The organism is Pseudomonas sp. GL93, assembly GCF_003408955.1.
In the GTDB taxonomy this organism is placed as follows: Bacteria; Pseudomonadota; Gammaproteobacteria; order Pseudomonadales; family Pseudomonadaceae; genus Aquipseudomonas; species Aquipseudomonas paracarnis.
The window spans coordinates 57,153-283,487 of the sequence record NZ_NKRF01000002.1 but is presented as its reverse complement, the minus strand read 5'-3'; the positions used below and the strand labels follow the sequence as shown (position 1 = coordinate 283,487).

215 protein-coding genes and 1 pseudogene (2 of these 216 running past the window's edge) are annotated in these 226,335 nt (G+C 59.0%); 130 read left to right on the top strand and 86 right to left on the bottom strand.

Annotation, left to right across the window (positions count from 1 at the left end; translation table 11 throughout):
* A protein-coding gene (locus CER19_RS01390; protein WP_116665115.1) for a transglycosylase SLT domain-containing protein crosses the window boundary here: on the bottom strand, positions 1-1,741 show its 5' portion. Its footprint begins 188 nt before the window's first position; the window shows 1,741 of its 1,929 coding nt (coding positions 1-1,741); the start codon lies at positions 1,739-1,741; its stop codon lies off the left edge, out of view.
* A gap of 213 nt (positions 1,742-1,954) precedes the next feature.
* On the opposite strand from CER19_RS01390, the gene CER19_RS01385 reads away from it, so the two are divergent.
* Positions 1,955-3,877 (top strand): ATP-binding cassette domain-containing protein, encoded by a 1,923-nt coding sequence (locus CER19_RS01385; RefSeq protein WP_116665114.1) that lies wholly within the window; start codon positions 1,955-1,957, stop codon positions 3,875-3,877.
* A 183-nt stretch (positions 3,878-4,060) separates the two neighbouring features.
* Here the strand turns inward: CER19_RS01385 and CER19_RS01380 are convergent, their stop codons facing one another.
* The gene (locus CER19_RS01380) at positions 4,061-4,501 is read right to left on the bottom strand and encodes a universal stress protein (RefSeq protein WP_069558103.1); all 441 of its coding nucleotides are present in this window, start codon (positions 4,499-4,501) and stop codon (positions 4,061-4,063) included.
* Between the two features lie 106 nt (positions 4,502-4,607).
* Here CER19_RS01380 and CER19_RS01375 point away from each other — a divergent pair, with 106 nt between their 5' ends.
* The 8 genes from CER19_RS01375 to CER19_RS01345 all read left to right on the top strand — a co-directional run bounded on the left by CER19_RS01375 (position 4,608) and on the right by CER19_RS01345 (position 13,482).
* Positions 4,608-5,045 carry a hypothetical protein gene (locus tag CER19_RS01375; RefSeq protein ID WP_116665113.1) on the top strand — a complete coding sequence of 146 codons (438 nt, stop codon included), beginning with the start codon at positions 4,608-4,610 and terminating at the stop codon, positions 5,043-5,045.
* 22 nt (positions 5,046-5,067) lie between these two features.
* Positions 5,068-5,238 (top strand): hypothetical protein, encoded by a 171-nt coding sequence (locus CER19_RS28690; RefSeq protein ID WP_165861583.1) that lies wholly within the window; start codon positions 5,068-5,070, stop codon positions 5,236-5,238.
* 365 nt (positions 5,239-5,603) lie between these two features.
* Positions 5,604-7,751 (top strand): fatty acid oxidation complex subunit alpha FadB, encoded by a 2,148-nt coding sequence (gene fadB, locus CER19_RS01370; RefSeq protein ID WP_005786151.1) that lies wholly within the window; start codon positions 5,604-5,606, stop codon positions 7,749-7,751.
* Between the two features lie 29 nt (positions 7,752-7,780).
* A complete protein-coding gene (gene fadA / locus CER19_RS01365) occupies positions 7,781-8,956 on the top strand; it encodes an acetyl-CoA C-acyltransferase FadA (RefSeq protein ID WP_005786153.1) in 1,176 nt (391 codons plus the stop codon).
* A 98-nt stretch (positions 8,957-9,054) separates the two neighbouring features.
* Positions 9,055-9,291 carry a DUF1653 domain-containing protein gene (locus CER19_RS01360; protein ID WP_032803813.1) on the top strand — a complete coding sequence of 79 codons (237 nt, stop codon included), beginning with the start codon at positions 9,055-9,057 and terminating at the stop codon, positions 9,289-9,291.
* Between the two features lie 114 nt (positions 9,292-9,405).
* On the top strand, positions 9,406-12,027 hold the full coding sequence (gene topA / locus CER19_RS01355; RefSeq protein ID WP_116665112.1) for a type I DNA topoisomerase: 2,622 nt from the start codon (positions 9,406-9,408) through the stop codon (positions 12,025-12,027).
* Positions 12,028-12,246: 219 nt separating this feature from the next.
* On the top strand, positions 12,247-12,768 hold the full coding sequence (locus tag CER19_RS01350) for a DUF6586 family protein (protein WP_116665111.1): 522 nt from the start codon (positions 12,247-12,249) through the stop codon (positions 12,766-12,768).
* Positions 12,769-13,248: 480 nt separating this feature from the next.
* Positions 13,249-13,482, top strand: a complete 234-nt coding sequence (locus tag CER19_RS01345) for a hypothetical protein (RefSeq protein ID WP_010212068.1) — start codon at positions 13,249-13,251, stop codon at positions 13,480-13,482.
* 47 nt (positions 13,483-13,529) lie between these two features.
* Here CER19_RS01345 and sulA read toward each other — a convergent pair whose 3' ends face one another.
* Positions 13,530-14,003 carry an SOS-induced cell division inhibitor SulA gene (sulA, locus tag CER19_RS01340; protein WP_005786162.1) on the bottom strand — a complete coding sequence of 158 codons (474 nt, stop codon included), beginning with the start codon at positions 14,001-14,003 and terminating at the stop codon, positions 13,530-13,532.
* Between the two features lie 10 nt (positions 14,004-14,013).
* Complete coding sequence (gene lexA, locus CER19_RS01335) at positions 14,014-14,622, bottom strand: transcriptional repressor LexA (RefSeq protein ID WP_003172575.1); 609 nt, start codon at positions 14,620-14,622, stop codon at positions 14,014-14,016.
* Positions 14,623-14,885: 263 nt separating this feature from the next.
* Between lexA and CER19_RS01330 the strand changes: the two genes are divergently transcribed.
* Together CER19_RS01330 and nagZ are read left to right on the top strand one after the other, a co-directional pair.
* Positions 14,886-15,593, top strand: coding sequence for a TetR/AcrR family transcriptional regulator (locus CER19_RS01330; RefSeq protein WP_116665110.1), 708 nt, complete (start codon positions 14,886-14,888; stop codon positions 15,591-15,593).
* Between the two features lie 135 nt (positions 15,594-15,728).
* The gene (nagZ, locus tag CER19_RS01325; protein WP_003189663.1) at positions 15,729-16,739 is read left to right on the top strand and encodes a beta-N-acetylhexosaminidase; all 1,011 of its coding nucleotides are present in this window, start codon (positions 15,729-15,731) and stop codon (positions 16,737-16,739) included.
* Between the two features lie 101 nt (positions 16,740-16,840).
* On the opposite strand, the gene CER19_RS01320 is transcribed toward nagZ, so the two are convergent.
* The 3 genes from CER19_RS01320 to mfd are packed head-to-tail and all read right to left on the bottom strand — an operon-like array spanning position 16,841 to position 23,567.
* Positions 16,841-19,531 carry a DEAD/DEAH box helicase gene (locus CER19_RS01320; RefSeq protein WP_116665109.1) on the bottom strand — a complete coding sequence of 897 codons (2,691 nt, stop codon included), beginning with the start codon at positions 19,529-19,531 and terminating at the stop codon, positions 16,841-16,843.
* A gap of 9 nt (positions 19,532-19,540) precedes the next feature.
* Positions 19,541-20,107, bottom strand: coding sequence for a CsiV family protein (locus tag CER19_RS01315; RefSeq protein WP_072446777.1), 567 nt, complete (start codon positions 20,105-20,107; stop codon positions 19,541-19,543).
* 10 nt (positions 20,108-20,117) lie between these two features.
* Complete coding sequence (mfd, locus tag CER19_RS01310; RefSeq protein WP_116665108.1) at positions 20,118-23,567, bottom strand: transcription-repair coupling factor; 3,450 nt, start codon at positions 23,565-23,567, stop codon at positions 20,118-20,120.
* Positions 23,568-23,907: 340 nt separating this feature from the next.
* Here mfd and CER19_RS01305 point away from each other — a divergent pair, with 340 nt between their 5' ends.
* Positions 23,908-25,371 carry a glyceraldehyde-3-phosphate dehydrogenase gene (locus tag CER19_RS01305; protein ID WP_057710853.1) on the top strand — a complete coding sequence of 488 codons (1,464 nt, stop codon included), beginning with the start codon at positions 23,908-23,910 and terminating at the stop codon, positions 25,369-25,371.
* 446 nt (positions 25,372-25,817) lie between these two features.
* On the top strand, positions 25,818-27,212 hold the full coding sequence (gene sthA, locus CER19_RS01300) for a Si-specific NAD(P)(+) transhydrogenase (RefSeq protein ID WP_005786183.1): 1,395 nt from the start codon (positions 25,818-25,820) through the stop codon (positions 27,210-27,212).
* Positions 27,213-27,254: 42 nt separating this feature from the next.
* Here sthA and CER19_RS01295 read toward each other — a convergent pair whose 3' ends face one another.
* Positions 27,255-27,977, bottom strand: coding sequence for a glycerophosphodiester phosphodiesterase family protein (locus CER19_RS01295; RefSeq protein WP_116665107.1), 723 nt, complete (start codon positions 27,975-27,977; stop codon positions 27,255-27,257).
* 44 nt (positions 27,978-28,021) lie between these two features.
* The gene (locus tag CER19_RS01290; protein ID WP_116665106.1) at positions 28,022-28,600 is read right to left on the bottom strand and encodes a PilZ domain-containing protein; all 579 of its coding nucleotides are present in this window, start codon (positions 28,598-28,600) and stop codon (positions 28,022-28,024) included.
* 94 nt (positions 28,601-28,694) lie between these two features.
* On the opposite strand from CER19_RS01290, the gene CER19_RS01285 reads away from it, so the two are divergent.
* The 3 genes from CER19_RS01285 to CER19_RS01275 are packed head-to-tail and all read left to right on the top strand — an operon-like array spanning position 28,695 to position 31,941.
* A complete protein-coding gene (locus CER19_RS01285) occupies positions 28,695-29,945 on the top strand; it encodes a lipoprotein-releasing ABC transporter permease subunit (protein WP_116665105.1) in 1,251 nt (416 codons plus the stop codon).
* Positions 29,946-29,952: 7 nt separating this feature from the next.
* The gene (lolD, locus tag CER19_RS01280) at positions 29,953-30,636 is read left to right on the top strand and encodes a lipoprotein-releasing ABC transporter ATP-binding protein LolD (protein ID WP_019818240.1); all 684 of its coding nucleotides are present in this window, start codon (positions 29,953-29,955) and stop codon (positions 30,634-30,636) included.
* A gap of 60 nt (positions 30,637-30,696) precedes the next feature.
* Complete coding sequence (locus CER19_RS01275; protein WP_014717521.1) at positions 30,697-31,941, top strand: lipoprotein-releasing ABC transporter permease subunit; 1,245 nt, start codon at positions 30,697-30,699, stop codon at positions 31,939-31,941.
* A 115-nt stretch (positions 31,942-32,056) separates the two neighbouring features.
* Here CER19_RS01275 and CER19_RS01270 read toward each other — a convergent pair whose 3' ends face one another.
* Complete coding sequence (locus CER19_RS01270; RefSeq protein ID WP_116665104.1) at positions 32,057-33,403, bottom strand: heavy metal sensor histidine kinase; 1,347 nt, start codon at positions 33,401-33,403, stop codon at positions 32,057-32,059.
* On the bottom strand, positions 33,400-34,080 hold the full coding sequence (locus tag CER19_RS01265; protein WP_116665103.1) for a heavy metal response regulator transcription factor: 681 nt from the start codon (positions 34,078-34,080) through the stop codon (positions 33,400-33,402). Before CER19_RS01265 ends, CER19_RS01270 begins: the two co-directional genes overlap by 4 nt.
* A gap of 261 nt (positions 34,081-34,341) precedes the next feature.
* Between CER19_RS01265 and CER19_RS01260 the strand changes: the two genes are divergently transcribed.
* Together CER19_RS01260 and queF are read left to right on the top strand one after the other, a co-directional pair.
* Positions 34,342-34,863 carry a plastocyanin/azurin family copper-binding protein gene (locus tag CER19_RS01260; RefSeq protein WP_116665102.1) on the top strand — a complete coding sequence of 174 codons (522 nt, stop codon included), beginning with the start codon at positions 34,342-34,344 and terminating at the stop codon, positions 34,861-34,863.
* Positions 34,864-34,929: 66 nt separating this feature from the next.
* A complete protein-coding gene (queF, locus tag CER19_RS01255; protein WP_116665101.1) occupies positions 34,930-35,760 on the top strand; it encodes an NADPH-dependent 7-cyano-7-deazaguanine reductase QueF in 831 nt (276 codons plus the stop codon).
* Between the two features lie 135 nt (positions 35,761-35,895).
* On the opposite strand, the gene CER19_RS01250 is transcribed toward queF, so the two are convergent.
* Together CER19_RS01250 and CER19_RS01245 are read right to left on the bottom strand one after the other, a co-directional pair.
* Positions 35,896-36,162, bottom strand: a complete 267-nt coding sequence (locus CER19_RS01250) for a DUF4404 family protein (protein WP_116665100.1) — start codon at positions 36,160-36,162, stop codon at positions 35,896-35,898.
* Positions 36,163-36,273: 111 nt separating this feature from the next.
* Complete coding sequence (locus tag CER19_RS01245; protein WP_116665099.1) at positions 36,274-36,882, bottom strand: HAD family phosphatase; 609 nt, start codon at positions 36,880-36,882, stop codon at positions 36,274-36,276.
* A 195-nt stretch (positions 36,883-37,077) separates the two neighbouring features.
* Here CER19_RS01245 and CER19_RS01240 point away from each other — a divergent pair.
* A pseudogene (locus tag CER19_RS01240) lies at positions 37,078-37,766 on the top strand (VacJ family lipoprotein).
* A 62-nt stretch (positions 37,767-37,828) separates the two neighbouring features.
* Here CER19_RS01240 and CER19_RS01235 read toward each other — a convergent pair.
* Positions 37,829-38,125 (bottom strand): PilZ domain-containing protein, encoded by a 297-nt coding sequence (locus CER19_RS01235; protein ID WP_116665098.1) that lies wholly within the window; start codon positions 38,123-38,125, stop codon positions 37,829-37,831.
* Positions 38,126-38,401: 276 nt separating this feature from the next.
* Between CER19_RS01235 and rssB the strand changes: the two genes are divergently transcribed.
* Together rssB and rssC are read left to right on the top strand one after the other, a co-directional pair.
* On the top strand, positions 38,402-39,583 hold the full coding sequence (rssB, locus tag CER19_RS01225) for a two-component system response regulator RssB (RefSeq protein WP_116665097.1): 1,182 nt from the start codon (positions 38,402-38,404) through the stop codon (positions 39,581-39,583).
* Positions 39,583-40,065, top strand: coding sequence for an anti-sigma factor antagonist RssC (gene rssC / locus CER19_RS01220; protein WP_010566476.1), 483 nt, complete (start codon positions 39,583-39,585; stop codon positions 40,063-40,065). The genes rssB and rssC overlap by 1 nt, the downstream gene beginning before the upstream one ends.
* 202 nt (positions 40,066-40,267) lie before the next feature.
* On the opposite strand, the gene tal is transcribed toward rssC, so the two are convergent.
* On the bottom strand, positions 40,268-41,194 hold the full coding sequence (tal, locus tag CER19_RS01215) for a transaldolase (protein WP_019818234.1): 927 nt from the start codon (positions 41,192-41,194) through the stop codon (positions 40,268-40,270).
* Between the two features lie 410 nt (positions 41,195-41,604).
* Between tal and CER19_RS01210 the strand changes: the two genes are divergently transcribed.
* Positions 41,605-42,351 carry a hypothetical protein gene (locus CER19_RS01210; RefSeq protein ID WP_116665096.1) on the top strand — a complete coding sequence of 249 codons (747 nt, stop codon included), beginning with the start codon at positions 41,605-41,607 and terminating at the stop codon, positions 42,349-42,351.
* A gap of 195 nt (positions 42,352-42,546) precedes the next feature.
* On the opposite strand, the gene dusA is transcribed toward CER19_RS01210, so the two are convergent.
* On the bottom strand, positions 42,547-43,542 hold the full coding sequence (gene dusA / locus CER19_RS01205) for a tRNA dihydrouridine(20/20a) synthase DusA (protein WP_116665095.1): 996 nt from the start codon (positions 43,540-43,542) through the stop codon (positions 42,547-42,549).
* A 346-nt stretch (positions 43,543-43,888) separates the two neighbouring features.
* On the opposite strand from dusA, the gene CER19_RS01200 reads away from it, so the two are divergent.
* The 3 genes from CER19_RS01200 to CER19_RS01190 all read left to right on the top strand — a co-directional run bounded on the left by CER19_RS01200 (position 43,889) and on the right by CER19_RS01190 (position 45,823).
* Entirely contained in the window at positions 43,889-44,668 is a 780-nt protein-coding gene (locus CER19_RS01200; protein ID WP_116665094.1) for a hypothetical protein, read from the top strand.
* A 424-nt stretch (positions 44,669-45,092) separates the two neighbouring features.
* Entirely contained in the window at positions 45,093-45,458 is a 366-nt protein-coding gene (locus CER19_RS01195) for a DUF6124 family protein (RefSeq protein WP_116665093.1), read from the top strand.
* Positions 45,459-45,604: 146 nt separating this feature from the next.
* Positions 45,605-45,823 (top strand): hypothetical protein, encoded by a 219-nt coding sequence (locus CER19_RS01190; RefSeq protein WP_116665092.1) that lies wholly within the window; start codon positions 45,605-45,607, stop codon positions 45,821-45,823.
* A gap of 186 nt (positions 45,824-46,009) precedes the next feature.
* Here CER19_RS01190 and CER19_RS01185 read toward each other — a convergent pair whose 3' ends face one another.
* On the bottom strand, positions 46,010-47,197 hold the full coding sequence (locus tag CER19_RS01185; RefSeq protein WP_116665091.1) for an MFS transporter: 1,188 nt from the start codon (positions 47,195-47,197) through the stop codon (positions 46,010-46,012).
* 482 nt (positions 47,198-47,679) lie between these two features.
* Here CER19_RS01185 and mqo point away from each other — a divergent pair, with 482 nt between their 5' ends.
* Entirely contained in the window at positions 47,680-49,326 is a 1,647-nt protein-coding gene (gene mqo, locus CER19_RS01180) for a malate dehydrogenase (quinone) (RefSeq protein WP_116665090.1), read from the top strand.
* A gap of 64 nt (positions 49,327-49,390) precedes the next feature.
* Here the strand turns inward: mqo and CER19_RS01175 are convergent, their stop codons facing one another.
* A complete protein-coding gene (locus CER19_RS01175; RefSeq protein ID WP_116665089.1) occupies positions 49,391-50,062 on the bottom strand; it encodes an NADPH-dependent F420 reductase in 672 nt (223 codons plus the stop codon).
* A gap of 99 nt (positions 50,063-50,161) precedes the next feature.
* Here CER19_RS01175 and CER19_RS01170 point away from each other — a divergent pair, with 99 nt between their 5' ends.
* On the top strand, positions 50,162-51,058 hold the full coding sequence (locus CER19_RS01170; protein WP_116665088.1) for a LysR family transcriptional regulator: 897 nt from the start codon (positions 50,162-50,164) through the stop codon (positions 51,056-51,058).
* A 170-nt stretch (positions 51,059-51,228) separates the two neighbouring features.
* A complete protein-coding gene (locus CER19_RS01165; RefSeq protein ID WP_034135113.1) occupies positions 51,229-51,558 on the top strand; it encodes a YXWGXW repeat-containing protein in 330 nt (109 codons plus the stop codon).
* Positions 51,559-51,695: 137 nt separating this feature from the next.
* Here CER19_RS01165 and CER19_RS01160 read toward each other — a convergent pair whose 3' ends face one another.
* From CER19_RS01160 to CER19_RS01145, 4 genes are all read right to left on the bottom strand, one after another.
* On the bottom strand, positions 51,696-52,091 hold the full coding sequence (locus tag CER19_RS01160; RefSeq protein ID WP_116665087.1) for a PIN domain-containing protein: 396 nt from the start codon (positions 52,089-52,091) through the stop codon (positions 51,696-51,698).
* Positions 52,088-52,345, bottom strand: a complete 258-nt coding sequence (locus tag CER19_RS01155; RefSeq protein WP_003189727.1) for an AbrB/MazE/SpoVT family DNA-binding domain-containing protein — start codon at positions 52,343-52,345, stop codon at positions 52,088-52,090. The genes CER19_RS01160 and CER19_RS01155 overlap by 4 nt, the downstream gene beginning before the upstream one ends.
* Before the next feature lie 172 nt (positions 52,346-52,517).
* On the bottom strand, positions 52,518-53,891 hold the full coding sequence (ppnN, locus tag CER19_RS01150) for a nucleotide 5'-monophosphate nucleosidase PpnN (RefSeq protein WP_094774420.1): 1,374 nt from the start codon (positions 53,889-53,891) through the stop codon (positions 52,518-52,520).
* Between the two features lie 148 nt (positions 53,892-54,039).
* Positions 54,040-54,864, bottom strand: coding sequence for an aspartyl/asparaginyl beta-hydroxylase domain-containing protein (locus CER19_RS01145; RefSeq protein ID WP_116665086.1), 825 nt, complete (start codon positions 54,862-54,864; stop codon positions 54,040-54,042).
* Between the two features lie 276 nt (positions 54,865-55,140).
* Between CER19_RS01145 and fabV the strand changes: the two genes are divergently transcribed.
* Together fabV and CER19_RS01135 are read left to right on the top strand one after the other, a co-directional pair.
* Positions 55,141-56,334: an enoyl-ACP reductase FabV gene (fabV, locus tag CER19_RS01140; protein ID WP_116665163.1), complete on the top strand. Its 1,194-nt coding sequence runs from the start codon at positions 55,141-55,143 to the stop codon at positions 56,332-56,334.
* A gap of 305 nt (positions 56,335-56,639) precedes the next feature.
* Complete coding sequence (locus tag CER19_RS01135; protein WP_116665085.1) at positions 56,640-57,263, top strand: HAD family phosphatase; 624 nt, start codon at positions 56,640-56,642, stop codon at positions 57,261-57,263.
* Here CER19_RS01135 and CER19_RS01130 read toward each other — a convergent pair.
* Positions 57,260-58,165 carry a LysR family transcriptional regulator gene (locus CER19_RS01130; protein WP_116665084.1) on the bottom strand — a complete coding sequence of 302 codons (906 nt, stop codon included), beginning with the start codon at positions 58,163-58,165 and terminating at the stop codon, positions 57,260-57,262. The two genes, CER19_RS01135 and CER19_RS01130, sit on opposite strands and share 4 nt — an antisense overlap.
* 102 nt (positions 58,166-58,267) lie before the next feature.
* On the opposite strand from CER19_RS01130, the gene CER19_RS01125 reads away from it, so the two are divergent.
* Entirely contained in the window at positions 58,268-59,437 is a 1,170-nt protein-coding gene (locus CER19_RS01125; protein WP_116665083.1) for an acetylornithine transaminase, read from the top strand.
* Positions 59,438-59,568: 131 nt separating this feature from the next.
* Here the strand turns inward: CER19_RS01125 and punR are convergent, their stop codons facing one another.
* Positions 59,569-60,483, bottom strand: a complete 915-nt coding sequence (gene punR, locus CER19_RS01120) for a DNA-binding transcriptional activator PunR (protein WP_116665082.1) — start codon at positions 60,481-60,483, stop codon at positions 59,569-59,571.
* Positions 60,484-60,605: 122 nt separating this feature from the next.
* On the opposite strand from punR, the gene punC reads away from it, so the two are divergent.
* On the top strand, positions 60,606-61,790 hold the full coding sequence (gene punC / locus CER19_RS01115) for a purine nucleoside transporter PunC (RefSeq protein WP_116665081.1): 1,185 nt from the start codon (positions 60,606-60,608) through the stop codon (positions 61,788-61,790).
* Between the two features lie 127 nt (positions 61,791-61,917).
* On the opposite strand, the gene CER19_RS01110 is transcribed toward punC, so the two are convergent.
* The gene (locus CER19_RS01110) at positions 61,918-62,751 is read right to left on the bottom strand and encodes a nucleoside-binding protein (protein ID WP_116665080.1); all 834 of its coding nucleotides are present in this window, start codon (positions 62,749-62,751) and stop codon (positions 61,918-61,920) included.
* Positions 62,752-62,909: 158 nt separating this feature from the next.
* On the opposite strand from CER19_RS01110, the gene CER19_RS01105 reads away from it, so the two are divergent.
* Positions 62,910-64,412 (top strand): nucleobase:cation symporter-2 family protein, encoded by a 1,503-nt coding sequence (locus CER19_RS01105; protein ID WP_105226197.1) that lies wholly within the window; start codon positions 62,910-62,912, stop codon positions 64,410-64,412.
* Between the two features lie 96 nt (positions 64,413-64,508).
* Here CER19_RS01105 and CER19_RS01100 read toward each other — a convergent pair whose 3' ends face one another.
* Complete coding sequence (locus CER19_RS01100) at positions 64,509-65,441, bottom strand: proline iminopeptidase-family hydrolase (RefSeq protein WP_116665079.1); 933 nt, start codon at positions 65,439-65,441, stop codon at positions 64,509-64,511.
* 93 nt (positions 65,442-65,534) lie between these two features.
* Entirely contained in the window at positions 65,535-66,299 is a 765-nt protein-coding gene (locus CER19_RS01095) for a LuxR family transcriptional regulator (protein WP_116665078.1), read from the bottom strand.
* 183 nt (positions 66,300-66,482) lie between these two features.
* Here CER19_RS01095 and CER19_RS01090 point away from each other — a divergent pair, with 183 nt between their 5' ends.
* Genes CER19_RS01090 through CER19_RS01065 form a run of 6 tightly spaced genes read left to right on the top strand, consistent with a single transcriptional unit; the run spans position 66,483 to position 72,643 of the window.
* Positions 66,483-67,370, top strand: a complete 888-nt coding sequence (locus CER19_RS01090; protein WP_116665077.1) for a proline iminopeptidase-family hydrolase — start codon at positions 66,483-66,485, stop codon at positions 67,368-67,370.
* 3 nt (positions 67,371-67,373) lie between these two features.
* Positions 67,374-68,321, top strand: a complete 948-nt coding sequence (locus CER19_RS01085; protein WP_116665076.1) for an ABC transporter permease — start codon at positions 67,374-67,376, stop codon at positions 68,319-68,321.
* A complete protein-coding gene (locus tag CER19_RS01080; protein ID WP_116665075.1) occupies positions 68,318-69,175 on the top strand; it encodes an ABC transporter permease in 858 nt (285 codons plus the stop codon). The genes CER19_RS01085 and CER19_RS01080 overlap by 4 nt, the downstream gene beginning before the upstream one ends.
* A complete protein-coding gene (locus tag CER19_RS01075; protein WP_116665074.1) occupies positions 69,172-70,128 on the top strand; it encodes an ABC transporter ATP-binding protein in 957 nt (318 codons plus the stop codon). Before CER19_RS01080 ends, CER19_RS01075 begins: the two co-directional genes overlap by 4 nt.
* A complete protein-coding gene (locus CER19_RS01070) occupies positions 70,125-71,096 on the top strand; it encodes an ABC transporter ATP-binding protein (protein WP_116665073.1) in 972 nt (323 codons plus the stop codon). The genes CER19_RS01075 and CER19_RS01070 overlap by 4 nt, the downstream gene beginning before the upstream one ends.
* A 32-nt stretch (positions 71,097-71,128) precedes the next feature.
* On the top strand, positions 71,129-72,643 hold the full coding sequence (locus CER19_RS01065) for an ABC transporter substrate-binding protein (protein WP_116665072.1): 1,515 nt from the start codon (positions 71,129-71,131) through the stop codon (positions 72,641-72,643).
* Between the two features lie 119 nt (positions 72,644-72,762).
* On the opposite strand, the gene CER19_RS01060 is transcribed toward CER19_RS01065, so the two are convergent.
* From CER19_RS01060 to CER19_RS01045, 4 genes are all read right to left on the bottom strand, one after another.
* Entirely contained in the window at positions 72,763-73,503 is a 741-nt protein-coding gene (locus CER19_RS01060; protein ID WP_014717613.1) for a YciK family oxidoreductase, read from the bottom strand.
* A 177-nt stretch (positions 73,504-73,680) separates the two neighbouring features.
* Positions 73,681-74,352, bottom strand: a complete 672-nt coding sequence (gene mupP / locus CER19_RS01055) for an N-acetylmuramic acid 6-phosphate phosphatase MupP (protein WP_116665071.1) — start codon at positions 74,350-74,352, stop codon at positions 73,681-73,683.
* Between the two features lie 4 nt (positions 74,353-74,356).
* Positions 74,357-75,055, bottom strand: coding sequence for a bifunctional 2-polyprenyl-6-hydroxyphenol methylase/3-demethylubiquinol 3-O-methyltransferase UbiG (gene ubiG / locus CER19_RS01050; protein WP_003189760.1), 699 nt, complete (start codon positions 75,053-75,055; stop codon positions 74,357-74,359).
* Between the two features lie 64 nt (positions 75,056-75,119).
* Positions 75,120-76,451 (bottom strand): TRZ/ATZ family hydrolase, encoded by a 1,332-nt coding sequence (locus CER19_RS01045; RefSeq protein WP_032892794.1) that lies wholly within the window; start codon positions 76,449-76,451, stop codon positions 75,120-75,122.
* Positions 76,452-76,560: 109 nt separating this feature from the next.
* Between CER19_RS01045 and mtnA the strand changes: the two genes are divergently transcribed.
* From mtnA to CER19_RS00910, 27 genes are all read left to right on the top strand, one after another.
* Positions 76,561-77,631, top strand: coding sequence for an S-methyl-5-thioribose-1-phosphate isomerase (gene mtnA, locus CER19_RS01040; protein ID WP_116665070.1), 1,071 nt, complete (start codon positions 76,561-76,563; stop codon positions 77,629-77,631).
* A 424-nt stretch (positions 77,632-78,055) separates the two neighbouring features.
* Positions 78,056-80,710 carry a DNA gyrase subunit A gene (gene gyrA, locus CER19_RS01035; protein ID WP_003189765.1) on the top strand — a complete coding sequence of 885 codons (2,655 nt, stop codon included), beginning with the start codon at positions 78,056-78,058 and terminating at the stop codon, positions 80,708-80,710.
* 242 nt (positions 80,711-80,952) lie between these two features.
* Positions 80,953-82,038 carry a 3-phosphoserine/phosphohydroxythreonine transaminase gene (serC, locus tag CER19_RS01030; RefSeq protein ID WP_116665069.1) on the top strand — a complete coding sequence of 362 codons (1,086 nt, stop codon included), beginning with the start codon at positions 80,953-80,955 and terminating at the stop codon, positions 82,036-82,038.
* A complete protein-coding gene (pheA, locus tag CER19_RS01025; protein ID WP_032902668.1) occupies positions 82,038-83,132 on the top strand; it encodes a prephenate dehydratase in 1,095 nt (364 codons plus the stop codon). The genes serC and pheA overlap by 1 nt, the downstream gene beginning before the upstream one ends.
* Before the next feature lie 9 nt (positions 83,133-83,141).
* On the top strand, positions 83,142-84,254 hold the full coding sequence (hisC, locus tag CER19_RS01020) for a histidinol-phosphate transaminase (protein ID WP_116665068.1): 1,113 nt from the start codon (positions 83,142-83,144) through the stop codon (positions 84,252-84,254).
* Between the two features lie 28 nt (positions 84,255-84,282).
* Entirely contained in the window at positions 84,283-86,493 is a 2,211-nt protein-coding gene (locus CER19_RS01015; protein WP_256660355.1) for a bifunctional prephenate dehydrogenase/3-phosphoshikimate 1-carboxyvinyltransferase, read from the top strand.
* Positions 86,490-87,179, top strand: a complete 690-nt coding sequence (gene cmk / locus CER19_RS01010; RefSeq protein WP_003189772.1) for a (d)CMP kinase — start codon at positions 86,490-86,492, stop codon at positions 87,177-87,179. The genes CER19_RS01015 and cmk overlap by 4 nt, the downstream gene beginning before the upstream one ends.
* 120 nt (positions 87,180-87,299) lie before the next feature.
* Positions 87,300-88,985: a 30S ribosomal protein S1 gene (gene rpsA, locus CER19_RS01005; RefSeq protein ID WP_003189774.1), complete on the top strand. Its 1,686-nt coding sequence runs from the start codon at positions 87,300-87,302 to the stop codon at positions 88,983-88,985.
* 160 nt (positions 88,986-89,145) lie between these two features.
* Entirely contained in the window at positions 89,146-89,430 is a 285-nt protein-coding gene (locus CER19_RS01000) for a hypothetical protein (RefSeq protein WP_116665066.1), read from the top strand.
* 130 nt (positions 89,431-89,560) lie between these two features.
* The gene (gene ihfB / locus CER19_RS00995) at positions 89,561-89,857 is read left to right on the top strand and encodes an integration host factor subunit beta (RefSeq protein ID WP_003189779.1); all 297 of its coding nucleotides are present in this window, start codon (positions 89,561-89,563) and stop codon (positions 89,855-89,857) included.
* 24 nt (positions 89,858-89,881) lie between these two features.
* Positions 89,882-90,112: a lipopolysaccharide assembly protein LapA domain-containing protein gene (locus CER19_RS00990; RefSeq protein WP_116665065.1), complete on the top strand. Its 231-nt coding sequence runs from the start codon at positions 89,882-89,884 to the stop codon at positions 90,110-90,112.
* 336 nt (positions 90,113-90,448) lie between these two features.
* The gene (locus tag CER19_RS00985; RefSeq protein ID WP_116665064.1) at positions 90,449-91,756 is read left to right on the top strand and encodes a Wzz/FepE/Etk N-terminal domain-containing protein; all 1,308 of its coding nucleotides are present in this window, start codon (positions 90,449-90,451) and stop codon (positions 91,754-91,756) included.
* A gap of 442 nt (positions 91,757-92,198) precedes the next feature.
* A complete protein-coding gene (gene rfbB, locus CER19_RS00980) occupies positions 92,199-93,263 on the top strand; it encodes a dTDP-glucose 4,6-dehydratase (protein WP_116665063.1) in 1,065 nt (354 codons plus the stop codon).
* A 7-nt stretch (positions 93,264-93,270) separates the two neighbouring features.
* The gene (gene rfbD, locus CER19_RS00975; RefSeq protein WP_116665062.1) at positions 93,271-94,164 is read left to right on the top strand and encodes a dTDP-4-dehydrorhamnose reductase; all 894 of its coding nucleotides are present in this window, start codon (positions 93,271-93,273) and stop codon (positions 94,162-94,164) included.
* Positions 94,161-95,051, top strand: a complete 891-nt coding sequence (rfbA, locus tag CER19_RS00970) for a glucose-1-phosphate thymidylyltransferase RfbA (RefSeq protein WP_116665061.1) — start codon at positions 94,161-94,163, stop codon at positions 95,049-95,051. The genes rfbD and rfbA overlap by 4 nt, the downstream gene beginning before the upstream one ends.
* On the top strand, positions 95,051-95,614 hold the full coding sequence (rfbC, locus tag CER19_RS00965; RefSeq protein WP_116665060.1) for a dTDP-4-dehydrorhamnose 3,5-epimerase: 564 nt from the start codon (positions 95,051-95,053) through the stop codon (positions 95,612-95,614). Before rfbA ends, rfbC begins: the two co-directional genes overlap by 1 nt.
* On the top strand, positions 95,614-96,015 hold the full coding sequence (locus CER19_RS00960) for an FdtA/QdtA family cupin domain-containing protein (RefSeq protein WP_116665059.1): 402 nt from the start codon (positions 95,614-95,616) through the stop codon (positions 96,013-96,015). The genes rfbC and CER19_RS00960 overlap by 1 nt, the downstream gene beginning before the upstream one ends.
* Before the next feature lie 255 nt (positions 96,016-96,270).
* Positions 96,271-97,395 (top strand): DegT/DnrJ/EryC1/StrS aminotransferase family protein, encoded by a 1,125-nt coding sequence (locus tag CER19_RS00955; RefSeq protein WP_116665058.1) that lies wholly within the window; start codon positions 96,271-96,273, stop codon positions 97,393-97,395.
* A gap of 6 nt (positions 97,396-97,401) precedes the next feature.
* Positions 97,402-98,667 carry an O-antigen translocase gene (locus tag CER19_RS00950; RefSeq protein WP_116665057.1) on the top strand — a complete coding sequence of 422 codons (1,266 nt, stop codon included), beginning with the start codon at positions 97,402-97,404 and terminating at the stop codon, positions 98,665-98,667.
* 3 nt (positions 98,668-98,670) lie between these two features.
* On the top strand, positions 98,671-99,636 hold the full coding sequence (locus CER19_RS00945) for a glycosyltransferase (protein WP_133298293.1): 966 nt from the start codon (positions 98,671-98,673) through the stop codon (positions 99,634-99,636).
* 2 nt (positions 99,637-99,638) lie between these two features.
* Positions 99,639-100,811, top strand: a complete 1,173-nt coding sequence (locus CER19_RS00940) for an O-antigen polymerase (RefSeq protein WP_116665055.1) — start codon at positions 99,639-99,641, stop codon at positions 100,809-100,811.
* 72 nt (positions 100,812-100,883) lie between these two features.
* A complete protein-coding gene (locus CER19_RS00935; protein ID WP_116665162.1) occupies positions 100,884-102,026 on the top strand; it encodes an NAD-dependent epimerase/dehydratase family protein in 1,143 nt (380 codons plus the stop codon).
* A gap of 3 nt (positions 102,027-102,029) precedes the next feature.
* Positions 102,030-102,599: a serine O-acetyltransferase gene (locus CER19_RS00930; protein ID WP_116665054.1), complete on the top strand. Its 570-nt coding sequence runs from the start codon at positions 102,030-102,032 to the stop codon at positions 102,597-102,599.
* A 1-nt stretch (position 102,600) separates the two neighbouring features.
* On the top strand, positions 102,601-103,599 hold the full coding sequence (locus tag CER19_RS00925) for a hypothetical protein (RefSeq protein WP_116665053.1): 999 nt from the start codon (positions 102,601-102,603) through the stop codon (positions 103,597-103,599).
* Entirely contained in the window at positions 103,596-104,549 is a 954-nt protein-coding gene (locus tag CER19_RS00920; RefSeq protein WP_116665052.1) for an NAD-dependent epimerase/dehydratase family protein, read from the top strand. Before CER19_RS00925 ends, CER19_RS00920 begins: the two co-directional genes overlap by 4 nt.
* A gap of 36 nt (positions 104,550-104,585) precedes the next feature.
* Positions 104,586-105,599: a glycosyltransferase family 4 protein gene (locus CER19_RS00915; protein ID WP_116665051.1), complete on the top strand. Its 1,014-nt coding sequence runs from the start codon at positions 104,586-104,588 to the stop codon at positions 105,597-105,599.
* A gap of 84 nt (positions 105,600-105,683) precedes the next feature.
* Complete coding sequence (locus CER19_RS00910; RefSeq protein WP_116665050.1) at positions 105,684-107,678, top strand: nucleoside-diphosphate sugar epimerase/dehydratase; 1,995 nt, start codon at positions 105,684-105,686, stop codon at positions 107,676-107,678.
* 116 nt (positions 107,679-107,794) lie between these two features.
* Here CER19_RS00910 and CER19_RS00905 read toward each other — a convergent pair whose 3' ends face one another.
* The 4 genes from CER19_RS00905 to CER19_RS00890 all read right to left on the bottom strand — a co-directional run bounded on the left by CER19_RS00905 (position 107,795) and on the right by CER19_RS00890 (position 112,449).
* Positions 107,795-108,535, bottom strand: a complete 741-nt coding sequence (locus CER19_RS00905; protein ID WP_116665049.1) for an N-acetyltransferase — start codon at positions 108,533-108,535, stop codon at positions 107,795-107,797.
* A gap of 52 nt (positions 108,536-108,587) precedes the next feature.
* On the bottom strand, positions 108,588-109,520 hold the full coding sequence (locus CER19_RS00900) for a 3-hydroxyacyl-CoA dehydrogenase family protein (RefSeq protein WP_256660351.1): 933 nt from the start codon (positions 109,518-109,520) through the stop codon (positions 108,588-108,590).
* 725 nt (positions 109,521-110,245) lie between these two features.
* Positions 110,246-111,376, bottom strand: a complete 1,131-nt coding sequence (locus CER19_RS00895; RefSeq protein ID WP_116665048.1) for an SGNH/GDSL hydrolase family protein — start codon at positions 111,374-111,376, stop codon at positions 110,246-110,248.
* Positions 111,355-112,449 carry an acyltransferase gene (locus tag CER19_RS00890; protein ID WP_116665047.1) on the bottom strand — a complete coding sequence of 365 codons (1,095 nt, stop codon included), beginning with the start codon at positions 112,447-112,449 and terminating at the stop codon, positions 111,355-111,357. The genes CER19_RS00895 and CER19_RS00890 overlap by 22 nt, the downstream gene beginning before the upstream one ends.
* 711 nt (positions 112,450-113,160) lie before the next feature.
* Between CER19_RS00890 and CER19_RS00885 the strand changes: the two genes are divergently transcribed.
* The 3 genes from CER19_RS00885 to CER19_RS00875 all read left to right on the top strand — a co-directional run bounded on the left by CER19_RS00885 (position 113,161) and on the right by CER19_RS00875 (position 115,140).
* Complete coding sequence (locus CER19_RS00885; protein ID WP_116665046.1) at positions 113,161-113,493, top strand: ComEA family DNA-binding protein; 333 nt, start codon at positions 113,161-113,163, stop codon at positions 113,491-113,493.
* A gap of 139 nt (positions 113,494-113,632) precedes the next feature.
* A complete protein-coding gene (locus CER19_RS00880; protein WP_116665045.1) occupies positions 113,633-114,277 on the top strand; it encodes a GntR family transcriptional regulator in 645 nt (214 codons plus the stop codon).
* Positions 114,278-114,291: 14 nt separating this feature from the next.
* Positions 114,292-115,140 (top strand): DUF1989 domain-containing protein, encoded by an 849-nt coding sequence (locus CER19_RS00875; RefSeq protein WP_116665044.1) that lies wholly within the window; start codon positions 114,292-114,294, stop codon positions 115,138-115,140.
* 57 nt (positions 115,141-115,197) lie between these two features.
* On the opposite strand, the gene CER19_RS00870 is transcribed toward CER19_RS00875, so the two are convergent.
* Together CER19_RS00870 and eat (CER19_RS00865) are read right to left on the bottom strand one after the other, a co-directional pair.
* A complete protein-coding gene (locus CER19_RS00870) occupies positions 115,198-115,365 on the bottom strand; it encodes a DUF2897 family protein (RefSeq protein ID WP_003172675.1) in 168 nt (55 codons plus the stop codon).
* A gap of 110 nt (positions 115,366-115,475) precedes the next feature.
* Positions 115,476-116,840 carry an ethanolamine permease gene (gene eat / locus CER19_RS00865; protein WP_116665043.1) on the bottom strand — a complete coding sequence of 455 codons (1,365 nt, stop codon included), beginning with the start codon at positions 116,838-116,840 and terminating at the stop codon, positions 115,476-115,478.
* 396 nt (positions 116,841-117,236) lie between these two features.
* On the opposite strand from eat (CER19_RS00865), the gene kdpF reads away from it, so the two are divergent.
* The 6 genes from kdpF (at position 117,237) to CER19_RS00835 (ending at position 125,340) form a co-directional block, all read left to right on the top strand.
* Complete coding sequence (kdpF, locus tag CER19_RS00860; RefSeq protein WP_003218754.1) at positions 117,237-117,326, top strand: K(+)-transporting ATPase subunit F; 90 nt, start codon at positions 117,237-117,239, stop codon at positions 117,324-117,326.
* 9 nt (positions 117,327-117,335) lie between these two features.
* Positions 117,336-119,030, top strand: coding sequence for a potassium-transporting ATPase subunit KdpA (kdpA, locus tag CER19_RS00855; RefSeq protein WP_116665042.1), 1,695 nt, complete (start codon positions 117,336-117,338; stop codon positions 119,028-119,030).
* A 12-nt stretch (positions 119,031-119,042) separates the two neighbouring features.
* Entirely contained in the window at positions 119,043-121,100 is a 2,058-nt protein-coding gene (gene kdpB / locus CER19_RS00850; RefSeq protein ID WP_175556200.1) for a potassium-transporting ATPase subunit KdpB, read from the top strand.
* An 89-nt stretch (positions 121,101-121,189) separates the two neighbouring features.
* Positions 121,190-121,735 carry a potassium-transporting ATPase subunit KdpC gene (gene kdpC, locus CER19_RS00845; protein WP_116665041.1) on the top strand — a complete coding sequence of 182 codons (546 nt, stop codon included), beginning with the start codon at positions 121,190-121,192 and terminating at the stop codon, positions 121,733-121,735.
* Positions 121,736-121,866: 131 nt separating this feature from the next.
* Positions 121,867-124,509 carry a sensor histidine kinase KdpD gene (locus tag CER19_RS00840; RefSeq protein ID WP_116665040.1) on the top strand — a complete coding sequence of 881 codons (2,643 nt, stop codon included), beginning with the start codon at positions 121,867-121,869 and terminating at the stop codon, positions 124,507-124,509.
* 141 nt (positions 124,510-124,650) lie between these two features.
* A complete protein-coding gene (locus tag CER19_RS00835; protein WP_116665039.1) occupies positions 124,651-125,340 on the top strand; it encodes a response regulator in 690 nt (229 codons plus the stop codon).
* A gap of 114 nt (positions 125,341-125,454) precedes the next feature.
* Here the strand turns inward: CER19_RS00835 and CER19_RS00830 are convergent, their stop codons facing one another.
* Positions 125,455-126,492 (bottom strand): patatin-like phospholipase family protein, encoded by a 1,038-nt coding sequence (locus CER19_RS00830; protein WP_003189836.1) that lies wholly within the window; start codon positions 126,490-126,492, stop codon positions 125,455-125,457.
* A gap of 216 nt (positions 126,493-126,708) precedes the next feature.
* Here CER19_RS00830 and CER19_RS00825 point away from each other — a divergent pair, with 216 nt between their 5' ends.
* The 3 genes from CER19_RS00825 to CER19_RS00815 all read left to right on the top strand — a co-directional run bounded on the left by CER19_RS00825 (position 126,709) and on the right by CER19_RS00815 (position 128,678).
* On the top strand, positions 126,709-126,987 hold the full coding sequence (locus CER19_RS00825; protein ID WP_003189839.1) for a hypothetical protein: 279 nt from the start codon (positions 126,709-126,711) through the stop codon (positions 126,985-126,987).
* 42 nt (positions 126,988-127,029) lie between these two features.
* The gene (locus CER19_RS00820; protein WP_116665038.1) at positions 127,030-127,791 is read left to right on the top strand and encodes a CHAD domain-containing protein; all 762 of its coding nucleotides are present in this window, start codon (positions 127,030-127,032) and stop codon (positions 127,789-127,791) included.
* An 89-nt stretch (positions 127,792-127,880) separates the two neighbouring features.
* Entirely contained in the window at positions 127,881-128,678 is a 798-nt protein-coding gene (locus CER19_RS00815; RefSeq protein ID WP_116665037.1) for an acyl-CoA thioesterase II, read from the top strand.
* Positions 128,679-128,687: 9 nt separating this feature from the next.
* Here the strand turns inward: CER19_RS00815 and CER19_RS00810 are convergent, their stop codons facing one another.
* The 7 genes from CER19_RS00810 to CER19_RS00780 form a co-directional block, all read right to left on the bottom strand.
* On the bottom strand, positions 128,688-129,050 hold the full coding sequence (locus tag CER19_RS00810; protein ID WP_003189844.1) for an Mpo1-like protein: 363 nt from the start codon (positions 129,048-129,050) through the stop codon (positions 128,688-128,690).
* Positions 129,051-129,167: 117 nt separating this feature from the next.
* Complete coding sequence (locus tag CER19_RS00805) at positions 129,168-129,557, bottom strand: hypothetical protein (RefSeq protein WP_116665036.1); 390 nt, start codon at positions 129,555-129,557, stop codon at positions 129,168-129,170.
* Positions 129,557-129,841, bottom strand: coding sequence for a polymorphic toxin type 47 domain-containing protein (locus CER19_RS29325; RefSeq protein WP_116665035.1), 285 nt, complete (start codon positions 129,839-129,841; stop codon positions 129,557-129,559). The genes CER19_RS00805 and CER19_RS29325 overlap by 1 nt, the downstream gene beginning before the upstream one ends.
* A 227-nt stretch (positions 129,842-130,068) precedes the next feature.
* The gene (locus CER19_RS00795; RefSeq protein ID WP_096144406.1) at positions 130,069-130,479 is read right to left on the bottom strand and encodes a hypothetical protein; all 411 of its coding nucleotides are present in this window, start codon (positions 130,477-130,479) and stop codon (positions 130,069-130,071) included.
* A complete protein-coding gene (locus tag CER19_RS00790; RefSeq protein WP_116665034.1) occupies positions 130,476-135,095 on the bottom strand; it encodes an RHS repeat-associated core domain-containing protein in 4,620 nt (1,539 codons plus the stop codon). Before CER19_RS00790 ends, CER19_RS00795 begins: the two co-directional genes overlap by 4 nt.
* A 135-nt stretch (positions 135,096-135,230) precedes the next feature.
* A complete protein-coding gene (locus CER19_RS00785; RefSeq protein WP_116665033.1) occupies positions 135,231-135,611 on the bottom strand; it encodes a MerR family transcriptional regulator in 381 nt (126 codons plus the stop codon).
* The gene (locus CER19_RS00780) at positions 135,550-136,194 is read right to left on the bottom strand and encodes an NAD(P)H-dependent oxidoreductase (protein WP_116665032.1); all 645 of its coding nucleotides are present in this window, start codon (positions 136,192-136,194) and stop codon (positions 135,550-135,552) included. The genes CER19_RS00785 and CER19_RS00780 overlap by 62 nt, the downstream gene beginning before the upstream one ends.
* A 173-nt stretch (positions 136,195-136,367) precedes the next feature.
* On the opposite strand from CER19_RS00780, the gene CER19_RS00775 reads away from it, so the two are divergent.
* The 9 genes from CER19_RS00775 to CER19_RS00735 all read left to right on the top strand — a co-directional run bounded on the left by CER19_RS00775 (position 136,368) and on the right by CER19_RS00735 (position 143,752).
* Positions 136,368-137,399, top strand: a complete 1,032-nt coding sequence (locus CER19_RS00775) for a YhcG family protein (RefSeq protein WP_116665031.1) — start codon at positions 136,368-136,370, stop codon at positions 137,397-137,399.
* Positions 137,400-137,627: 228 nt separating this feature from the next.
* Entirely contained in the window at positions 137,628-138,209 is a 582-nt protein-coding gene (locus tag CER19_RS00770; protein ID WP_116665030.1) for a YjfI family protein, read from the top strand.
* A 17-nt stretch (positions 138,210-138,226) separates the two neighbouring features.
* A complete protein-coding gene (locus tag CER19_RS00765) occupies positions 138,227-138,925 on the top strand; it encodes a PspA/IM30 family protein (protein ID WP_014720114.1) in 699 nt (232 codons plus the stop codon).
* 156 nt (positions 138,926-139,081) lie between these two features.
* Entirely contained in the window at positions 139,082-139,642 is a 561-nt protein-coding gene (locus CER19_RS00760) for a rhomboid family intramembrane serine protease (protein WP_116665029.1), read from the top strand.
* 72 nt (positions 139,643-139,714) lie between these two features.
* Positions 139,715-140,749 (top strand): ion channel, encoded by a 1,035-nt coding sequence (locus CER19_RS00755; protein WP_116665028.1) that lies wholly within the window; start codon positions 139,715-139,717, stop codon positions 140,747-140,749.
* Positions 140,736-141,410, top strand: a complete 675-nt coding sequence (locus CER19_RS00750; RefSeq protein WP_116665027.1) for a DUF2491 family protein — start codon at positions 140,736-140,738, stop codon at positions 141,408-141,410. The genes CER19_RS00755 and CER19_RS00750 overlap by 14 nt, the downstream gene beginning before the upstream one ends.
* A gap of 15 nt (positions 141,411-141,425) precedes the next feature.
* Positions 141,426-141,854 (top strand): DUF350 domain-containing protein, encoded by a 429-nt coding sequence (locus CER19_RS00745; RefSeq protein ID WP_116665026.1) that lies wholly within the window; start codon positions 141,426-141,428, stop codon positions 141,852-141,854.
* An 18-nt stretch (positions 141,855-141,872) separates the two neighbouring features.
* Positions 141,873-142,583: a DUF1190 domain-containing protein gene (locus CER19_RS00740; protein WP_034126869.1), complete on the top strand. Its 711-nt coding sequence runs from the start codon at positions 141,873-141,875 to the stop codon at positions 142,581-142,583.
* Positions 142,584-142,594: 11 nt separating this feature from the next.
* Positions 142,595-143,752: a glutathionylspermidine synthase family protein gene (locus CER19_RS00735; RefSeq protein ID WP_116665025.1), complete on the top strand. Its 1,158-nt coding sequence runs from the start codon at positions 142,595-142,597 to the stop codon at positions 143,750-143,752.
* A 97-nt stretch (positions 143,753-143,849) separates the two neighbouring features.
* Here CER19_RS00735 and ycaC read toward each other — a convergent pair whose 3' ends face one another.
* Positions 143,850-144,482, bottom strand: coding sequence for an isochorismate family cysteine hydrolase YcaC (ycaC, locus tag CER19_RS00730; RefSeq protein WP_034100941.1), 633 nt, complete (start codon positions 144,480-144,482; stop codon positions 143,850-143,852).
* Positions 144,483-144,987: 505 nt separating this feature from the next.
* Here ycaC and CER19_RS00725 point away from each other — a divergent pair.
* The gene (locus tag CER19_RS00725; RefSeq protein WP_116665024.1) at positions 144,988-145,224 is read left to right on the top strand and encodes a hypothetical protein; all 237 of its coding nucleotides are present in this window, start codon (positions 144,988-144,990) and stop codon (positions 145,222-145,224) included.
* A gap of 297 nt (positions 145,225-145,521) precedes the next feature.
* Here the strand turns inward: CER19_RS00725 and CER19_RS00715 are convergent, their stop codons facing one another.
* The 9 genes from CER19_RS00715 to CER19_RS00675 form a co-directional block, all read right to left on the bottom strand.
* Entirely contained in the window at positions 145,522-146,292 is a 771-nt protein-coding gene (locus CER19_RS00715) for a S24 family peptidase (protein ID WP_116665023.1), read from the bottom strand.
* A 211-nt stretch (positions 146,293-146,503) separates the two neighbouring features.
* A complete protein-coding gene (gene ppa, locus CER19_RS00710; protein WP_003176323.1) occupies positions 146,504-147,031 on the bottom strand; it encodes an inorganic diphosphatase in 528 nt (175 codons plus the stop codon).
* Between the two features lie 109 nt (positions 147,032-147,140).
* On the bottom strand, positions 147,141-147,956 hold the full coding sequence (locus CER19_RS00705; protein ID WP_116665022.1) for a zinc-dependent peptidase: 816 nt from the start codon (positions 147,954-147,956) through the stop codon (positions 147,141-147,143).
* 6 nt (positions 147,957-147,962) lie between these two features.
* Positions 147,963-148,619: a DedA family protein gene (locus tag CER19_RS00700; RefSeq protein WP_116665021.1), complete on the bottom strand. Its 657-nt coding sequence runs from the start codon at positions 148,617-148,619 to the stop codon at positions 147,963-147,965.
* 227 nt (positions 148,620-148,846) lie between these two features.
* Complete coding sequence (locus CER19_RS00695; protein WP_014720105.1) at positions 148,847-149,305, bottom strand: N-acetyltransferase; 459 nt, start codon at positions 149,303-149,305, stop codon at positions 148,847-148,849.
* An 89-nt stretch (positions 149,306-149,394) separates the two neighbouring features.
* The gene (eutC, locus tag CER19_RS00690; protein ID WP_034126894.1) at positions 149,395-150,231 is read right to left on the bottom strand and encodes an ethanolamine ammonia-lyase subunit EutC; all 837 of its coding nucleotides are present in this window, start codon (positions 150,229-150,231) and stop codon (positions 149,395-149,397) included.
* Positions 150,228-151,622, bottom strand: coding sequence for an ethanolamine ammonia-lyase subunit EutB (locus CER19_RS00685; protein ID WP_116665020.1), 1,395 nt, complete (start codon positions 151,620-151,622; stop codon positions 150,228-150,230). Before CER19_RS00685 ends, eutC begins: the two co-directional genes overlap by 4 nt.
* A 63-nt stretch (positions 151,623-151,685) precedes the next feature.
* Positions 151,686-153,119, bottom strand: coding sequence for an ethanolamine permease (eat, locus tag CER19_RS00680; RefSeq protein ID WP_054896913.1), 1,434 nt, complete (start codon positions 153,117-153,119; stop codon positions 151,686-151,688).
* A gap of 216 nt (positions 153,120-153,335) precedes the next feature.
* Positions 153,336-154,856 carry an aldehyde dehydrogenase family protein gene (locus CER19_RS00675; protein WP_116665019.1) on the bottom strand — a complete coding sequence of 507 codons (1,521 nt, stop codon included), beginning with the start codon at positions 154,854-154,856 and terminating at the stop codon, positions 153,336-153,338.
* A gap of 272 nt (positions 154,857-155,128) precedes the next feature.
* Between CER19_RS00675 and CER19_RS00670 the strand changes: the two genes are divergently transcribed.
* Positions 155,129-157,039 carry a sigma-54-dependent Fis family transcriptional regulator gene (locus tag CER19_RS00670; protein WP_116665018.1) on the top strand — a complete coding sequence of 637 codons (1,911 nt, stop codon included), beginning with the start codon at positions 155,129-155,131 and terminating at the stop codon, positions 157,037-157,039.
* A gap of 357 nt (positions 157,040-157,396) precedes the next feature.
* Here the strand turns inward: CER19_RS00670 and CER19_RS28960 are convergent, their stop codons facing one another.
* Positions 157,397-157,636: a hypothetical protein gene (locus CER19_RS28960; RefSeq protein ID WP_133298292.1), complete on the bottom strand. Its 240-nt coding sequence runs from the start codon at positions 157,634-157,636 to the stop codon at positions 157,397-157,399.
* A gap of 52 nt (positions 157,637-157,688) precedes the next feature.
* On the opposite strand from CER19_RS28960, the gene CER19_RS28955 reads away from it, so the two are divergent.
* From CER19_RS28955 to CER19_RS00645, 4 genes are all read left to right on the top strand, one after another.
* Positions 157,689-158,384: a hypothetical protein gene (locus tag CER19_RS28955; RefSeq protein WP_116665016.1), complete on the top strand. Its 696-nt coding sequence runs from the start codon at positions 157,689-157,691 to the stop codon at positions 158,382-158,384.
* A 109-nt stretch (positions 158,385-158,493) separates the two neighbouring features.
* On the top strand, positions 158,494-159,843 hold the full coding sequence (gene mpl / locus CER19_RS00655) for a UDP-N-acetylmuramate:L-alanyl-gamma-D-glutamyl-meso-diaminopimelate ligase (RefSeq protein WP_116665015.1): 1,350 nt from the start codon (positions 158,494-158,496) through the stop codon (positions 159,841-159,843).
* Entirely contained in the window at positions 159,840-160,469 is a 630-nt protein-coding gene (gene ubiX / locus CER19_RS00650; protein ID WP_003194503.1) for a flavin prenyltransferase UbiX, read from the top strand. The genes mpl and ubiX overlap by 4 nt, the downstream gene beginning before the upstream one ends.
* Positions 160,462-160,746: a YceK/YidQ family lipoprotein gene (locus CER19_RS00645; RefSeq protein ID WP_116665160.1), complete on the top strand. Its 285-nt coding sequence runs from the start codon at positions 160,462-160,464 to the stop codon at positions 160,744-160,746. Before ubiX ends, CER19_RS00645 begins: the two co-directional genes overlap by 8 nt.
* Positions 160,747-160,949: 203 nt before the next feature.
* Here the strand turns inward: CER19_RS00645 and CER19_RS00640 are convergent, their stop codons facing one another.
* The 3 genes from CER19_RS00640 to CER19_RS00630 form a co-directional block, all read right to left on the bottom strand.
* Positions 160,950-161,591 (bottom strand): oxidoreductase, encoded by a 642-nt coding sequence (locus tag CER19_RS00640; protein WP_116665014.1) that lies wholly within the window; start codon positions 161,589-161,591, stop codon positions 160,950-160,952.
* Positions 161,592-161,620: 29 nt separating this feature from the next.
* Complete coding sequence (locus tag CER19_RS00635) at positions 161,621-163,339, bottom strand: C13 family peptidase (RefSeq protein WP_116665013.1); 1,719 nt, start codon at positions 163,337-163,339, stop codon at positions 161,621-161,623.
* A 196-nt stretch (positions 163,340-163,535) separates the two neighbouring features.
* Positions 163,536-163,991 carry a MaoC family dehydratase gene (locus CER19_RS00630; protein WP_003194496.1) on the bottom strand — a complete coding sequence of 152 codons (456 nt, stop codon included), beginning with the start codon at positions 163,989-163,991 and terminating at the stop codon, positions 163,536-163,538.
* A 183-nt stretch (positions 163,992-164,174) separates the two neighbouring features.
* Between CER19_RS00630 and CER19_RS00625 the strand changes: the two genes are divergently transcribed.
* The 4 genes from CER19_RS00625 (at position 164,175) to CER19_RS00610 (ending at position 166,169) form a co-directional block, all read left to right on the top strand.
* Positions 164,175-164,528: a CidA/LrgA family protein gene (locus CER19_RS00625; RefSeq protein ID WP_003194494.1), complete on the top strand. Its 354-nt coding sequence runs from the start codon at positions 164,175-164,177 to the stop codon at positions 164,526-164,528.
* On the top strand, positions 164,525-165,241 hold the full coding sequence (locus tag CER19_RS00620; RefSeq protein WP_116665012.1) for an LrgB family protein: 717 nt from the start codon (positions 164,525-164,527) through the stop codon (positions 165,239-165,241). The genes CER19_RS00625 and CER19_RS00620 overlap by 4 nt, the downstream gene beginning before the upstream one ends.
* 21 nt (positions 165,242-165,262) lie before the next feature.
* Complete coding sequence (locus tag CER19_RS00615) at positions 165,263-165,853, top strand: LON peptidase substrate-binding domain-containing protein (RefSeq protein WP_116665011.1); 591 nt, start codon at positions 165,263-165,265, stop codon at positions 165,851-165,853.
* A gap of 100 nt (positions 165,854-165,953) precedes the next feature.
* Positions 165,954-166,169, top strand: a complete 216-nt coding sequence (locus CER19_RS00610; RefSeq protein WP_019818751.1) for a hypothetical protein — start codon at positions 165,954-165,956, stop codon at positions 166,167-166,169.
* On the opposite strand, the gene CER19_RS00605 is transcribed toward CER19_RS00610, so the two are convergent.
* On the bottom strand, positions 166,163-167,479 hold the full coding sequence (locus CER19_RS00605; protein ID WP_116665010.1) for a bifunctional DedA family/phosphatase PAP2 family protein: 1,317 nt from the start codon (positions 167,477-167,479) through the stop codon (positions 166,163-166,165). The two genes, CER19_RS00610 and CER19_RS00605, sit on opposite strands and share 7 nt — an antisense overlap.
* A 75-nt stretch (positions 167,480-167,554) precedes the next feature.
* On the bottom strand, positions 167,555-168,238 hold the full coding sequence (locus CER19_RS00600) for a DNA-3-methyladenine glycosylase (protein WP_116665009.1): 684 nt from the start codon (positions 168,236-168,238) through the stop codon (positions 167,555-167,557).
* 175 nt (positions 168,239-168,413) lie between these two features.
* On the opposite strand from CER19_RS00600, the gene CER19_RS00595 reads away from it, so the two are divergent.
* From CER19_RS00595 to CER19_RS00535, 13 genes are all read left to right on the top strand, one after another.
* Positions 168,414-169,679 carry a glutamate-5-semialdehyde dehydrogenase gene (locus CER19_RS00595; protein WP_116665008.1) on the top strand — a complete coding sequence of 422 codons (1,266 nt, stop codon included), beginning with the start codon at positions 168,414-168,416 and terminating at the stop codon, positions 169,677-169,679.
* Complete coding sequence (gene nadD / locus CER19_RS00590) at positions 169,679-170,323, top strand: nicotinate-nucleotide adenylyltransferase (protein ID WP_116665007.1); 645 nt, start codon at positions 169,679-169,681, stop codon at positions 170,321-170,323. The genes CER19_RS00595 and nadD overlap by 1 nt, the downstream gene beginning before the upstream one ends.
* A gap of 66 nt (positions 170,324-170,389) precedes the next feature.
* Positions 170,390-170,884 carry a ribosome silencing factor gene (gene rsfS / locus CER19_RS00585; RefSeq protein ID WP_003176298.1) on the top strand — a complete coding sequence of 165 codons (495 nt, stop codon included), beginning with the start codon at positions 170,390-170,392 and terminating at the stop codon, positions 170,882-170,884.
* A gap of 9 nt (positions 170,885-170,893) precedes the next feature.
* A complete protein-coding gene (gene rlmH / locus CER19_RS00580; protein WP_003176297.1) occupies positions 170,894-171,361 on the top strand; it encodes a 23S rRNA (pseudouridine(1915)-N(3))-methyltransferase RlmH in 468 nt (155 codons plus the stop codon).
* Positions 171,362-171,376: 15 nt separating this feature from the next.
* The gene (gene mrdA, locus CER19_RS00575; RefSeq protein WP_116665006.1) at positions 171,377-173,275 is read left to right on the top strand and encodes a penicillin-binding protein 2; all 1,899 of its coding nucleotides are present in this window, start codon (positions 171,377-171,379) and stop codon (positions 173,273-173,275) included.
* A gap of 31 nt (positions 173,276-173,306) precedes the next feature.
* Positions 173,307-174,410 (top strand): rod shape-determining protein RodA, encoded by a 1,104-nt coding sequence (rodA, locus tag CER19_RS00570; protein WP_044268991.1) that lies wholly within the window; start codon positions 173,307-173,309, stop codon positions 174,408-174,410.
* A gap of 17 nt (positions 174,411-174,427) precedes the next feature.
* Positions 174,428-175,438 (top strand): lytic murein transglycosylase B, encoded by a 1,011-nt coding sequence (gene mltB, locus CER19_RS00565; protein WP_047711860.1) that lies wholly within the window; start codon positions 174,428-174,430, stop codon positions 175,436-175,438.
* Positions 175,438-176,442: a septal ring lytic transglycosylase RlpA family protein gene (locus CER19_RS00560; protein WP_032895156.1), complete on the top strand. Its 1,005-nt coding sequence runs from the start codon at positions 175,438-175,440 to the stop codon at positions 176,440-176,442. The genes mltB and CER19_RS00560 overlap by 1 nt, the downstream gene beginning before the upstream one ends.
* A gap of 182 nt (positions 176,443-176,624) precedes the next feature.
* Positions 176,625-177,782: a D-alanyl-D-alanine carboxypeptidase family protein gene (locus tag CER19_RS00555; RefSeq protein WP_116665005.1), complete on the top strand. Its 1,158-nt coding sequence runs from the start codon at positions 176,625-176,627 to the stop codon at positions 177,780-177,782.
* An 84-nt stretch (positions 177,783-177,866) separates the two neighbouring features.
* A complete protein-coding gene (locus tag CER19_RS00550; protein WP_015886061.1) occupies positions 177,867-178,142 on the top strand; it encodes a DUF493 domain-containing protein in 276 nt (91 codons plus the stop codon).
* Positions 178,142-178,789, top strand: a complete 648-nt coding sequence (gene lipB / locus CER19_RS00545) for a lipoyl(octanoyl) transferase LipB (RefSeq protein WP_116665004.1) — start codon at positions 178,142-178,144, stop codon at positions 178,787-178,789. Before CER19_RS00550 ends, lipB begins: the two co-directional genes overlap by 1 nt.
* Positions 178,790-178,814: 25 nt before the next feature.
* Positions 178,815-179,816 carry a lipoyl synthase gene (gene lipA, locus CER19_RS00540; RefSeq protein WP_161794304.1) on the top strand — a complete coding sequence of 334 codons (1,002 nt, stop codon included), beginning with the start codon at positions 178,815-178,817 and terminating at the stop codon, positions 179,814-179,816.
* A 153-nt stretch (positions 179,817-179,969) separates the two neighbouring features.
* On the top strand, positions 179,970-180,887 hold the full coding sequence (locus CER19_RS00535) for an LD-carboxypeptidase (RefSeq protein WP_116665003.1): 918 nt from the start codon (positions 179,970-179,972) through the stop codon (positions 180,885-180,887).
* A 110-nt stretch (positions 180,888-180,997) separates the two neighbouring features.
* On the opposite strand, the gene CER19_RS00530 is transcribed toward CER19_RS00535, so the two are convergent.
* From CER19_RS00530 to leuS, 5 genes are all read right to left on the bottom strand, one after another.
* Positions 180,998-182,323 carry a lytic murein transglycosylase gene (locus tag CER19_RS00530; RefSeq protein WP_116665002.1) on the bottom strand — a complete coding sequence of 442 codons (1,326 nt, stop codon included), beginning with the start codon at positions 182,321-182,323 and terminating at the stop codon, positions 180,998-181,000.
* A gap of 61 nt (positions 182,324-182,384) precedes the next feature.
* Positions 182,385-182,549, bottom strand: a complete 165-nt coding sequence (gene arfA / locus CER19_RS00525; protein ID WP_102369962.1) for an alternative ribosome rescue factor ArfA — start codon at positions 182,547-182,549, stop codon at positions 182,385-182,387.
* A gap of 201 nt (positions 182,550-182,750) precedes the next feature.
* Complete coding sequence (holA, locus tag CER19_RS00520; RefSeq protein WP_003194456.1) at positions 182,751-183,788, bottom strand: DNA polymerase III subunit delta; 1,038 nt, start codon at positions 183,786-183,788, stop codon at positions 182,751-182,753.
* Between the two features lie 39 nt (positions 183,789-183,827).
* The gene (lptE, locus tag CER19_RS00515; protein WP_116665001.1) at positions 183,828-184,433 is read right to left on the bottom strand and encodes an LPS assembly lipoprotein LptE; all 606 of its coding nucleotides are present in this window, start codon (positions 184,431-184,433) and stop codon (positions 183,828-183,830) included.
* 88 nt (positions 184,434-184,521) lie between these two features.
* A complete protein-coding gene (leuS, locus tag CER19_RS00510; protein WP_116665000.1) occupies positions 184,522-187,128 on the bottom strand; it encodes a leucine--tRNA ligase in 2,607 nt (868 codons plus the stop codon).
* 261 nt (positions 187,129-187,389) lie between these two features.
* Here leuS and CER19_RS00505 point away from each other — a divergent pair, with 261 nt between their 5' ends.
* The gene (locus CER19_RS00505; RefSeq protein ID WP_020301951.1) at positions 187,390-187,695 is read left to right on the top strand and encodes a hypothetical protein; all 306 of its coding nucleotides are present in this window, start codon (positions 187,390-187,392) and stop codon (positions 187,693-187,695) included.
* A gap of 97 nt (positions 187,696-187,792) precedes the next feature.
* Positions 187,793-188,554: a YdcF family protein gene (locus CER19_RS00500; protein WP_034126912.1), complete on the top strand. Its 762-nt coding sequence runs from the start codon at positions 187,793-187,795 to the stop codon at positions 188,552-188,554.
* Between the two features lie 111 nt (positions 188,555-188,665).
* Here CER19_RS00500 and lnt read toward each other — a convergent pair whose 3' ends face one another.
* The 5 genes from lnt to miaB all read right to left on the bottom strand — a co-directional run bounded on the left by lnt (position 188,666) and on the right by miaB (position 194,192).
* Positions 188,666-190,189, bottom strand: coding sequence for an apolipoprotein N-acyltransferase (lnt, locus tag CER19_RS00490; protein WP_116664998.1), 1,524 nt, complete (start codon positions 190,187-190,189; stop codon positions 188,666-188,668).
* 8 nt (positions 190,190-190,197) lie between these two features.
* Entirely contained in the window at positions 190,198-191,037 is an 840-nt protein-coding gene (locus CER19_RS00485) for an HlyC/CorC family transporter (RefSeq protein ID WP_003194444.1), read from the bottom strand.
* 42 nt (positions 191,038-191,079) lie between these two features.
* Positions 191,080-191,538, bottom strand: a complete 459-nt coding sequence (gene ybeY / locus CER19_RS00480; protein ID WP_116664997.1) for an rRNA maturation RNase YbeY — start codon at positions 191,536-191,538, stop codon at positions 191,080-191,082.
* Positions 191,531-192,535, bottom strand: coding sequence for a PhoH family protein (locus tag CER19_RS00475; protein ID WP_019818064.1), 1,005 nt, complete (start codon positions 192,533-192,535; stop codon positions 191,531-191,533). Before CER19_RS00475 ends, ybeY begins: the two co-directional genes overlap by 8 nt.
* Before the next feature lie 328 nt (positions 192,536-192,863).
* Positions 192,864-194,192: a tRNA (N6-isopentenyl adenosine(37)-C2)-methylthiotransferase MiaB gene (miaB, locus tag CER19_RS00470; RefSeq protein WP_014720071.1), complete on the bottom strand. Its 1,329-nt coding sequence runs from the start codon at positions 194,190-194,192 to the stop codon at positions 192,864-192,866.
* A gap of 130 nt (positions 194,193-194,322) precedes the next feature.
* Here miaB and CER19_RS00465 point away from each other — a divergent pair, with 130 nt between their 5' ends.
* The gene (locus tag CER19_RS00465; RefSeq protein ID WP_003194436.1) at positions 194,323-194,649 is read left to right on the top strand and encodes a DUF1820 family protein; all 327 of its coding nucleotides are present in this window, start codon (positions 194,323-194,325) and stop codon (positions 194,647-194,649) included.
* 128 nt (positions 194,650-194,777) lie between these two features.
* On the opposite strand, the gene CER19_RS00460 is transcribed toward CER19_RS00465, so the two are convergent.
* The 4 genes from CER19_RS00460 to CER19_RS00445 form a co-directional block, all read right to left on the bottom strand.
* Positions 194,778-195,332 carry a tetratricopeptide repeat protein gene (locus tag CER19_RS00460; protein ID WP_116664996.1) on the bottom strand — a complete coding sequence of 185 codons (555 nt, stop codon included), beginning with the start codon at positions 195,330-195,332 and terminating at the stop codon, positions 194,778-194,780.
* 226 nt (positions 195,333-195,558) lie between these two features.
* The gene (gene hemL, locus CER19_RS00455; RefSeq protein WP_032895176.1) at positions 195,559-196,842 is read right to left on the bottom strand and encodes a glutamate-1-semialdehyde 2,1-aminomutase; all 1,284 of its coding nucleotides are present in this window, start codon (positions 196,840-196,842) and stop codon (positions 195,559-195,561) included.
* Between the two features lie 11 nt (positions 196,843-196,853).
* Positions 196,854-197,483: a thiamine phosphate synthase gene (gene thiE, locus CER19_RS00450; RefSeq protein ID WP_116664995.1), complete on the bottom strand. Its 630-nt coding sequence runs from the start codon at positions 197,481-197,483 to the stop codon at positions 196,854-196,856.
* 30 nt (positions 197,484-197,513) lie between these two features.
* Entirely contained in the window at positions 197,514-198,311 is a 798-nt protein-coding gene (locus CER19_RS00445) for a hydroxymethylpyrimidine/phosphomethylpyrimidine kinase (RefSeq protein ID WP_044268934.1), read from the bottom strand.
* Positions 198,312-198,586: 275 nt separating this feature from the next.
* Between CER19_RS00445 and CER19_RS00440 the strand changes: the two genes are divergently transcribed.
* The 4 genes from CER19_RS00440 to CER19_RS00425 all read left to right on the top strand — a co-directional run bounded on the left by CER19_RS00440 (position 198,587) and on the right by CER19_RS00425 (position 205,237).
* Entirely contained in the window at positions 198,587-200,986 is a 2,400-nt protein-coding gene (locus CER19_RS00440) for a hybrid sensor histidine kinase/response regulator (RefSeq protein ID WP_116664994.1), read from the top strand.
* A gap of 197 nt (positions 200,987-201,183) precedes the next feature.
* Positions 201,184-202,836, top strand: a complete 1,653-nt coding sequence (locus CER19_RS00435) for an acyl-CoA dehydrogenase family protein (RefSeq protein ID WP_116664993.1) — start codon at positions 201,184-201,186, stop codon at positions 202,834-202,836.
* A 221-nt stretch (positions 202,837-203,057) separates the two neighbouring features.
* Positions 203,058-204,530: an AMP nucleosidase gene (amn, locus tag CER19_RS00430; RefSeq protein WP_165861586.1), complete on the top strand. Its 1,473-nt coding sequence runs from the start codon at positions 203,058-203,060 to the stop codon at positions 204,528-204,530.
* A 71-nt stretch (positions 204,531-204,601) separates the two neighbouring features.
* Positions 204,602-205,237: a pseudouridine synthase gene (locus CER19_RS00425; protein WP_105228631.1), complete on the top strand. Its 636-nt coding sequence runs from the start codon at positions 204,602-204,604 to the stop codon at positions 205,235-205,237.
* Here CER19_RS00425 and CER19_RS00420 read toward each other — a convergent pair.
* Both CER19_RS00420 and CER19_RS00410 read right to left on the bottom strand, forming a co-directional pair.
* Positions 205,232-205,441 (bottom strand): DUF2788 domain-containing protein, encoded by a 210-nt coding sequence (locus CER19_RS00420; protein ID WP_025999909.1) that lies wholly within the window; start codon positions 205,439-205,441, stop codon positions 205,232-205,234. The genes CER19_RS00425 and CER19_RS00420 overlap by 6 nt on opposite strands.
* A gap of 235 nt (positions 205,442-205,676) precedes the next feature.
* The gene (locus CER19_RS00410) at positions 205,677-206,156 is read right to left on the bottom strand and encodes an Lrp/AsnC family transcriptional regulator (RefSeq protein ID WP_003194418.1); all 480 of its coding nucleotides are present in this window, start codon (positions 206,154-206,156) and stop codon (positions 205,677-205,679) included.
* A 427-nt stretch (positions 206,157-206,583) separates the two neighbouring features.
* Between CER19_RS00410 and CER19_RS00405 the strand changes: the two genes are divergently transcribed.
* Positions 206,584-207,546 carry a DUF6515 family protein gene (locus CER19_RS00405; RefSeq protein ID WP_116664990.1) on the top strand — a complete coding sequence of 321 codons (963 nt, stop codon included), beginning with the start codon at positions 206,584-206,586 and terminating at the stop codon, positions 207,544-207,546.
* On the opposite strand, the gene CER19_RS00400 is transcribed toward CER19_RS00405, so the two are convergent.
* Together CER19_RS00400 and CER19_RS00395 are read right to left on the bottom strand one after the other, a co-directional pair.
* Entirely contained in the window at positions 207,543-208,436 is an 894-nt protein-coding gene (locus tag CER19_RS00400; RefSeq protein WP_034133765.1) for a cation diffusion facilitator family transporter, read from the bottom strand. The two genes, CER19_RS00405 and CER19_RS00400, sit on opposite strands and share 4 nt — an antisense overlap.
* 9 nt (positions 208,437-208,445) lie before the next feature.
* On the bottom strand, positions 208,446-208,865 hold the full coding sequence (locus tag CER19_RS00395; RefSeq protein WP_003194410.1) for a hypothetical protein: 420 nt from the start codon (positions 208,863-208,865) through the stop codon (positions 208,446-208,448).
* A 253-nt stretch (positions 208,866-209,118) separates the two neighbouring features.
* On the opposite strand from CER19_RS00395, the gene hrpB reads away from it, so the two are divergent.
* Together hrpB and CER19_RS00385 are read left to right on the top strand one after the other, a co-directional pair.
* Positions 209,119-211,629: an ATP-dependent helicase HrpB gene (gene hrpB, locus CER19_RS00390; protein WP_116664989.1), complete on the top strand. Its 2,511-nt coding sequence runs from the start codon at positions 209,119-209,121 to the stop codon at positions 211,627-211,629.
* 128 nt (positions 211,630-211,757) lie between these two features.
* The gene (locus tag CER19_RS00385) at positions 211,758-212,525 is read left to right on the top strand and encodes a hydroxypyruvate isomerase family protein (protein WP_116664988.1); all 768 of its coding nucleotides are present in this window, start codon (positions 211,758-211,760) and stop codon (positions 212,523-212,525) included.
* 3 nt (positions 212,526-212,528) lie between these two features.
* Here CER19_RS00385 and CER19_RS00380 read toward each other — a convergent pair whose 3' ends face one another.
* Positions 212,529-213,617 carry an endonuclease/exonuclease/phosphatase family protein gene (locus CER19_RS00380; protein ID WP_116664987.1) on the bottom strand — a complete coding sequence of 363 codons (1,089 nt, stop codon included), beginning with the start codon at positions 213,615-213,617 and terminating at the stop codon, positions 212,529-212,531.
* Positions 213,618-213,658: 41 nt separating this feature from the next.
* On the bottom strand, positions 213,659-214,318 hold the full coding sequence (locus CER19_RS00375) for a YciC family protein (RefSeq protein WP_116665159.1): 660 nt from the start codon (positions 214,316-214,318) through the stop codon (positions 213,659-213,661).
* 183 nt (positions 214,319-214,501) lie between these two features.
* On the opposite strand from CER19_RS00375, the gene CER19_RS00370 reads away from it, so the two are divergent.
* The 3 genes from CER19_RS00370 (at position 214,502) to CER19_RS00360 (ending at position 216,448) form a co-directional block, all read left to right on the top strand.
* Positions 214,502-215,215: a DUF2076 domain-containing protein gene (locus tag CER19_RS00370; protein ID WP_116664986.1), complete on the top strand. Its 714-nt coding sequence runs from the start codon at positions 214,502-214,504 to the stop codon at positions 215,213-215,215.
* A gap of 119 nt (positions 215,216-215,334) precedes the next feature.
* A complete protein-coding gene (locus CER19_RS00365) occupies positions 215,335-215,811 on the top strand; it encodes an NYN domain-containing protein (RefSeq protein WP_003194396.1) in 477 nt (158 codons plus the stop codon).
* A gap of 25 nt (positions 215,812-215,836) precedes the next feature.
* Positions 215,837-216,448 carry a PolC-type DNA polymerase III gene (locus tag CER19_RS00360; RefSeq protein ID WP_116664985.1) on the top strand — a complete coding sequence of 204 codons (612 nt, stop codon included), beginning with the start codon at positions 215,837-215,839 and terminating at the stop codon, positions 216,446-216,448.
* A gap of 284 nt (positions 216,449-216,732) precedes the next feature.
* Here the strand turns inward: CER19_RS00360 and CER19_RS00355 are convergent, their stop codons facing one another.
* Positions 216,733-217,041: a DUF6124 family protein gene (locus CER19_RS00355; RefSeq protein ID WP_116664984.1), complete on the bottom strand. Its 309-nt coding sequence runs from the start codon at positions 217,039-217,041 to the stop codon at positions 216,733-216,735.
* Positions 217,042-217,398: 357 nt separating this feature from the next.
* On the opposite strand from CER19_RS00355, the gene CER19_RS00350 reads away from it, so the two are divergent.
* Positions 217,399-217,965 carry a hypothetical protein gene (locus CER19_RS00350; RefSeq protein WP_116664983.1) on the top strand — a complete coding sequence of 189 codons (567 nt, stop codon included), beginning with the start codon at positions 217,399-217,401 and terminating at the stop codon, positions 217,963-217,965.
* Positions 217,955-218,218 carry an acyl carrier protein gene (locus tag CER19_RS00345; RefSeq protein WP_116664982.1) on the top strand — a complete coding sequence of 88 codons (264 nt, stop codon included), beginning with the start codon at positions 217,955-217,957 and terminating at the stop codon, positions 218,216-218,218. Before CER19_RS00350 ends, CER19_RS00345 begins: the two co-directional genes overlap by 11 nt.
* 85 nt (positions 218,219-218,303) lie before the next feature.
* Here the strand turns inward: CER19_RS00345 and CER19_RS00340 are convergent, their stop codons facing one another.
* Positions 218,304-218,765 carry an Lrp/AsnC family transcriptional regulator gene (locus tag CER19_RS00340; RefSeq protein ID WP_116664981.1) on the bottom strand — a complete coding sequence of 154 codons (462 nt, stop codon included), beginning with the start codon at positions 218,763-218,765 and terminating at the stop codon, positions 218,304-218,306.
* A 160-nt stretch (positions 218,766-218,925) separates the two neighbouring features.
* Between CER19_RS00340 and yedA the strand changes: the two genes are divergently transcribed.
* Complete coding sequence (gene yedA / locus CER19_RS00335) at positions 218,926-219,822, top strand: drug/metabolite exporter YedA (RefSeq protein WP_116664980.1); 897 nt, start codon at positions 218,926-218,928, stop codon at positions 219,820-219,822.
* A gap of 48 nt (positions 219,823-219,870) precedes the next feature.
* Positions 219,871-221,205: a DEAD/DEAH box helicase gene (locus CER19_RS00330; protein ID WP_116664979.1), complete on the top strand. Its 1,335-nt coding sequence runs from the start codon at positions 219,871-219,873 to the stop codon at positions 221,203-221,205.
* Positions 221,206-221,325: 120 nt separating this feature from the next.
* On the opposite strand, the gene CER19_RS00325 is transcribed toward CER19_RS00330, so the two are convergent.
* Positions 221,326-222,552, bottom strand: coding sequence for a TIGR03862 family flavoprotein (locus CER19_RS00325; protein ID WP_116664978.1), 1,227 nt, complete (start codon positions 222,550-222,552; stop codon positions 221,326-221,328).
* Positions 222,553-222,723: 171 nt separating this feature from the next.
* Positions 222,724-223,644, bottom strand: coding sequence for a histone deacetylase (locus tag CER19_RS00320; RefSeq protein WP_116664977.1), 921 nt, complete (start codon positions 223,642-223,644; stop codon positions 222,724-222,726).
* A 77-nt stretch (positions 223,645-223,721) separates the two neighbouring features.
* Between CER19_RS00320 and CER19_RS00315 the strand changes: the two genes are divergently transcribed.
* The 3 genes from CER19_RS00315 to CER19_RS00305 all read left to right on the top strand — a co-directional run bounded on the left by CER19_RS00315 (position 223,722) and on the right by CER19_RS00305 (position 225,904).
* Entirely contained in the window at positions 223,722-224,291 is a 570-nt protein-coding gene (locus CER19_RS00315; protein ID WP_014720044.1) for a GNAT family N-acetyltransferase, read from the top strand.
* Positions 224,292-224,450: 159 nt separating this feature from the next.
* On the top strand, positions 224,451-225,320 hold the full coding sequence (gene tesB / locus CER19_RS00310; protein ID WP_003194379.1) for an acyl-CoA thioesterase II: 870 nt from the start codon (positions 224,451-224,453) through the stop codon (positions 225,318-225,320).
* Positions 225,317-225,904 carry an HAD family hydrolase gene (locus CER19_RS00305; protein ID WP_116664976.1) on the top strand — a complete coding sequence of 196 codons (588 nt, stop codon included), beginning with the start codon at positions 225,317-225,319 and terminating at the stop codon, positions 225,902-225,904. The genes tesB and CER19_RS00305 overlap by 4 nt, the downstream gene beginning before the upstream one ends.
* A 132-nt stretch (positions 225,905-226,036) precedes the next feature.
* On the opposite strand, the gene CER19_RS00300 is transcribed toward CER19_RS00305, so the two are convergent.
* Positions 226,037-226,335 carry the 3' end of an alpha/beta hydrolase gene (locus tag CER19_RS00300; protein WP_116664975.1) on the bottom strand. It continues 676 nt past the right edge of the window, so only the last 299 of its 975 coding nucleotides appear in the window; its start codon lies beyond the right edge, outside the window — the gene reads right to left on this strand; it ends in the stop codon at positions 226,037-226,039.

The following is a 226,335-nucleotide window of genomic DNA, read 5'->3' as shown; positions in this document are numbered from 1 at the left end:
CGGGGCCGGCGTTGTAGGCAGCGGAGGCGAGCACGCGGTTGCCGTTGAACTGGCTGTGCACCTGGCTCAGGTACGCAGCACCAAGCTGGATGTTTTTATCCGGGTCCAGCACCTGGGCCGGGGAGGCCAGGGGGATACTGAACTTGCGCGCGGTTTCCTTGGCGGTGCCGGGCATCAGTTGCATCAGCCCGCTGGCGCCGACGCCGGAGCGAGCATCGTCCATGAACGCGCTTTCCTGGCGGGTGATGGCAAAGATCCAGCTGGAGTGCAGGCCGCGTACCTTGGCTTCGCGCACCAGGGTGTCGCGGTGGGCCATCGGGAAGCGGATGTCCAGGTCGTCCCAGTACTGCGCCTGGCTGATGGTGCGGATGGCCGGGAAGTACCACTTCATGTCGTAGGCCAATTTGGCCTGGGCGACCATCTCGTCACGGTTGAAATGACGGCTGACGTGGTACCACTCACGGCGACCGTCCACGATCTGGCCACGGGCGTAGAACTCCAGGGCACGCCGCACCCCAGGGGTATTGCGCACCTTGTTGACCAGCGCCTGGCTCATCACCAGCGGCTTGTTGTTCAACTGATAAGGGGATTTGGAGCGGTCAGCAGCGAGGAAACCGTAGAAATCCCGTTCCTTGGCCACATTTTTGTACAGCACCAAAGCCTGCGGGTTCTTCGGCTCGGCCAGCTCCAGGCTGCGCGCCTGCCAGTAGCGCCAGCGGTTGGTGGTAGCCAGGTCTTGTGGGAGTTTGCGGGTCAACTGGTAGGCGTCTTCCCAGCGCGCCAGGCGCAACAGCAGGCGCAGGCGCCACTCGGAAACCGTATTGTCGCGCAGCTCGGGGTCGTACTTGGTCATGACCTCCAGCGCGCGCGGGTCGAAGCGCTTGGCCAGGGTCAAGCCGATCTCGCGGGCAATCGACACTTTTTCGTCACGGGAGAAGTGCATGCTGCTGGCGTAACCGTCGAGCAGCGACATGGCTTTGTCCGGATCCTGGCGCGCCAGGCGACGCAGGCCCAGGCCGACGGCGTCAGACATGGCCTCGGTGGCCGGCTGGAAGCGTGACGGGTCGCTGAGCATGTCTGGCTTTTGCGCTACGTCCACCATCAAGCGGCCTTGGGCGCCGAGGGTAGGCAGGGTTTTCACCAGGCTGTTGGCCAGCGCGTAGTTACGCGCTTCGGCGGCGAGCTTGGCGCGGTCCCAGATCTTCTGCTCGGTGAGTTGGCCGGCAGCGGCCCATTGGCCAAACGTGGCGTCACAGGCGGCTGGCTGGGATTTGCCGGTCATCCACAGCTTTTCGGCAGTCTTGTAGCCTTCGGCTTTCAGGTTGTGGCTGAGCTGGTACTGGCCATGCAGGCAGTCCAGCTCGACGAAATTGAGCTTGGTGTCGTAGTACTTTTCAAAGGTCTGCCAATCGCCGCGTTCGGCCAGCCAGCGCAGCCAACGCAGTTTCATCCAGTTGGCCTGGGGAAGGTCGCCGTGTTTGGCGAGGAATTGTTCGATTTCCTCGTTGCTCGCGGTTTTCAGGCGCGCGGTCAGCTCGTCATAGGCCAGGTAGGGCGTGAGCGGGTAATCGGCCAGGGCCTGGCTGTATTGCATGTAGGGGCCGCTGTCGCCCTTGGCCAGGGCACGTTTGGCTTGATCGTAATACTGGCGTTGAGTGGTGAGGTCCACCGCCTGGGCGGATTGAACGGCAGTGGCGGAAAGAAGCAGACAAGATAAAAAGTTGAAAAGGCGACTGCGCATGAGACGTCCGTGCAGAGAAATCACGACTAGCACCGGCACTGCCGACACTGATTGCCCCTAGCTTAGCCTTTTGCCAGCGGCCCGCGAAAGCTTTGCCGGCTGGTTCGTTCAAGTTCGCCGGAAATGTCCTACAGAACGTGTCAATAGAGAAAATGCCGACCGCATCCCACCCTCACATCAGGTAGAATGCGCGCCCAGTTTTTGGAGAAGCGTATGACCCTGCTCAAATTCAGCGATGTGTCCCTTGCTTTCGGCGCCATGCCGTTGTTGGACAAGGTGTCCTGGCAGATCGCCCGTGGTGAGCGGGTGTGCATCATCGGCCGCAACGGCACCGGCAAGTCCAGCATGATGAAGCTGGTAAAAGGCGACCAGAAGCCCGATGACGGCTCTGTCTGGCGTGCCCCGGGCCTCAAGATCGGCGAATTGCCGCAAGAATTGCCGGTGGCCGACGGACGGACAGTGTTCGACGTGGTAGCCGAAGGCCTGGACGGCGTTGGCGAGTTGCTCGCGCAATACCATCACCTGGCACAGAACTGCGTCACCGAAGAAGACCTGGACAAACTGATGCACGTCCAGCAAGACCTCGAAGCCCGTGACGGCTGGCGCTTGCAGCAACTGGTGGACAGCACCCTGAGCCGCCTGCAACTGCCGGCCGACAAGACCCTTGCCGAACTGTCCGGCGGCTGGCGTCGCCGTGTGCTGCTGGCCCAGGCGTTGGTGTCCGAGCCGGACCTGCTGCTGCTCGACGAACCGACCAACCACCTGGACATCGGCGCCATCGCCTGGCTTGAAGAAGCCATCAAGGACTTTCAGGGCGCTGTGCTGTTTATCACGCACGACCGTGCATTCCTGCAGAGCCTGGCCACGCGCATCCTCGAGCTGGACCGTGGCGGCCTGATCGACTGGAACGGCGACTACGCCAGCTTCCTGGTGCACAAGGAAGCCGCCCTGGCGGCCGAAGAAACCGCCAACGCGCTGTTCGACAAGAAGCTGGCCCAGGAAGAAGTCTGGATCCGCCAGGGCATCAAGGCTCGTCGCACCCGTAACGAAGGCCGCGTGCGTGCCTTGAAAGCCTTGCGCGTCGAGCGCAGTGAGCGCCGCGAGCGCACCGGCAAGGCCAATATCCAGCTGGACACCGCCGACAAGTCGGGCAAGCAGGTAATGGTGCTGGAGAATGTCAGCTTCCATCACCCGGACGGCCCGTTCCTGATCAAGGACTTCTCCATGGTCCTGCAGCGGGGCGACCGTATCGGCCTGCTGGGCGCCAACGGCACCGGCAAGACCACCTTGCTCAAGCTGATGCTCAGCGGCCTGCAACCGACCAGCGGCAAGGTGGAAGAGGGCACTCGCATCGACGTGGCCTACTTTGACCAGCTGCGTCACCAGTTGGACCTGGAAAAGACCGTGATCGACAACGTCGCCGAAGGTCGCGACTTTATCGACATCGACGGCCAGAGCCGCCACGTACTCAGCTACCTGGGCGACTTCCTGTTCAGCCCGCAACGTGCGCGCACGCCGGTCAAGGCCCTGTCTGGTGGTGAGCGCGCGCGCCTGCTGCTGGCCAAGCTGTTCAGCAAGCCGGCCAACCTGCTGGTGCTCGACGAACCGACCAACGACCTCGACGTGGAAACCCTGGAACTGCTGGAAGAGGTCTTGCTGACCTTCAACGGCACCGTGCTGATGGTCAGCCACGACCGGGAATTTCTCGACAACGTGGTCACCAGCACCCTGGTTTTCGAAGGCGAAGGCAAGGTGCGCGAATACGTGGGCGGTTATCAGGACTGGCTGCGTCAGGGCGGTTCGCCGCGCTTGCTGGGCGTGACCGAGAGCAAGTCGGGCAAGGCCGACCTGAACACGGCGGGGGTGGCTCCGGTCGCTGCCGAGGCGCCTGCAGCGGCTGCTGACGCTGCGCCTGCCAAGAAGAAGCTCAGCTACAAGTTGCAGCGCGAGCTGGAAGCGTTGCCAGGTGATATCGACGCCAAGGAACAGCAGATTGCTGCGGTGGAAGCGGAAATGGCTGACGCCGGCTTCTACCTGCGCCCTGCGGCAGAAACCGCCAAGGTCATCGCCTCTCTGGAGACGCTGAACCAGGAGCTGGAAGCGTTGGTTGAGCGTTGGGCCGAGTTGGATGCCTGAGTAATCGCACCGCAATAAAAAAGCCCGGCACTCTTCTATGAGCGCCGGGCTTTTTCATATGAAATACAGTTAAAAATGTGGGAGCTGGCTTGCCTGCGATAGCAGTCTGTCAGTTGATACACCTGGCGACTGACACACAGCTATCGCAGGCAAGCCAACTCCCACATTAGACCTTCATCGGTCTTACGAACTCTTTACCAGTTTGACGGCCAGTACATCGCACGGCGCGCCGTGCAGTACATCATTGGCAGTAGAACCCAGCAACAACGCCAAACCGTGACGCCCATGGCTACCCACTACGATCAGGTCACAACCCTGTTCCTTGGCCAAGTGGTGGATTTCCTGGCGCGGTTGGCCGTATGTCAGGTGACAGTCTTCCTTTTTCAGGTGCGGGTATTTGAGAATCAGACGGTCAAGGCGCTCCTTGGCCTGGTCAAATTGTTGTTGCTGCAACTGGGAAAGGTCCATCGGCACGTCACCACCAAAGGCCATCGCCATGGGCTCGACGATGTGCACCAGCGACAGTTTGGCGCCATTGGCAATCGCGGATTCCTGTGCGCGCTTGATCACTGGATCGCACTCTTCAGTCAGGTCGACAGCGACCAGAATATGTTCGTAGGGCATGAGGCGTTCCTCCAGGGGGGCTGCAATAAGTTCAGTATGGCTGCTTTCAAGCGGATGGGGTTGCCGCAGATCAAATCCGCTCATCTAGAAATTCGGGAGTACACATATGACGGTCTGGATAGTGGTGTCAATCCTTGCGGTGGTTTTAAGCCCCCTGGTATGGCTGCGCCCTTCGCGCCAGCAGAGTGGGCGCATGGCCCTGCGCATGGAGGCACGCCGCATCGGGTTGGCCATGCAGTTGGCGCCCCAGCAGTGGCCGCACTGGCTCAAGCAGGAGCCGCCGAGCCCGTGCGCGCAATATTGCCGGCCACGACGCGGCAGCGCGCCCGCAACCTGGAGCTACTGGCAGCTGGAGCCGGGGCTATGGGTCAATCAGTGGCGTGAACCCTGTGTGGATGAGAAGTTGTTGCCGCATTTTGCAACGCTGCCGGCGAACGTCTACAAGGTCGAGGCCGACAAGCAGATGATCGCCCTTTATTGGGGCGAGAAGGGCGACGCAAGCGTACTCAAAGACATCGATACGCTGCTCAAGGCCCTGGCCTGACCCAAACCCTGTAGGAGCGAGCTTGCTCGCGAAAATCGCCAACGATAACGCGGATAATCAGGCTATACGCGGCGCTCTCCAGGTTTTCGCGAGCAAGCTCGCTCCTACACAAAAGCCGAGCAATAAAAAGCCCGACATCATCATCGGGCTGGAGGTGGCCAGGCAGGCCGGTAAATCTGTAGGTTGCCGCTAGCCTAGCCGTGTATTGCTTTCTGTACAGCCTTTTCCCACATCTTTTCTATTATTGATCCTGTGAATATTTGAATATTGACGGGTGGCCAGCCTATGGGCCGGGTTCTGAAATGACTGGAAAGTCGCGTTTTTCCTAGCCTTTGGAGCGATTGACAATTGCTCGGAATTGGATGAAGGTGGCGTACCCAAATCAAACGGGCGTATGAATTGAGCGTTTGCCTGTCAGACGACTCATACAAAACCCGACTATCGCACTGGCGGGTGTGCCTGGCGGATTGGCGTGAGCATTGATTCAACTGTCAATGTCAAACCAGAGACCAGCGTCCAGTGTGTACTGTTCAGCTTCCATATCGTGGAGATCAGTTGATGATTTACGAAGGTAAAGCCATCACGGTTAAGGCTCTTGAAAGTGGCATCGTCGAACTCAAATTCGACCTCAAGGGTGAGTCCGTCAACAAGTTCAACCGTCTAACCCTGAACGAACTGCGTCAGGCCGTAGACACCATCAAAGCAGATGCTTCGGTCAAGGGCGTGATCGTCTCCAGCGGCAAGGACGTGTTTATCGTCGGCGCTGACATCACCGAATTCGTCGACAACTTCAAGCTGCCCGATGCCGAGCTGGTGGCTGGCAACCTCGAAGCCAACAAGATCTTCAGCGATTTCGAAGACCTCAACGTGCCGACCGTTGCTGCCATCAATGGCATCGCGTTGGGTGGCGGCCTGGAAATGTGCCTGGCGGCAGACTTCCGCGTCATGTCCGCGACGGCCAAGATCGGCCTGCCGGAAGTCAAGCTGGGCATCTACCCAGGCTTTGGCGGTACCGTGCGCCTGCCGCGCCTGATCGGTGCCGACAACGCGATCGAATGGATCGCAGCCGGTAAGGAAAACAAGGCTGAAGACGCGCTGAAAGTCGGTGCCGTCGACGCTGTGGTGGCCCCGGACAAACTGGCCGAAGCCGCGCTGAACCTGATCAAGGGCGCCATCAGCGGCGAATTTGACTACAAGGCCAAGCGTCAGCCAAAGCTGGAAAAGCTCAAGCTCAACGCCATCGAACAGATGATGTCTTTCGAAACCGCCAAAGGTTTCGTGGCAGGCCAGGCCGGCCCGAACTACCCGGCGCCGGTTGAAGCGATCAAGACCATCCAGAAGGCCGCGAACTTCGGTCGCGACAAAGCCCTGGAAGTGGAAGCGGCAGGCTTCGTCAAACTGGCGAAAACCTCCGCGGCCCAGAGCCTGATCGGCCTGTTCCTGAACGATCAGGAACTGAAGAAAAAGGCCAAGGCCTACGACGAAATTGCCAAGGACGTGAAACAGGCTGCCGTACTCGGCGCCGGTATCATGGGTGGCGGTATCGCCTATCAGTCGGCGTCCAAAGGCACGCCGATCCTGATGAAAGACATCAACGAACACGGTATCGAGCAGGGTCTGGCCGAAGCCGCCAAGCTGCTGGTGGGCCGCGTTGATAAAGGTCGCATGACCGCTGCAAAAATGGCTGAAGTGCTTAACGGCATTCGTCCTACGCTGTCCTACGGTGATTTCGGCCATGTCGACCTGGTGGTCGAAGCGGTTGTCGAGAACCCGAAGGTCAAGCAAGCCGTACTGGCTGAAGTGGAAGCCCAGGTCAAAGATGACACCATCCTGGCCTCCAACACCTCGACCATTTCCATCTCGCTGCTGGCCAAGGCCCTCAAGCGTCCGGAAAACTTCGTCGGTATGCACTTCTTCAACCCAGTGCACATGATGCCGCTGGTAGAAGTGATCCGTGGCGAGAAGTCCAGCGAGCTGGCCGTGGCCACCACCGTTGCCTACGCCAAGAAAATGGGCAAGAACCCGATCGTGGTCAATGACTGCCCGGGCTTTTTGGTCAACCGCGTGCTGTTCCCGTACTTCGGCGGTTTCGCCAAGTTGGTCAGCGCCGGTGTGGATTTTGTGCGCATCGACAAGGTCATGGAAAAATTCGGCTGGCCAATGGGCCCGGCGTACCTGATGGACGTGGTCGGCATCGACACCGGCCACCACGGCCGCGACGTCATGGCTGAAGGCTTCCCGGACCGCATGAAAGACGACCGCCGTTCGGCGATCGACGCGCTGTACGAGGCCAAGCGCCTGGGCCAGAAGAATGGCAAGGGCTTCTACGCCTACGAGGCCGACAAGAAGGGCAAGCAGAAGAAAGTGGCCGATCCGTCGGTGCACGAAGTACTCGCTCCGGTCATCTACGAACAGCGAGAGGTGTCTGACGAGGACATCATCAACTGGATGATGATCGCCCTGTGCCTGGAAACCGTGCGTTGCCTGGAAGACGGCATCGTTGAAACCGCCGCCGAAGCCGATATGGGCCTGGTGTACGGTATTGGTTTCCCTCCATTCCGTGGTGGCGCGTTGCGTTACATCGATTCGATCGGTGTGGCCGAGTTCGTTGCCCTGGCTGACAAATACGCTGATTTGGGCCCGCTGTACCACCCGACCGCGAAGCTGCGTGAAATGGCCAAGAATGGCCAGAGCTTCTTCGGTTAAGCGCCCAATCGACTAGAGCGAGAATATTTATGAGCTTGAATCCAAGAGACGTCGTGATTGTCGACTTCGGTCGTACTCCGATGGGCCGCTCCAAGGGCGGCATGCACCGCAACACCCGCGCTGAAGACATGTCGGCGCACCTGATCAGCAAGCTGCTGGAACGTAACGTCAAGGTTGACCCGAACGAAGTCGAGGACGTGATCTGGGGCTGCGTCAACCAGACCCTGGAGCAGGGCTGGAACATCGCGCGCATGGCGTCGTTGATGACCCAGATCCCGCACACTGCGGCCGGCCAGACCGTCAGCCGCCTGTGCGGCTCCTCGATGAGCGCGCTGCACACCGCTGCGCAAGCGATCATGACCGGCAACGGTGATGTGTTCGTGGTCGGCGGCGTGGAGCACATGGGCCACGTCAGCATGATGCACGGCGTCGATCCTAACCCGCACATGTCCCTCTACGCGGCGAAAGCCTCGGGCATGATGGGCCTGACCGCGGAAATGCTCGGCAAAATGCACGGCATCACCCGTGAGGCCCAGGACGCCTTCGGCCTGCGCTCCCACCAGCTCGCCCACAAGGCGACTGTGGAAGGCAAGTTCAAGGATGAAATCATCCCGATGAACGGCTACGACGAGAATGGTTTCCTGAAACTGTTCGACTATGACGAAACCATTCGTCCGGACACTACCCTGGAAAGCCTGGCGGCCCTCAAGCCAGCCTTCAATCCAAAGGGCGGCACCGTGACAGCCGGTACTTCCTCGCAGATCACTGACGGTGCTTCGTGCATGATCGTGATGTCGGCGCAACGTGCCCAGGACCTGGGTATCCAGCCGCTGGCCGTGATTCGTTCGATGGCGGTGGCGGGTGTGGATCCGGCGATCATGGGCTATGGTCCAGTACCGGCCACACAAAAAGCCTTGAAGCGCGCAGGCCTTTCCATCTCCGATATCGACTTCTTCGAGCTCAACGAAGCTTTCGCCGCACAGGCCCTGCCAGTGCTGAAAGATTTGAAAGTACTCGACAAGATGAACGAGAAGGTTAACCTGCACGGCGGTGCGATTGCCCTGGGCCACCCATTCGGTTGCTCCGGTGCGCGTATCTCCGGCACTTTGCTTAACGTGATGAAGCAAAATGGCGGCAACCTTGGGGTTGCAACCATGTGCATTGGTCTCGGCCAAGGCATCTCTACCGTCTTCGAACGCGTCTAAACGCTCGGTTGACGGAAGCCGGGGCCCAGTGCCCCGGTTTTTGTTTTTTGGAACTTTTAAATATTTTTTTTCAACAAATTTTGCATGAGGGCCAGAGCATGAAAGTCGAACCAGGGCTCTACCAGCATTACAAGGGGCCGCAGTACCGTGTTTTCAGCGTGGCGCGCCACTCTGAAACCGAAGAAGAAGTGGTGTTTTACCAAGCGCTGTATGGCGAATACGGCTTTTGGGTGCGCCCTTTGAGCATGTTCCTGGAGACCGTTGAAGTTGACGGCGAGCAGGTCCCGCGCTTTGCTTTGGTCCAGGCCGAACCCAGTCTTTTTAAAGGGCAATAACCGCAGGTCGCGCAGAATGCTGCGCTTGACCTCACCTTGTTGCCACTATATATAGCGTTGCCGCGACAGGCGCCAACTGCCTTTCACTTCTCGAATTCAGGAATTTTCCGATCCATGGGCAAATCGCTGGTCATTGTGGAATCCCCGGCTAAGGCCAAGACCATCAACAAGTACTTGGGCAACGAGTACGTGGTGAAGTCGAGTATCGGCCATATCCGAGACCTGCCCACCAGCGGTTCGGCTAGCGCCAGCAAGGAGCCTGCCGCCAAGCGCGGCAAGGCCGCCGCGGGCGAAGGTCCGGTACTCACGCCTAAAGAAAAAGCGCGCAAGCAACTGGTTTCGCGCATGGGTGTGGACCCGGACCATGGCTGGAAGGCCAAGTATGAAATCCTTCCGGGCAAGGAAAAGGTCATCGAAGAGCTGCGCCGGCTCGCCAAAGATGCTGACACCATCTATCTCGCGACGGACTTGGACCGCGAAGGGGAAGCCATTGCCTGGCACCTGCGCGAAGCCATCGGCGGTGATGACAGCCGCTACAAGCGCGTGGTGTTCAACGAAATCACCAAGAAAGCCATTCAGGAAGCCTTCTCCAAGCCGGGCGAGCTGGACATCGACCGTGTCAACGCCCAGCAGGCCCGTCGCTTCCTCGACCGCGTCGTCGGCTACATGGTCTCGCCACTGCTGTGGGCGAAGATCGCCCGTGGCCTGTCCGCCGGCCGTGTGCAATCGGTGGCAGTCAAACTGGTGGTGGAGCGTGAGCGCGAGATCCGTGCGTTCAACCCCGAAGAGTATTGGGAAGTCCACGCTGACCTGGGCACTGCCAAGGGCGCCAACGTGCGCTTTGAAGTGGCCCGCGAGAAAGGCGAGGCTTTCAAGCCGCTGAACGAAGCCCAGGCCATGGCCGCGCTGGAGAAGCTCAAAGCCTCCAGCTACAGCATCGTCAAGCGTGAAGACAAACCGACCAGCAGTAAGCCGTCGGCGCCGTTCATCACCTCCACCCTGCAACAGGCCGCGAGCAACCGCCTGGGCTTCGGGGTGAAGAAGACCATGATGATGGCCCAGCGTCTGTATGAAGCCGGTTACATCACCTACATGCGTACCGACTCCACCAACCTGTCGCAAGACGCGGTGGCGATGGCGCGTACCTATATTGAAAGCGAATTCGGCAAGACCTATCTGCCGGAGAAGCCGAACGTCTACAGCAGCAAGGAAGGCGCACAAGAGGCTCACGAAGCGATTCGTCCTTCTGACGCCAACACCACGCCTGCCAAGCTGAGCGGCATGGAACGCGACGCTGAGCGCCTCTACGAGCTGATCTGGCGCCAGTTCCTCGCTTGCCAAATGCTGCCGGCGCAATACCTGTCTACTACCGTCAGCGTGGGCGCGGGCGACTTCGAGTTGCGTGCCAAGGGCCGTATCCTCAAGTTCGACGGCTATACCCGTGTGATGCCGCAGATCGCCAAGCCTGGCGATGATGACGTACTGCCGGACATGGCCCAGGGCGACACGTTGAAGCTGATCAAGCTCGACCCGTCCCAGCACTTCACCAAGCCGCCGGCGCGTTATTCCGAAGCCAGCCTGGTGAAAGAGATGGAAAAGCGCGGTATCGGTCGTCCGTCGACCTACGCGGCGATCATCTCCACCATCCAGGACCGTGGCTACGTTGCGCTGCACAACCGTCGTTTCTATTCGGAAAAGATGGGTGACATCGTCACCGAGCGTCTGTCGGAGAGCTTCTCCAACCTGATGGACTACGGCTTCACCGCCGGCATGGAAGAGAACCTCGATGACGTGGCCCAGGGCGAGCGCGATTGGAAAAACGTGCTCGATGAGTTCTATGGCGACTTCAAGAAAAAACTCGAAGTGGCCGAGAACCCTGAGAACGGGATGCGCGCCAACCAGCCGGTGATGACGGATATTGCGTGCACTACCTGCGGTCGCCCCATGCAGATTCGTACCGCCTCCACCGGCGTGTTCCTCGGTTGCTCGGGCTACAGCCTGCCGCCCAAAGAGCGCTGCAAGGCGACTGTCAACCTGGTGCCGGGCGATGAAATCGCGGCTGACGATGAGGGTGAATCTGAGTCGCTGGTGCTGCGTGGCAAGCACCGCTGCCCGATCTGTAGCACGGCGATGGACGCCTACCTGCTGGACGAGAAGCACAAGCTGCACATCTGCGGTAACAACCCTGATTGCAACGGCTACGAGATCGAAGAGGGCACCTACCGCATCAAGGGCTATGAAGGCCCGAGCCTGGAATGCGACAAGTGCGGCAGCGAGATGCAGCTCAAGACTGGCCGTTTCGGCAAGTTCTTCGGGTGTACCAACCCAACGTGCAAGAACACGCGCAAACTGCTGAAAAGCGGTGATGCGGCGCCGCCGAAGATGGACCCGGTGAAGATGCCTGAGCTCAAGTGCGAGAAGGTCAACGACACCTACATCCTGCGTGACGGCGCTTCGGGGCTGTTCCTGGCCGCGAGCCAGTTCCCGAAAAACCGCGAGACCCGTGCGCCATTGGTGATGGAGATCGTGCCGCACAAGGACGAGATCGATCCGAAGTACCACTTCCTGTGTGAAGCGCCGAAAAAGGACCCGGATGGTCGCCCAGCCGTGATCCGCTACAGCCGCAAGACCAAGGAGCAGTACGTGCAGACCGAAGTGGACGGCAAGCCTACTGGCTGGAAAGCGTTCTACGACGGCGGCAAGTGGAAGGTCGAGGACAAGCGCCAGGGCGCTTGATCCGCTAGTCTGTTAACGCCAAAAGCCGTCTGTATAGACGGCTTTTGCTTACTGTAGGATTGTGCTTGTTGTGGCGAGCAAGCTTGCTTGCGCTGGGGTGCGAAGCGCCCCCAATAGCGGGCGACTGCTATGCAGTCGAGCGGGAGCAAGCTCCCTCGCCACAGCAAGCTCGCTCTTACGCAGCCAGCATCACGCCTATTCGTTGTGGAGATTGCCGTCATGGCCAACGAACTCTATACCCGTACCAATCAGAAAATTTACTTCGCGGGTTTATCCCTGGAGGCCCTTGGCCGTGCCGAGGAAGGGAAAGAGATGAATGCCATCGCGCTGGTACAGGCGGGGGGCGGAGCGGCGGTGTTCCCCCTGTACGGTGCCTTGCTGGGGCTGGGGCATGAAATCGCCGGGTTCTACCGCTTGCCACAGGCGGGCGCACCGCGGGCGGAAATGATCATGAATCGTGAAGTGCTGGACGCCATGGCCATCCCCGAGTTGGCCGAGCTGGTGGAAATGGCCCAAAGCCCCGACAGTTGGGTGGCGCGGCTGCTCAAAGCCCATGCGGATATGTTCCAGCCGCCGCGTATTCCCCATGTGCCCAAAGGTGATGTCACCCAGCCGCTGATCGTCGCCGTGGCCTTGGAGCAGGATGAGCCCAAGCCTTTGAGCCGTGAGGAGTTGGAAGGCTGGCGCCAGGAGCTGAAAAAGATGGCGCTACGTTTTCGTGAAGGGCTCAACGAGTGCTGAAGGGGTTGCGTTAAGCAAATGAGGGAGCTGGCTGCGGAGCGACGCTGAACCTGTGGCGAGGGAGCTTGCTCCCGTGAGCACTTGACAGTCGACGCTTATCTACCTGACGCCCTGCGCTCCAAATGTGGGAGCTGGCTTGCCTGCGATGGCGGCCTGACAGGCGACCGGTACGTTGAATCAGACGGGGTACATATTCGTTATGTAGGTAGCGGCCGGCCATCAAGAACGGCTCCCTTCGCATCGTGGTTACCGGTGGCTGCTACAGCCTACGTTGTATAGATACTTATGCTGCGATAGCGTTGGGTCAGTTTGCTGGTTATTCGCTGATACTCCGCCATCGCAGGCAAGCCAGCTCCCACATTGATTAGCGTGTTGCCCAGGGCACCATTCATCACGCCGTAAACAAACCTGTCCATATCCCCTGCGAGGCTGGGTGGATGACTGATATAATCCCAGGCCTTTCGTGGAGAACAGACTTTTATGCCAACGTCCTTTCTGGAAATTGTTGAACTGCCTGACGGCCGAATCGAACTGCGCCGGGCGGAGGACGAGGGTTCTCTGGTTATTCTGGATTTCTCCGAAGACGCCAAGGTTTTCCTGCAAGGCCAGCACGTCGAAGTGGCTAAAGCCATGTTGAGCGTGGGCGTGCAGATGGCAGGTCGCCTTGCCGAAGGCGAGCCGGAGAAAGAAGACGGGCCGCGCGTTCTTCACTGAGTCTTATGTGACGGATGCTTCTGTAAGGCGCCCATCCTCAGGGCTTATTACCCCAATCGAATATTCAAACTCTGTGCATCACCCGTGCGCGCAGCACTGATCAGTTGCTGCTTGGCGCTGGCATTCAGCGGGTTCAACCAGCTCACCACCGTATGGCTGCGGCCCAGGCGCAAGGCTTCGCAGGTTAGCTGCTGGGCACTTTGCGCGCCGCGTGGTTGCAGTAACAGGATACGCTCGCGGTTGAGCCCGGCGTCCCGCAGCCAGGCCTGGGTAAGGCTGGCGGGCGGGGCGATCAGTGTCAGCCAGCGGGCGTCCTGATCTTCGCTTAATTCGCGCAGGATAGGTGCCAGCAGGTTCAGGCAGCTCTCAGCCGCACCGCGCAACGACAATTCACTGAACGCCTCAGGTTCGCCGCCCCAGGGGGCTTCGACCGTTTCCTTGAGGATTGGCGCAAGGGGTTGGGCCATGAAGGCCTCGAACAGCGACAGTTGTGTGTGTTGTGGGGTGTGCACGAGCTGCATGATGCCTCCTTTAGCGGCGAATGACGCCGACACTCAAGCCTTCGATCACCAGGTCCTGGTCTTTCAGGTTGACTTCGATCGGGGCAAACTCAGGGTTTTCGGCCAGGAGCCAGACCTTGCTGCCTTCGCGCTTGAAGCGTTTGACCGTGACCTCGTCGCCGATACGGGCAACGACGATCTGGCCATTGCGGGCTTCGCGGGTTGTATGGACGGCCAGCAGGTCGCCGTCAAAGATGCCCACGTCCTTCATGCTCATGCCGTGCACACGCAACAGGTAGTCGGCGCGAGGGTGGAAGAAGGTCGGGTTGATGTTGCAGGACTCCTCGACGTGCTGCTGCGCCAGGATCGGCGCACCTGCGGCGACGCGACCGATGATCGGCAATGTCGACTCGTCGGCCTTGGCTTCGAAGCCAGGGATACGAATACCCCTCGAAGCACCCGGGGTCATCTCGATCGCACCTTTGCGAGCGAGGGCCTTGAGGTGTTCCTCGGCGGCGTTCGGGGACTTGAACCCCAGCTCCAGGGCAATCTCCGCTCGGGTAGGCGGGTAACCATTGTCATCAAGGCAGCGCTTGATAAAAGCCAGAATCTCAGCTTGGCGTGGCGTCAGTTTTAGCATGTTGATCGCTCTGTCTTTTTATACAGTGACTGGGATTATATACAGTGAACTGCGCTTGGCAATCATCCTTTTTGGTGGCTCCGCTGGACGGTCATCCGTCAGCCGTCCTACAGAGCAGAAGCGGCGCTGCCTACAGAGCTGCAAGGATGTGATTAAATAGCGATGAATCAGATGACTGACCAGCCGCAAAGCGGACCCGCAGGCTTGACAAGACACACTCTGAAACGTATGTTTCAAACAAGTGTTTGTCAGGCGGAGTAGCCATGGCCCAGTCGGAAACCGTTGAACGCATTCTCGATGCTGCCGAGCAATTGTTCGCGGAAAAAGGATTTGCTGAAACTTCATTGCGGCTGATCACCAGCAAGGCTGGGGTCAACCTGGCCGCCGTGAATTACCACTTCGGCTCGAAAAAGGCCCTGATCCAGGCAGTCTTCTCACGCTTTCTGGGCCCGTTCTGCGCAAGCCTCGACCGTGAGCTGGAACGCCGCCAGGCCAAGGCCGATCACAAGCCCAGCCTGGAAGAACTGCTGGAAATCCTTGTTGAGCAAGCGTTGGTCGTGCAGCCACGCAGCGGCAACGACCTGTCGATCTTCATGCGCCTGCTGGGCCTGGCGTTCAGCCAGAGCCAGGGCCACCTGCGTCGTTACCTGGAAGACATGTACGGCAAGGTATTCCGCCGCTATATGTTGCTGGTCAACGAAGCCGCCCCGCGTATTCCACCTATCGAACTGTTCTGGCGCGTGCATTTCATGCTCGGTGCCGCAGCTTTCAGCATGTCGGGTATCAAGGCGTTGCGGGCAATTGCCGAGACCGATTTCGGTGTGAATACTTCCATCGAGCAAGTCATGCGCCTGATGGTGCCCTTCCTCGCCGCTGGCATGCGCGCCGAAACCGGGGTCACCGACCCGGCCATGGCTGCCGCCCAGTTGCGCCCACGCAGCAAAACCGTCCCGGTCGCCGCCAAGGTTTGATCGCCGCGGGTGGGCGCGGCCGCTTGCATCCGCTAAGCTAGCCGTCATGCCGATTTCAGCTATTTATTCGCAACCCGTCGTCCTTGCCGTGCCTGGCAGGGACGACGGGTTGTGTGCGTTATATAAGGAAGGTTTATGACTGCTGCCCTGCAAGGTTCTTTGATGGTCGACGTCGCCGGTACCTGGCTCACGGCCGAGGATCGCCATCTGTTGCGCCAACCGGAAGTGGGCGGCCTGATCATTTTTGCGCGCAATATCGAGCACCCGCGCCAGGTTCGCGAGTTGAGCGCCGCGATTCGTGCAGTGCGCCCGGACCTGCTGCTGGCCGTGGACCAGGAAGGCGGCCGCGTACAGCGTCTGCGTCAAGGCTTCGTGCGCCTGCCGGCCATGCGTGCGCTGGCGGATAACCCCAACGCTGAATACCTGGCTGAGCAGTGCGGCTGGATCATGGCTACCGAGGTGCTGGCGGTGGGCCTGGACCTGAGTTTTGCCCCAGTGCTGGACCTCGACTACCAACGCAGCGCCGTGGTCGGCACCCGTGCTTTCGAAGGCGACCCCGAGCGCGCTGCCGTGCTCGCGGGTGCATTTATCCGCGGCATGAACAGCGCCGGCATGGCCGCCACCGGCAAGCACTTCCCTGGCCATGGTTGGGCCGAGGCCGATTCCCACGTCGCCATTCCCAATGACGAGCGCAGCCTGGAACAGATTCGCGCCAACGACCTGGTGCCTTTCGCACGCCTGAGTAAGCAATTGGCCGCCGTGATGCCGGCGCACGTCATTTACCCGCAGGTCGATGCCCAGCCTGCTGGTTTTTCGCGTCGCTGGTTGCAGGACATACTGCGCGGTGAGTTGCAGTTCGACGGGGTGATCTTCAGCGATGACCTGTCCATGGCGGGCGCCCATGTGGTCGGCGATGCGGCCAGTCGGATCGAAGCGGCGTTGACCGCCGGTTGTGACATGGGCTTGGTGTGCAATGACCGTGCGGCGGCCGAGCTGGCGCTGAGTGCAGCACAGCGGATGAAGGTCACGCCATCGGCGCGGATAGCGCGTATGCGTGGGCAGGCGGTTGCCTCGACGGACTATAAGCAGGACCCGCGTTGGCTGACAGCGCTTACTGCGTTGCGTGATGCGCAGTTGATCGGCTGAAGACCGAAGCGCGGCCATCGCAGGCAAGCCAGCTCCCACATTTTGATTTGTGAATACATTCAGGTGTGGGAGCGGGTTTGCTCGCGAAGGCGGCCGAACAGTCAGCGCTTCTCTTGCTTGTTGGGTAACGGCGCAAACAACGCTTCAATCTCCTCATTGCCCAACTGCCAATCCCCCGTGGTTCGCCCATCCAGCACGCCCGCCGCCAGATCGGACTTCTCCTTCTGCAAGTGCTGGATTTTCTCCTCCACCGTGCCCCGGGCAATCATCTTGTACACGAACACCGGCTTTTCCTGCCCGATGCGGTACGCACGGTCGGTGGCCTGGTTTTCCGTGGCCGGGTTCCACCAGGGGTCATAGTGGATAACCGTGTCGGCTTCGGTCAGGTTCAGGCCCACGCCACCGGCCTTCAGGCTGATCAAAAAGATCTGCAGCTTGCCGCTCTGAAAGTCCTTCACCGGTGTACGTCGATCGCGGGTCTGGCCGGTCAGCAGGGCGTAGGCAATGCCGCGTTTTTTCAGTTCGGCCTCGATCAGGCTCAGCATCGAGGTGAACTGTGAGAACAGCAGAATCCGGCGACCTTCGGCAAACAGCTCGTCGAGCATGTCCATCAGGCTGTCTAGCTTGCCCGAGCTGCTGCCACGGGCGGGCAGGGTGGCGTCGTTGACCAGGCGCAGGTCGCAGCACACCTGGCGCAGTTTGAGCAGGGCTTCGAGGATGATGATCTGGCTGCGGGCCACGCCCTTGCGGGTGATCTCGTCGCGGACCTTTTTATCCATGGCCAGGCGCATGGTTTCGTACACGTCGCGCTGGGCCTCGTTGAGGTCGACCCAGTGGATAATTTCGGTCTTGGGTGGCAGTTCGGTTGCCACTTGTTCCTTGGTGCGACGTAGCAGAAAGGGTTTGATCCGACCGTTGAGGTGCTGCAATCGCACCTCGCTGGCACGCTTTTCAATCGGCACGCGGTAATCACGGTTGAAGCTCTTCACATCGCCCAGCCAACCCGGCAACAGGAAGTGGAACAGCGACCACAGCTCGCCCAAGTGGTTTTCCAGAGGCGTGCCGCTCAGGCACAAGCGCTGGCGGGCATTCAGCTCGCGTGCGGCCTGGGCCGCCTTGCTGGACGGGTTCTTGATGTACTGCGCTTCATCCAGGATCAAGACGTGCAAGGGCAGGGCGGCGAGCTGTTCGATGTCCTTGGGCAGCAGGGCGTAAGTGGTCAGCAGCAGGTCGTAGTCATTCAGGTTAGCGAAATGTTTCTTACGCCCCGCGCCATAAAGTGCCTGCACCCGCAGTTGCGGGGTGAAGTGCGCGGCTTCATCCAGCCAGTTGGGGATCAGGCTGGTAGGCATCACGACCATGCACGGCCGGTCAAGGCGGCCCGCGATTTTTTCGCTGAGGATGTGCGCCAGGGTTTGCAAGGTTTTGCCCAGGCCCATGTCATCCGCAAGTATCCCACCCACCTCCAGTTGGCGCAGCGACTGCATCCAGCTCAAACCTTCCAGCTGATAGGGGCGCAAGGTCGCATTCAGGCCTTCGGGCGCCACGCAGGTGAAATCCTTGATATCGCGCAGGCGCTGGGCGAAGTTGCGGATCTTCTCGCCGCCTTCCCATTGCAGTGGCAGGTCTTCCAGCGGGTTGAGGCGAATCGCGTCGGCCTTGGCCAGGCGCAGCGCGGTGGTGCCGGCTTCCTGCAGGTAAAACTCGCCGAGGGTCGCCAGTACCGGCTTCAAGCGGCCGTAGGGCAGCGCCACTTGCAGCGGGCCGTGGCCGTTGGGCAGGCCGGGAATGTTCACCAGGATCAGCTCTTCATCGCGGCGCCGCGCCAGTTTCTCCGGGTTGAGAATCTCGGTATGAGAGCGCATCAGGTTCAGCAGGATCGGCAGCAGGCTCAAGCGTTCGCCGTTGACGATAATGCCCAGCTCCAGGTCGAACCAATCGCGTTCCGGTCCGTCATCGACCGTGGCATACCAGTCATCGACGGGGCTCAGGTCAAAGCCGAAGTCTTCATCGATCTGCAGCTCCCAGCCTTCGGCGCGCAAGGTGGGCGACACATTGAGGGTGAAGTTCAGCCAGGCGCTGTCATTGACCATCTCGAACAGCTCGCCGGCACTTTCCGGCAGGGCCTTGCTCTGGCGCGTGGCGATTTTGAAGCCAAGCAGGCGCAGGTGTTCGCGATAGGCCTGCTCTTGCTCGGGATGGCGCTTGATCCGCAGGCTTTGTGTCTCCTGGCGCACAATGATGTCGGCATTTTTTTGCCCGCTGACATAGTTGCCCAGGTAGTTGAACGACAACGCCGCACGGTGCTGGATATAGCGCTGCATCTTGCCGTTGCGCGGTTCGAACGCGCTGAACTCCACGCTGGCCAGCCACAGGCGTGGCACCGGTTGCACGTCGTCCATCACCACCTGCGGCAGGACCACGCGGTTATCGAGCACCGCCTGGAGCTTTTCCAGCAGTTGCGCATCCTGAGCTGCTGCCGGGTAGGCCAGGGTTTCCTGGACCTTGAGCAGCACCGCCGCGATGTGTTTGCAGTTGGTGTGCACCGGGCACGTGCAGCGGCTGTCCACCAGGATCAGCAGGCCCTTGGCCGATTCGCGCAGTGAGATGGTCTGGCGGTAAACGTTGCCGCCCGAGCCTTCGCAACTGGCGGTGATGGTGCTGTCGCCGCACTCGACGATGCGCACGCGGTTCTCCAGGGCGTAGCGTCGCCCGCGCTCGAGGCTTTGCTCTTTAAAGCGGTTGGCCCACGAAGGGGCCAGGGGTTTGGTCAACGACGACGTCAGGGGCATGGCGCGCAATCAGTCCTGAAGGTCGGGCGGTGGTGCGCTGGGTGGCTTGGCGGTCAGCGAGGTGATCTTGATCAGCAGCGCCAGGTGGCCGCCGTCCAGGTAGTTGAGCTGGTTGTTCTTGGTGCGCACGTCTTTCTGGCTCAAGTGTTCGCTGGCGATCACGCTGCCGTTGCCGTCGAACTGATTGATCCAGAAATCCGCGTCGATATCGGTAAAGCGCCCCAGTTGCAGGCTCAACACCCCTTCGATAGGGAACTGGCCGAATTGCTCCTGGCCGTCGGTGATCGCCACTTTCACCGCTTGCTCGCCCAGGTTCTGTTCCCAGGCCTTGTGGGCCAGTACCGTGTAGTTGGCGTCGGCGCGCAGCTTGTCGACGATATTGCCCAGGCGCGGCGGGCTCATCCGCTCACCCAGGCGCGGGGCTCCGGCATCCCAGTTTTCCGGGGCGGCGCGGCTGCTGATCACCGGTTCTGCATTCTGGCGCACCAGGATCATTTCCACCTGATACAGGCTGTCGGCAAAGGCCGAAGGTGCGAGTACCACCAACAACAGGCTCAAAATGCGGAACACGCGCATGGGGGCGTCCTTAAACGGATTTCGGAATGAGGCGTTCAAACAGCGCCTCCAAGGTGTTGAAGCGTTCTTCGGCACGTTCCATCGGCACCATGAACTTGAACAGCGTAGCCCCTTCGAACTTGTAGCGGTTGGGCTGGCCCTGGATCAGCTTGATCAGCACCAACGGGTCGACCGGCGTCTGCGCTTCGAATTCGATACGCCCGCCTTGCGGCCCGGCGTCGACTTTCTTGATGCCCAACTGCTCGGCCTGCAACTTGAGTAGGGTCAGGCGCACCAGGTTCTTGGTCGGTTCCGGCAGCAGGCCGAAACGGTCGATCATCTCTACCTGCAAGTCCTTGAGGCCTTCTTCGTCGGCCGCCGAGGCAATGCGCTTGTACAGGATCAACCGTGCATGCACATCCGGCAGGTAGTCTTCGGGAATCAACGCCGGCAAGCGCAGGTTGATCTCCGGGCCGCCGCCCAAGGGTTGGTCGAGGTTCGGTTGTTCGCCTTTGCGGATGGCTTTTACCGCGCGTTCGAGCATCTCCATATACAGCGTGAAACCCACCGCCTGGATCTGCCCGCTCTGGCCGTCGCCGAGCAACTCACCGGCACCACGGATTTCCAGGTCATTGGTGGCCAATACAAAGCCGGCCCCGAGGTCCTGGGTATTGGCGATCGCTTCCAGGCGTTTTTCCGCATCGGAAGTGATCTGCTGGCGTGGTGGTGTCAGCAGGTAGGCATAGGCCTGGTGGTGACTGCGCCCGACGCGACCGCGCAATTGGTGCAGCTGCGCCAGGCCGAACTTGTCGGCACGCTCGATGATGATGGTGTTGGCGCTCGGCACGTCGATGCCGGTCTCGATGATGGTCGAGGCAATCAGCACGTTGAAGCGCTTGTGGTAGAAGTCGCTCATCACTTGTTCGAGTTCACGCTCGCGCATCTGCCCATGGCCGATAGCGATGCGGGCTTCCGGCACCAGTTCGGCGAGGTCGGCGGCGCATTTCTCGATGGTCTTTACGTCGTTGTGCAGGTAATACACCTGGCCGCCGCGCAGCAGTTCGCGCAGCAGAGCCTCCTTGACCGTGCTCTTGTTCTGCTCCATCACGAAGGTGCGCACCGACAAACGACGCGCCGGTGGCGTGGCGATGATCGACAGGTCGCGCATGCCCGACACCGCCATGTTCAGCGTGCGCGGAATTGGCGTGGCGGTGAGGGTGAGGATGTCGACTTCACTGCGCAGGGCCTTGAGCTGTTCTTTCTGGCGCACACCGAAGCGGTGTTCTTCGTCGATGATCACCAAGCCCAGGTTCTTGATCTTCACATCGTCCGACAGCAACTTGTGGGTGCCGATCACGATATCGATCTTGCCTTCGGCCAGATCAGCGACAGCGGCATTCACTTCCTTGGCGGACTTGAAGCGGCTCATCACCTCCACGCTCACCGGCCAGTCGGCAAAGCGGTCGCGGAAACTGTTGTAGTGCTGCTGGGCGAGCAGGGTGGTCGGCACCAGGATCGCCACCTGGCGACCGCCGTGTACCGCAATAAAGGCTGCACGCATGGCCACTTCGGTTTTGCCGAAGCCCACGTCGCCACACACCAGGCGGTCCATCGGCTTGGGCGCGAGCATGTCGGCGCGCACCGCTTCGATGGTGGTTTGCTGGTCGGGGGTTTCTTCGAAGGCAAAGCCGGCGCTGAAAGTGGCGTAGTCGGCTTTCGGGTCGGCGAACGCGTAACCTTCGCGGGCGGCGCGGCGCGCATAGATGTCGAGCAGTTCGGCGGCCACATCGCGCACCTGTTCGGCGGCCTTGCGCTTGGCTTTCTGCCAGGTCTCGGAGCCCAGGCGGTGCAGCGGTGCCAGGGCGTCGTCGCTGCCGGTGTAGCGGGCGATCAGGTGCAGGCTGGCCACCGGCACGTAGAGCTTGGCGCCCTCCGCGTATTCCATGGTGAGGAATTCGGCGGCCTGGTTGTCGATCTCCAGGGTCTGCAAGCCCAGGTAGCGACCGACGCCGTGGTCGATATGCACCACCGGCGCGCCTTCGCGCAGCTCGGTGAGGTTCTTGATCACCGCGTCATTGTTGGCGTCGGCGCGTTTTTCCCGGCGCCGGCGCTGCATCACACGCTGGCCGAACAGCGGGCTTTCGGCGATCAAGGCCAGCGCCGGGTCATCCAGCCGCAGCCCTTCGTCCAGTGGCGCGATGGTGATCGCCAGGCGCTCTTTGCTGGCGACAAAATCCGGCCAGCTGTCGACAGTTTTTGGCCGCAGCTTCAGGCGCTCCAACAGCTCCAGCAGCACTTCGCGGCGCCCGGCGGATTCGGCGGTAAACAGCACGCGGCCCGGGAAGTCACCGAGGAAGTTCGACAGCGCCTCCAGCGGTTGCGTGGCTTTGGCCTGGATCGCCAAATCGGGCAACGCGCTCGCCGGGAAACGCTCGCGGCCACTGCCGGCGTCCACGTCCTGCTGGCTGGCGACCACACGCGGCCAGTTTTTCAGGCGCGCGAAGCAGTCTTCAACCGGCAGGAACAGTTCAGCGGGCGGCAATAAAGGCCGGGATGGATCGACGCGGCGTTCTTCATAGCGGTTGCGCACGTCGTTCCAGAAGTTTTCCGCTGCCTGTTCGATACCCGGCAACGAGAACACCTGGGTGTCCTGGGGCAGGTAGTCGAAGAGGGTGGAGGTTTCGTCGAAGAACAACGGCAGGTAGTACTCGATACCGGCGGGCGTGATGCCGCTGCTCAAGTCCTGGAAAATCGGGCAACGACGGAAATCCACGTCGAAGCGTTCGCGAAAGCGCGCCTTGAAGCGCGTGACCGCGTCTTTTTGCAGCGGGAACTCACGCGCCGGCAGCAGCTTGATCGAGTCGACCTTGTCGATGGAGCGCTGGTTCTCCGGATCGAAGGTGCGCAGCGTCTCGATCTCGTCATCGAACAGGTCGATGCGGTACGGCAACTTGCTGCCCATCGGGAACAGGTCGATCAAGGCGCCGCGCACCGCGAACTCACCGTGCTCGTACACCGTGTCGACGCAGCGGTAGCCGCTGGCTTCCAGGCGCGTGCGCATCTGCTCGACGTCGAGCTTCTGGCCCACGTCCAGCACCAGGCTGCTGCCGAGCAGGAACTTGGTCGGTGCCAGGCGGTGCAGGGCGGTGGTGATCGGCACCACCAGCACACCGTGGGCCAGTTCCGGCAAGCGGTACAGGCTGGCGATGCGCTGGGAGATGATGTCCTGGTGCGGCGAGAACAGGTCGTAGGGCAGGGTTTCCCAGTCGGGAAAATGCAGTACCGGCAAATCCGGGGCGAAGAAGCTCAGCTCCTGCTCCAACCGTTCGGCACTTTGGCTGTCGGCGGTGAGCAGCAGGGTAAAGCGCTTGGCTGCGCTGGCAGCCTCGGCAATGGCCAGGCTCAGGGCGGCACCGGGCAGGTTGCCCCAGTGCTGTTTACCTGCCGCGGCAGGGAGTAGCGGTAGACGCAGAACGGGCACGGAAGGTTGAGCTCCAAGCGTTGCGACAAAGTCGGTAATTGTAACGGCCCCAGGTGCCGCCTGTCAGTTGCTGACTGTGCCTATTACGGTTTGTAGGAAATGTAGTGGCTAAGACAAACAATGGCGGGTTTTTACTCAATATGTAGTGCCAAAATGCGCGAATGTTTAGGAGTGTTACGGACAAGTCGGCCTGCTCGGTAAACTAGTGGCCTTCTGGAACCCGCGTGTTTCCTGGGCTGTAGCGCGGTGGTATTTTTTTGCAAGGGCTTTTTGTTGCCCTTCGCGCATTGCTCAACGCTCAGTCGGGCGACATAATGTAGCCCCTTTTTTCTGCCCCTACATGTGGAAGGTTCCCGTGACTCAGAAGCCCGACCAGTGTCTTGGTGAATGGATCGACCGTGAAGCACTCGCTGAAGCGATGATTCCGCTTATCGGTCAGCTGTACCGCAATAACAATGTGGTGAGCTCGATCTATGGCCGCAGCCTGATCAACCAGTCTGTCATCGCGATTCTCAAAGCCCACCGCTTTGCGCGCCATCGCTCCGCCGACGACAGCGAACTCTCCGTCCACGAAACATTCCCACTGCTCAAAGCCATGAGCGAGCTCAAGCTCGGCGCGGCTTCGGTAGACCTGGGCAAGTTGGCCTACAAATTCCGCAAGGAAGGCGCTGGCCGCACCGCCGAGCAGTTCGTGCGTGAAGAAATGGCCGATGTGGTTGGCCAGCAAAACGCTGCTGCCCGTAAAGGCACCGACGTGGTGTTGTACGGCTTTGGCCGTATCGGCCGCCTGCTGGCGCGCATCCTGATCGAAAAAACCGGTGGCGGCGACGGCCTGCGCCTGCGTGCCATCGTGGTGCGCAAAGGCGCCGAGAACGACCTGACCAAGCGCGCCAGCCTGCTGCGTCGCGACTCGGTACACGGCTCGTTCAATGGCACCATCACCATTGACGAAGAAAACAACACCATCACCGCCAACGGTAACCTGATCCAGGTGATCTACGCGAAGAACCCGACTGAGGTGGATTACACCCAGTACGGCATCCAAAACGCCCTGCTGGTGGACAACACCGGCGTATGGCGCGATGCCGAGGGCCTGGGCCAGCACCTGGCTTGCCCGGGTGTCGACCGCGTTGTGCTGACCGCGCCTGGCAAGGGCAAGCTCAAGAACATCGTGCACGGCATCAACCACGCTGAAATCACTGCTGACGACAAGATCGTGTCCGCCGCGTCCTGCACCACCAACGCCATCGTGCCGGTGCTCAAGGCCGTGAACGACAAGTTCGGCATCATCAACGGCCACGTTGAAACCGTTCACTCGTACACCAACGACCAGAACCTGATCGACAACTTCCACAAAGGCGATCGCCGTGGCCGTAGCGCCGCGTTGAACATGGTGATCACCGAGACCGGTGCTGCCACCGCTGCTGCCAAGGCTCTGCCTGAGCTGGCTGGCAAGCTGACCGGTAACGCGATCCGTGTACCAACACCGAACGTGTCGATGGCGATTCTCAACCTGAACCTTGAGAAAGCCGCCACCCGTGAAGAGATGAACGAATACCTGCGCTACATGGCGCTGCACTCCGACCTGCATAAGCAGATCGACTTCGTCAATTCTCAGGAAGTGGTCTCCACCGACTTCGTTGGCTCGCGCCACGCCGGTGTGGTGGACGCCGAAGCGACCATCACCCAGGACAACCGTGTTGTGCTGTACGTGTGGTACGACAACGAGTTCGGCTACAGCTGCCAGGTGGTTCGCGTGATGGAAGACATGGCTGGGGTCAACCCGCCTGCGTTTCCGCGCTAAGCCTTTGCGCTGAATGAAGAAGCCCCGACTGGTTCGGGGCTTTTTTTATGGCTCTTGGTTCTATGTTGCCTGGGAAGGCCTCATCGCAGGCAAGCCAGCTCCCACAGAGGGAATGCATTCCAAATGTGGGAGCGGGCTTGCTCGCGAAGGCGGTGGCACAGCCAGCGCTTTGCTAAAGGGGCAACGCCATCAATGGATGCCGCATAATGGCCCGTGTTCAGGTAATTCAATTTCGGCAGCGCCGGGGTTTAGCGATATTCTGCGCCCTGTAGTAAAGGCAACACTGGCCTACGACGCGACCAAGGGTTAATGTTCGCGGCGCTCGGCCTTCTATAGACTGTGCCCCGGTTCACACACTTGAGCCAAATTGTCCTTCATGCTCGCTGGCCGCGGCATGATTTAGCCCGGCGTCCAACCGTACGCCTGGCCTGTTCTGAGGAGTACGCATGGCTGTCTACAACTATGACGTGGTGGTACTGGGTTCCGGCCCAGCTGGAGAAGGTGCGGCGATGAACGCTGCCAAAGCAGGGCGCAAGGTGGCGATGGTCGATAGCCGTCGCCAGGTCGGCGGTAACTGCACCCACCTGGGTACCATCCCGTCCAAGGCGTTGCGTCACTCGGTACGGCAGATCATGCAGTTCAATACCAACCCGATGTTCCGGGCCATTGGTGAGCCGCGCTGGTTCTCGTTCCCGGACGTACTGAAAAGCGCTGAAAAAGTCATTTCCAAGCAAGTCGCCTCGCGTACCGGCTACTACGCCCGTAACCGCGTCGACCTGTTCTTCGGCACCGGCAGTTTTGCCGACGAGCAAACCGTCGAAGTGGTCTGCGCCAATGGCGTGGTCGAGAAACTGGTGGCCAAGCACATCATCATCGCCACCGGTTCGCGCCCGTATCGCCCGGCGGACATCGACTTCCACCACCCGCGTATCTACGATAGCGACACCATCCTGAGCCTGGGCCACACCCCGCGCAAACTGATCATCTACGGCGCCGGCGTGATCGGCTGTGAATACGCCTCGATCTTCAGTGGCCTGGGTGTATTGGTGGAACTGGTGGACAACCGTGACCAGTTGCTCAGCTTCCTCGACTCGGAAATCTCCCAGGCGTTGAGCTACCACTTCAGCAACAACAACATCACCGTGCGCCACAACGAAGAGTACGAGCGGGTCGAAGGCCTGGACAACGGCGTGATCCTGCACCTCAAGTCCGGCAAGAAGATCAAGGCCGATGCCTTGCTGTGGTGCAATGGCCGTACCGGCAACACCGACAAGCTGGGTATGGAAAATATCGGGGTCAAGGTCAACAGCCGTGGCCAGATCGAGGTGGACGAGAACTACCGCACCTGCGTAACCAATATCTACGGTGCCGGTGACGTGATCGGCTGGCCGAGCCTGGCCAGTGCCGCCCATGACCAGGGCCGTTCGGCTGCCGGCAGCATTGTCGACAACGGCAGCTGGCGCTATGTGAATGATGTGCCGACCGGGATCTACACGATTCCCGAGATCAGTTCCATCGGCAAGAACGAACACGAACTGACCAAGGCCAAGGTGCCTTACGAAGTGGGCAAGGCGTTCTTCAAGAGCATGGCGCGTGCGCAGATTGCCGGTGAGCCGCAAGGCATGCTGAAAATCCTGTTCCACCGCGAAACTCTGGAAGTACTCGGCGTGCATTGCTTCGGCTACCAGGCGTCGGAGATCGTGCACATCGGCCAGGCGATCATGAACCAGCCGGGTGAGCAAAATACCCTCAAGTATTTCGTCAACACCACCTTCAACTACCCGACCATGGCCGAAGCCTATCGGGTAGCGGCCTACGACGGTCTCAACCGGCTTTTTTGAGCGGCTCCGGCCGGTGGCCTGAGCCGGCCGGGGAGACCGATTTCAGTAATTCTCGAGGGTGGCAGTGGCCAAACCGGGAAAGTCTGTAATCAGGCTATCTACGCCGAAGTCGGCGAGCCTGCGCATCAGCGCAGGTTCGTTGACTGTCCACACGGACACATGCAAACCCTGGCGCTGGGCTTTTTCCAGCCGCTCGGGGGTGCACAGCGTCCAATTCAATGCCAAGTACTCACAGCCGTAGTTCTGCGCGACCTTCAGCGGGTCGAGCCAGGCGTATTCGGCGACCAGGCCGCGTGACAGGTCCGGGGTGAGTTCCACGGCGGCCTTGAGCACTTCCCGCGAGCTTGACGTGACCGTGACCTTGTCCATCAAGCCAAAGCGCACGGCCATTTCGCGAATCGCCAGCACAGTGGTGGCGGCGCGGGTACGCGAGGCGCTTTTGACTTCCAGTTGCCAGTGATCGAAGTCGCACTTTTCGAACAGCTCCTCCAGGCGTGGAATCGGGCAGGGGCTTACCCAGCCTGGGCCGCCTTTACGCGCGTCCATCTTCACCAGGTCAGCCGCCGAATACTCGACGACCTTGCCGCGCCGGTCGGCGGTGCGCTTGAGGGTCGGGTCGTGGATGACCATCAACTCGCCGTCCATGGACAGGTGCAAGTCCAGCTCGCAGCGGCGTACGCCGTGCTTGAGGCATTCCTGAAAACTGGTCAGGGTATTTTCCGGTGCTTCGCCTTTGGCACCGCGGTGGCCGTAAATCAGGGTCACAGTTGCTCCTTTGCGCCAGGATGGCTGGCGTCGTGAATGCGTATTCAGAGGTCTTCGCTTTGTTCTCGCGCCAGGCGGCGTTCCTGGGCCTGTTTCTGCAGGATATAGCGCGCCAGCAGTTGGCGTTGGGCATCGGTCATGGACTCGAACTCCGTGCCCACATCAAAACCGTCGCCCTTGGGGTCGCAATGGGTCACCCGTGCGCGCAATAACAGGCCGAGCGCTTGTGGCATCAGCACCAGCTTGACCGCCAGATGGGTATCGGGGGCCAGCAGTGTCGGGTGCTGGAAGTCGATGCCGCCCTCGGAGAGGATCACCGGTTGCGGCGCACCCACCTCGTTCAGCAAACCGCGGGCCATCACCTGGCTGAGCAGATCCAGGCGTTTGTTCTGCACTTTGAGGAAGGCCGCCAGGCTGCGGTCTTTCTCGTTGATCTGGCGCAGCAGGTGCTGAGCTTCGAATTCGCTCAGGTGCAGTTCGCTGAGCAAATTGAACAGCGGCGAATCATCCAGCAACACTTCCTTGCTCGCCGCGTCGGGGCCAGACAGGGGTTTGATTTGAAGTGCGATCATGTCGTCGATACGGTAGTATTCGCGGCGCTCTTCTTCATCTAATGTCGACATGGCGAACCCCAGGTTACGGTAATGGTCTGAGTGTAAAGCTGCTGACCAGACCCCGCCACCGGGACGTCTTCTTTTCCTCCGAACAAGCCCCGACATGTTCAGACCTCTCTTCGTATTTATCGGCACGCGTTATAACCGTGCAAAGCGTCGCAATCATTTTGTGTCGTTCATTTCCTTGACCTCGATGATCGGTCTCGCCCTGGGCGTGGTCGTGATGATCGTGGTGCTGTCGGTGATGAACGGCTTCGATCATGAGATGCGCACCCGCGTGCTGGGCATGGTGCCCCACGCGACCATTGAAGGCGATGCGCCGATCAATGATTGGCAAAGCCTGGCCGCCAAGGTCCAGCAGAACCCCAAGGTGGTAGCGGTAGCGCCGTTTACCCAGATGCAGGGGTTGCTGACCAACGACGGCAAGGTGCAGAAGATCCTGCTCAATGGCATCGACCCGGCCCAGGAGCGCAACGTCTCGATCATCGACAAGTTCATGCTGCAAGGTAAGCTCGACGCGTTGGCGCCCGGCAGCTTCGGCATCGTCATCGGTGACAAGGCCGCAGCCAAGCTGGGCGTGGGGGTTGGCGACAAGCTGACCTTCGTTGCGCCGGAAGTCACCGTGACCCCGGCCGGCATGTTCCCGCGTATGAAGCGCTTTACCGTGGTGGGCACCTTCCACGTCGGCGCTGGCGAGATCGACGGTTACATCGGCCTGACGAACCTCACCGACCTGGCCCGCCTGCATCGCTGGCAGCCCGACCAGGTGCAGGGCCTGCGCCTGAAATTCAACGACTTGTTCGATGCGCCGCGCGGCGCCTGGGAAATTGCCCAGCACCTGGGTGAGACCGAGTACTACGCTCGCGACTGGACCCGCACCCACGGCAACCTGTACCAGGCCATCCGTATGGAAAAAGCCATGATCGGCCTGCTGTTGCTGCTGATCGTCGCCGTGGCGGCCTTCAACATCATCTCCACGCTGGTGATGGTGGTGAATGACAAGAAGGGCGACATCGCCATCCTGCGTACCCTGGGCGCCACGCCGGGGCAGATCATGGCGATCTTCATGGTGCAAGGCACGGTGATCGGCGTGGTCGGCACCTTGATCGGCACGGCGGTAGGCATTCTGGCCGCGCTGAACGTCAGCGCCGCCATCGCCCTGTTTGAAAAAGTGATCGGCCACAAGTTTCTCAACGCCGACGTCTACTTCATCGATTACTTGCCGTCCCAGGTGCAAACCCAGGACGTGCTGATGGTGGGTGGCGCTGCGTTGGTCCTGAGCTTCCTTGCCACCCTGTATCCAGCCTGGCGCGCGGCACGTACCCAGCCAGCACAGGCATTACGTTATGAGTGAATCGGGCATGAGTGAAAAAGCAATCCTGAGCTGCCGCAACCTGGGCAAATCCTACGAGGAAGGCCCGGAATCGGTGGTGGTGCTGTCCAACCTGCAGCTTGAACTGCACCCTGGCGAGCGCGTGGCGATCGTCGGCAGTTCCGGTTCCGGCAAAAGTACCTTGCTCAACCTGCTGGGCGGCCTCGATACGCCGTCCCAGGGCAGCGTATGGCTGGCCGGTGAAGAACTGTCGGCCTTGAATGAAAAGGCCCGCGGCCAATTGCGTAACCGTTCGTTGGGCTTTGTGTACCAGTTCCACCACTTGCTGCCGGAATTCACCGCCCTGGAAAACGTGTGCATGCCGCTGTTGATCGGCAAGACCGCGATTCCTGAAGCGCGCCAGCGTGCCACGGCGTTGCTTGAGCGCGTCGGCCTGGGCCATCGCCTGGAGCACAAGCCAGCGGAGTTGTCCGGTGGTGAGCGCCAGCGCGTGGCGATTGCCCGTGCCCTGGTGAACAACCCGGGCCTGGTGATGCTCGACGAGCCGACCGGCAACCTCGACTCCCACACCGCCCAGGGCATCAAGGACTTGATGCTGGAGCTGAGCACTCAGATGCGCACCGCGTTCCTGGTGGTGACCCATGACATGAGCATGGCCCGGCAGATGGACCGCGTACTGCATTTGCAGGAAGGTCATCTGGTCGCTATCTGACCTGTTGCAAGCCCGGTTTTTTGAGGCCGGGCTTTTTCATTTTTCCAACGGTGCCCGCGAATGTTCAGACCGTTATCGATTTTTATCGGCACGCGCTATACCCGCGCCAAGCGCCGCAACCGTTTTGTCTCGTTTATCTCGATGACCTCGATGATCGGCCTCGCCCTGGGCGTACTGGCGATGATCGTGGTGCTTTCGGTAATGAACGGCTTTCAGCGTGAAATGAGCTCGCGCATCCTCGGCATGGTGCCCCACGCCACCATCGTCGGTGTAAAGCCGATTGATGATTGGCAGCCGGTGGCCGCCGCCGCGATGAAGAATCCGCAAGTCACCGCCGCTGTGCCCTTCACCCAGATGGATGGCATGTTTTCCTATAAGGGCGCGATGCAGCCCATCGAGATCAGCGGCGTCGACCCGGCCCAGGAAGGCAAGGTGTCGATCGTGGCCCAGCACATCGTGCGCGGCAAACTCGACGACCTCAAACCCGGCGAGTTCGGTGTGGTGGTCGGTGATATCACTGCACGGCGTTTTCGCCTGAACGTGGGCGACAAACTGACCCTGATCGTGCCGGAACTCAGCAGCGCGCCGGGCGGCATCACCCCGCGCATGCAGCGCCTGAACGTGGTGGGCATCTTCAAGGTCGGCGCCGAGCTGGATGGCTCCATGGCCCTGATCCACATGGCCGACGCGGCAGAAATTCAGCATTGGCAGCCCAACCAGGTGCAAAGCGTGCGCCTGGCGGTGAAGGACCTGTATGCAGCGCCCAAAGTCTCGGCAGATATCGCCGCCAGCCTGGGTGCGGCCTACAAGCCGGACGACTGGACCCACACCCAGGGCAGCCTGTTCAGCGCGATGAAAATGGAAAAGACCATGATCGGCCTGCTGTTGCTGATGATCGTCGCCGTGGCCGCGTTCAACATCATCGCTACCTTGATTATGGTGGTGAACGACAAGGGCGCGGACATCGCCATCCTGCGCACCATCGGCGCCACGCCTCGGCAGATCATGGCGATCTTCATGGTGCAGGGTACTGTGATTGGCGTGGTCGGCACCTTGATCGGCGGCGTGCTGGGGGTGATTGCGGCGCTGAACGTGAGTGAACTGGTGGGCTGGCTGGAGCGGGTGAGCGGGCAGCATATCTTCAGTTCAGACGTGTACTTCGTTAGTAATCTGCCTTCGGAGCTGCAAGGTGGGGATGTGTTGCTGATTTGCTCGGCGGGGTTTGTGCTGAGCTTCTTGGCGACGATTTACCCGGCGTATCGGGCGGCGAAGATTGAGCCGGCGCATGCGCTGAGGTATTCGTAACCTTTAAGACCGCTTTCGCGAGCAAGCCCGCTCCCACATTTGTCCGCGCACATCCTTTGGAATGCGGTTAAATGTGGGAGCGGGCTTGCTCGCGAAGAGGCCGGCCCAGCTTGCATCAATCTCCCTTGGGCAACTCAATCACAAACCTTGTCCAGCCCGGCTGCGACTCACAAAAAATCCTCCCGCCGTGCGCCCGCACAATCGATTGGGTAATCGCCAACCCCAGCCCCGCATGTTCACTGCTACCGGCACGCCTCGACGGGTCGGCTCGGTAGAAACGGTCAAACAGCCGCGGCAATAGCGGCGCAGGAATACCTTCCCCGCTGTTCTCAACCGTCAGTGTCACGTCGCTCTCGATCCGTACCCGCACTTCACCGCCTGGTGGGGTAAAGCGCAGCGCGTTATCCAGCAAGTTCGACAGGGCCCGGCGCAACATGCCGCGATCGCCCATGGTATGGGCGCTGCCTTCGCGCACCAGCGTGACCTGTGCGTCTTCGGCCAGCAGGGTAAAAAATTCCAACAGTGCGTCGACCTCATCGCCCAGGTCCAGGGATTCACGGGTGGGCATCAGCAAGCCGTGGTCGGCTTTGGCCAGGTAAAGCATGTCGTTGACCAGTTGCGCCATCCATTGCAGCTCTTCCAGGTTGCTGTGCAGCGCCTCGCGGTAGTCCTCCAGCGGGCGCGGTTGGGTGAGGATGACTTGGGTCTGGGTCAGCAGGTTGGACAGCGGTGTGCGCAGCTCGTGGGCGATATCTGCGCTGAAGGCAGACAGGCGCTGGAACGCGTCGTCCAGGCGGGCCAGCATGGCGTTGACGGCCTGGGCCAGTTCCGCGAGCTCCACCGGCATTTGTTCTTGGGGTAAGCGTTGCGTGAGGGAGTGGGCGGAGACGCTGGCGGCCACTTCGCCCATGCGCCGCAGCGGTCGCAAGCCACTGCGTGCAGCCCAGGCGCCTAGCAAGGCAGTGGCTAGGGCCGAGAGGCCGACGGTCAGCCAGATCAAGCGTTGCATGCGTTGCAGAAAGTGCTGGTGGTGGGTGATGTCGAGGATCAGTGTCAGCTGTGGCGAATCCAGTTGGCTGGGCGTCAAGGGTGCGATGAATACGCGGTAGTCGGTGCCTGCGTATTGCAGGCTGTGCAGGCCGGGCGCTTGGGGCAAGGGAAGGTATGGCGCACCGTCCAGCCAACGCTCACCGGCCGCGCTGATGCGCAAGGTGAGGTCGGGCTGGTGATCGAGTTCGGCGCGCAGTTGAGGGGTTCGCTGGACGAGGTCTGCCGGTGAGGCGACACCCTGCAAGGTGCTGCGCAGGGCCACCAGTTTGCTTTCGAGCTGTTGCTGGTCCAGCTCCATGAAATGCGCCTCGCTGGCCCGGTTGAACAACACCCCGGCGATCAACGAGACCACCGCCGTGCAGGCGGCAAACAGCAGCGCCAGGCGGCTGGTCAGGGACAGGCGCTTGATCACGTGAACCGTTCCTCCAGCACGTAACCCATGCCGCGCACGGTGTGGATCAGTTTGTTGGGGAAATTGTCGTCGACTTTCAGGCGCAGGCGGCGAATGGCGACTTCGATGATGTTGGTGTCGCTGTCGAAATTCATGTCCCACACCTGGGAGGCGATCAGCGTCTTGGGCAGCACTTCGCCCTGGCGGCGTAGCAGCAGCTCCAGCAGGGCGAACTCCTTGGCGGTGAGGTCGATGCGCTGGCCGCTGCGCTCGACGCGGCGGCGGATCAAGTCCAGGCTCAGGTCGGCCAGTTGCAGCGTGGTGTCCTGCGGCGTGCTGCTGCCACGGCGCAACAAGGTGCGCACCCGCGCCAGTAGTTCGGAAAAGGCGAAGGGTTTGACCAGGTAATCGTCGGCGCCCAGCTCCAGGCCATGTACTCGGTCTTCTACGGCATCGCGAGCGGTGAGGAACAGCACCGGGATGTCCAGGCCGGCACTGCGCACCGCCTGCAGGATTTGCCAGCCATCGCGGCCGGGCAGCATCACATCGAGGATCAACAAGTCATAGTCGCCCGTCAGCGCCAAGTGCTGGCCACTGGTACCGTCGGCCACCAGCTCGGTGGTAAAGCCCGCCTCGGCCAGGCCCTGGCGCAGGTAATGACCGGTTTTGGGTTGGTCTTCGACGATCAGCAGTTTCATATCGGGCTCTTATATAGGTGCTATGTAGGAGCGAGCTTGCTCGCGAAAAACGTCAACGATAACGCGGGCTGTCTGGCTTAACGTGTTGTGCTTAAGCCCTTCGCGAGCAAGCTCGCGCCTACAGAAAACATCGGGCTTTATACCGTGCTCTTTAAGGTATGGGCGCAAGCTGACAAAGTTGTAATCTAGCAGTCAGCTGGCTGGCAGCGAGGCCATCTTAAAGTGTTGCCAAAGCTGGATACCTATTGTGGAGAGTGAAAGATGGCGTTGCGTACACCCCTGTTAGTGGCGGGTTGCCTGTTGGCGTTGAGCTTCCATGCACTGGCGGATGCGACACACACCTACGCGTTCGGCCAGCCGGCCCCGGCGGATAAAGCTACGCGCACCGTTGAAGTCACGCTGCAGGACATTGCCTTTGAGCCCAAGTCCCTGGACGTCAAAGCCGGTGAAACCGTGCGCTTCGTGCTGGTCAACAAAGGCCAGTTGCTGCATGAGTTCAACCTGGGCGACGCGGCCATGCATGCCGCCCACCAGAAAGAGATGTTGCAGATGCAAGCCAGTGGCATGCTCACCGCCACCGGCATGGGCAAGATGGATCACAGCGCCATGGGCCACGGCGACATGGGCGGCATGAAGCACGACGATCCCAACAGTGTGTTGGTAGAGCCGGGCAAGACGGCCGAACTGACCTGGACGTTCAAGCAGGCCACAGGCCTTGAGTTCGCCTGCAACCTGCCCGGGCATTACCAGGCGGGCATGGTCGGCAAACTGACCGTTGAGTGAGGCGTTTGTTAAGGGCGGGGGCAAAGACTGGTAGACTGGCGCGGTTTATTTAGCCAGGTTTCCGCCATGCATCCCGCAGCCGAACATTCGCCGCTGGGCAAGTCCAGTGAATACATCAGCACCTACACGCCTTCGTTGCTGTTTCCGATTCCACGCGCCGCCAAGTGGGCCGAGCTGGGCCTGAGCGCCGAGACCCTGCCGTACAAGGGCGTGGATTTCTGGAACTGCTTCGAACTGTCCTGGTTGTTGCCCTCGGGCAAGCCGGTGGTAGCCATCGGTGAGTTCAGCATTGCGGCTGACTCGCCGAACATCATCGAGTCCAAGTCGTTCAAGCTGTACCTCAACTCGCTGAACCAGACCGCGTTTGCCGATACGCAAAGCCTTGAAGCCACCCTGCGCACCGACCTCAGCTTTGCCGCCGGCAAGCCCGTGAACGTGCGCATTCGCAGCCTGGCCGACATTGAGGCAGAAGGCGTGATGGCGTTGCCGGGGGTGTGCATTGACGACCTGGATATCAACGTCAGCAGCTACGAACACCCGCGCCCGGAACTGCTGCGTTGCGATGATTCGCGCGTGGTGGAGGAGAGCGTGCACAGCCACCTGCTCAAATCCAACTGCCCGGTGACCAGCCAGCCTGACTGGGGCAGTGTGGTGGTGGAATACCGTGGTGCGGCGCTGGATCACGCCAGCCTGCTGGAATATATCGTCAGCTTTCGCCAGCACTCGGACTTTCATGAGCAGTGTGTGGAGCGGATCTTCCTGGACTTGCAGCGCTTGCTCAAGCCGGAGAAGTTGACCGTGTATGCGCGGTATGTGCGCCGGGGTGGGTTGGATATCAACCCGTATCGCAGCACTGAGAACACCCAGTTCCTGAACGTGCGGCTGGCGCGTCAGTAAACCTTCATACAAAAAACTGTGGGAGCTGGCTTGCCTGCGATTGCGATCTTTCAGTCATTCATCAAGTGACTGATACACCGCTATCGCAGGCAAGCCAGCTCCCACATTTGGTTGTGTGTTTGGCTTGGGATTGGGTTAGATGCCGATATTGCCCAGGGTGATCATGATATTGCGCAATGTCCCAGAAATGACTGGATGTTCAGCATCAAACTCTATGGCCGCTTGATTCACATCGTCGGAAATGCTGGGTGTCTGAGTCGCCGGTTCCAATTCAAGTTGCATTTCAAACTTGGCAATCAGCGCCTCCAGCGCTTCACGTTTCTCTACTGGCAGCGGTGGCTCCTGTTCCAACTGCCCGCGCAGGATCTCGACCTGTTCTTCCAGTTTTTTGCGATCAGGCATGACGTTCTTTCCTTTTATCGATAGGCACTGGCGTAGACCGCGGCACGCCGCGAAAGGTCTACGGGCTGACCTGTAGATTAATCCACTGGGGCCAACTGTGCATGATCTCGATCAGGGCTTCTCGCCCTTGAGCTGGCGCAGGCGGATGTCGGCCAGGCAGGTGCCGAGTTCGCCCAGGTGGTCGATCACCGAGTGCACGCCCAGGCCATAGAGCGCCACCGTGGCCTTGCCGCGCTTGTATTCGCGTTGCTGCTCGGTCAGCGCCTGCCATTGCTGGGGCGACAGGCCGCAGAGCGAACCGCAGGAGGCCAGGCCGATGGTCCACAAACCGGCATTCAGGCCCGATTGCAGAAGGCGCGGCTCGCCGCTGACCAGTACGCAGCCTTCCAGGCGTTCGATGTTCAACTCCATCAGGGCTTGCCAGCAGGCGTGGGGCGCGGGCCAGCGAATGGAGGAGGGCGAGGCGGCCTTGAGCCAGCCAGGCAGGCCGGCGCAGAGTGGCGTGGTCACGGCGGGAGGCAGTTCCTCCAGCCAGGCGCAGGGCACGCCTTGTTCTTTGAGGCTGCGCAGGATTTTCAATGCGCCTGGCGTGGCCTCGGCGTCGGCGCACGGTGAGTCGGTGCGCGCCAGGGAACCGAAATCCACCAGGCAGCCACTCAGGCCAAATAACACGGCGGTCAATGAGGGGGCGGCGGCGACGGCAATCTCGGCGTGTGGCATCTGAACGTCCCTGAAATAGCTGCCACGCTATCGGGGCGGCATGACAAGGGGATGACACTGTCGATATTTGTAGGAATTTTGTGCATTTTACTTAAGACGATTCTAGGTAGCTGCCTAAATCGGCACTTCCGTCATATACTGACAGCCTTATTCAGGGCATAGCGCCCATGACAGACCATTCAAGGAGCAAAAGCTATGCGCTGGAGCCAGTACTTCGCTCAGCTATCGGTGTGTGCCACCATCCTGTTGGCACCGTTCGCTGCCCAAGCGGCCCCGGAAGATGACCCGTGGAAAGCGTCAACCGCCCCATCTTCACCTTCAACGACACCGTTGACACCTACGCCCTCAAGCCAATCGCCCAGGGCTATCAGTTCGTCACCCCACAATTTGTGCAGGACGGCGTTCACAACTTCTTCCGCAACATCGGTGATGTCGGCAACCTGGCTAACAACGTGCTGCAACTCAAGCCGCACAATGCCGGCGTCGACACCGCCCGCCTGTTGGTCAACACCACATTTGGCGTGCTGGGCTTTATCGACGTTGGCACCAAAATGGGGTTGCAGCGCAGCGACGAAGACTTCGGCCAGACCCTGGGCTATTGGGGCGTGGGCAGTGGCCCGTACGTGATGATCCCGTTGCTGGGCCCAAGCACCTTGCGTGATGCGCCGTCCAAATACGTCGATAGCTACACCCAACCGTACCGCTACATGAACGACATCGGCTGGCGTAACAGCACCTTCGGCCTCAATGTCGTCGACGTGCGCGCCAGCCTGCTCGACAGCGAGAAGCTGATCAGCGGCGACAAGTACACCTTCATTCGTAACGCTTACCTGCAGAACCGCGAGTTCAAGGTCAAGGACGGCAAGGTCGTTGACGACTTTTAAGCTGTGACGTTTTGAAATGAAAAAGGCGACCTTTGTAAGGTCGCCTTTTTTGTGCGCGCTTTTCAGCGCATTTTCAAAATCTTCAAGCCTAGTTGCTGTTCTTCCCCGGCCGCCTTGGTCCACACCACCTCTGTATCGGCCTCGAGGCCTTTGAGGGCGGCATGTTCTGAGTCGATGCGCACGGTCAGCAGGTCGCCCACAGTGAACTGGCGGGGGGCCTGCACCTGCATGCCGGAACTGGAGAGGTCCACGCAGGTACCGGCGATCTCCTGCCCGGCATGGATCAAAGACACATCGGCATCTATTCGCATGCGGATGAAATCGCGTTTTTCGGCGTAGTCGCGCTCGTGTTCGCTCACAGCATCCATCCTTACTTTGCGTTGTGGTTGTGAGGGTTCTTATAACTCCCGGTGATTTGCGGTGTAAAGACGCCCGGCGACCATCGGCATGAGCTTGAAACCCCTCACGGATGGGAGTACCGTCTGCGCCTTAGAAGGGCACCTCTGCTTTACCGTTGTGCATGGGCCAAATCCCAATGCTTTGTAGGACAGAGAGGCTAGAAAGCGAATCCAGTACGTGAGCCCGGCCATTGCCGAGCCGCCTACGCCAACCTAATTCTGGCGCCGTTTGCCCACATGCAAAAAACCAGTGCCACGCTGCTGATAATCGATGACGACGAAGTAGTGCGCGCGAGCCTCGCGGCCTACTTGGAAGACAGTGGCTTCAGCGTCCTGCAGGTCAGTAATGGCCAACAGGGTCTCCAGGTATTCGAGCGCGACAAGCCCGACCTTGTGATCTGCGACCTGCGCATGCCCCAGATGGGCGGCCTGGAGCTGATTCGCCAGGTGACCGACCTTGCCCCGCAAACGCCGGTGATTGTCGTGTCCGGTGCCGGTGTCATGAACGACGCCGTCGAAGCCCTGCGCCTGGGCGCTGCCGATTACCTGATCAAGCCCCTGGAAGACCTGGCCGTGCTGGAGCACTCGGTGCGCCGCGCCCTGGACCGTGCACGCCTGCTCCTGGAAAACCAGCGCTACCGCGAAAAGCTCGAGACCGCCAACCGCGAACTCGAAGCCAGCCTGAACCTGCTGCAGGAAGACCAGAACGCCGGTCGCCAGGTGCAGATGAACATGTTGCCGGTCAGCCCCTGGACGATTGACGAGTTCAAGTTTGCCCACCAGATCATCCCGTCGTTGTACCTGTCGGGTGATTTTGTCGACTATTTCCGTGTCGATGAGCGCCGCGTGGCGTTCTACCTGGCCGACGTTTCCGGCCACGGCGCGTCTTCTGCCTTTGTGACCGTGTTGTTGAAGTTCATGACCACACGGCTGCTGTTCGAGTCCAAGCGCAATGGCACCTTGCCGGAGTTCACGCCCTCCGAGGTGCTGGGCCACATCAACCGGGGCCTGATCAGCTGCAAGCTGGGCAAGCACGTGACGATGGTCGGCGGCGTGATCGATGAAGAAACCGGTCTTTTGACCTACAGTATTGGCGGCCACCTGCCGATGCCTGTTTTATACACTCCTGACAGTGTGCGCTACCTGGAAGGGCGTGGCCTGCCCGTAGGCTTGTTTAATGAAGCCACCTACGAAGACCACATCCTGGAACTGCCGCCGACCTTCAGCCTGACGCTGATGTCCGACGGTATTCTGGACCTTCTTCCAGAGCCTACACTCAAAGAGAAAGAAGCCGCCTTGCCCCAAAAGGTCAAGTCGGCGGGCGGCAGCCTGGATGGCCTGCGGCAGGTTTTTGGATTGGCCACGCTAGGGGAGATGCCGGATGATATCGCCCTATTGGTGTTGAGCAGGAATCTTTGATGAGTACCGGAAGAATCCAATTCGCCGAGCAAGACGGGACCTTCGTCCTGAAATTTGTCGGTGAAGTGCGCCTGACCTTGTGTTCGGCCCTGGATGCGACGATCGAGCGGATCTTCACAGCGCTGAACTTCTCGGCGATTGTGATCGACCTGACCGAAACGCGCAGCATCGATAGCACCACCCTGGGCCTGTTGGCCAAGTTGTCCATTCTGTCGCGGCAGAAGGTCGGCCTTTTGCCGACCGTGGTCACCACCCACGAAGACATCACCCGTCTGTTGCAGTCCATGGGCTTTGACCAGGTGTTCAACATTGTTGATCGCCCGATCCCCTGCCCGGAATGCCTCACCGACCTGCCGTCCCAGGACCAGTCCGAGGAGGTCGTGCGGATCAAGGTGCTGGAAGCGCACAAGATCCTGATGGGCCTCAACGAGTCCAACCGCGAAGCGTTCCACGACCTCGTCAACGCCCTCGAGCGGCACTGACCTCCAGTTGTAATAACATTCCAAATGTGGGAGCGGGCTTGCTCGCGAATGCGGTCTGCCAATGAGTACATCTTTGGCTGATCCACCGCATTCGCGAGCAAGCCCGCTCCCACAGGTTGATCTGAGGCTGGCTTAAGATGGTCGAAAGACAAAAAAAGGGCGGCACCCTCACAGGTGCCGCCCTTTTTGGTGCTGTCTGCCCTTACAGCTTGGCCGACAACAACGCCTCCAGCTTCTCCTGGTCCCGAGCAAACTGACGAATCCCCTCCGCCAGCTTCTCAGTCGCCATCGCGTCCTCGTTGGACTCCCAACGGAACTGAGCTTCAGTCATATGCACCCGCGCCTCACCGGCGTGGCCTGGCGCCAACTTGCGCTCCAGCTTGCCTTCATCGGCTGCCAGCTTCTCCAACAGGTCCGGGCTGATGGTCAGGCGATCACACCCGGCCAGCTCTTCGATTTGGCTCAGGTTACGGAAGCTCGCACCCATCACCACAGTCTTGTAGCCATTGGCCTTGTAGTAGTTGTAGATGCGCGTCACCGACTGCACGCCCGGATCATCGGAACCGGTGTAGTCGTTGCCGTTGGCCTTCTTATACCAGTCGTAGATACGGCCCACAAACGGCGAAATCAGGAACACACCGGCTTCAGCACAAGCCACGGCCTGCGCGAAGGAGAACAACAGCGTCAGGTTGGTCTGGATGCCTTCTTTTTCCAGCTTCTCAGCGGCGCGGATGCCTTCCCAGGTGGAGGCGATCTTGATCAGCACGCGGTCACGGCCAACCCCAGCCTTGTCATACAGGTCGATCAGACGGTGCGCACGCTTGAGAATCGCGGCCTCGTCGAACGACAGGCGCGCATCCACCTCAGTGGAAATACGGCCCGGCACTACTTTGAGAATCTCTTGACCTACCGCCACCGCAAAGCGGTCACTGGCCAGGCCCACATCGCCGTTGCAATCTTGCACACACTCATCCAGCAGCTTGGCATAGCCAGGAATCGAGGCAGCCTTGAGCAGCAGGGAGGGGTTGGTGGTCGCGTCTTGCGGCTTGAGCTTGGCGAGGGTGGAAAAATCGCCGGTATCGGCTACGACGGTGGTGAATTGCTTGAGTTGTTCCAGCTTGGAAGTCATGGGCGTGCTCTGTCCTGTGGGTCTAGTGACATTACCCGAGCGCTGGCAGGCGCTCAAGGGCGCAAATGCGTTAGGTCGTTTGCGAGGGCAATAACCTGGAAACGGCCGTTTGAATAACCGGCAGTGGTGCTCAATTGGAGGGCAAAATCGCAGCTAGGTTCAACCGGATTCCACCCGACCTGCGCCACCGGTTTCAAGCCAGTTGATAGAGGTAATATCAATGTTTTGAAGTTGTGAAAAGTTTATTTTTCATCTCTTTGGTTGTTGCTGTTTTTGCTTGTGCTATACCTGATTGGCAAACGCTAACTTAGGCCGATAAACACTCTGATGACATAACTGTCCGCGGCGAAGTGCGTGGGTGCCTGTGCATTAAAATCTGTTTGTTAGTTTGAAAGCAAAGGAGAGATGTAATGAAACGGAATATATCAACGCTATTCGCCGCCCTGGGTTTTATTTGTTCAACAACGGTATTTGCCGATGTGACGGTACAGCAGGCCCTCAGCGCCGGTTGTTACGATACACAGGAAATGCGTGGCATCATTGACACCGCCAAGGCAGGTAAACCCATGGGGAGCCGCACCCTGGAAAAGGAAAATGAGCTGAACTCATCCTATGGCGGCAAGATCACCGACTCCCGAGTGACTGCGCCTGCCACCTGGGTGTACCGCGCGTATGAGAGCGCAGACACCAACAATTGGCACGTCCAGAAGCTCAAGGCCGGAGTGATCTACTCCAAGGCTCAAAACGACCTGGACAAATATGTCAAAGGAGGCGGCACACCCCAAGAGTACTGGGCCATCGATGGGCCTGACCTGCACGCGCTGGGTTTTAACGGCGCCACCTACACCACAATGCGACTGCTCGCCTTACAGTCCAGCGACACCCCGAAAAGCCAGTTCGTGAGTTTTGCACTGGACTACGCCACCACCGGAACCTTTGGAGATGCCGTGTATGCACTTCAAGTAAACCCAAACTCACCCATTCTCGGGTTGGTAAACTGCAAAACGCCAGGCGGTGAAGTTCAATTTCAAATACTCGGCGGCACCACATTCAATACGCTTTACCGCAAAGTCAGAACCGATAAAGATTGGAAAAGGTATAACCGAGACACCGACCAATGGGTAACGGTGCCCAAAGGAACAGTGCCGGAAAACTAAACAACAGTGCAGCAAGGGCCGGCAGCAACTGCCGCGCCCTTGCAATCACCGCTGAACATGTAGGAGCTGGCTTGCGATAACGTCGGTACACCCAATGAGCGCTTACCTGACACTCACCAGGCAAAAATGTGGGAGCTGGCTTGCCTGCGATAGCGGAGTGTCAGCCTCCATCTAAACCAACTGACACTCGACCAATCACCGCCCCTCCAACAACGCCCCCGCCTGATCCAACAACGCCAATGGATCCGCCGCCTTATGAATATCCACCGACAACAACTGCCTGAACTTGCGCGCCCCCGGAAAACCAGTGCCCAACCCCAGCACATGCCGAGTAATGTGATGCATCGTCCCACCACTGGCCAAATGCTCAGCAATATAAGGCCGTAACTGCGCCAACGCCTGCGCCCGGCTAATCACCGGCGCCTCACTGCCAAACAACCGCTGATCCACCTCCGCCAGCAGATACGGATTGTGGTAAGCCTCCCGCCCCAGCATCACCCCATCAAACGTCTGCAAATGCTCCTGGCACTGCTCCAACGTCTTGATCCCACCGTTGAGATTGATCTCCAACTCCGGAAAGTCCCGCTTCAACTGCGCCGCCACGTCATAACGCAACGGCGGAATGTCCCGGTTCTCCTTGGGCGACAACCCCTCCAAAATCGCAATCCGCGCATGCACGGTAAAACTGGTGCAACCGGCCTCCTTCACTGTCCCGACGAAATCACACAACTCGGCGTAACTGTCCCGACCATTGATGCCGATACGGTGCTTCACCGTTACAGGGATCGACACCGCATCGCGCATCGCCTTCACACAGTCCGCCACCAGGGCAGGGTGCGCCATCAGGATCGCGCCGATCATGTTGTTCTGTACGCGATCGCTGGGGCAGCCGACGTTCAGGTTCACCTCGTCGTAACCGGCGGCCTCGGCCATACGGGCGCAGGCGGCCAGATCGGCTGGAACACTCCCGCCCAATTGCAGCGCCAGCGGGTGCTCGGCTTCGTTGTGGCGCAGGAAGCGCTCGTGGTCGCCGTGGAGGATTGCGCCGGTGGTGACCATCTCGGTGTAGAGCAGGGCGTGTTTGGAGAGCAGGCGCAGGAAGAACCGGCAGTGGCGGTCCGTCCAATCCATCATGGGGGCGACGGAGAAGCGGCGGGAGAGGACTTGCGGTGGAGCTATGGCTGAAGGCATTGGAGTCTTGGATGGAGAATGCGAAGGGTGGGCAGTTTATCAGGAATGGGTCGGAGGGGGCTGGGTGTTGATTGGGTGGCGCGAGCCCCAAATATTAAATATTAAATAAATCTGTCCCCTTTTCCCCAGCGTTGGATAAACAAATTTTTCCTCGTTTGCCGATATGCCTCTTGCCCTGGTGTCTGTGTTTTTGCTTCTTGAGCTGATTTGAAAAGCCAGAATTATTATAAGTTGAGATTGAGGTTATTTCGAATTCGTATTAAGAACTGTGAGTTCTGACAGTTATTTATTTTTCTGAGTGCCTATAACCTGTCGTCTCTGTGTTGTCGATTTTTGTGGAGGCTTTATGAAAAGTTGGGCGTATTTACTTTTTTTTGAGATTGTTCAGGGCGAGCCGCTGTTCAAAGTTCAAGAGGTAAAGATTTCGGAGTCTAAACCTGCCGGTAGCGATACCTCTTCTAGGCAGTTTGGTAGCCGGGAAGGGTGGTTTGAGTGCCCTCATGATATTGGAAGGGGATGGCTGTGCTACGGCTTTGGAAATTATTTCAGCCCTTTGTTTCTCGATCGTGCTAGGCGTGAGGGGCCTTCAGCTTTGCCGCAAGGAAATAAATATGTGAAGTTTAGAGTGTATAACTTTTTTGGTATGGATAACTACAGTTCGTGCGACCTAAATATTGATGTTCAGAGGTATGGTATAGATGATGTTTCAAGAATATTGCTGTCTTATTATAAAGGCGGAGTCGATTTGGGGATTAGAGCGGAAGCTGGAGACCCTGAAGGGAAAAAACTCTTATTTAAGGGTATCTCCCAATTGGTTTATAGCAATTTTTCATCAGTAACATACATTGATGAGGTTTTGAGACGAGGCAATATGGATTCGCGCCATTTTAAGAATTTGCTTTGGGCTGTTGTCTCTTCGCATACGGTAGCTAAGGTACCCGAGGAAAATAAGGTCCCCCTTGCAGATGCGAGTAAACCGATAATTGAGTACAACCTCGACCCGATGTATCCAATCGTTGCGCGGTGGCAGCTTGAGTCAGGCCCGCGTTGGGGGATGGATTGGTGCGATATTGGTTTAGACTTTATATTTGATTTTGTTACTGAGGTTGTTGATGCTGCTGTTTGATTTTGTTGTTAAGCGGGAGAGCAAAACTCTCTCGCTGTTTTTATAGATTATAGCTAGCTTGGTTGTTTGCATGATTTGCCGATAGGCGATAAGTGATAGAGCAATCTCTAGGAACATGTCAAAATTTCTAGGAAATATCCCACATTTTTCTCAGCTTGCCCCTCAGACCTCCCCTAGCTAACCTCCTCAAGCCGCTGCCAATCCAGCGGCCGGATGTGGAAGTCCGACCAAGCTGAAGGCGCTCAATCGCCCATAAACACCTACCGGCGTTTTTTTACGTCTGTATGATTGCTTATGGCGGCTGTGCGCGGGGCACTTCGGTGCGCCGGGTCCTTTAGCCCTGGTCTTCCACACCTGCGTACAGCTGCCACCCCTCATGTGGAAGTGAGATAGGCAGTTCCTTAAACGCTAAAGGAGCTTCGCCATGTACAAAGTCACACGTAATCCGCCTTATGCCTCAAACGCTGCATCTTCTGATCCCAAGCTTCAAGCCGCAGCCCACCGAGCAATCCATCATCACTTGCCCCCATCCGACGACGCTGCGCCCGCCGAAAGCCCAAGCGACAACCTATTCCTCGTAAACCCAACCATCGACCCTGAAACCCTCCTGGCCAACGCCGCCGAAAACCTCGCATCCGCCAACGAAATGGCCGCCACCCTAGCGTTCGACCTCGACGACTCCCAGCGCGCCATCGCCTTGGGCATTCAGCAGTTAATCGAGTTGAGCTCGCTGCTCGTTGACCGAGCCCAGGAACAAGTCGCGCCCGTGACTGCCTCAGTCAAAGTCTGACAACCATCCCCGCCGCCTAACCCAAGGCGGCAACCTGAACTCATGCTGTCTCCCAGCAAAGTTTCATAATCCCTGCGCCGTTGAGGTCTACGATTCCCCTACTGAGAGAGGACCCCAGCGCCTCCAGCCCACAGGGAACTGAAACCATGATCTCGAACCTCGTCAAAGTTGTGATGATCACCGGCACGTTGATGTTGAGTGCTTGTTCATCTTCACCAGCCTTGAGCAGTGACCCGTGCTTTTCAGGCGGATGCCAGGCATTTGGTGACCATAGCCCCAACAAAGCCGCGAAAATGAATTTTGGCGGTAGTGGGCTGGGCAGTAGTTATGGGGAGTATGGTTCGGGGCTGCTGCATGATGATTGATGGAGTGGGGGCAAGCACTAATGCCTGCCAGTTAAGTGTCATCGCCTTCTGTAGGAGCGAGCTTGCTCGCGAAAAACGTCAACGATAATGCGGGCTTCCTGAGTGAACGCGGTGCCGGTGAGTTTTTCGCGAGCAAGCTCGCTCCTACAACTGGAAGCCCCACCTACAGTTTGATCCAGTAGGGCGTCAGTGGCCGCCTTTCATGCGCCGGGCTATCAGGTAGAGGCCCAGGCCTACCAGCGCTGTCGCGGCGCCGATGTAGCCGGTGCTGGTCCAGCCGAGGCCGGCAGTGATGGCCATGCCGCCAAACCACGGGCCGAGCGCATTCGCCAGGTTAAACGCCGCATGGTTGGATGCTGCCGCCAGGCTCGGCGCTTCGTGGGCAATGTCCATCAGGCGAATCTGCAACGGTGCTGCCAGCGCAACCATAGTGCCAACCAACCCCATGCTCAGCAGCACGCCCCACAGCGACGAGGCGGCGAAGGGGAAGAACAGCAGCACGGCCATCGCCCATACCAATATCAAACCCACCGCCCTAAATTGCATGCGATCGAACAGCTTGCCGCCGGCAATGTTGCCGATGATGCCGCCCACGCCAAACGCGGCGAGACCGAAGGGGATCCACTGCGGCGAGACCTTGGTCACTTCCAGCATGGTCGGCGCCAGGTAGCTGAATACGCAGAACATCCCGGCAAAGCCAATCGCGCCGATGGACAGGGCCATCCATACCTGGGGTTTGGTGAAGGCGCGCAGTTCTTTGCGTGGGTCGCTGCGTTGTTCGTCGTGGCGGTGGGGCACGAATTGCCAGACCAGGGCGATGGTGAGTAGGGCGATCACGCTGACCAGAGCGAACGCCGAGCGCCAGCCCAGGTGTTGGCCGAGGAAGGTGGCGATAGGGTTGCCCAGCAGCATGGCCAGGGTCAGGCCCATCATCACGCGGGCTACGGCGCCGGCGCGTTTGTCGGTGGGCACCATGCTGGAGGCAACCACGGCGGCGATGCCGAAGTAGGCGCCGTGGGGCAGGCCGCTGATAAAGCGGAAGGCCACCAGCGAACCGAAGGTGGGGGTGAAGGCGGTGGCGAAGTTGCCCAGGGCGTACAGGCCCATCAGCAACAGCAGCATGTGTTTGCGCAGCAGCTTGGCGCCGAGGATGGCCAGCAGCGGGGCGCCGACCATCACGCCCAGGGCGTAGGCGCTGATGGCGTGGCCGACTTGCGGTTCACTCAAGCCCAGGTTTTGGGCGATGTCGGGCATCAGGCCCATGATGGCGAATTCGCCGGTGCCGATCGCGAAGGCGCCCACGGCCATGGCCGCTTCCATTTTGGCGGCGCTGCGCGCGGGCAGTACCTGCCCGGGTGTTTGCTGGATAGTCATGGGTAACTCTGTGTGAAAGGTGTGCACGAAGGACGGTCGCCGATGCTACGCAAGCCGCGACGAAGGTGTCTAGAACCGCCATTTTCGGCAGAGTTCCACGCCTGTGACCGCAGGTCGCGGCTGCCAGGCTTGACAGGGGCGCATTAAAACCGGCGATTTAGGCCTGTCAATTGGCCAAACGGCGCATAAACGCTGTTTAGCGTGATATTCTGCGCGCCGTCTTGGTCTAGTCTTTCCCTGGTGCGTACACCCGTATACGTCCCAGCGGTTGGCTGTTGCCCAGGTAGCTGAAGCCAATAACGATAAGAAGTCAGCGCAGAAGGGACATAACAGTGAGGTCGATCCATCGGCCTTGTGTGCCCACCCTGCAGCTTTCATGTGAATGTGCAGACCCCGCGGTACGTTGCCTGACGTAGCGTGAACGAGGGTTACTCATGACCAGAGGCGGTAGGGCGGATGGCGTTTTATCATAGGTGCTACTGATGTTTAAAAAAGTAAACACTGCCCTGCTGGGGCTGGCTTTGTCGATGGGGATCACGTCCGTTCACGCGGAAGGGGCAAAGAAAGTCGATGTGCTGCTGATCGGCGGCGGCATCATGAGTGCGACCCTGGGTGTCTGGCTCAATGAGCTGGAACCGGACTGGTCGATGGAGATGGTCGAGCGCCTCGATGGCGTGGCCGAAGAAAGCTCCAACGGCTGGAACAACGCCGGTACCGGCCACTCGGCCCTGGCTGAGCTGAACTACACCCCGGAAGACAAGAACGGCAACGTTGAGATCCCTAAAGCGGTCGAGATCAACGAAGCGTTCCAGATCTCCCGTCAGTTCTGGTCCTGGCAGGTTCAGCAGGGCGTGTTGAAGAACCCGCGTTCGTTCATCAACTCCACACCGCACATGAGCTTTGTGTGGGGCGATGACAACATCAAGTTCCTGAAAAAGCGCTACGAAGCCCTGAAGGCCAGCCCGCTGTTCGCTGGCATGCAGTATTCCGAAGACCCGGCGCAGATCGCCAAGTGGGTTCCGCTGATGATGGAAGGGCGTGACCCCAACCAGAAAATCGCGGCCACCTGGAGCCCGATCGGTACGGACGTAAACTTTGGCGAGATCCCCCGCCAGTTCGTCGCTCACCTGCAAACCACACCAAAGTTCGACCTGAAGCTGTCGAGCGAAGTGCAGGACATCACCAAGAACGCCGACGGTTCGTGGCGTGTGAGCTACAAAAACCTCAAAGACGGCACCAAGACTGAAACTGACGCCAAGTTCGTGTTCATCGGCGCCGGCGGCGGTGCCCTGCACTTGCTGCAGAAGTCGGGCATTCCTGAAGGCAAGGAATACGCAGGCTTCCCAGTCGGTGGTTCGTTCCTGGTGACCGAGAACCCGACCATCGCGGAGCAGCACCTGGCCAAGGCCTACGGCAAGGCTTCGGTAGGTTCGCCACCGATGTCGGTTCCGCACCTGGACACCCGCGTGCTGGATGGCAAGCGCGTGATTCTGTTTGGCCCATTCGCAACCTTCTCGACCAAGTTCCTCAAGGAAGGCTCGTACCTGGACCTGCTGACCAGCACCACCACCCACAACATCTGGCCTATGACCAAAGTCGGTATTCGTGAATACCCACTGGTCGAGTACCTCGCCGGCCAACTGATGCTGTCCGATGACGACCGCTTCAAGGCGCTGCAAGAGTACTTCCCGAACGCCAAGCAGTCCGACTGGCGCCTGTGGCAAGCCGGCCAGCGTGTGCAGATCATCAAGCGTGACGAAGAGCAAGGCGGCGTGCTGAAGCTCGGTACCGAAGTGGTCAGCTCTGCTGACAACACCATCGCAGGCCTGTTGGGGGCATCGCCAGGCGCGTCCACCGCGGCTCCGATCATGCTGACCGTGCTGCAAAAGGTGTTCAAGGACAAAGTAGCCAGCCCGGCCTGGCAGGAAAAACTGCACCAGATCGTGCCAAGCTACGGCACCAAGCTGAACGACAGCCCTGAAGCGGTTGCCAAGGAATGGGCCTACACCGCCGGTGTCCTGCAACTGACCCCGCCACCTGCGATTCCGCAGCTGGCTGCTCCACAGGCCACCGAGGCTGCCAAGCCTGCGGCTGAGCCAAGCAAGCCGGTTTCTGACCTGGCGCTGTAAGCAACATCTACGAAAAAGCCCGCTGAACCGGTGACGGTCAGCGGGCTTTTTTGTGGGGGAATGTTCAGGATCGCGGCGGGTGTCGCTCAACCGGGGGCAGCTCAACCGCACGTTCGGCCGCCTCCAGCGCAGCCTTCAAGCCAGCCTGGTCCAGGCGCACGCAATACGCAGGTTTGGCCCGCTCGAATCGCCAGCTTTCATCCAGCCTACCGGCATCCACGGCATCGAAACCCAGTTCGTCGAGTAACGTAATCACTTGCGCCTTTGCCGCAGCGTCATCTGCTGCCACTGGCAATGCGCGGCGGTCAGGAGCGCCGCGCGGGCGGGCATCCTGCGTCAGGTCTGGGGCGAAGATCGCATTAAATACTTTTACCACGTGTGATTGCGGCAAATGGTCGGCCAGCAATCGGCTGGTAGTGGTTTCAAAACGGTCGAGTTGCGGGATATGCCCATCGCGATCGGGGTAGTAATTGTTGGCGTCCATCACCGTCTTACCCTCCAGCCATTGGGCAGGGACGCTGCGGTAGTGCTCCAGCGGAATCGCCACGAGTACTACATCGCCAAACCTGGCGGCATCATCCGCGCTGCCCACTTGCACGCCGAGTATGCCGCTCACCACGCTGCTCATGGTGTGTGGGCCGCGGGAATTGCTCAACATCACCTTATGCCCGGCGGCAAGCGCCAGTTGCGCCACGGCACGCCCGATAAAACCTGCTCCAATCACGCCAATCTTCATGTGCTTGCTCCAGTGGAAGTAGGACGTGGCTATGATGATTGGCAACCATAACGTGATAAATCATCATTTTGGTGTAGGTGTTGTTACTGGGAGTTGGGAATGATGGACCGCCTATCAAGCATGAACGCCTTCGTGATCGCCGCTGAATTGGGCTCCTATGCGAGGGCAGCCGAACGCTTGGGCATGTCGCCGCAGATGGTGGCCAAGCATGTCACCGCGTTGGAACAACGTTTGGGTGCGCGATTGCTCAACCGCACTACGCGTCGACAAAGCCTGACTGAACTGGGAGGGGAGTATTACGAACGCTGCAAGCATATCCTGACGGAGGCCGAGGCCGCCGACGCCCTGGCACAGGTCATGAACGACACGCCGCGCGGCAAGCTGAAGGTCACCGCCCCGGTGACCTTTGGCTCCTACAGCCTGATGCCGTTGATCACCGGGTTTTTACGTGACAACCCACAGGTAGAAGTCGATTTACACCTGACGGATCGTTTCGTCGACTTGGTGGAGGAGGGCTACGACGCCGCGTTTCGCATTGGTCCGCTGGGCACGAGCGGCCTGACGGCGAGGCCTCTGGCCCCTTATCGGTTGGTGGCCTGCGCTGCACCGGCTTACCTGATGGCGCGAGGCACGCCGCAGAAGCCGGTAGATCTTGAACATCATGAGTGCCTGGGCTACGCCTTTTCATCGCGTCCGGCGGATCGAGAGTGGGTGTTCTTCCAGGGCACGGTTTCCTACAAGGTACAGGTGGCCAGTCGTTTGCTCATCAATGAAAGCCGGGCCTTGATGTCGGCGGCATTGGATGGCTTTGGCATCGTGCTCGGCCCGCAAGACTTTCTGCGAACGGCGTTGGCGAGTGGCGAGTTGGTGCGGGTGCTACCGGAGTTTGAGGCTCCGAGCCGGTCGATGCATTTGGTCTACACCGCAAATCGCCAGCGCACCGCCAAGTTGCGGTGCTTTGTCGAGGCTGTGCTGGGACGTTTTGGTCCGGTATGAAGGATCACCGCCGTGGCGGTCGCCGGGAGGCACGTTAAAGGTCTACAGGTTCAGCAATCTGACAGACATCTCCTGTTAAAAATAACCCAGGCCCAAGCAGGGCCCGGCTGCAACAAAGGAAGGATTTCTTTCTGATGCAGGTGTTGGGCGTTCGCGCCCGAGGGTTTTGTATGTTGCTACGTTATGCAGCATTGGCCGCCATGGTGGTCGCGGCTTCCGGGTGTGTGCAAGAGCGTGTCGTGCATGAGCGCAGGCCGGTGCAACGTGAGTATGTTGATGTGGTGGCGCCGCAGCCGCCTCCGGTGCAGGTGATAGAAGTCGAGCCGGCGGTACGCGAGGGTTATATCTGGTCACGCGGTTACTGGCGTTGGGAAGGCGGGCGTTATGTAGCAGTGCACGGCCATTGGGAACCGGTGCGTCAGGGTTATCGTTATGTACACCCGCACTGGGTGCAGCGTAATGATGGCTACCACTGGCAGATCGGCGGCTGGGTTCGCTGACCCAACCTCATCACTCTTTCCTCTGTAGGAGCGAGCTTGCTCGCGAAAAAACGTCAACGGTTACGCGGGCATTCAGGTTGCACGCGGTGCCTGTGAGTTTTTCGCGAGCAAGCTCGCTCCTACACAAACAAAGCGGGCTAGTCGAGCCGTTTCATCCCCGCTGCCTTGGCCGCGTTCAGATCAAAGGTGGCGGTGTACTCGCACCCCGCCGCATGGCCACAGCGTTCAACCAGGCAGTCGGCAAAGTCGGCTTTGCCTGCGCTGAACTTGCGCAATGCCTGCCAGATGATATCGGCGTGCTCGACGGTCAGTTCCCGTGTGTGCAGCAAGGTTTCCAGCACCGTCACCACGTCGCTTTTGGCCGACTGGTAGCAGGACTGCAACACCCACACCAACTCCGTAAGCGTCACCAGGCTGACAAAGCCTGGCGAGGCGGCCGAGAGCGATTCGATCAGTTGGGACGCCTTGGCTGATTGAACCGGGTCGTCCTGGGTCAGGTAACGCACCAGCACGTTGGTATCCAGGCCGATCATCCAGCGGTTGCTCCCTGGGCCGCGATGGCGCGGTTCATGTCTTCGATAGACACGGCATGGGCGGGCTTGCGGATCAAACCCTTGAGGTCCTTGACGGTTTTGCTCGCGGCAATCATGGAAAACGTGCCGTCTTCCATTTCGACGAATTCCACCCGGTCGCCTGTTTCCAGGCCCAGGGCCGTTCTGACCTGCACAGGGATGGTAATTTGCCCTTTTGAAGTGAGTGTGGCGGTGGCCATAGTGAAGATCTCCATCGTGATATTCCTTACCTTAGGGTAAGGAATGACAGAGGACAATATCCGTTGGTCCATAGATCGCTCGCTGAGGTGAATGAGTCGGAATAGTAAAACCCTAGTCCGAACTCTCGAGCCTCACACGCCGGGCCATGCCCCAAACGGATACAAACTATGACTGACCGCCGCGGGCTTATTGCACCACGCGATAGCACGGCACATAGGCCGCGCCGCCTGGCAACTTCATGCGGTGCTGGGCCACGAAGGCCTTCAGCAGCTCATCCAGCGGTTTCATGATGGCCGGGTCGCCGTGAATCTCATACGGGCCGTTTTCTTCGATCAGGCGAATACCTTTGTCTTTGACGTTACCCGCCACGATCCCCGAGAACGCCCGGCGCAGGTTGGCTGCCAGTTCATGGGGCGGTAGCGCGTGGCTCAGTTGCAGGCTGGCCATGTTTTCGTGGGTGGGGTCGAACGGGCGCTGGAAGCCTTCGTCGATCTTCAGCAGCCAGTTGAAGTGGAACGCGTCGTTACGCTCGCGGCGGAACTGCTTCACCGCCTTGAGGCCGGTGGTCATCTGGCGGGCCACTTCGGCCGGGTCGTCGATGATGATCTGGTAATGCTTCTGCGCCGCTTCGCCCAGGGTGGCACCGACAAACGCGTGCAATTGTTCCAGGTAAGGCGCGGCATGTTTGGGCCCGGTAAGCACCACCGGGAACGGCACGTCGCGGTTGTCCGGGTGCATGAGGATGCCCAGCAGGTACAGGAACTCCTCGGCCGTACCGGCGCCGCCGGGGAAGATGATGATGCCGTGGCCGACACGCACGAAGGCTTCCAGGCGTTTTTCGATGTCCGGCAAAATCACCAGCTCGTTGACGATGGGGTTCGGCGCTTCGGCGGCGATGATGCCTGGCTCGGTCAAGCCCAGGTAACGGCCATTGGTGATGCGTTGCTTGGCGTGGGAAATGGTCGCGCCTTTCATCGGACCTTTCATTACGCCGGGGCCGCAGCCGGTGCACACATCAAGGCTGCGCAGGCCCAGTTCGTGCCCGACTTTCTTGGTGTATTTGTATTCTTCGGTGTTGATCGAATGGCCGCCCCAGCACACCACGATCTTCGGCTCCACACCCGGGCGCAGCGTACGGGCGTTGCGCAGCAGGTGGAACACGTAGTCGGTGATGCCTTGGGAGTTGCTCAGGTCGATACGCTGGCTGTCCAGCTCGTTCTCGGTGTAGACGATGTCGCGCAGGGCGCTGAACAGCATTTCGCGGGTGCTGGCAATCATTTCGCCATCGACGAACGCATCGGCCGGGGCGTTGAGCAGTTCCAGGCGTACGCCACGGTCTTGCTGGTGAATACGCACTTCAAAGTCTTTGTAGGCGTCGAGGATGGTCTTGGCATTGTCGATATGCGCGCCGGTGTTGAGAATCGCCAGGGCGCATTGGCGGAACAGGGTGTAGATGCTGCCGGTACCGGCTTCGCTCAGTTGCTGCACTTCACGTTGGGACAGGGTTTCGAGGCTGCCCTTGGGGCTGACGGAGGCGTTGATGACTTGACGTTGGGGCATTCTGATTCCTTGAAAGCATAACCACCGCGCCCGCTTGGGGGCGATGGCTTGAGAAGGGTGAGCGCCAATTAAGGTCGCACGAGACGGTTATTTACCTCAGGCGCAAGGCCCAGCGCAAATGCCGTCCAACACCATCATGCCGCAGAACTTACTGAATCAGCTTCCAGTTTTTGTAGAAAACCCGACGCAGGGTAAAGACCAGCCCGGCAAAGCCTGCGATCACGGCGTTGAGCACCGAGGGCAGCAGGGTCGGGCGCACAATATCAATGAACAGGCAGTAGCGTTTGGCGCCGTTTTTGTTGAAGGACGCGTGCATCAGCGTGTCATCGAAGATAAACAGTGGGTCGTCGTGCCAGTAGTGTTTGTGCTTGCCCACCTGGATATACACGCCCTCATGGTGCGGTGCTGGCGCCATGTTGTAGAGCACACGGAACATCATGCGCAGGGGGCCGAAGTGGAAAGATGTCGAGCGGTTCTCGTTGAACACCGAGACGCCGATAGTTTTCACGAACGGCAGTTTCTTGCGCAGCTGCGGGATATCCAGGGTGGTTTCGATCGGGCGACCGTACCACTGGAAAAACAACATGCCGCGTTTCTTCTCGGCCATGCGCTCGTCCAGGTAGCTGATGATGTCATCCTTGCGGGCCATGGCGTCGTCGATCACCTGTTGCAGGTCTTCGCGCCAGGCCGGCGGCAGGTCTTGCATGGTATAGACATGCCGGTTGCGGCTGCTCAGCAGGTCGAGCAGGGTGTTGAACGGTGCCAGCACCCAGGTATTTCGACCGTTGCCGATAAAATACTTCTTGATGGTGTCGCGGTCGTACAGGCCGTTACGCAGGAAGTCATAAACGCCGCAGCACACCACCAACAGCAGAAACACCAGGCAACTGCGCGGGAAACAATAGATCAACAGCAGAACGCCGAGCACCCACGCCAGGGACACCAGCTTTTTGCCGACAGCATTTTTGCTCATGAAACGAGGCTCCAAAGCCGAAACATATTGAAACAATATCGTCATCATAGGGGTTTCTGCCGGCGGCAGGCGTTTTTAAATAGGGTGAAATTGTGAAGCCGCTGCACAATTTGTAACCGTTGCCGTGCAGGCTCCGGCGTTTTATGGATTGAATTTTGAGAACAGAAGATTTGCGACTATCGTGACGCTTCGGTTTTTCAGGCGTCATAGACCGGTACGATTGAAGTTGAATGGCCACTATTGGCCTTCGGCACCTTGGAAGAGGCTGAAATTTTTATGATCATCAAACCGCGGGTTCGTGGCTTTATCTGTGTGACCGCTCACCCTGTTGGCTGTGAAGCGAACGTCAAAGAGCAGATCGACTACGTAACCAAAAACGGCGTCATCGAAGGCGGCCCTAAAAAGGTACTGGTCCTCGGTGCCTCCACCGGCTACGGCCTGGCCGCGCGCATCAGTGCTGCGTTTGGCTGCGGCGCCGACACCCTGGGCGTGTTTTTTGAGAAAGAAGGCGAAGAAGGCAAGCTGAGCTCCGCCGGCTGGTACAACAGCGCGGCGTTCGAGAAGTTTGCTGTGGAAAAAGGCCTGTACGCCAAGAGCATCAACGGCGACGCGTTCTCCGACGAGATCAAGCGCCTGACCATCGAGACCATCAAGAAAGACCTGGGCAAGATCGACCTGGTTGTCTACAGCCTGGCCGCCCCACGCCGTACCGACCCGCAAGGCGTGGTGCACACCTCCACCCTCAAGCCAATCGGCAAGGCCGTGACCCTGCGCGGGATCAACACCGACAAGGGCGTGGTGGTCGACACCACGCTTGAGCCTGCAACCCAGGAAGAAATCGACGGCACCGTGAAGGTCATGGGCGGCGAAGACTGGCAGCTGTGGATCGACGCCCTGCGTGACGCTGATGTGTTGGCCGAAGGCGCCAAGACCACCGCGTTCACCTACCTGGGTGAGAAGCTGACCCAGGACATCTACTGGAACGGCTCCATCGGTGAAGCCAAGAAAGACCTGGACAAGAAAGTCCTGACCCTGCGCGAAAACCTCGCTGCGCTCAAGGGCGACGCCCGTGTGTCGGTGCTCAAGGCCGTGGTCACCCAGGCCAGCTCGGCGATCCCGATCATGCCGCTGTACCTGTCGCTGCTGTTCAAGGTGATGAAAGAGCAGGGCACCCACGAAGGCTGCATCGAGCAGGTCTACGGCCTGTTCAAGGACAGCCTGTACGGCAGCCAGCCGAAACTCGACGCCGATGGCCGCCTGCGCGCCGACCTGGCCGAGCTGGAACCGAAGGTGCAGGACGCCGTGGCCGCGCTGTGGAACCAGGTGACCGACGACAACGTCAACGAGATCAGCGATTTTGCCGGTTACAAGGCTGAGTTCCTGCGCTTGTTTGGCTTTGAGATTGACGGCGTGGATTACGATGCGGATGTGAACCCGACCGTCAAAATCAACGGTCTGATCCAGGCTTAAAACCCGGTCAATAAGGTGGGAGCTGGCTTGCCCTGATGTCAGTCAGTTAACGCAAATCCCCTGTGGGAGCGGGCTTGCCCGCGAAGGCGGTGCGTCAGTCGCGGCATCTGTGACTGCACTACCGCTTTCGCAGGCAAGCCAGCTCCCACATTTGATCTTCGTTGCTTTGAGCATTGCGTTCGCTCAATTTGGCCGTGCCTACTCCCCTCTGTCTTTTCAGACCCTTCTTACGCCTCGGCGCGCGCCTCCCTCTTTCAGATCTGTCAGACTCCAGCAGCTGTCAAGCCACGCTAACGGAGGATCTGATGACGATTCGTGCAGTAGTTTTTGATTTCGGCGGTGTCCTGTTCGACTGGAGCCCCCAGCATCTGTACCGCAAGCTGATTGCCGACGACGTCGAGCGCCAGTGGTTCCTCGACACCATCTGCACCCAGGACTGGAACACCGAGCAAGATGCCGGTCGCTCCCTGGCTGAAGCCACCCGCACCCTGATTGCCCAATACCCCGAGCACAAGACCCTGATCCAGGCTTACTACGAGCGCTGGCCCGAAATGCTGCGTGCTGAATTACCCGAGGGCGTGGCGATTCTCGAAGCGTTGCACCAGGTTGATATGCCGCTGTTCGGGCTCACCAACTGGTCGGCTGAAACCTTCCCTTACGCCCGGGCCAACTACCCATTTCTGAAGCGTTTTCGCAATATTCTGGTGTCCGGCGAGGTGAAGTTGATCAAGCCTGATCCGGCGATCTACCACGCCAGCCTCAGTCAGGTGCGCGCGCACCTGCCGGATATCCAGGCCAGTGAAGTGGTGTTTATCGACGACGTCGCCGGCAATATCGAGGCCGCCATCGCGTTGGGCTGGCAGGGCATCCACCATGTGTCGGCTGAGTGCACCGCCACGCGCTTGCGGGAGTTGGGCGTGGCGTTCTAGCGCGCCCATTTCTCCATCACAAAGTCGACGAACGCCCGCAGCTTGGGCAGGCGATAGCGGTCTTGGCGATACATCAGGTGCATGGGGCGGCTGGGCAGTTTATAGGTGGTCAGCAAGGCCACCAGCTTGCCGCTCTCCAGGTCCGGTTGCACCAGGGCATCGGCCAACATGATGATGCCCATGCCGTTGATGGCGGCCTGGCGCAAGCCTTGCGAGCTGTTGATGGTCAATGAGCCAGACACCGGCACCTCCACCTCACCCTCATCGCCTGTCATGCGCCAGAGTTTATCGGTGTCGCGCCAGTTGTCGTTTGCGGGGTAGGCGAACGCCAGGCAGTCATGCTGCTGCAGGTCATCCGGGGTTTGCGGTGTGCCGCGTCGCGCCAGGTAAGCAGGGGAGGCGCAAAGGGTGAGGGTGTAGGCCTGCAGAGGCCGGGCGATCAGGCTGGAGCTTTCCAGTTCGCCGAGACGGATCGCCACGTCAAAACCGCTGTCGACCAGGTCCATGCGCTCATTGCTCATCACCACGTACAGGTCGATAAGTGGGTAGCGCTGGGAAAACTCGCTCAAGGCCGGCACCAGGCGTTCGGTGCCGAAAACGGGAGGCGCGGTGATGCGCAGGCTGCCTTTAGGGGCTTCGCTGTGGACCTGCTCGGCCAGTAGCTCCGAGTCGGCCACCAGCCCCAGCACTTCCAGGCAGCGCTGATAATACTGCTCGCCAAATTCGGTGAGGTTCTGTTTGCGCGTGGTGCGTTTGAGCAAGCTGACGCCAAGCCGTTGCTCCAGCGCCCGCAGATGGTTGCCCACCATGGTGGTCGAAATCCCGCATTCCTGCGCGGCGGCGGTCATGCTGCCGGTCTCGACGACTTTCACGTACACCGACATTGCCTGGAACAGATCCATTATCAAGCCCTGGTTTAAAGTTATTGCAGTAATTGTGCGTTTATCCAGCGAGGGTGGTTAACCATACTTGATCCACCCCAACGATGCACTGGAGCCTCCACCATGACCGCCGCCTGCCTGATGAGCACTTATCAACCCCTGGCCCTGAGCTTCACCCGCGGCCTGGGCACGCGCCTGTGGGACCAACAAGGCCGCGAATACCTGGACGCCGTGGCCGGCGTGGCGGTGACCAATGTTGGCCATTCCCACCCCAGGTTAGTGGCCGCCATCAGCGAGCAGGCCGGCTTGCTGCTGCACACCTCCAACCTCTACAGCATCGACTGGCAACAACAATTGGCCCGGCGCCTGGCCCAACTGTCCGGGCTGGACCGCGCGTTCTTCAACAATTCCGGCGCCGAAGCCAACGAGACGGCGCTGAAGCTGGCGCGTTTGCATGGCTGGAAAAAAGGCATCGAACGGCCGTTGGTGGTCGTGATGGAGAACGCCTTCCACGGCCGCACGCTAGGCACCATGGCCGCCAGCGACGGGCCCTCGGTGCGCCTGGGGTTCCAGCGCCTGCCCGGCGATTTCATCAAGGTTGGGTTTGGCGACATGGCGGCCCTGGAGGCGGTCACCGCACAGTTCGGCACGCGTATCGCGGCGGTGCTGCTTGAACCGATCCAGGGTGAAAGTGGTGTGTTGGTAGCGCCGTCGGGCTACCTCAAAGCCCTGCGCGAGCACTGCACGCGCCACGGCTGGCTGATGATGCTCGACGAAATCCAGACTGGCATCGGGCGCACCGGCGCCTGGTTTGCCTTCCAGCACGAAGGCATCGTGCCAGACGTGATGACCCTGGCCAAAGGCCTTGGTAATGGCGTGCCCATCGGCGCCTGCCTGGCCCGTGCTGCCGTCGCTGAGCTGTTCACCCCAGGCAGCCATGGCAGCACCTTTGGCGGCAACCCGCTGGCGTGTCGCGTCGGGTGTACGGTGCTGGAGATTATTCAGGAGCAAGGCTTGCTCGAAAATGCCACACGCCAGGGCGAACACTTGCTGGCGCGTTTACGTATGGAGTTGGAGGACCATCCGCAGGTGCGGGCGATTCGTGGCAAGGGCTTGATGATCGGCATTGAACTGGCAAGCCCTTACCGCGACCTGGCCCAACGGGCGGCTCAGGAGCACGGGCTGTTGATCAACGTCACGCGGGGCAAGGTCATTCGCCTGTTGCCGCCGCTGACGCTGGAGCGTAAGGAAGTGGAGATGATCGTGCGAGCCATCACCCGCCTACTGGACTGAAAAAGTGCGGAAGGGGGCGATGCTCGTTCCCACGCTCTGCGTGGTAACGCCTCCTGTGACGCTCTGCGTCACGCCTTAAGAGCGGACGCGGAGCGTCCAGGGCAGCATTCCCACGCGGAGCGTGGGAACGATCAGAGGGAGGGGCCATTCAGCCATTCCTGGTTCATGGTTTCGGTATCCCCCAAGTACTCCAACAACCACGCCATGGCCGGCGACAGCTTGTTCTGCGCCCACGCCACACATGACGGGCTGGCCGGAAATGGCCGGCTTAACTGCAGCGCCACCAAGTCCCTGCGTTCGATCCATGGCAATACCTGATGGGCCGGCGCCATCCCTACACACAGGCCATCGCGCAGGCAATCCAGGGCCGACGCCCAGTTGGGCACCACCAGGCGGCGCTGGTTATCCAGGGTCCAGGTGTCGCGCTTGGGCAGGTGGCGGGAGGTGTCGGTCATGCACAGCGAGGCAAAGGGGCGCAGTTGGTCATCACTGAGCAAACCTTCCACCTCCGCCAGCGGGTGCCGGGCGCTGACCACGCACAGCCAGTTCAACAGGCCCATGTCACGGAAGCTGAAGTGGCTGGCCACCGGCACTGCGCTGGTGGCGCCGATCACGATGTCGGTGCGTTCATCCGCCAGCGCATCCCACACGCCGTTGTACACCTCGTATTCGAGCAGCAATTCCACTTCGGGAAACTGCCGATAAAAGTCGAGCACCAACTGCCGGCAGCGCTGGGGTTTGACGATGGAGTCCACGGCCACCTTCAACTGACCGCTCCAGCCATTGGCCACCTGTTGGCATAGGCGCCGGGTGCCGAGCATTTTTTTCATTACGCCGCGGGCTTCGTCGATAAACAAACGGCCGGCGGGGGTCAGTTCTACGTCGCGATGCCTGCGCACAAACAAGGGCACGGCCAACCATTCTTCGAGCTGGCGCACCGTGTAGCTGATGGCCGACGGTACGCGGTGCAGTTCCTGGGCGGCGGCGCTGAAGCTACCGTGACGGGCAACGGCGTCGACCACATCCAGGGAATATTCCGACCACATGGGCGCTGCCTTCAAAATTATTGATGAGAGTGTCCAATTATTATCGCTTCACACGAATATTGTCAGCTTCATAATGGGCGCCAGTCAGCAAATAGTTTGATGGCAGTATCTACAAGGCTTCGATGAAAAATTCTTTTGGTTTTACCTGGTATCTGGCGGGGCTGAGCATGCTCGGTTATCTCTCCATGGACATGTACTTGCCGGCGTTTGGCGCCATGGGCGAGCAGTTGAACATTGGTGCTGGCGCGGTGGGCGCCAGCTTGAGTATTTTCCTTGCCGGCTTTGCGGTCGGGCAGTTGCTGTGGGGGCCGCTCTCGGACCGCCTGGGGCGCAAGCCCATCCTGCTTGCTGGCCTGAGCCTGTTTGTGCTCGGTTGCCTGGGCATGTTCTGGGTCGAGACCGCGCCGCAGCTGCTGGCTCTGCGCTTTATGCAGGCGATTGGCGTGTGTGCCGCGGCCGTAAGCTGGCAGGCTTTGGTGATTGATCGCTACCCGGCCGACAAGGCTCATCGCGTCTTCGCCAGCATCATGCCGTTGATGTCGCTGTCGCCGGCCCTTGCACCGTTGTTGGGCGCCATGGTGTTGAATCACTTTGGCTGGCAGGCGATCTTCGGCGTATTGCTGGTGGTGTCGTTGTTGCTACTGTTGCCGACCTTGTTCCTGCGCAATGTGCCCAAGCGTTCGGAGCACAAGGGCAGCCCGGTGCGCCTGGGGTATGGGCAATTGCTCACCTCGCGGGTGTTTACCGGCAATGTGATGATCTTCGCCGCCTGTTCGGCCAGCTTCTTCGCATGGCTGACTGCCTCGCCGTTTATCCTCGGTGGCATGGGCTACAGCCCCAATGACATCGGCCTCAGCTACGTACTGCCGACCCTGGCGTTTCTCGTTGGCGGCTACAGTTGCCGCAGCGCCTTGCAGCGCCTGCCGGGTAAAACCCTGCTGCCGTGGTTGCTGGTCGCCTATTGCTTGAGCATGGTGGCGTTGTACCTGGTGGCCACCTTGAGTGTGCCGACCCTGACCACCTTGTTGATCCCGTTCTGCCTGATGGCGCTGTGCAACGGCGCCAGCTACCCGATTGTGGTGGCGAATGCGCTGATGCCCTTTGCGGAAAACTCCGGCAAGGCGGCGGCCCTGCAAAACACCCTGCAGTTGGGTCTGTGCTTCCTGGCCAGCCTGTTGGTGTCCTCGATGATCGAGCAACCGCTGTTGATTACGGTGATTGTGATGTTGGCGACGGCGCCGCTGGCGGTGTTGGGGTATTGGCTGGCGCGGCCGAAGGGCAATTCTTCCGAACTGGCCAGCGCCTGAGCTGACAATACGAGCAAAATGTAGGAGCTGGCTTGCCTGCGATAGCGGGCTGACAGTTAGCCCATCTGGCACTGATACACCGCTATCGCAGGCAAGCCAGCTCCCACAGGTTTTTGAGGTTCTTCAGTTAGAACGTCACTTCCATGTTCAGCGTCGGTGTTGAGGTGCGGCTGCCACGGCCACCGTCCACGCCGAACTTGTTATGCCAGTATTCATAACCCACCCCCAGGTACAGGTTCGGCTTCACGCTTTTACCCGGTCGCACCGCCACCATCAGCGCCGTACGCATCAAGGCCTCCGCTGCCGTATCGCGGCCATGGTAATCCTCGCCTTTCTCCCCGACGTAATTGATAAATCCCTGGAATTTCGCCGCATGGTTGCCGACTTCGAACGGGCGCATCCACGTCAGGTTAAGCATGTAGGTGTCGTCGAAGGTGTGGTTCGACTCTTGCGCGCCAGGGATGCCAGTGTGGTTCTTTTCCTTGTAGTACATCAGGCTCAGGTCCAGCACGCCGACGGTGCCCCACTTCAACGTGGGGCCGATCACCAGGGCGCGCTTCTTGGCGGAAGCGAAGTTGTTGTTGCGGTTGGCGTCGAAGCCCAGGGTCAGCGCGTAATCCTTGATCAGCCCCGTGCCCTGCGGCAAGTCGAACACGCGTGAGGCATACAGCTGATGCCGGTACACGGCGTACACCTCGCTGCCACCGTGGTCGGTGCCCTTGCGCGGGTCGCTGCTGTCGGACAGGAACACATCGAGGTTTAAGAAATTGCTGCCGTAACGGTAGCCGCTGGCGTGGGTAAAACTGTAGATGCGCTTGCTGAAGTCGTCGGGGTTGTTCGGGTTGGTGAAGTGCTGCCCGTAGCGAAACCCGACGCTGTTGTTCATCCATTCCACCGCGACAGCCTCCCCGCCGCCGAGAAGGGTCAATGCGACGGTGGCGCCCTGTAGTGCCTTTTTCATTATTTTTGGTCCTTTGGCGTTCTGGCTCGTGACGGCCGGATTGTTTTTGTAACGCCGTTGGAGGGTATCTTGTTCGATTGATTGTATACAACTCTATGGACATACAGTCTTAACATTGCATACAGTGAGCGCACAACAAAAACAGAGAACCCCTCACCATGACTATCCCGAAGGCGTCACCGCAGCGGCCCGAAGATGAAAATCTGGGCGTCGCCGCCAACATGGCTTACGGCCTGCAGCACGTGCTCACCATGTATGGCGGCATCGTCGCCGTGCCGTTGATCGTCGGCCAGGCAGCCGGGTTGTCGCCGGCGGATATCGGCCTGCTGATCGCTGCATCGCTGTTTGCCGGTGGCCTGGCCACGCTGCTGCAAACCCTGGGCCTGCCGTTCTTCGGCTGTCAGTTACCGCTGGTGCAGGGGGTGTCGTTCGCGGGTGTGGCGACCATGGTGGCGATTGTCGGCAGCGACGGTGCCGGTGGCGTGCCAGCGATTCTCGGCGCGGTGATGGCCGCGTCCTTTATCGGCTTGTTGATCACCCCGGTGTTCTCACGGATCACCAAGTTTTTTCCGCCGCTGGTGACGGGCATTGTGATTACCACCATCGGCCTGACCCTGATGCCCGTAGCGGCGCGCTGGGCCATGGGTGGCAACAGCCGGGCGGCGGATTTTGGCAGCATGTCCAACATCGGCCTGGCCGCGCTGACTCTGGTGCTGGTGCTGCTACTGAGCAAGATCGGCAGCGCAACCATCTCTCGCTTGTCGATCCTGCTGGCCATGGTGATCGGCACCGTGATCGCGGTGCTGCTCGGCATGGCGGACTTCTCCGGTGTCATGCAAGGGCCGATGTTCGGTTTCCCCACGCCATTTCACTTCGGCATGCCCACCTTCCATGTGGCGGCGATTATTTCCATGTGCATCGTGGTGATGGTGACGCTGGTGGAAACCTCGGCGGATATCCTGGCGGTGGGTGAGATCATCGACACCAAGGTGGACTCCAAGCGCTTGGGCAACGGCCTGCGTGCCGACATGTTGTCGAGCATGTTCGCGCCGATCTTCGGTTCGTTCACCCAGAGCGCGTTCGCCCAGAACGTCGGCCTGGTGGCGGTGACCGGGGTCAAGAGCCGGTTTGTGGTGGCAACCGGCGGTGTATTCCTGGTGGTGCTCGGCCTGCTGCCATTCATGGGCCGGGTGATTGCGGCCGTGCCGACTTCCGTATTGGGCGGCGCCGGGATTGTGTTGTTCGGCACGGTGGCGGCCAGCGGGATTCGCACGCTGTCGAAGGTGGATTACCGCAACAACATGAACCTGATCATCGTCGCCACGTCCATCGGCTTCGGCATGATCCCCATCGCCGCGCCGAGCTTCTACGATCAGTTTCCAAGCTGGTTCGCGACCATCTTCCACTCGGGCATCAGCTCGTCGGCAATCATGGCGATATTGCTGAACCTGGCATTCAACCACTTCACCGCCGGCAACTCGGACCAGCAGTCAGTGTTTGTGGCGGGGACTGAGCGCAGCTTGTGCTTTCGCGACGTGGCCGCGTTGCGCGACGGCGATTACTACCGGGGAGGGAAGCTGTTTGATGCCGAAGGTAAGGAAATTCCGTTGGTGGCCGATGCCCTGAGGAAAACATCCAAGCCTGAGACCAGCGAGGTTTAACGAGCGACCCCGTGTACCCTGTGGGAGCTGGCTTGCCTGCGATAGCGATGGTGAATTCACCGGCGCTATCGCAGGCAAGCCAGCTCCCACAGGGATTCAACCCGCTTTGAGTTCTTTGCAGGGCAACGAACACGCCTCATCCAGAAACTTCACCACCGTCCCCATGCACGCCTGGCGTTCTTCCACATGGGGCATGTGGCTGGAGTCTTCAAACAGTGCCCAGCGCACGTCCGCTATCTCATCCAGGAACGGTTTGACCACCAACGGTGTGGCTTCGTCATGTCGACCGGAAATCACCAGGGTTGGCACCTTTATGGCTGACAGGCGGCCGATCACGTTCCAGTCTTTCAAGCTGCCGATCACGTGGAATTCGGTCGGGCCGCTCATGGCGTGGTACACCGTCGGGTCGGCATCAACCTGGGCGAAGGTGCGTGCCACTTCTTCGGGCCACGGGTTGACCCGGCACACATGCTGGTCATAGAAAACCCGTGAGGCCGCCAGGTATTCCGGGTCTTGGTAGGTGCCGGCCTGCTCGTGCTTGAGCAGGGTTTCGTGCACGCCTTCAGGCAACAGCCTGCGCAGGCGGTTGGCTTCGCTGACCCAGGTGCGCATGCAGGTGGGGGAGTTGGCAGGGATAAACGCGCGCAGGCCCTTGGGTTGCAAGATCGCGTGTTCGCTGCCCAGCATGCCGCCCCAGGATTGCCCGAGGATCGCGTAGTTCTCACTGATTTGCAGATGGTCCAGCAGGTTGTTCAACTCGTCGAGGAACAGGCCGATGGTCCAGAACGACGGGTCTTTTTCCGGCAAGTGCGTGGAGCGGCCGTTGCCCAACTGGTCGTAGTGGATCACCGCATGACCGCTGGCGGCGACGTCCTTGAAGGCGTCGACGTAATCGTGGGTGCAGCCCGGGCCGCCATGGATGATCACCAAGGGCGTGCGGCCTGTGGTCAGGTCGCCCGTGACGCGATACCAGGTCTGGTAGGCGCCAAAGGGCGCGTAGCCTTCGCGAACTTTTTCGATGAATTCCATTTCGTACCCTGCTCTGAAAAAAAGGATCAGGGTTACGATAGTCTGAACAAAAAGTTTAGGTAACTAGCAAAACAGATAGGTTTTTCCCAGCGCTCAACCTTCCAGCAAGCGGTAATGGGTGGCGCGAACCACCGCCTGAACACGGTTCTTGGCCCCCAGTTTGTGCATGGCCGAGGCCAGGTGCAGGGTGACCACCGCCAGGGAACGGCTCAATTGGGTGGCGATTTCGGCGGCGGTCAGGCCCTCGGCCGCCCACTTCAGGCATTCACGCTCGCGCTTGGTCAGGCGGATGTGCGGATAAGCCCGCACTTCCTTGCTGAACAGCGGGTACGCCGCTTCCTGGAGGGCATGGGTAATCAGGCTGAAATCGGCCAGCGTATGTTGGGCGTCCTTCAATACCGTGCGCGCCTTGCCAGTGCGCAACCCGGTCAGCGAGGCGAAGCCGCCCCGGGGCAGATGAATCGGCACGCTGACGCCGCAGGTCAGTTGGCGTTCATGCAGGTAGGAAGAAACGGGGGCGTGGCACGGGTCGATGATCTTTTGCAGGGCAGTCTCGGTCTTCGCCTCATAGGACCAGACAAATGGTGATACCGAACTCAACGCCAGGTGTTGCACCGGGTCGATCTGGTAAAACCCTTCGCTGCACCATAAGGCGTGCCAGTCGGCCGGTGTGTTGCGCAATTGCAACAGCGAGGGCGTGATCAGTGCGCCGTTGAGGTCGATGGGCACCGGGCTGTAGTCATACACCAGGGCATCGAAGCCCAGTTGTTGGGCAAGGATAAACGCATTGTCCATCTGTTCATCCAGGCTCCTGCCCGGTATGAGGCGATTATTGAAGGCGGTCAGCTTGGCCAGCATCCGTTCTGCTCCCGAATTCATTTGAATCTCGACTTGCTGCAAGTAGAATGCCACGCCCCGGCGAAGGACTGCCAGGCCAAACCTATAAGAAATACTAGGTTATGGACGCACGGCATCCTCGGTAGTGTTGACCTGATAAACGGCCGCTACCCGCCAGGCCGATACAACACAAGGAATGTATGCATGTGGCGTGAAATTGCCCCCGACCAGCAGTACAACGTGCAAGTCGACGGCCATAACCTCGTGGTCTACAGCTTTGGCGAAGGCGATGAGGTGCTGCTGTGTCTCAACGGCGGGCCGGGCCTGCCGTGTGACTATCTGCGCGACGCCCATGGCTGGCTCAAAGCACATAACCTGCGAGTGGTTGCATTCGACCAGCTTGGCACGGGCGCATCAGCCAGACCGACCGATGCCGCACTGTGGGAAATCCGCCGTTATGTCGAAGAAGTCGAGACCGTGCGCCAGGCGCTGGGCCTGGGCCGCGTGCATTTGCTCGGGCACTCCTGGGGCGGTTGGCTGGGGATCGAATATGCCCTGCATTATTCCGGTGCGCTCAAAAGCCTGATCCTGGAAAACACCGTCGGCGACATTCCCCACCTGTCCCAGGAACTGGAGCGCCTGCGCGGCGCCCTGGGCAGCGAAACCGTGGCCATGATGCAACGCCACGAAGCCATGGGCACTCTCGACCACCCGCAGTACCAGGCCGCCATCACCTTGCTCAACTACCGCCACGTGTGCCGGCTCGACGAATGGCCAGAGCCGGTCAAGCGGTCCCTGGGCGACTGGAACATGGGGCCGTACGAAACCATGCAAGGCCCCAACGAGTTCCTCTATATCGGCAACCTCAAGGATTGGAACCGCCTCAAGGAAATGGCCGAGTTCAAGATGCCGATCCTGATCACCACCGGCCAGCACGACGAACTCACCCCCGCCTGCGCAATGCGCATGAAACTAGCAGCACCCCACGCCGAGTTGCATGTGTTCCCCAACAGCAGTCATATGCCGTTTTACGAGGAGCCGCAGGCCTACTTCCCGGTGCTGCTGGACTTCCTCGCTCGCCACCGAGGCTGACGCATGAACCTGGCGCGCTACCGCTTCGTGTTGTCCCGGCCCCTGCAATTGCTGCCGGTGCTGCTGGGCATCAGCCTGATCACCTTCGTGTTGGTGCGCTCGATTCCTGGCGACCCGGCGCGCGCCTTGCTGGGTTCGCGCAGCACGCCGGATGCGCTGTTGAAGATCCGCGCCCAGTTCGGCCTCGACCAGCCCTTGTGGCTGCAATACTTTTACTTCCTGAAAAACCTGCTCAAGGGCGACCTCGGCCAATCGCTGCTGTACAAGGTCGACGCCCTGAAACTGATCGTCACCCGCATCGAGCCGACCCTGGTGCTGGTATTGGGCAGCGTGGTGCTCGCGTTGTTGATAGCGGTGCCATTGGCGACGATTGCGGCGCGCCAGCAAGGCCGTTGGGCAGACAAGCTGATCCGCGTGTTCACCACGGTCGGCCTGGGCATGCCGGCGTTCTGGCTGGGGTTGATGCTGATCCTGCTGCTCAGCGTGAAATGGGGCCTGTTCCCGGTGTCCGGTTACGGGCGCACCTGGCTGGACAAGGCGCACCATATGCTCTTGCCATGTCTGACCATCGCCCTGGCGCTGTCGGCGGTGCTGGTGCGCAACCTGCGGGCGAGCACGTTGATGGAGTTGCAGGCGGATCACGTCACCGCCGCACGTGCACGCGGGCTGTCGGAAGGCGCGGTTTTTCGCCGGCATGTGCTGCCCAACGCCCTGGTGCCGGCGGTCAACCTGCTGGCGGTCAACATCGGTTGGCTGATCAGCGGCACGGTGGTCATCGAAAGCCTGTTCGCGATTCCAGGCATCGGCCAATTGCTGGTGCGCGGCATTTTTACCCGTGACTACATGGTGGTGCAGGGCGTGGCGATGGTGCTGGCCTGTGCCACGGTGGTGGTCAACTTCATGGCCGACCTGGTGACAGTGGCCCTCGACCCACGGGTGAAGATGCAATGAGCAGTCGCCCCCTGATCGCCCCGTGGCGCTTGCGCCTGCGCTTTGGTTTTCGCAATGGCCGACTGACTGCCGCATGGGGGTTGTTGATCCTGTTCGCGTGGTTGGCCCTGGCGCTGTTGGCGCCGTGGATAGCGCCCTATGACCCCATCGCGCAGGACACCGGCATGAGTTTGCTGGCCCCCAGCCTTGCCCATCCGTTGGGTACGGACAATTACGGCCGGGATATCCTGTCGCGGGTGATCTGGGGTGCGCGCATCGACCTGCAGTTGGCGGTTATCGGGGTGATCTTCCCGTTCATCATTGGCACCTTTATCGGTGCGGTCTCGGGTTATATCGGCGGGCGTTTCGACAGTGTCTGCATGCGTGTGATCGACGTGGTGCTGGCGTTCCCGTTCCTGGTGCTGATGCTGGCGATCATGGCCATCCTCGGGCCGGGCTTGCAGAGTTTTTATATCGCCATGGCACTGGTGGGTTGGGTGTCGTACGCGCGCCTGATTCGCTCGCAGATCCTGGTGCTCAAGGAAAGCGAGTTCGCCCTGGCTGCCAAGAGCCTGGGTTTTGGCCATGGGCGCATTCTGTTCCGGCATTTGCTGCCCAATGCGCTGTTTGGCTCCATTGTGTTTTCCATGTCTGACGCGGTGCTGGTGCTGCTCAACGGCGCCGCCGTCAGTTACCTGGGCCTGGGGGTGCAACCACCGACCGCCGAATGGGGGACGATGGTGGCCGAGGGGCAAGCCTTTATCACCACCGCCTGGTGGATCTGCACCTTTCCGGGCCTGGCCATCGTGACCTTGGCCATGGGCTTCAGCCTGTTGGCCGATGGTGTTGCGCAGGTATTGGGGGAGCGCTCATGAGCCTGCTGAAGGTGCGCGACCTCAGTGTGATCGCCAACAACGCCGGGCGTGAGGTCACCTTGGTGGATCGGGTGTCCTTCGACCTGGCCGAAGGTGAAATCCTTGGCCTGGTGGGCGAGAGCGGTTCGGGCAAGACCATGGCCTGTCGTGGCCTGATGCGTCTGTTGCCATCGCCCAATCTGCGCGTGCAGGGCGGCGCGGTGCAGTTGGCCGGCCAGGACCTGTTGGCGCTGGATGATGCCGGTATGCGCGCCGTGCGCGGCGGGCAGTTGGGCATGATCTTCCAGAACCCCAGCAGCCACCTGGACCCGTTGATGCGCATCGGTGAGCAGACCGCCGAGGGCATCCGCCTGCATCAAGGCGCGTCGAAAAAAGACGCGCGCGTGCAGGCGATCGAGGTGTTGCGTCAGGTCGGGATTCCCGACCCCCAGGCGCGGGTCGACAACTACCCCCATGAGTTTTCCGGTGGCATGCGCCAGCGCGCAATGATCGCCGTAGCCCTGGGTTGCAACCCGAAGGTGCTGATCGCCGACGAACCGACCACAGCCCTGGATGTGACGGTGCAGGCGCAAATCCTGCGGCTGTTGCTCGACCTGCGCGACCAGCGTGGCCTGTCGATCATCATGATCACCCATGACCTGGGCGTGGTGGCGCAAACCTGCGATGCCATCGCCGTAATGTACGCCGGGCGCCTGTGCGAGCACGGCAGCAAATACGAGCTGCTGGCCCAACCGCAACATCCGTATACCGCAGGCCTGATCGACTGCCAGCCGGCCCACAGCAGCGGGCATGCGTTGTTGCGCACCCTTGCTGGCCAGCCGCCGTTGCTCGATGCATTGCCCGACGGCTGTCGCTTCCACCCGCGCTGCCCGCAGGCCGGCGCCTTGTGCACCGAGTTGCTGCCCCAAGGCGTACGCGTGGCCTGTCACTACCCGTTGGGAGCGCGCCCATGAGCTTGTTACAGGTCAAGGATTTGGAAGTACGCTTTGCCGCGTCCGGCAGCGGCCTGTTGGGCCTCAACCGCCAGTGGGTGAGGGCGGTGAACGGGGTGTCGCTGAACCTCGCCGCCGGTGAAACCCTGGGTTTGGTGGGCGAGTCCGGCAGTGGCAAGAGCACCCTGGGCCGGGCAATTCTGCACCTCAACCCGATCAGCGCCGGGCAGGTGTTGTTCGACGGTGTCGACATGGCCCATGGCAGTGCCATCGACATTGCCCGGCTGCGGCATGAAACCGCGATGATTTTCCAGGACCCCTACGCCGCGCTCAATCCACGGCACAGCATTGGCGAAACCATCGCCGAGGTACTGCGTGTGCAGCGTAAGGTGGTGGCGCAGCAGATTCCTGATCGTGTGAATGAATTGCTCGAACTGGTGGGCTTGCGTCCTGAGCTGGCTTCACGCAAGCCCGGCTCCCTCAGCGGCGGCCAGTGCCAGCGCGTGGGTATCGCCCGGGCGCTGGCGGTGGAGCCGCGCCTGATCATTGCCGATGAATGCGTGGCGGCGCTGGATGTGTCGATCCAGGGCCAGATCATCAACCTGCTGCTGGAACTGCAACAACGCATGAACCTGGCGATCCTGTTTATCGCCCATGACCTGGCCATCGTAAGGCGCCTATGCGACCGCGTGGCCGTGATGTACCTGGGCAAGATCGTCGAGGAAGGGCCGGTGGAAGCGGTGTTCACCGCGCCGCGTCACCCGTATACGGCGGCGCTGATCCAGGCCATCCCGGAGATCGATCCGCACCGGCCACTGCCCATGCAGCCATTGCCCGGCGAACCGCCGAGCCCGCTGAATCTGCCGACAGGCTGTGCCTTTCACCCGCGTTGCCGGTATGCGCAAGCCATGTGTTCCACGGTATTGCCCCCCACCCATTTCCTGCACGAGCATCGGTACAGTTGCGTGCTTGAAGCCCCTTTGCTCTGACCCTCTGCCATTCATTAACAAGGAGTTGTGATATGCCCTCGCGCCACTTGAAATTGCTCGCCGCCGCTACCCTCACGGCCTGGTCGCTGACCGCCGGCCTGGCCCAGGCCGCCGGTGTGCTCACCATCGGCTGCCGTGAAGACAGCACCACCTTTGACCCGATCAAAAGCGCGCAAAACCGCGACACTTGGGTGTTTGCCAACGTCTACGACACCCTGGTGCGCGTGGATAACCTGGGCACCAAGATGGAACCGGGCCTGGCCCAAAGCTGGGACATTTCCAAGGATGGCCTGACCTACACCTTCAAGCTGCGCGAGGCGAAGTTCTCTGACGGCTCGCCGATCACTGCCACCGACGCCGCGTTCAGCCTGCTGCGCATCCGCGACAACAAGGCCTCCTTGTGGAGCGACCCGTTCAGCCTGATCAACACCGCCACGGCCAGCGATGCCAAGACCCTGGTGGTCACCCTGAAAACCCCGGCGGTGGCCTTCCTTTCGCAACTGGCGTCTCCAACGGTGTCGATCCTGTCTGAAAAAGCCATGACCAAGATGGGCGAAGACGCCTACTCGGAAAACCCGGTGACTTCCGGCGCGTTTACCGTGGACGAGTGGCGCAAGGGCGACCGCGTGATCCTGAAGAAAAACCCGAATTTCTGGCAGGCCAGCAGCGTGAGCCTGGACGGCGTGGAATGGGTGTCGGTGACCGATGACAACACGCGCATGCGCATGGTGCAGAACAACGAACTCGACACGGCGATCTTCGTGCCGTTCTCCCGGGTCGAAGAACTGAAAAAAGACCAGAACGTGGTGATCCACGCCGACCCTTCCACCCGTGAAGATCACCTGTTGATCAACCACGAGCACGGCTTGTTGGCCAAGCCGCAAGTGCGCCAGGCCCTGGACATGGCCATCGACAAGCAATCGCTGGTCAAAGCCGTCACTTACGGTCAAGGCACCGTGGCTTATTCCTACATTCCAAAGGGCTCGCTGTACCACTACGCCAACAACCTGCAACGCCCGTACGACCCGGCCGAAGCCAAGAAGCTGCTGGCCGCTGCGGGTGCCCAGGATTTGAAGCTCAACTACGTGGTCAACGCCGGCAACGAGGCCGACGAGCAGATCGCGGTGATCATCAAGGACCAGCTAGCCAAGGTCGGCGTGACCGCCAACCTACAAAAAGTCGACCCGACCCAAAGCTGGCAGATGCTGGTGGACGGTGAGTACGATATTTCGGTGATGTACTGGACCAACGACATCCTCGACCCCGACCAGAAAACCACCTTCGTGCTGGGCCACGACACCAACCAGAACTACATGACCCGCTACAAGAACGACCAGGTCAAGGCCTTGGTGGCGGCTGCGCGGATCGAGGCAGACCCGGCCAAGCGCGAGCAGATGTATGTCGAGTTGCAGAAGCTGGCCAAACAGGATGTGAACTGGATTGACCTGTACTACAGCCCGTACATCAACATCTCACGCAAGAACGTAAGCAACTTCCTGCAGAACCCGTTGGGACGCTTCACCTTGGAGGAAGTGGTCAAAAACTGAGTTTTTAACTACACCACACAGCAATGTGGGAGCTGGCTTGCCTGCGATGGCGATGGAACATTCACCACCGCTATCGCAGGCAAGCCAGCTCCCACCTTTGTTTTGCGGTGTTTCAGAGCTTATTGCGCATCGAAGGCCTGGCCATTGATGCCCGCACTGTCCGGCCCCATCAGGTACAGGTACACCGGCATGATCTCTTCCGGCGCCGGCCTTTCCATCGGGTTCTCCCCTGGGTACGCCTGGGCGCGCATGCTGGTGCGGGTGCCGCCCGGGTTGATGCTGTTGGCGCGCACTGCGGCCACGTCTTCCAGCTCATCGGCCAGGGTTTGCATCAGCCCCTCGGTGGCGAACTTGGACACGCCATAGGCACCCCAATAAGCACGGCCCTTGCGCCCGACGCTGCTGGAGGTGAACACCACCGACGCATCCTGGGACAGCTTGAGCAACGGCAGTAAAGTGCTGGTCAGCATGAACATCGCGTTGACGTTGACGTGCATCACCCGCATGAAGTTCTCGCCGGACAACTGCTCGATGGGCGTGCGCGGGCCGATGATCGAGGCGTTGTGCAACAGGCCGTCGAGGTGGCCGAATGCCTTTTCGATCATCGCTGCCAGCTCATCGTATTGGTGGGGCAGGGCGGTCTCCAGGTTGAACGGGATCACCACCGGCTGCGGGTGGCCCGCGGCTTCGATCTCGTCATACACCTGGGCCAGGTTGGCTTCGGTCTTGCCCAGCAACAGCACGGTAGCACCATGGGCGGCATAGGTCTTCGCCGCTGCCGCGCCAATCCCGCGACCGGCGCCGGTCACCAGGATGATCCGGCCTTTGAGCAGTTCTGGAGGGGCAGAATAATCAAACATAAATAGCCTCGACAAATTTCAAGGTGATACAGCTCTCGAAGTGGAATCCATTTCCTGTGGGAGCTGGCTTGCCTGCGATGGCGGACGACCTGTCGCCAAATGTGCTGGCTGGCAGACCGCTATCGCAGGCAAGCCAGCTCCCACATTGATCTCAGCGTTGTTGAGATCTTCGAACAATCAGCAACTGCACAGTGCGTTATCCAGCACCTTGCGCAATTCCAGCGGGTGATCCACCACCACATCCGCGCCCCAGTGGCGCGGGTTGTCGTCCGGGTGGATATAGCCATAGGTGACCGCCGCCGTGCGCGTACCAGCGTCGCGGCCGGATTCGATGTCGCGCAGGTCATCGCCCACGAACAGCACGCTGGCCGGGTCCAGGTCGAGCATCTTGCACGCCAGGATCATCGGCTCCGGGTCCGGCTTGCTGTTCTTTACATGGTCCGGGCAGATCAGCACGGCCGAGCGCTCGGCCAGGCCCAGGCGCTGCATGATCGGTTCGGCAAAGCGCACCGGCTTGTTGGTGACCACGCCCCAGATCAGCTTGGCTTTCTCGATGTCTTCCAGCAGCTCGGCCATGCCGTCGAACAGTTTGCTGTGCACCGCGCAATCCTTGAGGTAACGCTCCAGGAATTCCTGGCGCAGTTCCTCAAAACCCGGCGACTCCGGGTCCATCGAGAAGGTCACGGCGACCATCGCCCGCGCACCACCGGAGATTTCATCACGGATGTGCTGCGGGTTGATCGGCGCCAGGCCACGTTCGGCGCGCATGGCCTGGCAGATGGCGATAAAGTCCGGCGCGGTGTCCAGCAGGGTACCGTCCATGTCGAAGAGAACCGCTCGCAACTTCACAGGCTTACTCCTCGCGCAGGGTTTGGATCATGTAGTTGACGTCAACGTCGTTGGCCAGCTTGTAGTGCTTGGTCAGCGGGTTGTAGGTCAGGCCGATGATGTCCTTGACGGTCAGCCCGGCCTGGCGGCTCCACGCACCCAGCTCGGAAGGGCGGATGAATTTCTTGAAATCATGGGTGCCGCGCGGCAGCAGCTTCATGATGTATTCGGCGCCGATGATCGCGAACAGGTAAGCCTTGGGGTTGCGGTTGATGGTGGAGAAGAACACCTGGCCGCCGGGCTTGACCATACGGAAGCACGCACGGATCACCGATGACGGATCCGGCACGTGTTCGAGCATTTCCAGGCAGGTGACCACGTCGAACTGCTCGGGCATTTCCTCGGCCAGGGCTTCGGCAGTGATCTGGCGGTATTCCACGCTCACGCCGGATTCGAGCTGGTGCAACTGGGCTACGGCCAGCGGCGCTTCGCCCATGTCGATGCCCATGACGGTGGCGCCGCGCTGGGCCATGGCTTCGCTGAGGATGCCGCCGCCGCAACCGACGTCCAGCACCTTCTTGCCGGCCAGGTTGACGCGCTCGTCAATCCAGTTGACCCGCAGTGGGTTGATGTCGTGCAGGGGTTTGAATTCGCTCTCGCGGTCCCACCAGCGATGGGCCAGGGCTTCAAACTTGGCGATTTCGGCGTGGTCGACGTTGCTCATGGTGAATCCTCTGAATCTGATAAGTCGGTGTGTCGCGGCTGAACCCGAGGCCTCAGCCGCGTCGTTATTCGCTGTGCCCGCTGATGCGTTGGCCCCAGGCAATGGCCGTGGCGGTCAACTGTTGTTCATCCATGCGGGTCAATTGCCGGTCGTCGAGCAATGGTTTGCCAGCGACCCAAAGGTGCTTCACGCAATCGCGCCCGGTGGCATATATAAGCTGTGAGACCGGATCGTAGATCGGTTGTTGCGCCAGCCCGGAAAGATCAAAAGCGACGATGTCCGCCGCCTTGCCGACTTCCAGCGAGCCAATCTGGCTGTCCAGGCCCATCGCCCTGGCACCGTTGAGCGTGGCCATGCGCAAGGCGCGGTGGGCATCCAGCGCAGTGGCCGAACCGGCCACTGCCTTGGCCAGCATCGCCGCCGTGCGGGTTTCGCCGAGCAAATCCAGGTCATTGTTGCTGGCAGCGCCGTCGGTGCCGATGGCCACGTTGACGCCAGCCTGCCACAAGCGCTCTACCGGGCAAAAGCCGCTGGCCAGTTTCAGGTTCGATTCCGGGCAGTGAATGACGCTGGTGTTGCTTTCTACCAGTAAAGCCAGGTCGTCTTCGCTGATTTGGGTCATGTGCACGGCCTGGAAGCGTGGCCCCAGCAGGCCAAGGCGAGCCAGGCGCGCCAATGGCCGCTCGCCGGTCTGCTCGACGGCTTGCTGCACTTCAAAGGCGGTTTCGTGAACGTGCATATGGATCGCGGCGTCCAGCTCTTCGGCGATCACCCGGATTTTTTCCAGATTGGCATCGCACACGGTATAGGGCGCGTGGGGGCCGAAAGTGATTTTGATGCGCGGGTGGTGCTTGAGGTCGCCGAACAGCTCGATACCCTGGCGAATCGCCTCGTCGGCACTGCTGGCGCCGGGGATCGGGAAGTCGAGGATCGGCAGCGCGATCTGCGCACGCATACCGCTGTTGTGCACGCAGTCACTGGCGACCTTGGGGTAGAAATACATGTCCGAAAAGCAGGTGATGCCGCCCTTGATCTGCTCGGCAATGGCCAGGTTGGTGCCGTCGCGCACGAACGCTTCATCGACCCACTTGGCTTCGGCGGGCCAGATGTGTTTTTCCAGCCAGGTCATCAGTGGCAAATCGTCGGCCAGGCCGCGGAACAGGGTCATGGCTGCATGGCCGTGGGCATTGACCAGGCCGGGGCTGAGCAGCATGCCGGGCAGTTCACGCACTTCTCGCGCCGCCAGCTTCAACGCCGCGTCCCGTGGCCCGATAAAGGCAATGCAGCCATCGCGGATGCCCAGGCCATGCTCCTTGAGCACCACGCCGGCAGGTTCGACGGGTACCAGCCAGGTCGGCAGCAGCAACAAGTCGAGCGGGGCGGCAGTGGAGGTCATCGCAGGCTTCTTCCCAGGCAGCTATAAAAGAAGGGCGAAGTATACCCGAGCGTCTTGGCTGGCGGATCGCTATAATCGGCGGCTTTTGTTCATGAGTGCGGGGTAAGGGATGCGCGACCGACTGTTGGCTGCAGACAAAGTGAAGGCCATCGAATGGCGTGATGGCGCGCTGCACCTGCTCGATCAGCGCGTTTTGCCGTCCCGCAAGCACTGGGTGGCCTGCAGTACCGTTGAGTCGGTGGCCGACGCCATTCGCACCATGGTGGTGCGGGGCGCGCCGGCTATCGGCATCTGCGCCGCCTATGGCTTGGTGCTGGCCGCCCGCGAGCGTATCGCCGAGGGTGGTGACTGGCAGGCTGCATGGGAAGAAGACTACGCCTTGCTGGCCCATACCCGACCGACCGCATCGAACCTGTTCTGGGCCTTGCAGCGCATGCGCGACCGCCTCGACCGCCTCAAGAAACACACCGACCCGCTGGTGGCGCTGGAAGCCGAAGCCGTGGCGATCCATGAGAGCGACCGGGAGGCCAATGTGGTCATGGCCCAGTTGGGCATGGAGCGGATTCGCAAGCACCAGGGCAATGCCCAGGCGATCCTCACCCATGGCAATGCCGGGGCGTTGGCCTCCGGCGGCGTTGGCACAGCCCTTGGGGTGATTCATGCCGCGTATCTGGAGGGGCTGGTCGAGCAGGTCTATGTCAATGAAACCCGCCCATGGCTGCAAGGCTCGCGCCTGACGGCGTGGGAGTTGGCGGGCCAGGGCATCCCGGTGGCAGTGAATGCCGACTCCGCCGGAGCGCATATCCTCAAGACCAAAGGCGTGACCTGGGTGGTGGTGGGTGCTGACTGTATTGCGGCCAATGGCGATGTGATCAGCAAGATCGGCACTTATCAGTTGGCCGTGTGTGCCATGCACCATGGCGTGCGCTTTATGGTGGTGGCGTCGAGTTCGACCCTCGATTTGATGATGGCTACGGGGGAGGATGTTGCGCTGGAGCAGCGCGATATTGGTGAGTTGCTTGAGGTGGATGGGCAGCGGTTGGATATCGCGGCGTTTAATCCTGTGTTTGATGTGACGCCTGCGGACCTGATTGACGTGATCGTCACCGAAAAAGGCATTGTCGAGCGGCCAGACACCGCCAAACTGGCCAAGTTGATGTGCCGTAAGCGCCTGCATTGAGGGTGTCGGTGTCTGTGGGGGCGCTATCGCAGGCAAGCCAGCTCCCACCTTTAACTGTGTTCACAAATCAAAGGTGGGAGCTGGCTTGCCTGCGATTGGCCCTTGAAGTCAATAAAACGTCTGCATTCCACCCTCAAAAAAAAGCACCACCGCGCCTCTGAGCCCCTCTCGTCCCCTTCAAGCCTGTCATCCGTCAAATTACTAGCCTCCATGCGCATCAGGGGGATAGGTGCGTGGCGGCGATTGTGATAACATCCGGCGGTTTCCAAGGCTGCCCCGAGGGGTGGCCTATAACGTGCAGATCCGTGTCATAACTCGTTGATTTGTCGTAAGTCGTTGTCAGGCACCGTGCCGGCAGCGGCGAGCTTCGTTCGTCCCGAATGGATGTGACGAGGTTTCACCCGAAAAAGGAATCAGGCTTCTCATGGGCGAACTGGCCAAAGAAATCCTCCCGGTCAATATCGAAGACGAGCTGAAACAGTCCTACCTCGACTACGCGATGAGCGTAATTGTCGGTCGGGCACTGCCTGATGCGCGCGATGGCTTGAAGCCCGTGCACCGGCGTGTGCTGTTCGCGATGAGCGAGCTGGGTAACGACTGGAACAAGCCGTACAAGAAATCTGCCCGTGTTGTCGGTGACGTGATCGGTAAGTATCACCCTCACGGCGACACTGCGGTGTACGACACCATCGTTCGGATGGCGCAGCCGTTTTCCCTGCGCTACCTGCTGGTAGACGGCCAGGGCAACTTCGGTTCGGTGGACGGCGACAACGCCGCGGCCATGCGATACACCGAAGTGCGCATGACCAAGCTGGCGCACGAGCTGCTGGCCGACCTGCACAAAGAAACCGTGGACTGGGTGCCGAACTACGACGGCACCGAAATGATCCCGGCCGTCATGCCAACCCGTATTCCCAACCTGCTGGTCAACGGTTCCAGCGGTATCGCCGTGGGCATGGCCACCAACATCCCGCCGCACAACCTCGGTGAAGTCATCGACGGTTGCCTGGCCCTTATCGACAACCCTGAGCTGACCGTCGATGAGCTGATGCAATACATTCCCGGCCCGGACTTCCCGACCGCCGCGATCATCAACGGTCGCGCCGGCATCATCGAAGCCTACCGCACCGGTCGCGGGCGCATTTACATGCGCGCCCGCTCGATGATCGAAGACATCGACAAGGTCGGTGGCCGCCAGCAGATCGTCATCACCGAACTCCCTTACCAGCTGAACAAGGCACGCCTGATCGAGAAGATCGCCGAGCTGGTTAAAGAGAAGAAGCTGGAAGGCATCACCGAGCTGCGCGACGAGTCCGACAAAGACGGTATGCGCGTGGTCATCGAACTGCGCCGCGGCGAAGTGCCTGAGGTGATCCTCAACAACCTCTACGCCCAGACCCAGCTACAAAGCGTGTTTGGTATCAACGTGGTTGCCCTGATCGACGGCCGCCCGCGCATCCTGAACCTCAAGGACCTGCTGGAAGCCTTCGTACGTCACCGCCGCGAAGTGGTTACCCGCCGCACCGTGTTCGAACTGCGCAAGGCCCGCGAGCGCGGCCATATCCTGGAAGGCCAGGCGGTTGCGTTGTCGAACATCGACCCGGTGATCGCCCTGATCAAGGCCTCGCCAACGCCGTCGGAAGCCAAGGAAGCGCTGATCAGCACACCTTGGGAGTCCAGCGCCGTGGTAGCGATGGTTGAGCGCGCTGGCGCCGACTCGTGCCGCCCGGAAACCCTGGACCCGCAATACGGCCTGCGTGAAGGCAAGTACTTCCTGTCGCCAGAACAGGCCCAGGCCATTCTGGAACTGCGCCTGCACCGCCTGACTGGCCTTGAGCACGAGAAACTGCTGGCCGAGTACCAGGAGATCCTCAACCAGATCGGCGAGTTGATCCGCATCCTCAGCAGCGCCGTGCGCCTGATGGAAGTGATCCGCGAAGAACTGGAAGTGATCCGCGCCGAATACGGCGACGTGCGCCGCACCGAAATCCTCGATGCGCGCCTGGACCTGACCCTGGGTGACATGATCCCGGAAGAAGAGCGCGTGGTGACCATCTCCCACGGTGGCTATGCCAAGACCCAGCCGCTGGCGGCCTACCAGGCCCAGCGTCGTGGCGGTAAAGGTAAATCGGCTACCGGCGTGAAGGATGAGGACTACATCGCTCACCTGCTGGTTGCCAACAGCCACACCACGCTGCTGCTGTTCTCCAGCAAGGGCAAGGTGTACTGGCTCAAGACCTACGAAATCCCGGAAGCCTCCCGCGCTGCCCGTGGCCGTCCGTTGGTCAACCTGCTGCCGCTGGACAGTGACGAATACATCACCACCATGCTGCCGGTCGAGGAATACACCGAAGGTCACTTCATCTTCATGGCCACCGCCAAAGGCACCGTGAAGAAGACCCCGCTGGAATCCTTCAGCCGTCAACGCAGCGTGGGCCTGATCGCCCTGGAGCTGGATGAAGGCGACGTGCTGATTTCCGCGGCCATCACTGATGGCGAGCGCGAAGTCATGCTGTTCTCCGATGGCGGCAAGGTCACACGCTTCAAGGAATCCGACGTGCGTGCCATGGGCCGTACCGCCCGCGGTGTACGCGGCATGCGCCTGCCAGAAGGGCAGAAGCTGATTTCGATGCTGATCCCGGAAGAAGGCAGCCAGATCCTCACCGCTTCCGAGCGTGGTTATGGCAAGCGCACCGCCATCAGCGAGTTCCCGGAGTACAAGCGTGGCGGCCAGGGCGTGATCGCCATGGTCAGCAACGACCGCAACGGCCGTCTGGTCGGCGCGGTGCAGGTGCTCGATGGCGAAGAAATCATGCTGATTTCCGACCAGGGCACCCTGGTGCGTACCCGTGTGGCTGAAGTGTCGAGCCTGGGCCGTAACACCCAGGGCGTGACCCTGATCAAGCTGGCCAAGGACGAAAAACTGGTTGGCCTTGAGCGTGTGCAGGAGCCTTCGGAAGTCGAAGGTGAAGAGCTTGAAGGTGAGGAGTTTGAAGGCGAAGTGATCGCAGCTGGCGATGACAACGTTGACGAGCCAACCCTCGACGCTGCCGCAGACGAAGAAGAACCGCAGGAATAAGCGGACACACAGGGGGCGGATGAAGATTCGCCCCCTTGTTGTTTGTCCCGTATGAAACACAGCGCCCTTTGCCTGGACGCGGTCCATGTGGGAGCTGGCTTGCCTGCGATGCAGGCGCCTCGGTCATTCAGTGATACCGCGGCGCTGCTATCGCAGGCAAGCCAGCTCCCACAGATGTCCGCTCCAGAATGAGGGCGTTGCTGACATGATTGCAGCCCCACCAGATCAGAGTGAGATTGGATGTGAGCAAGAGAGCCTATAACTTCTGTGCCGGTCCCGCGGCGCTTCCTGAAGCAGTCCTGCAGCGTGCGCAGGGTGAACTCCTCGACTGGCATGGAAAAGGCCTCTCCGTGATGGAAATGAGCCATCGCAGCGATGAGTTCGTGTCCATCGCCAACAAGGCCGAGCAGGACCTGCGCGACTTGCTGGGCATCCCATCCAACTACAAAGTGCTGTTCCTGCAAGGTGGTGCGAGCCAGCAGTTCGCCCAGTTACCGCTGAACCTGCTGCCCGAAGGCGGCACTGCTGACTATATCGACACCGGTATCTGGGGTCAGAAGGCCATTGAAGAGGCCTCGCGCTACGGCCATGTCAACGTGGCAGGCACCGCCAAGCCCTACGACTACTTCGCCATTCCCGGTCAGAACGAGTGGAAGCTGTCCAAGGATGCGGCCTACGTTCACTACGTCGCGAACGAAACCATCGGTGGCCTGGAATTTGATTGGGTGCCGCAAGTCGGTGACGTGCCACTGGTATGCGACATGTCCTCGGACATCCTCTCGCGCCCGATCGACGTGTCCAAATACGGCATGATCTACGCCGGTGCGCAAAAGAACATCGGCCCAAGCGGCATCCTGGTCAATATCATCCGCGAAGACCTGCTGGGCCGCGCCCGCTCGCTCTGCCCGACCATGCTCAACTACAAGGTCGCGGCCGATAACGGCTCGATGTACAACACCCCGCCGGCATTTGCCTGGTACTTGTCGGGCCTGGTGTTCGAATGGCTCAAGGAGCAGGGTGGTGTGGCGGCCATGGGCAAGCTCAACGAAGAGAAAAAGCGCGTCCTGTACGACTTTATCGACGCCAGCGGCCTGTACAGCAACCCGATCAACCTCAGCGACCGCTCGTGGATGAACGTGCCGTTCCGCCTGGCCGATGATCGTCTGGACAAGTCGTTCCTGGCTGGCGCCGACGCGCGCGGCCTGCTGAACCTCAAGGGCCACCGCTCGGTGGGTGGCATGCGCGCCTCCATTTATAACGCCGTCGACATCCACGCCATCAATGCGCTGGTTGCCTACATGGCAGAGTTCGAGAAGGAACACGGCTAATGTCTGAGCAAGAACTCAAGGCCCTGCGCGTACGCATTGACAGCCTGGACGAGAAAGTCCTGGAGCTGATCAGTGAGCGTGCGCGCTGCGCCCAGGAAGTGGCCCGGGTGAAAATGGCGTCGCTGGCGGAAGGCGAAGTGCCGGTGTTCTACCGCCCCGAGCGTGAAGCGCAGGTGCTCAAGCGTGTGATGGAGCGCAACAAGGGGCCGTTGGGCAACGAAGAGATGGCGCGGTTGTTCCGTGAAATCATGTCCTCGTGCCTGGCGCTGGAGCAGCCGCTGAAAGTGGCTTACCTCGGCCCTGAAGGCACCTTCACCCAGGCAGCGGCCATGAAGCACTTCGGCCATGCGGTAATCAGCAAGCCGATGGCGGCTATCGACGAAGTCTTCCGTGAAGTCGCGGCCGGTGCGGTGAATTTTGGCGTGGTGCCGGTGGAAAACTCCACCGAAGGCGCGGTCAACCACACGCTGGACAGCTTCCTCGAACACGACATGGTGATCTGCGGTGAGGTGGAGTTGCGTATCCACCACCACCTGCTGGTGGGTGAAAACACCAAGACCGACAGCATCAGCCGTATCTATTCCCACGCCCAGTCCCTGGCCCAGTGCCGCAAGTGGCTGGACGCCCATTACCCGAATGTCGAGCGCGTGGCGGTGTCCAGCAACGCCGAAGCGGCCAAGCGGGTCAAGGGTGAGTGGAACTCGGCGGCGATTGCCGGCGATATGGCCGCGGGCCTGTACGGCCTGACGCGCCTGGCTGAGAAGATCGAAGACCGCCCGGATAACTCCACGCGCTTTTTGATGATCGGCAGCCAGGAAGTGCCGCCCACCGGCGACGACAAGACCTCGATCATCGTTTCCATGAGCAACAAGCCCGGTGCGCTGCATGAGCTGCTGGTGCCGTTCCACGACAACGGGATTGACCTGACGCGCATCGAGACTCGTCCTTCGCGCAGCGGTAAGTGGACCTACGTGTTCTTTATCGACTTCATGGGCCATCACCGCGACCCGCTGGTCAAGGGCGTGCTGGAGAAGATCAGTCAGGAAGCCGTGGCACTCAAGGTGCTGGGCTCTTACCCGAAAGCGGTTTTGTGAGGCTTTGACATGAGTGGCAACTTCCTCGCCCTGGCGCAGCCGGGCGTGCAACAACTCTCGCCTTACGTTCCAGGCAAGCCTGTGGACGAGTTGGCCCGCGAGTTGAATCTGGACCCGTCCAAAATCGTCAAGCTGGCGAGTAACGAAAACCCGCTGGGCCCGAGCCCCAAAGTGTTGGTGGCGATTCGTGAAGAGCTGGCCGAGCTGACCCGTTATCCCGATGGCAACGGTTTTGCGCTCAAGTCGCTGCTGGCGGACAAGTGCCGGGTCGAGTTGAATCAAGTGACCTTGGGCAACGGCTCCAACGACATCCTTGAACTGGTCGGCCGTGCCTACCTGGCGCCAGGTTTGAATGCGGTGTTCAGCGAGCATGCGTTTGCGGTCTACCCGATCGTGACCCAGGCGGTGGGGGCAGATGCACGCGTGATTCCTGCCAAGGAGTGGGGTCATGACCTGCCGGCGATGCTGGCAGCCATCGATGCCCAGACTCGCGTGGTGTTTATCGCCAACCCGAACAACCCGACCGGCACCTGGTTTGACGAGCAGGCACTGAACGAATTCCTGCAGGACGTGCCGGCGCATGTGCTGGTCGTGCTGGACGAAGCCTACATCGAGTACGCCGAAGGCAGCGACCTGCCCGACGGCCTGGATTTCCTCGCGGCCTACCCGAACCTGCTGGTGTCGCGTACGTTCTCCAAGGCTTATGGCCTGGCGTCGTTGCGGGTCGGTTATGGTTTGTCCACCCCCGTGGTCGCCGATGTGCTGAACCGCGTGCGCCAACCGTTCAACGTCAACAGCCTGGCCCTGGCGGCCGCCTGTGCGGCGGTGAAGGATGCCGAATACCTGGAAGAAGGTCGTCGCCTCAACGAAAGCGGCATGCTGCAATTGCAGGAAGGCTTTCGTGAGCTGGGCCTGGGCTGGATTCCGTCCAAGGGCAACTTCATCTGCGTCGACCTCGGCCAAGTGGCCGCGCCGGTGTTCCAGGGCTTGCTGCGCGAGGGTGTGATCGTGCGCCCGGTGGCCAACTACGGCATGCCGAACCATCTGCGTATCACCATCGGTTTGCCGGCTGAGAACAGCCGCTTCCTTGAGGCGCTGGCCAAGGTTCTGGCCCGTGGTTGATGTCACTGCATTGCAACCTGCTGTGCCTATGATCGGTCGCCTGGTGGTGGTCGGCCTGGGGTTGATCGGTGGCTCCTTCGCCAAGGGCCTGCGTGAAAGCGGGCTGTGTGGCGAAGTCGTAGGCGTAGACCTCGACCCGCAATCGCGCAGGTTGGCGGTGGAGTTGGGCGTGGTGGACCGCTGTGAGGCGGACTTGGCCGTTGCGTGCCAGGGCGCGGATGTGATCCAGCTCGCCGTGCCGATCCTGGCCATGGAGAAACTGCTGGCGGTACTGGCTGGCATGGACCTCGGGCAAGCGATCCTTACCGATGTGGGCAGTGCCAAAGGCAATGTGGTGCGCGCGGCACGATTGGCGTTTGGTGGCATGCCGCCGCGCTTTGTGCCGGGCCATCCTATTGCTGGCTCCGAGCAGAGCGGGGTGGAAGCGTCGAATGCGCAGTTGTTCCGTCGGCATAAGGTCATCCTGACGCCGCTTGCGCAAACCGATCCGTCGGCGCTCGCTGTTGTGGATCGTCTTTGGCGCGAGCTGGGCGCGGATGTGGAGCATATGCAGGTCGAGCGTCACGACGAAGTATTGGCAGCGACCAGTCACTTGCCGCATCTGCTGGCATTTGGCTTGGTGGATTCTTTGGCCAAGCGCAACGAGAACCTCGAGATTTTCCGTTACGCCGCCGGTGGCTTCCGCGATTTTACGCGGATTGCCGGCAGCGATCCGGTGATGTGGCACGACATCTTCCTCGCCAATCGCGAAGCGGTGTTGCGCACCCTGGACACCTTCCGCAGTGACCTCGACGCCTTGCGCGACGCCGTGGATGCGGGAGACGGCCATCAACTGCTGGGCGTGTTCACCCGGGCACGGGTGGCGCGTGAACATTTCAGCAAGATCCTCGCACGCCGGGCCTATATGGAAACCGCAGTGAACACCGATGATCTGACCTTCATCGCCAGCCCGGGTGGCCGCTTGAGCGGGCGCATCCGCGTGCCGGGTGACAAGTCGATCTCCCATCGCTCGATCATGCTGGGTTCGTTGGCCGAGGGTGTGACCGAGGTGGAGGGCTTCCTTGAGGGTGAGGACGCCCTGGCGACCTTGCAGGCCTTTCGCGACATGGGCGTGGTGATCGAGGGCCCGCACCATGGGCGTGTGACCATTCACGGTGTCGGCCTGCATGGCCTGAAGGCTGCGCCGGGGCCGATCTACGTGGGCAATTCCGGCACGTCGATGCGCCTGTTGGCCGGTGTGCTGGCGGCGCAGAGCTTCGACAGCGTGCTGACCGGCGATGCCTCGCTGTCCAAGCGCCCGATGAACCGCGTGGCCAAGCCGCTGCGTGAAATGGGCGCGATCATCGAGACCGGGCCGGACGGGCGTCCGCCACTGACCATTCGTGGCGGGCAATCGCTCAAAGGCTTGAACTATGTACTGCCCATGGCCAGTGCCCAGGTGAAATCCTGCCTGTTGTTGGCGGGGTTGTACGCTGAGGGTAAAACCTCGGTGACCGAGCCCGCACCGACCCGCGACCACACCGAGCGCATGCTGCGCGGCTTTGGTTACCCGGTGGCGGTGCAGGGCGCGACGGCGTCGCTGGCGTCAGGGCATGGGTTGGCCGCTACGCGTATTGAAGTGCCGGGGGATATTTCGTCTTCGGCATTTTTCCTGGTGGCGGCCTCGATTGCCGAGGGCTCCGAGTTGCTGCTGGAGCATGTCGGTATCAACCCGACCCGCACCGGGGTGATCGACATCCTGCGGCTGATGGGGGCTGATATCGCCCTCGAAAACCAGCGCGAGGTGGGCGGCGAGCCGGTTGCGGATTTACGTGTGCGCGCTGCCGTGCTCAAGGGCATCGAGATTCCAGAGGCCCTGGTGCCATTGGCGATTGATGAGTTCCCTGTGCTGTTTATTGCCGCAGCCTGTGCCCAAGGCCGCACCGTTTTGCGCGGTGCCGAAGAGCTGCGCCTCAAGGAGTCCGATCGCATCCAGGTGATGGCCGACGGTCTGTTGGCCTTGGGCGTGAAGTGTGAACCCACCCCCGATGGGATTATCATTGACGGTGGCCCGATGGGCGGCGGTGAAGTGCACGCCCATGGCGATCATCGGATTGCCATGGCGTTCAGTGTGGCTTCCCTGCGGGCGAAGGCGCCTATTCGTATTCTTGACTGCGCCAATGTTGCTACGTCTTTTCCGAACTTTCTGACACTGTGTGCCCAAGTCGGCATCCGTGTTGCCCAAGAGGCTCAATTGTGAATATCAAAGCACCGGTGATTACCATCGACGGGCCTAGCGGCTCGGGCAAAGGCACAATCGCTGGCATTCTGGCCAAGCGCCTGGGCTGGTGCCTACTGGATTCTGGCGCGCTGTACCGCCTGCTGGCGTTCGCTGCGCACAACCATGGTGTGGACCTGACCAACGAAGAGTTGCTGACCAAACTTGCCGCCCATCTGGATGTGCAGTTCATTGCGGCGACCGAGGGTCAGTTGCAGCGCATCATTCTGGAAGGTGATGAAGTCAGCGATGTGATTCGCACCGAGAGTATCGGCGCAGGTGCCTCCCAAGTGGCCGCGTTGCCCGCCGTGCGCGAGGCGCTGCTGCAGCGCCAGCGCGCATTCCAGGAGGCGCCGGGCCTGGTGGCCGATGGCCGCGACATGGGCACGGTGGTGTTTCCCGAGGCGCCGCTGAAGATTTTCCTGACCGCCAGCGCCGAGGAACGGGCACGCCGCCGATACTTGCAGTTGAAGGGCAAAGTCGATGGTGTTAGTCTGTCGAGTCTGCTAGATGAGATCCGTGCACGCGATGAGCGTGATACCCAGCGTGCGGTAGCCCCGCTCAAGCCGGCGGCTGACGCCATACAGCTGGATTCCACGGAGTTGTCCATCGAGCAGGTGCTGGAACGCATCATGAGTGAAATCGCCATTCGCGATATCGCCGGGTGATCAAGAAGGCCGCAGGGGACCAGTCATAGTCCTGCGGTGGCTTCTTTTAACTGAAACTGACCCACACCGTCTGGGGTGTGGAGATGGGCGTATTCTTCGCCCTTATCAACAGGAATTAAAATGAGCGAAAGCTTTGCGGAACTCTTTGAAGAAAGCCTAAAAACCCTGAACCTTCAGGCAGGCTCCATCATCACCGGTGTTATCGTTGATATCGATTACCAAGCTCGCTGGGTAACCGTTCACGCTGGTCTGAAGTCTGAAGCTCTGATCCCGCTGGAACAGTTCTACAACGATGCTGGTGACCTGACTATCAATGTCGGTGACGAAGTTCACGTTGCTCTGGACTCGGTTGAAGACGGTTTCGGTGAAACCAAGCTGTCCCGTGAAAAAGCCAAGCGCGCTGAATGCTGGATTGTTCTCGAAGCAGCCTTCGCAGCTGAAGAAGTGGTCAAGGGCGTTATCAACGGTAAGGTTAAAGGCGGCTTCACTGTCGACGTTAACGGCATCCGTGCGTTCCTGCCAGGTTCTTTGGTCGACGTTCGTCCAGTGCGCGACACCACGCACCTGGAAGGCAAAGAACTCGAATTCAAAGTCATCAAGCTCGACCAGAAGCGCAACAACGTTGTCGTTTCCCGTCGCAGCGTGCTGGAAGCAGAGAACTCCGCCGAGCGTGAAGCTCTGCTGGAATCCCTGCAGGAAGGCCAACAAGTCAAAGGTATCGTCAAGAACCTCACCGATTACGGCGCATTCGTCGATCTGGGTGGCGTCGATGGCCTGCTGCACATTACCGACATGGCTTGGAAGCGTATCAAGCATCCTTCCGAAATCGTCAACGTTGGCGACGAGATCGATGTCAAGGTTCTGAAGTACGATCGTGAGCGTAACCGCGTTTCCCTGGGCTTGAAGCAGCTGGGCGAAGATCCATGGGTTGCTATCAAAGCTCGTTACCCAGAAAGCACCCGCGTGACCGCGCGTGTTACCAACCTGACCGACTACGGCTGCTTCGCAGAGCTGGAAGAAGGCGTGGAAGGCCTGGTGCACGTTTCCGAAATGGACTGGACCAACAAGAACATCCACCCTTCGAAAGTCGTACAAGTCGGCGACGAAGTGGAAGTTATGGTTCTGGACATCGACGAAGAGCGTCGTCGTATCTCCCTGGGCATCAAGCAGTGCAAATCTAACCCATGGGAAGATTTCTCTGGCCAGTTCAACAAGGGCGATAAAATCTCCGGCACCATCAAGTCGATCACCGATTTCGGTATCTTCATTGGTCTGGACGGCGGCATCGACGGCCTGGTTCACCTGTCCGACATCTCCTGGAACGAAGTTGGCGAAGAAGCTGTTCGTCGTTTCAAGAAGGGCGACGAGCTGGACACCGTTATCCTGTCGGTTGACCCAGAGCGCGAGCGCATCTCCCTGGGCATCAAGCAACTGGAAAGCGATCCGTTCTCCGAGTACGTTCAAGAGAACGACAAAGGCGCCATCGTTAAAGGCACTGTGAAAGAAGTTGACGCCAAAGGCGCCATCATCGTTCTGGCCGACGATATCGAAGCGACTCTGAAAGCCTCCGAAATCAGCCGTGACCGCGTTGAAGACGCGCGCAACGTTCTGAAAGAAGGCCAGGAAGTAGAAGCCAAGATCATCAGCGTTGACCGCAAGAGCCGCGTGATTCAGCTCTCCATCAAGTCGAAAGACGAAGTGGAAGAGAAAGAAGCTATCCAGAGCTTGAAAGAAGCTGCTCCGGAAGCTGCTGCTGACACCACCATGGCGGCACTGCTGCGCCAGGCAATGGCTAAGCAGAACTAAGTTCTGTAAAGCTGTAGAAAAAGGGCGACTTCGGTCGCCCTTTTTTGTGCCTGAAATTTGATGAAGCAACTGCATCGAACCAAGGCATTCAGCCCAATGTCAGAACTGACTATAGTCTTAAAAACGGCTATTTCGCGTTGCTGACTCAATAAGGGGTTGAATGAACAGAATTATCGTAATACTCGCCCTGCTGATGCTTGCAGGCTGCTCCTCCACCAGCGCCAAGACCCACGCCAAGCGTGGCGTCAGCGGTATAGAGGTCGACTGCTCTGGCCTGGGCAACAAGTGGGAAAAGTGCGAGAAGCGCGCCGCCCGTGAGTGCAAGATGCAGGGCTACAAGGTCATTACCCGCTCCAGCGATGCAGAGGACGAAGAGGGCGACTACCTGTTCGGCTGGAACCCTGCTGGCGCGGTGACGCGGACCATGTTGGTGATCTGTAAGTAAGGCGTTGGCTGCTCGCTGAGCGTGTTTATTCAGCCTCAGATAAGTTGACACATGGGCTGTTCAAATTCATCAACTCATGCTAAAACCTTCGGAGCGCTTTTCCTAGCTGCTTGAAAAAGAAGGGAAAAATATGACGAAGTCGGAGTTGATCGAACGAATTGTCACCCATCAAGGGCTGCTCTCATCCAAGGATGTGGAGCTGGCTATCAAGACCATGCTTGAGCAAATGTCCCAATGCCTGGCCACCGGAGATCGCATCGAAATCCGCGGCTTCGGCAGCTTCTCCCTGCACTACCGCGCACCGCGCGTAGGCCGCAACCCAAAAACCGGCCAATCCGTCAGCCTCGACGGCAAATTCGTTCCCCACTTCAAACCGGGCAAGGAATTGCGCGATCGGGTGAACGAAGAAGAGGAAGAAGGCGTCTGAGTGTTTTTGGGGAAGGAGAAGGGTATGCGTGGGGTTAAGCGCGTTGTTGCGGTATTGATTGCAGTGCTGGCGGCGTTGGTGGTTTTGGCGTTTGTGCTGGAGAACCAGCAGGGCGTGGCGCTGTCGTTCCTGGGGTGGAGTACTGCGCAGATGCCGGTGGCGGTGTTTGTGGTGGTGGCTTTGATTGTGGGGATGGTGATTGGGCCGGTGTTGGGGGTGGTTGTGCGTAGGCGTCGGGGTAAGGCGGGGGTTTAGGGTTTAGTCTTAGCTTGCAGTTGTGATAGGGATGCGCGGTGGTGACGACCGTTTGTCAGAAATCTAATCATATCGAGCGCGTTGAGCTGCCTAGCTACCTATTCCCGCTGGTTACGACCGTTCTCTGGGGGAACTCAGAATCGTCTGACATACATGTCAAGGCTTGTAATATACCAAAGAGATGGCAGAATGGAATCTGTTCTCGATAACAGGCATTTTGTGCGCTCAAAATTTGGCAGAGACGCTGGGTTTTGGCGGTCAACCAATTAAAATAAAAAAACGCAATTTTGTCTGCATAACGAGCCCGCAGTTTCTCTTTGAAGGCAGGTTTTTGTTGTGAGTAGTAGCTTCCGCGCCCCCCCAGTACCACCGTCTAACGAAGTCGATCTCGTCGAGCTATTCCAAGCTGTTGGCGCGCAGAAAAAGCTGATAGCCGTCGTCGCTACAGCAGTCACTCTGCTTGCAGTCGCTTATGCTTTTTTAGCAAAACCTGAATATCAGGTCAGCAGCGTGCTACGCCCTGCTGCGATTAACGAACTCGATTCGCTGAACCGATCTGAGGTGTACCAGCTTCCGCCTGCGGCGGCTCTGATCAAGGTCGGCGCAGCCCTTGAATCATATGAGACTCGATTGGGATTTTTTCGCGCAAATCAGACGCTTTTCAAAGAGTTTGTGCGGCCGGGTAGAACCTTGGAGCAGAGCTTCGAAGAGTTTAACCGTAATTCGATTAGTCTGACTCTTCCTGATGCTAATAAATCAGATTTGTTAAGTTCATATATACGCCTTGATCTCAACTATCATCAGGGTATAGATGGCGTCGCTATTCTTAATGGTTTTGTAGACTATGCTATTGCAGCAGAGCGCGAACAAATAGCTGCAGATATGACTGTTATTGTAAAAAATAGAATTAATGAGTTAGAAGGTAAATTGAAAGCTGCGCGCGCCAGTTATGAGGCTGATAAAGAAGCCAGAATCGCTACATTGCGCGAAGCGGATACTTTGAAGCGTGCTCAACTACAAGATGAAATTAAAGCATTGCGAACTCAGTTGAGAACGCTGCGAGCTGACAGAATGTCGCAGTTAAATGAAGCCATCAGTATTGCCCGGTCGTTAAATATTCAGAAGCCCACAACGCCGACTTCATTAGGAGAGCGGCCTGGAACTGCTTCCAGCGTTATGCGTACTGAGATTAATAATCAGCAGATTCCTCTCTACTTTATGGGGGTTGAAGCGTTGGAGGCGGAGCGCGTAGCGTTACGTAAGCGGACGTCAGATGACTTTACCGAGGGTCGCATTGCGCAGATTGCACGCGAGTTGCAGTTACTACAGACCAATCGTGAAATTGAGGTACTCAATGAACGTAAAAATGAAGATGTCTTTCTGAGTGGTGTGCAATCTTTAAGGGCAGAAGAGGTACGGTTGCGAAATCTAAATGTCGATATGAGCCGATTAAAGTTAGTTACCATTGATAAGCAGGCTCTTGAGCCTCTCGGTCCTGTTAAGCCAAAGAAAGCCATGGTCATTCTGCTCGGTGCGATCTTAGGTTTAATGCTTGGCTTGTCTATAGCTTTGGTACGTTACCTATTTACGAAAAAGCGTAACGATAAAGCGGTCGAGGTGCAATCTATAAGTCGGTTGAACTAGCTGCGTACCGAACACGACTAAGGATAAAATATAGTGTGTGCGGGTGGGGTATGGATGGCTAGGGCTAAGGGGTGACTGTGGTTTTGTCGGAATCTCGCGAGCGCGAAACCTTAGCTCACCTTCTCTCAAACTCCTCAAACAGGGGCGGGGCGTGCTGGCACTTTGGCTGGTACGTCTCAACGGCTCCGCACAGCGAATGCATAGAATAACCGTCTCATGATTTTCCCTGTGATGTGTGGCAGTGGAGGTGTCTTTGTGGGATGTGTTAGTTGGTAAATGGCCGCTATTTTGATATCAGTGCCGCTACCTCCATTGGCGTGTATGTCTCACATATTTTCTGCGTTATTACCAGCCGAATGGCCGATCAAGTGCGTGTTTTTAACGTTGGCTCGAGCTACTACGAAAGGCGCGCTAGGTTGCGTCGAAAGAACAGGATCACATAGTGAAAATATTAGTTACCGGTGGAGCAGGGTTTATAGGATCGGCGTTGGTTCGTCACATCATTGCGCATACAAATGACTCAGTAGTCAATTTGGATAAGTTGACCTACGCAGGGAACCTTGAATCCCTAGCGTCTGTAGTGAAGCACGAACGCTACGCGTTTGAGCGGGTGGATATCTGTGATCGTGCGGCGTTGGATCGTGTTTTTCGTAAGCACGCTCCCGATATGGTCATGCATTTGGCCGCCGAATCTCATGTGGATCGGTCGATTAGTGGTCCTTCGGATTTCATTCAGACCAATATTGTCGGTACTTACGTGCTGCTTGAAGCTGCTCGTGAATACTGGAACTCCTTGGATGTACAGAAGCACGAGAGGTTTCGATTCCATCATATCTCTACTGATGAGGTTTACGGTGATCTCGAAGGCTTGGACGAGATGTTCACGGAAACGACCCCCTATCAGCCCAGCTCTCCTTATTCGGCCAGTAAAGCCAGTTCAGATCACCTGGTTCGTGCTTGGGGCCGCACCTACGGGCTGCCGACGATCATCACTAACTGTTCAAATAATTACGGCCCTTACCATTTTCCCGAAAAACTAATCCCGTTAGTAATCCTGAATGCATTGGAAGGCAAGCCTCTTCCTATTTATGGAAAAGGCGATCAAATACGTGATTGGTTATATGTTGAAGATCACGCTAGAGCGCTCCACAAGGTTGTCACTGAAGGGCGGGTAGGTGATACCTACAACATCGGTGGGCACAACGAAAAGAAAAATATCGAAGTGGTCCATGCATTGTGCTTGTTACTTGATGAACTCCGCCCAGAATCGCCATTCCGGCCTCATGCTCGGCTGATTACATACGTTCAGGACCGCCCGGGCCATGATTACCGTTATGCTATAGATGCCGGAAAGGTGCAGCGTGACCTAGGGTGGGTGCCTGAAGAAACCTTTGAATCAGGTATTCGCAAGACTGTCGAGTGGTATCTAAATAATCAGTCATGGGTTGAGCAGGTTAAAAGCGGCAATTATCAGCAATGGATTGACCAAAATTACTCGGAGCGCTGAGCTGGATATGAAGATTCTGCTTTTTGGCAAGAACGGCCAGGTCGGTTGGGAGCTTCAACGCGCTTTGAGCACCATTGGCGAGGTGATCGCGCTGGATCGTCATTCCACCAATGGTTTGTGTGGTGACCTAACGAATATCCAAGGCATTCGTGAAACCATTCGCAAATTGGCACCCCATGTTATCGTTAATGCAGCCGCCTACACTGCCGTAGATCGCGCTGAGTCCGATGAGCAGGTGGCGACCTTAGTGAACGCTACGGCGGTGCAGGCCATGGCTGAGGAGGCGTTAAGTTTAGATGGTTTACTCGTTCACTATTCTACCGACTACGTGTTTGACGGTAGCGGGTGCGATGCGTGGTATGAAACGGATACGGTAGCGCCGGTCAACGTATACGGCACCACGAAGCGAGCAGGCGAGTACGCTATTCTGACCTCCGGGTGCAAGCATCTGATTTTCCGCACTAGCTGGGTATACGGTGCGCGGGGAAATAATTTTGCCAAAACAATGCTTAAACTCGCCCAAACCAGGGCGGAACTCAGAGTCATAGCCGATCAAGTCGGAGCACCTACGGGAGCTGATCTGATCGCTGATGCTACCAGCGTAGCTATCCGTCATGCGTGCCAGAGACCTGAGGTGTCTGGTATCTATCATCTGGCGGCATCAGGCTCGACCTCTTGGTATGAATACGCCAAGCTCGTTATAGATTTTGGCCGTGATTATGGGATGGATTTGGCGGTGCAGTCAGTGACGCCTATTGCTACCTCGGAATACCCGACGCCAGCGTGTCGACCATTGAATTCGAGACTGAATACCGAGAGTATATGCAGGATTTTTCCAATCTACCTGCCAGAATGGCAGAGTGGTGTAACTCGGATGCTAAAGGAAGTGTTAGACAAATGACGGCAATCAAGCGCAAAGGTATCATTCTTGCGGGTGGCTCGGGTACGCGCCTGTACCCTCTGACGTTGGGTGTGTCGAAGCAGTTGCTTCCTATCTTCGACAAGCCGATGATTTTTTATCCGTTGTCTGTGCTGATGCTCGCCGGGATGCGAGAAATTCTGATTATCTCTACACCTGAAGATTTGCCCAGTTTCAAGAAGCTGCTGGGTGACGGTAGCCAATACGGGATTCAGTTGTCCTACGCTGAGCAGCCGAGTCCTGATGGTCTCGCTCAGGCATTTATCATTGGTGAAGAATTTTTGGCGGGCAGTCCTTGCTGTCTGATTCTTGGTGACAATATTTTCTACGGCCAGCATTTTTCAGAAAATTTGTTCTCGGCTATGTCGCAGTCATCAGGTGCTACGGTGTTCGGTTACCACGTGTCTGACCCTGAGCGTTTCGGTGTTGTTGAATTTGATAACTCGGGACGTGCGTTGAGTATTGAAGAAAAACCGGCCAAACCAAAGTCTAATTACGCCGTGACAGGGCTGTATTTCTACGATAATCGTGTTGTGGATATTGCGAAAAGTATCAAGCCTTCACCGCGAGGAGAGTTGGAAATTACAGATGTCAATCGTGCGTATCTGGAAGATGGTTCTTTGACCGTTGAGATGTTGGGGAGAGGATTCGCTTGGCTGGATACGGGTACTCATGAGTCGTTGTTAGAGGCGAGCCATTTCGTACATACCATTGAACATCGTCAAGGGCTGAAAGTTGCGTGTTTGGAAGAAATTGCGTTTGCTCATGGTTGGGTAAGCAAGGAGGTTCTTGGCGAGCAGGCTGAGAAATTGAAGAAAACCGGTTATGGGCAATATCTTAAAAAAATTCTGGAAGAGGTTTCTAAATAATGAAAGTCATCAGAACGAGCATTCCTGATCTGATCATTATTGAACCGACAGTGTTTGAAGATGAACGTGGCTGGTTTATGGAGAGCTTTAATGAGAAGCGCTTTCACTCTGAGTTAAAGGCACTGGAGTTGGCCCTGCCAAAACGGTTTGTGCAAGATAACCACTCATGCTCGAAAAAGGGCGTACTACGTGGTCTTCATTATCAAAAAGCCCCGCATGCTCAAGGCAAACTTGTTCAAGTTTCGCAGGGCGCAGCCTTTGATGTGGCAGTTGATATTCGACCGGAGTCTTCTACTTATGGGCAATGGGTAGGCGTGGAGCTTAATAGCGTTAACAAGTATATGTTTTGGATCCCCGAAGGGTTTGCTCACGGCTTCATCGCGCTGGAAGATAACACCAATTTTCATTACAAAACTACTGGTTATTACTCTAAAGAATCTGAGGCCGCGATCAGGTGGAATGATCCGACTATCGATATTGCTTGGCCAAAAATGCCATCGCTAAATGTCAGCGTAAAAGACTGCGAAGCACCATTTTTCTCACCAGATTTGGTGAAAAACTAATGAGCCTAATTAGATGGGTCGATTTTCAGATACTCGGCGATGAGCGGGGTAGCCTCGTGGCCTTGGAAACAGACCGCGCTGTTCCGTTCGAAATCAAACGGGTGTATTACATCTATCGAACGGCGGAGAATGTAAGTCGGGGATTTCACGCGCACCGGAATTTGAAACAGGTTGCTATCTGCGTGGCAGGGCGATGCCGGATGGTTATCGATAATGGCTATGTTCGTGAAGATACATGGCTCGATTGCCCTACTAAAGGATTGCTCATCGAGAGTATGGTGTGGCGAGAGATGCATGACTTCAGCCCAGATTGTGTTCTGCTTGTGCTGGCTAGTGAGCATTTTGATGAGTCTGATTATATTCGAAATTACGAAACGTTTTTGGAAGCTGCTACCCAATGATAGCGTGGACAAAATCATATACCAGCAATGTTGGAATGTTGGAGTCCCAGATAAGTTGGGAATGCCCCATTGGGCGAGCATCAACGGTTAAAAACATTGAGGCTGTCGAACGCTGTGAAGTGGTTTGCCTGGTATTTTAGCTTAACGAGCGGTGAAGAAGCTTTAAACTGCTTCCCCATCATGTTGAACGAATAAATTTACGAGTTTTGCGGTTTTAGGGGCTCGTAACCAAGTAATAATATTAGGGTTATTCGAATGATTCCGTTTCTTGATCTCAAGTCCTTAAATGCTCAATATCGTGAAGAGCTTATCGCGGCAGCCACTGAGGTGATAGATTCAGGCTGGTATATTCAGGGAAGGCTTTTAGAGCGGTTTGAGTCAGAATTTTCTGATTACACCGGTGCTCGTCATTGCATTGGTTTGGCCAATGGACTTGATGCCTTGACATTGACTATTCGTGCTTGGAAGGAACTCGGTAAACTCCAGGACGGGGACGAAGTTATCGTTCCGGCCAATACCTATATTGCCAGTGTCTTGGCGATTACAGAAAATAGTCTCAAGCCTGTTTTAGTTGAACCGAACGAAAAAACATACAATATATGCCCCCTGAATATTCGCTCTGCGATAACCAATAGAACGCGGGCAATCCTTCCCGTGCATTTGTATGGTCAGCTGGCAGATATGCCAGAGATTATGAAGATCGCTCGGGAGCATAATCTTTTGGTGCTTGAGGACTCGGCTCAAGCCCACGGTGCGAGTATTGAGGGACGCAAGGCCGGCAATTGGGGGGATGCTTCTGGTTTTAGTTTTTACCCTGGAAAGAACTTAGGGGCATTGGGTGATGGCGGAGCAACGACGACCAGTTGTGAAGAGTTGTCGATGATGTTGAATGCCTTACGTAACTATGGCTCACACGAAAAATATCTGAACGTGCATCAGGGTGTTAATAGTCGGCTTGACGAAATTCAAGCGGCAATGCTGAGTGTTAAGCTCAAGACGCTGGATGAGCAAACACAAAATAGAAGAGTCATTGCTGATGTTTATTTAAAAAATATCAAAAATGATAATATCCTTCTACCTCTGTCGCAGGATCAGAATGCCCTCACGTTTATGGGGCACGTCTGGCATCTATTTGTGATCCGTTCAGAGCAACGGGATGCCCTGCAAGCGCATCTTAAAGAAAGCGGCATTCAAACATTGATCCACTATCCTATCCCGCCTCATAAACAGTTAGCCTACAAGGCTTGGAATGATCAGAGCTTTCCTTTAACAGAGACTATTCATCGCGAAGTTCTCAGTCTGCCGATAAGCCCTTTGATGTCTATTGAGGATGCGCTCGCCGTTGCTCAGGCCTGCAATAGTTTCTCCGTACGTGGTTGATTGATAATGACGCTGCTTCGTACCAGTTTTCTCAATGGAATTGCCGTTATCGTCAGGATGATGACGCTACTTGGGATCAACAAAATTCTTGCAATTTATGTTGGACCTTCCGGATATGCGGCGCTTGGTCAGTTTCAAAACGCAGTACAGATGATTACCGTGTTTGCGAGTGGTGCAATTAATACAGGCGTCACAAAATATACTGCGGAGTACCATGAGGAAGAATCGAAGCAGTATCAGGTATGGCGTACTGCTGGCTCTATAACCCTAGGTGGTTCGCTGTTAGCATCATTAGTTATCGCGTTTTTTTATAAAGAATTGGCAAGCTACTTTTTGAAGGATCCAGAGTTTGAAGGGGTCTTCTTATGGTTCGCTGCTACGCTAGTGTTCTTCACATTGAATGCGTATTTTCTTTCGATTCTGAATGGGCGAAAGGAGGTAGCTCGTTATGTAGTGGCTAATATCGCAGGAAGTTTATTTGCGCTAGTAATTACGACGTTGATGGCAATGAATATGGGGCTCTATGGAGCCTTGGTGGCCTTGGCTATTTATCAATCGCTTACCTTTTTTGTGACCTTGTTCATCTGCTATAGAACAAAATGGTTTGAGCTTAAAAACCTCTTCGGTCAGATAGATGGCCAGGTTGCAAAAAATCTTAGTAAGTTTGCATTGATGGCGTTGGCGTCGGCTATTTGTGTTCCAATTAGCCATATTGTTATTCGTAATTATCTCGCAGATCAATTTGGCTGGGATATGGCGGGTTACTGGGAAGCGATGTGGAGGCTGAGTTCTGCCTATCTGCTGATGGTGACTACAACACTGAGTCTTTATTACCTGCCGAAGCTTTCGGAGTTGGTGGGTGGTGATGCACTAAAGAAGGAGATTAGCCACGGCTATAAAATAATTTTACCCTTGGTAATCTGCTGCGGGTTATTAATATATTTATTGCGAGACTTTATAATCTCTGTTTTGTTTACTTCGGACTTTTTGCCTATGCGAGAGCTATTCGCTTGGCAGATGGTTGGGGATACCCTTAAAATCGGCGGTTGGGTATTGGCTTACTTGATGTTAGGTAAGGCGATGTTCAAGATGTTTGTGGTTGCTGAAATACTGTTTTCGGTTCTTTTTGTGGTGCTGACCCGGGTGTTTACCGAACACTGGGGGTGGCAAGGAGTTACTATCGCCCATGCGGTGAACTACTTGCTTTATTGGTTGTTTGTTTGGTGTGCTACCTATTCGCTGCTGAATGAAAAAGTCAAGGTTGAGGAGTAGTCTGTGACAGAGCGTTTTCCAAAAGTTTCAGTGATGGTGGTTACTTATAATCAGGAAGATTTAATTTCTGATACGATTGAGAGCGTTCTGGCACAAGATTATCCGAATTTTGAAATTGTTATTTCTGATGATGCGTCAACTGACGGAACTGCGAATGTAATTCGCGATTATGAGATACGTTTTCCTGGGATTGTGAGGGGGGTTTATAACAAGATAAATTTGGGTATTACGGGAAACTCAAATACTGCCTTTTTTGCCTGTGAAGGGGAGTTGGTCGCGTTGTTGGGGGGCGATGATCTTTTTTTACCAGGGAAGCTTTCTGCCCAAGTCGCATTGTTTGAAGATCCTGAAGTTACGATTTCCTATCATGGAGTCGACGTATTTGTCCATCAGACTGGGGAAGTTCTCTTTACAACAAATACCACCGAGAAGGAACAAGTGCGGGATGTCTACGACTTGATCGCTAAGGGCGGAATACCCGGCGCTTCTTCGATAATGGTCAGGCGTTCGGCCTGCCCGGCTCATGGGTTTCATCCTGACTTTCCTGTTGTAACTGATTGGATTTTCTCTATTGAGGTGGCTTTGAAAGGGAAGGTTCAAGAGCTTCACGGTGTGTATGGGAAGTACCGTAAGCACGGTTTGGGTGCCAGTGAGCGTACCTTTGAGCTATTGGATGAGTCGCTTAAAACCCTCTCGGTAGTTTCTGCTGCACACCCTACGAATAAAAAACTTCAAGACACGTGTATGAAAGGTGGGTATCGGTATCTCTTGGGTGAGCTATATCGGCAGGTGGTAAAAGGCAATGCCGAAAAAATTGTAGCGCTTAAAAAATACTTTAGAAATTACTCGGTTGGATTTAAGCGCATTCTTACTCTCACGGTACTTGATCTGCTAAGTCAGAAGTGGGTTTTATCTTTTGTGTCAACGTCCTTGCCTAAGATAAAAAATTTACTTAAGCGTAATATTTAAATATGATAAATCCGGTTTTTGTTTACTTTGCAGCCTGGGGGTTGGTTCTCTTTTTATACTCCCTGGGATTGACTTCAAACTTAGTCGACTTTTCCCTGGTTGGCGTAACGCTAATTGTACTTAATATGTTAAGTATTTTGTTGGCCTACTTTTTTTTAGGGGGGGGAAGCAAAAGAGAAAGTCATATTCCAGATGATTGGTTTTTTTTGGATACGGTGAGACGGTTTTTAAAATTTGTTCTTTTTGTTTGGTTGTTAGGTACAGTTGCGGAGATAGCCTACTCAGGAGGTTTTCCATTATATTGGAAGTTGGTCGGTGATACACGATTATATACCGAGTTCGGAATTCCTTCTTTTCATGGGGTGATGAATGCTTTTTATCTTCAAGCACTCTCTATGGCGTGTTATTTGTTTTTAAAATTACGAAGGATAAAATTTGTAGTTTTAATTCTTGTGCTGTTGTGCTGGCCTATATCCATGCTAGGTCGAGGTATATTGCTGGGTGGTCTTCTTCAGATGGCTTGTGTTCTGTTTTTGTTGACTAAGTTGAACACTAAGAAGATTTTTGGATTGGTGCTCGGATTAGTATTGGTGATTGTAGCGTTTGGTTATATAGGTGACTTGAGGCAAACAGCCAACCCGTTTTCGTATCTCGTGTCCGGGCAGACGGCAGAAGTGTTTGCCGGGTTACCCAGTGGTTTTTTATGGTTTTATGTTTATTTGACCGCAGGCTTAAGTAACCTTTTTCATAATATAGATTCACTCATTCCGGCTGGAGGGTTTTCTTATACATTCTCTAATATGTTGCCGACGATTGTACGAAACTTTTTTGAGATTGATTCTCGCAATGATTTGTTTGTTTTTGTTGATCGAAACTTAAATACGTCTACTATTTATGCTGGGTCGGTATCTGACTTTGGCCCGGTTGGCGGTTTTTTTTCGGTGTTGATAGTGCAAGTGATTTGTTGTTATACGTATATCCTGGCATTGAAGGGTAAGCCTTGGGGGATTTTTGCCTATACAGTGTCATTTCAAATTCTCACGTTTTCCATTTTTTACGATATGTTTTTTCTGCTGCCGACGTTATTTCAGTTTGCTATCTGTTTCATTTTATACGCCTATTATTTTTTTCGTAGGCGTTCAATGCGATCGATTCATCCTGTCGTTGAGGGTTGAGGGCGAGCTTAAATTGTTTGCCGGTATTATTGTAGCGTGATAACGAATTTAGATTTTTCAAGAGGAAGTATGATGAGCGGATATAAAGTATTGGTTACAGGTGGTGCCGGATTTATTGGATCACATCTGATTCCTAAAATTTTAGGTTCAGGAATGACGGTCAGGGTGCTAGATCCTCTGACTGTTCAGGTCCACGGTTTGCTGCCTACTGATCTCGACTGGTTGAATCAAGAAAATGTCGAATTCATTCGCGGCAGTGTCACATCTATGACTGACTGGGCTACTGCCCTACAGGGAGTAGATGCGGTTATCCATCTGGCGGCAGAAACAGGGACCGGGCAGTCCATGTACGAAGTCGCTCGTTATAACGAGGTGAACTCTCAAGGCACTGCGCTGATGTTCGATGTGCTGGGGAAGATGGCCGATCACCGTGTGAAGCGGGTTATCCTCTCTTCCAGTCGTTCGGTTTACGGAGAAGGGGCTTATGTGAACCCTGCCCAGCCACAAGTACGTATCTGCCCGCTCGCAAGAACAGGTGAGGCTCTTTCTAAGGGGCAGTGGGAACCTGTCTGCCCAGAGACCTCGGCTACATTGCAAGTTGTTCCGACGCGTGAAACGGATCAGATTGCTCCGTCATCAATCTACGCGGCGACCAAATATGCACAGGAGGATCTGGTCCGTATTGGTTGCCAATCCATGGGGATCGGTTACGGTATCTTTCGGCTGCAGAATGTCTACGGTGAACGACAGTCTCTAAATAACCCTTACACCGGCATTCTTTCTATATTTTCGACTAAAATTCGTCGCGGTAGCGAATTACCATTGTTTGAGGATGGAGAAGAAAGCCGTGACTTTGTACACGTCGATGATGTAACTGATGCTTTGTTGAAGGGCGTTACATCAGAGTCACCTATCAATACAGTTATTAACGTGGGGAGCGGCGTACCTACCTCTGTCAAGGAGGTCGCCCAAGAGCTTTCTCGCGCATTTGGCAAAGAGCCCAATATCGTCGTAACTGGAGAGTTTCGTATAGGTGATATTCGTCACAATTATGCTGATGTGACCCGGTTGAAAAGTGTACTGGGCCTGGTTCCTAAGGTTTCATTGAAGGAAGGTTTGAAAAGGTTCGCTGATTGGGTGGAGCAACAACCTGTTCCAGAAGATTTACTTGATAAAGCCAACCAAGAACTTCGTGATAGAAAATTGATGAGCTGAGGGATGAATATGGACGTGCCGTGCGCGTTGGGATTGCGTCAGTTACTGGTTGCAGATATTGCGCGTCAACGCGAACTATTTGGTCTAACCAAACCATTAAAAGGCTTAAAACTTTGGCTGAGTATGCTGTCGCCAAGATTTGCACCGGTATTACTTTATCGGCTTGCTCATCGTTTTCACGTGATGGGAATTGGCGTGTTAGCAAAGTTTTTTTCGTTGATTAATTTTCTGATGTTTGGGATTGAGATTGCTGTTGCATGCAAGATTGGTCCTGGATTGTTCTTTCCCCATACCCACGGCACTGTCATCGGCGCTATCAGTATTGGAAAAAATGCGGTTATCTATCAAGGCGTGACACTGGGTGCCAAAGATCTTGACTTTACCTATGATGCGGCACACAGGCCGATTATCGGTGATGACGTGCTGGTAGGTAGTGGGGCGAAGGTTCTAGGTGGCATTCAGTTGGGTAACCATGTGACGGTCGCTGCAAATGCGGTACTATTGCAAAGTATTGGTAATGATGTAGTAGTAGGCGGGATTCCTGCCAAAATTCTCAAAAGCCGGAATCTATAGCTTGAAATACTCCTTGCAAGGTAAAAAAGTTCTCTATATTGCACCTCGTTTTTTTAGCTATGAGAACGAAATTCGTGATGAACTTAGCAGAAGAGGTGCGCTGGTCGATTTTCTTCTAGATCGACCTTTCGACACTCCTCTTCTTAAGGCAATAACCCGTGTAAGTCGAGAGTTAGTGATAGGCGCTGCGGATCGTTTTTACGAAACCCAATTGGAGAGCTTGAAGCAGCAGGATTACGATTATGTATTTGTAATCAATGGTCAGACCCTATCATCACTTACCTTAGAGCGCTGGCATCAGTATTACCCGCGTGCAAAATTTGTTTTGTATATGTGGGACTCATTCGGAAATCGACGTTGGGCTATTGATAATTTAAAGTACTTTGATGTTAAGTTTACTTTTGATCGCGAGGATGCGAAGAAGCATGGTATTAACTTCAGGCCATTATTTTTTACCTCTGGCTTTGAGGCTCCTTCCCAATCCGCTATTGAGTGGGATATCAGCTTTATCGGTACGGCGCATACTGATCGATACGCGGTAGCGTCAAAAGTTTCAGCAGTCTTGGATAAGAAGGCCAAGGCATATTTATATCTTTTTTTACAAGCTTCTTGGGTCTATTGGCTATATAAAATTACCAACCGCTCCTTTCGTAGTGCGAAATTTACTGACTTTAAATTTTCACCCTTAAATAAGGGTGAAGTTCAGGCTGTATTTAATGCGTCTGGTTGCATTCTCGATATCGAACACCCCAACCAAACGGGGTTAACTATGCGAACTCTGGAAACGCTAGGGGCGCGAAAAAAATTGGTGACTACTAATCAAAGCGTTCGTCACTATGATTTCTTTGATGAGAATAATATCTGTATCGTCGATAGAAGAACTCCAGTAATTCCTGATAAGTTTTTGACGACGCCTTATCGTGATGTCCACGGCGATATTTATCATTCTTATCGGCTTGAAGGCTGGATGGACGAAATTTTTGAGGTGGCTCAACGATGAATAAAGTGCTCGTAACAGGTGCTAATGGCTTTATCGGTCAAGCTGTATGTCCCCGCCTCCTCCATGGCGGTCACTCTGTGCGAGCGCTAGTGCGTTCCAAGCCTGGCGGTTTGGCTGGGGTCGAGTATGTTGCTGGAGATTTTAGTGATCCTTCTATACTTGAGACCGCACTCAAAGATATCGACTGTGTTATTCATTTGGCTGCTCGAGCTCACCAACTTAATGATGATGCGAAGGATCCTTTAGCTGCCTTTAGGGCGGTGAATCGTGATGCTACGATCAATTTGGCGAGAGCTTGCCTAGCGTCAGGAGTCAAACGTTTTGTGTTTATCAGCTCCATCGGCGTCAATGGTGCACAGACATTCGATAAACCGTTTAGCGAATCGTCGCCCGCAGCGCCACATGCCCCTTATGCAGTGTCGAAACTGGAAGCCGAAGAGCAACTTACAGTTTTGATAAATGGTACTGATATGGAACTCGTTATCATACGTCCGCCATTGGTTTATGCTGGTAATGCGCCAGGAAATTTCAGGCGTTTGCTTAAGTTAGTATCGATGGGCATTCCCCTGCCGTTTGGGTGTGTTCGTAATAAGCGAAGTATGGTGAGTTTGAATAATCTTGCGGACTTCATCGCAGTCTGTGTTATACATCCTAAAGCTGCACATGAACTTTTTTTGATATCGGATGGAAATGATCTTTCTTTGCCCGATATTTTACTGAGGCTGGGCGATGGAGTGTTGAAAAAGCAAAAATTGCTGCCTGTGCCAGTAGGGTTTATGATGATGGCTGCTGGCTTTTTTGGCAAAAAAGCGATGCTTCAGCAATTATGTGGATCGCTGGTGATCGACTCCAGTAAAAGCAGGCGATTACTTGACTGGAAAGCACCAGAAGATACCGAGGCCGCGTTAATAAAGTCAGGCGACAGCTATCGCAAGAGCCTCGATCTCTAATGATCTGATCGCAAAAATATCACAAGGGTGTTTTATATGGTGTGGTGGCTTCTTGCAGCGGTGTTTGCACTGGCATTGGTGTTGACCGGGCTTCTTCGCAAATATGCTTTGTCTCGGGGCCTGATGGATGTGCCGAACGCTCGCAGCTCTCATGATATGCCAACTCCACGCGGTGGCGGGGTAGCAATTGTTTTATCATTTCTGGCTGTTCTGCCTTTTCTGGGCGCTTCAAACGGACTCTCTTCTAGCTACCTGATTTCGTTAAGTGGCGCGGGAGCCTTGATAGCGTTGATTGGGTTTCTTGATGATCATGGCCATATTGCAGCACGGTGGCGTTTACTGGGCCATTTCATAGCTGCGGCCTGGGCACTCTATTGGATTGGCGGTATGTCGCCGGTCGAGGCTTTCGGATTTGTACTGGACTTGGGTTGGTTCGGCCACATCCTGGCCGCGACGTATCTTGTTTGGATGCTGAATTTGTACAACTTCATGGATGGAATAGATGGTCTCGCCAGCGTAGAAGCAATTTGTGTATGTGTAGGGGGCTGCATTGTCTATTTTTTAAGTGGCCACGGTTTCAGTGTTACCCCACTGATTCTTGCGCTGGCAGTCTGCGGGTTTTTGTATTGGAACTACCCGCCAGCCCGAATCTTCATGGGTGATGCTGGTAGCGGTTTTCTGGGCATCACTTTGGGTATCCTTTCTCTTCAGGCTGCGTGGGTTTCCCCCGATTTATTTTGGGCATGGCTGATCCTATTAGGGGTGTTTATTGTTGATGCCACATTCACATTAGTACGCCGTCTCCTGCGTGGTGACAAAGTGTACGAGGCTCACCGCAGTCATGCTTATCAGTTCGCATCTCGTCACTATGGGGCTCATAAACCGGTGACGATTGGCGTTGTTCTGATTAACCTATTCTGGTTGTTACCGCTTGCAGTATGTATGGTTAAGTTCAAGCTGGATGGAATATTGATGCTGTTGGTTGCCTATGTGCCGTTATTTTTATTGGCGCTGAAATTTGGTGCAGGGTCTTTAGAAGAAAAACTGTAACGTCTTGGTAATGAAGTGCAGATGTTGTTTTTTGTTGATCTACCAAGTGTATGCAGTGAGCTATTAGAGGGGTTATAAGGATTTATGGATAAGATACGTACTCGGTTATTGAGTCTGCCTCGACGGCAGAAGCGTATTCTGCAGGTATTTTCCGATATCGTGCTTGTGTGGCTGGCACTGTGGATGGCATTTGTTGTTCGCCTAGGTATTGATGAGTCTATTTATCCTTTTTCTACGCATCGATGGCTTTTTGTCGCAGCGCCTATTGTCGCAATTCCCTTATTCATTCGTTTCGGTATGTATCGGGCGGTAATGCGTTACTTTGGTAATGATGCGCTGATAGCAATTATTAAGGCCGTAAGTCTTTCCTCGCTGATTTTAGGTGTCGTTGTTTATTGGTACAGTAATCATGAAAACGTTGTGCCACGATCTATCATTTTTAACTACTGGTGGTTGAGCCTGATAATGATTGGCGGGCTGAGACTGGCAATGCGTCAATATTTTTTGGGCGATTGGTTTGCGGCCGCGCAGCATGTACCCTTTACTAGTCGAGACGATGGTTTAACTCGTGTAGCTATTTATGGCGCTGGAGCGGCGGGTAATCAATTGGTTGCGGCGCTACGTATGGGGCGTGTTATGCGTCCTGTTGCGTTCATCGACGATGATAGTGGTATTGCGGATCGAGTTATATCTGGACTGCAGGTATACAAACCCAAGCACATTCAGCAAATGATTGATGTGACGGGGGCCCAAGAGATTCTTCTAGCTATCCCTTCATCCAATCGCTCTCGCCGCAGGGAGATTCTTGGCTTATTAGAAGCTTTTCCTTTGCATGTGCGCAGTGTTCCTGGATTCATGGATCTCGCCAGTGGCCGAGTTAAGGTAGATGATATTCAGGAAGTCGATATTGCTGACTTGTTGGGACGAGATTCGGTGCCGGCTCAAGGAGATTTGCTCGAACATTGTATTAAAGAGCAAAGTGTTTTAGTGACTGGGGCGGGAGGCTCTATAGGCTCTGAACTTTGTCGCCAAATATTAGCTTTGCGCCCGACGACATTGCTTTTGTTTGAACATAGTGAGTTCAATCTATATAGTATCTTATCTGAACTGGAGCAGCGTATAGCGCGCGAGTCGCTATCGGTTAGATTGCTACCTATCTTGGGATCAGTACGCAATCAGGAAAAATTACTTGATGTTATGAAAACGTGGCACGTAAATACAGTTTATCATGCGGCGGCCTATAAGCATGTGCCTATGGTGGAGCATAATATTGCTGAGGGAGTTCTCAATAATGTTATTGGGACTTTAAATACCGCTCAGGCGGCGCTGCAGGCAGGGGTTTCTAACTTTGTCCTGATCTCTACCGATAAGGCAGTTCGCCCTACTAACGTGATGGGCAGCACTAAGCGCTTGGCTGAGTTAGTCCTTCAGGCTCTTAGTCGAGAGCAGGCACCTGTATTGTTTGGTGATAAATCTAATGTTTCGAGAGTAAACAAAACCCGTTTTACTATGGTGCGATTTGGTAATGTGCTGGGTTCGTCTGGCTCGGTAATACCTCTATTTCACAAACAAATAAAATCCGGCGGTCCGCTGACGGTGACGCACCCTAAGATTACCCGTTATTTTATGACAATTCCTGAAGCGGCCCAGTTGGTAATTCAGGCCGGATCAATGGGATTAGGCGGCGATGTGTTTGTTTTAGATATGGGGGAGCCCGTAAAAATCGTAGAATTGGCCGAGAAAATGATTCACCTTTCCGGACTGAGTGTTCGTTCAGAAAGAAATCCCCATGGGGATATTTCAGTAGAGTTCACCGGATTGCGTCCAGGTGAAAAACTATATGAAGAGTTGTTAATAGGCGATAACGTTGTCGCTACTCAACATCCTATGATTATGAGTGCAAATGAAGAGCACTTAGCTTGGGAGGCGCTGAAGCTGAAGCTCTCTGAGTTGCTCGCTGCCGTTGATCAAGATGACTACGCTCGTGTCCGCCAGCTTTTGCGTGACACTGTCAGTGGCTATACTCCGGACGGAGAAATAGTGGATTGGATCTACCAGCAACGTCGCTTAGAGCCTTGATCCTTAAAGCGTAATGGCACAATCATTGCGGATCTTAATTTAGGTAGATGGATTTTTCAGTGATAATAGCCCGGTATAGGGCTATTATTCATGTGAACTAGCGGTGTCGATCGTGTTTAGGAAAACTCTTTAATCCACTCGGCCACCGCCGCTTCTGGATATCCACGATGGAAATGTCTACGCCACGGATAGGCGTGATTTCCGGATCCGTCTTTCAGTTTTATTTTTTCGGTCCCGCAGATAAACTTAGCCGGTGACCCTGCTACTACAGAGTCTGGATTCACATCTTTGTTGACCGAGCTATGAGCACCTACCAACGCCCCTTTTTTGATAGTGACCCCAGGTAGTACTACGGACATTGTCGCAATAACTGCGAAGTCTTCAATCGTTACTCCTGCCATAACCTCACTAGGTGGATGTGGATCATTAGTAAGAACAACGTAAGGGAAAATCCATACGTAGTTTCCAATTTTCGAATGCTGTCCAATATGCACATTACTGTGGCATTTCACATAGTCGCCTATTTCACAGTGACCTTGTATATCACCAAGTGTACCAATTTGGAAACCATCTCCAGCAGTCGTTAGTTCTCTTACTGTGACTCTATGACCTGTAATCAATTTTTTTCCGAACGTGGAGCCTTCATAGAATACGCTATGGGAGCGTATAACTGCTCCGTCGCCAATGACTAGTGGACGATTATTTGCGAGCTTAGACGGTAACCCTATCTCGCAGTACGCACCGATTTCAGTGTTGTCTCCAATTATTGAATTTTTGTGAACAATGCTGTATGGACCGATGCTTACATTGCTGCCTATTTTGGCTCCGTGATCTATAATTGCAGTTGGGTGTATCATCGAGTTCTCCGTTTTTACAACAAACTTGAAATAGTCAATGCGTTATTGGTGGTTAGTATTTATAAAATCCTTGACCGGTCTTTCTGCCAAGGTGATTGGCTCTAACCATTTTTCTTAACAAAGCGTGAGCCCGATATTTCGGGTCACCCGTTTCATTATGAAGTGTTTCCATAATTGAGAGATTTACGTCATTACCAATAAGATCCGCGAGTGCTAGTGGACCTATTGGGTGGTTTGCGCCGTAGCGCATTGCCTTATCAATTTCCTCTGCGGTTGCAACACCTTCTGCAAGGATCCCGATTGCCTCATTGATCATTGGGATTAACATTCGGTTGACAATAAAACCTGGAGCTTCATTGACAATGACCGGTTCTTTTCCTAAGGATTTGGAAAAACTAACTACCCAATCAAGTGTCGGTTTTGATGTGGCTAGGCCTGCTATTATTTCAGTCAACTTCATTACTGGGGCGGGATTGAAGAAGTGCAAACCCACAACATTTTCAGGATAGGTGCATGTAGCCGCTAGGCCAGTAATAGACAGAGATGAAGTGTTTGAAGCTAGTATCATTTCAGGAGAGGATATTTTTGATAATTCTTCAAATATGGTTTTTTTTGCATTCATGCTCTCTGAAACAGCTTCAATGACTAGTTTTGAGTTAGAAAGAGTTGAGTATGTATCGGTGGTAACTATTTTCTCGCGATACTGTTTAGCAAGGTTGCCATCAAGTCGATTTTTTTTAACCTGACGCTCCCATTGATTCTCCAACTCAATCAATGACTCTTTAACAGACGCCAAGCTACGGCCCTTCCAAATCACAGTCGAGATTTGATCCGACTGTGCGAGGATCTGCACTATTCCCTTGCCCATCGTTCCTGTTCCGATAACTGATACAGAGTACAGGTCTGTCGATATTTGCATTTCGTCTTGGCTCGCTTCTTTGCGAAAAATGTCATGATATCCAATTCGCACGGCAAGATGAAGCAATGAGTGGTCCTTTTAATCGCGGCACGAAGATTTGTGCCCCTGATCACTATTCTATCGATAGGTCTAAACTATTGTTTCTAGCTTCAGCACTTTGAAACGTCATCACGGCTTTAGGCAGTATTCCACGGAAAGGCATTTTGGCGGTTTTGGTCGTGATTAATATGTTGTAGCGGAGCTTTTGACGAATTCAGGACATTGCCTGAATTTGGAAAGCAGCTTCGGAAAGCTGCTTTTCTCTCACCACCGATTTCATGGAGCTTCTCTAATCAAAAATACCTATCTTCCTCCTTGAGCCTGACTTCCTCACTAGCCTCTGAGCCTCAAGCACTGCAGCCCCATCCATCAGATCACACGTCCGTACAATCTATTTATGCTGAGCAAGCTGCACCGGTTAAAACGTACAGGTCCACCTGGACGCCTACGACGAAAATCCTGCGTCTCGATGTGTTCGGCGTCAGGATATCCACGGCGAAGGCGATCATCGCTTATTTCCTACATGCCGAGTGTGTTAGCGCGGTGTGGAGGAAGATAGAACCGTCCGGTTAATCATTGGCTGTGAATGAAGCAGTCCGAGCGAAGAATCTTCAGGCGATGACCTAACGAACATCCGGATGCTGCCTTTAGAATTCGGGAACCCCCAATATTCAAAGATGCTGTTTTGAATATCGGGGGGAGAGGGAGATCGAGTTATAAGAATTAGGGATTTCTCAAGATGGTTCTATAGCTCAAAAGTTCGGACCTAGTATCGTCGTCAGTACGGACTCTGCAATTATCCGATGACCAAAGTCATTTGGATGATTTAGTCCGTTACCGGTTAGATCAAGATAGTTTTTGTTGATAAGCATTTTCTGCCATGTGGATGTAATATCTACCAAAGCGATGTTCGTATTCTCGGTTTCTATTTCTCTGAGTTTGGCAAGGTGCTGAGCCAAAAGATCTTGCTTTTGAATGCTGCTTTCCGGATTTGCTACTGTACTGCTTATTAGAAGTATTGGAACAGTTTTGTCATATGCTCGGATATCTGCAATGATTTTTTTCATGTTGCTCTTGAATTGTTCCGCAGTAATTCCTCCGCTGTCATTCATGCCAAAGCCAAGAACGATGAGATCACTTTTTTTGTCAAGCACTCTATAGCTCAATGCGGATACTGCATTGAAAGTATTCCAACCTCCCACGGAATTGTTTCGATACTCAAATGTTGATGGGAACTTAGTATTTAGGTAGGCCATTACTAAGTCAGCATAACCTGGCTGGTTTGGTGCTACATAAATACTTGTCGAGTTTGCACCCAAGGTTATTGAGTCCCCGAAAAATGTAACCTTCACAGGTGACTGGCCAAATTTTTTTTCTAGATCCCCTAACGAGCCGTAGCTGAGGGGTGTTAGTGTTTCTTTTTTATTATATGTTACTGCGTACTGATAGTCCTGAAACGCTGGAGTTACTTTTACGTTGTAATTTTTTCTTTCGTCAGCACTCATATTGCTTGAAAACGCTGTTGGGGCGAGTTTCATTGAGCTGTCTGGTGTGATTTCGAAACCGTCCGCCGTTTGATTGTAATCCTTTCCAGGCTTGAAGATTTCTCCAGTGTACGGGCTATACACAAAGCTTATTTTTGTTGGCTTGAATATGGTCTTATGATTTCGAGGCGCTCCACTCTCAAGATAGAACGTCTCTCCATATACTGTGCTTCCAGTTAATGATTTCTTGTCTGTATTGAACTTGTTGACCATTGCCGAACTACAATTAAGGTTGTGGCAAGAGTGAAAGTCTTCGTCTATAGGAGCGCCATCAGGCCCGTCTTTGGCGAGCGCATTACTCGCTGAAATGAAAAATATTAAAGCGACGGTTGCGCGCATGGTTTTTCCTTTTTAGTAAGGTTCATTAAAGCTTTGTTGATTGGTTTTTCAATCTTAAGGTGGGCAAAAATCCCAAATATATGACAAATGATTGTATAGAGAATCATGTACAACCATATGTTTACTATGTTTTCTAATCCAAATTTTGTCCACGCAAAAACGAATAATGGTGAAACCACGCCGTGCATAAGATAAAGGCTGTATGAAGCGTCGCCTAGGAGTCCTAGGAACTTTATTTCCTTTGTCACGCCTTCCAGGCTCAAGGCTGCCCACACTATTAGGAATGCAGAACTTCCGCATATGAAGAGCCTATAAAATTGAGCGTCAATATTTATGGCGATATTCAGTTGTGTGTAGACTAAAGCCGGTATTGCGGTTATAAGGATTAAAAAAGATAAAGGCTTGCTCAGAAATACGCCTGAGGAAACAGTCCTGTATAGGATAACGCCCATAATAAATTCAAATATTATTGGGCTGGAAACTGTTTTGATGAAGCCATACTTGTTTCCTGTTGCGGCATTAACTATCGTGAATAAAAGGAATATTCCGAATAGGGAGATTTCTAAAGACTCTAGTTTTTTTGACTTGAGGAAGATGACTAACGCGATCGCTGTATAGAAGATGAACTCGTACTGAAGAGTCCATCCTATGTTTAAAATTGGTGGTCTGCTCCAATGAGTAAATGTAAGGGTTTCAAGAATCCAGGAAGGCTCTAGCTTTGTCGGGTTGAAGAAATAATAAAGGGTTGGAGAGGGATTTGATATGACGCCGCTTACAATCAGTGCAGAGATAAATGCAACCGCCAAAATTGTAAATAAATACATTGGCCAGATTCTAATTACCCTGCGCATAAGAAATTTTCCTGGGCTCATTTTCATGGTCGCCCCTGGCTTGTACATACCTCCAAACAAAATAAACGGCATTATGAATCCGCTGATTATAAAGAAAATATCTACCCCAAATCCACCCATGTTAGTTATCTGGGCTGGCACTCCATAAATCTGTAAATCTGCGTGAGCTAGAATTACTAAGAAGGCAGCCAAGAACCTTAGGTACTGAATGTTTTTTATCATGCTTCCGCTGCTCGATTTCTAGAACGAAGATTTAGCCAGTGATTTTATGTGCTTGGCTCCTCCAGTGCCATCATTTTTCACCCTGCTGGTTATCTGATAAAAATTCGCTTTTTATGGTCTGACAGTGCTCGACAAAGGCCTGTGGGGCGCGCATCTGTTGCAGAGTCTGAGTGGGGCAGGCACCAACGGTCATTGGCTGATTCCGGAAGACGAGGGCTTAGTCAGTGAGGAAATCGCTCACTGCGCCTGACACAACCGCGCGGTGCGTATGAAGTATCCTAGCAGGCCAGAATCAGAACCTTAATTTGCCCGGCTGAAGGCACGCGAGGTCTGTTACGAGTCCAGATACCAGCTGCAAACCGTGATGACCTCGTTGCCAACCAAGATTTACAGCACCGATGTTGTAACCAAGTTGTATCAGGACCGATGTGAGACTGATCTGGGCTTCTGTGATATCAAAAAATCGACGCAGCAGAACACAGTGACGCTGCGCCAGTAAGAAACTGAGGTCTGGGAAGAGGTTAGTTAAACGCTCTATGACGCATCCAAACCTAGCGTATCTGCGTACTGAGCAAAGCGTACAAGAGTGAATTTGGCTCTGTTCACACCCTGTTACTCACCCTTTTTTGACACCCTCCACCCATCGCCTAACGTAGAAAAGCAGCTTCGGAAAAGCTGCTTTTCCCTCACCGATGTCATGGAGCGTCACCAATGCAAAACCTCTACATCTCATCCCTCATCTTCGCCTTCCTCTCCAGCCTCTCCATCGCCACCACCGCTGCGCCGTCCATCAAGCCGGAGCTCCCAACCCCTATCTCCACCCAGATGACCAAGACCGAGCAATCCACCAAGGTCAACCTCAACGCCGCCGACGCCGAAACCCTGCGTCGCGATCTCTTCGGTATCGGCGCTTCCAAGGCGAAAGCAATCATCGCCTATCGCGAAAGCAACGGCCCGTTCACTGCGGTGGATGAGCTGCTCGAAGTAAAGGGCATCGGCAAGGCACTGCTGGAGAAAAATCGCGACAGGTTGGTCATTAACTGAGTATCTGAAAACAGCGCGAAGGGCCGGTTAATGACCGGCCTTTCCTTTATCCGGCCTTGCGATTTCCCTTCGCAGGCAGCATTGGCACGAAACGTGGTTACCTCTTTCTCAGTGATTGTTCAACAATCTCGAGGTAACAATGCCACTCACTTTATCTTTAGCCGACCGAATCGCCCTGGAACTGCGCGCCGACATCATCGGCGGCCGGCTGTTGCCAGGCATGCCGCTGATCGAGGCCGACCTGGTCAAGGCCTACAACGCATCACGCAATACAATTCGCGAGGCGCTGCATCGTCTCGGCCAGGAGGGCCTTACTCGCTATATCCGCAATAAGGGCGTGATGGTTCGGCGCTTGGAGCGAGCAGAAGTACGCGACCTCTTCGTCGTCCGTCGCACTCTGGAGTTACAGGCGATTGCGCAAAGCGGGCCGCTGACGGACGCTCAATCGACACTTATGCAAAACGCCATCGACGCCACCACCCTGGCCCGGGAGCGCGAAGATTGGCGAGCGGTGGCCACCCACAGTCTTATGTTTCACCAACAGATCGTCGCGTTGATGGGCAGCCCGTTGTTCGACGAGTTCTTCGCCCAAGTGATTGCCCAATTGCGCCTGGCGTTCTGCGCCGCGCCGGATGAGCAGCGGTTCCAGTCACCCTGGCTGGAGCGTGACCATGAGATATACACATTGCTAACCCGCAACCAAACCCAGGCCGCCAGCGAGGCGATGAGCCTGTACCTGGACGATTCAGAACACCTTTCCCTTGCTTTGTTTGATCACCCTTGATGGAGGAGTGCCCCATGTACAAAGACTATCCCGCCGCGTACCAGGTCAGCAAAGGTTCGGCGTTGCAGGTGGATACGGCGTTCTATGAGCGTATTCGTGATCAGAAAACCCAGCGCACGTTGATCGAACAGTTCGAGGTGCCGATTCGAACGGGGAGAGCGTGGAAGGTGCCGGCGGGGCATGTGTTTCGTGTGACCACGCCGGTGGGCCCGCAGGTGGGCGACTTCAACGTGTGGAACGCCAATGACCCTCGCGAGCGCTTGTGGGCGTCGCGCACCCGGCAGCTTCAAGGCGCGCATGTCAGCACCCATGATCGGTTGTGGTCGAACTTGCCCTTTCTAAGGCCCTTGGTCACGATCACCGAGGACAGCCTGGCCAGCTATGGCATTGATGAGCACGGTGGACGTTTGCACGATTTGTTGGGCACGCGGTGCGACCCCTATGTGAACCGTATGCTGACCGGGGAGGACTTTCACCACCATTGCCACTCGAACCTGACGCGTGCGGTATTGCCCCATGGGCTGACGGAATTCGATGTGCATGACGTGTTGAATATTTTCCAGTGCACGGGCCTCAATCACGATGACATGTACTTTATGAAAGCCTGTCCGGCGAAGAAGGGCGATTACCTGGAGTTTTTTGCCGAGATTGATTTGCTGTGTGCGTTGTCGACGTGCCCGGGTGGGGACTTGTCGTTGCCGATGTGGGGGCCGGAGGCGCAGGACCCGTTGACGGTGTGTCGACCGTTGGGGGTTGAGATCTATAGGCTGGAGGATGAGTTGCTCAGTGGTTGGAGCCAGCCGGAACGTGCGGCCTATAAGGGGCAACATGGGTTGCATATTGCCAAGGCGGCATGGGAGTAGGGGGGCTGCTTCGCAGCCCAGCGGGAGCAAGCTCCCTCGTCACGGGGGAATAAGCGTTTATCGGTCTTGTGCATCCTTGGCATCTGCCTGGGCATTGCGCTCGGCCACGCGTTTGCGTTGCTCGTCGGTGAGTTCCACCTTGTTGGCGCTGTCACGCAGCATCATCAGGCCACCGACGATCGACCCGATCGCTACTACCATAATCAACCATGCATACCACGGCATAAGGCTCTCCTTGAGGCAGATGTCCGTGGGAAAGTTTCCCACGGTAATGACTGCTTTGAGTCACGGGCTTTCTGAGTAGTTCAGTGTAGGCCCGTTCTGCCTCATAGGCGCTATTGTCCGGTCAACATTGCATCCGCCGGCGCATCGATGCGGTCTTGTGCGGTCATCTGGAAGTAGATGAAGCCCACCGCCATAAAGCCCAGGAAGATCAGCCCGATCAAGGCATTGAACCAGGCCATCGCCACCAGGCACACCACCGCCAGTACCAGCGCGATACCCGGCACGATGGGGTAGCCCGGCGCGCGGAAGGTGCGTTCCAGCAGCGGCTCGGTCTTACGCAGTTTGAACAGGCTGAGCATGCTCATGATGTACATGACAATGGCGCCAAACACCGCCATGGTGATCATCGCGGCGGTCAGGGTCATGCCGCCCAGGTTGATCAGGCCGTCGCTGTAGATGGCGGCGATACCCACCACGCCGCCGGCGAGGATGGCGCGGTGCGGCGTCTGGAAACGCGAGAGTTTGGCCAGGAAAGACGGCAGGTAACCGGCGCGGGCCAGGGCGAAGAACTGGCGCGAGTAGCCGAGGATGATGCCGTGGAAGCTTGCCACCAGGCCGAACAGGCCAATCCATACCAGCATGTGCAACCAGCCGGAGCTTTCGCCGACTACGGTTTTCATCGCCTGGGGCAATGGGTCGTTGATGTTCGACAAGGTGCGCCAGTCGCCTACGCCGCCAGCGAAGAACATCACGCCCATGGCCAGGATCACCAGGGTGAGGATGCCGCTGATGTAGGCTTTTGGAATCGTGCGCTTGGGGTCCTTGGCTTCTTCGGCGGCCATGGCAGCGCCTTCGATGGCGAGGAAGAACCAGATGGCGAAGGGGATTGCCGCGAACATCCCGGCAATCGCCGGGGCGCCGAAGGTGTCGGAACCGGCCCAGCCATTGAGGGCAAAATTGCTGAAGCTGAACGCCGGGGCGACTACGCCCATGAACACCAACAGTTCGGCGACGGCCAGCACGCAGACCACCAACTCGAAGGTAGCGGCAAGTTTGACCCCGAGGATGTTCAGGCCCATGAACACGATGTAGGCGCCGACGGCGGCGTGCTTGGGGTCGAGTGCCGGGAACTGCACGTTCAGGTACGCGCCAATGGCCAAGGCAATCGCGGGCGGGGCGAAGACGAATTCGATCAAGGTGGCCAGGCCGGCAATCAAGCCGCCTTTCTCACCGAAGGCGCGACGGCTGTAGGCGAAGGGGCCTCCGGCGTGGGGAATCGCAGTGGTCAGTTCGGTGAAGCTGAAGATAAAGCAGGTGTACATCGCGGCGACCATCAATGAGGTCACCAGAAAGCCCAAGGTACCGGCGACACCCCAGCCATAGCTCCAGCCGAAATACTCGCCGGAGATCACCAGCCCGACGGCGATGCCCCATAGGTGCAGGGTGCCCAAGGTGGGTTTGAGTTGTGTGTTCATTGTGGGGTGCTCCCTGAAGGGGTTGGAATGATTCAGGGTGTTGCAGTGGTTATGCCAGGCTACGAAACCCTGTCGCAAAGCAGTGCTGGTGTCGCCTGCGGGACGGTTTGGCGTTTGAATGTGGCTTGGAATGCACCAGATAAGGGCGGCGGTGTCTGACCTGCCGCCATCGCGGGCAAGCCCGGCTCCCACATTTGGAATGCATTCCACTGTGGGAGCCGGGCTTGCCCGCGAAAAGGCCCTCCCAGCCACTGCAAATCCCGCTGTAAACCCCGCATAAACCCACTCTTTACGCCATCTTTACGCCCCACCCAGCCCCTCGCTCTCGTTCCTTTACACCGCTCCTGCGGACAATGCCCCCACACGCGGCAATCGCCGCACGAAGGGGAGACTTCCATGAGCGTTCTGGACGGAGTGTCACTGCTATTGGCCGTGGCGCTGTTCATTTATCTGCTGGTTGCGCTGTTACGCGCGGATCGGAACTAGGAGCGGGCTATGCACAGTTATGACTATTGGCTGATCATCGCCTTCTTTGCCGTGGTACTGGTGCCGGCACCGTTTCTGGGGCGGTTCTACTACAAGGTGATGGAAGGCCAGCGCACTTGGCTCACGCCCGTATTGGGGCCTGTCGAAAAAGCCTGTTATCGCCTCTCGGGCGTGGATGCGCAGCAGGAACAGAGCTGGCAGAAATACATGCTGGCCTTGCTCGCATTCAACCTGGCGGGCTTCTTGTTGTTGTTCTCGATCCTGTTATTCCAGGGCTCCCTGCCACTGAACCCGCAAAAACTGCCGGGCCAGGAATGGACCCTGGCGTTCAACACCGCCGTCAGTTTCATGACCAACACCAACTGGCAGAACTACAGCGGCGAGGCATCCTTGAGTTACCTCAGCCAGATGGCCGGCCTCACGGTGCAGAACTTCGTCAGTGCGGCGACCGGTCTCGCCGTCTTGGTCGCCTTGTGCCGTGGGATCGGGCGCAAATCTGCCCAGACCCTGGGCAACTTCTGGGTCGACATGACCCGCGCCACCCTCTACGGCCTGCTGCCGTTGTGCCTGGTGCTCGCACTGTTCCTGGTGTGGCAGGGCGTGCCGCAAACCTTCGCTCACTATGTGGATGCCGTCACCCTGCAGGGCGTGGATCAGGTGATTCCCCTGGGGCCGGCCGCCAGCCAGATTGCGATCAAGCAATTGGGCACCAACGGCGGTGGCTTCTTCGGCGTGAACTCGGCGCATCCGTTCGAAGACCCGACGGCCTGGGCCAACCTGTTTGAAGTGGCCTCGATCATTCTGATCCCGGTGGCGTTGGTGTTTACCTTTGGCCATTACGTCAAGGACCTGCGCCAGAGCCGGGCGATCCTGGCGTGCATGCTGGCGTTGTTCTTGATCGGCGGCGCGACGTCGCTGTGGTCCGAGTACCAGCCCAATCCAACCCTGAACAACCCGACGGTTGAGCAAACCGCGCCGTTGGAAGGCAAGGAAACACGCTTCGGCACCACCGGTACCGTGCTGTGGTCGGTGACCACCACCGCAGCCTCCAACGGGTCGGTCAACGGCATGCAGGACAGCCTCAGCCCCCTGAGTGGGATGGTGGCGCTGGTCAACATGATGGTTGGCGAAGTGATCTTTGGTGGTGTCGGTGCCGGCATGTACGGCATGTTGCTTAACGTGCTCATCGCGGTATTCCTTGCCGGCTTGATGATCGGCCGCACCCCGGAATACCTGGGCAAGAAACTCCAGGCCAAGGAAGTGCAATTGCTGGTGGTGACCCTGCTGGTGATGCCGGTAGGCGTATTGGTCTTGAGTGCTATCGCCGCCAGCCTGCCGGGCCCGGCAGGCGCTATCAGTAACCCTGGCCCCCATGGCTTCAGCCAGTTGCTCTACGCGTACACCTCGGCCAGTGCCAACAACGGTTCGGCGTTTGCTGGCCTCGGCGCCAACACCCCGTTCCATAACCTGATGCTGGGCCTGGGCATGCTGATCGGCCGCTTTGGCTACATTCTCCCGGTACTGGCCCTGGCCGGTAGCCTGGCGATGAAGAAGACCGCGCCGATTGGCCAGAACAGCTTCCCCACCCATGGTGCGCTGTTTGTGACCCTGTTGACCGTGACCATTTTGCTGGTGGGCGGCCTGACTTTCCTGCCGACGCTGGCGCTTGGGCCTATCGCTGAACATCTGAGCATGGGCTTCTAAGGGGATATGAAAATGAACATGCCTGCAAAAAACGCGGCCCCGGTCAAACCCCAGGAGCCTGCCAAAACTGCCATCTCGGCCCTCTGGCGCCCGGCCCTGGTCCAAGCGTTTGTCAAGCTCGACCCACGCCAACTGCAACGCTCGCCAGTGATGCTGGTGGTGGAGCTGACCGCCATCCTCACCACCGTATTGTGCTTCGTGCCGGATACCACCGTGCCCACTTTTGTTGCGGTGCAAATCGCCGTGTGGCTGTGGTTCACCGTGCTGTTCGCCAACTTCGCCGAGGCCCTCGCCGAAGGCCGTGGCAAAGCCCGTGCCGACAGCCTCAAGGCTGGCAGCGAAGGCTTGAGCGCACGTCGCCAGGAAGCCGATGGCAGCTTCAAGGTGGTACCGGCCACCAGCCTGCGCAAAGGCGATGTAGTTCGTGTTGCCGCCGGGGAAATGATCCCCGGTGATGGCGAGGTCGTCGAAGGGATTGCGGCGGTCAATGAAGCAGCAATCACTGGCGAATCCGCCCCGGTCATCCGCGAGTCCGGCGGCGACCGCTCGGCCGTCACCGGCAACACGCGGCTGGTGTCAGACTGGCTGCTGATCCGCATCACCGCCAACCCGGGCGAGTCCACCCTCGACCGCATGATCGCGCTGGTGGAGGGCGCCAAACGCCAGAAAACCCCCAACGAAGTCGCGCTGGATATCCTGCTGATCGGCCTGACCCTGATCTTCCTGCTGGTGGTGGTGACCTTGCAGCCGTTCGCCCACTTCGCCAATGGCAGCTTGCCTTTGGTGTTCCTGGTCGCACTGCTGGTGACGCTGATTCCTACCACCATTGGCGGCTTGTTGTCGGCCATCGGGATTGCTGGCATGGACCGCCTGGTGCGGCTCAACGTGATCGCCAAGTCTGGCCGCGCGGTGGAAGCGGCGGGGGATGTGCATGTGCTGTTGCTGGACAAGACCGGCACCATCACCTTTGGTAACCGTCGTTGCTCGGCCGTGGTGGCGGCGCCTGGCGTCAGTGGTCGCGAATTGGCCGAAGGCGCGCTGCTGGCGTCCCTGGCTGATGACACGGCGGAAGGCAAGTCCATCGTTGAATACCTGCGTGCCTTGCACCCCCAGGCCGAGCCGAGCCTGGAGGCGTTGACCGCCGTGCCCTTCAGCGCCGAGACCCGTTTGTCCGGTGTCGACTACCAGGGCCGTGTGTTCCGTAAAGGCGCGGTGGACTCGCTGCTGGCGTTTATCGGCCAGCAACGCAGCGACCTGCTGCCTGCGCTGTCGCGGGAAATCGACAAGATCGCCCAAAGTGGCGGCACGCCCTTGCTGGTGTGCGCCGATGGCAAGTTGCTGGGGGCGATCCATCTCAAGGACGTGGTCAAGCCAGGTATCCGTGAGCGTTTTGCCGAGTTGCGCAAGTTGGGGATTCGCACCGTGATGGTCACTGGCGACAACCCGCTGACCGCCGCCGCGATTGCCGCTGAAGCGGGGGTGGACGATGTGCTGGCCGAAGCCACGCCAGAGAAGAAACTCGCGCGTATTCGCCATGAGCAGAACGATGGTCGTCTGGTTGCCATGTGCGGCGACGGCGCCAACGACGCCCCGGCGCTGGCCCAGGCTGACGTCGGCATGGCGATGAACGACGGCACCCAGGCCGCGCGCGAAGCCGCCAACATGGTCGACCTCGACAGCGACCCGACCAAACTGCTGGACGTGGTGCAGATCGGCAAGGAACTGCTGGTGACCCGTGGCGCGCTGACGACCTTTTCCATCGCCAACGACGTGGCTAAGTACTTCGCGATCCTGCCGGCGCTGTTCGCCTCGATCTACCCGCAATTGGGCGTGCTCAACATCATGCACTTGCAGAGCCCGCAGAGCGCGATCCTCTCGGCCATCGTGTTCAACGCGCTGATTATCGTGGTGCTGATCCCATTGGCCCTGCGCGGTGTGCGCGTGCAGGCGGCGAGTGCGGCGGCGTTGTTGCGGCGCAATCTGCTGATCTATGGGCTGGGTGGGCTGTTGGTGCCGTTCGTGGGGATCAAGGCCATCGACATGCTGCTGACCGCGCTGCACCTGGTTTGACCTGGCCGCTGATCGTTCCCACGCTCCGCGTGGGAATGCCGCCCCGGACGCTCCGCGTCCCACCGCACCACTGAATTGAGGAGTCTGAAATGTCCAACATCATCCGCCCAGCCCTGAGCCTGCTGGTACTCATGACCCTGATCACCGGCGTGGCCTACCCGCTGGTAGTCACTGGCGTGGCGCAAGTCGCCTTTCCCGATCAGGCCAATGGGAGCCTGGTGCGCGACGCCAGCGGCAAGGTGCGTGGCTCCAGCCTGATCGCCCAGGACTTTACCGGTGACCGCTGGTTTCACCCACGCCCATCAGCCGGTGCTTTTGCCACCGTGTCCAGCAGTGCCAGTAACCTGGGCCCCAGCAATCCGGCCTTGGCCACTCGCATCGTCGAGGAGGCCAGCAAGCAGTTGGTGCCGGGCCAGGGCCCGGTGCCATTGGCCTCGCTGACAACCTCCGGCAGCGGCCTTGATCCACACTTGCCACCGCAGGCGATTGCCTATCAACTGGCGCGAGTGGCGGCGGCGCGAAATGTGCCGGTATCGACCTTGCAGCGGTTGCTGGATGAGCATATCGAAAGCCCTCTTGTAGGCCCGCCCGTAGTAAACGTCCTGGCCCTGAACATGGCCCTGGAACAACTCTGACCCACTGTAGGAGCGAGCTTGCTCGCGAAGGTCGTCAACGATGACGCGGGCGTCCAGCCTAAACGCGGCGCTCTTGAGTTTTTCGCGAGCAAGCTCGCTCCTACATCATTGAATTATCGAAGGACCACAGCATGAGCGACGCCGGCCGCGCCGATGCCCTGTTAGCCGATCTGCCCCGGGACGGCCGTGGCCGGCTTAAAGTCTTCCTCGGCGCCGCGCCCGGTGTGGGCAAGACCTACGCCATGCTCCAGGCGGCCCATACCCAACTGCGCCAGGGCGTGCGCCTGATCGCCGGGGTGGTTGAAACCCACGGCCGCGCCGAGACCGAAGCCTTGCTCAGCGGCCTGCCGCAACAACCGCTGTTGCGTAGCGAATACCGTGGCGTGATGCTCGAAGAAATGGACCTCGACGGCCTGCTCGCCGCCAAGCCAAAGCTGGTGCTGGTGGATGAACTGGCCCACAGCAACGCTCCAGGCAGCCGTCATGAAAAACGCTGGCAAGACATCCAGGAACTGCTCGCCGCCGGCATCAACGTGTTCACTACGGTCAACGTCCAGCATCTGGAAAGCCTCAACGACCAGGTGCGTGGCATCACCGGTGTGCAAGTGCGCGAAACCCTGCCGGACTGGGTGCTGCAAGAGGCCGACGAACTGCTGCTGATCGACCTGCCGTCTCGCGAGCTGCTCGAGCGTCTGCGTGACGGCAAGGTGTATGTGCCCGAACAGGCGCGTGCGGCCATCGATGCGTTTTTCACCCAGACCAACCTCATGGCCCTGCGCGAACTGGCCATGCAAACCGCCGCCGCCCACGTCGACGATGACCTGGCCCAGGGTTACCGCCAACTCGGCCAGGCCGCGCCGGCGGTGCGTGGGCGCCTGTTGGTCGGTGTGGATGGCGATGCGCAAGCCGAACGCCTGGTGCGCCATGCCAGCCGCGTGGCCCAGCGTCGGCATTTGCCCTGGAGCCTGGTGCACATCGACAACGGCCGTGCGCGGGATGAGCAATCGCGCCTGCGCCTGCAAAACGCCCAGCAACTGGCAGAGCGGCTGGGCGGGGAAGTGGTGTTGCTGCGCGCCGGGGAAGTGGCCAAGACCCTGATCCAGCATGCCGCCGAACGCCGTGCCAGCCTGGTGCTGGTGGGGCAGTCACGGATGCGCTGGCGGCGGCGCCTGTTCGGTGGCGGCTTGGCCGCACGCCTGTTGCGCAATGCCCGCGGCTTGGAAATCAACGTCCTCGACAGCGATGACATGCCGGCACCGCCACGTCTGCCGGATGTGCGCGGTTTGGTGTGGTTCGATTACGCCTTGGCGGTGGTGGCGACCCTCGCCGCTGCCGCAGTGGCCTGGGCCGTGTCCAGTGCGTTGGCGCTGCCGAACATCTCTTTGGTATTTCTCGCCGCCGTGCTGCTGGTGGCGGTGCGTAGCAGCCTGGGGCCGTCCCTGGTGTGTGCCGCACTGTCGTTTTTGACTTACGATTTTCTGTTTATCCCGCCGAATTTTTCCTTCGCTATCCAGCGTGAAGAAGACGTGCTGACCCTGTTGTTCTTTCTGTTGATGGCGGCGTTGACCGGCAACCTCGCCGCACGCCAGCGCCGCCAGTTGCAGGCGTTGCGCGACACCCAGGAAGAAACCAGCGAACTGCTCGACCTGTCGCGCAAGCTCACCGCTGCCACCGACCGTCAAGCCGTCATCAGCGCCGCCGCCCACCATCTGCAAGGTTGGAACGACCTTGACCTGTGCCTGGTCAATCGCGACGGTCAGGGCGGCTGGAAGGTCGAGACCGGTGGCCCGTTGACCCTCACCGAAGCCGAACGCGCCGCCGCCGATTGGGCCTGGCAGCATGACCAGCCGGCCGGCATGGGCACCGGCACCTTGCCGTTTGGGCGTTGGTGGTGGTGGCCGCTGTCAGGTGAAGAGGGGCCCTTGGGGTTGCTCGGTGTCAGTGCCAAGCCTGGCCTTGAATTGAGCGGGCAACGTCGTCGCTTGCTCACCGCGTTGAGCCAACCGCTGGCCCAGGCGCTGGCGCGGGCACAACTGGGGCAGGAGCTGGAATCGGCGCGCCTGCACGGTGAAACCGAACAACTGCGCAGCGCTTTGCTCGCGTCGGTGTCTCACGATTTGCGCACGCCATTGACGTCCATGCGCGGCAGCATCGACAGCCTGCTGGCCCTCGGTGAAGCCATCCCCCTGGAGGATCGCCGCGAATTGCTCGAAGGCACCCGTGATGAAGCCGAGCGCCTCGACCGCTATATCCAGAACCTGCTGGACATGACACGCCTGGGCCACGGTGCGCTGAAACTGGCACGCGATTGGGTGTCGCCCGGCGATATTGTCGGCAGTGCCCTTGGGCGATTGCGCGCCGTGCTGGCGCCGTTGCAGGTGAGCACCGATGTGCCGCCGGACCTGCCTTTGTTGTATGTGCATGCGGCGTTGATTGAGCAGGCCCTGGTCAACGTGTTGGAAAACGCCGCACGGTTTTCGCCGCCCCAGGGCCGCTTGCAGTTGCGCGCGGGCGTGCAGGATGAGCAGTTGTTTTTTGCCGTGGCGGATGAAGGGCCGGGGATTCCCGAGGAGGAGCGTGCGAAGATTTTCGACATGTTCTACACCGCTGCCCGCGGTGATCGAGGCGGACAGGGTACCGGTCTCGGCTTGGCGATCTGCCAGGGTATGGTCGGCGCGCACGGTGGGCATATCAGCGTGGCCGATGGCATTGACGGGCGGGGCACCTGCATCACTTTGTTTTTACCACTGCCCACACAACCTGCCCTGGAATAAGCCCAGGTAGGAGCGAGCTTGCTCGCGAAGGTCGTTAACGATAATGATGGCGTCCTGAATGCACGCGGTGCCTAGAGGTTTTTCGCGAGCAAGCTCGCTCCTACAGGGGGGTGATTTTTTAATGGGTTTTAATGAGACACCATGAGCCAGACCGCGACGATTCTTGTCATTGATGACGAACCGCAGATCCGCAAATTCCTGCGCATCAGCCTGGCTTCCCAAGGCTATAAGGTAATCGAAGCCGGCACCGGCAACGAAGGCCTGGCGCAGGCGGCCTTGAGCAAACCGGATCTGCTGGTGCTCGACCTGGGCCTGCCCGACATGGACGGCCAGCAGGTGCTGCGCGAGTTTCGCGAGTGGTCGAGCGTGCCGGTGCTGGTGCTGTCGGTGCGGGCCAGCGAAGGTCAGAAGGTCGAGGCCCTCGATGGTGGTGCCAATGACTACGTGACCAAGCCGTTCGGCATCCAGGAGTTTCTCGCCCGTGTGCGTGCGCTCTTGCGCCAGGCACCGGCCGGAGAGGCCCAGGAAGCCGCCTTGAGTTTCGGTCCGTTGACGGTAGACCTGGCCTATCGCCGCGTGCTGCTCGACGGGGCTGAAGTGGCGCTCACCCGCAAGGAATACGCAGTGCTGGCGCAGTTGGCACGCCACCCAGGCCGGGTGATTACCCAACAGCAGTTGCTCAAGGACATCTGGGGGCCAACCCATACCGAGGACAGTCACTACCTGCGAATCGTGGTGGGGCACCTGCGCCAGAAGCTGGCGGATGACCCGACCCGGCCACGGTTTATCGTGACTGAGGCGGGGGTGGGGTATCGGTTGCTAGGTGCCTGAACCTTTGGTGCCTGCGCTGGCGCCATCGCAGGCAAGCCAGCTCCCACAGTTGGCATTCATTCCCTGTGGGAGCCGGGCTTGCCCGCGATGAGGCCATCCGCAACACCTACACGCTCAACTCTGCTCACTCTCATACCGATCCAACGTATCACTGGCAATCTCCCGCCCCAAAGCAATCAACTCCGGCGCTTTATAGAACTCGAAAAACCGGCACACCCGCTTCGGCACGTTGATCAGCACATCGGGCGGATACCCGGCGATCTTGTATTGTGCCAATGAGGTTTGCATCACCTCGAAACTCTGGTTGATCAGGTCCAGCAGCGATGCAGGCCCGACGTTGTCGATGATGAACGAGCCGGTCGCCGACTTCGGTGCGCCAGCTTTCTCCGGCGCCGCGGCAGGTTGTTGGGCTTCGGGTTCGGCAGACTCCAGCCACGGGTTGATTTCGGCGGCCTGGGCCTGCAAGGCTTCTTGTTCCAGTTTCATCAACTGCTCCGCCTGCTTGCGGCGAAACGGCAGGTGCGAACCCAGTGACTTGGCCAGGCTGTTGAAGCGGCTCTTGAACGCGGGCGGGCGCTGGATCACCGGCAATTGATAGTGCTTCTGGTTAGTGGCGTTGAGGTTGACCGCAATGATCAAGTCACAATGGCTCGACACCACCGGCACGATGGGCAGCGGGTTGAGCAGCCCACCGTCCACCAGCATGCGGTTGCCCTGCATCACCGGGGTGAACAGGCTGGGGATGGCCGCCGAGGCGCGCATGGCCTGGTGCAGGCAGCCTTCCTGGAACCAGATCTCCTGTTGGTTGGTGAGGTCGGTGGCGACGGCGGTGTAGGGGATGCGCAACTCTTCGATATTGATATCGCCGACGATCTTGCGGATTTGCCCGAACACCTTCTCGCCGCGAATCGCTCCCAGGCGAAAGCTCACGTCCACCAGGCGCAATACGTCGAGGTAGTCCAGGCTTTCGATCCAGTTGCGGTACTCGTCGAGCTTGCCGGCAGCGTAGATCCCACCCACCACGGCTCCCATGGAACAGCCGGCGATACAGGCGATGTCATAGCCGCGTCGTTCGATTTCCTCGATCACCCCGATATGGGCATAGCCCCTGGCACCACCGGAGCCCAGCACTAAGGCAACACGTTTCTTCATGGCCAGATCCTTCGCAAAACAGGGGCCCACAATGCACCCAACGAGGGGCCTGCTTCAATCCTTGCTGACAGCGCGCAATATTTTTCCAGGCTGGCGATCAGGCTCGGGTATGCTCTGGCAATAGGTACTACTGATTTCAGGCTAAGGACAAGGCACTTTTCCCTGTAGGCAACGTCTACAGGCTACGACTGAATTTGTATATTTGAGGTGTCATCAATGAAAGCCTGGATCTGTGTGCCTGTGATCGTGTTGGCCTTGGCTGGTTGTGCCGGGAAAACCGCGTATCGCGACAGCTGTGGCTCGCAATTGGACGCCGCCTGGAAAGAACTGGACCTGGCGAAGGCCGAGGGTTTTGCCGGCACTGTCAGCTATTCCAAGGCGTTGTCGCTGTTGACTGGCGCCAAGACTCAGCAGCAGTTTGAAGCGTTCGAGGGGTGCTCCAACAAGGCCGAAAAGGCGCGGTTCTACATTCGTGAGTCTCGCGCCGGGCGATGACCCAGCGGCGGCCAGGATTTTTCATCGAAAAGTGAGGGCAGGATGTCAGCGTTGGTCAATCAGTTAGTCGCTCAGGTCATTGGCCTGGAAGTAGGGTTACTGAGCTGCCAGGCTCGCCTCGCCGCCGTCACTGACGATGAAGCCTTGCATGATTTGCGCACCACGGTACGCCGCCTGCGCAGCCTGTTGCGCCCTTTGCGCGGGCTGCCCGGTGTCGAACAGCTTGAATTGGCTGCCAGCACGGTTGGCCAACTGACTACGCCGCTACGCGACCGAGAGGTGCTGGCGGCGTATTTGCATCAGCACGGTTATCACGACGCGTCTGATCGGCGCCTGCGTCTGCAGCCCGAGGCTTATCGCCAGGTGGCGCAAAGCCCGGAGCTGGCGCACTTGCTGCTGATCCTGGATGCTTTCCCACGGTTTATCCGCGCGTCCCAGCATCAGAAACTGCTCAAGGGCTTGCGCCCGCGTATCCAGAAACGCCTGGCCAAGCAATGGAAGGCACTCGATGGCGCCTTGAAGGACCCCGATCATGACCGCCACCGGTTACGGTTGCTGATCAAGCGTGTGCGCTATGCCGCCGAGGCGTATCCCGAGCTGGACAAATTACCCACCAACGCCCTGTCGCACTTGAAGAAAGCCCAGAGCGCGCTGGGTGACTGGCATGACTGTTGGCAGTGGCTGGCCCAGGCCGGGCACGAGCCTGACTTGCAACCCTGCGTAGCAGTGTGGCAGCGCACCATGCTCAAGGCGCAAGGCAAGGCTGACCGCGTACTGGACACACTCAGCGCCGAGTGTTTTTAAACCGGTCCGGTTTTTGGCCGGAATGGGCGCTGTGCCTGTGCAATTCGATGGTTAAGATTCCTCCACGATTTTCTTGATGTGAGGTCGCCATGCGCTTTAGTGATTTGCTCGACGCTGCCCGTAGCAACCCGCTGGATGTCACCATCCCTGCCGAATGGGCTCAGGGCCGGGCCACCTTTGGCGGCCTGGTCGCTGCCTTGCAGTACGAGGCGCTGCGCGCCCAGGTGCCGGTGGACCGACCGCTGCGCTCGCTGGCCATCACCTTTGTCGGCCCGGTAGCGCCGGATGTACCTGCCAGCTATCAAGTCGAAGTGCTGCGCGAAGGCAAGGCGGTCAGCCAGTTGCTGGGGCGCGTGGTGCAGAACGGTGAAGTGGCGACCCTGGTCCAGGCCAGTTTTGGCGCCTCTCGCCCCTCTGAAATTGACGTGGCAAGTGAGCCGCCACCGGTATTCAAACATTGGGATGAGTGCCAGGAGCTGCCGTACATCAAGGGCGTTACCCCTGAGTTCATGCGCCACCTGGCGATGCGTTGGGCCGTGGGTGGCCTGCCGTTTACCGGCAATAAATCCCGCGACATGGGCGGCTGGGTACGGTTGCGGGGGGATGTGAAAGAAGAGCCACTGACCGAGGCGCATATCCTCGCCCTGGTCGACGCCTGGCCACCGGCGTTGCTGCCACACCTGAAAAAGCCCGCGCCGGGCAGCACCCTGACTTGGACCATCGAGTTCATCCAGCCGCTGCAAGACCTGACCACCCTCGACTGGTGCCAGTACCACGTCAACATCGAACACGCCCGCGATGGCTATGGCCACGCGGCCGCTGCCTTGTGGAGCCCGACCGGCGAGTTGATCGCCCTCAGCCGCCAGACCGTGGTGGTGTTCGCCTGAACCCGCCGCTCAGTGGTGGTGCCGCTGCCGCCAGGCACGCCACCAGCCACCGCTTAACACAAAGCGCGGGAAGGTCACGAACTGCTCGACCACAAGGCGTTGCACCGCATCTTTACGGTCGCTGAACGGCTCACTGGCCTGAGCCTCCAGGCTGTGGCCGTGACGCTGCAACGCCAGGCCCGCGACAATGCCAATCACACCGACGGCGAAGCTGGCCAGGCTGAGGCTGAACACGCCCGACACGATCAGCAGGAAACCAACGATAAACAGCGGCACGGCAATCAGGTGCAGCGCCAGGTTGGTTGGGTGCTGATGGTTCTGTGGGTACTGCCGCCATTGCCAGGCGGGGAGATTGGGGTGACGTTTGCCCATGGTGGTGAATCCTCTGTCCGTTGAAACAACTTGAACAGAGTTTAGGTTGAGGTGGGCGAGGTGGCGAATTGGGGCTGGCTATGGGGGTCATAGGCTGAAATTTAGGCGGAGTGACCCTCATGCCCAAATGACACAGTCATGATCATCCATGTGTACCAAGAACGTCAGCTCGTTATCGGTTATCCAAAACGGATATCCGGTGGTTTCGCCTAACACAGAGGCTAATACTCGAGCGTTTTCCATTCTCCAGGCGCTGTACGCTGAGTCAAATACCAATAGAACCAGGCCATTCCCGCTAATGCGATGCGGCACCTCCTTCCAAAAGTCAGGGTTGTGTTCGCTGCTTTTCTCGTTCAGTTCGATAGGATCAAGCACCTTGCTTTGCGCTTTGAAGAACTTTCTCGTCAGAGAGCTTATCAACAAGTTGAGTTCGCTCGAATCAAGCTTTCCAGCGTCGAGGTTCAGCGCATTACAGGCTTCGTCTATTTCGTCTTCCAGATAACTCATCAGGGGACACCTATTCTGGACCGGCTGACAGGAACCAGTTGGAGCAGTATATGGCCTCTTTTGGCTCCTCCGTCGCCTCTCTTTCCAGGTGTTTGATAGCCAATATGAGGTGATTTCGGGCCTTCTTTACTTGGCACAAGCATAGGATCGTCAATATTCACTTCCGCTCCTCTATTGGGACCGGTTTGTACTCGCCATTCTGTTGGAAATGATTTGCCATATTGGTCTTTGCCCCATTTCGGGCCCCTGTGGGAGCGGGCTTGCCCGCGAAGGCGGTGTGTCAGTCACTGCATCTGTTACTGCGTTGCCGCTTTCGCAGGCAAGCCAGCTCCCACATTTGATCTTCGTTGCTTTGAGCATTGCGTTCGCTTGACTGATCGGCATTAGGGCTTGCCCCTGATGTCGGTGTGTCAGTTTGCACATGCATTGGCTGGTTCACAGCTATCGGGGTCAAGTCCCATCCCATTCGATATTCAGAGTGTCTAGGGTAAGGAGATTTACTTGAACGGCATCAAGACTGTATGAAGTACAAATTAGATGTGGACCCTTCGATTTTCTTGGCTTTGCCCTTTTTTAGGTACGCATTGAACTCACGTTCCAAGGCTTGTTTATCTGTATATTTTTTATACTTGCTGGGTGTTTCGCATGCGTACATATACAGCCTCCACGAGTCGAAACCGTCGACCCTATCGTCCGGGCCGTAATCAAAGTCGACACATATTTCAGATAAGTAAACACTGCAACCAATACCGTGCAGCTCGTAGGTGACATTTGCAGCGACCGTCCCGCGCTGCGGGATTTTTTTGGATCGCCACAGACCAATGATATTTTTGGTTCCAAACACTTGCTCAAGTAAGTCGGTAGCCTTTTTTACCTGTTCCAAGTATTCGGTGATCAAATGTTCTAGCGTCTGAGCTCTCATCGTCTAGGCCTTTCCAGTCTATCCAGTCCTACTGCATTTGAAGCGTCTATTACGTCCTGGGTGCTGTTGAACGAGCTGTTATGGTCACCTATATTCTGGATTAGTTTTATGGTGACTGGCGTCTTTGTTTGTCTTGCAGCGGCAGCTCGGTGGTGCCCATCAACAATATAGCGTTGCTCGTTATACTCAAAAACGTCTATTGGCGTATTTTTATCGTATCCGTCGTTTCGCATACTGCGAGCAATTTCTTCCACACGCTTGGTTGATCGCTTCCCTTCAATGCTGTGTGTTCTATTTAAGAAGGATGCGTCTACTCCGTGAACAAGAGGAGCTGAAGGCTGTCCCTCATCCACGCTCGACTTGTAGGATGGATCGTCAGCACTCGTTTGCTTTTTACACCCATCATCGCCTGGGCATGAATTCAAGCCTAGCGGGTCTACCCATCCCGTCGGATTGGGCACATACCGGTACCCGTTGATCCCGCCCGCCAACTTCACCGGATCTGGCGTCAGGTAGCGACCAATATCCGGATTGTAGTAGCGATGGCGGTTGTAGTGCAGCCCGCTTTCCGCATCGAAATACTGCCCCTGAAAACGCAGTGGATTGTCGATTTTGCCTACGTCGAGGCGCGCGATCTGGCCGTAGGCGCGGTAGTGGGCGGACCAGACGATTTCGCCTTCGGTGTCGGTCAGTTCTTGCGGAGTGCCGAGGTGGTCGAGTTGGTAGTGGTAGGGCTTGGTTTCTTTTGGGCCGAAACCTTCCAACAGTGCCAGTGGGCGGAAGCTGTCCGGTTCATAAATGTAACTGCGGTGACGTTCCGCGTGATGCTCGGCAACCAGCTTGTCGCCTTGCCAGAAAAATTCGGTGGTCTTGCCGTCCACGGTCTTGCTGATACGCCGCCCAAACGGGTCATAGCGATAACTGGCGGTTTCGCCGTTCGGCTTTGTGATGCTGATTAACCGATGCTGGCAGTCGTAGCGATACTCAGTGACGAGTTGCTGGCCCTTGCCGCGCTGTTCGCGGATGAGGTTGCCGAAGGCGTCGTAGTCGTAATGTCGGTCGCCCTGGATCATCAGACGATTGGCCGCGACGATGTCCGGGCCGGGGCGGTCTTGCATCAGCAGGTTGCCGGCGGGGTTGTGGCCGAAGCGTTCCTGTACGTCCTGGGAGTGATCGGCGCGGATCAGGCGGTTTAGCGGGTCGTAGCGGTAAAGGTGTTCGCCTTTGCGGGTGTCGAGCAGGCGGGTGAGGTTGCCGGATTTGTCGTAGTCGTATTGGCGTTGGTAGAGGTGATTTTGTTGCTGCGTTACCGCGTGGGCATGCAGGCGGCGTTGGTCGTCGTAGTGGTAGTGGCTGAGCAGTTGGCCTTGCTGGCGCTGGTGTTCGCGGCCGCTCTTGAATAGATGCGAGGTAAGCACTTCACCGTTGAGTTCGACGGTGGCGAGGTGGCCGCCTTTGTCGTGGTTGAAGGTGAGGCGGTTGTTGTCCGGCAGGCACAGGTTTTTCAGCTGGCCGCAGGCGTCGTAGCCGTAGCGCAGGGTGCCCCAGCCTTGGTGTTCGGCGGTGAGGCGGTTTTGGCGGTCGTATTCGTAGGCCAACGCCCAGTGGCCGTCTTCGACGCTGAGGAGGTTGCCTTGGCGGTCGTAGGCATAGTCGACAACGCTGGCATCGGGCAGGGTTTTTCGGACGAGGCGCCCGGCGTGGTCGCGCTCGTAGCGGGTGATTAGCTGACTGTTATCGTCGCCGTATTCGGTCTTCTCCAGCAGGTTGCAGTTGAGGTCGTAGGCGTAGGCGGTGCGCTGGCCGTCGAAGCCGGTTTCCTGGCGGATCAGGCCGTTGGGGTGGTAGTCGAGTTGGTAGGTTTCGCCGACTTCGTTTTCGATCTCGGTGAGCAGCAGACGCGTGTTGTCGTAGCGGTACTTGACTTGGGTACCGTCGGCGTTGAAGCGGCGGCTGATCAGGTGCAGGCCATCGGCGTATTCGTAGCGAGTGACGTGACCGAGTTCATCGCGCTCGGCGATGATTTTGCCGTAGGGGTTGTAGCTGAATTCTCGCGTGGCGCCGCCTGGCAAGACGAGGCGAATCAACCTACCGACGCTGTCCCATTCATAGACTGTCTGCGCGCCGTGTGCATCCTCACGGGCAACCTGCCGCCCTAGATCGTCATAGCGATAACGCTTGATCCCGCCATTGGGCAATTGCTCCTCAAGCAACTGTCCACGCTCATTCCATACCAACCGATGGCAGCTGTGATCCGGGTACCAAACCTCGGTCAGTTGCCCGTGTTTGTTGTAGCTGTAATCGGTAACCTCGCCGTCAGGATCGGTCCTACGCGTAACATCGCCTTGCTCATTACGCTCGTATTTCCAGACCGCTTCTCCACGCCTCACAACCCGAACAAAACCGTTGTCATGTTCGTAGGAGGTCGGCTCATCATCCCCGGGAAACAGCGCCACCAAGCGTCCGGCGTCGTCGTACTGATAGGCCGTTACCGCGCCCAGCGGATCCTGTTCGACGGTCAGTCGGCCCTTGGCATCGTAGGATTTGAAATGCTGCGCGCCGTCCGGATCGATGCGCTGCACCAATCGCGCTCGGTCGTCGTGGACATACACTTCCTGGCTGCCATCGGCGTTATGCACGGTGACGTGGCCGTCATCGCCCCAGGCATAACGCGTGTCCATCTGGGAAAAACTTGCCCAATGCCGGACGCAACGCGCCGCTTTGCCAGCGTGTTCCCATTCCCAAAAGAAACTCGCCCCACCGGCCAGTTGGCGTTCAAGAATGACGTGCTGATCGTCGTAGCGATAACGCTCGCTTTCCCCGACAGCATTGGTCGCGCAAACCAGTCGTCCGTCTTCGTCATAGGCGTAGGAAACAACGTTCTGCTCGGTCTCCCACACGTAGGGCTCACGCCCTTTGGCGCGATGCACCTGGTAGTCCACCGCGACGATTCGATCCAGCTCATAACGCAGCAGCAGCGAGCGACCAGCACCGTTATCCAACCGCTCAATTCGCCCGGAGCGATCACGGTAAATGCGCAGGCGGTTGTCATACGTATCGCTGATCGCAGTCAGCACACCGTCGCGAAAGTGATAGAACCGCGACGCCTGGGCCAGCACCAGTTCATCAGGAGCCGAGCCCAAGTAGATCGCCGCTTCCGCCAGGCTGTTGGTAATCGCGGGTCGAGCAGAAGTCGGCAAGGGCAGGGTGGTCGAGCGGTTCTCATGGTCGGTCCACACCACCGAATCACCCGACACACAAACCCTGTGCGCCAGCGCATGACTCCAGCCAAACCCCAACCCGCAATCCACATCCACCGCACTGGTGCGATACAGCCGCGCCCACTCAAACGGCAAGATCCCGTCCAGCGCACCATCGGTAAGGGTCAGCAATTCTTCCCCGGTGACCATCGACACCGGGCAGCCGTTAGTGACCGTCTTGTCCGCTGGCGCCGCCGCATCTCCCTTCGGATTCGACGCCATGACCGGCACATCATCCACACGCTCTTTCTGCGTCAGCACCGCGTTCTGCCGCGCCCGCCAGCGCATCTGCATCGTGCCTTGTTTCACCCAGCCGACCACGCCGCGAACCGCCACCGCTTTATAACGGTCGACCGCCTGCATGAACTTGGTGAGAATCGCCAGCACCCCCTTCACGAAGCCCACGGCAGCCTTAAGAATTTGTGCGCCATGCTTGACCAGGCGAACGCTCAAATACGCCACGCCCGCTGCCGGCAAAGCGATGTTCAACACCGCGCCAATCACCAGGTCAATCAGCAACGACACCATAAAACCTGCGGCCGCTTGCGCGACTTCACTGGGCGGTAACGCGTCCAGCCAGATCATGGCGGCGCGCAGTAACAGGTACAGCGCCGCTTCATCACTGGCGAGCAACATCGCCTGTTCCATGACCTTGGGCGCATCGGTGGCGATCTGCGCCAACTTGGCCGCTTCGTTACCCAGTTGCTCAACGTACTTCAGCGGGTCTTCAAGAATCGCCTGCACCAGCTTGATGCTGTCCCACACATCTGTGATCGCCGCCCAGCTGCCCGCCAGCACGCCGCTGCCAATCGCGCTGGCAGTAGAGCGTTCCCAGTGGGGTTTGAAGTCTTTCCACTGTGACCGAAGCCACTGTTCCAAGTCCGCCGTCAGCCCTGCATAGGAGGCAAACAAGGCCTCCACGTGCTGCGCCGAAACACCGCCCTGAACCCGCACCTCATAGCGCCCGCCAGCGGCGCAGTAGTGCGAGCCCTTGCCGTGCTCATCGAGCATCACCACCGTGGAGCTGCCGTCATCCAGGCCGATCACCTCAACCGGGATATCGCCAATTGGTACGTCATGCGCTGATTCGAATTTGCTCTCGATCTCCAGCACGCCACCCACCGGGCAGCGGGCTACGGTGGGAAAATCCGCGTCGCTAAGGCTTACCGAACGCTGGGAATCCCCAACCCGCAACACCCGGTCCATGCCCAGCAACGACGGCATATCCGCCGCATGACTGACCGAATCCAGCGCACGCGAATACCAGGCGCCCATCTGCTGGCGGTACTCCACCAGGCTCTGATGGAAGCCATCCAGCTCATGTTCGATAGAGGCGATGTGGGAGGCGTGGGTCATCCATGACGTCTCGGCAGAAGGCAAGGCGTCGGAGTCTGCCGCAGCGAAAAGCGGCTGGATGAACGGTTTGGAAAATCAGATTGCCCTTACGAGGGGCCCGTAAAAATCAGCGCCAACTCATGCGTAAGGGCTACTTCAAATGGCGACACTACTGATTGACGAGCAGTGCCCTTGGGCGTCTTTCAGTTGGGTTTCAAACTCAATCAAGCCCGCCTGCATCCGTTGCAACACGGCGATTTGCGCGGCCAGCGTATGCTTCTTGTCGGCGATGGCTTGTTCAGCCCGGTCCCAAGGAAGCGCATCACCCTCGTACCCCAGCAAAATCTCCTGCAACTCCTTGAGCTTGAACCCCAGCTGTTGCGCGCACTTTATAAACATCAGCCGCTCGACACTCTGCGCGGTATAAACGCGATAACCGCCCTGACGCGCAGGTGCGGGCATCAGCCCGATCGCCTCATAGTGACGAATCGCCTTGATGGTCGTGCCGGACAACTGCGCGGCTTTGCCGATGTACATGAAAACTCCCTTTCTCAAATAGTGCGCCGGCTTGTTTCAGCCATCGGGCCCGCTGCGTCAGCGTAGAGCCCAGCACCGGCCCCAACAGCAGCGTCTTGCTCGTCGCGATGCCGCACAGCGCCAGCGTGGTGCGCCGCATTTGGTGGATGGCCGGCATGCGATAAACCCAGCGGTAATACCACGGCGGCGTGTCGAGGGTCACTAACAAGTGCGCGGTTCGGCCCTTTAGCAGCTTGTCTGGGAATGCCTTGCCTGCACGATATTTGAAGGCAAAGCCGGGTAGGAAAACGCGGTCGATAAAGCCCTTCATCAATGCTGGGACACCTCCCCACCAAACAGGGAAAACCCACGCCAGGTGCTCGGCCCAAAGGATCTCGGACTGGGCACTGAGCAAGTCGGGCTCCAGCGTCTGTGCCTGGGTATAGCCGTGATTAAGGATGGGGTCGAACCTGAGATCACCCAGGCGCAGGACGCGGACTTCGTGACCGGCCGTTTTAGCGGCATGGATATAAGTGTGCGCGAGAGCGGAACAAAAACTATCGGCGGACGGGTGGCCGAGAATGACCAGAATGCGCTGACTCATGGTGATAAGTTCTGAGAAAAGGGCATTCAGGGTAGGGGCTGCCGTATAGGGGAGAGTCAAGTGCCAGCAGGACCTTTCTGTGAGGTACGCAGGACCCCTCCTGAACTGTTCACGAACGCTTGTGACGGTACTGTGGGCTGGCTAGCCTGCCGAAAACACCAGAGTAAAAAGGCATGAGTGAAACTTCTATCGGGTTGATCGCGCCTCCTGAGGGCTACGGCGATTGGCTGACAGACCTCAAGGGCCGCATCCATCAGGCGCAACAGCGCGCATCAATCGCCGTTAATCGTGAACTGGTGCTGCTCTACTGGCAGCTCGGTCACGATATTTTGATGCGTCAGCACGCTCAAGGTTGGGGTAGCAAAGTGATCGACCGCCTTGCGCAAGATCTGCGGGCGGCCTTTCCTGACATCAAGGGCTTTTCGCCGCGAAATCTGAAGTACATGCGTGCTTTTGCCGAGGCGTGGCCGGATTCGGAATTTGTGCAACAGGCTGCTGCACAATTGCCTTGGGGCCACAACGTGGTGCTGCTCGATAAGCTTCCCGGCCCCGAAACTCGTCGTTGGTACATCATCCATGCCGTTAAACATAACTGGTCGCGCAACACCTTGGTGATGCACATTGAAAACCGCCTGTTGGAACGCAGTGGCAAGGCAGTGAGCAACTTCGAAAGCCATCTGCCCAAAGCGCAATCCGACCTGGCGCGCGAATCCCTCAAAGACCCGTACCGCTTTGATTTCCTCAGCCTGGGCCAGAATGCACAAGAGCGCGAAATCGAAAATGCCCTGATCAAGCATGTCACTGACTTTTTGTTGGAGTTGGGCGCAGGTTTTGCTTTCGTTGGCCGGCAAGTGCTGCTGAATGTAGGTGGCGATGAGTTCTTCATCGACCTGTTGTTCTATCACCTGAAGCTACGTTGCTATGTGGTGATCGAGCTCAAGGCAGGTAAGTTCAAACCCGAGCACCTGGGCAAATTGAGCTTCTATCTCGCGGCGGTGGATGCCGAGATAAAGCACCCACAGGATGGCCCGACTATCGGCCTCTTGTTATGCAAGGGCAAAAATGAAGTGGTGGCTGAATATGCACTGCGTGATAACAACCGACCTATTGGTGTGGCGGAATATCAACTGATGGAGTCTTTGCCAACTGAACTGCAATCGAGCTTGCCTAGCATCGAGCAAATCGAGCGAGAGTTGGCGGGGTAGGCTGGGTCTTTTCGGTGGCTGAAAAATGTAAGGAAAAATCTCACGCGTGAGCTATTGAGTGCATTGAAGATTGCCTGTAGATTTTCTCACGCGTGAGTTTTTCACAGCGAGGTCAGTACCATGAACAGCAGCTCTCCATCGAGCCCATCAACTGGGCCTGATACCGATTCAGCAAGCCTCAAGGGAGAGCGCTTGAAGCCGTCCGCAAAAAAGCCGTCGAGCTTTTACATGAAGCAGATGCGTGCGGGGCTGGCGGCGGCCGGTTATGTGAAACACGAGACTTGGGTGCTTCCCGAAAACCGAAGCCTGCTCAAGCAAATGGAGAAACAGCTACGCCAACCGATCCTGGCTGGCTCATTCATGTCGGAGAATTTCATGAGCGCAGGTACTAACTGGAATATCGATCGCCTCTACAGTGCTCTTCAGGCGCTGGATGACGTGACGTCCAATGACATTACGCTTTCTCTCGTCCAAGGCTCTGAGTCCAGCATCAAGCTGGAGATGAACGACTTTGGTGGCTTGCCGATTTACATCGCGGTGGTGGGCGAGCAAATCATCGTGGATACCGTCCTGGTCGACGCCGAGTCCATCAACGATGTCGCGAAATTCAACGACGCCGTGCTGCGCAGCCGGGAGATGTTCCCGTTGTCGTCCATCGGTATCGAATCCATGCCGAACGGGCAGGTGGTTTACAACATGTTCGGTGCGCTCAGCTCCGACTCCAGCCTGACCAACATTGTGACCGAGGTGAAAACCCTGGTTGATAACGTGCAGCGCGCCAGCGAAGCCTTCGAACGTTTCTTCATTTAATTATTCGGGAAAATCCAATGACTCAGTCCATCTGGAGCAAATTGTTCACCGCGTTGCGTGGCGGTGCCAGCGAAGTCGGCGAATCGATCGTCGACCAACAGGCCCTGCGCATCCTTGATCAGGAAATTCGCGATGCAGACAGCGCCTTGGCCAACGCCAAGCGTGAGCTGGTGAGCATCATGGCCAAGCACAAACTGGCGGCTGATCGTGTTGGCGAGTACGACGCCAAGATCAAAGACCTGGAATCCAAGGCGATGGCCGCAATCCAGGCCAACCGTGAAGACCTCGCCCTGGAAGTGGCCGAAGCCATTTCCACCCTGACCAACGAGCGGGACGTGGAGCAAAAGCAGACCACCGAGTTCGGTGGGTACGCTGAAAGCATGCGCAAAGACATCACCAAAGCCGAAAGCCGCATCAAAAGCCTGCGCCAGCAAGTGGACATGGCCAAGGCTCGCGACAGCGTGCAAAAGGCTCAGGTCAGTGCCTCCATTGCCAGCGGCGGTGCCAACGGCAAGCTGGAAACTGCCGTCGGTACGCTCAATCGCTTGCAGGCCAAACAGCAGCAACGCGCCGCTGAGCTGCAAGCCCAGGATGAACTGGCTGAAGCGTCGACGGGGACAGACCTGGAACGCAAGCTGCGCGATGCCGGTATCACGCCGAACGAAGGCAGTGCCAATGCGATTCTGGAACGCCTGAAGCAAAAGTCGGCTGAGTAATCAACGCAGGTCAGTTAAGCCTGCAACTCTGTGGCGAGGGAGCTTGCTCCCGCTGGGCTGCGCAGCAGTCCTGTTTTTGGGGCCGCTTCGCGCCCCAGCGGGAGCAAGCTCCCTCGCCACAGTGGCAGTGCCCTTCTTTTGTATGTTGAGGTCAGGATGAACGCCTTGAAGGGTTTCAAGACAATCGCAGGCCTGGCCCTCTTCATGGTCGCGCTGCAACTGCTCAACGTAGCGACCGGTTACAGCCTCATGGCGTTCGGGCTAGTCCCGAGAACGATGCATGGCCTGTTCGGCATCCTCTCATCGCCGTTTTTGCACGCCTCCTTCGCCCATCTGAGCGCCAACCTGATTGCCTTTGTGATCTTGGGCGCTCTGGTCATCATCGAAGGGTTCAACCGGTTTATTGCCGTCAGTACGATCGTCATTCTGCTGGGCGGCTTGTTGGTCTGGCTGTTTGGTTTTTCAGGCGTACACGTCGGCGCCAGCGGCTGGGTGTTCGGGCTATGGGCCTACCTGCTGTCTCGCGCCTGGTTCCACAGAAGCTGGGGCAACCTGCTAACAGCCGCTGTCGTGGCTTTGCTGTATGGCGGGCTGATCGTGGGCTTCCTTCCGCGGCAGGGCGTTTCCTTCGAAGGGCATCTGTTTGGTGCGCTCGCCGGATTTATTGCAGCCAAGGTACTTCTATCCACGCCGCGCAGCGGGTTTAATGCCGGGTGAACGCACTTGAGCATCCAGACGCCGAGGCGATGCTGTCGTCAGGATTCAAGTACCCAGGGAGCCAGGGGCTAAATGTCGATTTTCCTTTTGTTACGCATGTACGCCTCGTCGCTCTTTCATCGCTTCGGTTGGGCAGGCCTGATCGTTGCCTTGGGTGTCCACCTGAGCACCGCTTACCTGGGCCTGGTGTTGCTGGGCGAACAACACCTCACCGCCCTCGCCACGTTTATCTACTTCTATCTCACTACCACACTCACCGTGGGCTACGGCGACCTCGCACCGCAGACCTCGGCAGGGCGAATTTTCGTGGCGGCCTGGGTCATGCTCGGGGGCATTGCGCTGCTCACGGCAGCCATCGGCAAAACCACCAGCAGTGTTATCGATGCATGGAGAAAAGGCATGAAGGGCAAAGGTGATTTCACCGGTAAGGTCGGCCATACCGTGCTGATCGGCTGGGAGGGCGCGTCCAGCGAGCGGGTGATTGAGTTGTTGCTGCAAGACGAAACCTCGAACGACAACCTGATCGTGATCTGCGATTGCAGCCTGGAAGAAAACCCGATGCCGGGTAAAGCAGCGTTCATCCGCGGCGAAAGCCTGTCTTCCACCGCACTGTTGCTGCGTGCCGGTGTGCCCGGTGCCGAGCGTGTGCTGGTGCGAACCCCGTCTGATGACCTGACGCTGGCCACCGTGCTGGCGGTGAACCAACTGAGCCCCGTCGGGCATGTGGTCGCCCACTTCAACGAAAGTGAAATCGCCGCACTCGCCAGTTCCTACGCCCCGCGCCTGGAGTGCACGTCCAGCATGGCGATCGAAATGCTGGTTCGCGCCTCCCAGGATCCGGGCTCGTCCGTGGTCATCAATGAGTTGCTGTGCGTGGGGCAGGGCGCCACCCAGTACCTGATGAAATTGCCCGATGCCTTTGAGGCAACGTTCGGCGAGCTGTACACGCAGATGAAGGCGCGCCACAACGCCACCCTCATCGGCTATCGCGCCAAAGGCGTTCAGCAGCCGTCGATCAATCCGCCCAGTGCCACAGAGGTCAAAGGCGGCGAACTCTTCTACATCGCTTCCACTCGACTTAAGGAAATCTCCCATGGGATGGCTTAAACAGTTGATGGGGCTTGAGGCCCAAAAAGCCACTACCGACTCGAGCCGAACCGCCAGCCCAAGCCTGCCTGCTACCGGCCCTTTGGGCCTGGCGCCGGGCAAGGGCGTGATGTTTGACACGACCCTGAAATTGCTGCTCGATGAAAAAACCAACGTGGTGATCCCTGGCTCCCAGGAAATCTGGAGCAACGGCACCATTGATCTTGGCCAGTCCACCTGGCTGTCGCGCTATTACATGAACGATGAAGATTATTGGTTGCAGGTGCACACCACCGGCCAGATAGCGGGCCAGGTCGAGTCAGTGATTCTGTTCAACTACCTCAGTTACGTCACCATCAGCAGCGAAGCGGAACTGCGCAGGCTGGCGGGCCCACAGAGTCTGATCGGTCTGCCGACCTACACCCACGACGGCGTCGAGTTCTTCCGGGAGTGGGGCAGCGAGGACGGCCAGACCGAATTGGTGGCGATGAGCGAGCAGGTCACCAGCCCAGAGACCACCTACAGCGTCGAGCACCGTTCGATGCTATACGCCCGCGACACCGGCCTGACCGACCGTCGAGAGTTCCTGCTGTTCTCCGTCGAAGAGGATGCCGAAGGCACCATCAGCCTGAGCACATCGCTGGGCATTTCGCTGTACACCACCGACCTGACTACGCTCTAAAAAAGGAAGCCGTCCATGCTAGAAGCACTCTCCATCTCCCTCAACAAAGCTGCCGTGCTCGGCTTTGTCCTCTACATCCTGGGGGCTGCGGTACTGTTTGTGCTGTTCCAGTTCATTTACACCCGCATCACCCCGCACAAGGAGTTCGAACTAATCCGTGCAGGCAACACTTCCGCAGCGGTCGCCCTGGGCGGTGCCATCGTCGGTTTCGCCATTCCGGCCAGTAACGTGATTGCCTACTCGATCAACGTTCTTGACTTCGTCGTCTGGGCGGTGATCGCCGCCGTCGTCCAACTGCTGGCGTTCCTGCTGACCAGCCTGGTGCTCAAAGGCACGTCCGAGCGCATCAAGAAGGGCGAACTGGCAGCCGGTATCTACGTGGCCGCGGTGGCCATCAGCGTCGGCATGCTGAATGCCGCGTGCATGACGCCCACCTCGAACTGATTGCCCACGGAGCTCCCGATGAAACGAAGCAAGTACGTCCAGCTTTCGCTGGCAGCGTCGGTCGCCATGGCGATATCCGGCTGTGGCCCAACGGAAAAAACCTACGACCTGCAAAAGAAGTACAACTTTCAGTCGGTACAGCAATGCGCCGATGAAAAGCTTCCGGTGGACGTCTGCTCGGACGCCTACATGACAGCCATGGCCGAGCATCGCCGCATTGCGCCGGTGTACGACAGCCAGGCCGATTGCGACGCCGACTTTGTCGCTGACTGGTGCCAGCAAGACTCCACCGGCAAATTCATCCCGCGCTTGGGCGGTTTCGAACTGACCGCCGAAGGCCAGGTGACCCAATCCCAGGTCGACGCTGCCAATGCGCAAGCGGCCAACGCTCAGGCCAGCGGCGGCGGCTCAGGCTTCTCCACCAGCAGCCTGCTGACTGGCCTGCTGATCGGCAACATGCTGAGCAACAACCGCAACAGCTACCGCTCGGAACCGGTGTACCGCTATCGCGATGATCGCGGCAACTACGGCAATTCGACGCTCAACCAACGCGTGTCCAATGGGGCGACCTTTGGCCGCTCTAACCAGGCACGGTACGGCAGCAGCAATTACACCAACACGCTGCGCTCTTCACCTAAGTCGAGCTCGGTTTCATCGGCCACCTCCCGGGGCGGCTTTGGCAGCAAAGCCAGCGCACGCAGCGGCTGGGGCGGCGGGTCGAGCAGCTAAGGAAACCGGCCATGAAGAAGATTCAATGCGCAGAGCGTCATGACTGGAAACACACCGCCGAGAGTCTTGGCTTCCTGTTCCATACCATCGACGACGAACCCTACTGGGACGAAAGCGCGTACTACCAGTTCACGCTCAAGCAAATTGAGCGCGACCTCGAAGACCCGACCACCGAGCTCCATGACATGTGCATGGACCTCGTCGCCCGCGTGGTCCACAGCGAAGAACTGCTTGAGCGGCTGAGCATCCCCGCGCCTTTCTACGACATGATCCGAACCTCGTGGCTCGAAGGTCACCCGCATCTGTACGGGCGCATGGACTTCTCCTATAACGGCAGCGCGCCCGCCAAGTTGCTGGAACTCAACTACGACACCCCCACCAGCCTCTACGAGGCCGCGGCGTTTCAATGGGGCTGGCTGGAACAATGCATCGAACGCGGCCTGCTGCCCAAGCACGCCGACCAGTTCAACAGCATCGACACCAAACTGCACCAGGCCTTTGCCCAACTGCAGGTCAACCAGCCGTTCTACTTCGCTTCGATGAAAGACTCGATCGAAGACAAAGGCACCACCGACTACCTGCGTTTGGTCGCCGAAAAGGTCGGCATCGAATCGCGCCATATCGACATCGAAGACATCGGCCTGACCAGCGAGGGCCGCTTCGTCGACCTTGAAGATCGCTGGATCCCTCACCTGTTCAAACTGCACGCCTGGGAGTTCATCTTCCACGAGCCCTTTGGTGCCGCGATTGCCCAGAGCGACACGCAGTTCTTCGAGCCTGCGTGGAAATCCATCCTCTCCAACAAAGGCATCCTGCCGCTGCTGTGGGAATTCAACCAAGGCCACCCCAACCTGCTTGCGTCCCACCTGGACACCGACCCAGGCAAAGCCGTGCCAAAAGGTTGGGTGCGCAAACCGTTCTTCTCCCGGGAAGGCGCCAACATCGAACTGCAAACCGCCGACGGCCTGATCCTAAAAGAAGACGGGCCCTACACGGACGCACCGTTCATCCTTCAAGAGTTCGCACCGCTGCCAAAATTTGGTGACAGCTACACGCTGATCGGCTCTTGGGTAATTGGCGACCAGGCCGCCGGCATCGGTGTGCGCGAGGACAATAGCTTGATCACCAAGGACTCAAGCCGGTTTTTGCCGCACTTGATCCTGGATTAAGGACGTCTGACGGGGTCCCCTGATTCAGGCTGAACAGAACCATTCGCCCATAAAAAAGCCTGCGCTTAAAGGCAGGCTTTTGTGATGCTCGGCTGGTTTACTTCTGATGAGCAGTCAGCGCCGCATACCCATTCATCAAATTGCGATAGTTAGGAATGCGCTGGGACAACAGATTCCCCAGCCCTTCGATGTCGTTGCGCCAGTCGCGGTGCAACTCACACGCCACCGAGAACCAGTTCATCAACTGCGCACCGGCCTGCGTCATCCGGCTCCACGCCGCCTGCTGCACAGTGGTATTGAACGTGCCCGACGCATCCGTCACCACAAACACCTCAAAGCCTTCTGCCAGCGCCGACAAGGTCGGGAACGCCACACACACATCCGTCACCACGCCGGCAATGATGATCTGCTTACGCCCGGTGGCTTTGATCGCCTTGACGAAATCCTCGTTGTCCCAGGCGTTGATCTGACCAGGGCGAGCGATATACGGCGCGTCCGGGAACATCTCCTTCAGCTCCGGCACCAGCGGGCCGTTAGGGCCTTGCTCGAAACTGGTAGTGAGGATGGTCGGCAAGTTGAAGAACTTGGCCAGGTCAGCCAGGGCCAGCACATTGTTCTTGAACTCATTGGGGGAGAAGTCCTGCACCAGGGAGATCAGGCCGGTCTGGTGGTCGACCAGCAGAACAATGGCGTCGTCTTTGTTCAAGCGGTTGTAGGTTGCAGTGCTCATGGTTGGATCCTTTTTTGTTTAGGTTGGTTGGGCGTTGCGTTCAACATGGGCACAGATTAATGGGTGGGTAATGAGGGATAAATCGGGTGGGAGGAGTCTTACTGTCAACTTAAAGTGGACAATGGTTGGCGCCCGATTTCAGGCCTCCGGGTTGCTGTGCAGAACAGGAATGAATTGCCTGATTTTGAGTAGCCAGCAGGTCCGATCCCTTTCCTTTGCAGGACGTTTCCGAGAGAATCCCAACCGCTTGCGCCAGTGGAATTGGGTGACTAGGCTGCTGACCGTCACTGCTAATTCAGTGATCGGGTTTAGTCGCCCGGATTCGATTGGCGCATAAGCAACTCATGAGTCAGGCACCCCATCGCCTGCATCTTATGGTGGCTGTGCGCAGGGCACCTTCGGGTGCGCCGGGTTCCAATCGTCCGGTCGACTAACCTGCGTACAGCTGCCACCTTTCGTTTAGTCGCGTAAATGGCAGCTTCAAATTATCGATTGGAGTTTTGCTATGGATAACGTTGTTTCGGATTTGCCGTCGTCAGGCGCGACCAGCCCATTCACGGTCAATGAAGAACTGAGCTTCGAGGATGCCTGGGTGCAGGTGGCTGAGCTGCTGCATTGTGCGCTGGCTACGTCGCAAGTGATCGGCGAGTCAGTGGCTGCACCACAGAGGGCGGTAATGCACTTGGTGGAGATGGCGAAGATGGTGGCGGATAGGGCTGTGGAGTGTTTGCAGCCTAAATGACGCGTATTGAAGAGTGGGTAGGATACCTGCCCGCCTTTGTTGACGATTCAATTGTCCAGCAGCTGTTGGGCAATTGAACTGCATTCTTACAGGCATTAAAAAGCCGGCTTGTGGCCGGCTTCTCGGGGACTGCCTCAGCTTGTTTTTGACAAACCTCACCAGCCTTCAAATCGCTCAGCCCACATGGCGTCGGGCTGAATAGTAGGGGCATCCGCGGGAACTCCTCCGCTTCGCCGGCAGGGCGTCAGCTAAAAGCGACCCCTGCCAAATGTGCGGCGCATGATACCCACATTCACTTCAGTTGCCCACCTCCGGTTCCGATTTAGAGCCTTCCCAGCCCAGCAGGTGTTCATCCAGGGGCACCGGCGGGCGGCGGTTGTTGAGGGTGGACCACCAGAATACCCAGCCGACGATCTTGAAGCTTTGCTCGAAGCGTTCCTCGTGGTTGAGGTATTCGTCCGGGTGTTCGCTGGCGTTGTGGCTGCGCATGCGCAGACCGCCGCCAGGGCGGTTGTAGAGGTATTTGATGCGCAGCATGCCGTCGTGTTCGACGGCGTAGATTTCGCCGTCGATGATTTGGGTGCGGCCTCGGTCGATGGCGAGGGTAGCGCCTTGTTGGATGATGTCGATCATGCTGTTGTCGACCATGTAGGCGCCTATCGCGCGGTCGTGGTTTACGTTGAGCGTTTGGAGGCAGTGCAGGGAGACGCGGATGCGTTCGGTTGAGGTGAAGGTGGGGTGGAGAGGGATCTCCACGTCGGTTTTTTCCGGGCGGCAGGCGGGGCCTGTGAGGTATTTGCCTATGTCTTCGCGGGTGGTTGCAATCCTTGCGGTAGGGCCTTCCAACAGGTAGTTGGCGGGCGGGTGTTTGGGGCCTTTGCCGTCGCTTAACCAGCGACTTGAGACGCACAGCAATTCTGCGATCTCATTGAGTCGGCCCATGGGGACGCCGCGTTTGAACCAGTTGTTCACGTGCTGAGGCGTGACGCCGCGGTTCTTGGCGAAGTCAGAGGCGGAAAGATGAACTTCCCGTAGTAGCGCTTTTAAACGATCACCTGATGTATTCATAAACGCAGAGTTTACTGTCCGGAAAGTCTAATCAAATAAACCATGCGTTGATTTGCGGTTGTAGGATTTGGCTTAGTTGTGGCTGGATCTTTCAGGTGTGCAACTTAGTTAAACGCTGCAAATAAATATTGAACTTGATGTTTAATCAGGCCCATAAAAAAGCCCCGAATTAACGGGGCTTTTTATTTGCCGTGGCAATGAGGCGCGGGTCTCAGCCTTTGTAGGCGGCAACCGACTTCATGATCTCGGCGCGGGCGGCGTCTGCGTTGCCCCAACCGTCGATCTTCACCCATTTGCCTTTTTCGAGGTCTTTGTAGTTCTCGAAGAAGTGCTTGATCTGTTCCAGCAGCAGTGGCGGCAGGTCGGTGTATTCCTTCACGTCCACGTACAGCTGGGACAGCTTGTCGTGTGGCACGGCGATGACTTTGGCATCGCCGCCGCCGTCGTCGGTCATGTTCAGGATGCCGACTGGGCGCGCGCGGATGACCGAGCCTGGGGTGACCGGGTAAGGGGTCACGACCAGCACGTCGAGGGGGTCACCGTCGTCAGCCAGGGTGTTGGGGATGAAACCGTAGTTGGCCGGGTAGAACATCGGGGTGGCCATGAAACGGTCAACGAACAGGCAGTCGCTGTCTTTGTCGATTTCGTATTTGATCGGCGCGTGGTTGGCCGGAATTTCGATGGCGACGTAGATGTCGTTCGGCAGGTCTTTGCCAGCCGGAATCTTGCTGTAGCTCATTGGGCGTTGCCCCCGTTAGTTGGCCATATGACATGGCCGGATTGGCCTAAAAGTGGCGGCGATTATAGGCATATTCTGACGCCGATGCCATGCGCCAAGCGTCGTACGGTCATTCGCCCTGTGGCGAGTAGCGCAGGTCACTGGCTTGCAGTTGGGTCAGGCGGGCCAGGGGATCCTGGCGATAAAAGCGGCTGAGTTGGGCGTACACCTCTGGATAACTATTGACCAGTAAATCCGGGGCGCTGAAGAAATATTCACTAGTAACGGCAAAGAATTCCGCCGGGTTTTCCGCAGCGTAAGGGTCTATCTCGGTCTCGGCGTCCGGGTTGGCGTCCAGCTGGCGGTTGAGGTCATCGAAGGCGCCTTGCATGACGCTGGCCCAGTCCTGCACGCGCATGTCGTGGTGCAGCGGCGGCAGGCCATTGGCGTCGCCGTTGAGCATGTCCAGCTTGTGCGCCAGTTCGTGGATGACCAGGTTGTAGCCTTCCCATTGGCCGCTGGCGAGCACGCCGGGCCAGGCGAGGATCACCGGGCCTTGTTGCCAGGCTTCGCCGCTGTGTTCGCCGTCCCACTCATGCTCCACGCCGCTGGCATCGCGATGGCGTTGCGGGCTGAGGAAGTCGTCGGGGTACAGCACGATCTCATGGAAGCCTTGGTACCAGTCGAGGTCGCCCAGGTTCATCAGCGGCAATTGCGCCTGGGCGGCGAGCAGCAGGCGTTGTTCCTGGTGAAGTTCGACGCCGGGCAGGGCGGTGAGGTGTTTTTCGCTGAGGAACACCACGCAGGCTTCGCGCAGCCACTGGTCTTGCTCCGGCGTGATGCCATCGAGGAAGGTCAGGTGGTGGCGCACCCGTTGCCAGGTGTCATCGGCAATCGGGTGCTTGGCCAGCAGGCGCCGGCGACGCCAGGCGCTGAGGGACCACATGGGCGGTCAGTGCGGGTTGGCTTCGGAGGACGTGCGGCCAAAGCGGCTGCGCACCACGCCAATAATCATCGGCACCAGGGACAGCAGTATGATGAACACCACCAGCAGCGACAGGTTCTTCTTGATAAAAGGCACGTTGCCGAAGAAGTAACCCAAGGTCACCAGGCCGCCGACCCACAGGATGGTGCCTAGTACGCTGAAGCCGAAGAAGCGCGGATACGGCATCTTGGCCACGCCCGCGACGAACGGCGCGAAGGTGCGCAGGATCGGCAGGAAGCGCGCCAGGGTCACGGTCTTGCCGCCGTGCTTGTCGTAGAAGTCGTGGGTTTTTTGCAGGTAGTCGCGGCGGAAGATCTTGGAGTTCGGGTTGCTGAACAAGCGCTCGCCCGCCGTTCGTCCGATCACGTAGTTGGTGCTGTCGCCGAGGATCGCCGCCAGCATCAATAGGCCGCCCAGCAATACCGGGTCCATACCGCCACCGGCCGCGACGGCACCGGCGATGAACAGCAAGGAGTCGCCCGGCAGGAAGGGCATGACCACCAGGCCGGTTTCGCAAAAAATCACCAGGAACAGAATGGCGTAGATCCACGGACCGTAATTGGTTACCAGCATGTCGAGGTAGACGTCGAGATGCAGGATAAGGTCGAGCGGGTTGAAATCCATGGATGGCACCTGTGTGAATAGCCCGGCTCAGCGGGCTTGTGCGGAAGCTCAGGCAATAAGGCTACAAGTAATTGTCGCGGTTCTTACAACCCTGAAAGGTCGGCATTATACGGATTGAGAGGTGAAAAGCGTGTGGCTTTTGTAGCGGGGAGTGTCGCGAAATTGTGAAGGGGTTGGGCTTCAAGCCAGCTCCCACAAGAGTATTGCGGTGTTTGGCTGACTGGTTTTCAGTCTTCGTTGATCGGCAACACGTAGTTTTTGAATTCGGTGTCTTCGCGAAACCCAATCGACTCGTAGGTCTTCTGCGCCACGTCGTTATCGCTGCTTGTCGATACCCGCAGGCGCACCGCGTGGGTGTCCTTGGCCATTTTCTTGGCCGTGCGCATCAGGTTGTCGGCCACCAGTTGCCGACGCGCATCCTCGGCCACATAGATGTCGTTGAGGATCCACACCCGCTTGAGCGACAGCGAAGAAAAGCTCGGGTACAGCTGGCAAAACCCCAGCAGCCGCTTGTCGTCATCGTCGGCCAGGGCCAGGTAGATCACCGACTCCTTGCGCCGCAGGCGCTTTTCCAAAAAGGCCCGTGACGAATCCGGGAACGGCAGGGCCCCGTAGAATTCGCGGTATTTGACGAACAACGGGGTCAACAGGTCCAGGTGTTCCAGGGTCGCTTGAGTAATCCGCATGCCAGGCCTCAACTTCCAAATGGGGTATGACCACACGAGCGGCCGTGACTCGATGCTGCCTAATGACGCCAAAAAGCGCAATCGTGCCGCTATCGGTCATCTGCCGGGCTGAGCAGGAAATTGCCTTTCATCAGGTCCGGGTCGTCGGATTCGAGGGTCTGAACCTGCGCCTCATCCTTGAGATTGACCCCCGACAACTGACGGCGACACGCCTCGCGCATTAAGTACAGCAGGCGATGGGCCGCCATGCCATAACTCAAGCCCTCCAGCCGCACATTGGAGATGCAGTTGCGATAGGCATCGGTGAGGCCGACCTTGGGGTTGTAGGTGAAATACAGGCCCAGGCTGTCCGGCGAGCTGAGCCCCGGCCGTTCGCCGATCAGGATCACCACCATTTTGGCGCCCAGTAGCTGCCCGATTTCATCGGCCACCGCCACGCGGCCTTGCTCCACCAGGATCACCGGTGACAAGGACCAGCCTTCGGCGTGGGTCTGTTCTTCCAGGCGCGCCAGAAACGGCGCCGTGTGTTTATGCACGGCCAGTGCCGACAGGCCATCGGCCACCACGATGGCCAAGTCCACACCACCGGGCTGAGCCAAGGCGTAGTCGCGCAGCGTTTGCGCCGACTCATCGCTCAGGCGTCGCCCCAGGTCCGGGCGTTGCAGGTAGATGTGCCGGTCCGTGGCGGCGCTGTGCAACAACAGGCTGTCTCGTCCACGTTCGGCCAATTGGTGGCTGAGCCCGGCGTGATCGAAGGGCAGGTGCACCGCGTCCCGCGCCTGGGCGTGGGCAAACTGGAAGTCCAGTTGGGCGCTTGTGGGAAGGCTGGTGCCGGTGCGGCCCAGGGCAATGCGCGCTGGGGTGAGGCGACGCAGTTCCAGCCACGGGTTGTCAGGCAATTCTGGTTGCACAGTCGGCTCCTTCATCCCAATTGCGCCAAGGCGTGGCGAAAGGCCGGTGGCAGGCTGTTGCCGAAGTGCACCTTGCCATCAGCCTGCGTAAAGATGCCCATTTTCGCCAGCCATTGCTCGAATTCCGGCGCTGGTTTTAAACCCAATGTTTGCCGGGCGTACAGGGCGTCGTGGAACGAGGTGGTCTGGTAGTTGAGCATGATGTCGTCGGAGCCGGGGATGCCCATGATGAAGTTGATGCCAGCCACGCCGAGCAGGGTCAGCAGGGTGTCCATGTCGTCCTGGTCGGCTTCGGCGTGGTTGGTGTAGCAGATGTCGCAACCCATGGGTACGCCGAGCAGTTTGCCGCAGAAGTGGTCTTCAAGGCCGGCGCGGATAATCTGCTTGCCGTTGTACAGGTACTCCGGGCCGATAAAGCCGACCACGGTGTTCACCAGAAACGGCTTGAAGTGCCGGGCCACGGCGTAGGCTCGGGTTTCACAGGTTTGCTGGTCGACGCCAAAGTGCGCATTGGCCGACAAGGCGCTGCCCTGGCCGGTTTCGAAGTACATCAGGTTCTGGCCCAGGGTGCCGCGCTTGAGGCTTAAGCCCGCCTCGTAACCTTCCTGCAGCACGTTCAGGTTGATCCCGAAACTGGCATTGGCCGCTTCGGTACCGGCAATCGACTGAAACACCAGGTCCAGCGGTACGCCGCGGTTGATCGCTTCGATGGAGGTGGTGACGTGGGTGAGCACGCAGGCCTGGGTGGGGATGTCGTAGCGCTGGATGATCGCGTCGAGCATCTCCAACATGGCGCAGATCGAGGCGATGCTGTCGGTGGCCGGGTTGATGCCAATCATGGCGTCGCCGTTGCCGTACAGCAGGCCGTCGAGAATGCTCGCAGCGATGCCGGCCGGTTCGTCGGTGGGGTGGTTGGGCTGCAAGCGCGTGGACAAGCGCCCGCGCAGGCCCAGGGTGCCGCGAAACTGAGTGACCACACGGATCTTCTGCGCCACTAGCACCAAATCTTGCACGCGCATGATCTTGGACACGGCCGCTGCCATTTCCGGTGTCAGTCCTGGCGCCAATCCACGTAGGGTATGTTCATCAGCCGCATCGCTGAGCAGCCAGTCGCGCAGGCCGCCGACCGTGAGGTGGCTGACCGCTGCAAACGCCTGTTTATCGTGGGTGTCGATGATCAGCCGGGTGACTTCATCGCTTTCATAAGGAATCAGTGCTTCCTGCAGGAAGTGCTTGAGCGGGATATTCGCCAGCGCCATCTGCGCCGCCACACGTTCGCCGTCATTCTGCGCGGCGACACCGGCGAGGAAGTCCCCGGAGCGTGCCGGGCTGGCCTTGGCCATCACGTCCTTGAGGCTGTCGAAGCGGTAGGTTTGAGCACCCACCGCGTGGGAAAAGCTTGCCATACAGTGTCTCCTTGATGACGCGGGCCTGCTGTGGGCAAGGCGCCGCGTCGAGGTTTTCGGCAGTTAGTGCAGGGCGGCCTCTGCGGCCTGGATCGCCGCGAATTCCTCTTCCGGCGTGCCTGCTACCAAGTGATGCCGGCTGTAGAAAGCAAAGTAAGCAATTAATACTCCATAGATGATCGCCGCGCCAATCACCACGCGCGGGTCCACCAGAAAGCCCGCCACCACGGCCACGCAAGCCAGCACCAGCGCCACGCCTGAGGTGAAGATGCCACCGGGGGTGCGGTATGGCCGCTCCATTTTAGGGCGGCGGATGCGCAGGGTGATGTGGGCGGCCATCATCAACACGTAGGAAATCGTGGCGCCAAACACCGCCACCAGGATCAGCAAGTCACCCTGGCCGGTCAGCGACAGGCCAAACCCGATAATCCCGGGGATCACCAGCGCCAATACCGGCGCTTTGCTCTTGTTGGTCTCGGACAATTTACGTGGCAGGTAACCTGCCCGGGACAAGGCAAAGATCTGCCGCGAATAGGCGTAGATAATCGAGAAAAAGCTCGCGATCAAACCCGCCAGCCCGACCAGATTGACGAAGCTGCCCATCCAAGTGGAACCGCCGTAGGACAACGCCAGCGCTTCAACCAGCGGGTTGCCGGATTTGATCAGCGCGTAAGTCCCCGCACCGCCCGGCGCGATCACCAGGATCAACAGGGCAAAACTGGTCAGCACCACAATGGCGCCAATCAGCCCGCGCGGCAGGTCGCGCTTGGGGTTCTTGGTTTCTTCAGCGGCCAGCGGCACGCCTTCCACCGCCAGGAAAAACCAGATGGCATAAGGGATCGCGGCCCACACGCCGACGTAGCCGAACGGCAGGAAGCTGCTGGCGCCCTTGGCCTCGGTCACGGGTATATCCAGCAGGTTGGCGACGTTGAAGTGCGGCACCATCGACACCAGGAATACGCCCAGGGCAATCGCGGCGATAGCGGTGATCACGAACATCAGCTTCAAGGCTTCACCCACACCAAAAATGTGGATGCCGATAAAGATAATGTAGAACGCCAGGTAGATCATCCAGCCGCCAATGCCGAACAACGACTCGCAATAGGCGCCGATAAACACCGCGATGGCGGCGGGCGCGATGGCGTATTCGATAAGGATGGCAGTGCCGGTGAGGAACCCGCCCCAGGGGCCGAAGGCGCTGCGGGCAAAACCGTAGCCACCGCCAGCAGTGGGGATCATGGAGGACAGCTCAGCCAGGGAAAAGCACATGCACAGGTACATGGTGGCCATCAGCAAAGTGGCGAGGAACATGCCGCCCCAGCCGCCCTGGGCCAGGCCGAAGTTCCAGCCGGCGTAATCGCCGGAAATAACATAGGCGACGCCAAGGCCAACCAGTAGTACCCAGCCGGCGGCGCCTTTTTTCAGTTCGCGTTGTTGAAAATAATCGGTGCCGACTTTTTCGAAGTCGACAGAAGAACCAGTGGGTTCGCTAGGCATGGGAAGTACCTTCCATTTTTATTGTTTTTGACTCGGCGTCTTTGTGCCGAACGAGGTAGCAATTGCTTGTGATATCAAATGTGGGAGCTGGCTTGCCTGCGATAGCGGCCTGTCAGCTACCCCTTATTTGGCTGATACACCGTTATCGCAGGCAAGCCAGCTCCCACACTTGATCGCATTTCAAGTTGGGAGCGGGTTGCTTGCTACAGGGCTAAGTTAGAAAAAGCCCAACGGATTAATGTCGTAGCTCACCAGCAAGTTCTTGGTCTGCTGGTAGTGATCCAACATCATCTTGTGGGTTTCACGGCCCACGCCAGACTTCTTGTAACCGCCAAACGCGGCATGCGCCGGGTACAGGTGGTAGCAGTTGGTCCACACGCGGCCAGCCTTGATCGCCCGGCCCATGCGGTAGGCGCGGTTGATGTCGCGGGTCCACAGGCCAGCGCCCAGGCCGAACTCGGTGTCGTTGGCAATCGCCAGGGCTTCGGCTTCGTCCTTGAAGGTGGTGATGCTCACCACCGGGCCGAAGATTTCTTCCTGGAACACACGCATGTCGTTGGTGCCCTTGAGCAGGGTCGGCTGGATGTAATAACCGGTGGCCAGGTCGCCCGTGAGCTTCTCGACCTTGCCGCCCGTGAGCAGTTGTGCGCCTTCACCCTTGGCGATTTCCAGGTAGGACAGGATCTTGTCGAACTGCTGCTCGGACGCTTGGGCGCCCACCATGGTGTCGGTGTCCAGCGGGTCGCCACGCTTGATCGACTCGACCTTCTTCATCACCACTTTCATGAAGTCGTCGTAGATCGACTCTTCCACCAGAGCGCGGGAAGGGCAGGTGCACACTTCGCCCTGGTTGAAGAACGCCAGCACCAGGCCTTCGGCGGCTTTTTCGATAAATGCAGGTTCCGCTTTCATGATGTCGGCGAAGAAGATGTTCGGCGACTTGCCGCCCAGCTCGACCGTGGACGGAATGATGTTCTCCGCCGCGGCATGCATGATGTGCGAGCCCACAGGCGTTGAGCCGGTGAAGGCGATCTTGGCGATGCGCTTGCTGGTGGCAAGGGCTTCGCCGGCTTCCTTACCGAAACCGTGCACCACGTTCAGCACGCCTGGAGGCAGCAGGTCGCCGATCAGCTCCATCAGCACGCTGATGCCCAGCGGCGTTTGCTCGGCGGGCTTGAGCACCACGCAGTTACCGGCGGCCAGGGCTGGCGCGAGTTTCCACGCGGCCATCAGCAGCGGGAAGTTCCACGGGATGATCTGGCCGACCACGCCCAGCGGTTCGTGGAAGTGGTAGGCGGCGGTGAGTTCGTTGATTTCGGCGCTACTGCCTTCTTGGGCGCGGATGCAGCCGGCGAAGTAGCGGAAGTGGTCGGCGGCCAGGGGGATGTCGGCGTTGAGGGTTTCGCGCACGGCCTTACCGTTGTCCCAGGTTTCGGTGATGGCCAGCAGTTCGAGGTTTTGCTCGATGCGGTCGGCGATTTTCAGCAGCACCAGCGAACGGTCCTGGGCCGAGGTTTTGCCCCAGGCATCCGCGGCGGCGTGGGCGGCGTCCAGCGCCTTGTCGATGTCTTTGGCGGTGGAACGCGGGAAGTCGGCAATCGGCTTGCCGTTGACCGGCGAGGTGTTGGCGAAATAGTTGCCATCGACTGGCGCCACGAATTCGCCGCCGATGTAGTTGCCGTATTTGGCCTTGAACGAAACGATGGCGCCTTCAGTACCGGGGTGTGCATAACGCATGGTGAGCATCTCCTGCTTTTATGTTTATTGGAGTACAGCGCGGCAAGCGCGTTATAAAGCGTAGAGCAAAGGTTGGGCCACTGCTGTGCGGGCCAGCAAAATCAATGAGTTGGGCTTTATCGCAAGGCGTTGCCGTGACAGGTGCGGTACAGGCGAGGTGACAGTTTGTGCCACAAACGGTACAGCCTGTGATCGGTGGGTCGGGCCGGGATTGCAATGGCCGAATGGCTGGGGGATGCTGGGCGTTCTCACGCAGGGAGAATAATAAGAACATGCATAACGATCATTTCAGTCGCCATGCCCAGCAAGTCTTGACTGTCACCCGTGGCCAAGAGCTTTCCCAGGGGCCGGGCAGCGATCCGTCCATCGCCCGCTCCTGGCTGCGCTGCGTGGAGGACTACCACCTCGACCCGGCGCTGACCATCGCGCCTACCGTGCTTGAACACGGGCGCCTGCTGGAAAGTCGCGAACGCCTGCGCCAAGTACTGCACATTGCCGGCAGCGAAATGAACAGTTTGCACCAGCAACTCTCCGGCGCTGGTCATGCGGTGCTGCTCACCGATGCGCGCGGGGTGATCCTCAACTGTGTCACTGCGCCGTCGGAGCGCAAGATTTTCGAGCGCGCCGGCTTATGGCTGGGCGCTGACTGGAGCGAAGCCTGCGAAGGCACTAACGGCATCGGCACCTGCCTGGTGGAGCGGCAGTCGTTGACGATCCACCGTGACGAGCATTTTCGCGGCCGTCATACCGGGCTGACCTGTTCGGCCAGCCCGGTGTTCGACCCTCATGGTGAATTGCTGGCGGTGCTGGATGTGTCCTCGGCCCGCGAAGCCGTGTCGCGCCAAAGTCAGTTCCACACCATGGCGCTGGTGAACCTGTCGGCCAAGATGATCGAAAGTTGCTACTTCCTGCGCCACTTCGAACACCACTGGCTGTTGCGTTTTCACCTGCAGGCCGAGTCGGTTGGGTTATTCAGCGAAGGCTTGCTTGCGTTTGATGGCGAAGGGCGCATTTGTGCGGTCAACCAGAGCGCCCTGAACCTGTTGGGGCAGTTGCGCGGCGGCTTGGTGGGCCAGCCGGTGGAAGCGTTTTTCGACTGCACCCTGGATCAGTTGCTGGGGCGGGCTAGCGCAAATGCCACGGCCAGTTGGCCACTGCGTACCCGCGATGGTCGGCCTTTATTTGCAGCGCTGCGAGGCCTGCCCCGCAGTGCGCCGGCCCCTATCATCAAGCCGCAGGCGTCACGCCCATTGGGTATCTGCCTGGGCGACCCGGCGTTGCAAAATGAGCTGCGCAAGGCCTCGCGAGTGTTCGAGCGGGACGTGCCCTTGCTGATCAACGGCGAAACCGGCTGCGGTAAAGAAGCCTTCGCCAAGGCCGTGCATCAGGGCAGCCAGCGGGGCGACAAGGCCTTTGTTGCGCTGAACTGTGCGGCGATTCCAGAAAACCTGATCGAGAGCGAATTGTTTGGCTATCGCGCCGGCAGTTTCACCGGCGCCCTTAAAGAAGGCATGCGCGGCAAGCTGCAACAGGCCGATGGTGGCACGCTGTTTCTCGACGAAATCGGCGACATGCCCCTGGCGTTGCAAACCCGCCTATTAAGGGTGCTGGAGGACCGTCTGGTGGGGCCTATCGGCGGCGAACCCCAAGCCGTGAACGTGCGCATCATCAGCGCCACGCACCGCAATTTGCTGGAACGGGTGGCCGATGGCCGCTTTCGTGAAGACCTGTATTACCGCTTGAACGGCTTGGAAGTGGCCCTGCCGCCGTTGCGCGAGCGCAGTGACAAGTCGCAACTGTTGGACTTCCTCTTGGCCCAGGAAGCAGGCAGCGAACAGGTGATGCTCGACGAGTCGGCGCGTCAGGCCTTGTTGGCATTCCACTGGCCCGGCAACCTGCGGCAGATGCGTACCGTGTTGCGCACGGTGGTGGCGCTCTGTGAGGGCGGGCGAGTCGGTCTTGAAGACTTGCCGGCGCTGATTCGCCAGGCTCGGCCGCAAGGGGCGAGGGCGGATGCGCCGTACGTCTTGCCACTGGAAAGCGCCGAGCGCCAGGCATTACTCGATGCGTTGGCGCAGCAGCGCTGGCATATGAGCCATGTGGCGGAACAGTTGGGCGTCAGTCGCAATACGCTGTACCGCAAGTTACGCAAACATGGTATTTCACGGGGCGCCATGCATTAGGGCGCGCGACAGTTGTCGGAATAACTCCGTTATTGCGGACTACTCGTTTTTGTCCCACGTTATTTAAGGTTTTTTATCGCTCTACACGCTCACGTCGTCCCGGAACGTGGTGTGCTGTTTTAAGCACTGATGGAATAAGGGCAGAGCATTAATTGCCCTTAAACACCGTTGTTTGAAACTTCTAGGGTGACAACACATGAATATTACAAGTCCAATAACGACTCCTGTGCCACAACTCCCTGTTCAACTTGATGTTACGCCTGCGTCCCCACCGCCCCCTTTAAAGGCGGGCTGGGGCGAACCGATGCACCCCATTGAGCCTGAGCCTGAAACGCAGTCGCCTGAGCAGGAGGCTGATCAAACGTCGAAGGTGCGCGTCAAGCGTGGAATCTTCGGGCGTCGGTTCGGGGGTGGATCCCGGCCCGCACCTCCCGTATCGCCTACGCCATCGCCCAGGGTGCCGCCTGCCCCGGTCAGTCCCACGCCCACCCGGCCCCCAACCACGGCGGGTGGGAAAAAGCCGACGACAAGCCACGAGACCCCTGGCACCAGTGCGACCGCAGGCAGTTCAGGCCAGTCGACTGCCAGTAGGCTCAAGGACGCGCTGACCAAGGGGCCGCAGACGCCCCCCCGCGGTGGCACCACCCCTGTGAAACCGGAGGAATCACCCAAGGTCAGCGTGGCTGATGTCACCCAGCGGTTGTTGGATGCCGACAGGCTGGTCAAGGCGGGGGTTATTTCTACATCGCCCTCTACCGGCAAGATGGTCAAGGATGCGTTCATCAACGCAGGCGTCAATGGTATGGTCAGTGCGCCGATCAATGTGGGGGCGTATGCCGGGTCCGTGGCTGCGGGGGAAGCGATCAAGGGCCAATACGTACCGTCGCCAGTGGTGCCACCGCCACCGCATTTACCCGGCGTTGCACAGCCCGATCAGAAGGCAACGCCGCCAGTCGTGACGCCATACGCACCCGACGAGCCTGCGCCTGTGGCCACGCGCCATCTGGATCGGGTAGAGAAAGTGCTGCTGGAGTTTGCCAATCTCATCATCACGCTGGCGGGAAACACCGGAGACCGGCTTGCCATGGGCGATGCCTGGCCCAAGGAGCGTGAGGCACGCATGAGGAACCTTGAGCAGTTACTGGACGTTTCAGAAACCCATATGAAACAACTGGCGGAGGACCACGACCTGATTTTCAAGCCTCACATCGAGTCGCAAACGTCCCCTGGTGCCGGTGGCCGCCTAGGCGTGATCGAGCGTCGTTATCATGCCTTGAAAAAAACCGTCGACCGAATCATGACCTTGAAAGACGCTGAGCTTAAAAAAGCTGGCATCCCGGTTTAAGTCATCCCTTTTGCCCGCCGGATCCTACCGGCGGGCGTTTCGCGCTCAGCTAAAGCGTGCGAACTTTCCCACCCTACGCTAACCTGCCTCGATGTTTACGAGGTCGACTATGCACATTCATATTCTGGGTATCTGCGGTACGTTCATGGGTTCGATGGCTGTTCTGGCCAAGGAGCTGGGCCATCACGTAACAGGCTCCGATGCCAATGTTTATCCCCCCATGAGCACGCAGCTACAGGCGCAAGGGATTGAGCTGACCCAAGGTTACGACCCCGCGCAATTCGACCCGGTGCCGGACCTGGTCGTGATCGGCAACGCCATGTCGCGCGGCAACCCGGCAGTGGAATACGTACTGAACAAAGGCTTGCCTTACGTCTCCGGCCCGCAGTGGCTGGCCGACCATGTGCTGCAAGGCCGTTGGGTCCTGGCAGTGGCGGGCACTCACGGTAAGACCACCACCAGCAGCATGCTCGCCTGGGTGCTAGAGCATGCGGGCATGAGCCCGGGGTTCCTGATTGGCGGTGTGCCGCAGAACTTCTCGGTATCGGCGCGGCTGGGTGAGACCCCGTTTTTTGTGATCGAGGCCGATGAGTACGACAGCGCCTTTTTCGACAAGCGCTCCAAGTTCGTCCACTACCGCCCGCGCACGGCGATCCTGAATAACCTTGAGTTTGATCACGCGGATATCTTCCCCGATCTGCCGGCGATTGAACGGCAGTTCCACCACTTGGTGCGCACCATTCCCAGTGAAGGCCTGGTCATTCATCCCACCACCGAGCCTGCGTTGCAGCGTGTGATCGACATGGGCTGCTGGACCCCGGTGCAAACCACCGGCGCGGGTGGGCAGTGGCAGGCCAGGTTGCTCAGCGAAGATGGTTCACGGTTTGAAGTGCTGTTCGAAGGCCAGGCCCAAGGCATCGTCGATTGGGGCATGACTGGCCAGCACAACGTGGCCAACGCCTTGGTGAGCCTGGCCGCCGCACGGCATGTCGGCGTGGTGCCGGCCATGGGCATCGCCGCCTTGAGCGTATTCAAGAGTGTGAAGCGGCGCATGGAGAAAGTCGCCGACGTGAATGGGATTACCATTTACGACGACTTTGCCCACCACCCAACTGCGATTGCCACCACCCTGGATGGCCTGCGCAAGCGCGTCGGCGATGCGCAGATTATTGCCATCGTCGAGCCGCGCTCCAACTCCATGAAGCTGGGCGCGCACCGTGATGGCCTGCCCGAAAGCGTCAACGATGCCGACCAGGTGGTGTGGTATGCACCGGCCAACCTTGGCTGGGATTTGCCCGCGATTGCTGCGCTGTGCACCGTACCCTCGACAGTCTGCGATTCCCTCGAAGGCATCATTGAGCAGGTGAAGTCCTTGGCCCAGCCCGGCACGCACGTGGTGGTCATGAGCAACGGCGGCTTCGGCGGCCTGCACGGCAAGCTGGCCGAGGCACTGAAATGAGCGGGCCAGAACGCATTACCCTGGCGATGACCGGCGCATCCGGTGCGCCCTATGGCCTGCGCCTGCTCGATTGCCTGGTGCGTGAAGACCGTGAGGTGCATTTTCTGATCTCCAAGGCGGCGCAGTTGGTGCTGGCGACCGAGACCGATGTCGCGCTGCCGTCCAAGGTGCAGACGATGCAGGCGTTCCTTACCGAGTACACCGGTGCGGCGGCGGGGCAGATCAAGGTCTACGGCAAAGAGGACTGGATGTCGCCGGTGGCTTCAGGCTCCGGTGCGCCAGCAGCGATGGTGGTGGTGCCTTGTTCCACCGGCACCTTGTCGGCGATTGCCACGGGCGCCTGCAACAACCTGATCGAACGGGCGGCGGACGTGACCTTGAAGGAGCGCCGCCAATTGATCCTGGTGCCACGCGAAGCGCCGTATTCGAGCATTCACCTGGAGCACATGCTCAAGTTGTCGAACATGGGCGTGACCATCCTGCCCGCGTCGCCAGGCTTCTATCACCAGCCACAGACTATCGATGACTTGGTGGACTTTGTGGTGGCGCGCATTCTCAACCTGTTGAACATTCCCCAGGACATGCTGCCGCGTTGGGGTGAGCACCATCTGGGCGGCGATGAATAAGGCGCTGCTGCTGTTGATGGCTTTGCAACTCACCGGCTGCGCCACGGCGCGCACGCTGGATGCGGCGCAACCGGGCGCGCCCGTGGTGTATGCCGGCACGCGCCTGGATCTGTACGCGATCAATGGCGGCTGTTGCGCCAGGGACCGCTTTGGTGCGCAGGCTCCCAGCTATCCCCATCTCGACCTGCCGGCCAGTGCGTTGCTCGATACCTTGTTGTTGCCACTGTCGGTATTGACGGTGCTGGGGGTTGGCTTCAACGCCACGGGCGGGCTGTAAGATAATGGCTGCCTGGGCCGGCCCCATCGCGGGCAAGCCCGGCTCCCACAGGGGGGGCGCATTCCAAGTATGAGGACTGCAGTCCATTCCCACAGGGGGATTGCATTCCAAATATGAGGGCTGCTGTCCATTCCTACAGGGGAATGCATTCTAAATGTGGGAGCTGGCTTGCCTGCGATGAGGCCAGTACCAGCCCTGCATTATTACTTGCCGAGCTTGCGCAATTCGTCCGACTCCACCACCCGCACGCCATCCTGTTCTTCCAGCGCCAGGCGCCACATGGCGCGGGCCAGTTCGCAGACTTCAATGCCGTGGTACTTGCCCGGGATAAGCCGTGACAGCGGGCCGGCCAACTGTTCGGCCAGGCGCGGTTCAAGCCGCTCTCCCAGCAGCAGCGAGGGACGTACGATGGTCAACTGCGGCCAGTCTTGCGCTCTGAGCGCCAGTTCCATTTCCCCTTTGACCCGGTTGTAAAACACCGAGGATTTCGGGTCGGCGCCAATCGCACTGATCACGATCAGATGCCGCGCGCCCAGTTCCCGCGCGCGTTTGGCGAAGGCCACTACCATGTCCAGGTCGACCGCACGGAATGCAGCTTCCGAGCCGGCCTTTTTGATCGTGGTGCCCAGGCAGCAGAAGGCAATATCCACGCGGCCGCTCAGTTGCGGCAGGAACGCCGCCGGGTCGCCCACCGGGTTTTCCAGGCGTGGATGTTCAGCCAATGGTTTGCGGCTGGGTGCCAGCACGCGGGTCACGGTGGGTTCGTTGAGCAGGCGGTCGAGCAGGTGTTCGCCAGTGAGGCCGGAGGCCCCGGCCAGCAAGATATGCTGCGGTGTCAGGTACATGGTGTTTCCCCCTTGTTACACGTTACAGCTTAGTTGCCTTTGGCTTCCTTGCTATTCATTGAGACGCTTTCGAGCGCCTTTCGTGCCTGCTGTTTACGTAATAATTGCCAATGGGCGATCACGCCTTTAGGTGCCCAGATCTGCGGTTCGGAGGCTTCGAAATTGTCCGCCTGTTCGCGTTCGGCCACGTGCAGTTGTGCCAGTTTGAAGGCGTGTTGCAAATCATCCGTTTGGTTGAAAGCTTGTGCGAAAAGGGCATCACCGAAGTAGGTGAAGTCTGCTTCTTCCGAGCAGCCGAATGACACGCGGTCCGCACGGGAGGCGGTCATGATCAGGGTGCGCTCATCTTTGAGCGCCGGTATGAAACCGCCGGAGTAACACGCGGAGATCACGATGACCTTGTCGCGGTTTTTCAGCGGTGCGAGCACGGCGGCCAGTTCATCGGCGGGCAGGGCGGCCCGTTCCATGCGCGGTTGGTCGGGCACCAGTTCATGCTCATGGGTGCCATGGCTGGTCATGTAAATGAACACCAGATCTTCCGGCCCGGTCCGTTCGGCCAGGGTTTGCACCGAGCGGCGCAGGCTTTCGCGGGTGGCCAGGGGGCGGTCGGCAATATGGTCGCGGTGGTTGACCAGGCGCACCTGCCCGCGCGCGCCGAAGCGAGTGGCAAGCAGGTTGCTGACGTAATCGGCCTCGCGCAGGAACACGCTTTGCTTGCCGTCGCCCGCCAGCACCAGGGTGTACAGCTCCACCGCCGGGGTGGACGCAGGCACTGTCGCCAGGGCGTCATCGAGCAAGCGGCCTTGGGCCAGTATGCCGGTTTCCAGTGGGTCGGGCAGCAGCTTGCCCTCGGCGTCGCGCACGCGCAGGCCGTTGACCCAGGTGCCGGACTGCACGGTGCCGTCGGTGAGTACCAGGGTGCCACGGCCTTGATAGTTGTCGCTGTCGAAGCCACCGATATAGAAACTGCCATCGGTGAGGTTCAGTCGCCCTTCGCCGGTAAAGCGCCAGTCACTAAACTGGCCGACATAGTGGCTGCCATCGACCCCGATCAATTCGCCTTTGCCGGTCAGCGCGCCTTCCTTGAACTGGCCGATCCACACATCACCGTCGGCGTTCTCGTAGCGGCCTTTGCCGTTGAGCTGATTCTGCTTGAATTGGCCGACATAGATATCGCCCTCGGCGCTGTTGAAAGTGCCATTGCCTTCCAGTTGACCATCGACAAAGCGGCCGCTGAACTGGTTGCCACTGTCGTCATTGCGCTGGCCTTCGCCATTGGGCTTGCCGTGGGCGAACTGGCCCTGGTACTGGCTGCCGTCGGCCAACTCCAGGCGGCCTAGGCCTGAGTACTGGTCGTCCTGGAATTCGCCGCGATAGGTCATCTGCCCCTCTTTGAGGGTGCCTTCACCGTTGCGTCGACCGTTCTTGAAGCCGCCCACGTAGCTGCTGCCCGAAGTGGTCAGGCTGCCCTGGCCATCAAACAGGCCCTGCTTGAATTCGCCTTTATAGACTTCGCCATTGCTGCCATGCCATTCGCCCTGGCCGTGCCACTGGCCTTTGTCGAACTGGCCGGCGTACCAACTGCCATTGGGGTAGTCCACACGGCCTTGACCTTGCAGCAAACCGTTGATCACATCGCCACGGTAGCGGCCGCCATCGGGCAGGCGCGCATCGGGCGGCAACAGCGATTCGCCGTCTCCGCAAGCGGTGAGCAACAGGGCAAGGGCAAGGGGAGCGAGTGGGCGCATAGCGGGATCCGGATAATTGAGCGCCGAGTATGCCGTAGCCGGGGTGCCGAACCTAGTGGTCTATGCGCAGGACCTACCACCTGTAGGAGCAGGCTTGCCCGCGAAAAACTCACAGGCGCCAAATTTATTCAGCAAGCACGCATTATCGTTGACGACCTTCGCGAGCAAGCTCGCTCCTACAGTGGGGGTGTGGTGATTATACGAAGCAGAGTGACAGCGACTCGGCAATGTAGGCCGGCTTCTCCTGGCCTTCGATTTCCAGGGTGGCCGTAGCCTTGAACAGCCATTGGCCCGGCTTTTTCTCGGTGACGTCAGTGAGGGTGACGTTCAGGCGCACCTTGGAGTTCACTTTCACAGGCTGGATAAAGCGCACGCTGTCCAGGCCGTAGTTGACGGCCATCTTCAAGCCTTCGGGCATGATCAGGATGTCTTCCATCAGCTTGGGCATCAGCGACAGCGACAGGAACCCGTGGGCGATGGTGCTGCCGAACGGGGTTTGCGCCGCCTTGACCGGGTCGACGTGGATGAACTGATGATCGCCCGTGGCCTCTGCGAACAGGTTGATACGCGCCTGGTCGATGGTGAGCCATTCGGAACGTCCCAGTTCCTTGCCGACGTAATCTTTGAGCTGCGCTACGGGTACATAGGGCATTGCGTCTCTCCTTGGTTCATCACATATGTGCCCGTTGATAAGGGGCGTTTTTAGGGTTACAGAGAACCAATGTAGATCATCACGGGCAATCAGCCCGGTCAACCCAACATGCTTTTGGCGAATGCCGGAGCATAGGGCGGGCATGCTTATAATGCGCGCGGGATTTGAGGGGGAGAGAGCGGGATGCTGTTACGTGGCCTGACCTGGCTGGTGCTGTTTCAACTGATCGGCACCGCGATCAATCATTTGCTGGTGCCCGTGCTGCCGGGGCCGATCATCGGCTTGTTGCTGATGCTCGGCTTTCTGGTCTGGCGCGGTGAAGTCGGCGAGCCCCTGAGCCTGGCGGCCGGCAGCCTGTTGCGTTACCTGCCGCTGCTGCTGGTACCGCCGGCCGTGGGAGTGATGGTGTACGCCAAGGACATCGTGGCGGATTTCTGGGCCATCGTCGGGGCGTTGGTGTTGTCGCTGGTGATCGCTATGGGCTTTGTCGGTGTGCTGATGCAGCAGATGGTCAAGCGCAAGGAGAAGGACCAATGATCCTCGACTGGCAGGGCGCCTGGACGGCGGTCATTCATCACCCGCTGTTCGGTATCGGTATCACTCTGGGCGCCTATCAACTGGTGCTGGCGGGGTTCGAGAAAACCCGCTGGATCTTCCTGCAGCCGGTGCTGGTGTCGATGTTGCTGGTGATCGGTGTGCTGCTCACCTGCGGGCTGAGCTACGCCGAATACCGCCAGAGCACCGAGATCATGGGCATCCTGCTGGGGCCTGCGACCGTGGCCCTGGCGGTGCCGCTTTATCTGAACCTGCGACGGATTCGACAATTGTTCTGGCCGATATTTACTACGCTGGTGGTAGGCGGGGTATTGGCCACCGGCCTGTGTGTGGCGTTGGGGTGGTGGTTCGGGGCCGAGCACCGGGTGCTGATGACCATGGCGCCCAAGTCGGTGACCTCACCGATTGCCATGCTGGTGGCCGAGCAGATTGGCGGCGTGGCGGCCTTGGCGGCAGTGTTTGTGTTGATCACTGGGGTGGTCGGCGCGATGATCGGCCCAGCGCTCTTGTCGCGCCTGGGTGTACGCAGCCCCGAAGCGCGCGGCATGGCCCTGGGCATGACCGCTCACGCCGTCGGCACCTCGGTGGCCCTGCAGGAAAGCGAAGAATGCGGCGCCTTCGCGGCGCTGGCCATGAGTTTGATGGGCGTGGCCACGGCGGTGTTCCTACCGTTGGCGGTGTCGGTGATTGTTTAACCCAGGTTTAAGGAAACCGTTATGAGTCTGGCGCTATTCCCCCTCAACACTGTGCTGTTCCCGGGCTGCACCCTCGACTTGCAGATATTTGAGGCGCGCTACCTGGATATGATCGGCCGTTGCATGAAAAAGGGCGAAGGCTTTGGTGTGGTGTGCATCCTGGATGGCTCAGAGGTGGGCACGGCCCCTGACGGCTATGCGCTTGTCGGTTGTGAAGCGCTGATTCGTGACTTCAAGCAGCAGGACAACGGCCTGCTGGGCATTCGCGTCGAAGGTGGCCGTCGTTTCCGCGTGCGTGAGGCCGGGGTGCAGAAAGACCAGTTGCTGGTGGCTGATGTGCAATGGCTGCAAGAATTGCCGGACCCGCCGCTGGGCGAAGAGGACGCCGACTTGCTGGCGTTGCTTGAGGCCCTGGCCGAGCACCCGATGGTGGCCTCGCTGGATATGGGCGGCCAGGCCGAAGGCCAGCAAGCCCTGGGCAACCGGTTGGCCTATCTGCTGCCGTTTACCGAGGCCGACAAGATCGACTTGCTGCAACTGGACGACCCACAGCAACGGCTGGATGCGATCCAGATGTTGCTCGATGAACTGCAGGGGGAGCTGTTCACCTGAGGTTCGGATTTGCCTGACAGAGCTTTCAGACTTTGCTCGGTCGTCTCCACGGTGTCGCCTGCACTATTTTCCGATCACACAACAATGATCGGAGAGAACCATGATTCGGCTGACACCCTCGGAACAAGTGGCGTGGGACGCTTATTTTGTCAGCGTGACCACGCAATTACTTCAGCAGCAAGCCACGCGGGGCGCGGAATACATCGCCGAGCGCGCTGCCGAAGTGGCCGATGAGATGCTACTGGAGCGCCGCGAACGTTGCGTTGAACGGCGCAGCGCCTCCGTGGACTGGATCGGCCCGGCCAAGGGTCAATAGGCGTACCTGAGCAGGGCGTGGGGCGTGCCGGTAAAGGCGATGAAACCGAGCACGGCCACCACGGCGGGCAGCACCAGCCACCAGGCTTTTTGCGACATGGCTGGCAATGGGCTGCGGTACTCGATTGCCGTCAGGCTAAACGCACACACCGTCATTGCCAGCAAGGTGCCGGCCAGAATGTCCGTAGGCCAATGGGCGCCCAGATAAACCCGCGACAAGGCAATGAACGCTGCGGGAATGCAGCCCAGCAGCATCCAGGTCAGGCGCAGCCTTGTGGGTTGGCCGCGACCGGCCAATACCGCGAGTGCCAGGAAGAAGGCAAAGGCCCCGGAGGCATGGCCACTGGGCATGCTGAAGCTGGTCAGCGGGTCTGTGAGGATTTCCGGGCGGCCACGGGCGAAAAACAGCTTGGTGCCAGTGTTGATCACTGCCGCGCCAGCGAGAGTGGCGCCGACAAACACCGCGTGGGGCCACTGCCGTGCCAACAGCAACAGGCCAGTGAACACCGCGCTGGCGAAGAACATCTTCTTGAACTCACCCAGTTGGGTGACCCGTACCATCACTTCGTCCAGCCACGGGCTGCGATGCTCCTGCACCAGGGCGCTCAGGCCTTGGTCGAAGTCATTGAGGTGGGGATAGCCGATAAACAACGCGATCAACAACACCAGGCTGGCGCAACCGATCCACAAGGTGGCGCGCCGATGTTCGCGCCAACTGCTGTTCAAACTCAGCCCCAGCAGCACCGCCAGGCACGCCGCGATAATCGCCGCTTCCGGCCAGAAACCTTCCGGCAACGGCAGGCGGAACGCGGCGCCGGCAGCCCAGCCCGGCAGCAGATAGGCCACGGTCCAACCCGCTGCGGCAATGATGCTCACAGCGGCAAAGCGCGGGAAGGGCATGTCGCACATGCCGGCGACCATGGGCAGCATGGGACGCAATGGGCCGATGAAACGCCCGACCAACAGGCTGGCGATTCCGTACTTGTGGAAGTAGGTTTCTGCGCCGTTCATCCATTCAGGATGCTGGCGCAGGCCGGGCAGGCGTCGGATGTTCTGATGGAAATGGCGGCCCAGGTAATAGGAAACGCCGTCGCCCAATAAGCCGCCGAGGAAGCCCAGCAGCAGGGTTTCACTCAGCGACAGCGCACCGCTGCCAGCCAACGCGGCGATTGCAAACAGCAATACCGTGCCTGGCACGATCAACCCGGCAATCGCCAGGCACTCCACGCACGCGACGAAAAACACCGCCGCTGCCAGCCATTGTGGGTTGAGGGTCAACCAGCCGGTGATGCTATCGAGCCATTGGCCCATACAATCCACTCCATGCATACATATTCAAAAACACTGAAGGTTCAGTTGTGGGATGTGTTGCTTGGTTCTGCACGGTCAAATCAAAAAATAATCCCGGCCTTCGACCTGGCCCCGACGCAGCGGGTTCCGCGTGCAGTAAGGCGCATAACCAGCATCGACGAAGCGGTACATCAAGTGCTCATCGCGCCCAGTGGGAATGCCCAGGCGCGTGGTCTGGATAATCTGCGTGGGCACCTGGCCCACGTCTTCGACATACAGCAGTTCCTGATCGAAGCGCTTGGCGTCCCACATCGGCACTTTCAGGCCCAGGGCCTTGCACAGCAGCGTCTGCCCTGCACACAGCTTCTGCGAGGGGCGTGGGCTGCCGTCGGGGTTGGGGTTGTTCAACAGCATTTGCGCCAGGCTCGCCGCCCCGGAAATTTCGTCGACCCAGGGATAGGCCGATTTGATCAGCACGGCATTGCCCGGGCCATGGGCGCTGAAGTTCAGCGAATCACCGCCACGGGCGTAGTACATGTAGATATGGCCACCATCCAGAAACAAAGCCTTACGCTTTTCTGTGTAGCCGAGCGAGGCGTGGCTGCCTTTTTCGGCCACGTAATAGGCTTCGGTTTCAATAATTCGCGCCGAAAGCCAAAGATCGCCCACACGATGACGAATGACTTTTCCGAGTAATTCGCGCGCAAGCACTTGGGCATCGCGGTCGAAGAAGCTATCGGGCAGGGGGCTGGCGGGGAGTTGGGGCGAAAAGTCGGGCATGGCGGTCAAGGGTTGATACGGCTAAATGTGACCGAATCATAACAACTCTCACCTTAATTACGGCTGAACCTGGGGTTTTTACAGTTCATTTCGACCATCCGCCCCTCACCGCTGTCAGTCGGGCGGCGTCACAGCTATAATCTGCCGCTTTCCTCTTTGCCAAGACTCCCTGACCATGACTGAGTCCGTTCTTGACTACATGACCCGCCTGGGTCGCGCTGCCCGGCAGGCCTCGCGGTTGATCGCCCGTGCGAGCACCGCGCAGAAGAACCGTGCGCTGCTGGCGGCTGCCGATGCTCTGGATGCTTCGCGCTCCGAGCTGAGCGCCGCCAACGAACTGGACCTGGCCAATGGGCGCGCCAATGGCCTGGAGCCAGCCCTTTTGGACCGCCTGGCGCTGACCCCGGCACGTATCGACGACATGATCGAAGGCTTGCGTCAGGTGGCCAAGCTGCCTGACCCCATCGGTGAAATTCGCGACATGCGCTACCTGCCGTCGGGCATCCAGGTGGGCAAGATGCGCGTGCCCCTGGGCGTGATCGGCATCATCTATGAGTCGCGCCCGAACGTGACCATCGACGCCGCGAGCCTGTGCCTCAAGTCAGGCAACGCCACCATCCTGCGTGGCGGTTCCGAGGCGATCAACTCCAACCGCGCCATCGCTGCCTGCATCCAGCAGGGCCTGGCCGTGGCCGAGTTGCCAGCCGAAGTGGTGCAAGTGGTGGAAACCACCGACCGTGCCGCCGTGGGCGCGCTGATCACCATGCCGGAATTCGTCGACGTGATCGTGCCGCGGGGTGGCAAGAGCTTGATCGAGCGCGTCAGCCGTGATGCCAAGGTGCCAGTTATCAAGCATCTGGACGGCGTCTGCCATGTGTTCATCGACATCGCCGCCGACCTCGACAAGGCGATCCGCATTGCCGACAACGCCAAGACCCACCGCTACGCGCCGTGCAACACCATGGAAACCCTGCTGGTGCACGTTGGCATTGCCGAACGCGTGCTGCCGCCGCTGGCTGCCATCTACCGTGACAAGTCGGTAGAGCTGCGCGGTTGCGAGCGCACCCGGGCGCTGCTGGGCGCGGACGTCATCGAGGCGACCGAGCAGGACTGGTACACCGAGTACACGGCCCCGATCCTGTCGATCCGCATCGTCGACGACCTGGACCAGGCCATCGAACACATCAATACCTATGGCTCCAAGCACACCGACGCCATCGTTTCCGAGCATTTCAGCGATGCCCGGCGTTTCCTCAACGAAGTGGATTCCGCTTCGGTGATGGTCAACGCCTCGACGCGTTTTGCCGACGGCTTCGAGTACGGTCTGGGGGCGGAGATCGGTATTTCCACCGACAAGCTCCACGCACGCGGCCCGGTGGGCCTGGAAGGGCTGACCAGTGAGAAGTACGTGGTGTTTGGCGACGGTCATGTGCGCACTTGATGACTAAACGCATCGGGCTGCTCGGCGGTACTTTCGACCCCGTGCACATCGGCCATTTGCGCAGTGCCCTGGAAGTTGCGGATGCCCTTGCGCTGGATGAACTGCGCCTGCTGCCCAATTTCCGGCCGCCCCATCGCGATACGCCGCAGGTGGCCGCAGAGCAGCGCCTGGAAATGGTGCGTGTTGCCGTAGAAGGTATATCGCCGCTGGTGGTGGACGATCGCGAACTCAAGCGCGATAAACCGTCCTACACTATCGACACCCTGGAGCTGATGCGCGCCGAATTGGCTGCAGATGACCCATTGTTTCTGCTTTTGGGCTGGGACGCATTTTGCGGCCTGCCCTCTTGGCACCGCTGGGAGGAACTCCTCCAGTATTGCCACATCCTGGTTTTGCAACGCCCGGATGCCGACAGCGAACCGCCGGATGCCTTGCGCAACCTGCTGGCCGCGCGGTCGGTAAGTGACCCCTTGGCCCTGACCGGGCCGAACGGGAATATTGCATTCGTCTGGCAGACCCCGCTTGCGGTGTCCGCCACCCAGATCCGTCAACTGCTGGCCAGCGGGAAGTCGGTACGTTTCCTGGTGCCTGACGCGGTCCTGGCCTACATCGATGCGCACGGGCTTTACCGTGCGTCGAACTGAAAAGGCGCGCTTGAACGCACGAACCGTGCAGCAAGCGCCCGAACATACGAGCAAAACGAGTTTTATATGACGAACAAAGACGTAAGCAAAGTTAAGCGCAAAGGCACCTTCAAAAGCGCGCCGCTGCCGGTTGAAGCCCATGTTGGCCCGGAATTGGCTGGCGAAGAGCTGGTGAAAGTCGCCGTGGCTGCCCTGGAAGACGTTAAAGCCCAGGACATCCAGGTGCTGGACGTGCGCGACAAGCAGAGCATCACCGACTTCATGATCATCGCCACCGGTACCTCCAACCGCCAGATCGGCGCGATGCTGGACAAGGTTCGCGAAGCCGTCAAAGCCCAGGGCGTCAAACCACTGGGTGAAGAAGGCAAGGGCGACAGCGACTGGGTGCTGCTGGACATGGACGATGTGATCGTTCACATGATGACCTCCAACGCTCGCCAGTTCTACGACCTGGAGCGTCTGTGGAAAGGCGCCGAGCAGAGCCGTGCCGCCGATGGTAAGCACCACAGCCCGGAAGTGGGCCACGCGCACTTCGACAAGCTCAACAAAGACCAGGAATAAGGAACGGCTGTGCGCCTGCGTCTGATCGCTGTCGGTTCACGCATGCCCAAGTGGGTGGAAGAAGGCTGGCACGAATATGCCAAGCGTCTGCCCGCTGAGCTGTCGCTTGAGCTGGTGGAAATACCACTCAATACCCGGGGCAAGAACGCCGACGTCGCGCGCTTTATCCGTCAGGAAGGCGAAGCCATGCTGGCCAAGGTCGGCCCCAATGAGCGCATCGTCACCCTTGAAGTGCACGGCAAGCCCTGGAGCACCGAGCAACTGGCGGTGGAACTGGATCGCTGGCGCCTGGATTCGCGCACGGTCAATTTCATGGTCGGCGGCCCGGAAGGGCTGGCGCCGGAAGTCTGTGCGCGGGCCGATCAGCGCTGGTCGCTGTCGGCGCTGACGCTGCCGCACCCGTTGGTAAGGATTCTGATCGGTGAACAGCTGTATCGCGCCTGGACAGTTCTGTCCGGGCACCCTTACCACAAATAGTCTGCGCCGCCCCCGATGACCCAACCGATCCGCATCAAGGACCACGAGAAAGACGCACGTCTGGTACGCGCGCGGGTGGTGTTCGGTGCTGTTTTGGTGGTGGTGCTGATGTGCGTGCTGATTGCGCGGCTGTATTTCCTCCAGGTGATCCAGTACGACTATCACTCCACGCTGTCGGAAAACAACCGGGTGCATGTGCAGCCGATTCCACCGACCCGTGGGCTGATTTTCGACCGCAATGGCGTAGTGGTTGCCGATAACCGGCCCAGCTTCAGCCTGAGCATGACCCGTGAACGCTCCGGCGACTGGAAGCAGGTCCTCGATGTCATCGTCGAGGTGCTGCAACTGACGCCGGAAGACCGGGCCGTCTTCGAGAAGCGCATGCGGCAGGGGCGCCGGCCGTTCGAGCCGGTGCCGATCCTGTTCGAGCTGACCGAAGAGCAGATCGCCCGGATTGCGGTGAACCAGTTTCGCCTGCCGGGGGTGGAGGTGGTGGCGCAATTGGTGCGGCATTACCCGCAAGGGGCGCACTTTGCCCACTCCGTTGGTTACATGGGGCGGATCAACGAGAAAGAGCTGAAAACCCTCGACCCGATCAACTACAGCGGCACCCACCATATCGGCAAAACCGGTATCGAACGCTTCTACGAGGCCGAGTTGCATGGCCAGGTGGGTAACGAGGAAGTCGAGACCAATGCGCGTGGCCGCGTATTGCGCGTGCTCAAGCGCACCGATCCGGTGCCGGGCAAGGACATTGTCCTGAGCCTGGACATCAAGTTGCAGGAAGCTGCCGAGATGGCCCTGGGCGGTCGGCGGGGTGCCGTAGTGGCGCTGGACCCGAAGACTGGCGAAGTGCTGGCGATGGTCAGCCAGCCCAGCTTCGACCCCAACCCGTTTGTGACTGGCATCAGCTTCAAGGCCTACGCCGAGCTGCGTGATTCCATCGACCGGCCACTGTTCAACCGTGTGTTGCGCGGCCTGTACCCACCGGGCTCGACCATCAAACCGGCGGTGGCGATTGCCGGCCTGGATGCTGGCGTGGTTACGGCCTCAAGCCGGGTGTACGACCCTGGCTATTACATGCTGCCCAACTACGACCACAAGTACCGTAACTGGAACCGCTCCGGTGACGGCTATGTCGATCTGGACACCGCGATCATGCGCTCCAACGACACCTATTTTTACGACCTGGCCCACAAGCTGGGGATTGATCGGCTGTCTGCCTACATGGGCAAGTTCGGCCTCGGTCAGAAAGTCTCCCTGGACATGTTCGAAGAGTCCCCCGGCCTGATGCCGTCGCGGGAGTGGAAGCGTGCGACCCGCCGCCAGGCGTGGTTCCCTGGCGAAACCCTGATCCTGGGTATCGGCCAGGGCTATATGCAGGCCACTCCGCTGCAACTGGCCCAGGCCACGGCGCTGGTGGCGAACAAAGGCGTGTGGAACCGACCGCACCTGGCCAGGACCATCGAAGGCGAAAAGCCGGTGGACGACAACCCGATTCCGGACATCGTGCTGCGTGACCCGTCCGACTGGACCAAGGTCAACCACGGCATGCAGCAGGTGATGCACGGCGCTCGCGGCACCGCGCGCAAGGCGGCGGTCGGCGCGCAGTACCGCATTGCCGGCAAGAGTGGTACGGCCCAGGTGGTCGCGATCAAGCAGGGCGAAAAGTATGACCGCTCCAAGGTGCAGGAACGCCACCGCGACCACGCCTTGTTTGTCGGCTTTGCGCCGGCGGAAGACCCGAAAATCGTGGTGGCAGTGATGGTCGAGAACGGCGAGTCCGGCTCTGGCGTCGCGGCCCCAGTGGTACGCCAGGTGATGGACGCCTGGCTGCTGGCCGACGATGGCCGGCTCAAGCCCGAGTATGGCGGCCCCCCTTCAAGCCCCGAGGTTACGGCCCGTGAAGAGTAATTTTGACCGCATCCTCTCCAGTGAAGATGTGATGCGTCGCCGTGCGACGTTGCTGCAACGCATGCACATTGATGGCCCCTTGCTGATCCTGCTGCTGACCCTGGCGGCCGGCAGCCTGTTCGTGCTGTATTCGGCCAGCGGTAAGAACTGGGACTTGCTGATCAAGCAGGCGTCCTCGTTTGGCCTGGGCCTGCTGTCGATGGTGGTGATCGCCCAACTGGAGCCGCGCTTCATGGCGCGCTGGGTGCCTTTGGGGTATGTCGCCGGCGTGTTGTTGCTGGTGGTGGTGGACGTCATGGGCCACAACGCCATGGGCGCCACACGCTGGATCAACATCCCCGGGGTGATTCGCTTCCAGCCGTCGGAATTCATGAAGATCCTGATGCCGGCCACCATTGCCTGGTACCTGTCCAAGCGCACCTTGCCGCCGCAACTCAAGCACGTGGCGATCAGCCTGATCCTGATCGGCGTGCCCTTTGTGCTGATCGTGCGCCAACCGGACCTTGGCACCTCGTTGCTGATCCTCGCCGGTGGCGCGTTCGTATTGTTCATGGGCGGCCTGCGCTGGCGCTGGATCCTCAGCGTGCTGGCCGCCGCCGTGCCCGTGGCCGTGGCCATGTGGTTCTTCTTTATGCACGACTACCAGAAGCAACGGATCCTGACGTTCCTCGACCCGGAGAGCGACCCGCTGGGCACCGGCTGGAACATCATCCAGTCCAAGGCGGCCATCGGTTCCGGCGGCGTATTCGGCAAAGGCTGGTTGCTGGGCACCCAGTCCCATCTGGACTTCTTGCCCGAAAGTCATACCGACTTCATCATCGCGGTGATGGGCGAAGAGTTCGGCCTGGTGGGCATTTGCGCGTTGTTGCTGATCTATCTGCTGTTGATTGGTCGCGGCCTGGTGATCACCGCCCAGGCGCAGACGCTGTTCGGCAAATTGCTCGCCGGCAGCCTGACCATGACTTTTTTTGTTTACGTTTTCGTCAACATCGGTATGGTCAGTGGCCTGCTGCCGGTGGTTGGGGTGCCGTTGCCATTCATTAGCTACGGCGGAACTTCGCTGGTGACATTGCTGTCAGCGTTTGGGGTTTTGATGTCGATTCATACGCATCGCAAGTGGATCGCACAGGTTTGAATAAGGTGAAGATGTCAATGCAAGTAATGCGCGGCTGGGCGACTCGGCATGCGACCTGGATGGGCCTGATCGGGCTGCTGGGGGCAACGCAAGAGGCGCAGGCCGGTGACTACGATGGCTCTCCCCAGGTTGCCGAATTTGTCGGTGAGCTGACCCGCGACTATGGTTTCGCCGGCGAGCAACTGATGGGCGTGTTCCGTGAAGCCCAGAAAAAGCAGGCGATCCTCGACGCCATCTCCCGGCCCGCCGAACGCGTGAAGCAGTGGAAGGACTATCGCCCGATGTTCCTCACTGATGCACGCATCGCCCGCGGCGTGGATTTCTGGCGCCAGCACGAGGCGGTACTGGCCCGCGCCGAGCAAGAGTACGGCGTACCGGCGCAGGTGATTGTCTCGATCATCGGCATCGAAACCTTTTACGGGCGCAACACCGGCAGCTACCGGGTGATCGACGCCTTGTCGACCCTGGGCTTCGATTATCCGCCCCGCGCCGAGTTCTTCCGCAAGGAACTGCGCGAATTCCTGTTGCTGGCCCGCGAAGAGCAGGTCGACCCGCTGAGCCTCAAGGGCTCCTACGCCGGGGCGATGGGCTTGCCGCAGTTCATGCCGAGCAGCTTTCGCGCCTATGCGGTGGATTTCGACGGTGACGGGCACATCAATATCTGGAGTAACCCCGACGATGCCATCGGCAGCGTGGCCAGCTACTTCAAGCGCCACGGCTGGGTTGGCGGCGAGCCGGTGGTTATCCGCGCCGATGTCACGGGCGAGCGCGCCGACGAGGGCCTGACCCAAGGTATCGAACCGGTCAAGACCGTCGGGGAGTTGCGAGCGCTGGGCTGGTCGAGTCAGAATGCGCCACGCGACGACATGCCGGTGACGGCATTCCGCCTGGAAGGCGCAAATGGCCCTGAATACTGGATGGGCCTGAAGAATTTCTACGCAATTACGCGTTATAACCGCAGTGTGATGTACGCCATGGCCGTGCATCAGCTGTCAGATGAGCTGGTTCAAGCACGGGGCAACAAGTAATGCGGGTATCGCCGTTCAAAAAACCGCTCAAGCTGGTGGCGTTCGCCGCGTTGTCCTTGTTGGTAGCCAGTTGCTCCACCACCCCTAACCGTGCGCCGGCCAAGAAGGCCGGCGGCGCAGTGGTCCGCGCCCAGCCGGGCCTGGATATCAACCGTGCGCACAAAGACGGCGCGCCGTGGTGGGATGTGGATGTCTCGAAAATTCCGGATGCTACGCCGACCCTGCACACCGGCCCGTACAAGGCCAACCCCTACACCGTGCTGGGCAAGAATTACTTCCCGCTGCAGGAATCCAAGACCTACGTGCAGTCGGGCACTGCGTCCTGGTACGGCACCAAGTTCCATGGCCAGAACACCGCCAACGGCGAAGTGTATGACCTGTATGGCATGAGCGCGGCCCACAAGACCCTGCCGCTGCCCAGCTATGTGCGCGTGACCAACCTGGACAACAACCGCACCGTGATCCTGCGGGTCAATGACCGTGGGCCGTTCTATTCGGACCGGATCATCGACTTGTCCTACGCGGCCGCCAAGAAACTCGGTTATGCCGAAACCGGCACCGCACGGGTCAAAGTCGAAGGCATCGACCCGGCGCAGTATTGGGCCCAGCGTGGCAAACCCGCGCCGTTGATGCTCAACGAACCGCCAACCCCGCAACCGCAAGTGACGGCCTCGACCGGCAAGATCGAGCAATGGACGCCGCCACCGGCGCAGCATGCGCCTGATACCGTGGTGGTACCTCATGCGGCAGCGGGCGCCTCCATGGCCGGTGGGCAATATCTGCAGGTCGGCGCTTTCGCCAACCCGGATGCAGCAGAACTGTTAAGGTCCAAGCTCAGCGGCATGGTCAGTGCGCCGGTTTTCATCAGCTCCATCGTGCGTAACCAGCAAACCTTGCACCGTGTGCGCATGGGCCCGATCGGCTCGCCGAGCGAAGTGGCGCAAGTGCAGAATAGCGTGCGCCTGGCCAACCTGGGGCAACCCAGCGTGGTCACCGCAGAATAAGCAGTAACGGTTTGATGGCTCAGGTGCGCATGCGCGCTTGAACCCAGGTTGTTGGCTCGTGAACAATAAAAACCCAGGGGCAAGGGGTGAGCGGGCAACCGAACACGTGACAGTCTGGAAGCGGGCTGTCTGAATAGTTTTGCCCGCGAGGGCAAGTTTCCATAAGCAATTTCGAGAGACGGATGAACATCACCACCTTAGCCAAACGTACGTGCCTGCTTATCTCGCTGATCATCACCCCGGCCGCCTGGGCGGTTGAAATGGTGCCGGCCTCCCCGCAACTGGCCGCCAAGTCGTGGGTCCTCATGGACGCCGCCAGTGGCAACGTGCTGGTCGAAAACGGCGGTGATGTACGCCTGCCGCCTGCCAGCCTGACCAAGCTGATGACCGCCTACATCGCGACCCTGGAAATCCGTCGCGGCCAGATCGGCGAAAACGACCCGGTTACCGTCAGCGAAAACGCCTGGCGTACCGGTGGTTCGCGGATGTTCATCAAGGTGGGTTCGCAAGTCACCGTGAGCGACCTGCTGCACGGCATCATCATCCAGTCCGGTAACGACGCCAGCGTCGCCCTGGCCGAGCACATCGCCGGCAGCGAAGACGCCTTCGCCGACGTGATGAACAAGACTGCCGCCGACCTGGGTATGACCAACAGCCACTTCATGAACCCGACCGGCCTGCCGAACCCAGAGCACTATTCGTCGGCTCACGACATGGCGATCCTGGCGCGCGCGATCATCCGCGTTGACCCGGTGCACTACGCGATCTACTCCCAGAAGGAATTCTTCTGGAACAACATCAAGCAGCCTAACCGCAACCTGCTGCTGTGGCGCGACAAGACCGTCGATGGCCTGAAGACCGGCCACACCGACGAAGCCGGCTACTGCATGGTGTCGTCCGCCGTACGTGATGGCCAGCGCCTGATCGCCGTGGTATTCGGCACCAATAGCGAGCAGGCCCGTGCGGCCGAGACGCAAAAGCTGCTGACTTACGGCTTCCGCTTCTTCGAAACCCAGACCTTCTACCAGAAGGGTGCTGAGCTGGCGACCGCGCCGGTGTGGAAGGGCTCGACTTCGCAAGTCAAGGCCGGCCTGGCCGACGACCTGACCCTGACCATGCCTAAAGGCCAGCTCAAAAAGCTCGCCGCCAGCATGACCCTGAACCCGCAATTGGTTGCGCCAATCGCCAAGGGTGATGTGATCGGTAAGGTCGAAGTGAAGCTGGACGACAAGGTGGTGCACAGCGCCGACCTGATCGCGCTGGACGCTGTCGAGGAAGGTGGTATCTTCCGCCGCGTATGGGATAGCATCCGTCTATTCTTCTACGGCTTGTTCAACTGATTGTGTGCACCTGCAAAGCCCCGCGTTGATCCGACGCGGGGCTTTGCCCGTCGCCACGGCTTACGCTTACGAGGCCGTTACGCCATGACCGATAAAGAAGTAAAGGCGCCAAAGATCGAATTCCCGGTGGTGGACTATCCCATCAAGGTAATCAGCGATACCGGTGTCGGCCGTAAAGACCTGATTCTCGAGATCGTGCGTAAACACGCGACGATCAACGATCAGCGTGTGGATGAGCGATCAAGCTCTACCGGCAAATACACTACGATCCAGTTGCACATCGTTGCGACCGATCAAGACCAGCTCTACAACATCAACAGCGAACTGCGAGCCACCGGCTTCGTGCATATGGTGCTGTGATGTCGCAAGTCCTGGGCTTTCGCGAGCTCGGCCGGATGGCCTACGAGCCCGTCTGGCATGCCATGCAGCGCTTTACCAATGAGCGCGGCACCTCGGCCCCGGATGAAATCTGGCTGGTGGAGCACCCGCCGGTATTCACCCAGGGCCAGGCCGGCAAGGCCGAGCACTTGCTGCTGCCGGGTGATATTCCGGTGGTGCAGGTCGACCGAGGGGGTCAAGTGACTTACCATGGGCCCGGTCAACTGGTGGCTTACCTGCTGCTGGACGTGCGCAAGCTGGGGTTTGGCGTGCGCGACCTGGTCAGCCGCATGGAGGCGTGCCTGATCGAGTTATTGGCCAGTTACGGCGTGACCGCCGTGGCCAAGGCCGATGCACCGGGTGTGTACGTGGATGGCGCGAAAATCGCCTCCCTGGGGCTACGCATTCGCCACGGTTGTTCGTTTCATGGCCTGGCCTTGAATGTGGACATGGACCTGGCGCCGTTCCGGCGCATCAACCCGTGCGGTTACGCCGGGCTTGCGATGACCCAGTTGAGTGACCATGCAACATCCATAGAATTTGCCGAGGTAAGTGCCCGGCTGCGCGCGCAGCTCGTCAAACACCTCGACTATGCAGAGCAGACGACCCTGACGGGCGGAATCGATTGATATGACTACTGATGTTGTGCAAACCATGATCCCGACGCTGGACATCACTGAGCGTCCAGCCCCGGCCCCGCGTGCCAAGGTGGAAGCCGGCGTCAAGCTGCGCGGCGCCGAGAAGGTTGCACGCATCCCGGTCAAGATCATCCCGACCACCGAACTGCCGAAGAAACCTGACTGGATCCGCGTGCGTATCCCGGTTTCGCCGGAAGTCGACCGTATCAAGTCGCTGCTGCGCAAACACAAGCTGCACAGCGTATGCGAAGAAGCCTCTTGCCCGAACCTGGGCGAGTGCTTCTCCGGCGGTACTGCCACCTTCATGATCATGGGTGACATTTGCACCCGTCGCTGCCCGTTCTGCGACGTCGGCCACGGCCGTCCGAAGCCGTTGGACGTCAACGAGCCAGAAAGCCTGGCCATCGCCATCGCCGACCTGAAGCTCAAGTATGTGGTGATCACCTCGGTAGACCGCGACGACCTGCGTGACGGTGGTGCCCAGCACTTTGCCGACTGCATCCGTGAGATCCGCAAACTGTCGCCGAACGTGATGCTCGAAACCCTGGTGCCGGACTACCGTGGCCGTATGGACGTCGCCCTGGAAATCACCGCTGCCGAGCCGCCGGATGTGTTCAACCACAACCTGGAAACCGTGCCGCGCCTGTACAAGGCTGCGCGCCCGGGTTCGGACTACCAGTGGTCGCTGACCCTGCTGCAGAAATTCAAGCAGATGATGCCGCACATCCCGACCAAGTCCGGCTTGATGCTGGGCCTGGGTGAAACCGACGAAGAAGTCATCGAAGTCATGAAGCGCATGCGCGAACACGACATCGACATGCTGACGCTGGGCCAGTACCTGCAACCGTCCCGCAGCCACTTGCCGGTGCAGCGCTTCGTGCACCCGGACACCTTCGCCTGGTTCGCCGAGGAAGGCTACAAGATGGGCTTCAAGAACGTGGCCTCGGGCCCGTTGGTGCGGTCTTCGTACCACGCCGATGAGCAGGCCAAGCTGGTCAAGGCGAGCCTGGTTTCGTAAGCCGCCCCCAGAATCAATGTGAAATGCTGGCTTGTGTGGGAGCTGGCTTGCCTGCGATAGCTTCACCTCGGGGTCACTGATACACCGAGGCGCTTGCATCGCAGGCAAGCCAGCTCCCACATTTCGTTCTGCGTCATATAGGGAGAACCATGGATGACCGCCGCCGTACCTGCACTGCGCCCCGAAGGCACCTTCGGCCTGATCGCCCCCGCCGGCCCCGCCGCGCTGGATGTTGAAAAAGCCGGGCAATGGATGCGTGCCCGTGGCTACCAATTGCACATTTTCCCCGGGGTGTACGAGCACGACGGCTACCTGGCCGGCAGCGATGAAGTGCGCCTGCGTGATTTGCATGCCGCCTTCGCCAACCCCGATATCGATGCCATCCTCTGTCTGCGTGGCGGCTATGGCACGCCCCGTTTGCTCGACGCGCTGGACTTCGACCTGCTGCGCGCCAACCCTAAGCCGTTCGTGGGCTACAGCGATATCACCGCCTTACACCTGGCCATCAACCGCTATGCGGGTTTTGTGACGTTCCATGGCCCGATGCTCAATGCCGACCTGCTCGGCGGCAAACAGCCGCCCACCGAATCTTCCTTGTTCAGCCTGCTGCGTGGCCAACGGGGCGCCGGCAGTGTGCTGCCTCACCCAATGGCCTACCCGCTGACCACAATCGAGCCAGGAGTGGCCTGTGGGCGCTTGCTGGGCGGTAACTTGTCGATGATCGCCGCGGTCATGGGCACGCCGTACGAAATAGACGCGGACGGCATCATCCTGTTTATCGAAGACGTCAACGAACCGCTCTATCGCATCGACCGATTGCTGACTCACCTGCGCTTGGCTGGCAAGCTGGCTCAGGTCGCCGGTGTGCTGGTAGGCGATGTGGCCGGTGTGGATAACGGGGCGTTGGCGCGTCTGCTGAAGCAGACCTTTGAGCCGCTGTGTATTCCGGTGCTGGCAGGCTGGCGCAGTGGGCATTGCGACCCGAACCTGACATTGCCGATGGGCGCGTTGGTGCGCCTGGATGCGGGGGAGCAGCGGGTGGTGTTGGAGCAGGATGTAGTCTTTAAATAATTGGCGCCTGTTGGGCCCCTTTCGCGAGCAAGCCCGCTCCCACATTTTGAAAAGCATTCAACATGTGGGAGCGGGCTTGCTCGCGAAAGCGGTAGCCGCCATATAACAATCTATTGGTTCTGCAGCGATTCCAGCAACTTCACCGTCGGATACCCATCCGCCGGCCAGCCCAGCGCCTGCTGCGCAGCCCGAATCGCCTTGCGCGTGTTGGCGCCAATAATCCCGTCGGCATTACCCGCGTCATACCCTTTGGCGCTGAGCGCCGTTTGCAGGTCAATGCGTTGCGAACGGCTCAGCGGCAGCTCATCCTTTGGCCAACTGCCGCGAATCACACCGCCGCCGCCAAATCGCTCCGACAGCAAGCCAACCGCCAGTGCATAGGACGACGAATTGTTGTACTTGAGGATCGCGCGGAAGTTATCCAGCACCAGGAATGCCGGGCCACGGTAGCCTGCCGGTAACAGCAGGGCGGCGGACAACTGGTCGACATTGGCCGGCAGGCTCACGCCAGGGGGGAGTTGGATGCCCAGTTGCAGCCATTGCGCCACGGTCTTGCGCACGCCGCCATCGGCCAGGCTGTAGTCGAAGCCCGACGGCAGCGGCTGCACTTCAACGCCCCATGGCTGGCCTTTCTGCCAGCCGGAGCTTTGCAGGTAATGCGCCGTGGAGGCGAGGGCGTCGGACGGGCTGTTCCAGATATCGCGGCGACCGTCACCGTCGAAGTCCACGGCGTGGGTGTTGTAGGTGGTCGGGATGAACTGGGTCTGGCCCATCGCCCCGGCCCAGGAGCCTTTCATCTGGTCAGCCTGAATATCGCCATGCTGGATGATCTGCAGCGCTGCCAGCAGCTGCGCTTGCGCAAAGGCAGGGCGACGGCCTTCATAGGCCAGGGTAGCCAGGGAGCGGATCACCGAGTTATTGCCCTGGAAAGCGCCGAAGTTGCTCTCCATACCCCACACCGAGACCAGCGCCTGGCGGTCGACACCATAGCGCTGCTCGATGCTTTGCAGAATATCGGCGTACTTGACCAGCAGTGCCTGGCCATTGCGCACGCGCACCGGCGACAGTGCTCCGTCGAGGTATTCCCACACCGGGCGGGAGAATTCCGGTTGGCTGCGGTCGGCGCGAATCACCGCCATATCAGGGGTGACGCCGGCAAAAGCGTTATCGAACACGGCCGCAGTGATCCCGGCCTGCAGCGCTTGAGCACGGAAGCCAGCCTGCCATTCGGCAAAGGTCTGGGTCGGTTGGATGTCGAGATTGTCCACCGCCAATGGGGCAACCACGGCGGGCGCGGTAGCCGGGGCCGTCTGGAGCTGGGGCAGGGGTTGAGCGTCCGCAGCGGTAGGTTTTTCCGCGCAGGCGACAAGCAGAATGAGGCTGGAGGCAGCGATCAATTGGCGCAGGTGCCAATGACGAGAAAGACGAGAGGGCATGCACAGGTCCAGGGGTTACAAATCAGGTACAGACCTTATCATGCCAGAGGGGCGCTTGCCTTCAGGCAGCCAGAAAGTAAGAAGCCTCCCAGCTATTAGACTGGAAGGCTTCGCGGCGGTAGCTGCCTTTGCCCTTGCCGGCGCGTTCCTTACGGCTGCGGAACAGTGGCTGGGCGATGATGGATTTGGCCTTGTTGGGGCCATGCTTGGATGGCTTTTTGCTCATGGTGGATTCTCTCGCTTGGGGGTGGGATGCAGCGGTGCAAATCATCTGCCGAAGTGGGCCGGCTGTAAAGCCCGGCGATAAGCCCCTGTAGGAGCGAGCTTGCTCGCGAAAAACTCACAGGCGCCGCGTTCATTCAGGAAATACGCGTTAGCGTTGACGTTTCTCGCGAGCAAGCTCGCTCCTACATTGGATTTAGCTGGGTTATTCGGCAGGCAACGCCAGGCGCTGGCCGGCCATCAACAGCGACAGACGGCTCAGGCTCATCCACGGCGAGCCGGCCGCCTGGCCTTTGATCTGTGCGTCGATGCGCTGCGCTTCCAGCAATAGTTGCGCCCAGCGTTGCGCCGAGTGCCGTTGCAGGGCTTTGCTCATCAGGGGTTTGCGTTTGTCCCACACCGGCGGCCTGGCCTGGCTGAAGCATTTGTCCAGCGGTGTGCCCTGGCTGTATTGCAGGGCAATGTTCGCCAACACCCGCAGCTCACGGGCCAGGGCCCAGAGAATCACCGGTGGTTCCACCCCTTCGCCACGCAGGCCTTCGAGCATGCGCAGGGCGTGGGCGGGCTCACCGTTGAGGATGGCGTCCACCAGGCCGAACACATCAAAGCGCGCGCTATCGGCCACTGCGCCTTGCACGGTTTCGACGGTGATCTGCCCGTCTTCAGCCATCAACTTGAGCTTTTCGATCTCCTGGGCGGCGGCAAGCAGGTTGCCCTCGACCCGAGCGGCGATCAGCTCCACGGCATCCTGTGTCGCCGCCAGGCCTGATTGCGACAGGCGCTGGCGAATCCACTGCGGCAACTGGTTGCTGTCCACTGGCCAGATCTGGATGAACTGAGTCTGTGGGCCTTCTACCAGGGCCTTGCCCCACTTGGTTTTCTGCGCGCTGCCGTCAAGCTTGGGCAGGCTGACCAGCAACACGGTGTCTTCGGCGGGGCGTGAGCAGTATTCCATCAAGGCTGCCGCGCCTTTATCGCCCGGCTTGCCCGAGGGCAGGCGCAGTTCCAGCAGGCGTTTCTCGGCAAACAGCGACATGCTCGCGCCAGCTTGCAGCAGCGTGCCCCAGTCGAAACTGGCGTCGGCGCTGAACACTTGGCGTTCATCGAAGCCTTGCTGGCGTGCGGCGGTGCGGATAGCGTCGGCCGCTTCCTGGCACAGCAACGGGTCATCGCCGCTGACGATGTACACAGGCGCAAGGCCGCCTTGCAGGTGTTTGGCGAGTTGGGCGGGGGCAAGTTTCATAGGCGGGTCGAACGGGGCGCCAGGGGCGCCCCGTCTGGCTTACTCGACAGGGACTTCAACAGGCGACTGTTTCGGCGTGTTGTCTTCATATTCCTGCGCGGCTTTCAGGGCGTCGGCATCAGCCTTGGCCTTGTTGTCGGCCACTTGCTGCAGCTCAGCCAGTTTTTCCGGGGTGAGCATTTGCAGGCGAGTCATCATGCGCTGGATCAGCTCACGACGCATTTCCTTGCGCACCTGAATGGTCTCGGAGTCCGAACCCACCAGGTTGTTGCCATCGTGGCTCACCACTTTCTGCACCTGGATCTTGTCACCCATCAACGGCAACTGATCACGGCCTTGTATTTCGAACATCAGCGCCGTGTTCAACTCGACGTCGGACGCACGGCCAGCACTGGCGTAGCTGATATTGCGCTGGGTTTCTCGCTCATCCGTCAGGATCAGTTTGTAGGTCGCGCCGTTGTACACGTGCACACCGCTGTTTTCCAGGGTCTGGCGCAGTTGGGTGACGGTTTCACCGTAAGCGTTGCGGGCGCTGACGTCGAGTTCCTTGATCGACAGCTCATTGGTGCCGGTGCCGCGCAGCTGGAAGCCGCAAGCGCTCAACAGCACGGCAAAGCCCATAACCAGCAGATTGCGTTTGATCATTTTGTTGCTCCCCTTGAAACCAGGTGGGCCTTATCGGGCCCTAAAGGTTTAGTTCGGCGCGGAGCCCAAGCCCCGCGCCGGATCCGATTTAGCTGGCGACGATATTGACCAGTTTGCCGGGCACCACGATCACCTTGCGGATAGTCAGGCCTTCGGTAAAGCGCAGCACGTTCTCATTGATACGTGCAGCTGCTTCAACCTCTTCACGGCTGGCGCTGGCCGGCATGTCGATCTGGCCACGCAGTTTACCGTTAACCTGGATGACCAGTTGCAGCGTGTCCTGTACCAGGGCGCTGTCATCCTGCACCGGCCAGGCGGCATCGATGACGGCACCGCTGTGGCCCAGGCGGCTCCACAGTTCATGGCTGATGTGCGGCGTGATCGGCGCGAGCAACAGGGTAACTGTTTCCAGGCCTTCCTGGATCAACGCACGGTCTTGTTCGGTCGCCTGCGAGGCTTTTTCCAGCACGTTCATCAGCGTCATCACCTGGGCGATGGCGGTGTTGAATTTGTGGTTCTGCCCGACGTCCTGGCTGGCCTGGCGAATAGCCAGGTGGATGCTGCGGCGAACGGCTTTCTGCTCGTCGTTCAAGGCGTCGATGTCCAGCTTGCCCGGCAGGCCCTGGCTGACATGAGCGTGAGCCAGGCGCCAGACGCGCTTGAGGAAACGGTGCGAGCCTTCGACGCCCGAGTCGGACCATTCGGCGCTCATGTCAGGCGGAGAGGCGAACATCATGAACAGGCGGCAGGTGTCGGCGCCGAACTGATCGATCATCGACTGTGGGTCGACGCCGTTGTTCTTCGACTTGGCCATCTTCTCGGTGCCGCCGATTTCCACCGGCAGACCGTCGGCTTTCAACTTGGCGCTGATGACCTTGGCCTTACTGTCACGCTCAAGCTCGACATCCGCCGGGTTGAACCAGGTGTAGGCGCCATTGGCTTCGCGACGATAGTAAGTGTCGGCGATCACCATGCCCTGGGTCAGCAGGTTCTTGAACGGCTCATCGGAGCTCACCAGGCCTTCGTCACGCATCAGCTTGTGGAAGAAACGCGCGTACAGCAGGTGGAGGATGGCGTGTTCGATGCCACCGATGTACTGATCCACTGGCAACCAATGGTCGGCTGCGGATTTCTCCACCAGGCCACCTTCATAGTGCGGCGAGGCGTAGCGGGCGTAGTACCACGAGGACTCGACGAAGGTGTCCATGGTGTCGGTTTCACGCTTGGCCGGCGCGCCGCATTTGGGGCAGCTGCACTCGTAGAACTCAGGCATGCGCGCCAATGGCGAGCCAGCGCCATCCGGCACCACGTCTTCTGGCAACACGACCGGCAGTTGGTCTTCCGGTACCGGCACGTCGCCACAGGTTTGGCAGTGGATGATCGGGATCGGGCAGCCCCAGTAGCGCTGGCGGCTGATGCCCCAGTCGCGCAGGCGGAACTGGGTGCGCGAGGCACCGAGGTTTTTCTTGATCAGGGCCACTTCCATGGCGTCGAACGCGCCCTGGAAGTCCAGGCCGTCGAATTCGCCAGAGTTGATCAGCGTACCGTGCTCGCCGTAGGCGTCTTGCCACGGAGCGGGGTTGGTGTCACCCGAGCTGGTGCGCACGACCGACTTGATCGGCAGGTTGTACTTGGTGGCGAATTCGAAATCGCGCTCGTCGTGGGCCGGCACGGCCATGACGGCGCCATCGCCGTAGTGCATCAATACGTAGTTGGCGACCCATACCGGCAGTTTTTCGCCGGTCAACGGGTGCTCGACGAACAGGCCGGTTGGCAGGCCCTTTTTCTCCTGGGTGGCGACATCGGCTTCGGCCACGCTGCCGCCTTTGCATTCAGCGATGAACGCCTGCAGCTCAGGGTTGTTCTGTGCGGCCTGGGTGGCCAGCGGGTGTTCGGCGGCGACGGCGACGTAGGTCGCGCCCATCAGGGTGTCGGGGCGGGTGGTGAAGACCTTGAGTGCGCCCGCTTCGCCGATGGAGTCGACGTTGTACGGGAACTGCACTTCCATGCCCTTGGATTTGCCGATCCAGTTGCGCTGCATGGTCTTGACCTGTTCAGGCCAGCCCGGCAGATCGTCGAGGCTCGACAACAGTTCATCCGCGTAGGCGGTGATCTTGAAGTAGTACATCGGGATTTCGCGCTTTTCGATCAGCGCGCCGGAACGCCAGCCGCGACCGTCGATGACCTGTTCGTTGGCCAGTACGGTCTGGTCGATCGGGTCCCAGTTCACGGTGCCGCTTTTTTTGTAGATCACACCTTTTTCGAACAGGCGCGTGAACAGCCATTGTTCCCAACGGTAGTAATCGGGCTTGCAGGTGGTGACCTCGCGGGACCAGTCCACCGCCAGGCCCAGGCTGCGCAGCTGGGTCTTCATGTAGGCGATGTTTTCGTAGGTCCACTTGGCGGGCGCCACGTTGTTTTTCATCGCGGCGTTTTCTGCCGGCATGCCGAAGGCGTCCCAACCCATGGGTTGCAACACGTTCTTGCCGAGCATGCGCTGGTAGCGCGAAATCACGTCGCCGATGGTGTAGTTGCGCACGTGCCCCATGTGTAGCTTGCCGCTGGGGTAAGGGAACATCGATAGGCAGTAGTAAGTCTCCTTGCCTGGCTGTTCACTGACTTCAAAGGACTTTTGCTCGTCCCAGAAGGTTTGGGCGGCATTTTCTATTTCACGGGGCTGATATTGTTCGTGCATGGCTACTTTTGAACTGGATAGGGGTGGCCTAATCCTCTTCGGTGCACTGTCCGGGTTGTTCGACACCAAGAAGCGGCGCGTCCGTGCCCAAACCCTGCGGGAAGTGGAGTTACAGGAAGCGCCGTAGCATACATGACCCCACTCTATCGAGGGAAACCCTGATTGCGCGGCAAGGGCCGTCTGTCGCGGCACCGGGCAGGCGCAGCAACGGGGGCTACGCTGTTTAGTGGGGAGCAAGTATTTCTTCAATGAGGTGAGGGGATGGTTGAATCGCAGCGAACTTTAACGAAACCGCAGTTGTACGAAGGATTGATCGACCGTTTGGGTCGGGCATTGGATGCCGCAAGAACTGCAGGCCGATTGCGTGATGAACGGCCTCTGGAGCTGGAGTTGCGGGGCTTGAGCCAAGCGGAACTTGAATTGATCAAGAACTACCTGGCGTTGAATCACGACCGCGCCTCCCATGGGCAGGCTTCCCCGCCCGCTCATTCGGCCAAGGTAATTTGGCTCAAAGACCTGGCGACCGGCCGCGGGCCAGAGAACTTCCGGTCCGTGCGGTGCAAGTGAGCCCTGCGTTATCCATTAACGTTATCAAAATGTTGTCGGTAAGGATTGTTGCAAAACCCCGTTGCATCTAGGCTTCGGGCATCTTTGGAGATGCCCGATGCCTTTTCGTTATTTCATTAAACAACTGTTGTTGCCGCCCGGTATTTTTCTGCTGTTGTTGGCGTGTGCCTGGTGGTTTCGCCGCAGCCGTCCGCGCCTGGCGGGCTTGTGCTTTGCCCTCGGGCTGGGTGGGATGTGGTTGATCAGCCTGCCAGTGATGGTCCAGTGGGGCGCCCGTGCCCTGGAGACAGAGCCGCCTTTGGCCCGGGAAGACTGGGCCACCTTGGCCCAGCGCGCCGACGCGATTGTGGTGCTGGGCTCGGGGCGCGAGCGCGGGGACATTGCGTGGGGCAGCGACCAGCCCACCGGTATTGGCCTGGAACGTGAGCGTTTTGCCGCGCGGCTGGCCAAGGCATCCGGTTTGCCAGTGCTGACCAGCGGCGGCTTGCACTACGGCACGCCGCCCAGTGAGGCCGAGTTGATGGCCGTGTCGATGCAGGATGACTTCGGTGTCACCGTGCGCTGGAAAGAAGAACGCAGCCGCACTACCTGGGAAAACGCCCAGATGAGCGCCGAGATTTTGTTGCCGCAAGGCATCAAGCGTGTAGTGGTAGTGACCCAGGCTTGGCACATGCCGCGTTCGGTGTGGAGTTTTGAAAAGGCCGGTTTCACCGTGGTGCCAGGGCCGGTGGGCTTTCTGGGTGTGGACCATGGCCGACCGCTGGGTGGCTGGATGCCCGAGGTCAAGGCGGTGTGGCAAAGCGGGCAGTTGATCAACGAAGCGGTGGGGCAGGTGGGGTATCGGTTGTTCTACCGATAGGTGCAACACAGGAGATCAATTGTGGGAGCTGGCTTGCCTGCGATGGCGGTGGGTCAGTGAGCACTCAGGGCACTGACCCACCGCCATCGCAGGCAAGCCAGCTCCCACAGGTCAGACTGTTTTGGACATCCTGCCGGCTAGCAATGCCCAGCCAAAGAGCAGCACACACACAATGATCAACGGCCACGAACGCCATTGCAGGTATGGCGTGAGGTTATGCATCGGCACCACCTCCCCATAGAGAATGCCGCGCTCGAACTGCGGGATCTGCGCGGTGATCTGCCCAAACGGATTGATCAGCCCGGTCACGCCGTTGTTGGTGGCGCGGATCATCCAGCGGCCAGCCTCCAGCGCGCGCATCTGCGCCATTTGCAGGTGCTGCAGCGGGCCGATGGAGCGGCCGAACCAGGTGTCGTTGCTGATGGTCAGCAACAGGTCGCTCTGGGCCGACAGGCCGGCGGCGAATTCGGGGTACACCACTTCATAGCAAATGAACGGCGCAATCTGATAACCCTTGGCCTGCAGCATGGCCTGGTCAGAAGGGCCGCGGGCGAAGTCCGACATGGGCAGGTCGAAGAAGGCGATCAGCCCACGCAACATGTCCTGTAACGGCACGTACTCGCCAAACGGCACCAGTTTTTGCTTGAGGTAGGTGCCGTCACCTTCGCCCACCACGGTGATGCCGTTGAAGTAGCGCTTCTGGTGGTGCACTTCCTGGCGAATCGGTACCCCGGTGATCAACGCGGTGTCCCGGTCGGCGGCGAACTTGCCCATCATGCCCAAGTAGCCCTCCACGGACTCCTTGAGCACCGGCACGGCGGTTTCCGGCCAGACCAGCAGGTCGACACGCTTGGAACTCAGGCTCATGTCGCGGTACAGCGCCAACTGTGCATTGAGCTGGTCCGGGTCCCACTTCATGCTTTGCTCGACGTTGCCCTGGATCGCGGCCACGCTCAGCGGCGCGCCAGACGGAGATGTCCAGGCGTGATGCTTGAGCGCCAGGCCAATCGCCCAGGGCGCAACCAGCAGTAACAGGCCCGCACCGATGAAGGCATTGCGCTTGCTGGCCAGCAGGCGCGGCAGGTTGCACAGCAATGCGGCGCTGAGTGCGAGGGCGAAGGAAATCAGCCACATTCCGCCCACTGGCGCTAGGCCGGTCAGCGGCCCGTCGAGTTGACTGTAACCGGAGTACAGCCACGGGAAACCCGTAAGGAACCAGCCACGAAAGGCTTCCTGGCCGACCCACAACGCGGCGAACGTCAATGCATCCGCCAGCGGTGCTTCATTACGGCGCAACCAGCGCGCCCACAGCCAGGCGGGCAGGGCAAAGAACCAGGCGATGGCGGCGGTGAACAGCAGCATCAGGAACCCCGCCAGCAGCACCGAAGCGCCGCCGAAGTGGTGGATGCTGTAGTAGATCCAACTGGTACCGGCACCAAACAGGCCGAAGCCGAAACACCAGCCACGGCCCAGGGCCTGGCGGGGTGTCAGCCCCCGCAGGCCGATATAGAACAGGCCGACCGCCACCAGCGCCAACGGCCAGATATCGAACGGCGCCAGCGCCAGGGTTGTGATGGCGCCGGCCACCACGGCCAGCAAATTACCGGGCCAGCCGGGTGAGGTGAGACGGCGCATGTCAGTCCTTAGCGGGCGATGGGTGTCAAACGGATCAGGTGGATGCGACGGCTATCAGCATTGAGGATGCGGAAGCGATACGCACCGATCTCGGTGGTTTCATTACGCTTGGGCAGATGCCCGAACGCACTCATCACCAGGCCGCCGACAGTGTCGAACTCATCGTCGGAGAACTCGCTGTCGAAGAACTCGTTGAAGTTCTCGATGGGCGTCAGCGCCTTGATCAGGAAATCACCGCTGGGCAGCGGCTTGATGTAGCTGTCTTCTTCGACGTCGTGCTCGTCTTCGATGTCGCCGACGATCTGCTCCAGCACGTCCTCGATGGTGACCAGGCCGGCCACGCCGCCGTATTCGTCAATCACGATGGCCATGTGATTGTGGTTGGCGCGGAACTCGCGCAGCAGCACATTCAGGCGCTTGGACTCGGGTACGAAGGTGGCCGGGCGCAGCAGGTCCTTGATGTTGAAGCTGTCGCCGTTCTCCTTGAGGATCAACGGCAGCAAGTCCTTGGCCAGCAGGACGCCCATGACGTCGTCATGGCTTTCACCGATCACCGGGTAGCGCGAATGCGCCGAGTCGATCACGGCCGGGAGGAATTCCCGTGGGGTCTGGGTCGCCTTGATGCTGATCATCTGCGAGCGCGGGACCATGATGTCACGTACTTGCAGGTCAGCCACCTGGATGGCGCCCTCGACGATGGCCAGCGCTTCGCTGTCCAGCAACTTGTTCTGGTGTGCATCGCGCAGCAGCTCCAAGAGCTCCTGGCGGTTTTTCGGCTCGTGGGCAAAAGCCTGGGTCAGTTTACCCAGCCATGACTTCTGCCCGTTGCTCGATCGGTCTTCGCTCATAGCGATTACTCTAAATCCTTTGATATGACAGTTGAGTGTTGATTAGCTTTCGTCGTCTGCATAAGGGTCGCGGTGACCCAGTTCTGCAAGCAACGTTCGTTCCAGTGCTTCCATTTCCCAGGCTTCGTCATCGTCTATATGGTCGTAACCCAAGAGATGCAAGCAGCCGTGGATGACTAGATGGGCCCAATGGGCCTCAAGTTCCTTGCCTTGTTCCGCCGCTTCGCGCTCGACCACCGCGACGCAGATCACCAGGTCCCCCAGCAGCGGGATATCCAGCAATTCGTCGGGCACGTCGGCGGGAAAGGACAGCACGTTGGTCGCGTAATCTTTCTGGCGCCAGGTGTGGTTCAGCTCACGGCCTTCGGCCTCGTCCACCAGACGAATGGTCAGCTCCGAGTCGGCGCTGCGCTGGCGTAAAGCCAGTTCACACCATTGGCGGAACTGGGCTTCGCTGGGGGCGGGCGCGTCAGTGGCCAGCTGCAGGTCTAGCTCAAGCATCGTGGCGAGCGTCCTTGGCGGGCGCGTCGTCGCGGTGTTCGAAACGCTCGTAGGCCTCGACAATGCGCTGCACCAGCGGGTGGCGCACCACGTCCTTGGGCATGAAGTGGGTGAAGCTGATACCCGGCACGTCCTTGAGCACCTCGATCACCTGGCCCAGGCCCGACTTGGTGCCCTTGGGCAGGTCGACCTGGGTGATGTCGCCCGTAATCACGGCAGTAGAGCCGAAACCGATACGGGTGAGGAACATCTTCATCTGCTCGACGGTGGTGTTCTGGCTTTCGTCGAGAATGATGAAGCTGTTGTTGAGCGTACGGCCCCGCATGTAGGCCAGCGGGGCAATCTCGATCACCTGGCGCTCGATCAGCTTGGCCACGTATTCAAAGCCGAGCATCTCGTACAGCGCGTCGTAGAGCGGGCGCAGGTACGGGTCGATCTTCTGGGCCAGGTCACCGGGCAGGAAACCGAGTTTTTCGCCGGCCTCGACCGCTGGGCGCACCAGCAGGATGCGCCGCACTTGCTCGCGCTCCAGGGCGTCGACGGCGCAGGCCACCGCCAGGTAGGTCTTGCCGGTACCGGCCGGGCCGATGCCGAAGTTGATGTCGTTGCCGAGGATTTCCTTGACGTACTTCTGCTGATTCAAGCCGCGTGGGCGAATCATGCCTTTTTTGGTACGCAAGGCCACGCTGGCTTCGGCCACCGGGTTATTGGCCAGATCTTCCACAGCCGATTCCTGCAGGTACAGGTGCACGGTCTCCGGCGACAGCTCGCTACCCTTGGTTTCGCGGTAGAGACGGCGCAGCAGGTTTTCTGCAGACGTGGTGTGTTGGGGTTCACCAATGAGCTCGAACTGATTGCCGCGGTTACGGATCTCGATGCTCAGGCGTTGTTCGATCAGGCGCAGGTGCTCGTCGAACTGTCCGCACAGGTTGGCGAAACGGCGAGCCTCAAAAGGCTCGAGGATAAAGCGATGGGGTTCTGCTATGGGTGCGTTCAAGGTTGCTTTTAGCCGCCCTTTGGCTGATGAGGTGAGAGAGAGAATAACGCCAGGCGCCGGTGTGCGAAAGCACTTAAATAACCTGGCTCCACTCTCGATAACCCTGAAGAACCCCTGTGGGAGCTGGCTTTCCAGTCAGTTAAGCAGTCATCGCCTTCTGTAGGAGCGAGCTTGCTCGCGAAAAACGTCAACGATAATGCGTGTTTGCTGAATGAGCGCGGCGCCTGTGAGTTTTTCGCGAGCAAGCTCGCTCCTACAAAAAAGCCTTAACTGACTGGCATTAAAGAAAGCCAGCTGCCACATTTTGATCTTCATCCGGTCAGCGAGATCAGTTGATCAACGAGCCACGCAACGAGTGTGGCTGCGCCGCATCAATGTGCACATCGGCAAACTGGCCGATCAGCGTGGGATTGTCGCAGCGGAAGTTGACGATTCGGTTGTTCTCGGTACGACCCTGCAATTCACCCGGGTCTTTCTTCGAATAATCGGTCACCAGAATGCGCTGGATCGAACCGACCATTTGTCGGCTGATTTCAAAGCCCTGCTGATTGAGGCGATGTTGCAGCGCGTTCAAACGCTCTTTTTTCAAAGCCTCAGGAGTCTCGTCCAGCAGGTCGGCAGCCGGGGTGCCTGGGCGCTGGCTGTAGACGAACGAGTAGGAGAAATCGAAACCGACGTCTTCGATCAGCTTCATGGTCTGCTGGAAATCTTTCTCGGTTTCGCCCGGGAAGCCGACGATAAAGTCCGAACTGATGCAGATGCCCGGCACGGCAGCGCGCAGTTTGCGCAGTTTGGATTTGTATTCCAGCGCGGTGTGGTTGCGCTTCATCGCCGACAGAATGCGGTCCGAACCCGATTGCACCGGCAAGTGCAGGTGTTTGACCAGCTCTGGCACTTCGGCGTGGGCCTGGATCAGGCTGTCGGAAAACTCCAGCGGGTGCGAGGTGGTGTAGCGGATACGCTCGATGCCATCGACAGCGGCGACCACGCGGATCAATTCCGCCAGGTCGGCCAGGCGGCCGTCATCGGTCTGGCCACGGTAGCCGTTGACGTTCTGGCCCAGCAGGGTCACTTCGCGCACGCCGTTTTCAGCCAGGTGGATGATTTCCGACAGCACATCGTCAAACGGCCGGCTGACTTCTTCGCCGCGGGTGTAAGGCACCACGCAGAAGGTGCAGTACTTGCTGCAGCCCTCCATCACCGACACATAGGCGCTCGGCCCATCGATGCGCGGTTCGGGCAGATGGTCGAATTTTTCGATTTCGGGGAACGACACGTCAACCTGCGGCAGCTTGGTGATGCGTGCGGCGTCGATCATCTCGGGCAAGCGGTGCAGGGTTTGCGGGCCGAACACCACATCGACATAGGGCGCGCGGTCGCGGATCGCGGCGCCTTCCTGGCTGGCCACGCAACCGCCGACGGCAATCACCATGTCCGGGTTGGCCAGTTTCAATTCGCGCCAGCGGCCCAGCTGCGAATACACACGGTCCTGGGCCCGCTCGCGGATCGAGCAGGTATTGAGCAGGATCACGTCGGCATCTTCGGCGCGGGCAGTGACTTCCAGGGCCTGGTGTTCGCCCAGCAAGTCGACCATGCGCGAGCTGTCGTACTCGTTCATCTGGCAACCGTGGGTTTCGATGTAAAGCTTCTTGGCCATGGGAATCGTCAACTGGTGGTAAAGAACCGCGCATTATAGGGGGCATGCCCATTGGTTCCTAGCGCTGTGCATCGGGTGCCATGCTATAGTTCGCGCCCTCTTTTATATCCCCATGTGTTGTTCGCCCACCATGACCAAACGTGAAGCTCCAATCTATAAGGTGATTTTCCTCAACCAGGGCCAGGTGTTCGAAATGTACGCCAAGCAGATCTATCAAAGCGATCTGTGGGGCTTCCTGGAGGTGGAAGAGTTCGTCTTTGGCGAGCGCACCCAGTTGGTGGTCGATCCGGGCGAAGAAAAGCTCAAGGCCCAGTTCGAAGGCGTGGTGCGCAGCTTTGTGCCGATGCATTCGATTGTGCGCATCGATGAAGTCGAGCGCCTGGGGACGCCGAAGATCAGCGAAGCACGGGGCACGAGCAATGTGATGCCGTTTCCGATGCCGATGCCTGAGAAGTAGGGCTTTAGACCGAGGTGTGCCTATCGCAGGCAAGCCAGCTCCCACAGTTGACTGCATTCCAACATTGAAACGCGGTCGAATGTGGGAGCTGGCTTGCCTGCGATAGCGATGTAAGGTCTACAAAAAAATCAGGGAAGGGGTGAGAACGGCGAACGCCCATCGGCGCTCTGCAATTCCTGCAGGTAGTTGCGGAAAATCTGCCCCAGCACCTGGGTCGCCACTTCCAGTTCATCGCGCTGCATGTGCTCGGCGACTTCGTCGGCGGTGTCCAGTGCGTCTTCAGCGCCGTTGACCGCGGCCATTTTCAGCACGATGTACGCCTGGACGTTGTTGGCCGGCACGCCTTCGCCTTTGAAGAACATGTTGCCCAACTGGTATTGCGCTTGGGCGTGGCCCTGCAACGAGGCTTTCTCGAAGTAGCTCAACGCTTTGTTGAGGTCAACGGCCGGGTTCTTGCTGTCGTGGTAGTACTCGCCCAACTCGTATTGCGCCTGCGCATCCCCGTCCTCGGCCTGTTTCTGGCACGCGCTCAGGGCTTCGGCCTGGCTCTCTGGCTGGGTATTGAGGGTGCAACGACCCATCGCTGGGATTAACAACGAGTTGCCGCCGGCCTGGGCATGTGCCAGTAGCGGTTGAAGGAGCAACAGGCAGCCCAGAACCAGGGTGCGGCCGGTGCGTTTCATGGGAATCGACTTACCTCTGACGGGGCGCGCGGACCCTCGAGGGAGTCCAATAAGCGCGCATTATGAAATAAGCAGGCCTCTGCTTACAAAGTCTTTACTCGTTTTTCTGCTGCTTGGGCAAGTTATCTGCCGGATTGCAGGGCAAATCTCGAAAAAACCAGGAATTCTCTGTAAGCAAAGTAGCAAATCTGACGCTGCCAGGGGCAACGTCAGAGGTTGCCGTCACTTATTTCAGGGCCGCGAAGGCGCGCTCGGCAGCATCCAGGGTCAATTTCAGTTCGGCTTCGCCATGGGCGATCGAAGTGAAGCCAGCTTCAAAGGCGCTCGGTGCCAGGTACACGCCGCCTTCAAGCATCAGATGGAAGAAGCGCTTGAACAGCTCGGCATCGCTGCCCATCACGTCATCGAAGGTGACGATATCGTCGGCGCCGCTGAAGTACAGGCCGAACATGCCACCGGCCTGGGTGGTTACAAATGGGATGCCGGCGGCATCGGCGCGCTGTTGCAGGCCGTCGAGCAGGCGCGTGGTGTAGTCGGTCAGCTCAGCGTGGAAGCCTGGGCGGCTAATCAGGCGCAGGGTGGTCAGGCCGGCGGCCATTGCCAGCGGGTTACCCGACAAGGTGCCTGCCTGGTATACCGGGCCGAGCGGGGCGATGTGTTGCATGATCTCGCGCTTGCCGCCGAAGCAGCCTACCGGCATGCCGCCGCCGATGATCTTGCCGAAGGTGCTCAGGTCTGGCGTGACGCCGTAGTAAGCCTGGGCGCCACCGAGGGCGACACGGAAACCGGTCATCACTTCGTCAAAAATCAGCACCACGCCATGCTTGTCGCACTGCTCGCGCAGTCCCTCAAGGAAACCCGGGGCCGGTGGAACGCAGTTCATGTTGCCCGCAACCGGCTCGACGATGATGCAGGCAACGTCCTGGCCGACTTCGCTCAGCATCTGCTCGACGGCCGCGATGTCGTTGAACGGCAAGGTCAGGGTGTGCTTGGCGAACGCCGCAGGCACACCAGCGGAATTGGGGACGCCTTGGGTCAGCGCGCCGGAGCCGGCTTTTACCAGCAGGCTGTCGGAGTGGCCGTGGTAGCAGCCTTCGAACTTGATGATGTTGTCGCGGCCGGTGAAACCACGGGCCAGGCGGATCGCGCTCATGGTGGCTTCGGTGCCGGAGCTGACCATGCGCACCATTTCCATCGACGGCACGATCGAGCAGACCAGGTCGGCCATCTCGGTTTCCATCGCGGTCGGGGCGCCGTAGGACAAGCCGTGTTGCAGTTGCTGGCGCACCGCGTCCAGCACATCCGGATGGCTGTGGCCGAGGATCATCGGGCCCCAGGAGCCGACATAGTCAACATAGCGCTTGTCGTCTTCATCGGTGACGTAGGCGCCTTCGGCATGCTTGAAGAACAACGGCGTGCCGCCCACGCTCTTGAACGCACGCACGGGGGAGTTCACACCACCGGGGATGTGTTTCTGGGCGTTGGCAAACAGGGTTTCGGAACGGGACATGATCGGGCTCTCTAAACTGAAGATTTAAGAAGGTCGTTGAACGCACGGGCGCGGCGGGTGACTTCCTGGGTGCTGTCGGCACCGAACAGGCCGTGGACCACGGCGAGCAGGTCGGCCCCGTGGGCTACCAGCGGCTCGGCGTTTTCCAGGGTGACGCCGCCGATCACGCAGATCGGCAGGTGCAGGCGCTTGCGGGCCTGGGCCAGCATGTCAACGGTGGCGGCGGGTGCGCCGGGGTTGGTCGTGGAATTGAAGAAGCGGCCGAAGGCGACGTAGCTGGCGCCTTCTTTGGCGGCCTGTTCGGCCAGTTCGATCTGGCTGTGGCAGGTGGCGCCGATGATCGCCTTGGCGCCGAGTAGTGCCCGGGCCGAGGTGAGCGGGCCGTCGGTCTGGCCCAGGTGCACGCCGACGCCCAGGCGCGCGGCCAGTTCGGCGTCGTCGTTGATGATCAATTGGGTCTTGTAGCGTGAGCACAGTTCGTACAGCTTTTCGGCTTCACGCAGGCGCCGTGCCTCGTCGCTGCTTTTGTCGCGGTACTGCAACAGGGTGACGCCACCGTCCAGCGCCGCCTCGACGTAGGCGAGGAATTTGCCGGCCAACAGTTGGCTGTCGGTAATGGCGTAAAGGCCGCGTAGTTTCATCGGGCAAACCCCTTGCTGACGAGCGATAAGTTACGAGCAGAAATCCAGCGGCAATCGGCGCGGCACGAATTGGCCCTGGCCGAGTTGTTCGGCATCACGCAGGGTACGCCACGTGTAGTTGAGGGCCGTTTGCACGGCGCTGGCCAAGCCTTCGCCCTGGGCAATGCGCCCGGCCAGCGCACTGGCCAAGGTGCAACCCGAACCGTGATAACTGCCGGGCAAGCGCTGGCAGGTAAAGGTCTGGCGCGTGCCATCGCGGCTGTACAGGCGGTTGTGCACTTCGTGCTCGTCGCCATGGCCGCCGGTGATCAGCAGGTGTTTGATGTACGGCAGCAGCTTCTCGGCGCAGTCGTCGGCGCTGCCGTCGGGCAGTTCCGCGAGGATGCGCGCTTCGGGCAAGTTGGGGGTGGCGATCAATGACAGGGGCAGCAGCCGCTCGCGCATCGCATAGCCGACCTCGTCCTTGCCCAGGCTACCGCCGCCGCCGGCGCGCAGCACCGGGTCGCAGACCACCGGCAAATGCGGGTGCGCCTGCAGCAGTTCGACCACGGTGTCGACCATCGCGGTGGAGCCGAGCATGCCCAGCTTGACCGCCGCAACTTCAGAGTCGCCGAGCACGGCATTGGCCTGGGCCAGTACCCACTCACGGTCAAGCACGCGGAAATCACTGACATTGACGGTATTTTGCACGGTCAACGCGGTGACGGCCGGGGCCGCGTGGCAACCCTGGGCGAGCAGGGCTTCGATATCTGCCTGCAGGCCGGCGCCCCCGCTGGGGTCGTGGCCGGAGAGACAGAGGACAACGGGGCGAGAGCAGTAGATATTCATGGTGCGCGAGCTTACCACCAAACGCTTTTTGCGTGGCTGTCTGGCGATGGCAGGAGTTTGCCGCTGCGGCGCGATTTGCCGTGGCTGAGCGCTGCACTGAGATGAGCTGAAAGCATTGCCCTAGAGCCGTCCTAAAAAAAGTTCCTGCAGTGGCTAATGGCTTTTACTGGCTATGCTAAAGTGCATCCAAACAACTTACTGTATTGCCGGTGTACGTCTTCTCAAAAGGAATGGGGGGCTTTTGACACAACCGGACCAGGCTACGCTGGGGCTCTATGCGCTATTTGCTGATTTTTTTATTGTGCGGGCTGCCGATGCTCGCCAGCGCCGTCGAGTTCAACCAGGACACGCGAAGCCTCCCGTTGGGCCGAGTCATGCAAGTGCTCGAAGACCCAACCGATGCCCTGACCATCGCCGATGTCAGTTCCCCCGCCTATGCCGCCCAATTCAAGACCCACGACAAAGACACCCTTAACGCCGGTTATTCACGCTCGGTGTTCTGGCTGAAGGTCAACCTGCATTACACCGCCGACGACCCCCGCGCACCGCGCACCTGGTTTCTGGAGCTGGCCTACCCGCCGCTCAATCGCCTGGACCTTTATCAGCGCGACGGCACCGGTCACTACCGCCTCACCGCCCGCACCGGCAGCGCGTTGCCGTTTTCCAGCCGTGAGGTGAGTCAGAGCAACTACCTGTTCAAGCTCAACTTCCTGCCCGACCAGCAACAAACCGTCTACCTGCGCTTGCAAAGCCAAGGCTCGATCCAGGCACCGCTGACATTGTGGGCGGGCACTGCCTACATGGAAGAGCAACCGTTGCGCTTGTACGTGCTGGGGGCCATCTACGGTGTGTTGCTGGGCATGCTGATCTACAACCTGTTCATCTACCTGAGCGTGCGCGACACCAGCTACCTCTATTACATCTTCTATATCGCTTCGTTCGGCTTGTATCAGTTGTCGGTCAATGGTGTGGCGGTGGAGTACTTCTGGCCGAACAACCCATGGTGGGCGAATGCGGCGGTGCCGTTCCTGATCGGCTCGGCGGCCTTGTTCGGCAGTCTGTTCGCGCGCAGTTTCCTGCACACCGCGCAGCACAGCCGCTGGCTCAACCGTATCCTGCTGGCCCTGGCGGCCTGTGGTGGGTTGGTGATGGCGCTGGCGTTGTTGACCAGTTACGCCGTGGCCCTGCGCCTGGCCACGGCGCTGGCGCTGGTGTTTACCGTGACCATCTTCGTGGCGGCTATCAAGGCCTGGTATTGCGGGCAGCGCATGGCGCGTTATTTCATCATCGCCTGGTCGGCCTTCCTGCTCGGCGGGGTGGTCAATACCTTGATGGTGCTGGGTTACCTGCCTAACGTGTTCCTCACCATGTACGCCAGCCAGCTCGGCTCAGCCATTGAAGTGGCGTTGTTGTCCCTGGCCCTGGCCGACCGCATCAACGGCATGCGCGAACAGCAGGCGCAGATTCTCCTCGATGCCAGCCAGAAACTCGAAGCGCTCAACCAGCAACTGGCCCGCAGCAACCGCCTCAAAGACGAATTTCTTGCCACCCTGACCCACGAATTGCGCACGCCGATGAACGGTGTGATCGGCTCGCTGGAGCTGATGCAAACCGTGTCATTGGACGATGACCTGACGCAGTACCAGCAAACCGCCGCCGGCTCGGCGCGGGACATGATGCGCATGGTCAACGGCATCCTCACCCTCACCGAGTTACAGGCCGGTCGCCTGGTGGCCCAGCCGCAAGTGTTCAGCCTGCGCGGCACGCTCGATACCTTGCGCCAGCAATTCACCGGCAGCGCCCAGAGCAAAGGCCTGGCGTTCTCCATTGATGTGGCCGATGAGGTGCCGGATCAACTGATCGGCGATGCCGACAAACTGCTCCAATGCCTGGATTGCCTGCTCGACAATGCCTTCAAATTCACCCACGTCGGCGCGGTGCGTTTGCGGGTGGTGGGCGTGCCCCAAGGGAATGGCGCCTTGCACCTGAGCTTTATCGTCACCGACACCGGTATCGGCTTCACCTTTCTCGATGAGGCTACGCTGTATCAGCGTTTCTTCCAGCTCGATGGCTCGATGACGCGTGAATACGGCGGCCTGGGCATTGGCCTGGCGATCTGCCGGCAGTTGATCGAACTGCTGGGCGGGCGCCTGACCCATCATTCGGAGCCCCGTAAAGGCAGTCGCTTCCAGTTGGAAGTGGACGTCAGCGCGGTGCCGCAGCAGGTGACGCCCGCCACGCAAACGCTGCCTGCACAGCGTACGCCTCAGGAGTGCACGGTGCTGCTGGTGGACGACAACAGCGTGGGCCAACTGGCGGTGCGTGGCATGTTGCTCAAGCTCGGTTATCGGGTCAAAACTGTGGAGAGCGGCCCGGCGGCGCTCGCTGCATTGCAAGGGCACAGCTTCGACGCCGTGCTGCTGGATGTGCCAGAGGGTGGCTTTTCGTTGTGCTGTCAGATTCGCGCATTGCCCGGCTGCGGTGAATTGCCGGTGATCGCCCTGAGTACTTCGCCCAATGGGCCGGAGCGTGAGCGCTGCCATGGTATTGGCATGACGGATCGGCTGGCCAAGCCGGTGCGTTTCGATGCTTTGCAGGCGGCGCTTGAGCGTAGCGTGCTGTGCGCGGATGAGGGTGAAAGCGCCGAGCATTCGGCGCATATGCCACTTTTTTAAGCGCGATGGCGATGCTTAACTGGAAAAACCGGCCTCAATCGATCTGTGTTTTTTTGTAGGAGCGAGCTTGCTCGCGAAGAACCTCAACGATAACGCGCCCCTCCTGGGTTCGCGCGTTGCTCTCAGGTTTTTCGCGAGCAAGCTCGCTCCTACAGGCAGCCTGAAATCGATGCGGCCTTTTTTCCAGGAGGCCCGTCATGAACCTGCATCAGTTTGCCGAAACCCACGACGTCACCAACCAGCCACCGTCCCTGGACGGCACCAACCTGTATCGCATCGACTTGCCCCTGCAGGAATGGTCACGCCGCTTCGGCGCCGGCTGGGCCCAAGCGCGCATTGATGCCTACGGCGCGCTGGCGGGTGGGCCGTTGATGGCAGCCGGGTTCCTGGCCAACCAGAACAAACCGGTGTTCAGCAGCCATGACCGTTATGGCCATCGCATCGACCTGGTGGAGTTTCACCCGGCTTATCACGAGCTGATGCGCACCGCCGTCGAACATGGCCTGCCGTCGCTGCCGTGGGCCCATCCGCAGGCTGGCGCCCATGTGGCGCGTGCGGCGATGACCTACCTGCACAGCCAGGCCGAAGCCGGCAGCGGCTGCCCGTTGACCATGACCTTCGCCTGCGTTCCGGCCCTGCGCCTGCAACCGGAGCTGGCGGACCTCTGGCTGCCTAAAGTCCTCAGTACCCAATACGACCCGCGCAATGTCGGCATCGCCCACAAGGCCGGCGCCACTATCGGCATGGCCATGACCGAGAAGCAGGGCGGCACCGACGTACGTGCCAACACCACCCGTGCTTACCCCGTGGGCGCGGGTGGCCCCGGCCAAGCCTACGAACTGGTGGGGCATAAATGGTTCTGCTCGGCACCGATGTGCGATGGTTTTCTGACCCTGGCCCAGACCGACAAGGGCCTGACCTGTTTCCTGCTGCCCCGGCACCGCCCGGATGACACGCGCAACGAGTTCTACATCCAGCGCTTGAAGAACAAACTCGGCAACTGCTCCAACGCCTCCAGCGAAGTGGAATTTCGCGGCGCCCTGGCGTGGATGGTCGGTGAAGAAGGCCGCGGCGTTCCCACCATCATCGAAATGGTCGCCATGACCCGCTTCGATTGCATGGTCGGCTCCAGCGCCTTGATGCGCCAGGCTCTGACCCAGGCCAGCCATCACTGCGCCCATCGCCAGGTGGGTGGCCGCGTGCTCAGCGAGCAGCCGCTGATGCAGAACGTACTGGCCGACCTGGCCCTGGAAAGCGAAGCGGCCCTGGCCTTGAGCCTGCGCATGGGGCGCGCCCTGGATCATCTTGATGATGAACATGAAGCCAAGTTCGCCCGGCTGGTCACGGCGGTGGGCAAGTATTGGATCTGCAAGCGCGCGCCCGCGATGATCAACGAAGCCGCGGAATGCATGGGCGGTGCCGGGTATGTAGAAGACAGTATCCTGCCGCGCCTTTACCGCGAGGCACCGGTGAATTCGACGTGGGAAGGTTCCGGCAATGTGCAGTGCCTGGACGTATTGCGTGCACTGTCCAAAGAGCCGGGAGTACTGGAAGCGCTGTTCGTGGAGCTGGGCGATGGCCACGGCGACAAGCAGTTGGCGCGGCATATCGAGCAGTTGAAGGCGGCGTTCATGGACACCCAGGATATACAGTATCGGGCGCGGCAACTGACCGAGGACATTGCCCTGGCGTTGCAGGCCAAGTTGCTGCTGGAGGCGGGTAATGCGGCGGTGAGCGATGGGTTTATCGCCAGCCGGTTGGGTGAGTCGTCGGGGCGGGTATATGGCACCTTGCCGCGTGGGGTGGATGTGCAAGCGATTGTCGCCCGCTCAACCCCGCAATCCCTCTGAATAAACACAATCAACTGTAGGAGCGAGCTTGCTCGCGAAAAACCTCAACGATAACGCGTGCTTCCTGAATAAACGCGGCGCCTATGGGTTTCTCGCGAGCAAGCTCGCTCCTACAGGGTGTTAGGGCTTGTCACCTCCATCTTTTAAGGTGCATTCCAATCCTGTGGTTTCGGTGAGGCCTGGATACAGGCAAGATAAAGGCCTGCAAGTCAGAACACAGGATGCTTACCGTGACCGAAGCTTTTGTTGTCGTTAAAACCGCTGAAGAAGCCGTGGACCGGCTGGCGGCGCTGCATGAGCGTGCGACTGGCGCGCTCAACCAAGCGCTCAAGCAATACCTCAAGGACCGCGTCGAGCCCGACTCCGAGCAGCGCGCATTGTTTCGCTACCCGGAACTGCGCCTTACCTACCACTGCCACGGTGAAGTCCCCCAAACCACTCGGGCGTATGCCAAGGTGCAACTGCCGGGTACCTACAGCGTCACCGTGACCCACCCGGCCGCGTTCCGTAAGTACCTGCTGGAGCAACTGGTGCCGCTGATGCACGACTTCACCGTGACGGTGGAAGTGGGCGTCAGCCAGCAGAACATCCCGTACCCCTATGTGGTGGAGCAGGGCGATGAACTGGCCGGCTCCGGCGTCACCGCCGCGACCCTGGCCCGTGTATTCCCCAGTACCGACCTGTCCGCCGCCACCGACGGCATTGCCGATGGCCTGTACGACTGGGAAAACACCGACCCACTGCCCCTGGCCCTGTTCGATGCCGCCCGCGTGGACTTTTCCCTGCGTCGCCTGGTGCATTACACCGGCAGCGACTGGCGCCATGTGCAGCCGTGGATCTTGCTGACCAACTACCACCGCTACGTGGACCAGTTCATCCTGCATGGCCTGGAGCAACTGCGCAGCGACCCGCGGTTTATCCGCATGGTGCTGCCCGGCAACGTGGTGATCGACAAGAGCATGGACCACGGCGAGGCCTCGGCCATTGCCGCCGGCGTGGTCTGGCACCGCTACCAGATGCCGGCGTATCACCTGCAGGCCACTGACGGCCACGGCGTGACCCTGGTGAACATCGGCGTGGGCCCGTCCAACGCCAAGAACATCACCGACCACCTGGCCGTACTACGCCCGCATTGCTGGCTGATGATCGGCCACTGCGGCGGCCTGCGCCAATCCCAGACCATCGGCGACTACGTACTGGCCCACGCCTATATGCGTCGCGACGGGATTCTGGACCGTGTAGTACCGCCGAACATCCCAATCCCAGCCCTGGCCGAGGTGCAGATGGCGCTTCAGCAGGCGGCGGCCAAGGTGACTGGCGAAAAAGGCGAAGAGCTGAAAAAACGCCTGCGCACCGGCACCGTGCTGACCTATGACGACCGTAACTGGGAACTGCGCTGGGCCCAGGAGCGGCCGCTGATCAACCTGTCCCGCGCCGTGGCCGTGGACATGGAAAGCGGCACCATCGCCGCCCAGGGTTACCGTTTGCGCGTGCCTTACGGCACCTTGTTGTGCGTATCGGACAAACCCTTGCACAGCGAGATCAAGCTGCCGGGTTCGGCCAACGCGTTCTACGAGCGTGCGGTCAGCCAGCACTTGAAGATCGGCATCGAGGCGGTCGACCTGTTGCGCACCGAACTCAACTCCTTGCACTCGCGCAAACTGCGCAGCTTCGACGAGCCGCCGTTCCGCTAAGCGGTTGGGATGGTCATTTAGCGGTCAGGCCACTAGCATTGTCGGTCCTGACCGTTAGATGTTCCTTTGCCATGTCCCGTCCCAGCCGTCCCGATTCGCGCCGCCCTGGCGTGAAACCACCGCACTCTGCCGCTCGCCGCGTTGCCAAGGCGCCTCCGGCCGAGCCGAAGTTGATCCTGTTCAATAAACCTTTCGACGTGCTGACCCAGTTCAGCGATGAAGGCGGGCGCGCGACCCTCAAGGATTTTATTGATATCCCCGGCATTTACCCGGCAGGGCGCCTGGACCGGGACAGCGAGGGCCTGCTGCTGTTGACCAACGATGGTCAGCTCCAGGCGCGGATTGCCGACCCCAAGCACAAGCTGGCGAAAACCTACTGGGTGCAGGTAGAAGGTGAGCCCACCGAAGAACAGCTGCAACGCCTGCGCGAAGGCGTGGAGCTCAACGACGGCATGACCTTGCCGGCCGAGGCGCGGCAACTGGATGAGCCAGCATTATGGCCGCGCAACCCGCCGGTGCGTTTTCGTAAAAGCGTGCCCACTCATTGGCTGGAATTGGTGATTCGCGAAGGGCGTAACCGCCAGGTACGGCGCATGACCGCGGCAGTCGGCTTGCCCACACTGCGCCTGGTGCGCGTGCGTATTGGTGAGTGGTCGATCGACGGCCTGGATCAGGGCCAGTGGAAGGCAGTGCCGGCGCGCTTATAAGGCGCCGGATTCAATCAGGCCGATCACCACGCTCTTGATGATGAACGCGGCCACACCCAGGCCCAGCACGAAAAACAGGATGAACGAACCAAAGCGCCCGGCCTTGGATTTCTTTGCCAGGTCCCAGACGATGAAGCCCATGAAAATGATCAGGATAGTGACCAGGCCGGTCATCATCCATTCTTCAAACAGGGCGGGATCGATGTTGTTCATGGGGCTCTTCCGACAAGACAAGCGAGCAGTATACGGCAGCGTTACAGACGCAACATTGACCTGAGTCCTGCACGGTCAAACTGTGGGAGGGGACTTGCCCTGATGCCATTGTAGGAGCGAGCTTGCTCGCGAAAAACTCACAGGCGCCGCGTCCATTCAGCAAGCACGCGTTATCGTTAACGTTTTTCGCGAGCAAGCTCGCTCCTACAGTTGAACATCGTTTCTCTCAGGTGCGCAGGTGGGTCAGGGGCAGTTCGGTGCTGTTGAGCACCTGGTTCAGCACAAAGCTTGACCGCACGCTGGTCACCCCTTCAATGCGGGTCAGGTGCCCCAGCAGCAATTTCTGATAGTGATCCATGTCCGGCACCACCACCTTCAGTTGATAGTCCGCATCCATCCCGGTCACCAAACTGCACTCCAGCACTTGCGGCAGGGTGCGGATGGCGGCTTCGAAATTCTCGAAGCGTTCCGGCGTGTGACGGTCCATGCCGATCAATACATAAGCAGTGAGGCTCAGGCCGAGCATCTTGCGGTCGAGCAGGGCGACCTGGCGGGCGATGTAGCCGTCGTCTTCCAATTGCTTGACCCGGCGTGAGCAGGGCGAAGGCGACAGACCGATGCGTTCGGCCAGCTCCTGGTTGGAGATCCTCGCGTCGCGCTGCAATTCCGCCAGAATACTCAGGTCGTATCGGTCAAGCTTGCTCATTGGGTTGGCCTTTGTCGTAACTATTGCGGTGAATTATCCATGAAGGGTTAAAAATTGCGCAAGCACTGTTTATTGACGCAATCTTCGCAATCATCTGTCCGCCCGGCACGCCTATGATTACCAACAGAATCACCGCCTGGACAACAGTCCACAGCAACGCGCCCAATCAGGCCCGTTGCGGCCGCCGCCCCAGCAGGGTTGAGCCGGCCTCCAGGCTGCACACTGTCCACAAGACGGCGTGAGGTGAGCCAACGTCAAAAGCGTTGAGCCAGGACGAAATTCTCAAGGGGTGGCCGACGGGTCACCCCTTTTTCTTTGTGCGCGTTTTGCCTTCAGAAAATAGTTCTCGTGACTGATAACCTGTCTCAGAACCGGGTGAGGCTTTTCCAGTCTCATGATCAAGCCCCAATCCGCAGTGAGGAAAAGCATGAAGCGCATCTGGCGTATGGCAGGTGTTGGTTTGCTGGTGGTCAGCGTCGGCTCCCAGGCGATGGCCGACGAACGCGATAACTCACCGGGCCAGGGGCAACGGCCTGAGCACAATCAGCCACGCCCACAAAACCCGCAGGGTGAGCGTGGCGGCCAGCATGAGGGCGGCCAATGGCAAGGTCGTCCGCAAGGTCATGAACCGGGGCGACCGGCACCGCAACCGCAACCCTCCAATAACCTGCCGATCCAGGCCCGGCCCGATACCGTGCGCCAGACCCAGGAACCGCGCCAGGGTTATTACCGTGATATTCCCAGACGCCCCGATGACAATCGGCATTGGGAGGCCGGCGGCCCCGGTTCGCGTCCGGGTAACGATCGCCCCGGTGATAACCGCTGGCCAGGCCGCCCCGACGGGCATGGCAATGGCTGGGGGCCAGGCCCGCAGCATCGCCCTGGTTATGTCATCGACCGTTTCCCCGACCGCAATTACCGCGTGCCTTACCGTGGCCAGGATTACTTCTTCTCGGGTGGCTACTGGTACCGGCCCCAAGGCCCTCGCTACGTAGTGGTGACGCCGCCCTATGGCATTCGCGTGCATTACCTGCCGGACTACGCGCGTGAAGTGTGGGTAGGCGGCTCGCTGTTGTTCCTCGCCGCAGGCGCCTATTACGCCTACGAGCAAAGCACCCAGCAATACGTGGTGGTACAACCACCGACGCAGGTGCCATCACCCCCGCCGACGCCTCAAGGCAACGGTTATGACGTGGTGGCTTACCCGGCCAACGGCCAATCGCCAGCCCAGGTACAGCAGGACGGCTACGACTGTTATCGCTGGGCGGTGCAGCAAAGTGGCTTCGACCCCCGCACCGTGACTTACGCACCCGACCCGGCAGTGGTGCAAACCTACCGCCAGGCCCAGGGCAACTGCCTGGGCAGTCGCGGGTATCAGGTGCAGTACTAGGTTTTGTTGCCGGTGACCACTTCCCGTGGGTCGGCGTGCACCAGCACTTCGGCTTTCGGGTATTCCCGGTGAATGGCATCGGCGGCCTGGTCGCTGATGCCGTGGGCCACCGACAGGGTCAATTCCCCCGGTAACTCCAAGTGCAACTGCACAAACCAGTGGTTGCCGGAAACCCGCGTGCGCAAGTCGTGGGCACCCAGTACGCCGGGCACGCCGCGGGCCAGTTCCAGCATGTGCTGGCTGACATCCGGCGGTAGCTCTTCGTCCATCAACACCGCAAAGCTTTCCCTGGCGATCTGGATCGCGCTCCACAGAATGTAGGCGGCGATCCCCAGGCCAAACCAGGCATCAACCTGATGAAAGCCAAAACCTGCCAACACCAGCGCAATCAGGATGCTGCCATTGAGCAGCAAGTCTGAGCGGTAATGCAGCGAGTCGGCACGCACCGCGTTGGAGCCGGTCTCGCGCACCACGCGGTGTTGCAGCATCAGCAGGGCCACGGTCAGCGCCAGCGACAAGATAATCACGCCGATACTCAACCACGGTGCGCCAACAGGCTCTGGGTGCTTGAGCCGTTCATACGCCTGGAGCGCAATCAGCACCGCACTGCCGGCGATAAACAAGGCCTGCGCCATCCCCGCCAGCGACTCCGCCTTGCCATGCCCGTACCGGTGATCATCGTCGGCCGGGCGCAGGGCGTAATGCACTGCCAGCAAATTCAACAGCGAAGTGACGCCGTCGAGCAGTGAGTCGGTCAACCCGGCGAGCATGCTCACCGAGCCGCTGAGCCACCAGGCGATGGCCTTGGTCACAATCAACACACAGGCCACGCCCACCGAGGCGCGGGTGGCCAGGCGCAGAAGCCTTGCGTGTTCGGGGCTGCTGGTCATGAGCAGTCCTTACGCGGCAGGCTGCAGGCCCAGGGCCGCCAGTTGCTGCACGCTGCCCTTGAACTGGATCAGGCGTGGGTCGTCCAGCGGCAAGGTGCGGCCGGTTTCTTTCTGGATGATGCTTTGCAGCTTGGCGTTATCGACCGTGCCGTCGGCGCCGATGGCTTCGTGCAGTTTCTCGGGGGCGACCTGAGCGGTCTTGCCCGGTTCGAAGTAAATGGCGCCCGTGGCGAAGTCGACACCGAAGGCGATCAGGCCGGGGATCACATAAAACAACAGGCCGAGGGCATCAAGTACCGCGATGGTCGGGTCGATCTTGCCGTCGATCTGGCCACGGCGGTCGGGGTAGAAAATCGACCCGCAGGCGGTGAGTTGGCTCAGCAGGGTAACGGCGAGGACACCGCCGATGACACGGGAAGCGATACGCATGAAAAAGTCTCCTGAACAGATTTAAGGGTGACTATAAGCCAGATCGGCCAGACGCCGATGAACCAATGTGGGAGCTGGCTTGCCTGCGATTGCGACGGTTCGGGAAATACAGCGGCAACTGTCACACCGCTATCGCAGGCAAGCCAGCTCCCGTCTTTGACTGCATTCCCAGTCCCAAGAGTGGCTGTTTTTGAGACCCGCATCGGCATCCGGCAGTTCGCCGTTATACTCGCCGCTCTGCTTTGGAGCCAGTATGAATTCGTTGCCGATCGATGATGTTTTACCCGCCCTGCGTGACGCCTTGGCGCATCGCCATGAAGCCGTGCTGGAAGCGCCCCCCGGCGCCGGTAAAACCACGCGGGTGCCCTTGGCTTTGTTGCATGAGCCCTGGCTCGCCGGGCAAACCATCCTGATGCTCGAACCCCGGCGCCTGGCTGCCCGTGCTGCTGCCGAGCGGCTGGCCAGTGAGCTGGGTGAAAAGGTCGGTGAAACCGTGGGCTACCGCATTCGGTTGGACAGTAAAGTCGGCCCCAACACGCGCATCGAGGTCGTCACCGAAGGTATCCTCACCCGCCGCCTGCAGGACGACCCGGCGCTGGACGGCGTGGGCCTGTTGATCTTCGACGAATTCCACGAGCGCAGCCTCGACGCCGACCTGGCGCTGGCCCTGAGCCTTAACGGCCGCGAGCTGTTTCGCGACGAGCAGCCGCTGAAGATCCTGCTGATGTCCGCCACACTCGAAGGCGAGCGCCTGGCGGGCTTGCTGGATGACGCGCCGATTCTGCGCAGTGAAGGGCGCATGTTCCCGGTGCAGATGCGCTGGGGCCGGCCGTACCAGGCTGGGGCGTTTATCGAGCCGCGCGTGGTGCAAACCATCCTCGAAGCCCTGCATGACGAGACCGGCAGCGTGCTCGTGTTTTTGCCGGGGCAAGCGGAGATTCGCCGGGTCAACCAGCAATTGACCGACGCCCTGGGTGATAGTCCTGAGGTGCTGTTGTGCCCCCTGCATGGCGAGCTGGACCTCAACGCCCAGCGCGCCGCCATCGACCCGGCGCCGGCCGGCAAGCGCAAAGTGGTGCTGGCCACCAACATCGCCGAGACCAGCCTGACCATCAACGGCGTGCGCGTGGTGATCGACGCCGGGCTGGCGCGGGTGCCGCGTTTCGACCCCGGCAGCGGCATGACCCGCCTCGACACCCAGCGCATCTCCCGCGCCAGCGCCACCCAGCGCGCCGGTCGGGCAGGGCGGTTGGAGCCAGGCGTGTGTTATCGGTTGTGGTCCGAAGACCAGCATGACGGTTTGGCCGCCTATGGCAGTGCGGAAATTCTCGCGGCTGATCTGGCCGGGTTGGCTTTGCAACTGGCGCGCTGGGGCGTGACACCCAGTCAGTTAGTGTGGCTGGATGTGCCGCCCACCGCCGCGTATGCCCAGGCCCAGGAGCTGCTGCAACGCCTCGGCGCCTTGAACGAAGAAACCCTCACCGCCCATGGCCAGAAGATGGCCGAGTTGCCCGCCCACCCGCGTATTGCCCACCTGTTATTGCGTGGCCAGGACCTGGGGTTGGCCGCCACCGCCTGTGACGTGGCAGCGCTGTTGGGCGAGCGCGATATCCTGCGCGGCGGTGGTGCCGATTTGCATAGCCGCCTGGCGCTGATGTCCGGTGAAGAACGTGCGCGCGGTACCCAAGGTGGCGTGCAGCGCGCCAAGCAACTGGCCCGGCAATACCGTGGCTACCTGCGCGGCAAGGCGACCCAGCCGGTGGACAACCCCGACCACCCGCGCTGGCTCGGCGCCTTGCTGGCACTGGCCTACCCGGACCGCGTTGCCCAGCAACGTCGCGCCGGTGGTGCCGAGTATCGCCTGGCCAACGGCCGCGCGGCGCTGTTCGCCGAGGCTGACAGCCTGATGAAACAACCCTGGCTGGTGATCGCTGACCTTGGCAGCCGCCAGGGCCAACGCGAAGAGCGCATCTACCTGGCGGCGGATTTTGATCCGGCGTTGTTCGACACGGTGCTCGCCGAGCAAGTGCGCAACGTCGACCAACTCGACTGGGACGAACGCGAAGGCGTATTGCGTGCCGAGCGCCAACGCAAAGTCGGTGAGCTGGTGCTCAGCCGTGAACCCTTGACTGGCCTCGACGAGTCCGCCCGCAGCCAGGCGCTGGTCAACCTGGTGCGCCGCAAAGGCCTGGAACTACTGCCCTGGACCCCGGAACTGCGTCAATGGCAAGCCCGTGTGATGCTGCTGCGCCAACTGGATGCCGGCAACACCAGCGAGTGGCCCGACCTCAGCGACAAAGCCCTGCTCGCCAGCCTGGAACACTGGCTGATGCCCTATCTGGGCAAAGTCTCGCGCCTGAGTCATTTCGCCAACCTGGATATCTCCAGCTACCTGCACAACCTGCTGCCCTGGCCATTGCCCCAACGCCTGGAAGAACTGGCGCCGCAGCATGTGAAAGTGCCGTCGGGGTCATCGGTACGCCTGGACTACAGCGAGCAGCCGCCGATCCTCGCGGTGCGCTTGCAGGAATTGTTTGGGCTGGCAGACACCCCGCGTATCGCCGGCGGGCGCCTGGCCGTGAAGCTGCACCTGTTGTCCCCGGCGCGGCGGCCGGTGCAGGTGACGCAGGATCTGGCGAACTTCTGGCGCAGTACCTACGCCGAGGTGAAGAAGGATTTGAAGGGGCGGTATCCGAAGCATTACTGGCCGGATGACCCTTTGGTGGCGCAGGCAACGGCCAGGATCAAGCCCAGAAAACCCTGAGTGTTCAAGTCATTCCCAGCCTTTTCGCAGGCTGGGATCATTACCTGAACGCTCGGAACCAAGGATTTGGCCGCCAATGATACCCAAGGCTGATGATTTCGTTTTTTCCCAGGATGGATATGTACCCAATGCTCAAATTCAATGCTCACCTCGGCTTCCAATTCAACGAATTGCCTTTTCTGCAACGCATCGAAGCCGCCGCCGCTGCCGGTTTCAGGGCGGTGGAGTTCCCATCGCCCTATGAATTTGACGCCAGCCTGCTCGCCGATCACCTGGCTCAATACAACCTGCCGTTGATTCAGTTTGCAGCGCCGGCAGGTGTTACCAAAGGCATCGCTGCCTTGCAGGGCAAGGAGCAGGAATTTCGTGATGGGCTGCGCGAGGCGGCCCGCTATGCGAAGGCGCTGAACTGCTCGGATGTGCACATCATGTCTGGCGTGACCACACCCCAGGATGAGAGCGCGCCGGCCTACGCAAGTAACCTGGAATACGCGGTCAAGTACCTCGAAGATCAGGGTTTGCGCACGCTTATTGAAGTGATCTGCCCGCAGGCGATGCCCGGCTATTACATGTCTGACTTCAGCAAGGCGCAACAGGTGCTGGAAACCTTTACGAGTGTCGGGCTGATTCTGGATCTTTACCATGCCCAGCTTTTGACCGGCGACGCAGCCGGGGTACTGGCGCAGTTTTACGACAGGACCGTCCATGTACAAATCGCCGACAACCCGGGGCGTCATGAGCCGGGCACCGGGACCATGGACTTTGCCGCCTTGTTCGCGGCGCTGGAGCAGCGTGGCTACCGAGGATGGATCGGCTGTGAGTACCGCCCATCCGGCACCACGGTTGAAAGCCTTGAGTGGCTTGAGCCGCTGCGGGCCCAGGCGTTGAAACCCTAGGGGTTATTGTGCGGCAGGCAGCAGGAAGCGGGCGATCACCGGCAGGTGGTTGGAAATACGCAACGTATCTTCCTGCCGCACCTTCGCTTCCACGCGTTTGATCCGCGAGCTGTAGAACAGGTAATCCAGGGTGCGGTCCGGGCCATCAAGGCTTGGGTCGTTGGGGAAGTGCGTCAGCCATTTCTCACGGTCGATGCCACTGGATTGGCTGTTGCTGGGGATCATCGGGTATTTGTCCCACAGCAGATGCAACTCACTGTCCGGCGAATACTGGCCACGCTTGCCCGCGTCCAGGCGCAGGAACTGGCCCAGTGGCAGCAGGTTGAAATCCCCGCCAATCAACCAGGGGGTGCCGCGACCTTCGAGTTTATCCAGCAGTTTTACCGTGCTTGCCACTTGCTCCTGCACCGCGCTGCGCCCAGGTGCAGCGCCGTCCAGGCGGGTGTTGAGCACCGCCAGTTGGCCGCCATCGCTCAAGGGCAGATATGTCAGCAGCAGAGCTGGCTTGGGTTGGAACTGGCGGCTGATGACGTTGGCATCGGCGGTCGGCAATTGCAGGCGCTCGGCGTGCTCGATCTGGTAGCGGCTGAGTGTCGCCAGCTTGCGCCCGACGCTACCGAAGATATGCAGGCTGGGCACAAAGTCGGCTTTCCAGTCGAAGGCCTGGGCGCTGCACGGGTAGAGGTCAACCAGACGCTCCTGCAACAGCGCAAGCTGGTCCTGATAGTGGGACGGTTTGGCGCCTTCGTCGAGCTCCTGCAACAGCAGGATGTCGGGTTGTTCGTCGCGGATCACCCGAGCCACTTCGTCGAGGCTGAAGGCCATGTCTTCGACAGTAGGGCGATCGTCCGGGCCGCTGCCGTCCGGGGTGTCGTACCAGAACACGTAGTTCTTGCCGGCCAGGTATTGCACATTCCAGGTCATGACCTTGAGCGCCTGTCCCGGCAACAGCGTCGGGGCGCGGGGTGCCACGCAGTTGACGGGCAGGGTTTCTTTGTCGGCAGGGCGCCAGGTCAGGCTGTAGATCAGCGCGGCCAGCAGGCCGGCGATGATCAACAGGCTCAACAGGGTGATGCGCAATAAACGGGTCATCGGCTCGGCTTATATGCGTGTCAGAAGAGCCACGGAGCATATCACCGCACGTCGGCGTCGCCACCGATCAGCATGAATAAACGGAACAGCACCACGCTGGTGAACAGTTGCAGGAAGCTGTGGGCGCTGTCCATCAGCAGCCCCAGCAACGGCGCCGGCTCAGGGTACGCCGCCACGCTGGCGCCCTTGAGCAGCCACAGCGGCGTCATTACGCACAGCAGGCACACCAGGATGCGCCAGAAATGCCCGCGGGTCAGGCGAAAGCTTTCCTTCATCGCCGCCAACGCCGGCATACCGCGCAGCACCAGCAGGTATTCGGCAAACGCCAGCACCACCATCAGCCATAAGCCCGGCAGGAAATACAGCGACAGCCCCAGCAGAATCAGCAAGGTGCTCATGGCCGTCAGCAGGGCGAAACGCGGCCACAGGCTCAAGGCCATGGCCCATACGTCCTTGGTGCGCGGCGACTCGCCTCGGGTGCGGGCGTCGAGAAACAGGATCAGGGCGCCGGTGTACAGCGGATACACCAACAAACCCACGACCACGCTGTAGCCGGGAAACGCATCCGGGCCCAGCGTGTGGTCCAGCACCTGTTGCAGCAAGGCTTCGAGGATCACCAATGGCAGGCACAGCTGGACGATGGCACCCAGGTTGCGCTGGGTAAAGCGGAGGGAGTCGCGCAAAACGTCTAACGGATTCATCAGGGTCATCACAGGCCTGGAAGCAGAGGGCCACACTTTAACCGATCAGGGTCCAAAGGGGCGCAAACGTAAACCTTGAGTAAAGACCATTGAAACAACTCGTAACATCCCCATAACTGGAAGGCACCCGGCCTGATCACAGGCGGGACCGGAATTTTTTATCGGCAATCTAACGAGGTCGCCATGAACAGCGAAGAGCAAACCCTGATCGATGGACTGTTTTCACGGTTGCAACAAGCCGAAACGGACTCAGCCCCCCGCGACGCCCAGGCCGAAGCGCGGATCAAGGAGCACATGACTCGCCAGCCGGCCGCCGGGTACTACATGACCCAGTCATTGCTGGTGCAGGAACATGCGCTCCAGGCTCTGGATGCGCAGAACAAGCAACAGGCGCAACAGATCCAGCAATTGCAGGACGAACTGCAGCGGGCCAAGTCGGCGCAACCGGCGCCGGCCAGTGGTGGTGGGTTTTTGTCGAGCATCTTTGGCGGTAGCTCCCGCGAGCCCCAGCCTGCGCCGAACAACTCCGGTGGGGGCTGGCGTGAGCCGGCACGGCCGTCTTTCAACCAGCCAGCACCGCAGCAAAACTATCAGCCGCCGCAAGCACCGGCTGGCGCACCCGTGGGCAGCGGCTTCCTCGGTGGCGCCATGAAGACCGCCGCCGGCGTGGCCGGTGGTGTGTTGCTGGCTGAAGGGATCAGCAGCCTGTTCCATCACAACGCGCAGCCCCAGGTGGTGGAAGAGATCATCGAACAACCGGCACCGGCCAGCGATCAAGGCAACTGGGGCAACGATGACCAGCAGTTCGCCGGTAATGACAGCTGGGGCGGCAACAATGCCGACAGCGATTTTTCGGACGATTCCTCATCCTTTGGCGACGACGATTCTTTCGTCTGACCCACCAGGCCCGGGGCGCCACGGCGCTCCGGTCTGATTTTTTCCCGGAAACGCTCCCTTGGCTGGCATACTGGCGCCCTTTCCGGGCGCTGGCGCCTGGCTGTCCATGAGGAAGTGCGGTGAAAAAAATTGCAGTGTTCGCCGATGTGCAAAACCTCTACTACACCGTGCGCCAGGCCTATGGTTGCCACTTCAACTACGCCGCCCTGTGGGCTGACATCAGCGCGCGCGGGCAGATTGTCGAGGCGTACGCCTATGCCATCGACCGCGGCGACAGCAAGCAGCAGCAGTTCCAGCAGATCCTGCGCAACCTGGGGTTCACGGTAAAACTCAAGCCGTACATCCAGCGCAGCGACGGCTCGGCCAAGGGCGACTGGGACGTGGGCATCACCCTGGACATCATGGACGCCGCCGACCATGTCGACGAAGTCGTGCTGGCCTCCGGTGACGGTGACTTCGACATGTTGCTCGAACGCATCATCCACAAGCATGGCGTGCGGGCCGTGGCCTACGGCGTGCCGGGGCTGACGGCCAACTCATTGATACGCGCCGCCAGCCACTACGTGCCGATCGAAGGCGCGTTGTTGCTCAAATAGATCGTAGAACGGAGTTGGAACAGGTTTGGAACGTATAGCGGTCATCGACTTTGAAACCACCGGCATCACCCCCAGCAGCCACTGCCGGGCCACGGAGATTGGCGTGGTCATCCTCGAGCGCGGGCAAATCGTGGACCGCTACCAGAGCCTGATGAACGCCGGCGTGCGTGTACCGGCGTTTATCGAACAACTCACCGGCATCAGCAACGCCATGCTGCGCAGCGCGCCACCGGCTGAACGGGTGATGAACGAAGTCAATGAGTTCGTCGGCACCACGCCCTTGATGGCGCACAACGCCGCGTTCGACCAGAAGTTCTGGGACTTCGAACTGGGCCTGATCCGCCGCACCCGCCTGCAGAAATTCGCCTGCTCCCTGCTCCTGGCCCGCCGCCTCATGCCGGCGGCGCCCAACCACAAGCTCGGCACCCTCAACACCTACGCCAAACTGCCCCACACCGGCCAGGCTCACCGGGCGCTGGCGGATGCGGAAATGGCCGCCAACCTCACGGCGCACCTGGCCCAGGAACTGCGCCAGACCCACGGCCTGCGCGAACTGTCCCATGACTTGCTGTGCATCTTGCAGAAAGTGCCGGCCGCGAAGATCAATGAACACCTGAAGAAACATCGCGGGTTTTAAGGCCAGGCGCTGATCGTCCCCACGCTCTGCGTGGGCATGCATCTGGTGACGCTCCGCGTCACGACTTTAAGAGCGGACGCAGAGCGTCCAGGGCGGCATTCCCACGCAGAGCGTGGGAACGATCAGCAAACAGCGCGGGTTCTGATCCGGCTACTACCTCAAGAACACTGGAGTTCCAATGTGGGAGCTGGCTTGCCTGCGATAGCGGTGTATCAGCCAGCCATTTATTGCCTGGCCCTCCGCTATCGCGGGCAAGCCCGGCTCCCACAGGGGTTATGCGTCGCCTATCGAGGCTGTGCGCACTCCAGCGCCTGGTCCACCACGCCTTTCGCCATCTCCACCAAATGCATCACCGCCCGCTGCGGCGCCTTCATCACCTCGCCTGACGCATGGGCCGTCTCCACCGCGCAATGCAACAACTCCGCCGCATGGGCCAGGGCGTCTTCGAAGCTCAGGTTGTCATTCAGGATAAAGATCGGCGCATCCGGGGCGGATGCCTTGAGGTAGTAGTCGATGGCACGACGGTGGAGCAGGGCGTCTTCGCTGAGGAAGTCGGTTTTGGACTTGGGTGGATCGGGGGTGACTTTGACCATGGTGAAACTCCTTTGAGAAAAAGAAGCCATGACCACTCGCTTGCACGCGAATAGGTGGCAGCTGTACGCAGGTGTGCAAGACCGGGGCAAAGGAAACCCGGCAGACCCGAAGGTCTCCAGCGCACAGCCGCCATAACAGATGAACGCCGCCATAAAAAATGGGCGTTGAGATGTAGGGCGCTTGTGCTGGCCAATGAAACACTGGGGTTTTGAGGTCTCTTTCACCTGGGCTCTGAATGGTCGGTAGGCCAAATCCGGCTATGACCTAGGACCTTTCTGGTTTTCCTCTTTACTCCTCTATCGCGTCTTACTGCGACCTACCATCCCGTCTGTCACTCATGCACAGGGATTACAGTCATGCAGGAAAGCGACCTTCATACAGCGATCATGCGAAGCAAGTTGGAACTCGAATCAAATGGCATTGATCTGGGTTCCAGTTCAAGCATGGCGTTTCATGTGGGGAACACGATGACAAGCTGTCCGGCAGTCATGGTGTTGCCGAGTTCGCCAGGTTGGAGTCATGGCCCTTATTACCAGTTACTCAAGCCGATTCACGCTGACCCCACTGTGCCCGATACGACGTTTGATGAACTCTGGAAATGTACACAGCAACACTACGGCCTCACGGCAGCCACAGTGATCACTGGTGCGGCGGGTATACCGATAAGCAAAATTGCGGTGGGTGCTTGGGTTCACGTCGGCTCCAGCAAAACCACGAACCTGGCTAGCCTGATCGGAATGCGCTTTTTCCCTCGTACATTGATCAGGCAACCCACCATGGCCAGAATGGCAAAAGCAACGTTTGGCACGGTCCGGGTATTTGGCATCATCGGGCGAGGCATACCCTTCGTTGCTGCCGGGCTTGCAGTCTTTGACCTAGTCAGTATTGGTAAGTGTGCCTATGAGGCGAGGAATGGAAGGTAATCTGAGCAGAGCCGAAGTCGCTGAAAAAGTGATCCAGCTGTTCGTCGATATCATCGGTTTTATCGACCGAAGCAAAGTGACGGAGCAAACCGATTTCATCCATGATTTCGACATCATTGATGACGACCTGACCTGCTTTGTCATGCAGATCAAGTGGCAGTTCAAGCTGCAAGCGACGCAGCAGGATTGGGATCACATCACGACCATCAAGCAGATCGTTGATTTGATCGTTGAGCGTTCGACTCTTCGGTGAGGCCACTGACGCCATCGCAGGCAAGCCAGCTCCCACAGTTGACCGCGTTGCTTGGGCAGTACGCGATCTCTGTGGGAGCGATCGCTCAGCCAGCATTTTTCCCGTTGGCATCCAACTGCCCCAACGGCACCCGCCGCTCTATGGCGCTGGACAAAATAATCGAAGTCTTGCTGAAGCCAAACTTCGCTACCCGGTTAATCAGGTTCTCCAACTCGGGCATCGAGCCCACCGCCGCTTGCATGATCACGCAGGGGTCGCCCGTGACGCGGTGGCATTCGGTCAGTTCGGGTATTTCCGCCAAGGCGTCGTACACCTTTTGGCTGCCATGATTGGTCAGCCGCAACTCGATCACGCATTGAATCGGCAAGCCCACTTTGGATAAATCCACCTTGGCCTGGTAGCCGGTGATCACGCCGCTGGCCTCAAGCTTGGCCACGCGTTCGGCCACGGCGGGGGCGGAGAGGTTCACGGTGCGTGCCAGCTGCGCGTAGGAAGCACGGCCATCTTCAAGCAGGGCGCTGAGGAGCATGCGGTCGTATTTGTCCATGATAAGGCTCCGGTTACGCGTGGCTTTCGAAAGCACGGTTTATAGCCTTGATAACCATGGTTTGAGAAGTGTATTGGCGTTTTAAACAGGTTTTGTAACTTAAGTTTATCCACCTTCGTTTCTAGAATAAGTCTCCCATTTCCTGCCATAGAGCCGCCCAATGCCTGGCCCACGTCGCTTTCCCTTACCGTTGATCGCCGCCTTTTTTGCGTTGTATGTGATCTGGGGTTCCACCTACCTGGTGATCCGTATCGGCGTGGAGTACTGGCCGCCGCTGTTGCTGGCGGGGGTTCGGGTTTGCACGGCGGGCGCGGTGATGTACGGCTTCCTCAGGTGGCGCGGGGTGCCGGCGCCGACCTGGCCGCAGTGGAAGGCAGCCGGGATGATCGGCATTTTGTTGCTCACGGTGGGCAATGGTGGCGTGAGTGTGGCCGAACACATGGGCGTGTCGTCCGGCGTGGCCGCGTTGGCGGTGGCGACGGTGCCGCTGTTTACCTTGCTGTGTGGGTTTTTCTGGGGTGCGCGTAATACGCGGCTGGAATGGGCCGGGGTGCTGCTGGGGATCATCGGCATCGCCATGCTCAACATGGGCAGTACCTTGCAGTCGAGCCCACTGGGCGCGGTGTTGCTGTTGATGGCGGCGGCATCCTGGGCCTTCGGCTCGGTGTGGAGCCGGCATTTGCCGCTGCCCCAAGGCGCCATGGCCAGCGCCGCGGAAATGCTCGTGGCCGGCGTGGCGCTGCTGATCGTCAGCGCGTTGTCTGGCGAGCGCCTGCAGGCCATGCCTCCGCTGGAAGGCTGGCTGGCCCTGGCGTACCTCACGGTGTTCGGCTCGATCATCGCCTTCAACGCTTATATGTACCTGCTCAAACACGTACGCCCGGCGGCGGCGACCAGCTACGCCTATGTGAACCCGGCCGTCGCCGTGTTGCTGGGGATTGTATTCGTAGGTGAGACCATCGGCCTGGAAGAAGCCCTGGCAATGCTGGTGATCATCAGCGCGGTGTTGCTGATCAGCCTGCCCCAATGGCGCAAGCCCAAACCCGAAATAAGGTAAACTGCCGCGCATTACGCCCTTGCGCTGAATTTTTCCTACGGTAACTACATGACTTTCGCCACCCTTGGCCTGATCGAACCCTTGCTGCGCGCCCTTGAGACGCTTGGCTACCAGACCCCGACGCCGGTGCAGGCGCAAGCCATTCCGGCGGTGCTGGCCGGTCGCGACCTGATGGCCGCGGCCCAGACTGGCACCGGTAAGACCGCAGGTTTCGCTTTGCCGCTGCTGCAACTGCTGACCCTGGAAGGGCCGAAAGTCGCTGCCAACTCGGCGCGTGCGCTGATCCTGTGCCCGACTCGCGAATTGGCCGAGCAGGTTCACGCCAGCGTTGCCGAGTACGCCCAACACCTGCCGCTGACCACTTACGCGGTGTACGGCGGCGTGAGCATCAACCCGCAGATGATGAAGCTGCGCAAAGGCGTCGACATTCTGGTCGCCACCCCTGGCCGCCTGATCGACCTGTTTCGCCAGAACGCGCTGAAGCTCAACCAGCTGCAAACCCTGGTGCTGGATGAAGCCGACCGCATGCTCGACCTGGGCTTCTCCGAAGAGCTTGCCAACATTTATCGCATGCTGCCGAAAAAGCGCCAGACCCTGCTGTTCTCCGCGACCTTCTCCGATGACATCCGCCTGCTGGCCGGGCAGATGCTCAACGACCCGCTGAGCATCGAAGTCAGCCCGCGCAACGTCGCTGCCAACACCGTCAAGCAGTGGGTGGTGCCGGTGGACAAGAAGCGCAAGCCGGAGCTGTTTGTGCACCTGATGCGCAAGGGCCGTTGGAAGCAAGTGCTGGTGTTCGCCAAGACCCGCAACGGCGTAGACGCCCTGGTGGACAAGTTGCAGGGCCTGGGGATCAACGCCGATGGCATCCATGGCGACAAACCCCAAGCCACCCGCCAACGCGCACTGGACCGCTTCAAGACCAGCGACGTGCAGATCCTGGTGGCCACCGACGTAGCGGCCCGAGGCCTGGATATCGAAGACCTGCCGCTGGTGGTCAACTTTGACCTGCCAATCGTGGCCGAAGACTACATCCACCGCATCGGCCGTACCGGGCGTGCGGGCAATACCGGTGAGGCGATTTCCCTGGTGTGTGCCGATGAGGTGAACATGCTCTCGGCCATCGAGATGCTGACCCGCCAGACCCTCACCCGCAAAATGGAAGCGGATTTTGAGCCGGAGCACCGCGTGCCGGACACCGATGCCAGTGGGCAGGTGGTGAAGAAGCCGAAAAAACCGAAGAAGCCTAAGGCGTCTGGCGGTGGTGGTAAGCGCAACTTGGGCAAGTGGGTGGACAGTGGGGAAGTGGCGCCGGCTGAGCCTTCGATCAAGCCGGTGCGCAAGGTGCCGGTGTTTAACACCGGGCCGCGTAAGAAGAAATGATTTTGCGCTGTGGCTGATGGCCTCATCGCAGGCAAGCCAGCTCCCACCTTTGAAGTGTGAATACAGTCAAAGGTGGGAGCTGGCTTGCCTGCGATGGCGGCCTTGAATCCACCGCAAGTTTCAGCGGTTAAGCCACTCCAACATCCCCAGCCCAGCCGCCCGGCCACTGGCAAAACACCCGGTCAGCAAATACCCACCGGTCGGCGCCTCCCAATCGAGCATTTCCCCCGCACAGAACACCCCAGGCAAGGGCTTGAGCATCAACCGCTCATCCAGCGCCTCAAACGGCACACCACCGGCCGTGCTGATCGCCTCATCCATCGGCCGCGTCCTCACCAATGTCAGCGGCAACGCTTTGATATCCACCGCCAACTGCGCGGGATCGGTGAAGTGTTCAGCGGGCGTCAGCTCGCGCAGCAGGGCCGCTTTCACGCCATCCAACCCCAACTGGCTGTGCAAATGCTTGCTCATCGACCGCGAGCCACGGGGCTTGGCCAATGCGGCCTGCACCTTGTCCAACGGCTTGCTCGGCAGCAAATCGATATGCACCGTGGCCGCACCGTCGCGGTTGATCGCTTCACGAATCGGCGCCGACAGGGCGTAAATCAAACTGCCTTCAATGCCGGTGGCGGTGATCACGCATTCACCCAGCCGAGGCTTGTCATCCCCCAGGCCAATGGCGACGTTTTTCAACGGTGCGCCAGCGAATTTGCTGACCATCAACTCGCTCCACGCCGACACTTCAAACCCGCAGTTGCTCGGTTGCAGGCGCACATAGGGCAGGCCTTTGCCTTCAAACAGGTTAAGCCAGGCACCGTCAGAGCCCAGGCGTGACCAACTGCCGCCGCCCAAGGCCAGCAACACGGCGTCGCTGTGGACAACTTTATCGCCGTCCGGGCTGTGGATAAGTAAGTCGCCTTCGGCATTCCAACCCGTCCAACGATGCCGGGTGTGGATAACCAACCCGTGATCTCGCAGGCGCTTGAGCCAGGCGCGCAACAGTGGCGCGGCTTTCATATCGGTAGGAAATACGCGGCCGGAGGTGCCGACAAAGGTCTGGATACCCAGGCCATGGATCCATTCGCACAACGCCTCGGCGCCAAAGCTGCGCAGCAGCGGCGCCATGTGCGGGGCGCGTTCGGCGTAGCGCGACAGAAACGCGGGGTAGGCTTCGGAGTGGGTGATGTTCATGCCGCCCACACCTGCCAGCAGGAACTTGCGCCCCACTGAAGGCATGCCGTCGTACAGGTCCACCTGCACGCCCGCCTGGCTCAAGACTTCGGCGGCCATCAGCCCGGCGGGGCCGCCGCCGATAATGGAGACGTGGTGGGCAGAAGTCTGAGGCATGGGCAGGGCTACGATGGTTTGAATAGGCCGAGCATTCTACCCGACCACGACGCCCGTGCTTGATCAAAAAACGTACACTTTCCTACAGGCCATACGGCCACTCGCTTGCAGCCGCTTACGCTCAAGTTATCCACAGGCCGTTCCACAGGCATTGTGGGTAACGCTCACAGTTCAATGACAGCCTGATGACGTCCATACCCGCTTCGCGCTGTGGTGCAGGATGCCGTGGCGGCGGGCGAGGGCGGGGCGGTCTTTGCTATAGCCGCCACCGATTACGCCCATCACCGGAATGTCGCGGCCCAGGCAGTGGCGCATCACGCTTTCATCACGGGCGGCGACGCCTGCGTCTGTCAGCTTGAGGTAACCAAGGGCGTCGTCCTTGTGCACATCCACGCCGGCGTCGTACAGCACCAGGTCCGGTTGGTAGAGCGGCAGCAGGTAGTTGAGCGCGTCATCCACTACCTTGAGGTAGTCGGCATCGCCCATGCCCATGGGCAGCGGGATGTCCCAGTCGCTCTGGGCCTTGCGTGCCGGGAAGTTCTTTTCGCAGTGCAGCGACACGGTGATGGCATCCGGTGTGTCGTGCAGGATGCGTGCGGTGCCGTCGCCCTGGTGCACGTCGCAATCGAAGATCAGCACGCGATTGACCCGGCCGCTGGCCAACAGGTAATGGCTGATTACCGCCAGGTCATTAAAAATGCAGAAACCCGCCGGATAATCGTAATGGGCATGGTGGGTGCCACCCGCCAAATGGCAGGCCAGGCCATGTGCCAGGGCTTGTTCGGCGGCCAGGATCGAGCCGCCCACCGCACGCACCGTGCGCCGGGCCAGGGCTTCGCTCCAGGGCAGGCCAAGGCGGCGTTGGTCTTCGCGGGACAGTTCGCCGCTCATGTAGCGTTCGATATACCCAGGTTCATGGGCCAGGGCCAGGATGTCTGTCGGGCACAGCGGCGGGCGCAGCAATTGGCTGTCTTCGGTCAGGCCGCTGTCCACCAGGTGGTCACGCAACAGGCGAAACTTGTCCATGGGGAACCGGTGGTCCGCCGGGAACTCAGGGCTGTAGTCTTCGTGGTAGATCAATGGCAAGGGCATGGGATTTTCTGACGGGAACCTGCGACGGATCTTAACAGCGCTGTACACTCACGCACATGGCAAGGCAGGGGGGACCCATGGAGCCGATACTGGAACTGGAAAGTGCACGCTTGGTGCTGCGCCAATGGCGCGACAGCGACCTGCCGGACTTTGCGCGCATGTGCGCCGACCCGCAGGTGATGCGTTACTTCCCGGCTCAATTGAGCCACTTGGAAAGCGCCGCGCTGATCGGCCGGATTCGCGGGCATTTTGCTGAATATGGCTTTGGTTTTTGGGCCTTGCAGCGCAAGGACACGGGCGAATTTATCGGCCTGACCGGGCTTGCGAATGTCAGCTTTGAAGCCGGCTTTACCCCGGCGGTGGAAATCGGCTGGCGCCTGGCCCGCGAACATTGGGGCCTGGGTTATGCCAGTGAGGCCGCCTGGACAGCGTTGCGCTGTGGTTTTGACCGCTTGCAACTGGACGAAATCCTGGCCTTCACCACCGAGAGCAATCTGCCCTCACAAAAAGTCATGCAGGCCATCGGTATGCATTACGATCCGCAGGCAGATTTTGAACACCCGAAAGTCGCAGCCGGTGACCCGCTGCGCCCTCACGTGTTGTACCGCATCACCCGCGCCCAATGGTTGGACACGCTGCACGGATAAGCAGGCGGTCGTGCTTGAGAGAACCCTGTAGGAGCGAGCTTGCTCGCGAAGAGCGCAAGAGCGCTGCGGTAAACCAGAAGCGCTGCGTAATCGTTAGCGACCTTCGCGAGCAAGCTCGCTCCTACAGGTAGATACCGTTTTGCTTTGAGGAGAGTTTCAATGAGCCAAGTATTGGAAGATCTGGTGGACTTGCTGACCCTGGAGCCGATCGAGGAGAACCTCTTTCGCGGCCGCAGCCAGGACCTGGGCTTTCGCCAACTGTTCGGCGGCCAAGTGCTCGGCCAGTCGCTGTCGGCGGCCAGCCAGACCGTAGAAGAAGCGCGGCATGTGCATTCCCTGCACGGCTATTTCCTGCGCCCTGGCGATGCCGCGTTGCCGGTGGTGTATTCGGTGGACCGCGTGCGCGATGGTGGCAGTTTCAGCACGCGTCGTGTCACCGCGATTCAAAAGGGCAATCCGATCTTTACCTGTACGACCTCGTTCCAGTACGACGAAGAAGGTTTCGAGCACCAGACCACCATGCCGGTGGTGGTGGGCCCGGAAAACCTGCCGTCGGAGCTGGAGCTGACCCAGCAACGTGCGCACCTGATCCCCGAGCACATGCGCGACAAGCTGCTGTGCCCCAAGCCCATCGAAGTGCGCCCGGTCACCGAAAAAGACCCGTTCAACCCCCAGCCATCCGACCCGGTCAAGTACGTGTGGTTTCGTGCCGACGGTGCGCTGGCGGACACGCCGGCGCTGCATAAATACCTGCTGGCCTATGCCTCGGACTTCGGCCTGTTGACCACCTCGCTGCTGCCCCATGGCAAGACCGTGTGGCAGAAAGACATGCAGGTCGCCAGCCTCGATCACGCGCTGTGGTTCCACGCCGACCTGCGTGCCGATGACTGGTTGCTGTACGCCATGGACAGCCCTTGGGCCGGCAACTCCCGGGGTTTCTCCCGGGGCAGTGTGTACAACCGCGCCGGGCAACTGGTGGCGTCGGTGACCCAGGAAGGTTTGATCCGCCATCGCAAGGATTGGGCATGAGCCTCAGCGACGTTAGGCACTGGGTGTTCGACATGGACGGCACCCTCACGGTGGCGGTGCATGATTTTGCCGCTATCCGCGTGGCGCTGGACATTCCACCCGAAGACGACATCCTCACGCACCTGGCGGCCTTGCCGGCACCGGTTGCAGCGGCCAAGCACGCCTGGTTGCTGGAGCACGAGCGTGAGTTGGCCCTGGGTTCGGTGGCGGCACAAGGCGCGGTGGAGCTGGTACGCGAATTGGCCGGGCGCGGTTATCGCTTGGGGATCCTGACCCGCAATGCGCGGGAGCTGGCCCATATCACCCTGGAGGCGATAGGCCTGGCGGACTGCTTTGCCATTGAGGATGTGCTGGGGCGCGATGATGCGCCGCACAAGCCGGATCCGGGTGGGTTGCTGAAACTGGCGGCGGCCTGGGACGTAGCACCCAGCGAAATGGTGATGGTGGGGGATTATCGCTTTGACCTGGATTGTGGCCGGGCAGCGGGCAGCAAGACGGTGCTGGTGAACTTGCCGGAGAACCCTTGGCCGGAATTGGCGGATTGGCATGCCGAGGATTGTGCGGCGCTGCGCCGAATGATCTAACCCAGGCGACAGAGATCAAAGGTGGGAGCTGGCTTGCCTGCGATAACGGTGGGTCAGCTGACACTCTGTCAACTGACAGTCCGTCATCGCAGGCAAGCCAGCTCCCACATTTTTATTGGGTTTCGTCAGTGACTACTGCGTGAACAGCACCTTTTCTCCCTCTGGCGAGGTAAACATCTTATCCCCGTCATGCCCCACCCCCGGCACTTCCACCAGCCGGTGACCCAACTGCGGATGCCGCTGCTTGATGTAGTCAAAGTAGTTGTGGCCACGCATCAGCCGATACGCACCCTGGGTTTCGGCTTCGCAACTTTTATCCAATGCTGGGTGGTTGGGGTCGGTGTCCTGCTGGCCCAACAGGTAAGTAATGTCGCGCGAGACGTAGTCTTGTTCCAGTTGCTGGGCCCCTCGGTCACCCACGTAATCCGGCA

Bases quoted from the DNA above. Each gene is read 5' to 3' on its own strand.
- CER19_RS00715 (WP_116665023.1), bottom strand. From the start codon at position 146,292: ATGAATACATCAGGTGATCGTTTAAAAGCGCTACTACGGGAAGTTCAT.
- mtnA (WP_116665070.1), top strand. From the start codon at position 76,561: ATGCGCGACCGACTGTTGGCTGCAGACAAAGTGAAGGCCATCGAATGG.
- CER19_RS01175 (WP_116665089.1), bottom strand. From the start codon at position 50,062: ATGAAGATTGGCGTGATTGGAGCAGGTTTTATCGGGCGTGCCGTGGCG.
- CER19_RS01190 (WP_116665092.1), top strand. From the start codon at position 45,605: ATGATCTCGAACCTCGTCAAAGTTGTGATGATCACCGGCACGTTGATG.
- CER19_RS00780 (WP_116665032.1), bottom strand. From the start codon at position 136,194: ATGAGTCAGCGCATTCTGGTCATTCTCGGCCACCCGTCCGCCGATAGT.
- CER19_RS01305 (WP_057710853.1), top strand. From the start codon at position 23,908: ATGTGGAAGGTTCCCGTGACTCAGAAGCCCGACCAGTGTCTTGGTGAA.
- ubiG (WP_003189760.1), bottom strand. From the start codon at position 75,055: ATGAGCAACGTCGACCACGCCGAAATCGCCAAGTTTGAAGCCCTGGCC.
- CER19_RS00795 (WP_096144406.1), bottom strand. From the start codon at position 130,479: ATGAGAGCTCAGACGCTAGAACATTTGATCACCGAATACTTGGAACAG.
- CER19_RS01045 (WP_032892794.1), bottom strand. From the start codon at position 76,451: ATGACCTCCACTGCCGCCCCGCTCGACTTGTTGCTGCTGCCGACCTGG.
- CER19_RS01250 (WP_116665100.1), bottom strand. From the start codon at position 36,162: ATGCCTGATCGCAAAAAACTGGAAGAACAGGTCGAGATCCTGCGCGGG.
- CER19_RS00675 (WP_116665019.1), bottom strand. From the start codon at position 154,856: ATGCGTTATGCACACCCCGGTACTGAAGGCGCCATCGTTTCGTTCAAG.
- CER19_RS00640 (WP_116665014.1), bottom strand. From the start codon at position 161,591: ATGTACCTGACACCGCAGCATATCTTGCTGGCCGGGGCCTCCGGCCTC.
- CER19_RS01245 (WP_116665099.1), bottom strand. From the start codon at position 36,882: ATGCCACACGCCGAGATTGCCGTCGCCGCCGCCCCCTCATTGACCGCC.
- CER19_RS00670 (WP_116665018.1), top strand. From the start codon at position 155,129: ATGCATAACGATCATTTCAGTCGCCATGCCCAGCAAGTCTTGACTGTC.
- CER19_RS01105 (WP_105226197.1), top strand. From the start codon at position 62,910: ATGACTATCCCGAAGGCGTCACCGCAGCGGCCCGAAGATGAAAATCTG.
- CER19_RS01290 (WP_116665106.1), bottom strand. From the start codon at position 28,600: ATGTCGACATTAGATGAAGAAGAGCGCCGCGAATACTACCGTATCGAC.
- CER19_RS00460 (WP_116664996.1), bottom strand. From the start codon at position 195,332: ATGAAACGCACCGGCCGCACCCTGGTTCTGGGCTGCCTGTTGCTCCTT.
- rssB (WP_116665097.1), top strand. From the start codon at position 38,402: ATGCAAAAAACCAGTGCCACGCTGCTGATAATCGATGACGACGAAGTA.
- CER19_RS00705 (WP_116665022.1), bottom strand. From the start codon at position 147,956: ATGTGGTCCCTCAGCGCCTGGCGTCGCCGGCGCCTGCTGGCCAAGCAC.
- mltB (WP_047711860.1), top strand. From the start codon at position 174,428: ATGCAAGTAATGCGCGGCTGGGCGACTCGGCATGCGACCTGGATGGGC.
- miaB (WP_014720071.1), bottom strand. From the start codon at position 194,192: ATGGCCAAGAAGCTTTACATCGAAACCCACGGTTGCCAGATGAACGAG.
- CER19_RS00375 (WP_116665159.1), bottom strand. From the start codon at position 214,318: ATGAATCCGTTAGACGTTTTGCGCGACTCCCTCCGCTTTACCCAGCGC.
- CER19_RS01160 (WP_116665087.1), bottom strand. From the start codon at position 52,091: ATGATCGGCCTGGATACCAACGTGCTGGTGCGTTACCTGACCCAGGAC.
- CER19_RS01285 (WP_116665105.1), top strand. From the start codon at position 28,695: ATGTTCAGACCTCTCTTCGTATTTATCGGCACGCGTTATAACCGTGCA.
- CER19_RS00625 (WP_003194494.1), top strand. From the start codon at position 164,175: ATGCTGTTACGTGGCCTGACCTGGCTGGTGCTGTTTCAACTGATCGGC.
- thiE (WP_116664995.1), bottom strand. From the start codon at position 197,483: ATGAAACTACGCGGCCTTTACGCCATTACCGACAGCCAACTGTTGGCC.
- kdpF (WP_003218754.1), top strand. From the start codon at position 117,237: ATGAGCGTTCTGGACGGAGTGTCACTGCTATTGGCCGTGGCGCTGTTC.
- ycaC (WP_034100941.1), bottom strand. From the start codon at position 144,482: ATGAGCACTGCAACCTACAACCGCTTGAACAAAGACGACGCCATTGTT.
- CER19_RS01095 (WP_116665078.1), bottom strand. From the start codon at position 66,299: ATGCTGGCCAAGCTGACCGCCTTCAATAATCGCCTCATACCGGGCAGG.
- CER19_RS00700 (WP_116665021.1), bottom strand. From the start codon at position 148,619: ATGGATTTCAACCCGCTCGACCTTATCCTGCATCTCGACGTCTACCTC.
- CER19_RS00555 (WP_116665005.1), top strand. From the start codon at position 176,625: ATGAACATCACCACCTTAGCCAAACGTACGTGCCTGCTTATCTCGCTG.
- lipB (WP_116665004.1), top strand. From the start codon at position 178,142: ATGTCGCAAGTCCTGGGCTTTCGCGAGCTCGGCCGGATGGCCTACGAG.
- ybeY (WP_116664997.1), bottom strand. From the start codon at position 191,538: ATGCTTGAGCTAGACCTGCAGCTGGCCACTGACGCGCCCGCCCCCAGC.
- CER19_RS00535 (WP_116665003.1), top strand. From the start codon at position 179,970: ATGACCGCCGCCGTACCTGCACTGCGCCCCGAAGGCACCTTCGGCCTG.
- CER19_RS00725 (WP_116665024.1), top strand. From the start codon at position 144,988: ATGGATAACGTTGTTTCGGATTTGCCGTCGTCAGGCGCGACCAGCCCA.
- CER19_RS01075 (WP_116665074.1), top strand. From the start codon at position 69,172: ATGAGCCTGCTGAAGGTGCGCGACCTCAGTGTGATCGCCAACAACGCC.
- CER19_RS01065 (WP_116665072.1), top strand. From the start codon at position 71,129: ATGCCCTCGCGCCACTTGAAATTGCTCGCCGCCGCTACCCTCACGGCC.
- hemL (WP_032895176.1), bottom strand. From the start codon at position 196,842: ATGTCCCGTTCCGAAACCCTGTTTGCCAACGCCCAGAAACACATCCCC.
- CER19_RS00895 (WP_116665048.1), bottom strand. From the start codon at position 111,376: ATGCGCGCAACCGTCGCTTTAATATTTTTCATTTCAGCGAGTAATGCG.
- CER19_RS00355 (WP_116664984.1), bottom strand. From the start codon at position 217,041: ATGGTCAAAGTCACCCCCGATCCACCCAAGTCCAAAACCGACTTCCTC.
- gyrA (WP_003189765.1), top strand. From the start codon at position 78,056: ATGGGCGAACTGGCCAAAGAAATCCTCCCGGTCAATATCGAAGACGAG.
- lipA (WP_161794304.1), top strand. From the start codon at position 178,815: ATGATCCCGACGCTGGACATCACTGAGCGTCCAGCCCCGGCCCCGCGT.
- CER19_RS00785 (WP_116665033.1), bottom strand. From the start codon at position 135,611: ATGTACATCGGCAAAGCCGCGCAGTTGTCCGGCACGACCATCAAGGCG.
- CER19_RS00990 (WP_116665065.1), top strand. From the start codon at position 89,882: ATGCGTGGGGTTAAGCGCGTTGTTGCGGTATTGATTGCAGTGCTGGCG.
- CER19_RS00875 (WP_116665044.1), top strand. From the start codon at position 114,292: ATGTACAAAGACTATCCCGCCGCGTACCAGGTCAGCAAAGGTTCGGCG.
- amn (WP_165861586.1), top strand. From the start codon at position 203,058: ATGCTTACCGTGACCGAAGCTTTTGTTGTCGTTAAAACCGCTGAAGAA.
- CER19_RS00815 (WP_116665037.1), top strand. From the start codon at position 127,881: ATGCGCTTTAGTGATTTGCTCGACGCTGCCCGTAGCAACCCGCTGGAT.
- CER19_RS00960 (WP_116665059.1), top strand. From the start codon at position 95,614: ATGAGCCTAATTAGATGGGTCGATTTTCAGATACTCGGCGATGAGCGG.
- CER19_RS01125 (WP_116665083.1), top strand. From the start codon at position 58,268: ATGACCGCCGCCTGCCTGATGAGCACTTATCAACCCCTGGCCCTGAGC.
- mpl (WP_116665015.1), top strand. From the start codon at position 158,494: ATGCACATTCATATTCTGGGTATCTGCGGTACGTTCATGGGTTCGATG.
- CER19_RS00350 (WP_116664983.1), top strand. From the start codon at position 217,399: ATGCAGGAAAGCGACCTTCATACAGCGATCATGCGAAGCAAGTTGGAA.
- CER19_RS00920 (WP_116665052.1), top strand. From the start codon at position 103,596: ATGAATAAAGTGCTCGTAACAGGTGCTAATGGCTTTATCGGTCAAGCT.
- CER19_RS00760 (WP_116665029.1), top strand. From the start codon at position 139,082: ATGAACGCCTTGAAGGGTTTCAAGACAATCGCAGGCCTGGCCCTCTTC.
- CER19_RS00340 (WP_116664981.1), bottom strand. From the start codon at position 218,765: ATGGACAAATACGACCGCATGCTCCTCAGCGCCCTGCTTGAAGATGGC.
- lptE (WP_116665001.1), bottom strand. From the start codon at position 184,433: ATGATCAAACGCAATCTGCTGGTTATGGGCTTTGCCGTGCTGTTGAGC.
- CER19_RS00440 (WP_116664994.1), top strand. From the start codon at position 198,587: ATGCGCTATTTGCTGATTTTTTTATTGTGCGGGCTGCCGATGCTCGCC.
- CER19_RS00775 (WP_116665031.1), top strand. From the start codon at position 136,368: ATGAGTGAAACTTCTATCGGGTTGATCGCGCCTCCTGAGGGCTACGGC.
- sthA (WP_005786183.1), top strand. From the start codon at position 25,818: ATGGCTGTCTACAACTATGACGTGGTGGTACTGGGTTCCGGCCCAGCT.
- CER19_RS00370 (WP_116664986.1), top strand. From the start codon at position 214,502: ATGAACAGCGAAGAGCAAACCCTGATCGATGGACTGTTTTCACGGTTG.
- rfbC (WP_116665060.1), top strand. From the start codon at position 95,051: ATGAAAGTCATCAGAACGAGCATTCCTGATCTGATCATTATTGAACCG.
- CER19_RS01080 (WP_116665075.1), top strand. From the start codon at position 68,318: ATGAGCAGTCGCCCCCTGATCGCCCCGTGGCGCTTGCGCCTGCGCTTT.
- CER19_RS00400 (WP_034133765.1), bottom strand. From the start codon at position 208,436: ATGACCAGCAGCCCCGAACACGCAAGGCTTCTGCGCCTGGCCACCCGC.
- sulA (WP_005786162.1), bottom strand. From the start codon at position 14,003: ATGCAGCTCGTGCACACCCCACAACACACACAACTGTCGCTGTTCGAG.
- CER19_RS00595 (WP_116665008.1), top strand. From the start codon at position 168,414: ATGACTGAGTCCGTTCTTGACTACATGACCCGCCTGGGTCGCGCTGCC.
- CER19_RS00905 (WP_116665049.1), bottom strand. From the start codon at position 108,535: ATGATACACCCAACTGCAATTATAGATCACGGAGCCAAAATAGGCAGC.
- kdpA (WP_116665042.1), top strand. From the start codon at position 117,336: ATGCACAGTTATGACTATTGGCTGATCATCGCCTTCTTTGCCGTGGTA.
- CER19_RS00330 (WP_116664979.1), top strand. From the start codon at position 219,871: ATGACTTTCGCCACCCTTGGCCTGATCGAACCCTTGCTGCGCGCCCTT.
- CER19_RS01110 (WP_116665080.1), bottom strand. From the start codon at position 62,751: ATGAAAAAGGCACTACAGGGCGCCACCGTCGCATTGACCCTTCTCGGC.
- CER19_RS00615 (WP_116665011.1), top strand. From the start codon at position 165,263: ATGAGTCTGGCGCTATTCCCCCTCAACACTGTGCTGTTCCCGGGCTGC.
- CER19_RS01200 (WP_116665094.1), top strand. From the start codon at position 43,889: ATGAAAAGTTGGGCGTATTTACTTTTTTTTGAGATTGTTCAGGGCGAG.
- CER19_RS01210 (WP_116665096.1), top strand. From the start codon at position 41,605: ATGAAACGGAATATATCAACGCTATTCGCCGCCCTGGGTTTTATTTGT.
- rpsA (WP_003189774.1), top strand. From the start codon at position 87,300: ATGAGCGAAAGCTTTGCGGAACTCTTTGAAGAAAGCCTAAAAACCCTG.
- CER19_RS00315 (WP_014720044.1), top strand. From the start codon at position 223,722: ATGGAGCCGATACTGGAACTGGAAAGTGCACGCTTGGTGCTGCGCCAA.
- yedA (WP_116664980.1), top strand. From the start codon at position 218,926: ATGCCTGGCCCACGTCGCTTTCCCTTACCGTTGATCGCCGCCTTTTTT.
- CER19_RS00940 (WP_116665055.1), top strand. From the start codon at position 99,639: ATGATAAATCCGGTTTTTGTTTACTTTGCAGCCTGGGGGTTGGTTCTC.
- CER19_RS01015 (WP_256660355.1), top strand. From the start codon at position 84,283: ATGATCGGTCGCCTGGTGGTGGTCGGCCTGGGGTTGATCGGTGGCTCC.
- fadA (WP_005786153.1), top strand. From the start codon at position 7,781: ATGAGCTTGAATCCAAGAGACGTCGTGATTGTCGACTTCGGTCGTACT.
- ubiX (WP_003194503.1), top strand. From the start codon at position 159,840: ATGAGCGGGCCAGAACGCATTACCCTGGCGATGACCGGCGCATCCGGT.
- CER19_RS00425 (WP_105228631.1), top strand. From the start codon at position 204,602: ATGTCCCGTCCCAGCCGTCCCGATTCGCGCCGCCCTGGCGTGAAACCA.
- lexA (WP_003172575.1), bottom strand. From the start codon at position 14,622: ATGCTAAAACTGACGCCACGCCAAGCTGAGATTCTGGCTTTTATCAAG.
- mqo (WP_116665090.1), top strand. From the start codon at position 47,680: ATGTTTAAAAAAGTAAACACTGCCCTGCTGGGGCTGGCTTTGTCGATG.
- CER19_RS00320 (WP_116664977.1), bottom strand. From the start codon at position 223,644: ATGCCCTTGCCATTGATCTACCACGAAGACTACAGCCCTGAGTTCCCG.
- CER19_RS01165 (WP_034135113.1), top strand. From the start codon at position 51,229: ATGTTGCTACGTTATGCAGCATTGGCCGCCATGGTGGTCGCGGCTTCC.
- rfbA (WP_116665061.1), top strand. From the start codon at position 94,161: ATGACGGCAATCAAGCGCAAAGGTATCATTCTTGCGGGTGGCTCGGGT.
- CER19_RS01360 (WP_032803813.1), top strand. From the start codon at position 9,055: ATGAAAGTCGAACCAGGGCTCTACCAGCATTACAAGGGGCCGCAGTAC.
- CER19_RS00380 (WP_116664987.1), bottom strand. From the start codon at position 213,617: ATGACCCGTTTATTGCGCATCACCCTGTTGAGCCTGTTGATCATCGCC.
- CER19_RS00835 (WP_116665039.1), top strand. From the start codon at position 124,651: ATGAGCCAGACCGCGACGATTCTTGTCATTGATGACGAACCGCAGATC.
- CER19_RS00930 (WP_116665054.1), top strand. From the start codon at position 102,030: ATGAATATGGACGTGCCGTGCGCGTTGGGATTGCGTCAGTTACTGGTT.
- CER19_RS00750 (WP_116665027.1), top strand. From the start codon at position 140,736: ATGGGATGGCTTAAACAGTTGATGGGGCTTGAGGCCCAAAAAGCCACT.
- mrdA (WP_116665006.1), top strand. From the start codon at position 171,377: ATGACCCAACCGATCCGCATCAAGGACCACGAGAAAGACGCACGTCTG.
- CER19_RS00840 (WP_116665040.1), top strand. From the start codon at position 121,867: ATGAGCGACGCCGGCCGCGCCGATGCCCTGTTAGCCGATCTGCCCCGG.
- CER19_RS00830 (WP_003189836.1), bottom strand. From the start codon at position 126,492: ATGAAGAAACGTGTTGCCTTAGTGCTGGGCTCCGGTGGTGCCAGGGGC.
- rfbD (WP_116665062.1), top strand. From the start codon at position 93,271: ATGAAGATTCTGCTTTTTGGCAAGAACGGCCAGGTCGGTTGGGAGCTT.
- CER19_RS00530 (WP_116665002.1), bottom strand. From the start codon at position 182,323: ATGCCCTCTCGTCTTTCTCGTCATTGGCACCTGCGCCAATTGATCGCT.
- CER19_RS01130 (WP_116665084.1), bottom strand. From the start codon at position 58,165: ATGGATCTGTTCCAGGCAATGTCGGTGTACGTGAAAGTCGTCGAGACC.
- CER19_RS00735 (WP_116665025.1), top strand. From the start codon at position 142,595: ATGAAGAAGATTCAATGCGCAGAGCGTCATGACTGGAAACACACCGCC.
- CER19_RS00820 (WP_116665038.1), top strand. From the start codon at position 127,030: ATGTCAGCGTTGGTCAATCAGTTAGTCGCTCAGGTCATTGGCCTGGAA.
- rodA (WP_044268991.1), top strand. From the start codon at position 173,307: ATGCGTCGCCGTGCGACGTTGCTGCAACGCATGCACATTGATGGCCCC.
- ihfB (WP_003189779.1), top strand. From the start codon at position 89,561: ATGACGAAGTCGGAGTTGATCGAACGAATTGTCACCCATCAAGGGCTG.
- CER19_RS00395 (WP_003194410.1), bottom strand. From the start codon at position 208,865: ATGCGTATCGCTTCCCGTGTCATCGGCGGTGTCCTCGCCGTTACCCTG.
- CER19_RS00810 (WP_003189844.1), bottom strand. From the start codon at position 129,050: ATGGGCAAACGTCACCCCAATCTCCCCGCCTGGCAATGGCGGCAGTAC.
- CER19_RS00770 (WP_116665030.1), top strand. From the start codon at position 137,628: ATGAAGCAGATGCGTGCGGGGCTGGCGGCGGCCGGTTATGTGAAACAC.
- CER19_RS00325 (WP_116664978.1), bottom strand. From the start codon at position 222,552: ATGCCTCAGACTTCTGCCCACCACGTCTCCATTATCGGCGGCGGCCCC.
- CER19_RS01135 (WP_116665085.1), top strand. From the start codon at position 56,640: ATGACGATTCGTGCAGTAGTTTTTGATTTCGGCGGTGTCCTGTTCGAC.
- CER19_RS00740 (WP_034126869.1), top strand. From the start codon at position 141,873: ATGAAACGAAGCAAGTACGTCCAGCTTTCGCTGGCAGCGTCGGTCGCC.
- CER19_RS01100 (WP_116665079.1), bottom strand. From the start codon at position 65,441: ATGGAATTCATCGAAAAAGTTCGCGAAGGCTACGCGCCCTTTGGCGCC.
- CER19_RS01385 (WP_116665114.1), top strand. From the start codon at position 1,955: ATGACCCTGCTCAAATTCAGCGATGTGTCCCTTGCTTTCGGCGCCATG.
- CER19_RS01155 (WP_003189727.1), bottom strand. From the start codon at position 52,345: ATGGAGATCTTCACTATGGCCACCGCCACACTCACTTCAAAAGGGCAA.
- punR (WP_116665082.1), bottom strand. From the start codon at position 60,483: ATGTGGTCGGAATATTCCCTGGATGTGGTCGACGCCGTTGCCCGTCAC.
- CER19_RS00435 (WP_116664993.1), top strand. From the start codon at position 201,184: ATGAACCTGCATCAGTTTGCCGAAACCCACGACGTCACCAACCAGCCA.
- CER19_RS01345 (WP_010212068.1), top strand. From the start codon at position 13,249: ATGCCAACGTCCTTTCTGGAAATTGTTGAACTGCCTGACGGCCGAATC.
- CER19_RS01195 (WP_116665093.1), top strand. From the start codon at position 45,093: ATGTACAAAGTCACACGTAATCCGCCTTATGCCTCAAACGCTGCATCT.
- CER19_RS01000 (WP_116665066.1), top strand. From the start codon at position 89,146: ATGAACAGAATTATCGTAATACTCGCCCTGCTGATGCTTGCAGGCTGC.
- CER19_RS00685 (WP_116665020.1), bottom strand. From the start codon at position 151,622: ATGGCAAGCTTTTCCCACGCGGTGGGTGCTCAAACCTACCGCTTCGAC.
- leuS (WP_116665000.1), bottom strand. From the start codon at position 187,128: ATGCACGAACAATATCAGCCCCGTGAAATAGAAAATGCCGCCCAAACC.
- holA (WP_003194456.1), bottom strand. From the start codon at position 183,788: ATGAAACTTGCCCCCGCCCAACTCGCCAAACACCTGCAAGGCGGCCTT.
- CER19_RS01060 (WP_014717613.1), bottom strand. From the start codon at position 73,503: ATGTTTGATTATTCTGCCCCTCCAGAACTGCTCAAAGGCCGGATCATC.
- CER19_RS01170 (WP_116665088.1), top strand. From the start codon at position 50,162: ATGATGGACCGCCTATCAAGCATGAACGCCTTCGTGATCGCCGCTGAA.
- kdpC (WP_116665041.1), top strand. From the start codon at position 121,190: ATGTCCAACATCATCCGCCCAGCCCTGAGCCTGCTGGTACTCATGACC.
- CER19_RS01085 (WP_116665076.1), top strand. From the start codon at position 67,374: ATGAACCTGGCGCGCTACCGCTTCGTGTTGTCCCGGCCCCTGCAATTG.
- CER19_RS00645 (WP_116665160.1), top strand. From the start codon at position 160,462: ATGAATAAGGCGCTGCTGCTGTTGATGGCTTTGCAACTCACCGGCTGC.
- CER19_RS00635 (WP_116665013.1), bottom strand. From the start codon at position 163,339: ATGCGCCCACTCGCTCCCCTTGCCCTTGCCCTGTTGCTCACCGCTTGC.
- CER19_RS00485 (WP_003194444.1), bottom strand. From the start codon at position 191,037: ATGAGCGAAGACCGATCGAGCAACGGGCAGAAGTCATGGCTGGGTAAA.
- CER19_RS00500 (WP_034126912.1), top strand. From the start codon at position 187,793: ATGCCTTTTCGTTATTTCATTAAACAACTGTTGTTGCCGCCCGGTATT.
- CER19_RS00955 (WP_116665058.1), top strand. From the start codon at position 96,271: ATGATTCCGTTTCTTGATCTCAAGTCCTTAAATGCTCAATATCGTGAA.
- CER19_RS00630 (WP_003194496.1), bottom strand. From the start codon at position 163,991: ATGCCCTATGTACCCGTAGCGCAGCTCAAAGATTACGTCGGCAAGGAA.
- CER19_RS01330 (WP_116665110.1), top strand. From the start codon at position 14,886: ATGGCCCAGTCGGAAACCGTTGAACGCATTCTCGATGCTGCCGAGCAA.
- dusA (WP_116665095.1), bottom strand. From the start codon at position 43,542: ATGCCTTCAGCCATAGCTCCACCGCAAGTCCTCTCCCGCCGCTTCTCC.
- CER19_RS00805 (WP_116665036.1), bottom strand. From the start codon at position 129,557: ATGAGTTATCTGGAAGACGAAATAGACGAAGCCTGTAATGCGCTGAAC.
- nadD (WP_116665007.1), top strand. From the start codon at position 169,679: ATGACTAAACGCATCGGGCTGCTCGGCGGTACTTTCGACCCCGTGCAC.
- CER19_RS01275 (WP_014717521.1), top strand. From the start codon at position 30,697: ATGTTCAGACCGTTATCGATTTTTATCGGCACGCGCTATACCCGCGCC.
- CER19_RS00385 (WP_116664988.1), top strand. From the start codon at position 211,758: ATGCTCAAATTCAATGCTCACCTCGGCTTCCAATTCAACGAATTGCCT.
- CER19_RS01350 (WP_116665111.1), top strand. From the start codon at position 12,247: ATGGCCAACGAACTCTATACCCGTACCAATCAGAAAATTTACTTCGCG.
- CER19_RS00345 (WP_116664982.1), top strand. From the start codon at position 217,955: ATGGAAGGTAATCTGAGCAGAGCCGAAGTCGCTGAAAAAGTGATCCAG.
- CER19_RS00870 (WP_003172675.1), bottom strand. From the start codon at position 115,365: ATGCCGTGGTATGCATGGTTGATTATGGTAGTAGCGATCGGGTCGATC.
- CER19_RS00560 (WP_032895156.1), top strand. From the start codon at position 175,438: ATGCGGGTATCGCCGTTCAAAAAACCGCTCAAGCTGGTGGCGTTCGCC.
- topA (WP_116665112.1), top strand. From the start codon at position 9,406: ATGGGCAAATCGCTGGTCATTGTGGAATCCCCGGCTAAGGCCAAGACC.
- CER19_RS01185 (WP_116665091.1), bottom strand. From the start codon at position 47,197: ATGACTATCCAGCAAACACCCGGGCAGGTACTGCCCGCGCGCAGCGCC.
- pheA (WP_032902668.1), top strand. From the start codon at position 82,038: ATGTCTGAGCAAGAACTCAAGGCCCTGCGCGTACGCATTGACAGCCTG.
- hrpB (WP_116664989.1), top strand. From the start codon at position 209,119: ATGAATTCGTTGCCGATCGATGATGTTTTACCCGCCCTGCGTGACGCC.
- CER19_RS00745 (WP_116665026.1), top strand. From the start codon at position 141,426: ATGCTAGAAGCACTCTCCATCTCCCTCAACAAAGCTGCCGTGCTCGGC.
- punC (WP_116665081.1), top strand. From the start codon at position 60,606: ATGAAAAATTCTTTTGGTTTTACCTGGTATCTGGCGGGGCTGAGCATG.
- eat (WP_054896913.1), bottom strand. From the start codon at position 153,119: ATGCCTAGCGAACCCACTGGTTCTTCTGTCGACTTCGAAAAAGTCGGC.
- CER19_RS00880 (WP_116665045.1), top strand. From the start codon at position 113,633: ATGCCACTCACTTTATCTTTAGCCGACCGAATCGCCCTGGAACTGCGC.
- CER19_RS01070 (WP_116665073.1), top strand. From the start codon at position 70,125: ATGAGCTTGTTACAGGTCAAGGATTTGGAAGTACGCTTTGCCGCGTCC.
- CER19_RS00605 (WP_116665010.1), bottom strand. From the start codon at position 167,479: ATGGGCCAATGGCTCGATAGCATCACCGGCTGGTTGACCCTCAACCCA.
- CER19_RS01265 (WP_116665103.1), bottom strand. From the start codon at position 34,080: ATGAAACTGCTGATCGTCGAAGACCAACCCAAAACCGGTCATTACCTG.
- CER19_RS01380 (WP_069558103.1), bottom strand. From the start codon at position 4,501: ATGCCCTACGAACATATTCTGGTCGCTGTCGACCTGACTGAAGAGTGC.
- CER19_RS00505 (WP_020301951.1), top strand. From the start codon at position 187,390: ATGGTTGAATCGCAGCGAACTTTAACGAAACCGCAGTTGTACGAAGGA.
- arfA (WP_102369962.1), bottom strand. From the start codon at position 182,549: ATGAGCAAAAAGCCATCCAAGCATGGCCCCAACAAGGCCAAATCCATC.
- fabV (WP_116665163.1), top strand. From the start codon at position 55,141: ATGATCATCAAACCGCGGGTTCGTGGCTTTATCTGTGTGACCGCTCAC.
- CER19_RS00915 (WP_116665051.1), top strand. From the start codon at position 104,586: ATGGTGTGGTGGCTTCTTGCAGCGGTGTTTGCACTGGCATTGGTGTTG.
- CER19_RS00550 (WP_015886061.1), top strand. From the start codon at position 177,867: ATGACCGATAAAGAAGTAAAGGCGCCAAAGATCGAATTCCCGGTGGTG.
- kdpB (WP_175556200.1), top strand. From the start codon at position 119,043: ATGAACATGCCTGCAAAAAACGCGGCCCCGGTCAAACCCCAGGAGCCT.
- CER19_RS00935 (WP_116665162.1), top strand. From the start codon at position 100,884: ATGAGCGGATATAAAGTATTGGTTACAGGTGGTGCCGGATTTATTGGA.
- CER19_RS00600 (WP_116665009.1), bottom strand. From the start codon at position 168,238: ATGCCCGACTTTTCGCCCCAACTCCCCGCCAGCCCCCTGCCCGATAGC.
- ppa (WP_003176323.1), bottom strand. From the start codon at position 147,031: ATGAGCTACAGCAAGATTCCGGCTGGCAAAGACCTGCCGAACGACATC.
- hisC (WP_116665068.1), top strand. From the start codon at position 83,142: ATGAGTGGCAACTTCCTCGCCCTGGCGCAGCCGGGCGTGCAACAACTC.
- CER19_RS00620 (WP_116665012.1), top strand. From the start codon at position 164,525: ATGATCCTCGACTGGCAGGGCGCCTGGACGGCGGTCATTCATCACCCG.
- CER19_RS01315 (WP_072446777.1), bottom strand. From the start codon at position 20,107: ATGCGCGTGTTCCGCATTTTGAGCCTGTTGTTGGTGGTACTCGCACCT.
- CER19_RS00885 (WP_116665046.1), top strand. From the start codon at position 113,161: ATGCAAAACCTCTACATCTCATCCCTCATCTTCGCCTTCCTCTCCAGC.
- tesB (WP_003194379.1), top strand. From the start codon at position 224,451: ATGAGCCAAGTATTGGAAGATCTGGTGGACTTGCTGACCCTGGAGCCG.
- eat (WP_116665043.1), bottom strand. From the start codon at position 116,840: ATGAACACACAACTCAAACCCACCTTGGGCACCCTGCACCTATGGGGC.
- CER19_RS00755 (WP_116665028.1), top strand. From the start codon at position 139,715: ATGTCGATTTTCCTTTTGTTACGCATGTACGCCTCGTCGCTCTTTCAT.
- CER19_RS01320 (WP_116665109.1), bottom strand. From the start codon at position 19,531: ATGCCCCTGACGTCGTCGTTGACCAAACCCCTGGCCCCTTCGTGGGCC.
- rsfS (WP_003176298.1), top strand. From the start codon at position 170,390: ATGACGAACAAAGACGTAAGCAAAGTTAAGCGCAAAGGCACCTTCAAA.
- eutC (WP_034126894.1), bottom strand. From the start codon at position 150,231: ATGAAGGAGCCGACTGTGCAACCAGAATTGCCTGACAACCCGTGGCTG.
- CER19_RS01375 (WP_116665113.1), top strand. From the start codon at position 4,608: ATGACGGTCTGGATAGTGGTGTCAATCCTTGCGGTGGTTTTAAGCCCC.
- CER19_RS00305 (WP_116664976.1), top strand. From the start codon at position 225,317: ATGAGCCTCAGCGACGTTAGGCACTGGGTGTTCGACATGGACGGCACC.
- CER19_RS00950 (WP_116665057.1), top strand. From the start codon at position 97,402: ATGACGCTGCTTCGTACCAGTTTTCTCAATGGAATTGCCGTTATCGTC.
- CER19_RS00445 (WP_044268934.1), bottom strand. From the start codon at position 198,311: ATGAATATCTACTGCTCTCGCCCCGTTGTCCTCTGTCTCTCCGGCCAC.
- CER19_RS01090 (WP_116665077.1), top strand. From the start codon at position 66,483: ATGTGGCGTGAAATTGCCCCCGACCAGCAGTACAACGTGCAAGTCGAC.
- ppnN (WP_094774420.1), bottom strand. From the start codon at position 53,891: ATGCCCCAACGTCAAGTCATCAACGCCTCCGTCAGCCCCAAGGGCAGC.
- CER19_RS01145 (WP_116665086.1), bottom strand. From the start codon at position 54,864: ATGAGCAAAAATGCTGTCGGCAAAAAGCTGGTGTCCCTGGCGTGGGTG.
- CER19_RS00825 (WP_003189839.1), top strand. From the start codon at position 126,709: ATGAAAGCCTGGATCTGTGTGCCTGTGATCGTGTTGGCCTTGGCTGGT.
- CER19_RS00790 (WP_116665034.1), bottom strand. From the start codon at position 135,095: ATGACCCACGCCTCCCACATCGCCTCTATCGAACATGAGCTGGATGGC.
- tal (WP_019818234.1), bottom strand. From the start codon at position 41,194: ATGACTTCCAAGCTGGAACAACTCAAGCAATTCACCACCGTCGTAGCC.
- CER19_RS00405 (WP_116664990.1), top strand. From the start codon at position 206,584: ATGAAGCGCATCTGGCGTATGGCAGGTGTTGGTTTGCTGGTGGTCAGC.
- CER19_RS00465 (WP_003194436.1), top strand. From the start codon at position 194,323: ATGACCAAACGTGAAGCTCCAATCTATAAGGTGATTTTCCTCAACCAG.
- CER19_RS00610 (WP_019818751.1), top strand. From the start codon at position 165,954: ATGATTCGGCTGACACCCTCGGAACAAGTGGCGTGGGACGCTTATTTT.
- nagZ (WP_003189663.1), top strand. From the start codon at position 15,729: ATGACTGCTGCCCTGCAAGGTTCTTTGATGGTCGACGTCGCCGGTACC.
- rssC (WP_010566476.1), top strand. From the start codon at position 39,583: ATGAGTACCGGAAGAATCCAATTCGCCGAGCAAGACGGGACCTTCGTC.
- CER19_RS00910 (WP_116665050.1), top strand. From the start codon at position 105,684: ATGGATAAGATACGTACTCGGTTATTGAGTCTGCCTCGACGGCAGAAG.
- CER19_RS01260 (WP_116665102.1), top strand. From the start codon at position 34,342: ATGGCGTTGCGTACACCCCTGTTAGTGGCGGGTTGCCTGTTGGCGTTG.
- CER19_RS00410 (WP_003194418.1), bottom strand. From the start codon at position 206,156: ATGAGCAAGCTTGACCGATACGACCTGAGTATTCTGGCGGAATTGCAG.
- queF (WP_116665101.1), top strand. From the start codon at position 34,930: ATGCATCCCGCAGCCGAACATTCGCCGCTGGGCAAGTCCAGTGAATAC.
- CER19_RS00695 (WP_014720105.1), bottom strand. From the start codon at position 149,305: ATGCGGATTACTCAAGCGACCCTGGAACACCTGGACCTGTTGACCCCG.
- CER19_RS00765 (WP_014720114.1), top strand. From the start codon at position 138,227: ATGACTCAGTCCATCTGGAGCAAATTGTTCACCGCGTTGCGTGGCGGT.
- CER19_RS00890 (WP_116665047.1), bottom strand. From the start codon at position 112,449: ATGATAAAAAACATTCAGTACCTAAGGTTCTTGGCTGCCTTCTTAGTA.
- lnt (WP_116664998.1), bottom strand. From the start codon at position 190,189: ATGCGCCGTCTCACCTCACCCGGCTGGCCCGGTAATTTGCTGGCCGTG.
- lolD (WP_019818240.1), top strand. From the start codon at position 29,953: ATGAGTGAAAAAGCAATCCTGAGCTGCCGCAACCTGGGCAAATCCTAC.
- fadB (WP_005786151.1), top strand. From the start codon at position 5,604: ATGATTTACGAAGGTAAAGCCATCACGGTTAAGGCTCTTGAAAGTGGC.